We start from the raw sequence: 230,686 nt of genomic DNA on the forward strand, positions 1-230,686 counted from the left end.
GGCGAGCATACCGCCGAGCATCACGGTATCGGCACCGGCAGCGATGGCCTTGGCCACGTCGCCGGTCTGCTTGATGCCACCATCCGCGATGACGGGAATACCGAGCGGTCCGGCCACTGCCGCCACGTTCATGATGGCCGTGATCTGCGGAACGCCCACACCGGCCACTACACGCGTGGTACAGATGGAGCCGGGGCCGATGCCCACCTTCACACCGTCCGCACCTGCACCGATGAGGGCCTTCGCAGCTTCACCGGTAGCGATGTTGCCGCCGATGACGTTAAGCGAGGGAAATCGCTCCTTCACACTGCGTACCATGGAGATGACGCCGGCCGTATGACCGTGTGCCGTATCGACGATGACGACGTCGACACCTGCGTCGACGAGGGCCTGCACGCGTTCGAGGGTATCGGCAGCGATGCCGACGGCCGCACCGACGCGGAGACGGCCCTGATCGTCCTTGGCCGCGTTGGGATACTTCTTCTTCTTCTGGATGTCCTTCACCGTCATGAGGCCGACGAGCAGCCCGTCTTCGTCCACGATGGGCAGCTTCTCGATACGGTGCTGCTGAAGGATGCGCTCGGCATCGTCGAGCGTGGTTCCGAGTTTCGCCGTGACGAGTTTCTCGGCCGTCATGATGTTGGCGACGGGTTCGCCACCGTTGCGTGCGAAGCGCATGTCGCGGTTCGTGACGATGCCGACGAGCTTCGTGGAAGCGTCGACGACGGGGAAGCCAGAGACCTTGTACTTGGCCATCAGTTCCTGCGCTTCACGCACGGTGTTCTCGCGTCTGAGCGTGATGGGCTTTCGGATCATACCGCTTTCGGAGCGCTTGACCTTGTCGATCTCTTCGGCTTGTCGCTCGATCGTCATATTCTTGTGGACGATGCCGATTCCGCCTTCACGTGCGATGGCGATGGACATCGCCGAATCGGTGACCGTGTCCATGGCCGCACTGAGGACGGGGATGTTCAGCGTGATCGTCTTCGTCAGTCGTGCGTTGGTCTTCGCGTCGCGCGGAAGTGTTTCGGAATAGCGAGGCACAAGAAGAACATCATCGAATGTGATGCCTTCTCCCAGGATCTTGTTATCGGACATAACGGAGAGGTGGGTCGGTGACGGAATGGGCAAAAATACGAATGGTTGAGGTTTCCAGCTATGGTGATCATTGGTGGCGGTCAGGCCGGACTTGCGATGGCCTATCATCTGAAGCGCAGAGGACGGTCCTGCGTCGTCCTCGACGATCAGCCGGTACCGGGCGGTGCATGGATACACACGTGGCCTTCGCTACAGTTGTTCTCGCCACGTGAAGCGTCGTCGTTGCCGGGGTGGATGATGCCGCCGACGGCGGGAACGTATCCGACGCGCGACGAGACGATCGCCTATCTCACGGACTACGAGCGACGCTACGACATCGCCGTGGAACGTTCCGTATCGGTCGTCGACGTACGGCGCCGTGAGCGTGGCTTCGTGCTATCGACGTCGGCCGGTGATCTCACGACGGACGTCGTGATCAGTGCGACGGGAACGTGGACATGTCCGATGATTCCGGACATCGCCGGACGTTCGTCGTTCGGGGGACGGCAGATACACAGCGGACACTACCACGGTCCTGCCACCTACCATGGCCGACGCGTACTCGTCGTCGGTGGTGGTAATTCCGGTGCGCAGATCGTTGCCGATCTCGCCGCGGTGGCCGATGTGACGTGGTGCGTGCGGGAGATGCCGGTCTTCCTTCCCGACGATGTCGATGGCCGTGTTCTCTTTGCAGAGGCCAGTCGTCGCTATATGGCCATACGACAGGGGCTCGTGGTTCCGGTGACCGGTACGCTTGGGGATATCGTCATGGTGCCGTCCGTCAAGGCGTTGCGCGACCGGGGCCTGCTTCGTCCAGTACCGATGTTCGCATCGATGACGCACGACGGTGTACGATGGCCAGACGGCAGGGAAGAACGTGTCGACGACGTGATATGGGCCACGGGCTTCGGTAGTGCGCTCGGACATCTTGCGTCGCTGGACATCGTCGACGACAGGGGACGGATCGGAATGAAGGGCAATGAGGTCGTGGCCACACCGGGACTGTACTTGCTCGGCTACGGGAACTGGACGGGATATGCCAGTGCGACGCTTGTCGGGGTAGGGCGGGCTGCGAAGTCCATCGCGGAAGCGATCGGCGGTCCGTAGGCGTCCGTCGCGGGTATGCCTGACGACCTTGGCCTGCCCGTAAACGACGAGGACCGGCACATGGCCGGTCCTCGAAAAGCTGACGTTCGTTCGATGGATGACGAGATCAGGCGTGTTCGCGTTGCAGCTTGGCTGCACGGAGGCGTGCTTCGGCCCAGTGCACTTCCTTGCGTGCGAGGTCGCGCTGATGACGGTCGGGCAGCGTGTCGGCCTTCTCGCGGGAGTCGGCATAGTCCGCTTCGGCCGCGGCGACGTCGACGGCCGAGGCGGACATCAGTTCGTTCACCACGATGGAGATCGTATTGTTGAGCACTTCCACGAAGCCTTCGCGCGAAGCGTAATAGGAGACCTGGTTGGATGGATCCTCGATCTTGATCACGCCGGTATCCAGCGATGAGATGATCGGGGCGTGATTGTACAACACCTGGAAGGGACTCTTCGAGCCAGGCACGCTCACGGCCAGCGCAGGGCCCGTATAGGCCGTGGTCTGGGGCGTGACGATGCTGACGTTGAGGATATGGTCGCTCATCGCTGGCCTCAGTTCTTCGACTTGTTGTAGGCTTCCAGAACTTCGTCGAGCGTACCCTTGTAGCTGAAGAGGCCTTCGGGAACGTGGTCGACATCACCGTTCAGGATGGCCTTGAAGCCGGCGATGGTGTCGGCGACCTTCACGTAGCGCCCGGGGAAGCCCGTGAACTGCTCGGCGACGTGGAAGGGCTGGGAGAAGAATCGCTGGATCTTGCGTGCGCGGTAGACGGTTGTCTTGTCCTCGTCCGACAGTTCATCCATACCGAGGATGGAGATGATGTCCTGGAGGTCCTTGTACGACTGGAGGATCTTCTTCACGCGCATGGCCGTATCGTAGTGATCCTGGCCGATGACGAGGGGATCGAGGATCCGCGACGTGGAATCGAGGGGATCGACGGCAGGGTAGATACCGAGCTCGGCGATCTGGCGGCTCAACACCGTCGTGGCGTCAAGGTGGGAGAACGTGTTGGCGGGAGCAGGGTCGGTCAAGTCGTCAGCAGGAACGTAGACGGCCTGTACGGACGTGATGGAGCCGCGGTCCGTGGAAGCGATCCGCTCCTGGAGAGCACCCATTTCCGTTGCGAGGGTCGGCTGGTACCCTACGGCCGAGGGCATACGACCGAGCAGGGCCGATACTTCCGAACCGGCCTGCGTGAAGCGGAAGATGTTGTCGACGAACAGCAGAACGTCACGGCCTTCTTCATCGCGGAAGTATTCGGCCATCGTGAGGGCCGTGAGAGCCACGCGTGCGCGGGCGCCCGGCGGCTCGTTCATCTGGCCGAAGACGAGGGCCGTCTTGTCGATAACGCCTGACTCGGTCATTTCGAGATAAAGGTCGTTCCCTTCGCGCGTACGTTCACCCACACCGGCGAAGACCGAGTAACCGCCGTGCTGCTTGGCGATGTTGTGGATGAGCTCCTGGATGATGACCGTCTTGCCGACGCCGGCACCACCGAAGAGGCCGGTCTTGCCACCCTTCGTGAAGGGCTCGATGAGGTCGATCACCTTGATACCGGTCTCGAACATCTCCTTCTGTGTGGAGAGGTTCTTGAAGTCCGGGGAGGGGCGATGGATGGAATAGGTCTTGTCCGACGTGATGGGGCCCTTGCCGTCGATGGACTCACCGACGACGTTGATCAGGCGCCCGAGGACGGCCGGGCCAACGGGGACGGAGATCGGCTTGCCGGTGTCCACCGCTTCCATTCCACGCACGAGACCGTCCGTGGAATCGATGGCGATGGAACGCACGCGATCCTCACCAAGGTGTTGCTGCACTTCGCAGACGAGCGTTTCGTCGGCGCCGGTTTCTATGTTTTTGCGCTTGATGTACAAGGCATTCAGCACCGGGGGAATCTGACCGTTGGTGAACTCGACGTCCACTACGGGACCGATAACCTGAACAATGCGGCCTGCGTTTGTGCTCATACGTTTTGACAGGTTGGTAGGATTGAAAATGGGCGTGCGAAGATACGAAATCTCCATCCTTTCCATATGGAAGGGTTTCCACAGCACTCCCGACACGTGCCCAAAAGCCGTATCTTTGTAGTCTTGTCATACCAACGCTTTACAGCTTTACATAGGGAAACGCATGTCGTCCTTCATCGTTGCCGCTGCCCGTACGCCGATCGGTGCCTTCATGGGATCGCTCGCCGATCTGTCCGCTCCCCACCTTGGTGCCGTGGCCATCAGGAGTGCCGTGGAGCGCGCCGGTATCGCCCCCGATGCCGTCAGTGAAGTGATCATGGGAAATGTCCTGACCGGTGGAGTAGGGCAGGCGCCGGCCCGCCAGGCCGCCCTGTTCGGCGGACTGCCGAATACGGTTCCCTGCATGACCATCAACAAGGTCTGCGGATCGGGTCTGAAGAGCGTGATGCTGGCCGACCAGGCGATCCGTTGCGGCGATGCCGACGTGGTCGTGGCCGGTGGACAGGAATCGATGACGAATGCACCCTATGCCCTCCCCAAGGCCCGCGGGGGATACAAATACGGTCATGGCGAAATGCTGGACCTGCTGCTGCACGACGGCCTCTGGGACGTCTACAACAAGTATCCGATGGGCAATGCCGCCGAACTGTGCGCCACAGAATGCAACATCTCGCGTGAGGAGCAGGACGCCTTTTCCATCGAAAGCTACAAGCGTGCCCTGGCCGCCCAGGAGCAGGGCTGGTTCAAGGACGAGATCGTTCCCGTCGTGGTAGCCGGCCGCAAGGGCGACGTCACGGTGGACAGCGACGAGGAGCCGGGCCGCAGCAACTTCGACAAGATTCCGCTCCTGAAGCCCTCCTTCAAGAAGGACGGTACGATCACGGCCGCCAACGCTTCCTCCATCAACGACGGCGCCGCCGCCATCGTCGTGGCCGGCGAAGCCGCGCTCAAGTCCCACAACCTCACGCCGATGGCCCGCATCGTGGCCCAGGCGTCCTTCGCCCATGATCCGGCATGGTTCACGACGGCCCCCATCGATGCCATCAAGCGCGTCGCAGGCAAGGCCGGTCTGTCTATCGACGACATCGACCTCTTCGAGATCAACGAAGCCTTTGCCGTCGTGGCGCTGGCCGCACAGAACAAGCTGGGCATTCCGGCGGACAAGCTGAACGTCCACGGCGGCGCCGTGGCTCTCGGTCATCCCATCGGTGCTTCGGGTGCGCGCCTGCTCACGACGCTGGTCCATGCACTCAAGCGCTACAACAGGAAGTACGGTCTGGTCACGCTCTGCATCGGCGGTGGCGAAGCCAGCGCGATGATCGTCGAACGTGTCTGAGGATACTCCCGGCCGACGGCTATGAACTACAAGACATTTACAAGCTTCAAGGAACGGAACGAATGCAACGACGTACGGTAACTTTGATCGAAGGTGATGGAATTGGTCCTGAAATCTGCGCCTCAGTGGTTCGCGTCTTCGAAGCAGCCGGAGTACCTGTAGACTGGGAACGTGCCGAAGCCGGCCTGACCGCCATCGAGCGGACTGGAAGCGGCGTTCCCGACGAAACGCTCGCGTCCATCAAGCGCAACAGGCTCGCCCTGAAAGGCCCCACGACCACGCCGGTCGGTGGTGGACACAAGAGCGTGAACGTCACGATCCGCAAGGCCCTCGACCTCTATGCCAATATCCGTCTGGCACGGACGATGCCGGCGGTCCATACCCGCTTCGACAACGTCAACATCCTCGTCGTGCGCGAAAACATCGAGGACACGTATGCCGGTATCGAGAACTGGCAGACGCCGAACGTCGCCCAATGCCTCAAGCTGATCACGAGGCCCGGTTCGATGGCCGTCATCCGTTATGCGTTCGAAGAAGCCCGCAAGCTCGGTCGCAAGCGCGTGACGTGCGTGCACAAGGCCAACATCCACAAGATCACGGACGGTCTCTTCCTCGAAGTGTTCCGTCAGGTGGCAGCGGAATACACCGATATCGAAGCCAGCGACATCATCGTCGACAACTGCTGCATGCAGCTCGTCACCCGTCCCGATCAATTCGACGTCCTCGTGCTGCCGAATCTTTACGGCGACATCGTCTCCGACCTCTGCGCCGGTATCGTCGGCGGTCTTGGCGTAGCTCCGGGAGGGAACATCGGTCGCGACTGTGCGATCTTCGAAGCCGTGCACGGTTCGGCACCCGACATCGCAGGCAAGGGCCTGGCCAATCCTACGGCTCTGCTTCTGAGCGGTGTGCAGATGCTGCAGTTCATGGGATACGTCGGCTATGCCGACGCCATCCAGGACGCCCTCTCGGCGGCCCTGGCTTCCGGTACCCGCACGCGCGATCTCGGTGGTTCGGCGTCGACGGAAGAATTCACCAACGCCATCATCGACAACCTCCGCCCCGTCACGAGCACGGAACCCGTGTCCGTATCCGCTCCGGGCGTCGCAGGGACTGCCGCGCAGGATGCCATCGACGAAGAATGGACGCTGCAGGGCGTCGATGTCTTCGTCCGTTCCAATGGTCTGCCCGATGTGCCCGATACCGTCGGCCCGTTCACGCTGCAGATGAAGTCCAATCGCGGTACGAAGGTGTGGCCGGGTGCCACGCCGAACATTCTCCTGGTCGATCATTACTGCTGTCGCTATGTTGCGCCGGGAGCCATCACGCGTACGGATGCAGGCAATCTGATCGCCGATCTCACGTCCCGATCCGTCGATTGGGTACACGTGGAACTGCTCCATACCGCCAATGGCCAGGTTCGATATTCCAAAGCTCAGGGTGAATAACCCGCGTCCCCTGTGACGACATCCGAATCACCGACATCCATAGCACCGGCGCGTTCCTTCGTGAAACGCGCCGGTCTCTTCCTGGTTCGCTGGACGTACCGTCTGGTCGGCCTCGTAGTGATCGTCAGTGCCCTCGTCATCGCCTTTGCCCAGACGCAGATCTTTCGCGACTGGTTGCGCACCTATGCGCTGAGTGCGCTGAACGGCGCGCTCGATGGCAAGGTGGCCTGCTCCGATATCCGTATCGACATCTTCCGGGGTATCGTCCTCGACCGGCCACAGCTCTATGCCAACGGCACGACCGTTCTGGACGCCGCAGAGTTGCGCGTTGCCTACGACCTCGCTCCGCTCGCGCGCAGCGTCATCGCCGTCAATGAAATACGGTTGCTGCGGCCACGGATATTCGTCGTGCGTACACCGCGCGACTCCGTCTGGAACGTGTCCAGGATCGCCAAACCTTCGGCCGATACCACGACCTCGGCACCGCCCGACATCTTCATCGCCCTGCGCAGATTCGAAATCGTCGACGGTACGCTTCTCGTCAATGACGCCACGGTGCCGTGGCCCGACGGGAAGCACTTCGATCCGATGCACCTGCATGTCGCCGATCTGCAGTTGCGCCTTTCGGCCTATGCCGCGCTGAAGGACCAAGATATCTCGCTCGCCATCGACCGCCTGGCCTATCGCGATCTTTCCTCGCCGTTCGTGCTGGGAGACTTCGCGCTCGCGGCCCATGTGACGCGCAAGGGTATCGACATTCCGATGCTGCAGATCAGACTGCCGCAGACCGACGTATCGGTACGCGCGGCGATGCAGGACGTGAACATCTTCGAGGGCTTCACCGACAGTACGCTCCGCAAGCATCCCGTCGTCGGACAGGTCACGACCGAGCGTATCCAGGGAGCTGATCTCGCCTTCTTCCTGCCGGACATCGTCCTGCTCGACAGCTACGGCATGACGGCCAACGTCACGTATTCCGGTCAGGCCGTACGTGTGAAGAACCTGGTTCTCACTGCCGGTGACGCGCGGATCAATGGCGACGTCCTGGTGGATCATCTCGATGGAGCCAGGCCGCTGGCGCTTGATATCAAGCTCGAGCGTTCCACGGCACGATACGCCGACATCCGGCGACGTCTGCGCTTCGTTCCTCTGCCGGACCTGCCGTTCCTCGGCACGGCGAAGATGGATCACGTCCACCTCCGAGGTGAACCGTCGGACAGTCTCTGGTTCGAAGTCCATGGCGAGGATCGTCCGGGACGCGTCGACGGTGCGATGACGCTCTATCTGAACAAGCCGAAGCTTGGCTATCAGGTCGACATGAACATCCGTCGCGGTCAGCTCGGCGTCTTCATGCCCGCCGACACCACGATATCGACCGATCTCAACGGTCGTGTGATGATGGTGGGGAGCGGTACGACGCTCACCGATCTGAGAGGGACGACGCAGGTGGAACTGGACGTATCGACCATCCTCGGACGCACCGTGCGTTCCGCGCGGACGATCATCCACGCCGACGGCGAAGGAGAGCTTCGTATCGATACCATGTTCGTCAACCTCACGCCATTCAAACGCGACTCGCTGGACAGCATCCTGGATATCGGCAACCGTCAGCAGATGGCCGCCAGTGGGGTGATGCACCTGGGAGACGTGGCGCATCCGAGATATACGCTCAACGTAACGACCGACGGCCTCGATCTCGCGACCCTGTTCCGCGATCCGTCCCTGCCCTCGAGAATGACGGCCGTCCTCGACATCGACGGCCAAGGCTTCGAACTCGACAGCATGATGGGGAGAGTCGCCATGAGAATGAGCGAGTTCGCTCTCGACGACAGGGCGCTTCTGCCGTTCTCCGCGACCGTGGACCTGCAACACGATGGCGATATGCGATCGTTCACGATGCGTTCGGCCATCGCCGACGTGGATATCAGAGGACGCTTCGTTCCCACGACGCTGATCGGTGCCATTTCGGAGACCATCACGACGGTGGCCGATGTCGTGATGGACCGTGCGCGTCACATCGTCGACAAAACCGTCGACATACGTCGGGCCGAACCACTGAAGAGCCCCGTCGACGTCACGGTTTCCGCCGACATCCGCGATGCGTCGATCTTCAATGCATTCATCCCGGATATGAGCGTCACGTTCACGGGTGTGGTGCGCGGACGTCTCGCAGCGGGCATCGATACGGTGATGGTGGACATGGATACGGTCGACGTCGTCGATCTCGGGATCCAGGCCAAGGGCCTCAATATTTCGAGTGATCCCGCATCGTTGCGCACGAAGGTCCGTCTTGCCGATCTCACCGTACGGCCTCGCGTCGCCGAGTTCTCCATTACGGGTACCTGCGATTCCGTCCTCTACGTCAACGATTTGATGCTTCGCTATCCGTTCGTCGAGATCCGTCTCGTCGGTGATACGGGGGATCTCAGGGTCTCGACCGGCATCAACAGGATGCAGGCATCGCTCGGCGCCCGTCTCGAATTCAGCGAGGGGAGCAGCATCATGCATGTCGATACGGCCGGCTTCGTCCTCGACCGCGATGCAGGCCTGGAATGGCGTACGATACGATTCGCCGACGTCACCGTCGTCAACGGAGTCTATACCGTCCAGGGCCTTTCCTTCCAGCGTGCCTGGGGCGAGACCGTGAGCGTGAACGGATCGTTCTCGCCGACGGTCTTCCGCGATACGAAGATCGAGATCGACAACTTCCCGATGCGCGACATCTCGAGGTTCGTGGCCCTGCCGCAGGGCCACCCTGTACGATTGCTCCAGGGACTCGTGAACAAGGCGACCATCTCGCTCACGGGATCGTGGGAAGAGCCGCTCATCGACGTCGTCATGGACGCGACGAACGTCGCCTACAACCAGGAAGTCATCGGAACGCTGCATACCGAGCTGCGCCACGCCGGCCGGAACGTTTCGGGCAAGGCGACCATCGTGAATCCCAACCTCAAGCAGAAGGTGGAGGCGCTCGTTCTCGACGTCAATGCCGTGCCTCTCGACCTCGGCCTGAAGAACGTCGAATCACGCTGGGTCGATGGCCGTCCGATCGATATCCGCCTGATCGCCAACAAGCTCTCGCTCGCTGCCGTCGAGCCCTTCCTGCCCGCCATCGAACGGGTGAGGGGATCCGCCGACGCCGTGATCACCGTGGAAGGCACCGTGCCGAACGATGTGAAATACGGTGGCAGCGCCCGGTTCAACAACATCTCGTTCGTGGCCGCGCCCACGAACATATCCTATCGTGCCGATGGCGTTCTGCGTCTCCAGGGCAGCGAGCTGATCTTCGATACGCTCGTCGTGCGGAACGTCTCGCGTGACATGCCGGGCGGCATCGCCAATGCCACGGGCACGGTATGGTTCGACGGACTCTCCGTCGACCGTATGGACTTCACGGTCCGTACACCCGGTATCGTCGTACTCAACATGCAGTCCCAGGCAACGAGCCCCGACGTCTACGGAGACCTGCGCATCGCCAGCGGCAGCAGTCCGATACGGTTGCACGGATCGCTGAATGCGCCGAAGCTGGAAGGGGACATCAACGTCCTCTACGGCGACATCATCTTCCCGAAGGAGCGTTCGACGACGAAGCGGCGGTACACGTCGGCCGACTATCTGTCCGCCGATGACGTGGCGCGACAGAAGTACGGAAGCATCGTCGACTATGTACGGCCCGCCACGCGCGTGCCGATCGACACCCTGCAGGACGATACGTCGTCGATGGCGCTGACGACGAAGAACGTCCAGGACGTGGTGGATCGTTCCGTCCGCGTCATGTCGGGATCGTTCGCCGACATTCTCGAATACGACCTCAATATCTCGCTCAATGGCCGTATGCTTCTGACGATGGTACTCGGCATCACGGAAATCCTCATCGCCGATCTCGAGCTCGCCGATTCGCGGAGGCCGCTGACATTCACGGGGTCCTTCGGTACGGCCACGAATCTGCGGGGCAAGGTGCGGGTGAAGGAGGGCACGTCCACGTACAAGTTCTTCAAGTCCTTCTCCGTGAGTGGAATCCTGAGCTTCGACGAAGGGGGAATGACGAATCCATCGCTCGACCTTCTCGCCGTCTACCAGGACAGCCGCTATATGGACAAGAGTCAGGGCGGCGTGAGCCGCGAAACGTTCCGCGTGGAGATCGTCATCACCGGCACGAAGGAGCGGCCCAATACGAAGTTCCGTGTCTATCGCAACGACAGGCAGGTCACGGGGGATTCGGCCAAGATCGCCGGTGACGCCATCATGCTCATCCTCGTCGGCCGTACGCAGGACGAATTGTTCGCCAGTGGCCAGGGCAATCTCGTGAGCGAGGTCAATGCCAGCATGAGTGCAGTGGCGACCAGTGCCCTGGGAGATATTCTCAGTGGCGTAGGGGGAATCGTGCAGAATGCACAGGTGGATCTCGGTTCGGATATCTCGCAATCGCGTCTGACGCTCAGCGGTCAGCTCTTCGGCAACGTCTCCTATCGTGTGTCGGGTGCCATCGCGGATTTCTCGGGGAACAGTACCTTCACCGTCACCGTACCGCTCAGTGTCTTCGGCGATGCCGAAGCGCTCAAGTTCTTCATGCTCGACTTTTCCCGAAGCGTGAACCAGACGGGGAACATCACCCGTCAGCAGCGGGATTGGGAAATCAAGATCGGGGCACGGTTGCCCTGACGGGCCGGAACCCGTCAGGGACGATTCTATCTGTCGTTACAGATCCTTCAGCAGCTCGCGTGCGATCACGATGTGCTGGATCTCGCTCGTGCCTTCGTAGATCTCGGTGATCTTGGCATCGCGGAGATATCGTTCGACGAGGTATTCGCGTACATAGCCGTATCCGCCGTGCGTCTGGATGGCTTCCAGGGCCACTTCCACGGCCGTCTTGGATGCGAGGAGCTTGGCTTGTGCCGCGGCTTTGATGTAGTTCTGATGCTGATCCTTCATGAAGGCGGCGCGATAGACCATCCATCGTGCGGCTTCTACCTTCGTGGCCATTTCGGCGATCTTCATCTGGATGGCTTGCAGCTCGGCGATGGGCTTGCCGAAGGCCGTGCGTTGCGTCGAATAGCGCAGCGCCGCTTCGAAGGCTCCCTTCGCGATACCGAGAGCTTGTGCGGCGATACCGATGCGACCGCCATTGAGCGACTCCATGGCGATCTTGAAGCCCTGGCCTACTTCACCAAGGACGTTCTCGTCGGGCACGAAGACGTTCGTGAGACCGATCGAACACGTGTCGCTCGAGCGGATACCGAGTTTGTCTTCCTTGAGTCCGGGCTCGAAGCCTTCCGTCGCGCGTGGAATGATGAAGCAGGTGATACCGCGATGCTTCTTCTCGTAGTCGGTCTGGGCCATCACGAGATAGGTGCTGGCCGTGGTGCCGTTCGTGATCCAGTTCTTCGTGCCGTTGAGGACCCAGCCGCCGTCCACCTTCGTCGCCGTCGTATGCTGTTTCGTGGCGTCGGAACCGGCTTCCGGTTCGGAAAGACAGAAGGCGCCATGAACCTGTCCACTCGCGAGGGGTTTGAGGAAGCGTTCCTTCTGGTCGTCGTTGCCGTAGGTCTCGAGACCCCAGTTGACGAGGGAGTTGTTGACGGACATGACGACGCCGACGCTCGCATCGACGGCGGAGATTTCCTCCATGGCGATGACGTAGCTGAGCGCGTCGAGACCGGAGCCTCCCCATTCGGGAGATACCATCATGCCGAGAAAGCCCAACTCGCCGAGTTTCTTCACGATGTCCGTGGGAAACGTGCCCTTGATGTCACGTTCGACGGAGGTTGGTGCGATCTCGTCCTGCGCGAACTGGCGTGCGGTCTGACGGATCATTTCATGCGTTTCGGAGAACTGGAGCGAGAACATGGGCTGGACACCTTGGTTCAGGATACTGTGCACGTACTGAAGGGGGGCAAATTTACGGGATTTCCATGTATGTGGTGTGTAGGGCGGGCAGGTGTTCGGCGAGGTCCCGGAGATAGTGTCCTGGCGGGAGAATGGCATATTGCCGAAAACAACATGCGACTCGGAAAGGTCAACCTGATGATATTCTCCACAGGAATCGGTACGAACGTACGGGAGCTCATCGAAGGGCATATCGCCAGCCAGCCTGAATCGAAGCAGCGCGACATGCGGACGCTGCATACGCTCATCCTGCAGGCACTGCCAGGATGCAGGCTATGGTTCGATGATGGCAAGGACGGTGACGACAAGACGATCACCAACCCCACCGCAGGATATGGACTGCATACCATTACCTATGCCGACGGAAGCACCAGGGAGTTCTTCCAGATCGGGATGAGCGCGAACAGCACCGGGATCTCCATCTACATCCTCGGAATCAAGGACAGGACGTATCTGGTCCGGACCTATGGAAAGGGGCTGGGCAAGGCGAAGGTGACGGGGTACTGTATCCGGTTCCGGCATCTGGCCGATATCGACACCGGGGTTCTCGAAGCGGCCATCCGCGACGGAGTCGGGATGACGAGCGGAACGTAACGTACCGTTTGGCGTGGCCTTATCGGGCCGTGCGTGGCGTGGGAGCAGGAGCGATCTGGCCCAGCACGACGGCCCTCGATGCACCCGTGACGGAGGGGATGTTGCCCGGCAATCCCTGCAGCGTGCGCCAGCCGAGATAGGCGAAGCACATCGCTTCTTTCGCATCCGGCGAGATGCCGGCGCCGGCGCTCGACATGATGGAGCACGATGATGGCAGGTGATGGGCGATACGCTCCATCAGGTAGGAGTTGTGGACGCCACCGCCGCTGACGATGACGTCGTCGGTCGTCGGCGCATAGCGTCGGATATGATCAGCGATGGACCAGGCCGTGAGTTCGGTCAGCGTGGTCACGAAGTCTTCGGATGGCGTGGAAGGGTGCATATAGCGCCGATACCACGTGGCCACGAGTTCGTCGTTGAACAGCTCGCGTCCCGTACTCTTCGGCGGTTCTTCGGCGAAATAGGGGAGTGTCTGCAGTTCTTCCAGGACCCTGGTCGCGATCCTGCCTGCGCGGGCGATGGAGCCGTCGTCGTCGTATCGCTTGCCGAAGGTCACACGTGCGGAGGCATCGATCAGGACGTTGCCCGGTCCCGTATCGAAGGCACGGATATGATCGGCTGCCGATGGATCGAGGATCGTGATGTTGGCCATTCCGCCGATGTTCAGGGCCACGCGTCTGCGCGTGGCATGATGGAGCATCGTACGGTCGAACATCGGTACGAGCGGGGCACCTTGTCCGCCGGCCATGACGTCGGCCGTACGGAAATCGCTGATGACGGGAAGGCCGAGGAGGCCTGCGAGGGCCGTGCCGCTTGCCGCCTGGAGCGTCGAGCCCAGCGTGTGCCTGCCGATGGAATGCGGCTGGGGAGCGTGCCACAGCGTCTGACCATGGATCGCCACGGCTTCCACACCATCGAGGTCGAGGCGACGGATGGCATCTGCATAGTCGCAGGCGAGGGCGATGGACAGGTCACACCATTCCTGTGCGGTCAGCGACTCGGTCAGGGCACGTTCCACCAGCTCCTTCGTGGGAGCGGAATAGTCTGCGGTAATGAAGGATTGCAACGTCACGACGTCATGCAGGCCATCGCCTTCGACATGACATCGTGCGACGTCGATACCGTCGAGTGACGTACCGGACATTACGCCGACGATCAGCATCGTTGCAGGTACCGGGCTCAGTAGTCGGTGACGATAAGATCGCTGCGGCGAACGTCGCCGCTGTCCTTACCGAGGTTGATGAGCTGCGGCTTGCTCTGGGCGACCTTGTCCTGGATGAACATCAGGGCCTTGATCAGGGCTTCGGGGCGTGGAGGGCAGCCCGAGACGTAGGCATCGACCGGGAGGAACTGGTCGATGCCCTGTACGACGGGATAGCTGCGGAACATACCGCCCGTGGACGTACAGACGCCCATGGCGATGCACCACTTCGGATCGGGCATCTGATCCCAGATCTTGCGTACGACCCAGGACATCTTGTAGGTTACCGTACCGGCCACGATCATGAGATCGGCCTGGCGCGGAGAGAACGAGAAGCGTTCGGAGCCGAAGCGCGACGAGTCCATGCGGGGGCCGCCGAAGGCCATCATCTCGATGGCGCAGCAGCTGATGCCGAGAGGCATCGGCCACAGCGAATTCTTCTGTGCCCAGGCAATGGCGGCTTCGATGGTGGTCGTGACGAAGCCGTCGCGTTGGATTTGATCGTTCAGTCCCATCGGAGTGCACCCTTTCTGATCACGTAGAGATAGCCGGAGAAGAGCAGAACCATGAAGAGGATCATGGCGCTGAAGCCGTACATTCCGAGCTTCTTGAATTGCACCGCCCACGGATACATGAAGACGATTTCGATGTCGAAGAGGATGAACATCATCGCCACGAGATAGAACTTCACGGAGAAACGTTCACGTGCCGTCTTCACGGGTTCCATCCCGGATTCGTACGTGGACAGTTTCTGGCGTGTGGAACGGCGCGGCCCGAGGTTTTCGCTCAGGAAGATGTTGCTGATGCCGAAGATGACCCCTATCAGGATCATCACCATGAGGGGGATGTAGGTTGCTACCATGCGTGATGCCATCGTTTGGTGATCGTGGCAAATATAGCCCCTTGCAACCAAATGGATGCAAGCGTTCTCGTTGCCGGACGGCTTCGCTGTATCTTCGTGTCCATGACAGAACTATTCTCCGTCGAAGCAGGTCCCGTAGCCACGCTTGGCTACATGATCGTGGATCCGTCCACATCGACGTCGGCCGTCATCGACGTTCCCTACGGCGCGGCGCGGACCTTCCTCGACGAGGCACGGCAACGGGGCTGCCGCATCACGCACATTCTGCTCACGCATACCCACTGGGATCATACTGCCGACGTTTCGGTCCTCGTCGAAGCCACGGGGGCACGCGTCGTCGTCCATGCCGCGGATACCTATCGCCTGACCGATCCGATGGCCCATACCGTCTGGCCATTGCCCTTCGTCATCGGAGCGGTCACTCCCGACGACTTCGTGGATCAGGGTGACGCGATCGATGTCGCCGGATGCCATCTGCGCATCCTGCATACACCCGGTCATACTGAAGGGGGCATCTGCTTCGTCGATGACGAAGCAGGACGGGCCTTCGTGGGTGATACGCTGTTCCGTGAGAGCGTCGGAAGGACCGATCTTCCGGGTGGCGATATGGACACGCTCATCGCCTCCATCCATGATCGGCTCATGCCCCTTCCCGACGCGATGACGGTGTTTCCAGGCCATGGTCCGTCCACTTCCATCGGCCATGAACGACTCATGAATCCATTTCTCTGAAAATGAAAATCTTCTCATCCATCCTTCACCATCTCATCATCGACCGCAGGATATTTTCGCGTGTCGCTCTGATCGGGCTGGCGGCTGCAGCAACCGCCTGTTACTCGTTCCGTGGCGGGTCAGTACCTGACCACCTCAAGACGTTGTCCATCGCCTCGGTGGTGGATAACAGCGGGTACGGCAATCCGGAGTTTCGCGAATTCTGTACGGAAACCCTGGTGCGCCGCTTCCGGAGCGACAACTCCCTACAGTTGGTCGATGACAATGGCGATGCTCGGCTGTCACCCATCATCGTACGTATCCAGGACAGGATCCTGAACGTACAGAACGGTGATCGCGAGAACCAGCGTCGTATCGTGGTGGCGGTGGAGGTCGAATACTTCGACGCGGTCAAGAACAGGCAGGTCTGGAAGCGTACGTTCGAGAACTTCGATGTCTACGACGTGAACGCAGCGACTGCCGACCGCGAACGGGCGGTGCATGAAGCCATACGGCGCATCGTGGACGACATCCTTCTCGCCGTGGTATCCGACTGGTAGGGGATACAGGGACGCTACTACCGGTCACTATCCATCTCACTTCTCCCCGGCGGAGGTTCGGAACCAATTATGGAAGATGTGCTACTCCTTGCCTACTTCCTTTCGCTGTGCGTATTGTTCGCGTTCGGACTGCACGGCCTCGTCATGATCTACTACTACCACAAGACCCAGAGGGTGCGCCACGAGCCGGCCATCGATATGGAACATGTGCCCGTGGTGACGATCCAGCTTCCGGTCTTCAACGAGATGTACGTCGTTGACCGCCTCGTGAAGGCGGTATGCGACATCGACTATCCGAAGGATCATCTCGAGATTCAACTTCTCGACGACTCCACCGACGAAACGGTGGAAGTCTCCCGCAAGCTCGTCGCCGAATACTCGGCCATGGGCTTCGACATCAAGCATATCCACCGCGTGGACCGCACGGGCTTCAAGGCCGGTGCCCTGAAGGAAGGTCTCGACAAGGCCAGGGGTGAGTACGTCGCCATCTTCGATGCCGACTTCGTTCCGAAGTCCGACTTCCTGAAGAAGACGCTGCCGTATTTCCATGACGAGAAGATCGGCATGGTCCAGACGCGCTGGGAACACCTCAACGAAGAGTATTCCTTCCTCACGCGTGCCCAGGCCCTGGCCCTCGACGGTCACTTCGTGATCGAACAGCAGGTGCGCCACAAGGCAGGCTTCTTCATCAACTTCAACGGTACGGCCGGACTCTGGCGCAAGAGCACGATCATCGACGCCGGTAACTGGCATTCCGATACGCTCGCGGAAGATCTCGACCTTTCGTACCGTGCCCAGTTGCGCGGCTGGCGCTTCGTCTTCCTGAACGACGTGACGTCCCCCGCCGAACTTCCTGCCGATATCAATTCGCTCAAGACGCAACAGTTCCGCTGGACGAAGGGCGCCGTGGAAACGGCCAAGAAGCTTCTGCCGAAGGTATGGTCCAGCTCGCTGGCGCTCAAGGTCAAGCTCGAGTGCACGGTCCACCTTACGAGCAACATCGTCTTCCCGTTCATCCTGCTCGTCGCCTTCCTGAACGTACCGCTCGTCATCATCAAGAATGAAGTCGCCGGCTACGACAGGGTCTTCAGCTTCATGTCGATCTTCGTTCTCGCTTCGATCTCGACGTTCCTCTTCTATCTCTACGCCCAGCGCGCCATCCATCTCGACTGGCGCCGCCGCCTGCTGCTGTTCCCGGTCTTCATGGCCGGATCCATGGGCTTCGCGGTGAACAACAGCCGCGCCGTCGTGGAAGCCATCATCGGCAAGAAGAGCGAATTCAAGCGTACGCCGAAGTATCGTATCGTGGAAACGGACGATGACTGGAAGAAGAAGAAGTACGTGCAGAAGAAGATCGGCTGGGCCGTTATCGTCGAACTCCTGCTCGCCTCGTATTTCGTCTTCGGTATCGCGATGTCGATCAGCTATCTCGAAATCGCTGCCATTCCGTTCCAGTTGATGTTCCTGTTCGGCTTCGGTACGGTAGGCATGCTGTCGCTCCGTCACGCCCTGTCGCGATAACGGGTCGTGGTGCTCCGGCAGATGGGTCGGACGATACTGATGGCAGGACTCCTGACGATGCTCTGCATCGCATCGGTGTCCGGGCCGCTGACCGATTCCACACGGATGCAGCTTACGGATCTGCCGACGTTCCAGGCCGCGGCCATCGCCCTGGCTCATGATGAAAATCCATACGATCATGCGGTACTCGTCAAGACCATGACGGTACCGCATGGTCGTTTTCGTATCTACCCGTACGTCTATACGCCGCTGCTGGCCGCGATGCTCGGACCGGTGGCATCTCTCTCCACGGCACATCTGCAGACGGCATGGTTGCTGGCTCTGTGCGCCGCAGCGGGCATGCTCGTGACGTTGTCGTTGCGGCTGCTGCGCGAATCGTCGTTCGCAGGCGCACGCGTCGCAGTCTGGATGGCGTCGCGGCCACCGTGGCAGGAACTACTGCTGGCCGTCGGTATCCTGGTGGTGATGCCATTCCATACGGCCTTCATGAACGGTCAGATCGAAGCCGTCACAGCACTCGGAGTCGTGGGTACGCTGCTTCTGCTGGCGCACGGAAGGACGATTCCTGCGGGCATCCTGTTCGCTGCAGTGCTCGTTACCAAGCATGCTTCGATCGTCCTCGTGCTCTACTTCGTCATCCGCGGTGAATGGCGGTTCATCGGCATCGTAGCGATTGCGGCCGTCGTCATGGTCCTTGGTTCGACCTTCCTCATCGGTGTCCGGCCGTGGCTGGACTTCCTCGCCTTCGTGCGGACGTTCGATGCGGCCACGGCGGCTTCATGGAATCTGCCCGTCGACGGTTCCTACAACCTGTCCATTCCAGGGCTTCTTTCGCGTATGGTGATTCCGGCTTCGACGGCGATGAAGACGCTGCCGCTCGTTCTCGTGCTCGCGCTCGGTACGGTGGTATGGGTATTCCGCAGGACGTTGGCCGGGTTGACGCCTGCGCTCGTCTATGCCGCCGTAGCGCTCTCCGCATCGCTCATCATGCCGTACACGTGGTCCCACCACACCCTGTATGCATTGCCCGGTATCGTCGTTCTGTGCGTTCTTCCCGTCACCGGACGTATGACGAATGCATATCGACTTCTCCTCCCGTGTGCCGTCGCACTGATCTTCTGGTCCATTCCTGGAATGATGATCGATGGCCATCTCCGTGGGTTGCTCGGTCTGACGTCGGCGGCACCCATGGCGACATTCGTCACGACAGGCATGGTAGGTTTGACCGTCCTCTGTATCATTGTCGCTCTCCGTCAACAAACATCTACAATACCCTTACCTTCATGAAGCTCGTAACATGGAATTCGGGTGTCGGCGGTCGTGCCGGCCTCTTGATCGACAACAGGATCATCGACGTCGCGGCGGCATATGCCCTGGCCCACGAACAGGGGACAGGATCGCTGCCGTCATTACCGACGACGGTGATCGACATCCTGCGTCTCGAAGAAGCGGGAATGAACGACCTTCGTGCCCTGCATGCCTGGTGCACGGCCCGCGGTGCCGCTGCACTGGCAGCGGTGGCTGCGCCCGCCGACGCATGGCTCATGGCTCCCGTTCCTCATCCGTCATCGATGCGTGACGGCTATGCATTCCGTCAGCACGTCGAAGCGGCACGCCGCAACCGTGGCCTCGAGATGATTCCGGAATTCGACGAGATTCCCATCTTCTACTTCACCAATCACCAGGCCGTCTATGGTCCGGGCGACGTTCCCGTCCAGACGCTGCACTGCAACCAGCTCGACTTCGAACTGGAATGTGCGATCGTGATCGGGAAGAAGGGGAGGAACATCAAGGCTTCGGAAGCGGACTCCTACGTCGCCGGTTACATGGTGATGAACGACTGGAGCGCTCGCGCACTGCAGATGCAGGAAATGAAGCTCAACCTCGGTCCTGCGAAAGGAAAGGATTTCGCGACGTCGATCGGGCCCTGGCTGGTGACGCGCGAAGAACTCGCACCGCGCCGTATCGAGACGCCGAACGGTGAGACGTATGACCTCGTGATGAAGACCGTGATCAACGGTAAAGACGTCGCCCTGGGCAACCTGAAGGACATGTCGTGGACGTTCGCACAGATCATCGAGCGCGCCAGCTATGGCGTGACGCTTCATCCGGGTGACGTCATCGGATCGGGAACGTGTGGCACGGGCTGCTTCCTGGAACTGAACGGCAGCAAGGTCTACGATCCGGCATGGTGGCTCAAGCCCGGCGACGTCGTGGAATGCTCCATCGACATGCTCGGAACGTTGTCCAACACCGTCGTTCTCGACGAAGGACGCTGATCAGCGCAGAATGGTGAACGGGGCGGTGCGGAAGCGCCGCTCCGCATTCAGCACGATGACGTATCTGCCATTGGCGAGTGCACCGCACGGAATCGTCCGTTCGCCGATGCCCGGCTGCAGCTCGCCGCTCATGGCGAGGCGGCCATCGATACCGAAGATGGACCATGTTCTTTCCTGGTCGTTCGGTGCCGTATCGATGAGGATCAGGGTTCCATCGGCATAGCGTGCCTGGAGCGTGGAAGGTGTCGAGGGCCGTTCATCGACTCCGACGGATTCGTCGAGGACGTAGAGGCCGACGCTCGTGCACATGTAGAGTCTGCGGCCGATGCTGTCCCAGCGTATCGACCATACGTTACGGATCGTATCTCCTACCTCGTTCGTTCCCCAGGGGATTCCTTCGAAGCGTGTCCACGTCTTTCCGCCGTCGGGCGAACGCATGACGATACTGTCGCCCTTGATGATCGTCTCCTGCGTGAACAGGCGGAAGCCGCCAACGATGATGTCGTCGTCCACGCCGTTCGCGGCAGGGCGTACATCCACTGCCCACCAGCTTGTATCCACTCCGGCCGTCTGACGCCACGTGGCGCCACCGTCCGTCGTCTGGAGGATACCGCCGTTACCTGTGATGTTCAGCTCGTTGGCGATGGCCGATACGGCATAGCCACGCCGGGGATCGGTACTCGAGAAGACGATCTTCGGAATCTCCGAGTCGGGGAAGAGAGTCGTTTTTCCCGGTGCCACTTCGGTAGGATGGAAGGTTTGCCCGCCGTCGTCGCTGCGCAGTATCCTGCCGCCGATGCAGCCGAGGAATATGATATTGGTGGAATCGGGGCGGAGGGCCATCGTGCAGATGCGCGTCGTGATGTCCTTGCCTACCGTGCCGATCGAATCCCACGTCGCGCCGTAATCGTCGCTCCGATAGAAGGCGTTCGATCCGGCACCGCGTGCGGCGAACATCCTTCCGGGAGAAGCGGGGTCCTCCACGATGGCTTCGGACACGTACCACATGCGGATGTTGTTGGTGTCGTTCAGTGCGCGTTTCCAGGTCCTGCCACCATCATCGGACCTGCGGATACCATCGAACTGGTAGCCTCCGATGACGATGACGTTCGTATCCGTGGCGCTGACGACCATCGACGTCAGGTAGTTCTCCGCGGCCAGGCTGCCGATCGGGACGATTTCCCAGCTCTTTCCGGCATCGTAGGAACGCAACAACTGATTGGCCCAGTTCCCCACATAGAGATGGTCGGGATTGAGGGCATTGATCTGGATCGTATACGATTGATAGGGGAAGAGGAGCTTCCAGCGTTGCGCCGTCATTGATGTGCATGCGAGAAGCAGGACCAGTGAACGTATGAGCCAGCGCGACATCATGACCATATCCGTAAAAAAGAAACGGGCAACATTGCTGTTGCCCGTAGTTTACAAAATTTTGATCTGCGGCGATCCTTACTTCACGACGACGAGGGGCTTCGTGATACGTGCACCATCGACCGTCAGCGATACGTAGTAGGAACCTGCGCTGATCGTAGCTGCGTTGATCGTCAGACCATGGACACCGGTGTCCATGGAACCGTTGGCCAGCGTGCGGACCTTGTTACCGAGAACGTCGTAGAGTTCGACGGCGACCATACCCGGGCGATCGAGCGTGAACGTCACTTCCGACGCAGACGTCGCGGGGTTCGGCGTTACGCCATTGAACTTGAACGAGTAGTTGATCGGATTCTGTTCTTCGACCGACGTGGGGTTCTCGGCATCGAAGTTCGAATAGCGGATGGTGTTCGGCGTGCGATAGTCCATCTGCGTTTCGAGCAGGATGTCGGGCAGTGCCTGCAGACCAGGAGCGTAGGGCGACTGCGCGTTGATCTGGGCCTTCGTGATACCCTGGCTGTAGATGACCGGAACCTTGTTGATCGACTTGATGACGGCAGGGATACGCGTGCCCTTGTCGTACTTCGTGTCGTTCGTGATGTTGACGGCGGGGCTCCAGCTCGTAGAGCCGGCCTTGCGGTACGAATAGTACATGTCCGTCGTCATCATCGAATCGAGCGTACCCGTGTTCCAGCGGTTGTTCTGCTGATCGAAGGTAGCGATGTTGACGGGCGAAGCGAAGCGGAACATGCCGTGTGCCGGGTTCTCGTCGATCCACTTCACGAGCAGGTTACCTGCGGCGTCGCGAGCGACTTCCACTTCGTGACCTTGAGGATTGCCATCGTAGTTCGACGTCCACGTAGCACGGGCTGCACCGTCCGTACCGCCGGAGATGGAGTCCTGGCGCGACGTGATGATCGGGAAGCCATTGATTTCGGCGATGCGGCGGATACCCCATGCGCCGGACTTGTAGTAGGCTTCGACGATGTGGATGTTGGCCCAGCGGTTGTCCTGGACTTCACCGACACGCATGATGTACGACCATTCGTTCTCACCGGTGACGGTGAAGGCATCCTGTTCGTAGGCACCGACCAGCTGGAGCGTACCCGTCCAGTTGGCTTCCGTACGATAGGCAGTCAGAGCCGAAACGGGGAGGCGGTTCCACGTGGTCCACGACGTACCGCGGTCATCCGAGATGGACACGGCGGGAACGCGGTTTTCCTGATCGTCGGCGAAGATGTTGTTGACGGCTGCATACGTGCGGCCATCGGGATCCGTGCTGATGTGGATCTGTGCGTTGTAGCTCGAGGCCGGATTCGGTGACGGGCGGAAGTTCGAGACGTCCCATTGCGAGGGCATGGACGACGTGACGAAGTCTTCGCTCGAATAATCGAAGGCGAAGACGCCGTAGGCGCCGTACTGGGCATTGCCCGTACCGGTACCGAGTTCGCTGGCGAAGAAGGTGACAGGGTTGGCGCCGCCGGACGTGGCGATCGTGCCGTAGTTCCACGTGTAGCCGGCCGTGTTACCGTTTTCCGGTCCTTCGAGCGGGAATTCGAACGGATCGCCCGTCGTCTTGATCAGCGAAAGCTGTGACGTACGCGACCAGTTCGGGCCCGGATACGTGAAGCCGTAGAGGAACCACATCATCTTCGTGGGATCCGATTCGTCGTTCGGATTGGCGACGGCGAAGGACGGCATGGCGAAGACGACGTTGGACTTGTCGAGGATGCGGCTTTCCGTCCACGATGCACCATCGTTGGTGGAGACGTGGAGTTCTACCTGACCACCGTCGAGAGTGTTGTTCGTGAAGCGGCGATGGTTCTGAACGAGGAACAGGGCGCCGGACTTGGGCTCCTGCACCAGTACCTGGTGGATCGTGAAGGTTTCGAACTGCGGGAAGAAGTCCGTTTGATACATGTCCTTATACGAGAGAGCCTGCGTGGAAGCGGCGTTGTTCTTCTCGAGCGGGACGCGGACGGGGGCTTCCGTCATCTTCACGTTGTTCAGAATCGACTGGGGACTGTTCGTACGCAGCCCGGGATTGACGCGCACTTGTGCCGCCAATGTACCGCATGCGAGCATGGCAGCACTGCCTGCAAGCAGAAGCGATCTCTTCATTAGAGGTCTCCGAAGGTTCAGAAAAAGATACTCAGGATGTTAAGGTTCTGGGTAGGGACTGCAAATGTACGCAGTTCGCGGATTCTCCGCTGAAGAACTCCGAAACGACCGATGGTCGTATTTTTGTCAGTCTATGCCGTTCCTTTCTGCCTGACACGAACGGGCATCTCTTGTTACAGTGGAGCTTGTCGATCATTATGACGCCACAACAGATCATCTCGATTATCGGATCAGTGCTCGATCCGGACTTCGGAACACGTCTCGATGTTTCCAACGCCGTCCACTCGGTGACGGTCGACGGGAACAAGGTTACCGTTTTTCTCGAAATCGTCCAGCCCCTGCACTGGGTCGCCGCGCGGCTCGATCACGACTGCAAGGCGAACATCCTGGCGAATTTTCCCGATGCGGACGTGGAAGTCCTCGTCCGTGAACGGGCGGCCGACGCGATGCGTCCATCCACGCTCGCTGGTGTGAAGAACCTCATCGCCGTGGCCTCCGGCAAGGGCGGTGTGGGCAAGAGCACGGTAGCGTCCAACCTGGCTGCCGCACTCGCACAACGCGGTGCCAGCGTGGGACTGCTCGATGCCGACATCTACGGTCCGAGCCAGCCCACGATGTACGGCATGGCCAATGAACAGATGCGTGCCGAGAAGGGGCCCGATGGCAAGATCATCGGCTATCCGAACGAACAGTACGGCGTCAAGGTCGCCTCCATCGGCTTCGTGATGCAACGCGACCAGGCCGCCATCCTGCGCGGACCGATGCTGGCGGGATACTTCACCACGCTGGTCGAACAGATCCAGTGGGGCGAGCTCGACTTCCTGATCTTCGACCTGCCGCCCGGAACGGGCGATATCCAGTTGACGCTGACGCAGCGCATACCGCTGACCGGCGCCGTGGTCGTGACCACACCCCAGGAGATCGCCCTGGCCGACGTACGGCGTTCGATCCAGATGTTCCGAAAGGTCAACGTCGACGTCCTCGGCGTCATCGAGAACATGAGTTACTTCGTACCTCCCGACATGCCGGAGAAGAAATACTACATCTTCGGTGAAGGCGGGGGAGCCAGGGTGGCTGCCGAGTACGACGTTCCGTTCCTTGGTGGCATACCGATTGATGTACGTGTACGTGAAGGCGGCGACGAAGGATTTCCGTTCGTCCTGGATCCGGAATCGGTCTCGCTCGGTGACACGTTCAGGAGCGTCGCCGCAGCCGTCGTTTCCCAGGTCCGTGTCCACAATGCCCGCACTGCTTCGGCACCTCTGGATATCTCGTTATAGAATGCCTACGGTTGCGACCATCGAAGAACGCATCGAAGCTGCCCTCGTCACGGTACGTCCACATCTTGAACGTGACAACGGCAACGTCGAATTCATCCGGTTCGAAGCGGACACGGGTGTGGCCGTGCTGCGTTTCCAGGGTGCGTGCAGGACGTGCGCCATCAGCGCGCTCACGCTGCGTGCAGGCATCGAACGCGTCCTGCGTACGGCCATTCCGGAGATACGGCGCGTCGAAGCGATTTCGTGAACCGGCCACGAAGTTCTTCCTGGTTCGGAATGAATTCGTATCTTTGCTGCTCTTGGGCGGTTAGCTCAGCTGGTTCAGAGCACCTGCCTTACAAGCAGGGGGTCGGGGGTTCAAATCCCTCACCGCCCACACATCTTCAAGAGAATCCTGCAAGACATCCCTGCAAGAGTGGCGGAATTGGCAGACGCACCGGATTCAAAATCCGGCGGGGTAACACCCGTGCGGGTTCGACTCCCGCCTCTTGTACGCAGTACCCGCCCGCTAGCCTGTCGACTATGCGGGCGTTTTCATTTCTCGTCAGCGATACGATGACGATATGTCGCAGCCGCTTCTTCTGACGAAATGCCATCGACCGCGCCCACGCGCAACGACCCTGCGCCGTGAACGGTTGTTCCGTCGCCTCGATCCCGCCACCACCGTTCCCGTTTCCCTGATCTCCGCACCTGCCGGCTTCGGCAAGAGTACGCTCGTGAGTTCGTGGCTTGACGACAGGGGACTCGCAGCGGCCTGGTTCTCGTGCGATGCCGGCGATACCGATCCTCATCGTCTGCTGCGATATCTCGTCCACGCCATCCGCACCGTCGCCGCCGACGTCCTCGCCGATGTCGCCGATCGCTGCGCCGATACCGTGCCACCTCCCGTCGATCATCTGATCACGCAGATCGCCAACGACCTCGCCATCCACGGCAAGGACGTTCTGCTGGTGATCGACGACGCTCACCTGCTGTCCGACGATCTGATCACGACCGTCATCATGCCGCTGATGGAACAGGTGGGCGAACATCTCAGACAGGTGCTGCTGTGCCGGAGCGATCCGCCGATACCCCTCGCACGCGAACGTACGCGCGGACGCCTCATCGAAGTGCGCGCAGCGGATCTGCGTGTGCAACAGGATGAGGTAGGGGAACTGTTCGCTACCAGTCTCGCCGTACGTCTTACGGATTCGCAGGCCGCGATGCTGCTCGAGAAAACGGAAGGCTGGGTAGCCGGTCTGAAGCTTGCCGCACTGTCGCTGCAGAACCGTACCGATACGGACACCGATGCCTTCCTGCAGGCGTTCGCCGGGACGGATGCCTTCGTGCTGGACTATCTTCTCGAAGAAGTGCTCAACAGCCTCGACGCGCGGCTCCGCGGAGCCATCCTGCGCCTTTCCGTCCTGGAGCAGTTCAATGCCGAAGCGGCGGAACACGTGACCGGACTGGATGGCGAAGATCTCATTACCGAACTCGACCGCCGTAATCTCTTCCTCATACCGCTCGACTCGCAGCGGATATGGTATCGCTTCCATCATCTGTTCGCCGACCTCCTCCAGCGTCGTACACGACATGAGATGGCCGAAGCCGATACGCTGTTCTCGCTTGCGGCCGAGTGGTTCATCCAGCATCGTCTGCCCGCTATCGGATTGCGCACGTTGCGCAACGTCGAGGATGCACAACTGCGCGCCGGTGTGATGCGCAGGGGATGGACGCATTTCATGGCGGAGAACGTCATGGACGCCGTCCTTCGCGAGCTCGCCGGGCTGCCGCGTACCATGGTCGAGAACGATCCGCGTCTGCTGACCGCGGAGTGTAATGCCTTGATGAACCACTATCACTTCGCTCAGGTGACGGACATCTTCGACATGTGGCAGGCCGCACTGGATATGGAGAAGGACCCGGTCGCACACAAGTTCATCGAAGCTCGGTTGACGTTCGTCAAGGGCGTACTGCGTGTGATACGGCATGACTACAGTCAAGACGAAGGGTACCTCGAACGCTCGGCCACGCTGCTGCGCTCGATGTCGCGTGCGGATGCCGCCGAAGCCGGGATGATGCCGGAGGCCGTCGACATCGCTCTGCACGAAACGGAAGTACTGCTCTCGCGCAGCTTCATCGCTCTCGGAAGGATCGACGAAGCGCTCGATCTCCTGCACCGCATGAAGGACCGCCATCGGCTCCATGCCGACCACGCGGAGGAAGTACAGGCCATCGAGGACATCGTTCGTGTGCACGTCCTGATCGGCGATGTACGTGCCGCGCGTCGCATCATGGTGGAACACGACGAACTTGCGGAACGATACGGAATACGCTACGATCCCGCCAATGAAACGGAAGTCATCACTCTCCGTGCCCGCCTCGCCCTCGAACGTTGCGATTTCGACGAAGCCGTCTCATGGTGCAACAAGGCATACGACGTGCAGAAACGGGAACGCTATCTGCGTATCGTACAGGCCTTCAACTGCTATCAGACGGAACAGCGCATCGCCTGCATGCGTGGCGATTACGGCCGGGCCCACGAGATACTGGATGTACTCCGCACCGCATCCTATCCCGGTCTGCAGGACTACTTCACCGAAGCCCTGCTGCTGATGGAGACCTGGATGGCCTTCATGAACGGAGAAGACGAGACGGTGGACCATTGGCTGGTTCGATGCGAACGGGACTATCTGCCCGAGTGGAACAAGCCGAAGCATCAGATATTCGGACGCATCGGTACCATCGGCCTCTATCTCAATGTCCATGCACGACGGTCCGGACGCGAGCGTATCTCCGGTCTCCTCGCCGAAGCACTCGACTTCACGAAGACGCATCAGATGCCGCGCCAGCATGCCGAATTTCTCCTCGTGCGTATGATGATCGCCGTGCATGAGCAGCGTATGGACGAGGCCGTGGATGCATGCATGGATGCCCTGGCCATCTGTGCCCGGTACGATATGACGTCGCCATTCTTCAATGTCTTCGACAGGAAGGATACGGTGACGGATCTGATCAATGCAGGGCTGAATCGTCGTACTCCGTCGGGGGATCTCGTCGCTGCCGCGGAACGGATACTCGGAACGTGGCCGGAAGGCAGCGGCAGGGCGAACGATACGGCCGCCAGACCTTCGCTCAACATCCAGTTGCGACTCAATCCCGATACGCAACGGCTGGATCTCACACCGCGCGAGATCGAGACGCTCGCTCTGCTCGTCCAGGGAAATACGAATCAGCGGATCGCCGACAAGCTCTATGTCTCGCTCGCGACGGTCAAGACCCACCTGTACAATCTGTATCAGAAGCTCGGCGTGGGGAATCGCGCCGAAGCCATCGTCCGCGCACGCGGACTGGGTATCTCCGATCGCTGAGAACGGACCACACCCGCGAATTCAACCCAAGGGTTGAGGTTCCTCATACTCGTAACATGCGAAGTTTGTATCGTCTGATGGACGCATTTCGATATGTGCCCACACGTACGAGACGATCCCTCCAATCCCATGTGTTCAACCGTACGTCGCTGGCGGAGCCGTTCGGCTCCGCCACGGCCATCGGTGTTCATCAATCGACATCGAACCCTATGCTAAACCGCCCACACCGTTCTTCCTCCATCGTCGTCGGTCTGACGTCGTTCCTCGCCATGGCCTGGCCCGCTGCCGCACGAGCGCAGTCGATATGGGTCGAGAAGCCGATGGGCAGCACTGCCAACTACAGGTTCGTCGACGCGACGACGTCATGCGTCTTCGTCGGCGGACTGAATGGGACCAACGATGATGCGAAGTTCTTCCGCCAATGCGATACCACGTTCGAAAGCATCTACGTTTCCGGATGGGTGCCGATGCTGCCCATCGATCTGACCTTGCTATCCGAGCGGAACCTCGTGATGGTTGCCGACGACGTCTTCCACGACGAGCTGGAGGCGACGATCATCAAGAGTACCGATGGTGGACAGACGTGGGTAGCCACATACCGCGCGGACAGTACGCGACCGTCGCTTCGCGACGTCACGTCGAAGGGCGATATGGTCCTGGTCGGTGGTGCCATCGTCAAGGATCACGAGACCGGCCGTACCACGACACCCGTTCTCATGCTGTCGAACGACGCAGGACTCACCTGGTCGCGTGTCGACGGCTCTCTTCCCGATTCCGTCATGGTATTGTCGTCGGCCATCGTCGATGCACGGACGTGGATGGTATCAGGACGGCACGGTGACGCGGGACAGGTCTGGATCACACGTGATTCCGGCGCTACATGGACATCACCGGTGCGTATCGATGGCGAACCGGTCCATACCGTCAAGACCAATGGAATCATTGCCGTTGCCGTGTCGCGTGCCACGATGTTCGTCTCGATCGACGGTGGAACGTCCTGGCGTACGATCAGGGACGGCTTCGGTGGCGTGCCGTCTATCGGTGACGTGGAATTGACGAAGGACGGCGACATCGCATTCGTCTATCGATTGCTCGGAATCGGGTGGCTCTTCGGTACCGCGAAGCCGGACATGTCCGAATGGTCCGCGGAACAGGTCACCTTCGATGAATCCCTGTTCGGTCATCTCTCGTGCGGCGCGAACGGATACGACTGGATGACCGTTGGAGGCAAGGTCTACTATCGGCGCAACGGAACGACGTCCGTCGATGAAGACATGGGTATGGTCGAAGCGTCCGTCATGCCCAACCCGGTTCTTCGGGGGATGACGGTAAGGATAGGATTGAAGGATGCCCGATCCTCCGTGCGCGGGATACGGTTGGTATATCCCGACGGAACGTCGACGCGCGTCGATACCGAGGATGGAGCCATGGGCACGATCGCGGTGCGCATCCCTTCGGAAGCACCTGCCGGCTGTGCGCTGCTCGTCGTGGATACGGGATATGGCGTCGAAACGTCGAAGGTCATGATCCAGCCATGATACGGGCATCCTTCCATATCATCCATCAACCGGCGGCTTGCAGCATGGAATCACGAAGCTATACGATCCGTCTTCGTACGGTACTGAGTACCGACTGGCACGACCGGTTCACGCCGATGAAGATACGTCATCGCGAGCCGGGGATCACGGAACTGTACGGAATCCTGCCGGACCAATCGGCCCTGCATGGCATGCTGCGTCAGATCCAGCGTTTCGGACTGGATATCCTGAGTATGGAGAGCGAGTCGCTGTCCCGATGAAAGGGGAGTGCAGGGATAGCACGGCGCGTGGGCCGTGTGGGGATCAGAGTTTCCGGTGGACGCTCGTCACGATACCGAGGACGCGGAAGTCGTCGTGTTCGGTGATTGTCATCGGCGCGTACTTGCGGTTCTCGGCTACCAGCATCACCCGGCCTTCGGCATCGTGCTGCAGGCGCTTCACCGTCAGTTCGCCGTTCAGCCATGCCACGATGATGTTGCCGTCGATCGTTTCACGACCGGCATCGATGACGAGCATGTCTCCTGCGAAGATGCGTGCATCCTCCATGCTGTCACCGGTGGCGATGACGCTGTAGGAATCGCGGGGATTGGGGACCCAGTATGCCGTGAAGTTGAGATCGGTCCCTTCGTCCTCGGTCATATGCGGAGCACGACCGCAAGGAGCGGCGGACATGAAGAATCGGATCGTCGTTTCGTCCGATGCACCGAGTTTCGTGATCATGGTATCCCCCTTCGAAAATGTAGGTCGGATTACTGCCTGAGGGCCCGGGCCATCAGGGAATCCGCGTTCGATCCGGTATAATCGCTATCGATGATGACACGCTTGATCTCGCCGTTGCGCAGCACGTAGACGGCGGGCAGGGCATTGAGCGTGATATCCTTCATGTAGGGATGCTTGTCACTGCTCGAACGCATGGAGTAGATTTCGACCTTGCGCATCGGAACGTCGGCCTGCATGAGGGATTTCATCACCTGCGGGAACAGCTTTTGCGTACCGCGGCATGCGCAGGAAGGTTTCACGAAGATCAGCAGTTGATGCTGGGTCGTATCGAATTCCGTCCTGATCTCGTTGATCATCGTGGCATCCGGCGTGTAGGTCGACGTTTCGGCCGGGAACCAGGCATAGCCTGCCGTCGTGTTCAACTGTTGCACGGTGATGAGTTCGGCCCTGTACTCGGGATCGGTATTGGAGCATGCCGCCATGATCGCTGCGATGGCGATGCATCCGAAGGAAAGAAGAAGGCGCTTCATCGGAGTCCTCAACAGTGTACGACGGTGATACTTACCACTTCATGATGTTTACTTCGTCGACGTAGACGGTCTGTTTGTTCCGGAAGAGGGCGAGCACGATGGCCAGACCGACGGCCGCTTCCGCGGCGGCGACCGCCATGATGAAGAATACGAACATCTGTCCGGCGACATTCCCGGAATAGGCGGAGAAGGCGACCATCGTCAGGTTCACGGCATTGAGCATCAGCTCGATGGACATGAAGATGATGATGGCGTTACGGCGCGTGATCACACCGATGACGCCGATGACGAACAGGACTGCCGAGAGGATCAGGTAGTAGTCGAGCGGGATGGTCGTAGGCATGATGCTTCCTTACTTCAACGTACGCTTTGCGAGGATGACCGAACCGATCAGGGCTGCCAGCAGCAGAAGCGATACGGCTTCGAAGGGGAACAGGTAATGCGTGAACAGGCTCTGGCCGATGGCCTCCGTCGTGCCGATTTCCACGGCCTTGGGAGAGAGGGCATTGACGCCGGTAGGCTTGGACGTGAGGACGATGCCGATCTGTACGGCGAACAGCGCGGCCACGAGCCACCCGAGGGTGGACCGTAACGACGCCCGTTCCGTGAGCTGCCGTTCACTGCCGAGATTCAGGAGCATGATCACGAAGATCACGAGCACCATGATGGCGCCGGCATAGACCAGTACCTGCACGACGGCCACGAACTGGGCTTCGAGCGTGAGGTACAGACCCGACAGCATGAAGAAGTGAGCGATGAGCGACATGGCCGACGCGACGGGATTACGACGCGTAATGGTCAGAAGGGCCGATGCCACCGCACCGATCGCGAACAGAGCAAAAAGGATGACTTGTAGGTTCACCGCGCAGGTACCCGAATAGGGGACTGATACAACGGGGCAAATATACGCAAAGGACCGTTCCGCGAAGGATCACCCTTCAAAGCGTTCCACGGTACGTACGCCCTTGATCTTGTGGAGCTTGTCGAAGATCCTGTCCAGGTGGGCCGTATCGCGCACGTAGACGGTCAGGATTCCCTCGAAGAGAGAGTCGAAGGCGTCGATGTTCACACCGCGGATGTTGGTGTTGTCCACCGATATCACGGCCGTCGTGATGTCGTTCAGCATACCCGGGCGGTCGTCCCCCGTGATCTTGACGGCGGCCAGGAATTCGCTGCGCTGCTTCTTGCTCCACTGGAGTTCGACGAGGCGCGGACGGAGTTTGTCCTGCAGTTCGGCCATGTTGTGGCAGCTCGTGCGGTGGACCTTGATGCCGCTGCCGATGGTGACGATGCCGACGATGTCGTCTCCCGGTACGGGATTGCAGCACCGTGCGTAGGAAAACATGACCTTCGCGGCCGGGATGTTGTCACCGACGATGTAGATGCCGTCCGACCGTTCCCGCGCCGAATTGCTGAAGTCGTGGAACGTGAACTCTTCCTGCGGCCTGGCCTCGGCGGGTGCTCCCGGAGACAGGCGTTCCATGATCATCGCGGCTGCGGCTTCGGGCGTGAGCGTTCCCGTGCCGAGGGCGGCGTAGAAATCGGTCTTGCTGTCGTACTTGAGATGGGCGATCACCCGTTCCAGATCGTCTTCGTTGATATGGAGGTTGTGCTTCTTCGCCCGCTTCTCCCACAGGTCCTTGCCTTCGGCCACGCGGGCACGACGTTCCTCGTTGAGGATACGTCTGATGTGCGTCTTGGCCTTGTGCGTGATGACGATCCGCTCCCAGTCGCGATTCGGCGTCTGGTTCCGCGAGGTGAGAATTTCGACCTGGTCGCCGGTCGTCAGCTTGTGGTCGAGCGGTACGATGCGCCCGTTGACCTTGGCGCCGATACAGCGGGCTCCGACCTGCGAGTGGATATCGAAGGCGAAGTCGATGGGGGTGGCGCCCTTCGGGAGGATACGCAGATCGCCCTTGGGCGTGAAGACGTAGATCTCGTCCTGATAGAGGTTGAGCTTGAAACTCTCCATCAGTTGCTCGGGGGCTTCATCGCCGGCACTGTCGAAGATGTCGCGTACCCAGTTGGCCCACTCCTCGAGGTCGGAACTGTCCACCCACGTCGCCGTTGCGCCGCTCTGTGCCTTGTAACGGAAGTGGGCGGCAACCCCTCGCTCCGCGAACTCGTGCATGGCGCGTGTACGGATCTGCACTTCCACACGCTTGCCGTCGGCGCTGATGACGGTGGTATGCAGCGATTGATAGCCGTTTTTCTTCGGTACCGAGATGTAGTTCTTGAAACGTTCCGGAACGGGAACGTAGATCTCGCTGACGAGGCCATAGGCCAGGAAGCAGTCGTTGTTCTCGCGGGTTTCGAGAATGATGCGCACGGCGAAGAGATCGTAGAGCTCGTCCAGCGTCTTGCCCTGCGTGACCATCTTCTTGTAGATGGAATAGAGGTGCTTGGGACGCCCGCTGATCTCGAACTTGAGGCCGTTCTCCTTGAGACGGTCGGCGATCGGACGCGAGAACTTCTCGATGAAGTCCTCACGCTCCTCGCGCGTCGTGTTGAGCTGACGCTTGATGTCGTCGTATGCCGACCTGTTGAGAACCTTGAAGGACAGGTCCTCCAGTTCCCACTTGATGTTTCCGAGGCCGAAGCGGTGGGCGAACGGAGCGTAGATCTCCATCGTCTCGCGTGCCAGACGTTCCTGGCGCTCGCGCGGCAGGACGTCGATGGTGCGCATGTTATGGAGACGGTCGGCGAACTTCACGAGGATGACGCGGACGTCGTTGGCCATCGAAAGCAACAGCTTGCGATAGTTTTCGGCCTGCGTGATCTCGCGGCTCTTGAAGACGTCGTTGATCTTCGTCGCACCGTCGACGATGTCGGCCACTTCCGAACCGAAGTCCTCGCGGATGTCCTTCAGCGAATATTCGGTGTCTTCGACCACGTCGTGAAGCAGTGCCGCCACGACGCTGACGTCGTCGAGAGGAATTTCCCGGCAGACGATGATGGCCACCTGCAGGGGATGCGTGTAATACGGCTCGCCGCTCGTGCGGACGTCCTTGCGGTGAGCCTCGACGCAGAAGCGGAATGCCCGTGTTACGAATTCCTCGTTGAACCTCGTGAGGTTCTGTTTGCCTTCATGAAGAAGAACTGCGAGATCGGCCTCGACGTCGAGGCCGAAGATATGTTCCGGTTCCTGGAGTGCCGGTGTCCGTCGTTTTGCTGCCGCTCTGGCCATAGATCATCGTTTTACGAGCGTGACGTGCGATACATCATGTGCTGTGCGCACGATCACGAAATACGTTCCTGCCGCAAGGGTGCTGCCTTCGATGGTGAGGTCGATTCCCTCCGCCGGTATGGCTCCTTCGAAAAGGGCCGCTACGCGCTGTCCCCCTACGGTATACAGACCGACCGTAGCCGGTATATCATTCGACAAGGACGAAGATACACGTACGTGCGTGTTCTCCGAGAAAGGATTTATTCCGGGCTTCAGGACGAAGCCGGCCTTCTGTTGTCCGGTCTCGGCGACGCTCGTCGGTGTGGTCGTATCGGGTACCGGTGCGAAGGCTTCCAGCCAGGCGAGGCCCTTGTCGAGAAGGTCGGTGCGCTGGGATGGACTCATGATGCGGGCGGGATTGATACCGAGCATGATCGTGCGGTAGTCCTGGTTACGCTGATATCGTACGGCGCCGGTGATGGTGCCGCCGTCGCGGACGAGCATGCTGGCCGAGCCCGTGCCCTTGGCACGGAGCTTGACGTTAGGGACGATGACGTCGCCACGATGATGATAGAGGGCCGGAAGCTGGCAATCCATGGTACCGAGTTCACCGGTCACGGGATCGTTCGGAACGCCGGAGAAGAGACGACGTCCGTCGTCACCGAAGCCCGGAGCATCCGCACCCACGAACGAGGCGCCGAAGGATTCGAAGAATCCGATGGAATTCGTGAGGTCGGTACGGAGGATGAGGGGATCGTCTGCGGCCATGAAGATCTCGATGCCTCGCTTCAGGAGCGAGGAGATGATGGCATCGTCCGTCGTGTTGATGTCGCCGAAGCTTCCGGAGAACCAGAGTGTCGTCTGCAGTGAATCGAGATCGTCGGCGACGCGGACGAAGATGTCCCCGTCGATGGAGACGTATCCGGTACGGTCGGTAAGGGCCACGGCTTCGGTGATGTCGAAGCCTTCCGTGGTACCGTCGTTGATGACGACGCGGCGCAGGCCCGACGAGACGAGCGTGGCTTTCGCGCGCAGGAAGTCCGACGTGAAGGCCGTGGCATCGCTTGCCGTCACCATGAGGTCGACGACGGGTGCCGCCGCTTCGGAGCGCGCGACGACGACGGGAATGCGGGCCGTGGATTCGGCATCGATGGTGAGCGTCGTAGCGTTCGAAGGGGACTCGATGGTCCAGGGCGTGGAGTCGGCAGAAAGCCTGGCGCGTACGCTGATGGTCTTCTGTGATGTCGTGGCGTTGTGGTAGTCGAACCAGACGGTATCGACGGCATTGTAGGTATCCACTGCGGCTACCGGCGAGATGCGGTCGCGCAGTGCAGTCTCGAGACGCCCGACGGTACTGGCGCCACGGTCGACGAACCAGATATGATCGTCGGGTCCGAGCGTGATGCCGAGCAGTTCGGTGGCCTTCGTATCGACCGTTCCGAGCTTGCTGGCGGGAAGCGTCGAGATGTCGTAGATATGGACCAGGCCGGTCTTGCGGTCACCGACGATCATGCGGTTGTAGCGTACGTCGATGCCGACGGGTTCCTGAAGGCCGCTTGTGACGACGGTGTCGATGACGGCGCCGGTCACCTCCGAAAATTCCTGCAGCGCTTCCTCGCTTTCGGGCGGAGGCTGGAGCTGGCCTTTCACCGTACCGGTGTTGGTGTGCAGGCGCAGCACGCGTGCCGTACCGGGGTCGATGAAGTAGAGAAGATCGTTGTTACGGTCCATGGCCATGTGAGCAGGGCGGCCGCGTTCGACGGCCGTCAGCTTGACGTCGCTGTAGCGTCTGATGATGCCGTCGCGATGGTCCGTGCCGCCTACTTCGTGCGGATCCTGATAGTCGTAGCGTGTGATGTCCTTGTAGTAGGAATCGGATACCCAGTAGACGTTGTCGTGATCGTGGGCGATACCGAGGCCGTACGGACTCTGGTGCAGCATGTCGAGGTGGCTGGCGAGATATCCGTTGTCGTTCTGGTACTTCGACGCGAAGATGGCCGTATCGCTGGACCACAGCGTCGGGCCCATGAAGAGATACTGATAGTCCTGATCTCCAGGCTCGCCGTTCTCGGCCGTGCCGAAGGTGCCGTTGGTGGCCATGGCGATGGCCTGCGTGCGCCACATGAAGTGGCTGGCGCGCGAGTCCTTCTTGCGGCGTACTACCTGCTGGGGTGTTCCGGCATTGTGGACGAGGGCGATGGCATGACCGTTGCCTTCGCTCGTGACCACCCACAGATCGTTGGCGCTGATGATGCTGCGATTGAAGTCGAGATCGACGGGTTCGCGGATGCCGTCGTCGGGGCCAGCGATGATGTTGACCGTCACCGGACTGCCGTTGAGATAGGAGAGCAGGTAGTTGATCGTGCCGTCCTCGTTGGCGACGACGGGTTCGGCGGCCGCGTTGATCAGTCGCTGCACATCCATGTACGGTTCGTTCGAATAGACGGAGAGTACGACCTTGCCCTTGCTGACCACGATGGCAACGTGGAGATCGAGCGTCGAATCTCCATCCGTCCGGAGGGCGCCGAACCTGCGGGCCATGCTGTTGTCCGGATCGCTGACGACGGACAGCACGTTCGTATCGAAGCCTTCGCGTTCGATCATGCGTCGGCACGTTTCCTCGTCGTCTTCGCTGAAGGCGATGACCCGGATACCGTGGGTGCGGAGCTGCTCGGCATGACGATTCAGATAGGCGATCTGGCGTACGCAATGGGAGCAGCTATAGCCGAGGTATCGGATGAGTATCGTCGGTCGTGCGTCATCGATCGCGACCTTCGTCGCAGGAAGGACGCTGCCCGTCGAGATCGTCGGTGCGTAGAAGCGGGGTCCCGTGTGATCGCCGGCCGCATGTGCAGTGGCCAGAGTGCCGGCAGCGAACAATGTGCAGATGAAAGGGCGGAACAATGGTGTCATGGTGGTATCCGTGCGTGAACGATCGGGCTATGCAGTGCAGAACTACACAGCCCGTCGAAAAGTTACGCAATTCCACCAGCGCGTTCGTGGCTCAGGCAGCGCTCGCCGACAGGGCTTCCTCGAGCTTCGTGAAGTCCTTCGTCGTCATGTTGTTCCGGACGACGTCGAACACGCTGCGCACGAAGGGTTCGGGCGCTACCGTCTGCAATGTCGAGAGCAGGCCGACGCGTTCGGGGTGGCTGAGAGCAGGTACGATGAAGCGCAGTTCCATCAGCAGTTCTTCGGGAGCGTGCTTCGACATGATGATGCCGGCATGTCCGTGCAGCTCTTCGTCCGTGAAGTGCTGCCAGAGCAGGTCCTGCGTGGTGGTTTCCTCGCCGGACATGTGTTCGAGATGTCGGGCGACGAGACGATGGACACCGTCGGCGAAGGTATGTCCCATCGTCGTCACGTCTTCGGCCTTGCGCGAGCGGCCGCGCATGTCGGCCAACAGGGTTTCCAGTTCGTGCTGCAGGACGTGCAGGTCGTCGTGATCGTCGCGGTCATGGGCGGTCGATCCCGGAAGACGTTCCTCGAGCTGTGCCAGGACGACGTCGTTCTCGGCATGCGCATGCAGATGGAGGAATCTGAATACGTCGTCGGCGAGGAAGGCCAGTTCCTCGACGTCGTGACCGTTGGTGTAGTCCGTGGTGCTGCAGCGCACGACGAGTTGGGAGAAGGCGTTGCGCAGTCCCTTGTGAGGGACGTCATAGCTGCGATATCGGTGCGTCATGATTGTTTCGCCAGGAAAAGGTAGAGTGAACGGATTTCATCGTCGGTCATGTTCGCGAAGGCAGGCCAGGGCATGTATTTCGGATCGAGCTTGCGTCCTTCGGGAGTCTTGCCCGTACGGAGCATCTGCAGGAAGGTTGCATCGGAATAGGATTTGATACGACCGGCCGGGGTGATGTCTGCTGCAGGCGGGAAGTCCGGCGGCATGCCGGGCAGGGGACCGCCCTTGAACGTGGACTGGTGGCAGCCCGTACAGGTCTGGGCCATGTACTGGCCGTGTTCGAGTGTGATCCCACGCCGGGGTTCCGTGGGAATGTAGGAGTGGTCGACGACCTCAGCCGGTACGAGATCGGGAACCTGGCCGAACATGTAGAGCGTCCGCATGAGGGGACCGATCGTGACTTCTGCATTCAGGTCAGGTGAATCGACCTTGGGGACGTTCTTCAGGTAGGCGATCATCTTGCCGAGATCCGTGTCCGAGGTACGGAAATAGTCCTTCGCCGGCATGATGATGTAGCAACGGCCTTCGGGGCTGACGCCGTGACGGATGGCACGATCCCAGTCACGCGTGGTGAAGGATCCGGTGCGGCTGCCCTGTCCACCCGTGATGTTGGGCGCCGTGGCGCGGCCGACGATCGGACCCGGGTCCATGAAGGTCCGGCCGGCCAGGTTCGGGCCGTGACAGTCCGTACATGCGCGGAAGCTCACCATCCGCTTGCCTTCGGCGATGGACGCACTGTCCGTGGGAACGGGGATGTCTCTTCCGGGAATATCGTAGTGCTTGTTGAATGCGATGGACGACGTGGTGTATGCCGTCGCGAGAAGAAGTACGACGATACCGACGACTCCGCCCAGCATCCATCCGACGATTTTGAGAAGACGTTTCATGACTGACCGACCTCAGGTAGATGTAATTGTGATGGTGCGAAATTGAGGCCTGACGAGTATGAGAGACTTCAACCGAACGGTTGATTTTGCCGATATTCGCGGTAAATCCACTTCACGATTACGGGTATCCGATGAAACGTATCCTTCTTCTCGCCGTCGCCGGCGGTCTGTTCGTCTCTGCCTGCAGCGACAAGATGAACGAAGCTGCCGAATCGCTCAAGAACGTCCAGTCCATCGCCGAATCGGCCGACGAAGCGCAGAAGACACAAACGGAGCTGGAGAAGCGCCGTGACGAGCGTCGCGCGAAGGGCGATACGATCGCCCTGCCGTATGCCGAGTTGCAGAAATATCTCCCCGGTGAGATCGCCGGCTACAAGGCCGGTGAACTCGAAGGTTCCAATACGGAAGTTCCCGGATATTCCGTCGGCAGCGCAAGTCGCGAGTATACGAAGGACGACGGTTCGTTCATCCGCATCACGTTGTCCGACTACAACAGCTCGGAAATGGGGTGGGCGGCCGCATCCACATGGATGGCCTTGAAGATCAAGACCGACAATTCGGAAGAGTACATGTCCACCTTCCAGACGGACAATCCGTACATCAACGGAATGGAGAAGCTTGGCAAGAAGGACAAATCGGCGACGATCACCTACGGACTCGGTGGCCGCTTCCTCCTCGTCGTCGAAGCGAACAACCAGACAGATCTCACCGCCGTGAAGAAGGTGGCCGAGTCGATCGATCTGAAGAAGCTGGCCGCGTTCTGATCGTACCGTAAGGACGTCCATGGAAAAGGGCAGTCATCATGGTGGTGGCTGCCCTTTCTTCGTTTCATGGAGTTCCGGAACGACGTCCGTTCTCACCCATACATGCTGTTGATGAGCGCGGGATCTCCTACGAGAAGGAGGACGTCGCCGTCGAGAAGTTCGAGCGATGAATCAGGATTGAGGATGCGCTCGCCGGCCCGTTCCACGCCGATGACGAGCGTCTTGGCTTTCTCGCGGATGCCCGACGTCCGTATCGTCTTCGACAGCAGTTGCGACCCGGCGGTGACCGGCAGCTTCAGCATTTTCAGCGTCGGCTGAGCCACATGATCCTGTTCCATGACGGCGGAATCGAAGGCGTCTTTCAGCGAGGCGATCTGCTCGTCCGTTCCCACGACCGTCAGCCGGTCGCCGGGATAGAGGTATTCCTTGCCACCCGGTATCGTGATGATCCTGCTTCCCCGTTCCAGCATGGCGATGTTCACACCGAAGCGTTCGCGGAACTTCAGTTCATCCAGGGTCTGTCCCACGATGGAGAGTTCGGGTGTGACGACGAAGTGCGACATGTCGGCATCCCATGGCGTCGTGCTCGGGAAGAGATCGTTGCCCTGTTCCTGCTCACGTTCGTTCAGGTTGGAGATGAATCGTGCTTCGACCCAGTCGTAGAACGATTGCAGCTTCTTCGACAGGATGAGGATGGCGAGGGAGAAGACGATGGCGATGGCGGCGATGGCGATCCACGTCGAGAAGGACTGGGCGAGGAAGAAGCAGACGAGTATGGCCGCGAGAACGAGTCTGAGAATCTCCATCATCACGATAGGTCCGTGGCTGAACGATCCCTGCTTCCACAGGTCGGACGTCGCCCTGGTCCTGATGTTCCGGACCGCGAGTGCCCACAGGAACGGCGCCATGAGCAGGAGCGATACCGTCGTACCGACGATCGTACCGGCCATGCCTTCGCCGAAGGACCCGACGACGAAGCCGCGCAGATACATGGACGAGAACAGGATGATGGCGACGATGATGACGGAATAGATGGCGATGTTGAAGATGTAGGTTTTTATCAGCGACTTCCATTCCGCCGAGACGGAAACGAGCTGCGCACCCGTACGGTAGTGATTCAGGCGTTCCACCCAGGAGGTGGGAAGCATCCCTTCGATGCGCTGGGACAACGGATCGGAGAGCCGGATCATATAGGGCGTCGTCAGTGTCGTGATGGCCGACACGGCGATGGCCACGGGATAGAGGAAGTCGCTCGTCACACCGAGCGTCAGGCCGAGGCCCGCGATGATGAAGGAGAATTCGCCGATCTGCGATACGCTCATGCCGGACTGGATCGACGTCTTCAGCGACTGTCCCGATATGAGGGCGCCACCGCCCGTACTGATGATCTTGCCGACGATCGTGACGGCCGTGATGATGAGTACCGGACCGATGTGCGCCACGATCATCGCCGGATCGATCAGCATGCCGACGGAGACGAAGAAGACGGCGCCGAACAGGTTCTTGACGGGCTGGACGAGATGTTCGATACGTTCTGCCTGTGTGGTTTCGGCGAGGATCGATCCCATGACGAAGGCACCGAGAGCAGGGGAGAAGCCCACCTTCGTCGCGAGGATCACCATCAGCAGGCAGAAGGCGATGGAAACGACGAGCATCGTCTCGTCGTTCATCAGGTTCTTCGCCTTCTTCAGCCACGTCGGGATCAGGAATATTCCACCGAGGAACCACAGGATCAGGAAGAAGAACAGCTCGGCGACGGACGTCAGCATGGCCCATCCTTCGAACTGCCTGCTCACCGCCAGGGTCGACAGCAGGACCATGAGGACGATGGCGATAAGATCCTCCACGATCAGCACACCGAAGACCAGCTTCGCGAAATGCTTCGACTTCAGTCCCAGTTCTTCGAAGGCCTTGATGATGATCGTCGTCGAGGAGATCGCCAGCAGTCCACCGAGGAAGATGCTGTCCATCGTCGACCATCCCATCAGCATTCCCGTCGCGAAGCCGACGGTCATCATCACGGCGGCTTCCACGATGGCCATCACGGAGGCCGAGCCACCGACCTTCACCAGCTTCTTGAAACTGAATTCCAGACCGAGACTGAAGAGCAGGAAAATGACGCCGATCTCACCCCAGATGTTGATGCTCCCGATGTCGATGACGGTGGGTAGCAGTGAGACGTGCGGTCCTACCAGCAAGCCGGCGACGATATAGCCGAGCACGACGGGTTGTTTGATCTTCTTGAAGACAAGGGTCGTTATTCCCGCCGCAGCCAGGATCAATCCGAGATCGGAAATCAGTGCCGGTAGATGGACCATCGAATGCCATGTATCGTGATGGATGAAGTGTAATCGGGTGCAGGGTCCCCTGCAGTGATCTTCCCGGTTGACGCTATCGAAGATCCGTCCATATCGCGGATCGTTACGCTGGAATACGTCGAGATGGAAGGTGACGTAGAGCGTGGAAACTCTATTGCGAGGAAAGGGTCGGGGTGGCAGGATTCGAACCTGCGGCCTTCTGCTCCCAAAGCAGACGCGCTAACCGGGCTGCGCTACACCCCGAAACAGGGGCGCAAAGATGCTGAAAAAGCCCGAACGATAAAATCGCCGATTGATCAAAAAAAGGGTTGCGTTCGACTATATGGCTGTTGTATCTTCGTACTGTTACCGATTGGTAACCGCTGTCACCGCGGTACGGAACATATCCGAATCGCAGTGAAAGTGAAAGGTGAGAAGGGGAGTGCCCCTAGACGAGTGGTGACGTCTAGGGGTATCTCACATTTAGGGCCTTCCTCACGCCAGAACCCGCCCGTGCCGATCCCCCCTGGACATCGTTCCCGTTATCTTCGAGATTTCATGGCAAGCGTGGTTCATCATGCGGAACCTGACGTTCCCCGTGGCAGAATGTTCCCGCCGCGGTGACACCCGTTCATCGTACGGACCAAATGGGACCATGTCGAATGGTATCCGGATGACCCGTTTCCGGTGGATGGGGGAACCTTCCGTGCGATCATGCCCCGGGGAACGGTGTGGCCTTGACCTATTCTTGACCTGATGCCCTGGCATATCGCCATAAGCTCGAAGGCCCTTCGTATTTTCCGGATTCCCAATCCGGAGAATCGATGCGTCGTTCATGGCTCCCTCTGCTTCTTGCCCTGATCCTGCCCGCTCTGCCCGTCGTTGCCGGCGAAGAGATTCCGGGCGCACCGCAGAAACAACCGATCGCCCTCGTCAATGCCGTCATCCATACCGTCGCCAACGGTACGATCCCGCATGGGACGGTCGTGTTCGACAATGGACGTATCACGGCAGTAGGTGATGCCGTCACGCCACCGTCCAATGCACGCGTGATCGACTGCGAAGGGAAGCATGTCTATCCCGGTTTCATCACGGCAAGTACGATCCTGGGACTATCCGAAATCGATGCCGTGCGCTCCACGCGCGACTTCTCCGAAGTTGGGACCATCAATCCGAACGTCCGTGCGGAAACGGCCTACAATCCCGATTCCGAGATCATACCGACGGTGCGCAGCAACGGCATCCTCATCGCCAACGTGACACCGGGTGGCGGCCTGATCGCCGGCATGGCATCCGTCATGCGTCTCGACGGCTGGACGCGCGAAGACATCGCCATCAAGCCCCGTGCGGCCATGGTGATGAACTGGCCTGCGATGGACGTGGCCACCGGCTGGTGGGTACGCAAGAGCGCGGAAGAACAGCAGAAGGAGATCGACAAGGACTTCCGCGAGGTCTACAGGGTGTTCGATGAAGCACGGGCCTATTCGCAGATGGCGCAGGCACGTGTGGACACCAACCGCCGCGACATCAGGATGGAAGCCATGAGGGCCATCTTCGAGGACTCGCTTCCGGTCATCGTCTACGTCACGACGCGGCGGCAGATCGAGGCCACGCTGGACTTCGCGAAGCACTACGGTCTGCGCCTCATCCTCGCCGGTGCCGAAGACATCGGTCTCGTGCTGCCGCAGCTCCAGCGTGCCGGCGTATCGGTCATCATCCCGCGCGTCCATGCATTGCCGCGACATGACGAGGATGCCTACGACGCACCGTATGCGTTGCCTGCACTGCTCGCACGCAACAACATTCCCTTCGCCTTCTCCGAGTTCGGCACATGGCAGCAGCGCAACCTGCCCTTCCATGCCGGTACCGCGGTAGCCTTCGGGCTCTCCGAAGCCGACGCCGAGCGCTCGCTCACGCTCGTGCCCGCACGCATGCTCGGGATCGACGCATCGTACGGAAGTATCGAAACGGGCAAGTCGGCCACGCTTTTCGTGAGTGCCGGCAATGCGCTCGATGCCCTGACGAACAAGGTCGAACAGGCCTTCATCGATGGCCGCAGCGTCGATCTCTCCAATCGCCATATCCGTTTGTCGAAGAAGTATCGGGAGCGGTACAAGCAGTGATCGCCGACGGTACGCTCCTGGAAGCACGGCAGGTCGAGATACCTGCGAGTGCGTTGTCGATGGCACGGCGTTCGCTCGAGGGCCAGAACCTGGCTCGTTTCGAGCACGTGACGCTGCACGAAATCACCTATGCCAGTCAAGGACTGAAGATCAAGGGGTGGCTGGCGCTGCCGCATGCGGGCCAGGCCTCGTATCCCGCGCTGATCTTCAATCGCGGAGGATCCGGTCCGCGTGGCGCGCTCAGCGCCGAAGGCGCCATGGCCTTCGCCGGACTCTATGCGTCGTGGGGCTACGTCTGCGTTGCCAGTAACTACAGGGGACTCGGTGGTAGTGACGGTACGGAGGAATGGGGCGCCGGTGACGTCGACGACGCCCTGAACCTGCTTCCTCTGCTCGACTCGCTCGGCTACGTGGACCGTTCACGGATCGGCATCATCGGAGGCAGTCGTGGCGGAATGATGGCACTCATGATGCTGGCGAGGACGGACAGATTCCGGGCCGCCGTCACGTTCGGTGCGCCGTCGATGATCCATGCAGTGGATCAGTCGGCCTACATCCGAAAGACAATGCTGAAACATTTATCGCCGGAAGCAGACATACAGTTGGAAGCGGAACGTCGCTCTGCCGTCCTCTGGGCCGACAAGCTGAACAAGGCGACTCCGCTGCTGGTACTGCATGGGACAGGGGACAGAAGGGTGACACCCGAACATGGACTGCATCTTGGAATGGCATTGCAGGAATGTCTGCATCCATACAAACTGGTGATGTACGACAATGCCGATCATGTTCTTGCCGGTCGCAGGGAAGAATCCAACGCCGATATCCGCTGGTGGGTCGACCACTACGTGCGCGATGGAAGCCCGTTGCCCAGAGTCGGTCCGCATGGCGCCTGATCCCGTTTGTCGATTCACCGTTAGGAAAGAGAGAAGAGAATGCCCTTGATTCTGATTGCGATGCTGGTCCTGGTCACGGCGGCATCGGCGCAACATCCCGTCGAAGGCAAGAGTGCCTATCACGATGCCTTCTTCCTCGACCCCCATCTTCGTGAAGCGGTGATGCCAATGCATCCTCCCGCGCTCGTCTCCACCGCATTCCCGCACAAGGAATTGCAGGAACGCATCGACGTCATCTCCTATGACATCAAGCTCGACTGGTACTATGCACTGACGACGCCCTCCGTGTTGCGCGGTCAGCGCAAGGCCACGGGCCACGTCCATGCGCGTATCCGCAGTATGGTGAACGGTCTCGATACGCTCGTGCTCGATGCCATTGCCCTGACCGTGGATAGCGTGTTCGTGGGTGGTGAACGAGTGCCGTTCTCCGGCAGCGTCACGGTATTGCGCATTCCGCTTCCTGTGGCGGTCGCTGCAGACGACACGATCGATGTCGACGTCCATTACGCCATCCGCACGTCGGACAGGGCCTTCTACGCATTCTCCCAGGAGGATGCGAACCAGTTGTCCCTGCCTCATCCCATCGCCTTCACGTTCAACGAACCCGAAGACGCACGACGCTGGCTTCCGTGTCACGACGTACCGTCGGACAAGGCGCTGTTCACCGTCGACGTCCGTGTTCCCGCTGGTTTGACCGTAGTGTCCAATGGTACGCCGCAACGCACGCTGAGCGACGGCGATACGGCGTCGTGGCAGTCATGGCATCATCCGCTGCCGATGCCGACCTATCTCTTCGCCGTCAATGCATCCGACTATGTGTCGTACGATCAGGTCTATCGCCGCATGTTCGGTGGCGAGGTGCCGATCTACAACTATCATTGGGGAATGGACGATAACGGAGTGTTCTTCAATGCGCGCAATGCCCTGCGCAACATTCCCCGCATGTTCGAAGCCTTTGAGGACAAGTACGGCGAATATCCGTTCCCGACCTATGGCCACGTGACAGTGGCGCCGATCCAGTTCGGCGGCATGGAGCACCAGAGCATGTCCACCATCAACCGCCGATGGCTGATGGGCGACGTCGAAACGGGCTATGCCCACGAGCTGGCCCATCAATGGTTCGGAGACATGGTGACGTGCGAAACGTGGGGCGACATCTGGCTGAACGAAGGCGGCGCGTCGTTCTCCGAAGCGGTATGGCTCGGATTCAGCGAAGGACCGGAAGGCTATCGCCGCCTGCTGGCGGATCGCCGCAACGTCTACATGAGGAACGGTCTTGCCGAACCGCCCGTCTACGACATTCCGATGGCGACGCTGTTCAACGAAGCCACGACCTATTGCAAGTCCGGCTGGGTCTACCATATGATGCGTCGTATGGTGGGGGACAACGCGTTCTTCCCGGCGATTCGCATCTATCTCCAACGCCATCGTCTGTCCACCGCCCAGACGGCCGATCTGCTCGAAACCATGCAGGGAAGGATTCCGTCCGCTGTCGTACCGTGGGAAACGTTCTTCGATCAATGGCTGGTGAAGGCCGGCCATCCCGTCTTCGTCGCCGATGCCGTGCAGAACTGGCTGGCGGATGGACAGTACGTCACCATCGTCACGGTGGCCCAGACGCAGCAGGCGGACAACGTGCCGAATCCCTTCATCGTTCCGTTGACGATCCGTCTGTACGGACAAGGACAGACCAAGGACACGACCGTTTTGATGTCGACGTCGAACTTCCAGGTCGATATCGCCTCGGCCTTCGTGATCGATTCCGTCCAGCTCGATCCCGACGACGATCTGCTCTGCGAGAAAACCGTCAATACTGTCTCGTCCGTCGAGGGTGATGATGCGGTAGCCACGGCCACCTTACGACTGACCGGAAGCCATCCTGTCGAACACGGTATGCCCGCGCAGTTCGTCGTCGAAGGGGCTGCGGTCACGCTGCAGGTCGTGGATGCGATGGGACGCCAGGTCTTCGCTCACGATGCGGTGCCGGGTATCGTTACGGTACCGACGTCGACGATGGTACCGGGCCTGTATGTTGCCCGTCTCGTATCCTCGAAGTCCGAACCCGTATCGACCGTCACCTTTATCGTACGCTGACATGAATCCGGATAAGCAGACGTTGCACGCCATCCGCACGGACTACAGCCGTGCGGAACTCGCCGAAGCCTCCGTGGCATCGGACCCGTTCGTCCAGTTCGGACGCTGGATCGACGAAGCCATCGCGGCCCAGGTCGCCGAGCCCACGGCCATGGTACTGTCCACGGTGGACGATGCAGGACGTCCCGCGTCGCGCGTGGTGTTGCTCAAGGGCATCGTGGATGGTGGACTGCGGTTCTATACGAACTATGCGAGCAGGAAGGGGCGGCATCTTCTGACCAACCCTAGTGCGTCGCTCCTGTTCTTCTGGCCCGAGCTGGAGCGGCAGGTCCGCGTCGAGGGAGTCACGCGGCGTCTGTCGGAAGAAGAATCCTTCGACTACTTCTCGAGTCGTCCGCTGGAAAGCAGGATCGGTGCCTGGGCATCGGCACAGAGCACCGTCACGACCCGCGCCGACCTCGAACGTACCTACCGCGAGCTCAGCGAGCGCTTCGCCGATGGCAACGTTCCGCTCCCGCCGACATGGGGCGGATATGCCCTCCATCCCGATAGACTCGAATTCTGGCAGGGGCGTCCCTCACGCATGCACGACCGTATCCAATATCGCCTGGACCACGACGCATGGATCATCGAACGACTATCGCCATAGCGACGGCCGAAGGAGAACGATCGGTCGTCATACGGCCCGTACGTCAGGACGATCCGATATCGGACATCACCGCCCTCCTTCACAGGGCCTATCGTCCGCTTGCCGACATGGGGCTGCGCTTCCTGGCGACCTATCAGGACGACGACACGACGCGCGAACGCCTGTTCGATGGGATGGGATTCGTGGCCATCCTCGACGACGTCATCGTTGGAACCGTCAGTGCCTATGCTGCGAGCAATGCCGAAGAATGCGCCTGGTACCGTAACGCCGGAGTATGGTGCTTCGGGCAGTTCGCCGTCGAACCGGACCTCCAGCAATCGGGCCTCGGTTCGGCCATGCTGCGATTCGTGGAAGATCTGAGCCGCAGGGAAGGCGGGCTCGAGCTGGCCCTCGACACCTCGGAACAGGCGACGCATCTCATCGACTACTATACACGACGCGGCTTCCGCTTCGTCGCATACGTGAAGTGGCCTTCCACGAACTACCGCAGCGTCGTGCTGAGCAAGAACCTCGGCAACGGTGACGTCACGATCTCAGACGCGGATCGGTAGCATCGCGCAATGCATCGCCGATCAGATTGAAGGCGCTCACGGTGATGAAGATCATCAGTCCGGGATAGACGGCGAGCCACCATGAATACGTGCTCGACCGTGCCTTGAAGAGCACGGACCCCCAGGTGACGACGGTGGGCGGTACGCCGAAACCCAGGAAGGACAGGGCGCTTTCGAACAGGATGGCGCTCACGATGCCGAAGGCGGCATAGATGAGAACGGGGGCGATGGCGTTCGGCAGGACGTGACGGAAGATGACGCGGGGTGTCGAATATCCCAATGCCGTTGCCGCGCTGACGTAGTCGAGATTCCGCACGCGCAGGACTTCACCGCGCATGAACCGCGCGATGTTCGTCCATCCCGTGATGCCGATCAGGGCCATGATCAGCCATATCGATCCCTGCTCCACGAGGGCCACGATGGTGATGATCAGGAAGAACCGGGGGAAGGTGATGACGATTTCGATGATACGCGAGATGGCGATATCGATGGTTCCACCGAAATAGCCTGCGATGGCACCCAGGATGACGCCGATGACGAGGGCGATGCCCATCGCGACGAAGCCGATGGACAGGGCATAGCGCGAACCGTGGATGAGACCCGACATCACGTCGCGTCCGATATCGTCCGTACCCAGCCAATGCTTCGCCGATGGCGCGCGTTCCTTCAGGGAGACCAGCATCTTGTCCGTCGTCTCCGGTGAATAGGGTACCGGCGGGAACACGGCCCAGTCGTATTCCAGCCTGCGCCAGTCCACGTTCAGCAGGTGTTTGTCCCACGTGGCGATGCCGAGATCGACGGCATATTCCTTGAAGACGGGGAAGATCGTTTCGCCCTTGTAGCTTGCCACGATCGGCTTCTCGTTGGCGAGGACGTCGGCGAAAACGGCGATGACGAAGATGAAGGAGACGACGTAGAGGCTGATGATGCCGAAGGTGTTCTTGCGGAACTGACGTCGTACGAAGGCTCCATACGATTCACCATCGTGACGTTCCGCGGCGGCTTGCTTGGTTTTTCTGAACAGGGCCATGATGATGCGTTCCTTAGGCGGCCTTCTTGCCGTATGAGATTCGTGGGTCGGCTACGGAATACAGAAGATCGGCCAGCAGCATGCCGATGAGTGTCAGTACGGCCGAGATGGTGAAGACAGCCATGATCATGGGATAGTCGCGTGCGATGAGCGCCCGATAGGAAAGTTCGCCCATGCCGGGAATACTGAAGATCGATTCGATGATGACGGAGCCGCCGATGAGGTTGGGGATCAGGGCGGCGACGATCGTGATCAGGGGAATGAGGGCATTGCGGAAGGCATGGCGGAAGACGACGGCGCGCTCGCCGAGGCCCTTCGCCCGGGCCGTACGGATGAAGTCCATACGGATGACTTCGAGCATGGACGACCGCATCTGCCGCGAGATGAAGGCGAAGTCGGCATAGACGTACACGAACATCGGAAGTGCCAGGTGCCAGGCATAGTCCGAGAACCGTTTCCATATGGACCAGTTCGACGTGAAGCCGGGTGATCGCAGGCCACCGCTCGGAAAGATGGAGAGGAATTCGGGATTGGCGAGGAAGGTCACGGCCAGCGTACCGATCCAGAAGACCGGCAGCGAATAGAGGGCGAAGAGGACGAAGGTCGAGATCCTGTCGGTCAGCGTTCCCGAATGCGTCGCCGAATAGATGCCGAGCGGGACGGCCACGGCATAGGCGATGAAGATTGCGAGGATGTTCATCAGCAGCGTTACCGGTACGCGTTCGAGCATCTTGTCGAAGACCGGTCTGTTATCCTGGAAGGACCTGCCGAAATCCGGACGGCCGGTGAACCTCAAGGCACTCCAGTTCGTGCCCTGATCGGTGAAGACGTTCTGCATATCGAAGGCGAGCAGTCCGCCGGTCCAGATGCAGTACTGTTGCCAGATGGGTTTGTCGAGATGCCATTGCTTGCGGATCATCTCGATGGTCTTCTCGTTGAGGCTCGAACGTCCGCTCATGCCTCCTTCCGCGCCCTGGCCTACCTTCGCGGCTGCAGGATCGCCCGGAGCCAGCCGGCTCACGCCGAAGGAGATCACGGTGATGATGAAGAGCGTAGGGAGGAAGAGCAGCGTGCGCTTCAGAATGTATTGCCACATGGGCGCTAATCTCGTCAATCCTGACGAATCACGCTGCATCGCGGGCCGTTCACGTGAAGGCATCGACGAGGTGGCGCAGACCGCTGTTTCCCGTCATCATCTCGACGGCGATGACGTCGAACCGGCAGGGAACGTCGACGACGTTCCGCATCGACAGCCACATGCCGGCCGTGCGCCGGAGGCGCTCGACCTTGCGTCGTGTGATGGATGCTTCCGGACTGCCGTAGCTCTGATAGGTGCGATACCGTACTTCGACGAAGACGATGGTATCGCCGTGACGTGCCACGATGTCGAGCTCACCCACGCGGGCGAAGCGGAAGTTGCGGTCGAGGATCTCGTAGCCGTTGCGTACGAGATGATCACAGGCGCGTTGTTCGGCGCGCTGACCGAGGTCGGTAGACATACGTGCATGCGGGTGAAATCCACGTCGTCGTGTGACCGGGATTCCGAATCGGCGTAAGTTTGCGCCATGATTGCACAGCTCAGCGGATCACTTGCCGCACGTTCGGGTACCGACGTCGTCATCGACTGCGGTGGCGTTGGGTATGCCGTCAGCGTACCGCTGACGACGGCCGACCGGCTTCCCGGTATCGGTGAACGTGTGTCGTTGCTCACGATCATGGTCGTGCGCGAAGACGCCATGCAGTTGTTCGGCTTCCTTTCCGATGCCGAACGGGAGGCGTTCAAGCTGCTGACGGGAATACAGGGCATCGGCGGCCGTACCGCGCTCGGCATCCTGTCCGCGACGCCCCTGGCCGAGCTCCGGCTGGCCATCGTCAAGAGCAACGTAGTGGCCCTGCAGCGTCTTCCGGGCGTCGGCAAGAAGACGGCTGAACGCATGGTGGTCGAATTACGCGAAAAGATCATCGGAATCGTCCCAAGCGAAGGTGCCGAACCAGCGATCCCGTCCTCTCAGACCACGGAGGAGGCATTGGCCGCGCTGCAATCACTGGGCTATGCGAAGGCGGCCGCCGAAAAGGCGATCAAGGCCGTGCTGGCCGTCGACCCCGATGCCATCGCATCGAGCGAAACACTCATCCGCAAGGCATTGCGCGTATGATACCTTTTCTCGTCATTCCGGCCATCGACCTCGTTCAGGGACGATGCGCACGCTGTATCCTGGGGCAACCCGGGACGGAAACGCTGTATTCGGACATGTCCGATCATCCCGTCGAGCTGGCCCAGCTCTGGCGCCGTGAGAACGCCAAGGCCATCCATGTCACGGACATCGATGCGATAAAGGGACTGGACGACGACTTGACGATGCAGCAGGTCGTGCGGATGCAGAGGGCCGTCGACGTCCCCATCCAGTTCGTGACCGTGCAGAAGGACGTGGAATCGTATCGCCGTCTGCTGGCGGCAGGCGTCTATCGCGTTGCCATCAATCGTGTAGCGTGGACGGATCCGGACGGTGTGCGGGAACTGCTCGACGAATATTCTCCGAGCCGCGTGATCTTCGGTGTCCGTGCTCACAACAGCGACGTCGATCTCGGTCCTGATGTCGGCATGGTGACCGACGAGGAATTCATCCGCCACGTCTACGAACTCGGCGGCAGGCGCCTGATCTATACGGAATGCGACTGGGAGGGAAGTCTCACGGGACAGAATCTCGATACGATCCGGCGTATCGCCGGTCTCACGAACATGCGGATCACGACTGCAGGGGGCATCGCTTCACCCCGGGATCTCTGGGCCATCCAGGAACTCGCACCACTCGGCGTCGATAGTGTCGTCATCGGCCGGGCCATGTACGAGAACACGTTCCCTTGCCAGCGTATCTGGCGCGAGATCGAAGCGGAACTCGAGCCGGAACTGCATGCACGGTTCGACGACGACATGGAACAGTCGAGCATTTCACGACTGTAGCCTCGCCGTCATCAATTCGTCGGTAGAGCATAGACGACGCCGGCATGGATGCCGATCGTCCCGATCGCATCATCGGCGAACGTCCACGTATACCGTCCATACACGTCCACATCCAGCTTCTCGCTGACGGGTATCTGTATGCCGACCAGGCCTGCGACCGCGGGATTGACCTCGCTCACGCCGTCGATGCGGCGGGGGACGTTGGACACGAGCATATCGGCTTCGAGGTACGTCATCCCGGCCTGACCTTCCACCCAGGGCGTCCAGCCGTGCTTGACGAAGCGCCAGCGTGCGTTCGCCATCATCTGATACATCGTGACGGCGAAGTCCGAAAGGTCGTCGTTACCCACCGTGCCGAGCGTCATCCGCGTCCACGTACCGCAGACGCCGATGCGGAGCTGCCGTGTGGCCGCATAGTGGTAGCCGAGCGAGAATCCGAGTGCCGGTTTCGCCGCCAGATCGTCGGAAAGAGCGCCCTGTGGAAAAACATAGCTGATCGTCAACGGCAGGAAGTGGTCGTCCGTCGACGCGAACGTGGAACAGGGCAGGAGGGCGGCGAGGGCGAGGATTACGAGCGAACGTTTCATGGAGCGGCGGAATAAGGGTACGATGACGCAAAGATACGCACACGGGAAGTGTGACATTTGCTCCACGTCGTATCCTGTTCGCTAGCTCGAAAAATTGTATGTTTGCGCGATTTACGACCATTCTGCAGCGCACGAAATGCCACAGATTATCATCGACGGGCAGATCATCGAGGCGGCCTCGGGCAAGACCATCATCGAGGCTGCTCTGGAGAACGGCATCACCATTCCCCACTTTTGCTGGCACCCGGCTCTGTCGGTTGCGGGCAATTGCCGGATGTGTCTGGTGAACGTCGGATCGCACAAGAAGAATGCCGAAGGCGGGCTGATGTTCGACGACGACGGACAGCCGGTCGTGCAATGGATACCGAAGATGCAGATTGCCTGCGCTACGCCCGTTGCCGATGGTATGATCGTCGATACGAGCGGACCCAAGGCCGTCCAGGCGCAGGAATCCGTCATGGAGTTCCTGCTCATCAATCATCCCCTGGATTGTCCGATCTGTGACGAGGCGGGGCAGTGCAAGCTGCAGGAATACGCCTTCGTCCACTCGAAGGGCAAAAGCCGCTTCGATGAGGAAAAGGTCCACAAGCCGAAGCGCGTCGAACTCGGTCCACAGATCATGTTCGACGGCGAGCGTTGCATCTCGTGCTCGCGATGCATCCGCTTCTCGGAGGAAGTGGCCGATCAGCCGGTCCTGTCCTTCGTGCGCCGTGGCGACAAGGTGACGATCGAGACCTTCCCCGGAACGACCTTCGACAGCCCCTATTCGATGAACGTCATCGATATCTGTCCGGTAGGCGCATTGACCAGCATCGACTTCCGTTTCCGTGCCCGCGTATGGGAGATGTCCTTCACGGACAGCGTCTGTACCGGATGCGCGCGCGGCTGCAACATCAAGGTCGGCGTGATGAACAACGAAGTGCTCCGCGTCGAGCCTCGTACGAACATGCACGTCAACACGTACTGGATGTGCGATCACGGACGTCTCACGACGCCTGCGAAGGCCAACGACAATCGCGTCGACGGTCCGCACGTCCGTCGTAACGGCATGCTCGCTCGCGTTTCGTGGGACGAAGCCATCGCCGCCGCCGCCGATGCGCTGAAGGGACTGAAGGGCCAGGAAATCGTCGTTCTCGGTTCGGCCCATGCAACGAACGAAGACAACTATCTGCTGGCACGTCTCGCTCAGAACGTGCTCAAGACGAATAACATCGACTTCATCAAGCACAACGACCAGTCCTTCGGCGATACGAAGCTGAAGATCAACGACGTCTCAGCGAACGCCATCGGCGCTCATGCCGTCGGCATCACGCCCGCCAATGGTGGTCATGGCGTCGATCAGCTCATCGATCGCATCAGGCACAATCACGTCAAGGCACTTATCGTGCTCGAGGATACGCTCGAGTCGCATTCGACGGCCCTGGCCGAAGCGGCCGCAGGCGTAGACGTCCTGATCGTTCTGTCGTCGACGATGTCGGTCACGGCCCGTCAGGCGAGCGTCCTGCTCCCGGCTGCGTCGTTCGCCGAACTCGAAGGCACCTACACGAATACCCTGCATCGCGTCCAGCATGTCCAGCCCGCTCTCGTCACGAAGGAGAACGCCCGGTACATGGGAATGAAGATGAGCCGCTGGGACAAGTTCGGTTCGCCGAACGACCGGTGGACGCATGGTGAACGCCGCGACTGCCGTCAGGCATGGCGGATCGTACAGGACATCGCCAACGCCCTCGGTGCTGGATGGACGTACGCGCATTCGACGGACGTCTTCGCCGACGTGGCGACGCACGTGAAGAGCTTCCATGGCATGAGCTATGAAGTTCTGGATGCATATCAAGGTCTGATTCTTGGCAAGGGCGATCAGCCCGAACCGGTCGGCGTCATCTATGAGTCCCACGTTCTGAAGCCGAATTGATATGGATTTGACCCAACTGCTGATCATTCTCATTCAGGGTGGCATTCTTGTCAATGTCATGCTCATTTCGGCAGCCTTCATGGTGTTGGCCGAGCGGAAGGTCGCTGCCTGGATCCAGAACCGTATCGGCCCGAACCGGGTAGGCCCATGGGGGTTGCTGCAGTCGTTCGCCGACGTGTTCAAGCTCTACATGAAGGAAGACGTCGTACCGGCGGCCGCCGATTATCGTTTTCATGCCCTGGCGCCGGTCATTTCGATCGCCGTCGCCATCACGGTCTATGCCGTGATTCCCTGGAGCGGTCCGTTCGTCGAGATCAACGGCATCCAGTACGGTCTGACGATGGCGCCGAACATGAACGTGGCGCTGCTCGTCATCCTGGCCATGACGTCGGTCGGCGTCTATGGCGTGGCTCTCGCCGGCTGGTCGTCGAACAACAAGTATTCGCTCATGGGCGGTCTGCGCTCCGCGGCGCAGATGATTTCCTATGAACTGTCGATGGGCCTGTCGATCGTCGGCGTTCTCATGCTGGCCGGTTCGCTCAACCTCGTCGAGATCATCATGGCGCAGGTGAAGAGCGGCTGGTTCGTCTTCTATCAGCCCTTCGCCTTCATCATCTTCATCATCACGGCTCTCGCTGAAACGAACCGGGCTCCGTTCGACCTTCCTGAAGCCGAGCCCGAGCTCGTGGGTGGATATCACACGGAATATTCGGGCATGAAGTTCGGTCTGCTCTACCTGGCCGAATACGCCAACATGCTCGCGTCGAGCGCCATCATGGCCACGCTCTTCCTCGGTGGATGGGACCTCATCCCGTTCCTCGACGATTCGGCCATTCTGGGCCTGCCCCAGGGCTCGTTGCCCATGGCCATCCTCGGCTTCCTCGCCTTCGCAGGCAAGGCCGCCCTCATGGTCTTCGTCTTCATGTGGATCCGCTGGTCGCTCCCGCGCTTCCGCTACGATCAGCTCATGAACCTCGGCTGGAAGGTCCTGCTGCCACTCTCGCTGGTGAACATCGCCATTACCGGAGTCGTCCTGCTGCTGTTGCAGTGAGGCCCGGAAACCGTTAACATTCGAACGACACACTCGAAATCCAGACATGGCAAACGTCAATACCAATACCGAAGCACAACGCATGACCTTCTGGGAGCGTATCTACCTCCCTGAAATCGCGCGTGGCCTGGGGCTGACGCTGCGTCAGATGTTCAAGCCCAAATTCACACGCCAGTATCCCGAAGAGCGCTGGGAACCGGAAGGTTCCTACCGTGGCCGGCCGGTACTGGTCATGGAAGAGGATGGGGAACGCTGCGTGGCCTGCGGTCTGTGCTCACGCGTCTGCCCGGCCCTGGCCATCGAAGTCCGTGCCGCCGAGACGACGCAGGACAAGGAACGCTATCCCGAGAAGTTCGAGATCAACATGCTCCGTTGCATCTACTGCGGCTTCTGCGAAGAAGTCTGTCCGGAAGAGGCCATCGTCATGAGCAAGGATTACGAACTCGTCTTCGGATCGCAGGAAGAGGGCGTCTTCGGCAAGGAGAAGCTGCTCATTCCCGTGGCGCAGCTCCAGGATCGACTGGAGTTCCTGCGTCAATGGCGTTGATCGTCCGGCATCGTACATAGACCCTGAACATGAAGGGTGTCCCGTTCATTCCGGGACACCCTTTTTCTTTGCTGCCCTGAATATCCCGCGGTACCGAACCGTCGTGCCATGCATGATCCGTATGACGAGAGCCGCGGGTAGTGCCCTGGTTCGGAGTCGTTGATATGGACAGCCCCGCGATGCAAGTCGCGATCGAGCTACGGAAGGTCGATGAACCACCGGGGATCTTGCATCGAAGCCCCTCCCGCAACGACGCCCATTGCTTTCTCCTTCGGTTATCGGAATTTCGGGACAAACAGGAAGTCACATCGTCCGGCTTCGATTCATCAAGTCAGCCGACGTCTCCGCATCACATCCGCAGATATATCAGGGGCGGCGTTCAATGATCGTACGTCGGGCAACTACCGTCGAAGCGAAGACGCTGAAGGGATTCGATCCCTTCATTGGCGAACGTCGTGTCGACAACTGGCGAGGCGAGCTGTTCGTATGCGAAATAGAGGGTGCTGTCGCCGGGTTCATTTCCTTCAACCCCAACACGTTCTTCAACCGTCCCTTCATATGTGCCATTGCCGTCGAGCCGGCATACCAGCGCAAGGGGGTCGCTTCTGCGTTGGTGCAAGCCGTGCTGAGCCAGTATGATGGCTTGGACGTGTGGACGTCGACCGAAGATTGGAACACGGCCGCGCTCGCACTTTTCGCCAAACATCGCTTCGTCCCGCAAGGTGCAATCACGGGGCTGAATGCCGACGGTGTGACCGAGATCGTGATGAAGCGGGTAGCAGGGTGAGTGGTTGGATTTGTATGTTATCTGCGTGGGCGGTCGAGCTTGTCCCGGTTCTGATCGACAGCGATCCTGCCTCGACATAACAATGATGGACGGAAGCGACGATGGATAACCGTTGCGGTACGTGTTACGACGAGGCATCCGAACGTGAAGACCCGCATTCAATCGTCGAGGAATTCAGGGTACCGCACCTTTGCTTGAAGTGAATGCAGATTCTGACTTCCTAGCCTTCGGGCTAGGGCAACCTGTCATGTTACCTACATCTGAGGGGATAATGAAGAATCTCACGTGCTCATTTCTGTGCCTGCTCACGATGACAGGCTTTGCCGTAGCTGGGGTCTCGGAGGACGTTAAGGCAGCGGCGAAGTCCTCGCTCCAGGGCTCACTGGTGAAGGATGTTCAGGTGAATGGAACAACCGCAACCATTACGTACAAGTCACTTGGAGCCAGTGATTGGAGTGGGGACTCCCGCGAACGAACAGCAGCTCGGTGTATCCCCAAAGTTCTTCAGAAGGTGTCTTCGATAAAGAAGGTTATCATCGTCATAGAGCAGGATTTCAGGGCGGTGATGACCCGATCTGATGCCAACTCCTTCTATGGAGTATTCACTTCTGATGATGACTTCAAGAAGAATGTGTCGGACGGCGTCGTCTACAACAAAGCTCGTCTTGCTCAGTGGAATAGGGAGTTTGTGGTACTGAAGAAGTAGAGATAACAGGGCCCCGAAGTGGCCACGTACGTAGTTGAGTCTCCATAACCCAGGGTATTGGTATCTTATCCGAAGATCCTGACTTCCGATAGCATAACAACAACGACAATTATGGACGATAATCTGCATCATGCCGTGATCGCCGACCGATTGACGGAAGTCTACACCGTGTTCGTAACGAAGGACATCAAGGCATGCAAGGACTTCTATCACGACTGGTTCGGCTTCAAGCCCGTCTTCGAGTCGTCCTGGTTCATCCTGTTGCAGTCGCCCGGTGCACGAGGGGCCTATCTGGCCTTCATGAACGAGGACCATCCCAGTTCACCACCTTCGCCGAAGCCGATGAACGGTGACGGTGCTTTCATCACGTTGCAGGTGGCAGATGCGCGGCAGGTACACGACGCGTTGCGGGCGGCTGGTCTGACGATCGCATATCCGCTTACTACCGAGGATTGGGGGCAACGTCGGTTCGCCGTCCATGACCCGAATGGAATGCATGTGGACGTGGTGGAACAAGTGGAGCCGAAAGCCGGATACTGGGACAGGTATATGCAGTAGGTTCTGTTCTCGGACGCGATCCTGAAGGTAGTGTGGAATCCAGGGGTCGAGGATACGGATAACGATCCGGATTGGGGACACGACATGCCGCATCATGAACCGGCATGCCGTACGGGCGATGCACAGGGAGCCGTCCGGTGAGGGATATCTCATAGTGGAATCAACATCATGAACATCGCGATGGTCGTACGTGACGAGGGTATCGAACGTCATGGATCCGACCGGCGTATCCTACCCGCACTTCACGAAAACGGATTGTGATTCCCTGATGCATCGTGACGGGTGTCGCGTATCGTACATTCCGCATGCGCATCCGAGTATCCTGTGCGTCCTACACGTTCTTCACGAGAGCGTATCGCAGTTCCTACGGATGTACCATCCGTGTGGCGACGGCGATCCTGTTCCATGAGTTGATCGAGACGATCTGCAGGATGAGACGGGCCAGGGTGTGTTCGTCGAAGACCTGCCGCGCTTCGTGATACGTTTCGTCCGTAAGGCCGTTCAGGGAGATGTCGGTGATCTCGTCCGTCATCGCCAGGACGACCCGTTCCTCGGGCGTGAAGAGGGGCGATTCATGCCATGCGCTGAGCGCGTAGATGCGTCGTTCCTCTTCGCCCAGTTCCCTCGCTTCCGTCGTATGGAGCTGGATACAGTATGCGCAGCCGTTGATCTGTGACGCCCTGATCCTGATGAGCTCCCGCAATCCGCGGTCGAGTCCCGTCGATCCGATGTACTTCTCCAGATTCAGGAGCGTATCGTAGGCATCCGGTTCGAGGTTCCTGATGCTCATGCGCGGTTCTATCGTGAAGGCTGCCATGCGGGGAATGGAATGTTCGTGAACGTATATGGACGATGGTGCTACCAGACGATGAAAGGGGCCGCGAAAGTGTCTTCAGAGCCCACATGCCGGCGACTCGTCAACGCACAGTATGACGCTGTGCCCTTCGGAGACTGTTCGTACGGCGCCGGGCACCAAACCGGGGATCACCGGCATGGTCACGCAAGTCTCTCATACCTGTGACACGGCGTCGTGTAGCGGACGATGCGTTCTTCGGCCGTGTTCTGCGTTGCGCCCAACCATTTCAAGGATCACCGGTGCTCTTCAGGTCCTGCGCGCGTGTATACGATGCATGCCTTTCTGCTCACGAGCCATTCGATGAATCAGGTCCTGCGCGCGCGTGCATACGATACCGTACGTCAAGGGGGCGCACGCTTCCTGCATGGCCGATACGGTGAGGACATGCGCCGATAAGGAGAATCACCAGAGTGTCTTCAGACCTCTCATACCCGCGAACACGGCATCGCACGTCACGAGGATGCGCTCTTCGGCCATGGCCTGTACGGCGAGGACACGGTCGAACGGATCGCGATGTTCCCAGTCCATCGTTCCGGCACGCAAGGCGTGGCCGGCATCGATGGAGAGCGTTCCGAAGCCGTAGAGCTTCAGTAATCTCCCGGCATTGTCCAGCAGGGGCGCGGCCTCCGGAATCCCGCCGAGCCGATGCTTGTGAGCGAGCTCGTGCAACGACGCCGACGAGATGCAGATATCGGTGATGCGGCTTCTGAGGATCTTGCGTACGTGTGGAGGCAGCCGTTCCGGCGCGGTATCGTACCACAGGAGTACATGCGTATCGAGCAGGTACCTGGGGACATTCATGCTTCGGCACACAGGACATCGTCTTCGTTCCATGCCGCCAGTTCCTCGGCCGTCATCGGAGTGAACAGTGCGCTGTCCGACGTCTCCGGCGAGATCGCTGCATTGAGTCCTATCGGGCGAAGCCCGGCCGACTCCGCGAGTGGCACGAGCATCGCGACGGGTGTGCCGTTCCGCGCGAGAAAGATACGTTCTCCGTTCATGACCTGCTCTACCAGTTGTGAAAGCGTTGACTTGGCTTCATGCATGTTGACGATCTTCATGACATGTACTACTGCGAGGGTGAAGTGTGACAAGTGACTTCATTCGATCGAGTCGTCGCTGGTCGATCGGGTGCGAACATCGCCGATGCCTTTCGTAGGGAATACCCCCTTTGAAGGGGTCTACGATCCGATTTCGCGGAGCAAGGCCTGGCGCTCGATTTCCAGTTGCCGTATACGACGCTCGAGCGTATCGAGTTCCTCCGGCATCGAATCGATTTCGATGCGGAGTTTCGACGCGGCCTCGTCCATGAGGTCGATCGCCTTGTCCGGAAGGAAGCGATCCGTGATGTACCGGTTGGAAAGCTGCGCTGCGGCGACGATGGCGGCATCGGTAATACGTACTCCATGATGGACTTCGTAGCGTTCCTTGAGACCGCGGAGGATGGAGATGGCGTCGTCGACGGACGGTTCGGGAACGAAGACTTTCTGGAAGCGACGTTCGAGTGCGGGATCCTTCTCGATATGTTTCTGGTATTCGTCGAGCGTCGTGGCACCGATGGCCCGCAGTTCTCCACGCGCCAGTGCAGGCTTGAGGATGTTCGCGGCATCCATCGCGCCTTGCGTCGCTCCGGCGCCGATCAACGTATGCAATTCGTCGATGAAAAGAATGAACTCTCCGTTGGAGTCGGTGACTTCCTTGACGACGGCCTTCAATCGCTCTTCGAACTGGCCGCGGAAACTCGTACCGGCGATGAGGGCACCCATGTCGAGAGAGAAGATGACCTTCGTCTTCAGCATCTCCGGGACGTCTTGCGATACGATGCGCTGGGCGATACCCTCGACGATGGCCGTCTTGCCTACGCCTGGTTCTCCGATCAGGACGGGATTGTTCTTCGTACGGCGCGACAGGACCTGGAGTACGCGACGGATCTCGTCCTCGCGCCCGATGACGGGATCGATCTTTCCTTTCCGCGCTTCGTCGTTGAGATTACGCGCATAGCGCTGCAGCGACTGGTATTTGTCCTCGGGATTCTGATCGGTGACGCGCCTGTTGCCGCGGATGTCCTGGAGAACCTTGAGGATCGCATCGCGCGTAGCGCCCTGGTCCTTGAGCAACTGCGAGGCGGGGGAGCGGTATTCGGCCAGGCCGAGAAGCAGGTGTTCGGTGGAGACGTAGTCGTCCTTCAGGCTCTGCATCTCGTCGAAGGCCTTCTGCAAGGCACCGTTGAGATCCGTACCGAGATGCGTACCCGCGACACCCTGTACCTTCGGCAGGCGCTCCATGGCTTCGTTGACCTTGATCTTCAGATAGTTCATGTTGGCGCCGAGCTTCTGCAGCAACGGCGGCACGATACCTTCGGCGTCCTGAAGCAGTGCCGCCAAAAGGTGGATCGGTTCCAGGGCCTGGTTGTTGTAGCTCGCGGCGATTTCCTGCGCGGTCTGCAGGGCTTCCTGCGATTTCAGGGTGAGCTTGTTGAGATTCATGGTGATGACCTGATCGATGTTGCTGGGGCTGTAGACGAACGAGGGGCCGTTTTCGTAAATCACATGACGTACCGCATCGTTCGCACGGCAACCGTATCTTCGCGCCATGCAAACGTTTACGGTATTGAACCCCGACTTCCGCGAGACGATTCTCGCGCATCTCGAATGCCAGGAATTCATGAAGCACATCAACTGCCGGCTGACGGTGATCGAACCGGGCTACGTCGAAGCCGAGATCGATCTCGACGTCATCCATCGGCAGCAGATAGGCCTCGTCCACGGTGGCGTCACCGCCACGATCGCCGACGTCGCCGCAGGCTTTGCCGGATTCACGCTCGTAGGACCCGATCAGCATACGGTCACGGCCGAGCTGAAGATCAGCTACTTCGCGAAAGGACGCGGACGCCGTCTGCGTGCCGTGGGACGTGTCGTGAAGCCGGGCCGGTCCCTGCATTTCTGCGAGGCCGACGTCTACTGTCATGACGACGACGACCGTGCCGTGCTCATCGCGCGTGCCACGACGACGATGGCCGTGATCACTCCCTGACGACAATAAAACCGGGATGGGCCGTCTCCACAAACGCAATTCCTGCTTCCACTCTCCAAGACAGACGATGGAAAATACCAAGCGGATCCTCTGGGTCGATGACGAAATAGCGCTGCTGAAGCCTCATATCATCCTGCTGCAACAGCGTGGATATGATGTGGCTACGGCCACCAACGGCGAGGACGCCATCGAACTCGTCCAGGACCAGCGGTTCGACCTCGTTTTCCTCGACGAGAGTATGGTCGGTATATCCGGACTCGAGACGCTCGGTATCCTGAAGGACATCGATCCGGGGCTGCCTGTCGTGATGGTGACGAAGAACGAGCAGGAATCCCTGATGGAAGAGGCCATCGGCCGCAAGATCAACGACTACCTCACGAAGCCCGTCAATCCCACGCAGATCCTCGCCGCCTGCAAGAAATTCCTCGAAACGCAGCGTATCACCGAAGCCCGCATCACGCAGGAATTCCACCAGGAATACAGCACGATCACGCGCAAGCTTCTGGACAGGATGTCGTGGAGCGAATGGCTCGACGTCTACATCAAGCTCGTCCAGCGTTCGATCGATCTCGACCAGCATCCGGATGTGGGACTGGAACAATCGTTGCGCGACCAGTGGCGCGAATGCAATGCCGAGTTCTCCAAGTTCATCGAGCACGAGTATCGGGACTGGCTCGTGGACAAGGACAAGCGTGCCGAAGGCACGCCCATGCTTTCGCCCCATATCGTCGACAACTACGTCATTCCACGCCTCGCGAAGAAGAAGCCCACGTTCTTCTTCGTGATCGACTGCATGCGCCTCGACCAGTGGATGGTGATGGAGGAATTCATCCGGCCGTACTTCACGGTACAGCGCGACTACTACTGCTCCATCCTGCCGACCGCCACACCATATGCGCGGAATTCGATCTTCGCCGGACTCTATCCCACGGAGATCAACAAGCATTACCCACAGTTCACGATCGACGAACGGGGCAAGGACGAGCATACCCTGAATCGCAACGAGAAGGAACTGCTGTCCCTGCTGCTCCAGCGCCGGCGCATCAAGCTCGACAACGAACTGCAGTACATCAAGATCATCGACACGGAGTTCGGCAAGCGTATCGAGTCCGACATCATGCGCTATGCCAAGCACCACCTCACGGCCATCGTCATCAATGCCGTGGACATGATCGCGCATTCGCGGTCCGACTATCCGATCCTGAAGGAGATCGCACCCGACGATGCCGCCTACCGGTCGCTGACGAAGTCGTGGTTCCAGCACTCCAGTCTGTTCGGCATTCTCAAGACGCTGAGCACCATTCCCGACGTCCAGATCGTCATCACCACCGACCACGGTAGCGTCCGCTGCATGCGCGGCGTGAAGGTGATCGGCGACAGGGAAACCACCACGAACCTCCGCTACAAGATCGGCAAGAACGTCAAGGCCGACGATCGGGACGCCATGGTGATCCGGAATGCCGAGGAATACAGGATCCCCGCTCCGGGGCTGGCCACGACGTGCGTCATCGCCAAGGAAGATCGCTACTTCGTCTATCCGACCGACTACCATCACTACCTCCAGAAGTACCGAGACAGTTTCCAGCACGGTGGAATCTCCTTGGAGGAAATGATCCTTCCGGTAGTAATTTTGGGTTCCCGTTCCTGAGCGAGCGGAGCACATGTTGCACATCATCGGTTCATCATGGAGCCAGAGCTCCTTCGTTCCTCCAGTGAAGAAGAGACCATCGTCATCGGTGGAGATTTCGCCCAGCGCCTGCGCATCGGCGACGTCGTAGCTCTCTATGGAGATCTCGGTGCGGGGAAGACAGAGTTCGTCAAAGGAATCTGTACATTCTTCGCCGTAGAGGACATCGTAACGAGTCCTACGTTCACCATCATCAATCAATATGCCGGCACCACGCCGGATGGAGTGCCGGTCAAGATCTACCACGTGGATCTCTACCGTATCGAAACGCCCGAAGAGCTGGCAGAAGTGGGATTCGACGACTGCGTCTTCGCCCATGACGCCATCAAACTGGTGGAATGGTCGGAAAAGGCCGAACACCTGCTTCCGCGAGCGCACTATACCGTGCGCATCACGGCCGACCCGGACGACGATAACATCCGTCTCATCGACATCCGCTACCAATCCGTACCGGTCGGAATCGAGCGTCTGTAGCGCGACCGATCCGGCATCCGGGCCCTTCCTGCGTCGTCATCATATACCGGACGATCTTGTCCGTGACACTGCCCGTGAGGGCAGTGTCACGGCCCATCGGCGGCGATCCGGGGCGTCGAAAGAAAGCGTATCTTTGCGGTTGCGCACGTAGTAACCACCGATACAAGGATTGTCTTCATGCATATCGCGGAGCGGATCTCGCGTTTGGGAACGGAAACGGCATTCGAAGTTCTGGTCAAGGCCCGTGCTCTCGAAGCCAAGGGTAAGAGCGTGGTTCACCTGGAGATCGGCGAGCCGGATTTCGATACCCCTCCGAACATCATTCAAGCTGCGAAGGATGCACTCGACAAGGGCTTTACGCATTACGGTCCGGCCGCAGGCCTGCCCGAAACACGTCAAGCCATTGCCGATTACATCAACAGGACGCGCGGCTACGATCTCTGGAAGCCGGAAGAAATCGTCGTCACACCGGGTGGCAAGCCCATCATGTTCTTCGGAATGATGGCCTGCATCGACGAAGGCGATGAGGTGATCTACCCCAATCCGGGCTTCCCGATCTACGAATCGGTCATCAACTTCCTGAAGGCCAAGCCCGTTCCGTTGCCCCTGCGTGAGGAGAAGGAATTCCGCTTTGACGTCGCCGACCTGGAAGCGCGTATCACGCCGAAGACGCGCATGGTGATCCTGAACACACCGCAGAATCCCACGGGCGGTATCCTCACACGCGAGGACCTTGCCCAGATCGCCGAACTGGCCATCAGGCACAACCTGATCGTCCTGAGCGACGAGATCTATTCGCAGGTGACGTACGGCGACTTCAAGCACACGTCGATCTCCGAATTCGACGGCATGAAGGAACGTACGATGATCCTCGACGGCTTCTCGAAGACCTTCGCGATGACGGGTTGGCGTATGGGATACGGCGCCTTCCCCGAGCACATCGCCAAGGTCGTGGCCAAGCTCCAGACCAACGTGACGTCGTGCACGAGCTCGTTCACCCAGATCGCCGGTATCGAAGCCCTGAGCGATCGCACGTTGCCCTATGTGTCCGACTTCCTGAAGGAATTCGAACGTCGCCGTGACATCATTGTGGACGGCCTGAACGCCATCCCCGGATTCCGCTGCCATAAGCCGCATGGCGCCTTCTACGTATTCCCGAACATCACGGGTACGGGAATGACGTCGCAGGAAGCTGCGGACTTCTTCCTCTACGAAGCCGGCGTGGCCTGCCTCAGCGGTACGGCATTCGGCGCTCATGGAGAAGGCTTCATCCGCTTTTCCTATGCCAACAGCGTGGAGAAGATCCAGGAAGCACTCAAGCGTATCGAAGCGGCCGTCGGAGCGAAGGTCGCCTGATGTCGTTCGCCGATACCATCATCCGGACCTTCCGCGATCATGCCGATCCGGAGCAGGCCGCGGAGATGTCGGCGTACATGAAGGACAACTTCCCGTTCTTCGGCATTCCGATGCCGTTGCGCACAGCATTGACGAAGGCTTGCCTGCTCGAGCACGGCAAGCCTTCGTCGTTCCGTACCGAGGTGGCGAAGCTCTGGGCCGTCCCGCAGCGCGAATGTCACTATGTCGCGTGCGCCTTGCTGATCAAGTACGCGAAGCAGTTGAAGCCTGCCGACCTGCCGGTGATCGAGAGCATGATCACGTCGAACAGCTGGTGGGATACCGTCGACATGCTTTCGTCCAAGATCGCCGCCGCCATCGTACGTGCCGATCCGGGGCTGCGGACATCGATCGCATCGAAATGGATCGAAGACGATAATTTCTGGCTGCAACGATCGGCCATCCTCCTGCAACTGCACTACAAGCTCGATACCGATCCAGAGCTGCTCTTCCGGTGCATTATGCGTCGTGCCGACAGCACGGAGTTCTTCGTCCGGAAAGGGGCCGGATGGGCGCTGAGGGAATATTCCAAGATCGATCCGAAGATCGTGCGCACGTTCATCGATGCACACTACGACGAGCTGTCGAGCCTGACGGTCCGCGAGGGATCCAGATACTGCTGACCATCGACATGCTGCGTGCGATCAGATATGATCGTGGGGCAGGGTCGTCGGTTCTAGGTGCGTGAATATTTCCGTCGGGAGGGGAATACGGGCGCGGAGCCGCTCCTCGGCGAGCGTCGCCAGGTTGTGTGCCGAGGCGATGGGCAGCTCATCGTTGAAGGTCATGTGGAAATCGATATGGACGCGTGCGCCCGTTTCACGCAGGCGGAATCGATGGTAACTGGCATCGTGTTCCGAGCAGAATGCATCCAGCTCGGCCTTGGCCACAAGTTCCAGTTGTTCGTTGGTGCGATCCATCAGACCGTTCACGGACGCCTTCATCAGTGAAGAACCTTCGCGGATGATGTTGAGGCCGAACAATAAGGCCAGGATAGGATCGAGAATCAGCCAGCCGGTGAAATGAGCCATGAGCAGCCCGATGACGGCGCCAGCGCTCGTCCATGCATCGGTAAGGATATGCTTGCCGTTGGCCCTGATGACGAGTGAGTTCTCACGGCGTCCGGTACGGACCAGATACCAGCCCAGGCATGCGTTCACCGCGCCGGCTGCGCCGGTGATGGCCGCGCCGGTGCCGATGCGTTCCAGGGTGACGCCGTGGATCAGTTTGTCGATGGCCGTTACGACGATGACGCCTGCGGCAAGGATGATCAGGCCACCTTCCAGACCGGCCGAAAAGAAGCCTATCTTCTCGTGCCCGTAATGATGCTGATCATCGGGTGGGCGATACATGACCCGTAGCGAGTACGAGGCGAAAACCACCGCGATGATATGGACGACGCTTTCGGCTGCATCCGAAAAGATGGCGACCGAGCCGGTCAACATGTATGCCAGCCATTTTGCGCCCAGCATCAACATCCCCACGGTAAGGGAGATGTTCATGGCCCGTGTCTCGACGATCGGTGGCTTCATGCCGATGTCACGAGTTCAGCGATTTCAGAAACTCCTGATTGGACTTCGTCGACTTCATACGGTCGAGCAGCGTTTCCATTGCTTCGATCGGCGTGTCCTCGCTGAGAACCTTGCGCAGTACCCATACCTTGGCCAGTTCGTCGGACGTCATGAGGAGCTCTTCTCGACGCGTACCCGAGCGATTGACATCGATGGCAGGGAAGATGCGGCGCTCGGAGATCTTGCGATCGAGGACGAGTTCCATGTTACCCGTTCCCTTGAACTCCTCGAAGATCACTTCGTCCATGCGGGAATTCGTTTCCACGAGAGCGGTGGCGATGATCGTGAGCGATCCGCCTTCTTCCACGTTCCGTGCGGCACCGAAGAAACGTTTGGGCTTGTGGAGGGCGTTGGCGTCAACACCGCCGGAAAGGAGCTTGCCCGAATGGGGGATGACGGTATTGTGGGCGCGGGCGAGGCGGGTGATGGAGTCGAGCAGAACGACGACGTCCTGCTTGGCTTCGACGAGACGCTTGGCCTTTTCGAGGACCATGTCGGCGACCTGGACGTGGCGTTCGGGCGGTTCGTCGAAGGTCGAGGCGATCACTTCCGCGTTGACCGACCGCTGCATGTCGGTGACTTCCTCGGGGCGTTCGTCGATGAGAAGCACGATGAGCTTCACTTCGGGATGGTTGCGTGCGATGGAGTTGGCGATCTTCTGCAGGAGGATCGTCTTGCCCGCCTTCGGTGGTGATACGATCAGTCCGCGCTGCCCCTTGCCTACGGGCGATACGAGATCGATGATGCGTGTGCTGAATTCGCTGGCCATCGTTTCGAGGCGGATACGTTCGTCCGGATAGAGTGGCGTGAGATTCTCGAACAACGTGCGGTCCCGCATGATCTCCGGCGGAACGTAGTTGATCGTTTCCACCTTCAGCAGGGCGAAGAATCGTTCACCATCCTTCGGGGGGCGAACATAGCCCTTGACCGTGTCGCCAGTGCGAAGTCCGAAGCGCTTGACCTGCGAGGGCGAGACGTAGATATCGTCCGGCGAGGGAAGATAGTTGTAGTCGGCCGAGCGCATGAATCCGTAGCCGTCGGGAAGAACTTCGATCACGCCGTTGGAGACGGTGAGGCCTTCGCGGTGCGATTCCTTCATCTCACGCTGGTTCTCGGCCTCGATGATCTTGAAGATCAGATCCTGCTTGCGCAGATCCTGATAGTCTTCGATTCCGAGTTGGCGAGCGATCTCCGTCAGTTCGGCGATCTTTTTTGACTTGAGTGCTGGGACGTCGATCAACTTGTCCTGCGTCTCTTGAAGACGTTGTGCCATGAAGCTAGGGAGGTAAACGTAAAACAGGCAGGAGAGGGGGTCGGGCGTGGGAGCTGCCCGAGCGATGTCGTACAAACATCGTCGATTGGGGTATTCTCTCCAAACAAAAAAACGAAAATGATAAAATTAGCTGCTGTCCCGCTGTCCGGGACGAGCCGGGAGGCCTACCCGGAACTGGGGATCGTTATCCACAATTATACCTTGACAACGGGGTCCCGGGGGTCGTATTTTAGTGACTCTAGGTGACTTCAGCTATGGTGCAAGACAGGCTGTTGCATCTGAGGAGATGAAAGGGAGGTCGTGACATTAGGGGTCACGACCTTTTTTTTTGTATTTTCGTAGCCCAAACGGCGGATGTAGCTCAGTTGGTAGAGCCCCAGATTGTGACTCTGGTTGTCGCGGGTTCGAGCCCCGTCATTCGCCCCACACGCACGCCACGATACCGACACGGTAGCCGTGGCGTTTCCGTTCGGAGCGGAAGGCACGCGTACGTTCGCCATCTTCAGCGGGGAACGCGATCACAGGTTCATTTGTCGAATCCGGCGGAAGATATGATCTTGTCATCATGACGGACGACGGTTCCATCCACTGAGGCAGGTCGCGATCCATGGTTGTCTTCATCCTGCATACGCACATGCCCTACGTGCTGCACCACGGTGCGTGGCCGCACGGCAGCGATTGGTTGTGCGAGGCCACGGCCGAAAGTTATCTGCCCCTGCTGCGGATGTGCGACAGATTACTGGAAGAAGGGATCAGACCCGGCATCACGCTCGATATCTCACCGGTCCTGTGCGAACAACTGTCCCATCCCGACTTCCCGGTATTGTTCGAAGAATACTGCCGACACCGGATGGAGCTCGCCCATGGAGACAGGCCCGTGCTCGAAGCGGAAGGTGCGGAACCGGAGCGCCTCGGTCTTACGGATTACTGGTACCATTGGTACGAGGACCGGTTGACGGATTTCACGACCTACGGTCGCGACATCGTGGGCACCCTGCGCAGGCTTCAGGATACAGGCGCCATCGAGATCATGACGTGCGGGGTGACGCACGGCTATCTGCCCCTGCTGGCGGAAGACGCTTCCGTCGATCTCCAGATACGTCTCGCAACGGACAACTACGAACGGCACTTCGGACGGCGTGCCAGGGGAATATGGCTTCCCGAATGCGCCTACCGGCCGGCCTATCCATGGAGGACGCTGCTTCCGGTGGCGCCCTATGCCACGACCCGCATGCGCGATTCCGTCGAACAGGTGATGACGCGCCATGACCTGGGCTTCTTCGTGACCGATGCCGACCCCCTGTCCAGGGCACGGCCACTCGGAATTCGGGGTCCGGACGGCCACAGGACGCACTACGACGAGACCTACGGAACCGTCCGCGAGCAACTCGACGAACGGTCGACGTACGATCTGTTCAGGGTCGGTGCGGCCGACCATGACGATGCTCCGTCCGTTGTCGCCTTCGCGCGCAACGTCCAGATCGCATTGCAGGTATGGAGCGGCAAGTCAGGCTATCCCGGCGATCCCGACTATCTCGACTTCCACAAGAAATTCCACCGGTCGTCGCTGCGGTACTGGCGCGTGACGGACGTCAAGGCCGACATGGCCTTCAAGCAGGCCTACATACCCGAATGGGCGGCGTCCAAGGTGCGGGATCATGCCGCGCACTTCGTGAACGTTCTGGAAGTGGCAATAGGGCACAGAAGGAGCACCGTCGATCGCGAGCCTCTGGTCTGTCTGCCCTTCGATACGGAACTGTTCGGTCATTGGTGGTTCGAAGGCATCGACTTCCTCGAACATGTTCTCCGCGGCATCCACGGCTCGGCCTCGCTCGGTACGTCGACGGCATCGGAGGCGATGGACGGTATCGGACCCTCCTGCGAAGTGGCCCTGCCGGAATCGTCGTGGGGGCAGGGCGGCGGTCATGACGTATGGATGAATCCCGATACGCAATGGACGTGGGAAAGGGAATATGCGATCGAGCACAGGATGCGGATGCTGAGCGAAAAGCATCCGATGACGACGTGGGATGCCACCATGCGTCGGATCATGATGAATGCCTTGCGTGAGATGCTGCTGGCCCAGGCCTCGGACTGGCAGTTCCTGATCACGAATTTCTCCGCGCGGGACTATGCCACGATGCGGTTCCACAATCATGCCGATGAAGCCATGCGCTTCTGCGATATGGCCGAACGCTACATGGTGTCGTCGAAGCTGCAGACGGCCGATGTCGAGATGCTGAGAGCGACCGAGGAACGCGACGGTATCCTGGAACCTGAACTTCTGCGCCTTCTGCGTTCGGAGCCGTAACTTCGCTGCATGATGGAAACGTCAGGCATCGCTCCCCAATCGCTCTACGTCGATCTCGACGGAACACTCGTCCGGACGGATACACTGTGGGAGTCGCTGGTCCTGCTTTCCGGTCGCGCACCGTTCAAGGCGCTGTCGGCCCTTACGGCCATCGGCTCGGGCAGGTCGGCATTCAAGCGTCGCGTGGCCGATGGCATCAGCATCGATCCGGCCAGCCTGCCCTATGACGAAACGCTCCTGGTCTATCTTCGCGCCGAACACGAGCGTGGACGGCGGATCGTTCTGGCCACGGCTGCACATGAGACCATAGCCCGGAGCGTCGCCGATCATCTCGGGATGTTCGACGATGTCCTGGCCACCGATGCGCGGGGAAACAACAAGGGCGAGGCGAAGGCCGAACGGATCCGCGAACATGCGGCCGGACGTTCCTGGGCCTATGCCGGTGACCATGCCGTCGATCTCTCCATCTGGAAGCAGGCCGATGCCGCCGTCGTCGTCACGCACGATCGGAATCTCGTCGAGCAGGCTGCCCGACATACGACCATCGAACGAACATTCATGAAGCAATCCTGGACGCTGGCGGACCTTCTCCGGCAATGGCGCGTACATCAGTGGGTGAAGAACATCCTGCTGTTTGGGCCGCTGTTCCTCGCGCATCGCATCACGGACCCCGATGCGCTGCTGAACGTCGTGCTCGCCGTCGTCGTCTTCAACGTCGTGGCCTCGGCCGTCTATGTCGTGAACGATCTGATGGATCTCGCCAGCGACCGGCGGCATCCCACGAAGCGTCATCGTCCACTCGCATCGGGCGTACTACCCATTCCCGTCGCCCTGGCATCCGTTCCCGTGCTGCTCGCAGTGGGTACCGTCATCACCACCGTTCTTCTGCCGTGGTCCTTCGCCCTATGGGTGGCGGGCTATGCGGTGATCACGACGCTCTATACCTTCGTCCTCAAACGCGTCGCCATCGTCGACGTGCTCACGTTGTCGGGACTCTATACATTGAGAATTCTGGCCGGCGGCGCTGCCGCCGGTGTGTCGGTATCGCCGTGGCTACTGATGTTCTCCATGTTCCTCTTCACCAGTCTGGCCTTCCTGAAGCGGTATACGGAACTGGTCGACACGGCGGACCGCGAGGGGACGACGGTCGCAGGACGCGGATACGTACCGGCGGATGCGGACTTCGTGCGGTCCATCGGTCCGGGTGTCGGTCTGATCGCAGTCCTCGTCTTCACGCTCTATCTCAACAGTCGCGACGTCCAGATCCTCTACCTGCATCCGCTGCGTCTCTGGTTGCTGGTGCCGTGCCTCCTGTACTGGATCAGCAGATTGTGGTTCATCGCACACCGACGTGAGATGCACGACGATCCCATCCTCTTCGCCGTGCGCGATCCGATCAGTTATCTCGTCGGCGTCGTGGCCCTGGTCATCATCGTCATGGCCAGCGTATGATGTCGAATGTGACACTGGAATCGTGGGGGCGCTATCCTGCATCCGCACCTGACGGCGTGATGCCCGTGACGTGGAGAGCCGACCAGCCTGCATGGAATGCGGCAGATACGTCCGTACTCCCGTACGGAATGGGACGGAGTTATGGCGATGTCTGCCTCAACAACGGTGGAACCCTCCTGCTCACACGCGGTCTCGACAGGTTCATCGACTTCGACCCGGTGACCGGAATCATCCGCGCGGAAGCCGGGGTGATCATCGAAGAGCTGCTGCGATTCGTCATGCCCCACGGCTGGTTCATCCCCGTTACGCCGGGCACGAAGTACGTCACTCTCGGTGGCGCCGTGGCCAACGACGTACATGGGAAGAACCATCACCGGATGGGAACGATCGGACGTCATGTGCGTTGCTTCGAACTCGTCCGTTCGGACGGACGCCGTCTGCTGTGTTCGTCCGAATCGCATGCGGACTGGTATGCGGCCACTATCGGCGGCATGGGCCTGACCGGCCTCGTCACCTGGGTGGAGCTGCAGTTGATCAGGATCGAGAGTCCGATCGTCGACATGGAGACCATAAAGGTCCGTACGCTCGACGAGATCGTGTACTGGACGATGATCTCCGACAAGGACTGGGACTACACCGTATCGTGGATCGACTGCACGAAGGGTGGGGCACAGACAGGGCGGGGACTGTTCATGCGTGGCAATCACGCACGGTCGGCAGGAGGTATGCGTGTCGATCGCCGTACCGTGGATGGAAGCCTCGTCGACATTCCCGTCGATGCACCGAACTGGCTGTTGAACAGATACAGCGTCACCGTCTTCAATCGCCTCTACTTCCATCGTCAGCTCAGGCGTTTCAAACGTTCACGCGTCGGTATCGATCCGTTCTTCTATCCGCTGGATATCGTCCATGGATGGAACAGACTGTACGGAAAACGCGGAATGCTGCAGTATCAGTGTGTGATTCCCTACAACGGCGATACGCAACTGATGCGCTCCATTCTGTCGGAGTTCCGCAAGGCCGGCATCGCTTCCTTCCTCGCCGTGCTCAAGATGTTCGGTGACATCGAATCGCCGGGCGTCCTCTCGTTCCCGAAGCCGGGCCTGACGTTGGCGCTGGACTTCGGCAACGATGGAACAAGCGTCCATCGTGTACTGGACAGGCTCGACGATATGGTGCTGGAAGCGGGTGGCCGCGTCTACGCAGCCAAGGATGCGCGTATGTCCGCAGCGACCTTCCGTCGTATGTATCCCGAAGCGGAACGCCTCGTTCCCTTCATCGATCCCAAATTCTCGAGTTCATTCTGGCGCCGTGTATGGCAGGAGGCAAGATGAGTCAGGACATGCCACGTATCGTCATCGTCGGCGCTACATCGGCCATCGCTACGCATGTGGCCCGGCGGTTCGCGGAACGCCATGCCCATCTCGTCCTGGTCGCCCGCAACGAGGAGCATCTCCGCGCCGTCGCCGAGGACCTGAAGGTCCGTGGTGCTTCCGCCGTCGATCTCTACGTGGCCGACCTTCGCATGAAGGCAGCGCATCAGGACCTCGTCGACCGCAGCGTGACCATTCTCGGTACCATCGATGCCGTCCTGATCGCACACGGTGTCCTGCCCGATCAGGACGAGTGCGACGAAGACGTGGACAAGGCCATCGATACACTGATGACCAATGCGCTCAGTGCCGTATCCATCATGCAGAGATTCGCCCTCGTGATGAAGAAGCAGGGCCGTGGGGTACTCGCCGTGATCTCGTCCGTGGCCGGCGAACGCGGACGTCCGAGCAACTATACCTACGGAGCGGCCAAGTCACTGGTGACGCAGTATGCGTCGGGTCTGCGTGCCCGCCTCCGGGGTACCGGAGTTCACGTCCTTACCGTGAAACCCGGTTTCGTCGATACGCCGATGACGGCCCATCTTCCAAAGAATATGCTGTTCGCGGCACCGTCACACGTGGCCGATGCCATCGTGCGGGGAATGCGGCAGCGAACGCCGGTGATCTACGTCCCGTGGTTCTGGCGCCCGATCATGGCCATCGTTCGTGCGATTCCCGAACGACTGTTCATGCGGCTCAAGTCGTGACGCCGACCGGGAGACTACTCGTTCCGTAATGCCTTGCGCCATTGACGGTGATGCAGACCGATGACGATCATCGTCATGACCAGCGGTATACCGGTCTCGACGAGTTCGTGCGGACGGTTGTCGAGGAACAGGTGCAGCAGGAAGATCGTGACGATGACGGGCAGCAGCATGAAGGCGCCCACCATACGCGTGCGCGGAAGCAACAGCAGCAGGCCGGATAGAATTTCTAATGCTCCGATGATCTTCAGGAAACCCGACGCGCACAGCGCCGTGATTACCTGCTGATAGTAGACCGGCAGCGTGCTTTCCGGACCGTAGACCTTGCACGGTGAGAGCCAGTGCTTGTCGAGACCCTTGTAGATGAAGAATGCGCCGAGCAGCAGGCCGAGAGCGAGACCGAGATACTTCTGTGTAGTATTCATGGCGCGAAGATATCGATGCCCCGGTCAAGATCAAGGGGAGTCGGGGAATCGATGATGGATCGGACTTCGTCATGAGCGTCCGAACCGGGCCTGTTCCTGAACGGATACCCGTAGGCTGACGAATGCGCCATAGCGTTCTGCGGCTTCGACGACGGCCTGCCGTTCCATCTTGTGCAGTGGTCTGAACGGCATGAGGTCGATCCGGATGGAATCCCTTCCGATCGTCCTCGCCCACGTGCCCATGACCTTGCCATCGATCAGGATGACGGGCTTGAAGATGCCGTTCACGGTGATGACATCGGATGCCTGTTCGGGAGAGAGGAAGGCGCTCCGATCCTTGTAGCCGAGCACGTATTCGTCGAAGCCGGCGAGAAGATGTACGGATCGCTCGGCTGGAGTATCGGTCGGTATATCCGGTGACATCCAGTAGTCCTGTCCATCCCATCGTTCACGATGAAGTCCCGGTGCCGCCAGATCCAGGACCGCTCGTGCCGCACCGGTCTGCATGCCCGACCAGAACATGAAGTCGCCGAGCGTCGCAGGACCGTGCGTACCGAAGTATCGGAGGGCCAGCTCCGTCAGGGCAGCGTCGCGATCGATGTTCGTCGTTCCCGCACACCACTCGTCGAGCAGTGTGTAGGTGGTCTGCTTGCCACGGGGAGCGGCCATGCAGATCAGGCCATCGAGCGCCGCCCGATACAGGATGTGATTGCCATGCTGACCGTTCGTCGCGATGCCCGATGCTTCGAGCGGCGCGAACAGTTCCGGGCGAGTCAGCCGCTTGCCGCCTTCGAGATGGCGTCGTAATGTGTCCGCGACCGGACCGAACCTTTCGTCGTCGAGGCCGAGCTTCCTGTGCAGCGACGCATAGCGTGCATTCACGATCGGCGCAGCAACGGCCAGCATCCATCGGATATCCGAGGCCGCGACCAGATGCAAGGTGCCGCGCAACAGCGAGGTGCGGACGATAGTTCTCTCGCGGATGCACTGATCGAGTGCTTCGTCGGTTACCGACGGACAGCGAAGACCGACGGCCCATTTCGCATGGGCGAACTCCTGGGCCTGCATCGCGCCGAAGCGGGCCACGACGTCGACTGGTCCTGTCGCGACGGGAGTGGACAGAAGATGGTGCCGGAGTCTGAGCGACAGAAGGGACATGATCTGGAGCGATGAATTGATCGATGCAAGATAGTATGAAGGTTTTCGCGGACCCGGTACATTTACGGGAACGGAGGTGATAGACCGGTTCCAGGACGCGTCCTGTTCGTGTAGTTTTGCTGTTCGCGTACCGTAGTGAACGGAACCGACCGAATCCCTGAAGGAGAGCCATCATGACGACGAAGAACGGCGTGGACGTTCCGGCGGAACTTGCCGAGGCATTGAAGGGCAGGCCCGCCCTGAAAGAGACGTTCGAGCGGATGAGCGCGGCATGCCAGCGAGAGTACCTGCAGTGGATCGATGAGGCGAAGCGCGCGGAAACACGTCTCAAGCGGATCGAGGGGACCCTGACGGGTATCGCGGATTGGGGAGAACGGCATCCCTGAGGCGACACTATCGATTCTCGTCGGACCGATCGACGAAGGGACGGTTCGGATGCGGGAACAATCGGCGATATTGGCCGCTCGGCAGTACGGATCCGGATGTGCACTTCATCATCATCACTATTATCCCGACAGGTGATCCATGGCGCGACAGATGTTCGTCAACCTTCCGGTGAAGAACCTCGACAAGTCGGTGGAATTCTTCACGAAGCTCGGCTTCACGTTCAACCCGCAGTATACCGACGAGAACGCCACCTGCATGATCGTGGGCGAAAGCAGCTTCGTGATGCTGCTCATGGAACCGTTCTTCCGGACCTTCATCACGAAGGATATCTGCGATACCTCCAGGCAAGTCGAAGTGATCACCGCCATATCGTCGAACGATCGCGCGGACGTGGACGATATGGTGACCAAGGCCATCGCGGCCGGTGGTGGTACGCCGCGGGAAGCGCTCGACTACGGATTCATGTACAACCGTGCCTTCACCGATCTCGATGGCCATATCTGGGAAGTGTTCTGGATGGACCCGAACGGTATGCCGTGATCGGATACCATAGGTCAGGTCGTTCATATGAAGTCATGGGCCGATGTCGACCATACCCGAATCATATCCGCCGATGGTATACCATCGCGCCCATGTCATGATGCGCGCCGTAGTGTGGACGCATGCGCAGTGGTATACCTCTCATGGTCTCTTCAGTTCGGGAAGACGATGCTCTCGAACGCCTTCTTGAACCGGTCCTCGTACAATGGCCAGTTCTCCATGGGGCATTCCATACTGCACAGGAACAGTTCGTCCTTACGGGCGATGATGGCGCCATACTTCCGCAGCTTGTGAGAGTCGGCGGTGAGCTGGCGGTCTTCCATGACGATCCTGCCCCACCATTCTTCTCCACGCTCTATTGCGATGGTATCCAGTTGCTTGCGATAGAACGGATGGATGGTGTTGGGCATGTTCTCGCTATATCCCGCCCAGAAACCGACGAGGAATGGGGCATCGGTCTGACCATCGAGCTTGAACGACTCGGAGACTTTGCGAATCCAGTGGATGGAGACGCCGGTCGAGAACATGTCCGTTTCCGTCTTTACCGGCTCTAAGGAAATGAACCAGTTCAGGGTCTTTCCGTCATCGATGAGTCTCGTCGACCACGATGCAGGCAGGGATATCCGTACCGTACCGTCCGGAGTCGAAAAGACACTGTCGCGCAGCCCTATGGAGTCCTGCGACAGACCTTGCAGGATATCGACGAGGTTGGCTTCCCGTGCCTTCTCCGGAGAAATCGCCATGACCTTCCGTGCCATGATGGCAAGCGAATCCATGACCTTGCGCTCGTAGTACTCGAGAGCCAGGAAGTACCATCCTTCATAGCGTGCAGGCTCGAGAGCGGAGATATGCTTTCCTGCGTTACCGATCAGCCCGTAGTCCCTGGTCTCCATTCCGACGAAGGCGAGAGCATGCCATGCCTGGGCATTCGTCGCACTATCCTTGACCGCTTTTGTCAGTTCGGTTCTGGCGGTGGCGAAGTCGTTGCGCCGTATGGCTTCAATGCCACGGTTATAGCTCGATTCCGGGTTCTGTAGTACCTGGGCCGTGATATAGGTGATTCCAGACAGGAGGAATACGATGAGTGTCGTAAGCAGGTACATCATATCTATACTTCCGGTAATGTATCGCGCCAAGATAGTCAATGGGCTGAAGGAATGGTTCGTCGAGGATGTGTCTGGCGATGTTTCGTATCAGGGCATAGATAGCATCGATACGATCGTTCATCGAACCGGCTCTGGAAGCGATTGTTGGTAGGCCCTTTGAGAACGTAGTATACCATCCGTTATGCTCGATCTCATTGTTGGGTAGGAACTGCCGATCATTGGATCGGATAGTCTCCCGCTGTATCTTCGGCCTGCCATTAACGGATTGGTCAGGGGAGTCACCGTGAGCGCCGACAAGACAGCATTCCAGGTAGAACGTATCGCCTTCTTCAGCGATGCGGTATTCGCCATCGCAATCACCTTGATGATCATCGAGGTGAAGCCACCGCATCTGCACGGGGCGTATCACGAGCAGTTGATGCAACTGGCCGCACTCACGCCGATGTTCATCGGCGTAGCGCTCAGCTTCGCACTCATCGGGGTGTTCTGGTATCGTCATCATCAATTGTTCCGCAGCATCACGAACTATACCACGGGGTTTATCGTCAGGAATCTCGTCGTTCTCGGAACCATCATCTTCATTCCGTTCTCCACGGCCTTCAATTTCGAGAACGGTCTCGATCACGGCAACGTCGCCATCGTTTTCTACTGTCTGAACTACTTTGCCGCCTCGTTGGCCAATCTGATACTGTTCAGATATGCGCTCGACCCCGCCAATGGTGTCAGTGACGGTGATGTCGGCATCGACCATCGCAGTCTCTTCAGCGAACTCGAGTTTCCCCTCATCGTCTTCGTATTCGCCATCGTCCTCAGCTTCATCCACCCGCAGTTAGCACCCATAGGGTTCGCCCTGTTCGCAATGCAGGGTATGTATACGAAGTTCCGCTCGCCGAAGCCGAGGCTCGCGAGCGAGGCTCGATAGGGTATCGCGACAGGGGATAGTGGATCGGGTAGCTTTTCCGGGCCTCATGCGATGTACCGGTGTTCGTAGGCTGGACAGTGATGGAGCATCGATACGACCCGTCCATCGAATGTACGTTGGGCCGATGACCAGATACCGAAGTCGACAGACGAGACCCCATCTCATGGAACAAGGCTATTTTTGGTCCGTAGTAGCCGTTCCATTTTCCATTCCATCTCAATCAAGGTCGTTTCATGGTACGCTCGTTCGTCGTCATCGTATCGCTGGCCGTCGCTGTCTTCGCCGCGGCATGCACGAAGAATGCCGACAATCCCGCAGGTCCGTTCACCAGCGCCAACAATCGTATGACCGTGAATGGCGGAGGCTATTCCGCTGCGTCGTTCAATGCCTTCAACATCGACACCGCGGCTGTCGCGACGGTCCAGAGCGGCAGGGGCGTCGTCACCATGACGGGGATCACGAGCAAGGTGCTCGAAGGCTTCACGATCGTCATGACGACGCCGGCCGCCACGGCCGGTACCTGGCAGGTCAATGCGTTGACGGGCACCACGATGTCGCTCGTCATCTCCAATGGAGACACGACGCGTACCTACGTCGCGACGTCGGGCTCGGTGCAGATCGACTCCTGGGGCGATCGCGCCAAGGGACAGTTCACGGGATCCTTCGCCCGTACGTCCGATCTCATGACGCCGGAGCTTCAGGTCACTGCCGGGAAGTTCGATGCGGGCGTGATCGTACGATAGGGCGTTTCGGCACGGGGGTATGAACGGTGGTGATCGACGATCGCCATCCCAACAATGCGAAGGGTCTGTCCACATCGTGGACAGACCCTTCTTCGTGCGACCTCGGCAAGACTCGAACTTGCGGCCTACTCTTTAGGAAAGAGTTGCTCTATCCAGCTGAGCTACGAGGCCAGCGATGGCGTTGCCGGCCATCAATACAATCGCCAAAATAGGGACTTTTTGCGCAGTGTCCGACTCGGAAAATGTCGGAGGTACCATGTACGGAGAGCATCGGAACCCGCCGGAAGCCGCATGGATGCTTGCTTCGCGGGAAGCCGTTTCAGTTGATGGTTTCGCTGCCGTTGAGCAGGCTCCGGCTGCCGTTCTGGGGCAGGGGATGCTGATGCATGACGTAGGCGGCGATGAGGTTGCGGACATCGATCTCGCTCACTCCGCCATCCGCACCCATGACGATGGCGCGTTCGAGGATGTTCTCGACATCTTCGTTCGTGAGGAAGCCGAGGTCCCGATAGGTGAGCACCAGGCCCCATGCTTCCGGAGCGATAAGGTCCTGTTCGATGTCGTGGAGAACCCTGAACGATCCGCTGTCGGGGCGGTCCATCTCGGTATCGACGATACGCGTACCCTGGCGTTCCATGATCCATGAAAGCGCTGCCGAGATCTCGCTCTCGGTATAACCGCGTCGATGGAGCTCACTGACGTCAACGGCCTGGAGCGGCGTATCGTGACGCAGCTCGTCGATGACGAATGAGATGATTTCCATGATGCGTTCGACGGTGTAGCGATCTGTCATGTACGTCCATTGATGTATCTGTTTTCGAGCTTGTGCATCCCGGCCCGGTCTTCGTCCGTGGCGTCGTCGTGGCCCATGAGATGCAGGGCACCATGGACGGCCAAGCGCGAGAGTTCGTTTACGAGCGTCACACCGTAGTCGTCGGCCTGCTTGCGGGCCGTGTCGAGCGAGATGTAGATTTCGCCCGTCAGCGGAATGTCCTCGAGCGGGAAGGTGATGACGTCCGTCGCATAGTCATGATCGAGGAAGTCCCGATTCATGCGCCGGATCGACTTGTCGTCGAGGATGATGATGTCGATCCATGCGTTGCGGACCTTCTGACCCTTGCACGCCCTGGCCACGGCATCGATGATGTCCTGGCGTCCGCGATAGCGTCCGCCCGATGCGTTGGTGATCTCTATGCGAAGAGCCATGGAGTTGACGTATTGGTGGGCTGTCTCGTTTACTGCAGTGTTTCCAGGAGCGACTCGGCCAGCGACAATTGCATGGCGGCCATGAGGACGCTGGGGTCGAGCTCCGTGAGATCGCTGCGTACCAGCGATGCCCTGATGTTGGCGAAGAGCGAACAGGTGCAGGACTTGCCTACGACCAGACTGCTGAATCCTTCGTCCCGCCGGGCGATGAACATGACTTCGTCCGGTTCGATGCAGAGATAGGCATGTACGCCATGCAGTTCGAGGTATCCTTGCTGCGTCTGCGCCGATACCAGCGTGCCGCGCTGGCCACCGCCGAGATCGACGTCGATGGAAACGGTAAGAGCCAGGACTCGTCCGGTGGCGGCATCGCGGATATTCCAGAACCAGGACGTAGCGTCCACCTGTTCGGCCGCGCCCAGGACACCGGCCATGACCGTGATGTCCTGCGATACAATACTCATGTCATACCTTGTCGTTTTTAACCGTCCGCAAGATACGAAAACCACTATCCCTGAAGGGCGTCCGGACCCGGCGGATGGCCCGAACGGGCGAAAAGACCTGGGTCCTTCAATATCGGCGCTGTAACTTCGTTGTCGTTCATCGACGCAGCCTTTTCCATCGCCTTCGGCCCGACGTGTCCAGACTACTCGCCACAACCCTCCTGATCCTCGGTCTTGCCCTTCCCGCCCTGGCGCAGAAGGTATTGATCCCGATGGATCTGTCGCAGACCAACCACCTCAAGGCCTACGGAATCACCTACTGGGTGCTGACGAAGGACCGTACCGTGGACTGGCTCCTGAACTACCGTGGCGGGTCCTTCATGATGGACTATTCCCCGGAGATCGCGGCCGAATGCCGTATCCGCGGTGTGATGTTCGAGCAACTGGACGGAGCCGTGGCCGCCGGTATCTATGCCGAAGTCCAGAGCGAAAAGAACAACATGGAAGTCGTCCGGCTCGAGAAGGCGCCCCGTATCGCCGTCTACGTCCCGCCGGGATTCCGTCCGTGGGACGATGCCGTGACCCTCGCCATGGAATACGCCGAGGTGAAGTACGACAAGCTCTGGGACGAAGAAGTACTGAAGGGCAAGCTGTCGGAATACGACTGGCTTCACCTGCATCATGAAGATTTCACAGGTCAGTACGGCAAGTTCTATGCATCGGCTGCAACGCAGCCGTGGTATCTCCAGCAGGTGGCCCTGCTGGAAGGTACGGCCCGCAAGCTCGGTTATCGCAAGGTGAGCGAACTCAAGAAGGCAGTGGTGGAGACGATCCGCACCTTCGTTGCCGATGGCGGCTTCATGTTCGCCATGTGCAGCGCTACCGATACGTACGACATCGCCCTGGCTGCCGCCGGTGTGGATATCTGCGAGTCCGTCTTCGATGGAGATCCGGCCGACCCGTCCGCCAACGAGAAACTCGACTATACACGCACCTTCGCCTTCGAGAACTTCAAGCTCATTACGAGTCCGTTCGAGTACGAATACTCGGACATCGACGTGGACGCGAACCAGATCCTCGCCGGTGGCGAAGAGAACGACTGGTTCACGCTCTTCGACTTCTCCGCCAAGTACGATCCCGTGCCGACGATGCTGACGCAGTGCCACGTGAACGTGGTGAAGGGATTCCTGGGCCAGACCACGGCCTTCCGCAAGAGCCTCGTGAAGAAGTCCGTCACCATCCTCGGTGAACGCGACGGTACCGAACAGGTCCGATACATCCACGGCAACGTGGGCAGGGGAACGTTCACATGGTACGGTGGCCACGATCCGGAAGATTATCGTCATGCCGTCGGTGATCCGGCTACGGACCTGGCGCTCCATCCCACCTCGCCCGGCTACCGCCTGATCCTCAACAACATCCTCTTTCCCGCAGCAAAAAAAAAGAAACAGAAGACATAGACACGACCGTCCGTGCCGGATACTGATGGCTGCCGTCCAGCGGCTTCCGGACCTTCGTTCGGGAGTCCGGTGTGGACGACAGCCATTTCGCATTACATCGGATCGGGTCGAAGACCATATATCAGCGTCCGCCGCGGCATCACTCCTCTTCCGTATTCACCATCGCACCGAGCAGGGCGCTGGCTCCGCTGGTCACGATCTTCGCCGACTTCAGGTCGGTCGTCGTCGCGCCCGTGATCTCCGTGAAGCCACCGGCGGAAGGTCCGGTCTCGACACGCCTGCGTACGTAGAGCCCGTCGTTCTCCGTATCGACGAATACGTAGATCTGCCCTTCGTATCGGACGATGGCGGCATCGGGAACGACGAGACCCATACGCGGATCTGTATCGATAATGGCCGTCAACGACGTTCCGGGAATGAGCGACGGGTCGGCTTCGTCGAAGTGTCCATGTACGACGACCGTACGATCCGCCTCGATCTCCTTTCCGATGAGGTGGACATGACCCTTGCGGGTCGCCGACGGGTCGTCGGCGAGTGTCACGGTCAGCGTCTGGCCGACCTTGATGTTCATGACGTCCTTCTCGAAGATCGTGAGCTCGATGTGCATGTGGTCCGGATTCACGATGGCCAGCAGGGGATCGTTCGGCGCGATGTAGGAGCCGGTATTGACATGGACACGCGTGACGTAACCATCGATGGGAGCGACGACGGGAACGCTGCGCGACAACGTCTTCTCGTCGAGCGTGCGGACGTTGATGCCGATGAGGGACAGTTTCTCCTGAAGGGCCTTCGCCTTCACGCGTAGCGAGCGTAGTTCCGCGGCGGCCTGCTCGAAGGCCTTCCGTGCATTCACGTTGTCCTGGGCGAGACGTTCCTGACGTTTGTATTCGAGGTCCGCCAGTTCGAGTGACGACGTCGTCGTGAGATAGTCCTGCTGCAACGTGATGAAGTCCGGATGCTCCAGCACGGCCAGCGTCGTACCCTTGCGGACGTATGAACCGGGAAGGACGGAGGTGGAACGTACGATGCCGCCGAGTGGCGCGGTGATGCTGACGGCATACTGCGGTGGTACGTGGAGCATGCCCTGGACACGCAGGCCGGTGCTGAGGGAACGTTCGACCGGGACTTCCGACCGGATGCGTGCCGAAGCGCGTTGCTGCTGCGTGAGCTTCACCGAGTCTCCCGTCACGTGGGCATGCTGAGCGTTCTTCGGCGCTTCGGCGGTATTGCCGGAACAACCGGTAAGGATCAGGACGGCGATGGCGATGGACAGAACGTAGTACATGATAGTGTTCCGTTGGAGGTGATCAAGGTGTGGTGATGAGCCGATGTTCGACGATCAGGAGATCGTAGCGCATCAGCGCCTGCAGTGCGGCGGTACGTATGGCCAGTGCGCGGATCAGTGCCTGCTGGTGCTCCAGGGCGCTGATTTCGCCTGCTTCGAATGCCCGCTGTGCGTTGTCGACGATGGTGGCAGCCTCGGTACGACCCTTGCCGTCGTAGTAGTCGAGTGTCCGCCGTGCCGCCGCGATATCGAGCGTGAGTTGCGTCAGGCGCTGTTGGAAGGCCATACGCTGCCAGCGTTCCTGTTCCTTCGCCTGCTCATGTTGCAGGACGGCGTGTTCGGTGCGTGCCTTGACGGGCATGAACCAGAGAGGAAGATGAAGTCCGACGGCGAAGCCCTGGAAGCGATCGCCGATGGTGTAGTTCACGTCCCGACCGTTCACCGTCTGCGTTCCGATCAGCGACTGATTGAAGTACTCGAGTGTGATGTCCGGCCAGTACTGCACCGATTCCGTGCGTACGACTTCGTTCGCGACATCGACGGAGCGCTGCGAGAGCGCAAGGAGCGATGCCCCTACCGCCGTATCCACGGGAAGAGCGAGGGCGACGAGACTGTCCTGATCCGTGGTGATGGGAGTCATCGTTCCGCAGAGCTGTTGCAGTTCGATCTCGGCTGTCCTGATGTCCGTCGTCGTCTGCTGAAGCTGGACGTCGAGTTCAGCGCTCTGACTCTCGGCTGTGATACGTGCCAGACGTGTACCTTCTCCGGTGCGCTCGCGGAGCGTGGTGATCTCCACCGTGCGCTGCAGGAGAGAGCGTTGCTCTTCGATGAGGGCCGTCATGGTACGCAGGAAGGCGAGGCGGATGAAGATGCGCTGTAGGGCGGCATCCACTTCCCGTTCGGTACGAACGGTGAGCGCCTGTGCTTCCAGCACGCGTGCGTCGGCGAGGGAGGCGTTCGCACTCCATGCCAGGGGGAAGGGAATGGTCTGCGCGATCGTGATGTTGTTGTCGCTGTTGACGCTGTTGTACTGACCCCCCATGTAGGTGACGGACGTCTTGCCGAGATCTACCGCGGCGCCACGCAACGCTTCACGTTGCGCGACATTCGACCGCGCGGCCTTGACGTTGATGTTCGACGTCCGTGCCATCCGCATGGCTTCGTCCAATGCGACCTTGCGTGGTTGTGCCATCGATGTCGTACCGGCCAGGAGGAGGATGCAGATGATCATCGGGACGATGAGTTTCCGCTCGCCTTCGAACCGTCTCCGTTCGAGGACGGTATACAGAACCGGGAGAACGAGGAGCGTGAGCATCGTACTCGTGATGAGGCCACCGATGACGACGGTGGCGAGGGGCCGTTGCACTTCCGCGCCGTCGCCCGTCGAAAGGGCCATCGGCAGGAAGCCCAGCGAAGCGACGAGGGCCGTCATCACGACGGGCCGCAGACGTTGATCCGTGCCCGTCAGAACGATACGATGGATATTCCTGTAGCCCGAATCGTGCAGTGCCGTGAATGCGGCGATCAGGACGATGCCGTTCAGGACCGCAACGCCGAAGAGAGCGATGAAGCCGATGCCCGCCGAGATGCTGAAGGGCATGCCGCGGATCAACAGGGCGGCGATACCGCCGATGGCCGAGAGGGGAATGGCCGTGAAGATCAGCAGGCTGTATTTCAGCGAACGGAAGGTCGCATAGAGGAGCAGGAGAATGAGGAGCAGGGCGGCCGGTACCGCGATCGAGAGGCGCTGCTTCGCCGCGGCCAGGTTCTCGAATTGTCCACCATACGTAACGTAGTATCCAGCCGGCATCCGCAGCTGATTCTCCACCTTTCCGCGCAGTTCCGTCACGATGCTCTCGACGTCGCGGCCACGGACGTTGAATCCGACGACGATGCGTCGTCGCGTATCCTCGCGCTGGATCTGGTTGGGGCCGACGATGATGTCGACGGACGCCACCTGCGCGATCGGAACGAGCGTTCCCGTCGCCGTCGGTACGGTGAGCCGTGAAAGATCTTCCGGTGTCTTCCGGAGGTTCGAGTCGAGGCGCACGACGATGTCGAAGCGTTTTTCCTGGTCGTACATCACGCCTGCCGGTTCGCCTGCGAATGCGGCACGAACCGTACGATTCACGTCATCGACCATCACGTTCATGCGGGCACAGGCATCGCGGTCGATCCGCACCACGGCCTGGGGAAGCCCGCCGACGGGTTCGACGTAGACGTCTTCCGCACCCTGCACACGATGGGCGATGGCTCCGATGCGATTCGCGAGGGCGGCCAGTGAATCCATGTCGTCGCCGAAGACCTTGATGACGACGTCCTGCCGGGCGCCGGTCATCAATTCGTTGAAGCGCATCTGGATCGGTTGCTGGAAGCCGAAGGTTACACCCGGCAGTTCGGCCAGGGCATCCTGCATGGCCCGCGCCAGCGATTCACGGTCATGTGCCGTGGTCCATTCCTTCTTGTCCTTCAGCACGATGATGAGATCGCAGGCCTCCACGGGCATGGGATCGAGAGGGATTTCACTCGTGCCCACCTTGCCCACGACCGTGATGACCTCGGGAAAGCGCCGCTTCAGGATATCGGCTGCGCGAAGGCTCGCATCGACCGTCGCGTTGAGCGAACTTCCCGTCATCAACCGCGTCTCGACCGCGAAATCACCCTCGTCGAGCTGAGGTATGAACTCTCCACCCATGGAGAGGAAAGCGTACATGCTCGCACTGAATAATATCAGTGTGGTTATGAGCACGAAGCTTTTCCTGCGAAGGGCGGCATGTCGTATGGGATCGTAGATCCTGTGGAAGACGGCCATGATGCGGTCCGATACGGTGGCTCCATGCGGCTTCACGTTCCGCAGGAGCAGGGCGGACATCATCGGAACGTAGGTGGTGGACAGGATGAGAGCGCCGATGATGGCGAACATCACCGTCTGTGCCATGGGCTTGAACATCTTGCCTTCGATGCCCACGAGGGCGAGAAGGGGGAGGTAGACCATCATGATGATGATCTCGCCGTAGGCGGCACTTTTCCGTATCTGGATGGACGCGCGTTCCACCACCGATTCCCGTTCCGTATTCGAGGGCCTCGATGGGTCGCCGGGCCGGAATCTCTGGAGGTGGTGCAGGACGTTCTCGACGATGATGACGGCTCCGTCGACGATCAGGCCGAAGTCGATGGCGCCGAGTGACATCAGATTGCCGCTTACGCCGAAGACCTGCATGAGGCCGATGGCGAAGAGCATGGCCAGTGGAATGACGGAGGCTACGATCAGGCCCGCGCGGATGTTGCCGAGGAGCAGGACCAGGACGAAGATGACGATGAGGGCACCTTCGATCAGATTCGTGGACACCGTCGTGATGGCCTTGTTGACCAGCTTCGTCCGGTCGAGGAACGGTTCGATCTCGATGCCGTCCGGCAGCATCCTGCCGATATCGTCGATGCGCTGCTTTACGCTCTCGATCACGCTCGACGAGTTGGCGCCCTTCAGCATGAGGACGATACCACCGACGGCCTCGCCCTTCGCATCGATCGTCATCGCGCCGTAGCGTACGGCATGGCCGTCACGAACGGTGGCGACGTCACGCAGAAGGACCGGCAGTCCGCCATCCGTGCGTCGTACGATGGTCGCGCCCAGTTCTTCCGGCGTCGTGGCCATGCCCTCCGTACGTATATAATAGAGTGACGGCCCTTTCTCGATGTAGGCGCCGCCGGCATTGGCGTTGTTGCGTTCGACCGATGACAGCAGGTCGGCCATCGTCAGCCCCATCGTGCGGAGCCGTTCGGGATCGACGGCGACTTCGACCTGGCGCAGGTAGCCGCCGAAGCTCGAGACGTCGGCCACGCCTTCCGTGCCGAGCAGCCGTCGCCGTATGATCCAGTCCTGGACAGTACGGAGCTCCATCGACGTGTATCGGGATTCGTAGCCCTGCTTCACGCGGAGCGTGTACTGATAGATTTCGCCCAGGCCCGTCGTTACCGGGGCCATCTGCGGCGTACCGGCGCCGGCCGGAATCTGTTGCTGGACGTCGATCAGGCGCTGGTCCACCTGGGCGCGTGCCCAGTAGACGTCCACGTCGTCATGGAAGACGATCGTGACGACGCTCAGTCCGAAGCGCGATATCGACCGTATCTCGGTGATGCCCGGAATGGATGCCATCGTGAGTTCCACGGGCATCGTGATGAGGCGCTCGACTTCCTGGGGAGCGAGTGCCGGTGAGAGGGTGACGACCTGGACCTGGTTGTTCGTGATGTCCGGGACCGCGTCGATGGGCAGGTTGCGCAGCGACACGACGCCCCAGATTACGAGGGCCACGACTCCGAGGCCGATCACGAGTTTGTTGCGTATCGAAAAGGAAATGATGGTATCGAACATTGTACTCGTTTCGCGTTGTTGGGAATGGCGACGAGACAGGATAGTCGGACGGCATTGCCGTCGTGGTTATCACGATATGGATGAGGCACGGTTGATGTCGCGAGGCAGGCCTCGTGGCGTCAGGGCGTGGACACGTATGGGAATGTTATCAGGCTCTCGGCGGCTGGAAGATGCTCGACGGTGTCGAGCGGGGCAGGGGCGCCGGTCGTTCGATGGTATCTGTGGGCAGGGCGGCGGGGACGGCGAAAGAAACCGTCGGTACGTCGTCGACCGTCACGAAATGTCCGGGGCACGGTGAGGCGTGGCTCTTCAGGGGCAGGGACTCGTGTTCCTGTTCCTTGTGTCCGGTCCGACCTGCACCGTAGTGCAAGGCCATGAATTCCAGGAAGGTCATTTCCGACGATGGGGCTTCTGCGAGGTGATGGCGATAGTGCCGGATGAGGTCCGGCAGCTTCTCGGCTTCATGGACGTCCATTCCCGGCAGTACGGAGACCGCGGCGAGGAAGAACATCATGATGGTGGCGATGAAGCGTTGCATCGGCCACTAAATTATCACGGAGGACGTAAGTTGGTACCCGCCGGCGCGGTAAAAACAATGTGAACTTCTTTTCATTGGTCGTGTCAGGTTGTTTTTGCAACTTTGCGCCCGAAATGATGCGACAAGTGTCAACATTCCTCCACACAATGGTTCGTGGCCTGTCGCAGCGCTCTTTGACAATCGGACTTGCCATTTGCAGTTGTCTCGTCATTATTTCGTGTGGCGGCCGCGTGCCGTCACCTTCCGAACGTACAGATACCTTCTGCTATAATGAACCTGACGGTATCAACAGCCTCGATCCCGCAACAGCTTCGTACCGCAGTGCCACCTGGGCGGGCTCGCAGATCTTCAACGGTCTTGTAGAGCTCGATTCCTCGCTTTCCATCGTTCCGTGCATCGCGCGGACCTGGAGTGTGGACCCGACGGGCACGGAATGGACCTTCACGCTCCGCACGGACATATGGTTCCATCCCGACGCCTGCTTCGGTACCAGTGGTCACCGGCGCGTCACGGCCTCCGATGTGAAGTATTCCATCGAACGGATCTGTGATGCGAGGACCAAATCCACGGGCTTGTGGGCATTTCGTACCAAGATCGACGGTGCCGATGAATTCCATCGCGGCACCCGAGAGGGAAGAACAGGTACGATCAGAGGCATCACGGTCATGAACGACTCCGTCGTTCGCTTTCGATTGACCAAACCATTCGCTCCGTTTCTGGCTGTCCTCACCATGCCGTACGGCTGGATCGTTCCTAGGGAAGCGATTCAATCGTATGGGGCAGACTTCGGACGCCATCCCGTTGGTACGGGCCCGTTCATGTTCGAACGGTGGGCAGCAGACATAGAGCTTTCGTTGAAACGCAATCCGCAGTATTTCAAGACCGACGCGAGCGGTCGGCGGCTACCCTATCTGGAGACGATACGGGTGTCGTTCCTGCGGGATCCCAAGAATGAGTTTCTGGAGTTTACGCGCGGACATTTCGATTTCGTGAGTTCAGTTGATGGATCATTTGCGTCGACGATCTTCGAGCCGAACGGGAAGCTCAGGCCTCCCTTCGACCGCTTCCGGTCCTACCGGGCGGCGGCTCATACGGTCGAGTATTACGGTATCCTGCTGGATACGTCGTTTCCGGCGGCACGTACCGTACCTCTCGCCCGTTCCCGTCTCCTACGTCAGGCATTGAATTACGCCATAGACCGGCACCGCATCGTTACCTATCTACTCCACGGGCGTGGAATCCCAGCACAGTATGGTGTGTTACCACCCACTATGCCAGGTTTCTCAGACAGCGTTCGGGGGTATACGTACGATCCGGACAAAGCACGTCGGTTATTGGACTCCGCAGGGTATCCGAATGGATACGGCGTTCCTCCGCTGCTTCTGCAGTTGGGGAACAGTGAACGTACCGCTTCCGTGGCCGAAGCCATACAGGCGCAGTGCAGGGAAGTAGGCCTCACGGTCAACATCCGTCAGGTCGATTTTCCCCAGCATCTGTCCATGGTACGCGCAGGCGATCTCGCCTTGTGGCGTACGAGCTGGATCGGGGACTATCCCGATCCGGAGAACTTCCTTTCACTGTTCATCACCCAGAATCGTTCGCCCAACGGTCCGAATACGACACGGATCGGCAGGGCGGATCTCGATTCCCTGTATGCCAGGGCCTTGTCGCCTTCGTTGGCGCCGGCGGAACGGTACGCCTTGTACAATCGCATGGAGCGGATCATCATCGAGGAGGCACCATGGGTGTTCCTCTACTATGATGTCCTCGTGCGATTGACCCAACCCAACGTCCACGGTTTCACCGTCGACGGTTCCGACAGACTGGTTCTTGAGCGTGTGTTCAAGACCAGTCGTTAAGTGCTTGTTGAACGAAATCAGAGGAGAGTGCGTTGATGAGCATCAATCGTCGCTTGTCAATTATCTGTTCCGTACTGCTTGCACTCTTCGCGCTGTCGATCACCGTTCCCACGGATATCGACGCGAAGACGCGGTACAAGACATCCCGAAAGATTTCCGGTAATAAGAAGAAGAAACGACGCTCCGGTTCGAAATGCTCTCCCGCCGCACGCGCGGAAGGAAAGCGGCAAGCCATGGAGCTTGTCCGGACCCAGAGTGCCGAACTTTGCCGGATGGTGGGCGTCCAGCCCGCCACGCAAGCCGAAGCCCACGCTTCGGCGCAACAGTTGATCGCCTCCGATGGCGAATCAGACGCAACCAGTATCGAAACCACATCCTTCGAAGACGAAGGTGAGGATCTCGCCGAACTCGAGCGGGAAGACGACGTGACGGTCGACATGGAAGCGTTCCGCTCCCTGTGGCTGTCCTACGTCGATGACGGCAGCCCTGAGTTCACGGATGCCGGTATCGAAAAGCAACGGGTCGCCGATGCCATCATGGATTGGCTCGGAACCCGATACCACTTCGGTGGTGTAGGCCGCGACGGAATCGATTGTTCGGCTTTCACGCGTACCGTCTACGGTACCGTGGCCTCCATCGAACTGCCCCGTACCGCAGCCATGCAGTCCACCGTCGGTATGCCGGTCAACCGGCGCAATGATCTCAGGTTTGGCGACCTGGTATTCTTCCACACTCGCCGTCACGCACGCGTGTCGCATGTCGGAATCTACCTTGGCGACAACCTGTTCGCTCATGCATCATCACGCTATGGCGTCACCATCTCTTCGCTGGAATCGACCTACTATTCCAAGCGTATGATCGGTGCCCGCCGCATCACGGAATCGGATCTGGTCCGCCTCGCCTCCAACGGCGATTCTACCGGCGCCCATTAAACCGACAGGCAAGTTCGAGAGTCACTACAATCGACGACAAAACGTCCCCCGGCTACCGTGTAGTCGGGGGACTCGTTTTTTGGGATCGTTCCTCCACCCTCCATCAACGTTCGACGTCCCGCATATGCCTACTGTCCGCCGTTCGCTGTTCCTCGTCCTCTGTCTGCTCCTCTCCGTTCCCCTTGCCGCCCAGATCATGGGCACCATCGTCGACAGTACGAACAGGACTCCCTTGAACGGTGCCCGCGTCCTCCTCACGAGAACGTCGGATTCGCTTCGCGCGGGCGCGTTGACGGCGAAGGACGGCAGCTTCACGGTGAACAACGTCCAGGACGGAACATGGTCGATGCAGGTCACCTTCGTCGGTTACCGCACCCATCGCCGGACGATCCGCGTCCAGGGTGCGCCACTGGGCCTCGGCACCATCGTCATGTCCAATACGGGTATCGACGAGAAGGAAGTCGTCGTCACGGACAAGGCCCTTCTCGCAGTACAGAAGGGAGATACCGTGGAGATGAACGCCAATGCCTACAAGACGTCGAAGGATGCGTCGGCGGAAGATCTCGTACAGAAGATGCCGGGCGTGACGATCCAGGACGGCCGTATCCAGGCCCAGGGCGAACAGGTGCAGCAGGTCCTCGTCGATGGAAGACAGTTCTTCGGTGACGATCCCAATGCCGCCCTGCGCAACCTTCCGGCGGAAATGATCGACAGGGTCCAGGTCTTCGACCAGGGGAGTGACCAGTCCAAGTTCTCCGGTCTCACGGATGCCAACAGCAGGAAGACCCTGAACATCGTCACGAAGCGCTCGATGCGGAACGGCCAGTTCGGACGGCTCTATGCAGGCTACGGTGACGACGGCCGATACAAGGCCGGCGGCGTCATGAACATCTTCGACAATGCGCGACGTATCACCATTCTCGCCCAGACGAACAACATCAACGAACAGAACTTCGCTATCGAAGACCTCGTCGGTGCCATGTCCGGTGGCCAGGGCGGCGGTGGCGGAATGCGCCGCATGGGCAACATCATGGGCGCGATGGCCGGTGGCGGCGGACGCCGTCCGGGTGGGGGGGGACCGATGGGGGGCGTCGGTGACTTCCTCGTCAACCAGAGCAACGGTATCACCACGACGCACGCCCTGGGTGTGAACTATGCGGACCAGTGGAGCAGCGACGTCGACGTCACGGCGAGCTATTTCTTCAACTGGTCGAACAACGATGCCAACCAGGACCTGTTCCGTCAGTTCGTCCTTCCGGGAGCGACGGGCCAGACCTACAACGAGAACACGGAGACGACCTCGCGCAACATCAATCACCGCTTCAATGCACGTCTCGAAGCACGTCTCGACTCCATGCAGTCCATCGTCTGGCGTCCACGCGCCTCGCTCCAGGTCAACAACGGATCGAGTTTGCTGAACGGTGCCAATACGCTCGGTACATCGCCGCTGAACACGACGACGAACGACTTCGCATCACGGCTCGATGGATACAACATCAACAACGACCTGCTCTATCGTCTTGCCTTCGCCGAACCCGGGCGTACCTTCAGTGCCAGCGTGAACGTCACGGTCAACAAGAATACCGGAGACAACAGCCTGTATTCGCTCATCGCCGACATGCAGAATCCGGATGCGAGCGATACCATCGATCAGCGATCAAACCTCGACAAGAACGGTCTTACCGTCACACCAACGCTTACGTATACGGAGCCGCTTTCCACGGTGAGCTTCCTGGCTCTCACTGCCACGGCATCGCTCGCGTCGAACGAATCGGACAAGCGCACGTTCAAGGCCGGAGCGGTGCAGAACGTCTACGACGACCTCGACACGACGTTGACGAATACGTTCAAGAGCCAGTACAATACCTATTCCGTCCAGCCTACGTACCGGTACAACGTCAAGGACTTCGAAACGGAAGTCGGCGTCGCGTATCAGATCGCCCAGTTGAAGAACGACCAGCAGTTCCCCGTGGCATCGGCGCTGGATCGCACATTCAGGAACATCCTGCCTACGGCTTCGTTCAGGTATAACATCTCGCAGGACCAGAACCTGCGTCTGAACTACCGTACGCGAACGTCGTCGCCGTCGGTCGATCAACTGCAGGACGTCATCAACAACACCAACCCTGTCCAGCTCACGACGGGTGATCCGAACCTGCGTCAGGACTTCTCGCACAACCTCTTCCTTCGCTATTCGGCGAACGACGTCGATGCGGCCACCACGTTCTTCGCCATGATCGGCGGTGGTGTCACGGAGGACTACGTAGGGAACAGCGTGACGATCGCACGCAGTGATACGACGATCGCACCGGGCATCGTCCTTCCCCGCGGCGGTCAACTCCAGAAGCCCGTCAATCTCGACGGCTACGCCAATCTGCGCGGCTTCTTCTCGTACGGCATGCCGGTAGGCTTCATCTCGTCGAACCTCAACCTCTTCGGCAGCGTCAACTATACGCGCACGCCCGGTCTCATCAACGGCGTCGAGAACATCGCCCATACGCCGATGGCAGGCCTCGGCGTCGTGATCAGCAGCAACATCAGTGAGAACGTGGACTTCACGGCATCGACCAGCGTGAATGCGAGCTGGGTACGGAATACGGCACGTTCGGATCAGAACGGCCAGTATCTGAACGGCCTCTCCCGTCTGCGGCTCAACTGGCGCTTCTTCGAAGGCTTTGTATGGTCGACCGACGTCAATAACACGCTCACGAGCGGTTACTCGGCCGGCTACGACCGCAGTGTCTGGCTCTGGAACATGGCCCTCGCATACAAGTTCCTCGAGAACGACCGTGCGGAGATCAGATTGAGCGTAGCCGATATCCTGCGGCAGAACACGAGTATCCAGCGAACGGTCAGTGAATCGTATACCGAGGACGTCCAGGCCAACCTGCTGCAACGCTATGCGCTGTTGACCTTCACGTACAACATCCGCAACTTCCCGGGAATGTCGGGACCGCAGCGATAAGGGGACGGACAGGTATGCCCTGACGATACCATCGTCAGGGCAGAGGAGTGGTGCAGGCAGGGATATTACGATTCGCGCGTACGGCGTTTCGATTCACGGCCCTGCGGCGTCGGTGTGACGACGGCATCGGCCGGTGCCAGGACGAGATCGATCTCGCGTTTTTCGACGTTGGCCTTGGCGATGCGTATCCGCACGTCCGTACCGTAGGCGAACATGCGCCGTGTGCGCTTTCCGACGAGCCGATACCGCTTCTCGTCGAAGTAATAGTAGTCGTCATTAAGATCGCGGATGTGCAGCAGGCCCTCGCACATGAGGTCCTTGATCGTCACGAAGACGCCGAACGACGTAACGCCGGTCACCGTGCCTTCATGGTCCTCGCCGAGATGCTCGCGACACATGACCGTCTGTGCGAGCTTGACGGATGCACGCTCGGCTTCGACGGCCGAACGTTCCGTCTGCGTCGTGATGTCGCTGACGCGCGCGGCGATGTCGGAGAGCTCGGCCCAGCGCCGTTTGGACGGTGCACCCTTCGCATACTCCTTGAGCGCACGATGAACGTACAAGTCGGGGTAGCGACGGATGGGCGACGTGAAGTGGGCATACTCCTTGAAGCCCAAGCCGTAGTGTCCGATGTTGTGTTCGGCATAGACGGCCTTGGCCATCGAGCGCAGCAGCAGCGAATGGATCACGGCCTTGTCCGGTCTGTGCTGCGATTGCTGGAGGATGCCGTTGATTTCCTTCGGACCGAGTTTGCCCGACGGTACGTTGATGCCCAGGGCCCGAATGACGGCGATGGCATCGGCCAGCTTCTCGGGATCGGGATTGTCGTGAATGCGATAGACGTAGGGAGGAAGCGAGCGCGACTTCCATGCCTTTTTCAGATTGTTGAGATGCTCGGCCACCGTCCTGTTGGCGGCGAGCATGCACTCCTCGACGAGTGAGGTGGCATCGGTTCGGGTCTTGACGACGGCTTTGATCGGCCTCTTCTGCTCGTCGAGAACGAACTTGACTTCCTGCGTCTCGAAGTCGATGCCGCCTTGCTTCATGCGCTTCGCGTTGAGCGTTCTGGCCAGCTTGTGCAGTTTCGCGATCAGCTCGGCATGATCGCCCTTGCCCGTTTCGATGATCGTCTGGACCTCACCGTACGTGAAGCGGCGCTTGCTCTGGATCACCGTTTCCTCGATGCGGTAGTCCTTCAGATTGCCGCGGGATGAAAACGTCATGAAGACGGAGAAGGCGAAGCGCGGCTTGTTCGGCACGAGCGAACAGATGTCGTTCGACAGTCGCTCCGGCAACATGGGAACGACGCAGTCCACCAGATACGTGCTGTTGCCGCGAAGCAGGGCTTCGCGGTCGAGTGCGCTTTCTTCCTTGACGTAGTGCGATACGTCGGCGATGTGGACACCGAGCTCGAGATTGCCGTCACCGGCATCCCTGAGCGACAGGGCGTCGTCGAAGTCACGGGCATCGTCGGGGTCGATAGTGACGATGACTTCCTTGCGCAGATCTGTACGTCCCTTAGGAACGGTGTTGCCCGGCTGTCTGTACTTCTCGGCTTCGTCCAGTACGTCCTGGGGAAACGTCGCTGGCAGGCGGAATTCCTTGAGAATGGCGCCGAATTCCACCGAGGCCTTGCCGGATTGCCCGAGCGATTCCTTGACGACGGCTTCGGGAGAAGCGTTCGCATGTTCCCAGCGCAGGAAGGTGGCGATGACCTTGTCGCCCGGCTTGGCACCCTGGAGGTTTTCCTTCGTGATCAGGAAGTCCACGTAGTGCTTGGCATCGTCGGGAACGAGATAGTAGAAGCTGCCATCGTATTCGATGGTGCCACTGATGGGCTGCTCCGAACGTTTGACGACTGCGACGACTTCACCGTTCGTCTTCTTTCCGGCACGGAGTGCGAGTGGCTTGACGATGACGGTATCGCCATCCATCGCCGTGGACATGTGCTGACGCTTGATGGTGATCGTCGGTATGTCGGGGTCGTCCGTGGTCACCGAACCGCGTTCATGATGGATGGTGAGGACGCCCTGGAAGCCGGACGTGTCACGACGCGACAGGCCGTAGCGGCGACGGCTCATGCGCTGGACGACACCCTCTTCGCAGAGGGAGGTGAGGATCTGTCGCAGATAATCGTAGTCGGCAGTATCCGACTTGATACGAAGCATCTTGGAAAGTTCGAGCAATTGCACCGGCGTGGACGATCGCTTCAGGGCATCGAGGATGTCCGAGCGGAGGTCTCGCGTGGAAGTGATTCTAGGCATGCCGCAAGTTACATGAATCGGACGTCATGCTGCTGCCGGCCGTTCGACGTAGATATTCTCCACGGCCTTCCTCGATAGCGTGATCTTCTTCCGTCCGACGGCGATGGTCAGGCCTCCTTCGTCGTTTCGTTCGAGGACACGGACGGATGTATGGAGTCCCACGCCTTCCTCGGCGAGTGTCTGGAGCAGTTGCCTGTCATGCGAGTTCACGCGCCGGATCACGACGGTTTCCCGTACGTTGGCATCGGCCAGACGCTCCGTGACGGTAGGGGGCATACGCCCGTCCTTCGTCGGAATCGGGTCTCCATGAGGATCGTAGGAGGGGTCTCCGAGAATCGTCGCGATCCGGTCCTCGAACTCTTCGGAGATATGGTGCTCGAGCTGTTCCGCTTCGTCATGCACCTTGTCCCATGAATATCCGAGCGCTTCGGCCAGATACAGCTCGAGCAGACGATGGTGGCGGATGAGTTCGAGGGCGATCTTGACTCCTGCATGCGTCAGCTCCACGCCACGATAGCTTTCGTAGTGGACGAGCTGGAGTTCGGACAGCCGCTTCAGCATGGCCGTGACGGAAGCAGGTGCGATGGAAAGACGCGCGGCGATGTCGGTCGTCGAAGCCGCTCCGTTGCGTGTGAGCAGATAGATGGCCTTGACGTAGTCCTGCATCGACTTCGAGAGCGAACGCATCATCATAAGCTGGTCGTCATGTCATGGAGAGGAACATGGTACGGAGACGATGCCGACGCCGTAATGTTATGGATCGCACGGGCCATTGTCGGAACGGACCATCCCTGAGCGTCGGCCATTCCCGTGGCACAGGAGGGCAATTTAACTGTGGCACGATCGAAAACAGGCGTCGGAGGTGATATTGTCGATCGTTCATCATGACGAACGGTATCACGGATATCGATACTTGCGGAAATAACGATCCGATCGTTTACGAATTCGATCCGAAAACCGTATCATGCCGTCCGACCTGACGAGGGAATAATCCACTAATGCGGACGTATGGATTATGCGAATCGGTGTTGTGGCGGAATCGGCTCCCGGTGAACGACGGGTGGCCTTGACTCCCAGGGCATGTGGTCAATTGATAGCTGCAGGCCACTCCTGCCTCGTCGAACACGGGGCGGGCGAGCGGGGCGGATTCACGGACGCAGCATATGCGGAGGCCGGATGTACCCTCGATGCGCGTCACGCCGTGATGGCTGCCGCCGATCTTCTCGTCCACGTCGCCGTACCTGAACCATCGCTCATCGATGCTCTTCCTTCGGGACGCTCGTTCATCTCCCTGATCTATCCGCGCAGGAACCCCGACGTCGTGAGCCACCTGGCCAGGCGATCGATTTCCGCCTGCGCCATGGACTGCATGCCGCGCATCTCGCGGGCACAGAGCATGGACGTGCTGAGTTCACAGAACAATCTCGCCGGCTACAAGGCCGTGATCGTAGCTGCCGACGCCGCGCCGAAGCTGTTCCCCTTGCTCATGACGGCTGCCGGCACCGTCACACCGGCCCGCGTCCTCATCTACGGCGCAGGTGTTGCTGGTCTCCAGGCCATCGCCACGGCGCGCCGCCTGGGTGCCATCGTCGAAGTGTCCGACGTACGCCCGGAAACGAGGGAACAGGTCGAATCTCTCGGAGCGTCCTTCATCATGGTCGAGGGAATGGAACGGGTGGCCGTCGAAGGCGGCTATGTCGCGTCCATCGGTGAAGACGTACTCGCACGCCAGCGCGAGGCCGTCGACCAGCGGTTGATGCAGGCGGACGTCGTGATCACGACGGCACTGGTCCAGGGCGGTAAGGCCCCGGTGCTCATCGACGCCGATCAGGTCTCGCGCATGAAGAATGGTGCGGTGATCGTGGACATGGCCACGGCTGCCGGTGGCAACTGCGCGCTCAGCCAGCCGGATGCGACCGTCGTCCATCACGGAGTGACCATCATCGGTGCCAACGATCTTGCCGCATCGGTTCCCGCGAACGCCAGTGAACTCTATGCGAAGAACGTCACGACGTTCCTCGCGCATGCGGCTACGACGGAAGGGATGAAGTTCGATCTCGACGACGAGATCATTTCGGCGACGCTCGTCACGCATAACGGTACGACAAGGAGTTGAGCATGGATACATCGACGTTACAGATCGTCTATCTCGTCGTCCTGATGATCTTCCTCGGCGTGGAACTCATCTCCCACGTGCCGTCCGTACTGCACACTCCCTTGATGAGTGGCGCCAATGCCATTCACGGTGTCGTCATCATCGGCTCCATCATCGTCATGGGCGAGGCCAACGACGCCTGGTGCCTGATCCTCGGCTTCCTCGCCGTCGTACTCGGCACGCTCAACGTCGTCGGTGGGTTCGTGGTGACGAATCGCATGCTCGAAATGTTCAGGAAGAAGTCATGATGGAGATGCTCCTTCCGATCCTGTATCTCGTTTCGTCCGTGACCTTCATCATCGGACTCAAGATGCTCGGCTCGCCGAAGACGGCGAGGACGGGGAATCTCGTGGCAGCGGCGGGAATGGCCCTCGCCATCGCCGGGACGATGATCTTCCATCGCAATCATGACGGACAGCCGCTCGGCAACATTCCGCTCATTCTCGCAGCGCTCGGAATCGGTACCGTACTCGGATGGATGATGGCCGTGCGTGTGAAGATGACGTCCATGCCGCAGATGGTCTCGTTCTTCAACGGAATGGGGGGCGCCTGCGCCGCGCTCATCTCCATTCTCGAGACGATGGAGAGCGGGGGAATGTGGACCTTCGGGAGCGGGCTCGCAACGATGGCCGGACTCGTCATCGGCAGCGTCTCGTTCAGCGGATCCATCGTCGCATACGGAAAGCTCGAAGAGCGCATCAAGGACGTGTCCTTCAGGGGACAACAGGCGATCAACCTGCTGATCATGGCGGGTATCGTCGTCATGGCGGCCTTGCTGATCATGGGAAGAATCGAAGGCATCGGTCCGCTCGTCGTCATCGCCGGCTGTGCGCTCGTCTATGGCGTTCTCTTTGTCCTGCCGATCGGCGGCGCCGATATGCCGGTGGTGGTCTCGTTGCTCAACTCCTTCACGGGAGTGGCCGCAGCATGCGGAGGTTTCCTCTACGACAACATGGTCATGCTCATCGGCGGTATCCTCGTCGGCAGTGCAGGGACGCTCCTTACCGTCGTGATGTGTCGTGCCATGAACAGGTCGCTGGCCAACGTATTGCTGGGCGGGTTGTTGAACAAGGCAGGAGGCGGTGGTGGTGGTGGTGCGGGAACGGCAGGCGGTCCGATACGTGAGGTGTCGGCTACCGATGCGGCGGTACTCATGGCCTATGCCAAGAAGGTCGTCATCGTACCCGGCTATGGTCTGGCCGTAGCCCAGGCGCAGCACGTCTGCCATCAGCTCGAACATGAACTGGCCTCGAAGGGCGTGCAGGTGAAATATGCCATCCATCCCGTGGCCGGACGTATGCCCGGTCATATGAACGTCCTTCTGGCCGAGGCGGACGTCAGCTACGACAATCTCGTGGAAATGGAAGAGATCAATCCCGAGTTCGCTACGACCGATGTCGTGCTGGTCGTCGGAGCGAACGACGTCGTGAATCCTGCAGCGAAGACCGACCCGCAGAGCCCGATCTACGGTATGCCCATCCTCGACGTCGATATGGCGAAGCAGGTCATCATTCTCAAGCGCTCGATGAAGTCCGGATATGCAGGTATCGACAACGAGCTGTTCTACCGCCCGAACTGTGCCATGCTGTTCGGGGATGCGAAGACGTCGCTTGCGGCTCTCGTGACCGAGGTCAAGCAACTCTGAGCTAACTTGCGGGATGAATCCCGACCAGCACTTCCATACGGATGCCGTGCGCATCCAGGCGGAACGCACGCCGTTCCACGAGCATTCGGTACCCCTCTATCTCACGTCCAGCTTCGTCTTCGACGATGCCGAGCACATGCGTGCTCTCTTCGCCGAAGAACAGCAGGGCAACATCTACAGTCGTTTCACGAATCCGAACACGACGGAATTCATCGACAAGATGTGCGCTCTGGAAGGGACGGAAGCGGGCTATGCGACGGCGACAGGAATGGCTGCCGTCTTCGCCTCGATCATGGGACTGCTCCGTAGCGGCGATCATATCGTTGCTTCACGTTCCGTCTTCGGATCCACGCATACGCTGCTGACGCAGTACCTGCCGCGCTGGGGAATCACCCATACCTACGTGGACATCAACGATCCGTCGAGCTTCGAAGCGGCGATCACATCCGCGACGAAGATGATGATCGTGGAGACGCCATCGAATCCCGGACTGGACGTCATCGATCTCGACGTCCTCGGTCGTATGTGCAAGTCGCACGGAATCCTGCTCAACGTGGACAATTGCTTCGCCACGCCGTACCTGCAGCGTCCGGTCGACTACGGCGCCGACATCATCGTCCATTCCGCCACGAAATGGATCGACGGCCAGGGGAGAGTGCTCGGTGGTATCATTCTCGGTCGTGCGGATCTCATCCGTGAGATCTATCTCTTCTGCCGGAACACGGGCCCGAGTCTGTCGCCCTTCAACGCATGGGTCCTGTCGAAGAGTCTCGAAACGCTGGCCGTCCGGATGGACCGTCATTGTGCCAATGCGATGGAGATCGCGCGATTTCTCGAGGCCCATCCGATGGTCGAACGTGTGATCTATCCCGGTCTGCCGTCGCATCCGAATCACATCGTGGCCATGCGTCAGATGAAGGCAGGCGGGGGCATCGTGGCCATGCACGTCAAGGGTGGTATCGATGCCGGACGCCGGTTCCTGGACGCTATCCGTATGTGCTCGCTGTCCGCCAACATCGGTGATACGCGAACGATCGTGACGCATCCCGCGTCGACGACGCATTCGAAGCTCACGGAAGAAGCGCGGTTGGCCGTCGGTATCCTTCCCGGGCTCGTCCGCGTGTCCGTCGGCCTCGAGGATACGCGTGCCGTCATCGCCGATCTCGACCAGGCCCTGATGAAGAGCGCGGAAGCCTAGGCGTTCGTTCGGAGGCCTGCTCTCAATGCTGGATGAGCAACGCGAGGATATCGTCGAGTGTATCGGCTTCGTCGATCGACATGTCCCTGTGCCATGCGAGGATTCTCGGAGCGCTGACGCTGACTCCACTCTTGTGCCGTGCGGAACGGCGGATGGTGTCGAATCCGATATCGAATACGAGTTCCGGCTTCACGGTGCGGATAGGCCCGATCCGTTCGATCGTATTCGAGCGGATGAAGGTCTCGACGTCGATGCCAAACCCATCGGGAACGTCGGCCGCGGTTTTCGCGACGGACACCAGTTCGCCATCCCTCCATACGGCGAACGTATAGATTTCCGAACGACCGGTCTGGTTGTTCAATTGCGTGTAGAGCAACACGGCTCTGATGGACAGTGCCCTGTTCTTCCAGAACAGCCATGACGCGGGTTCCATTTCACCATAAGCGGATGATATGCGACGCAACGAAAGTCCTGCGGCATGATGCGTCCGTGCCTGGGCGTGATGCAGACGTACGTCGTTCCATGATGACGACGGCAGTATGACGGAAAGAGCGACGATGTCGCCGCGCTGGCGTCCGAGCAACGCTCGCCGTTGGGAACAGGGAAGATGTCTCGTATCGATCCCGTCGTATTCCAGGATATCCGATGCCATGAAGACCGATGCTCCATCGCTCGATACCTTCCCATCAGGGGTATGTGCGGAAACGATATGTCCGTCCTTCATGGGAACGATCGTACCGTCGAGCACGATAGATCGTATCCCGTCCATCTCGTATCGTAGTGAGTCGAGCATCGGATATCGATCGGTTACGAGCTCGCCGTCCGTGGTCCATACGTAGAGCGATCCTTCGCGCATCACGATCTGTACGCGGCGGCCATCGTACGTGTGTTCGATGAACCAGTCCTTCACGTCACCGAGATCGTCGATCTGTCCTTCGAGCCGTGTCGGTTCCGCGAATGGATAATACCGTGCATTCGAGCGTATCGTCTCGTCGACGGCGATGAGTTCTTCATAGGGTAACGCCGTCGTCATGCCGGCAAGTCGCATGGTCAGGGTCGCGATGTCGGTGCCGGTACTTTCCGACAATGCACGGACGACGCTGCCACGGCCGACATCGAAGCGGAAGGTCCCCGTCAGCAACTTGTTGAAGACGATGCGCTCCGAAGGGTTCATTCGGTGCCATCGCTCGCGGATCCATGCCTTCACGTCCATATCGGAGTGCTCCTGAAAGGAATCGATCGCGGCGAGGAGGTCATGCAACGACGTCGTACCGTCTTTCACCCCGGTCGGAATGACGAGGGCGATGGTCTCGGCCAGATCGCCGACGGCGGTCTGGCATTCTTCGAAGAGCCATTCCGGCACGCTCGCATCATCGATGGCGATCTCGCGGAGGGCTGTGAGTGCGATCCTGCGTTTTCCGCGATATCCGAGCATCAACAGCAGGGCATGAGGGATATCGCTACGATGGGCCGTATCGAAGTAGTCCTTCAGCAGGGCATGTCTACGACGATCGTCGGTCGTACCATCGAGGTCGTCGTACAGGCGCGCGAAGAGGTTCATCGATCCTCCTCGTTCGTACCATAGAGTACCGTCAGTTCATCGGCGGCAAGGCCGCATTCCTCCTTCAGGTATCGGACAACGGTCGAGCTGAAGCCGTGCGTCACCAGAACACGCTCGGCCGACGTATCGGCGATCGTGCGCAGGAGATCGGGCCAGTCGACGTGATCGCTGACGATGAAGCCCAGATCCGTGCTGCGCCTGCGGCGCAGCCCTCGTACGGCCATCCATCCGGAGGCGAAGGCCGTGGACGGATCCGTGCAGCGATCGATCCATTCTTCGTTACTGCCGGACGAGATGATGAGGGCCCCGCGAAGATCGTCGACCGCCGTATGACGTGTGATACGCTCGGTGGCTGGCAGGGGAACACCGGTCTGGAGCAGAACGTCATTGATGCGCCCGACGCTGTCCGAGACGAAGATCCTGCCGATGGATCGGTCGACCATGCCGAGCAACCGTTGTGCCTTGCCGAGAGCATAACCGTTCAGGATACTCGTTCTCCCATCATCCGCATTACCAGCCCACCAGCGATCGATATCCGCGGATACGGCTTCATTGGATGGCCATCGATAGATCGGCATGCCGAACGTCGATTCCGTGATGAACGTATGGCAACGTACCGGTTCGAATCGTGTGGCCCACGGATCTTCCTGTCGTTTATAATCTCCACTGACGACCCATACCTCACCCTTATGTTCGACACGTACCTGCGCGGAACCCACGACATGTCCTGCGGGATGGAGCGATATACCAACGCCGTTGATCGTACGTCGCTCGCCGTAGGCGATACCGCTGATGACGGCGGTGCTTCCGAGCCGATGACGAAGGATGGAAACGCCATCGTCGTGCGTGAGATAGGCGCGCATTCCGGGGCGGGCATGATCGCTGTGCGCATGCGTGATCACGGCCCGGTCGACGGAGCGGAGGGGATCGATGAAGAAATCGCCTGCCGGACAGTAGAGTCCGTGGGAAGTGACGGTCAACAGTGCCATGTCTGTAAATTACGACCATGAAGAAGTTACCAGCGATACTCGTCGCCGCTCTGGCCTGCGTGCTGGCGTATGCGGTGCCGTTACCCCAGGATTCGGACGAGCATTTCGGCCGTGGTATGAATGCCTTCGGCAAGGGTCAGTACGACGTGGCCATCGATCATTTCAGCAAGGCACTAGAACAGGATGCGTTCAACGTGGGAATCCGGTTCAATCGTGCCACCTGTTATCTCAGACTTCGGAAGTACGATGAAGCCATCACGGATCTGAGCAAGTGCATCGAACTCGCACCGGACGTCACGCAGGCCTATATGCAGCGTGCCGCAGCCTATGCGGCCACGCGGCAGCGTCCACTCGCACTGCAGGACGTCGACACGGTGATCGCACGGGATTCGGTATTTCCAAGGGCCCACGTACTTCGCGCACGGCTCACGATGGATATGGGACTGGATACCATGGCGGCATGCCGCGACTTCAGAACGGCATTGCGGCTTGGAGACAGTACCGCACTGAAGTTCATGCCGACGCAGTGCAGACAGTGAAAGGACGGGACTCCTGATGAATTTCCAACATATTGAGAATCATAGATTTAGATTGATTCTTGATGTGTTTGTCAGTGCGACACTGGCCATCAACCTTGCGTCCGTCCTTCGCATTCGTCGAGTCAGTGCCCGGAACATTGCCGAGTATCGTCCACCGTTTCCGGTTCGCATCGATACCGTTCGGTGCCGGGTCTTTCTCGATGGCATTCCGTGAACGGGTCCTCCGTCGAATCCATGTCCGGGCTCCGGGTCTCGCCATTCGTCGTGACGCCACGTGCAGGGGCGTATTCTGCAGATACGCGGACTGGACCAGCTCGCCCCGATGTCCGGACACCCGAAGGCAGCATGGAAGGCATCGACGACGTAGGGATGGGAAGAGTAGGACACGGTACGTCGCTTCTCGACCGGGGCATCGTTACAGGCATTTCTCGATCTCCAGAACAATCACGTTCCGGGGTTGTGTCGTACTATCCGTTGAGGATCCGGGTTATGGAGCGAAAAATTCGTGCGACATAGGCCGACAGGCTCTAAATTCGGGATATGGATGTGATGCGCATGGGATCCGGAGCGGTCCTCGCCCCGACGACGACTCTGACGACGGTGTTGCGTTTCCCTGGCGGGAAGCGTTGCGCACCCGTGCGCGAAGGCGGATCGGCGGCGATGGCATGCCTGATCGGACTCGTCATCCTGCTCGGTCTGTCCATACCGCTCCGGGCGCAGGAGCGTCCTGTCATTGTCGCGAACGACGTCAGGAGCGAGTTCATTTCCGACAACGCGAATCCCGAGTTCGTCATCCGGGGATTGAAGATCGCCGGTCCCTTCGACAGTATCGACGTCGTCGTTCATCCTTCGGCCATCCGTTCGCAGAGTACCCTGCAGCGGTACAAACCGGTGCTCAGGGGAGTGACCCACGATGGTGATGGCGCCGTTCTCATCGCGATGAAACTGACGGGGAAGGATCTTCCGTTGCCCGACAGTGTTCGCGGTGCCGTCATCCTTTCGGTGCGGGCGCTACTACGCCTGCCGACCGGACCGTACGTCACGTCGACGCAACGGCTGACGGTGCCCATCGCGAACGAACCCTTGCCGAAGGGCGTCATCCTTACCCACGCGATGAAGGTGGAGCCGATCACGGACCAGAACGATCCGGAGATCGTCGTGCGTGGTCTCACGCTCCGCTCACCGAAGGCCGATTCGGTAGATGGTCTGCCGGATATCCGTCCTATGGACTACGGCGTCGAGGCCTCTGTATCGTCGGCATCCATACGGGATATGCAGACCAATACCACGTTCGGCGCATCGGTCATCGACGTGAAGAACACCGGGGGCCAGGAATATCAGGTGCGATTGAAACTTACCGGTGGAAGGTTCCCGCTGAGCAGGGGACAGGTCAAGGGCACCATACAGCTCGACGTCAAGGCGGTAACACGATCGCGCGGACAGCGGTCAATGCGTAGCAAGATCGTTCCTATCAGCGTCAGTAACTAGATCCGGATATCATAGGGATGCGGAATCCCAAGGAATGCACCATGAAACAGGTCATGGGAGTGATGGCGTGGTTCACGGCGATGGGCCTCACCCTCGTCGGGTGTGGTGACCCCATTGCGGCGCGGAAGGCGACGCCACGCGACATCATCAACAAGCAGGTCATCGTTCTCTATGACGACACGCCACAGCTACCGATCGATGCCATCGTGATCCACGAAGCCGATCCGCTGTCCTTCACGACGAACAGTGGTCCACTGATCCGTTTGCAGGGATACTTCATCGATTCGACGGAGAAGTTCGTGCGTCTCGGCGCCCTGTCTGCCGGAAACGATCCGCTGGCCGCCGTGGAGGGAGGAGATAACGGAGTCTCCTACAACTCCTTCCTCACCAACCGCAGGGTCGCCGATTCCGTGAACTGGACCATCACCGGCTTCGGAGGCCACGACTACCGGTTCACGATGCATCCCGTACCACGTATCTCGCTCAACAATCCCGAACGGATGGAGCCCGTAGCTCGTGATGTCGTGCTCGACTACCAGGGAGCGACGGGAGGCAAGATCATCGTCGTCGTCTACGCCGTTACCGTCCGGACGAGCGATCAGAACGTCTCGCGTTCGTTCACGGTCACCGACGCCTATATCACGGACGATACGGGACACATCGTCGTACCGCAGTCCACGATGCAGAAGGCCTACGACAAGCGTACGGAAGAGATACGCGTCGAGCTCACGCACACGCGACTGGAGTATGGTGACATGGGGGCAAAAGGCAGGCTCGGAATGTACTCGAAGGCCAGCGGCGAGATCGTCATCGTGAAACAGTGATGATGACGACGTAGTCAAATGAACGGGCCGTGCGAAAAAGAAGAAGCCTCCGTACCGGATCGGTGCGGAGGCTTTCATGTTGCTGCGTGATACTGTCGATTACCGCATGATACTATCGAAAGTTACGATGGCGACAGGGCGAGTCCTGCCGTATCGCCTTCGTCGGGACGCTGCTGCTCCTTCGGCTTCGACGGTGTGGATGCCTTGATGGCCTCACGAAGCTTGTTCACGTCCTTCACGATCGGCGGCAGCTCTCCACCCTTCATCAGGATGTCGATTTCTTCGGCGTCGAGGATCTCGCGTTCGACGAGGGCGTGGGACAGGCGATGCAGCATGTCGATGTTGTCCCGCATGAGCTTTTCGGCCTGCTGCTCACAACTGACGATCAGGTTGCGGATTTCGGCGTCGATGGATCGCGCTGTTTCCTCGCTATGGTCACGGGGCTGCGAGATCTCGCGGCCGAGGAACACCTCGTCGTGCTGGCTCGCATAGCGGACCGGACCCAGGATGTCGCTCATGCCGAATTCGCAGACCATCTTGCGTGCGATGGCCGTTGCGCGTTCGAGGTCGTTCGAGGCACCCGTCGTCAGCATGTTGAAGACGACCTTCTCCGCTGCACGTCCTGCAAGCAGGGTAACGATGCGGGTGATGAGATACTCCTTGCTCATCGTGTGGGCATCTTCCTGCGGGAGATAGGACGTTACGCCCAGGGCGCGGCCGCGGGGAATGATGGTGACCTTGTGTACGGGATCGCTGTTCGGGAGCAGCTTGCCGGCCATCGCATGACCGATTTCATGATAGGCCGTCGTTTCCTTTTCCTTATCGCTGATGAGCATGCTCTTCCGCTCGACGCCCATGAGGACCTTGTCCTTGGCATTCTCGAAGTCGAACATCGCCACTTCCGTACTGTTGCGCCGTGCGGCCAGCAACGCTGCCTCGTTCACGAGGTTGGCGAGATCGGCACCGCTCATGCCTGGGGTACCCTTCGACAGCACGTCGAGATCGACGTCCTTGGCGATCGGCACCTTGCGCGTATGGACCTTGAGGATTCCGAGGCGTCCGTTCATGTCCGGGCGATCGACGACGACCTGACGATCGAAACGGCCGGGGCGGAGCAGGGCAGGATCCAGGACGTCCGGGCGGTTCGTGGCGGCCACGATGATGATACCGGCATTCTGTTCGAAGCCATCCATCTCGACGAGGAGCTGGTTCAACGTCTGCTCGCGTTCGTCGTGCCCACCGCCGAGGCCTGCGCCGCGATGGCGGCCGACTGCATCGATTTCATCGATGAAGACGATACAGGGAGCGTGTTTCTGGGCCTGGTCGAAGAGGTCGCGGACGCGGCTCGCGCCCACGCCGACGAACATTTCCACGAAGTCGGCACCGGAGATCGAGAAGAATGGGACACCCGCTTCACCGGCCACGGCACGTGCAAGAAGCGTCTTGCCCGTACCCGGAGGGCCGAGCAGGAGGACGCCCTTGGGAATCTTGCCGCCGAGGCGCGTGAACTTCGTGGGGTCCTTCAGGAATTCGATGATTTCCTGGAGTTCCTCCTTGGCTTCGTCGGCACCTGCGACGTCCTGGAACGTCACGTGGACGTTGCCTTCCGTCTGCAGGCGGGCACGGCTCTTGCCGAAGGAGAAGATGTTCTTGCCGCCGCCACCCATCTGCATGCGTCGGGTGACGAGCAGGAAGGCGACGAGCAGGAGCACCCACGGCAGGAACTGAAGCAGCGAGACCCACCAGGGCGAGTCGCCGTCTTCGTACGTCCACGAGACACCGTGTTCGCGCCAGAAGGCTTCCGTCGAGGAATCGACGATGCCGAGCTTGGTGCGGAAGTTCTTGACTTCCACGGCACCACGTTCCCGCTGGACGGTGACGGGGCGCCGCATGACGCCGTGAAACTCGAAGTCGTTCAGTTGCGATTTCCTGACGACGGCTTCCTTGACCAGATCCTGCTTGACGAATTCGGTGTATTCGTTATAGGTCAGTGGCCATTCCTGTTTGTTGGCATTCATCATGAACATTCCGACCATGATGATGGCAACCAGGATTCCTACCCAGATCAGCACGTTCCGCAGGATGCGCGATACGGTGACGTCGTTGTCGTCGTCGGGTCCGTTGTCCTGTGAAGGACGTTGACGCTGCGGCCGGTTGTTGGGTGTGTTTCGTTCGGACATGTTGTCTCCTTGGTTCCAGGGCTATGACGATTGCCGCAGGCAGTTCATGTACGCGGATCGTCGGACGAATAATCTTCGGACACGACCCAGATGGCGTCGAGTTCACGTCCGTAACCGGCATAGTCCATTCCGTAGCCGACGACGAAGTCGGGTGCGATCTCCCGGCCTACGTAGTCGATCACGAGTTTTTCCTTGTGGGAATCGGGCTTGCTCAGAAGAGCGGCGATGGTGACGCTCGCGGGATTGAGTCCGCTGATGTGCTTGATGAGTTCCACGATCGTCGTGCCGGAATCGATGATGTCTTCGACGATGAGGACGTGGCGGTTCTCGATTTCGGGAAGGACGCTTTCGACGTTCAGCGTGCCGCTGCTCCGCATGGCCGGGCCATAGCTCGACGCGCGGAGCACTTCGATGACGCAGGGAATGCGCAGGCGGCGCACGAGGTCGGATGCGAAGATCATCGCACCCTTGAGAATGACGAGGACGGTAAGTTCCTTGCCCGCATAGGCACTGTTGATACGTCCGGCGATCGCTCCCACGAGCTCGTCGATTTCATGCTTGTGGATGTACGGCCGGAACGTACGGTCGTGCACACGTATGGTCTGTTCGGTCATGAGCTCGGAAGGGTTCTGATATGATTCATGCGATGGCAAGACGAAGAATGCGTGTGGTGGTGGACGAAACCTTGTGCAGATCCGAAATCCGTAGGCCGACGATCCACAGGATGCCTTCCCGGTCACAAACCACCGTTTGCAACGATCGTCGTGAATGGGGGATCCGGGCATTGGTGAGCATGTCGGAAACGAGGGCGGTGCCATCGAGGCCGAGCGGCCGGAACCGGTCGCCATCCTGCCAGGTACGCCACGCCAGATCTCCACGCACGGTGTCGGCGTCGAGATAGGCCTCCGAGGGATCCGGTGAGAGGCGTATCTCGGATGCCGGGACCATGTCCACACGTAGCGTCCGGGAACCGACAACATACGTGGCTCCGGGCACTATCGCAACATGGATGGGGCGCCCGGCGGTATCGTCTTCGACGAAGAGGATCGTATCCCGTTCCCGCAAGGCCACGAGGTTACGTCCTATGCTGGCCCTGCTGCCGGTCTCTGCGTCGACGAGGGTCATGATCCGTTCCGTGCCATCCCTGTCCGGTGGATGACCGGGAACGACGCGACGAAGGACGTAACGGAGCACTTCGACCCGTAACGCCGTACTGCAACGACGGAGAACGTCGAGCCGTAGTCCTGCCGTCGTGCCGTCGACGATGGTCGCTTCGCGAGCGATGGGCTGTACGGCGTCCATGACGATGGACCTGGCTTCGCGGAGGAGTCCGGCCGATCGCGCCATGGCTGTGGTAACGTCGGTACCGAGAACGGATCGTACGGCCGGCATGACGTGATGCCGCAGGCGATTCCTCAGGAAGTGGTCTTCGTCGTTGCTCGAATCGGTACGCCAGGCGAGGTTCCGTGCGTGGACGTATTCCTCGAGTGCGGTCCTTGTGACATCGATGAGCGGGCGGAGCACCGTCAGACCCGAGGGCATGACCCGCATGGGCGGAATGCCGGCTAGACCGGTGATGCCGCTGCCGCGGGCAAGGTGCATGAGTAGTGTTTCGGCGACGTCGTCGGCCGTGTGGGCCAGAAGGATACGCTGGGCACCGATCGACCGCGCCACATCGTCGAAGGCTTCGTAGCGGGCGCGCCGTGCGGCGTCTTCGGGACCGTTGGCATCGTCGTAGAACGACGCCGGGTCGACCTTCCGGAGATGGAACGGAATGCCAAGCGCATGGCAGACGTCTTCCACGAAAGATGCGTCGCCTCGCGATTCCTCGCCGCGCAGACCATGATCGACGTGGACGACGTGTAGATCCATAGCGCAGTCATGCCGTACGGCATGCGCGATGTCCAGCAGCGCTACCGAGTCCAGGCCGCCGCTGACACCTGCCAGTACCGTCGTATCGGTGCAGTGATGCAGGGTAAGGAAGCTCCGCATCGATCGATGCATCTGCGTGACATGTTCCATCATACCGGCAACGGGCGGGCCGTCAATTCCGTCTGATCCAGGTCGTCGGCGTATCTGAGCAGGCGCTCGGAAATTTCTTCGTAGGTCTCGTAGCGCACGACGTCCTGCCGTGCGAGCGAGTTGTTGGGCAGGCCCTTGAGATAGCCGCCGTAATGCTTGCGGAACTCGTGGACGGCGCGTCGCAACGGTTTCCACTCGAGTTCGAGGCGGAGATGTTCGAGGCAGACGTCGATCCGCTCACGGTGCGATACCGGTGCCGGCATGGTTCCCGTGCGCATGTATTCCTTGGCCTGGTTGAAGACGAAGGGATTGCCGATGGCGGCACGGCCGATCATCACGGCATCCGCACCCGTTTCCGCGAATGCGCGGCGTACGTCTTCCGGTGTCTGGACGTCTCCGTTGAGGATGACGGGAATGTTCACGACCTGCTTGATGCGTGGAATCCACGTCCAGTCCGCGTCGCCGCTATGGCCCTGGTCGCGGGTCCTGCAGTGGACGGTCAGGGCGGCCGCACCAGCATCCTCGAGCATGCGCGCCACGTCGAGAATGACGATTTCGTCGGGTGACCATCCGAGACGGGTCTTGACCGTGACGGGCAGCTTGACGTTGTCGACCAGCGCGCGCGTCATCTCGGCCATCTTCGGCGGATCCTTGAGCAGGGCGGCACCTGCGTTACGTGCCACGACGTTCTTGACCCAGCAACCACAGTTGATGTCGATGAAGTCGGGTCCGGATTCTTCGGCCCGCTGGGCCGCTTCGATCATCACGGGGATGTCGCCACCGAAGATCTGGATGGACACAGGATGTTCTTCGTCGGCCAGCCGCAGTTTCTCCATCGACCGGCGTGCGTCACGTATCAGACCATCGCTCGAGATGAATTCCGTATAGACGATATCCGCCCCGTACCGTTTGCAGATCACACGGAAGGGGAGGTCGGTCACATCCTCCATGGGTGCCAGGAGCAGACCTTGTTCGACGTCGACAGTACCGATTCGCATGGTACGAAAATACGAAGGGATGCCGAGGCGCGAGGTCTCCGCGAATCCCTAATTCACGCCGGTTATTGTGCTTCCCGATACGGAAACGGAACGGTCCGGTCGGTGTCGTTACGGTTGTCGGTGCTTTTCACAGTTGTTCTATCGATGCCATGGAGATGCGATATGGGCCGCTTCCTCACACTATGCATCCTGGTCGGAATGACAGGTATCGTCACGGATGGTCACGCAGGCGGTGGGCATGACGATCGGGTCCGGAAACTTCAGCCCGGAATCGACACCTTGCCGCCGCAATTCGTCCGAACGGAGCAGGCCTGCGGCGTATGGAACTACGTCGCAACCGAAGTCCGGAACCTGCCCGACCCACCGAACGCCATTCCACGCGAAACGGATCAGATCGACAGAGGCATCGCTTCGGTCGGCTTCACGGACCTTCCCGCGCCGGTCAACGTGCGTCTCATGCTGGTGACGGATCAGTCGTTTCCCTCCACGCCATCGTACAAGTCCTTCACGTTCAGCATTTCGCTCGTCGATCCTTCGAAGGAAGGTCGGGCCATTCTCGTGGTACGCGACTTCGCGAACAATCTGCGTATCGATACCGTGAACATCAGGCCGGCGGCACCGGCCGTTTCGTCGGCACGTGTCGACTACGGCATCGTGCGCGCCGGTACGAGGGAACGCCGATCCGTCGCTGTCCGGAACACGTCTGCGCAGCCCACGGTGATCACGGATATGAGGATACGCGGCAACGGACCGTTCGCCATCGCGAATCCGCCTGTCTTGCCCTATACGATCCCGCCGTCTGGAACGTTCGACGTCCAGCTGGACTATGCGCCGGTGCGCGGTACGACCGCCGAGGATCACGCTGCTCTCGTCGTCGAATCGCAGTGCGGGAATACGACGTCCGAGATCAGAGGGGTGGTGGGTCTTGCCCTCCTGGACGTCGAGGACTGGGCCGTGGGAGATGTCCGGGCGGATGAGCGGGTCTGCAAGCCGGGCGGTCTGCGCATCGTCAACAACGGAAACATGCCGGTAACGATCACCGGGTTCGACATCGGGAATCCGAACGTCACGTTATCGACACCCACCGTTCCACCTCTGCCGATCGAAGTGCTGCCGGGCGCGGAAATTCACGTGCAGGACCTGTGCTACGGTCGTACGACGGTCGGCAAGGATACGGCGTCGGTTCGCGTGCAGTCGGATGCCCAGGGTGACGATCTGACGTGCGTCGTTACCGGTCGTGTTGTGACGTCCATCGAAGAGGATTCCGATGTCATGGCTCCGTGGGTACGGTATGTGGCGGCGTCCGAGACGCTCGACGTGACGTGCGACGACGGTCGGGCCCGCGTCGTCGTGGTAGACGTGCGCGGACGCCTCCTGCATACGATGCCGATCACACCGCCGCTGACGCAGGTGGATGCCCGGACCTTTCCCGGGGGTACGGTGATCGTCACCATCGATTCCGCAAGGGGCAGGCGAACGGTCGCGGTTCCGATCCTTCGCTGAGTCCCGACTCCATGTCCGTGGCATGTCCGCCCGACAGGGTGCGGCATGCCATGGTCATTCGTGGTCCCGTCGGATGACGGTCAGTGTCCTGCCGCCGATGGTTCCATCGGGAGCGGGCGCCCGGCCAGCATCCGGAAGCGTATGACGTAGGCCACGGCGGCAGTCATGAGGCCGACCAGATATCCGATCCATATCCCGCCGGGACCCATGCCGAGCGTGAAGGCGCACAGATAGCTCACCGGCAGGGAGATACAGCCATAGGCCACCAGGGATAGCAGCGTGGGAACGCGTACGTCTGCCATGCCGCGCAGGATACCGAGGCCGACGCATTGCACGCCGTCGAACAACTGGAACATTCCGGCGAAGACGAGCAGGTGCGAAGCCAGGTCGATGACCTCCGGATCGGTACTGTACCAGGTAGGCAACCAATGGCGGAGCGTCAGGAAGACGATGGCGGTCACGACGTTGTATCCGAGGACGAGCAGGAGGGCGGCCTTGCCGGCGCTCTTCAGGTTGTCGCGGTCCTGGAGACCTCTGAAATGGCTGATACGAATCGTAGCGGCGCTGCCGATGCCCAGGGCTACCATGAACGTGAAGCCCGCCAGATTCATCGCCACCTGGTGTGCGGCCAGGGATACGGCGCCGAGCCAGCCCATCATCACTGCGCCGAGCGCGAAGGCCGCGATTTCGAGCACGATCTGCCCGGCGATGGGAAATCCCATATCGAACGATTCCTTCAGATGCCGTAATGGCGTATGAATCGTGGAACGCAGGGCGGCGCGCAGACGCAGGAAGAATGGAGAGGACATGAATATCCACAGGACGATGGCCACCATGAGCACCCTGCTCAGGAAGGTTGCCAGTCCGGCCCCTGCGGCGCCCATGGCCGGCATGCCGAAGTTGCCGTAGATGAAGACCCAGTTCAGGGCCACGTTCGTGAGATTGCCCGCGATACTCACGATCAGTGCCACGCGCGTATTGCTCATCGCCTCGGCCGTCTGCTTGAAGAGGCCGAAGCCTATCCGGGGCAGGATGCTCAATACGATCCAGATGTAGAACGGACGTGCCAGCACGACGACGTCGGCCGGGGCGCCGAAACGGTCCAGGAACAGGGACAGCATGAGGAGGACGGTCGTGATCAGGACGGCCATGCCGCCCGAAACGATACTGCCGGACTTCACCTGCCGGGCCATGTCGACCATATCGCGGCGTGCATAGGCCGTACCGGCGAGTGGCGTGATGGCGATCGTGAAACCCACGGCGAACAGGAGGCCGATGATCGTGATGCTGTTCCCGAGGGTCACGGCCGCCAGGGGCAGTGTTCCTACGCGGCCCACCATGATGGTGTCGGCGGCCACCGTCACCATGTCGCTCACCTGGGAGATCGCGACGGGCATGGCGAGGCGGACGAGAGGCCGTAACTGGGACATCGGGACTTCCTGCGGGATGAGAGGGGTGGGGAATACCGGTTCGCGTGACCGGTCGAGGACGAACGAAAAGCAATGTTCGTGCCGTCCCCGATTCCATGGGCTGCCGCCCCGATTGCAGGGTTCGTGCTACCGGTTTTCGCCGTAATTTGCAAGGCCTCGTTCCCGCAACTCCACTTCCAACCCCTAACGACCGCATACGCGCATGGCCCGTTTTGGACTGTTCTCCAATGATGTCGGTATCGACCTTGGTACTGCAAACACCCTGATCTGGCAGAAAGGCAAAGGGATCGTGCTCAATGAGCCGACCATCGTGGCCTTCGATCGTACGACGAAGCACATCATTTCGATAGGCCGGGAAGCGCAGGAAATGGTGGGGCGTACGCACCGGGAAATCAAGACGATACGTCCCTTGAAGGACGGCGTCATCTCCGACTTCGAAATCGCCGAAGGCATGCTGCGGGCCTTCATCCGTAAACTGTCGAGTTCATGGCAGCCCGCGCGTCGTATGGTGATCTGCGTTCCGTCCGGCATCACCGAGGTGGAAAAACGCGCCGTACGGGATTCTGCGGAACACGCCGGCGCCAAGGAAGTCCACCTCATCGCCGAACCCATGGCCGCCGCCATCGGTGTGGGCCTCGACGTCCACGAACCGATGGGGAACATGATCGTGGATATCGGCGGGGGAACGACGGAGATCGCCGTCATCGCCCTGTCCGGTATCGTTGCCGACGAATCGATCCGTATCGCAGGCGACGAGCTCACGAGCTCCATCGTCAACTACTTCAAACGCCAGCACAACATCCTTATCGGCGATCGTACGGCGGAGATCATCAAGTGCCATGTGGGCTCGGCCTTCCCGCTCGACGAAGAGCTGGAGATCGAAGTCAAGGGCCGTGACATGGTGAGCGGCATCCCCCGCTCCATCATCATCTCGAGCGAGGAGATCCGCGAGGCTCTCAACGAGAACGTCACCGTCATCGTCGAAGCCGTCCTCAACCTCCTCGAAAAGACGCCGCCTGAACTTTCGGCGGATATCTACGATCGTGGCATCATCCTCACGGGCGGTGGCGCCCTGTTGAAGGGACTCGACGAGCGTCTGCGCCGCGAGACGAAGCTGCCGGTCCATGTAGCCGAAGACCCGCTCACGGCCGTCGTGCGCGGCACCGGCAAGGTTCTCGAAGATCTCAGTGGATACTCGAACGTCCTGATCAAGTCGAAGCGCTACTGATGCAGCGGTTCATCGCATTCGTCGTCCGCTTCAAGAACTACATCGCCCTCTGTGCGCTGGTGGTGATGAGCTTCGCCATGATGAGCTTCGGCAGCCTGTCGCAGCTCGGCGGGTTCCGCGCCGTCGTCGTAGGCTCCATCGGGTGGTTGCAGAGCTTGTTCGCCTGGATTCCGAATCCGGTGGCGCTGAAGAGCGAGAATCTTGCCCTGCGCGAACTCAATCTCCAGTTGTCGGTGGAAAGTGCGCGAAGCCGCCAGGCCATGGTGGAGAACGCCACGCTGCGCCGCATGCTGGAACTTCCGAAGCTGACGGAGTATCGACTGATCGCCGCCGACGTGGTAGGGAAGACGACGACACAGTTGCGGAACTACGCCACCATCAACAAGGGCGGCGCCGATGGCCTCAAGGAAGGCATGTGCTGTATCACCGATGCAGGCCTGGTGGGACTGATCATCGGTGTGTCGGATCATTATGCCGTGGTCCAGCTCCTGCTCAACCGCGATACGCGGGTGGCGGCGAAGGTCCAGCGTTCCCGCGTCGATGGCATCATCGCCTGGGAAGGCGAGACGTATCTGACGCTGAAGAACATTCCGAAGTCGTTCGATGTCCAGGCTGGCGACGTCGTCCTTACGTCCAACTACAGCAGCCGGTATCCGGCGAACCTCGTCATCGGCCGCCTTACACAGGTCGAGGACGAGAACAATTCGCTCTTCCGCCGCGTGGTGGTGGAGCCCGCCGTGAATTTCGCGACGCTGGAACAGGTCTTCATCGTCGAGTATATTCCGAATACCGAACGGCTGGAGCTGGAGCATGCGACGGACGAGCGGATGCGCCAGCGCTCACAACAACGATAGGCTCTTCCGATCATGAATGTACTGTTCGATAGGACTCAGTTCGCGACCAATCCGGCCCTGCGCTTCGTGGCATATGCCGTCGTCGCCATGGTGCTGTCCGTCATTCACGTCGTCTTCCTTCGGTTCGTCGCCGTCAGCAGCGTCACACCCGATCTCCTGCTGATCCTCACGGTCTGGATCGCTTTGGTCGAAGGTCAGTTCGTCGGTATGTTTGCCGGGTTCGCCAGTGGTATCCTGTTCGATATCGTATCGGCCGACGTACTCGGCAGTAATGCACTCGCCAAGACGGTGGCGGCCTTCGTGGCCGGCTATTTCTGGAGGGAAGGGTTCGCCATGCAGACGATCGGAAGCTATCGCTTCCTGCTGATCGTGGCGCTGTGCGGGGGATTGCACAACGTGCTCTACTTCTTCTTCTACGTCAAGCCGATGCAGATCTCGTTCCCCATGTTTTTTCTGACGTACGGCGTGGCCACGACGCTGTACACCACCGTTGCCGCCGTCTTCCCGATGCTCTACGTCAACAGGAAGAAGGAGTGGTAGGAAGGTTCCGTAACGAGGGCCCGTCACCACGATTCGCAACACGTTTCCCGTTGGTTCCGCATGTATCTAAGCAAACTTGAAATGGTCGGCTTCAAGAGCTTCGCTCACAAGACCGAGCTGAGCTTTACCGACGGCGTCACGTCCATCGTAGGGCCGAACGGTTGCGGGAAGTCGAACATCGTCGACGCCATCCGCTGGGTGCTGGGCGAGCAGAAGTCGTCCACCCTCCGTGCCGATTCCATGGATCAGGTGATCTTCAACGGCTCGAAGACGCGCAAGCCGCTCGGCATGGCCGAAGTGTCCCTGACGATCGAGAACAACAAGCAGATACTCCCCACGGAGTATTCGCAGGTGACGATCACACGGCGCCTGTTCCGGAACGGAGACAGCCAGTATCTGCTGAACAAGACGCAGTGCCGTCTCCGCGACATCGTCGATCTCTTCATGGATACCGGAATGGGCTCCGATGCCTACTCGGTGATCGAGCTGAAGATGATCGAGACGATCCTCAGCGACAAGGCCGACGAACGCCGCCACCTGTTCGAGGAAGCCGCAGGCGTCACGAAGTACAAGGCTCGCCGCCGCGAGGCACAGCGCAAGCTCGAAGCCGCCGAACGCGATATCGCACGCGTACAGGACATCGTCCGCGAAGTGCAGAAGACGGTGAACTCGCTCGCACGCCAGGCCGAGAAGGCTCGTCAGCACCAGGAATTGTCGACGCGTCTGCGTGAGCTGGACAGGTTGCTCTTCGCCTTCGAATATCTCGACGAATACATGGCCCTGAAGCAGTTCGAGGCCCGTATCACGGATATCCGCAAACGTCGCGAAGAAGCCGAAGCCACGCTGCAGAGCGGAGAAGCCGCAGTGGTGACGACGGAGGCCGAACATCAGGCACGTGAAGTGGAACTGCGGACCGCGCTCGAAGCCGAAGGCAATGTGCGTTCGGCCCTGGGCGAAGTGCAGCAGCAGGTCTCTCTGCTCGAAGAGCGTCGCGCCGCCACGCAACGTGCACTGGACAGACTGGAACGCGAACAGAACGAGTCGCAGTCGCAGCAGTTGAGCACGTCCGAAGAACTCCGCAGCGTGCGTGAACGCCTCGAGGCGATCCGCGTCGAAGTCGAGGTGGCCCAGCAGGATGCCGGCGGACAGAAGCAGCGCGTGCATGAGATGAACGAAGGCATGCATGCGGCCCGCCAGGAAGCGTCGTCACGACGTGAAGCATTGAATCAGGCCCGCCAGGTCCTGGCGGAAGAACGTAATCAGGCCGACAGGTTCCGCATCCAGGCCGAAGGGCTTCAACGTCGTCTCCGCGACAACGAAAGCCAGCAGACGGTGGCCGCCGAGCGCCTGCGTCAGGTGGAGGAGCAGAGTATCCGCGAACGCGAGGATCTGCCCGCACTGGACGCTCAGCTCGCAGAAGCTGAACAGCGCCAGCATTCCGAAGAAGAACGTCAACAGCGCCTGCGTACCGAGCAGGAAGGTCTGCAGCAGGAGTCGGAAGGGCTCCGCGCCCAGGCCGCCCATAGCAAGGCGTCCCTCGAATTCCTGATCGGCCTCGTCGACACGACCGAAAGCAGCAAGTTCCTGATGTCGACGCCGGAGTGGACGCCGTCGGGCGAGAAACTCACGCTGGCCGAAGTGCTGAATACGGCCGAAGATCTGCGTGTGGCCATCGAAGCGGCGTTGGGCGAATCCGCCCGCTACTTCGTCGTCGCCAATCGCCAGGAAGCCAATCAGGCAATCGGCGCACTTGCCCGGAACAACGTCGGCAAGGCTACGTTCCTCTGCCGTGACGCAGTACCCGATCTCGGCGCTCCGCCGCAGTTGCCTCAGGTCGATGGTATCATGGGCTGGGCGAGCGAGCTGGTGCGTACCGACGACGCTCTCCGTGGTGCCGTCCGCGGCATCCTTGGTCGTACCGTCGTCGTCCGTACGGTGGAAGACGCATGGCGCGCCATCGAACAGACGCCGGCGGATGCTGCCGTGACGCTGGCCGGTGAGATCGTGCATCGGGCCGGTGCCGTCCGTGGCGGCTCGGTGTCGAAGACGGAAGGTGTCCGTGTCGGACGCCGTGAACGCATCGAACAGCTTCGTGGTGAGGTCGCCCGGCTCGAGGAGCGTATCGGCGAGATCGACGAACGCCTGCGCGAGATCAAGCAGGAGTTGTCGACGATCGACCTGCGCCGACTCGCCGACGACGTGCGCCGGATCGCCCTGATCCGCAACGACCGGATCCAGAAGCTCCAGGCCCTGCAGGGACGTATCGACGATATCTCGTCGCAGCGCGAGATGCTCGAGGAAGAGGCCGCAGGCTTCCGTGCGGAACTCGAAGGCGTACAACAACAGGGTGCCGAAGCCGAACGTGCCATCACGGCCACGGCCGAAGGTGTGGCCCAGCTCGAACAGGACGTCCATGCATCGCAGCAGGAACTGCTGGCCGCAGAAAGCAGACTCAACGAAGCGACGGCCGATATGCGTGCCGCCGAAATCCACGTCGTACGCCTGAACGGTGAACGGCAGACACTCGAAAGCGATGAAGCCCGGTTGTCGACGCAGAGCCTGACCATCGACCAGCGCCGTGAACAACGCGATCACGAGCGGACGGAATTCGGCCAGCAGCTCGAGCAATTCGCCGTCGAACGTGATCACATGGCAGGTCAGGCGGAGAAACTCGTCGTCCATCTGGCGGAATCGCGTGCCGCACGCGAAGCGCTCGAACTCACGGTGCGCGAATGCTCGGCTGCCTTCCATGCGGCCGGCGATGCCGTACGCGCGCAACGCAAGGTCGTCGACAACGTCACGCAGGAACTCCACGAAGCCGATCTCCGCTTCAACGAAGTGCGTCTGCGCGTCGAAGCACTGGTACGACGTGCCACCGAAGAACTCGATATCGCGGTTCCCGACGAGCCAGTCCAGCCCGAATCCGAGCACAGTCCGGACGATCTGAGACTGCAGGTCCAGGAGCTGCGCCGCAAGCTCACGACGATGGGGAACGTCAACTTCCTCGCACTCGAAGAGCACGAACGCGAAGCCGAACGCCTCGAGTTCCTGACGAAGCAACTGACGGACCTGCTCGACAGCCAGAAGACGTTGACGGAGACGATCGCCGAAATCAATCTGACGGCCCGTGAGCAGTTCACGAATACCTTCATCAGGATCCGCGAGAACTTCATCACGCTGTTCAAGGTCCTGTTCACCGAGGACGACGAAGCCGATCTCATGATGGTGGACGATGCCGACCCGCTCGAATGCAAGGTCGACATCGTGGCCAAACCTCGCGGCAAGCGTCCGCACAGCATCGAAATGCTGTCGGGTGGCGAGAAGACGCTCACGGCCATCGCCCTGCTCTTCGCCATCTATCTCGTCAAGCCGAGCCCCTTCTGTATCCTCGATGAAGTGGACGCCCCGCTCGACGACGCGAACATCGACCGCTATCTGAAGATCATCCGGAGGTTCGCCGAGAACACGCAGTTCCTGATGATCACGCACAATAAAAAGACCATGGAAGCCGCCGATACACTATACGGCGTCACGATGGAGGAGCCGGCAGTGTCGAAGCTCGTCAGCGTCCAGTTGTCGGGCGACTCGCCGCGCAAGTCCGCAGCCTGATGTTCAACTACACATTCCCGAGAGTATGATGATCAAACGTTTGTCTGTCCTGATGCTGGTGGCCGTACTGGCCGTCTGTATCGTGCCGGAGACGAAGGCAGGGGACGCGGAACAGGTCGTCCTGAACGAAACGCTCGACGGTTCGTTCGGCAAGGTATGGAGAGCCGTGAAGCGCGCGATGGAAGTGCATGGCTGCGGCAAACCCCAGACGGAGAAGGTGATCGAGCCGGCCGAAGAAGGCGGGCTGTACAAGGGTATCTACATTTCGGATTTCTGCATCCTGGCGACGGGAGAGGACACGACGCGTGACGTGCTGGAGCGCTATGGCGACATTCCCCGCATCCGCGGCGGTATGTGGATCAGTGGCCGTATCCAGTACAAGATCAACATCCGCGAAGAAGCGCAGAACAAGACGAAGATCACGCTGAAGGCCGAACTCTCGGGATTCGAGGAGTTCATCACCAATCAGGTGCACTTCTGGACGTCGAACGGCTTGCTCGAGCGCGAGATGATGGCTGCGATCGTCAAGTATTCGAACGAGGAAATACAGAAGGCCGGTTCTACCGACGAATGAAGTCGTACTGAGCCACCTTGATGTCGAATTCGGTACCGGGAGCGTAGTCCAGAGCCATTTCCTTCAGAAGTGGCTCCTGGACCCGTACCGTGGCCCAGCATCCGCCGTGGAACTTCACGACCTCGGCATCATAGAGTTCCTTGCCGTTCATCGAAACCCGGTAGGTCTGTCCGGGTTCGAAGGAATCCTTGGGCATCTTTTCATGGACGGGCTTCATTTCTTTTCCTCGTAGTTCAATGTGGTCTACACGAGCCGCGCATGCAGTTGCGCCGCGGCCCTGGCGGCATGCGTCCTGGGCAGCATCAGGCGTGCCGTATGATCGCCCGGCTGCAATACCAGTCCGAAGGCTTCGGTCACACCCAGTTCGCGGATCGTCGTACCTGCCGCTTCGAGCCAGGCGGCCGCAGGGGCGAAGACGACCGACACCGTCACATGATTGTCGGCCGGGTCCATGTCGTCGCGCAGGACGACGATGGGATCGCACGACGATGCCTCGGCGGCGATGATGGTCTGATCTCCATCGGGTTCGGCCGCACCGGCGATGCGGATCGGAATGCCGGCCTGTTCCGCAGGATCGATCATGGTGGGGTAGAGGAGCTTGACTCCTTCCTCGGCAGCGATGCGCGCCTGCACGTAGGAGAGGCGGGGCCGCGACGCCGTCCCTTCGCAGATCTGGGGATCTCCGCTCCGGATACCGGCTACGTCCGTCCAGATCACGATTTCTTCCGCGTCGAGCAACGATCCCAGCAGCGATGCGGTGAGGTTGGAGCTTTCCTTGCCCATCGTCGTCGTGGCGCCATGTTCCGCACGTCCTACGTAACCCTGGATCAGGACGACGCGATGGGCGTCCAGTACAGGCCACAGTGTCTGGCGTACGCGTACGCGGGTCTTGTCCACCAGCGGCCGAGCGGCGCCGTGCTGGCCGTCGGTTTCGATGACGTCCCGTGCATCCACACCGGCGACGTCGATGCCACGTGATCCAAGGACGTGCCGTGCGATGTGCAGGGCCATGTATTCGCCGTAGGACAGGATGCCGTCGAGCGTCCGTGGTGTGAGCTGACGTGTGATGGAGACACCCGTCAGGGTATTCGTGAGTTCCGTACGGCAGCCTTCGAGCAGGACGTCCAGTGCCTCGCGTACGGAGGGGGAGGGAATGAGTCCCTTCATCAACGTCCTGTGGTCGTTCACCACATGATCCAGGCGTTCGCGCGCATCGTCGAGCTGCCCTTTGACGGCCAGGCGTGCTGTGTATTCCAGGTCGCGTGTGGCGGTGGAAAAGGCCGATACGACGACGAGGATACGTTCATCCGCATGGCGCTGGAGGATATCGGACATCTGCCGGAAACCTTCCGGGCCGCGGAGCACCGCTCCGCCGAATTTCATGACCTTCATGGCACAAAGGTACGGAACTTGACGGGCCGGATGCAGGCGGTATCCGGGGCAGAAGCGGCAGCCCGGCGACCGAACCGCCGCGTACAGGAGTTTTCCAGATACGGAAAAACTTAACAAATCCAGTTGCAGCATCCGGTTAAGCCCCTTATATTTGCAGTTCTCAGAGAATTCCAACGCTCATTCGAGGCCGAAATGGCAAAGACCCAATCGTTCGGTGACAAGACCAAGAAGGGTAAAACCGAACAGAAGATCAACGTGAAGGTCATCAAGGCGTTCCGCTCCGACAAGGGTACCGTGAAGTACATGGAGCGCTTCGTCAAGATTGATGATGCTGGCCAAATCGACAAGATCGACATCACGAGGTAATAGCATGAAGAAGGGTATCCACCCCGCATACAAGACCATCGACGTGGTCATGACGGACGGGTCGACGTTCCAGACGCGCTCCTGCTTCAAGGGTGAACGCATGGTACTGGAAATCGACTCGAAGTCGCATCCGTTCTATACGGGCAAGCAGATGCTCGTCGATACGGCCGGTCGTGTCGAGCGCTTCAACAAGCGCTTCGAGAAGACGAAGGCCATCAAGGATGCAAAAACGAAGTAAACTCCAGGAGACATGAACGTGGCAGCACCACACAATCCGAATACGATCAATTCGCCGTTTCGTCAGAAGCGCAACCAGCCCAAGAAGCGCGTGAACCCGCTCAAGAAGTCGAGAATGATCGACTATCTCGACGGCAAGTTCCTGAGCCGCTTCACGAACGACCAAGGCAAGATCCTGCCCCGCCGCATCACTGGTGTGACGGCTCTGCAGCAGCGCCGCCTGGCCATGGCCATCAAGTATGCCCGTCATCTGGCCATCGTTCCGTTCGTCGCCCAGGATACGCGCTGATTGTTCGTTTGTCGGTGTACCGTGACGGTAAGATACCGTGCGAAGCGCCGACACGAAGTGAAATCCGGAAGTCTGGGGAAAGCCGTATCACTGATCGTGGTACGGCTTTCGTAGTTGATATAGGACGGTCCGAATTCGATCGGTGTATGAGAATAGGAAGGTTCCGGAGCAGGTAGTGTTGCTCAGGGTACGGGAATGCTGTGCGGATCGGATTATTATTATTTCTGGAGGAATGGATATGCGAATGGTCGCCTGCGTATTGCTGATATGCTGTTGTCTCGGTGTTTCGAGTTGTTCGTCATCGAGTACGAGCCCGTCGAAATCGGATACATCGGCGAATACGGGATCAGGCTCAGGAAGCCACGAGAGCAAGGCTACACAATGTACGGCAAGGACAAAAAAGGGAGACCGCTGCAAGAATATGACAACCAATCCGAGCGGACGCTGTTATCAGCACGACTGACTTGCCGATTCCATGTAATGACGTGAAAGGCCCGGGAATGGGGCCTTTCGTATGTGTTGTTTGTATCGTCGATAGCTGCTATTGTACCCGGATCGTGTTTCGATGCGTCGATGTCAAGGATCGGTAGGCATCCGACTACGACCCGATCACCATCCTCGTCTTCGGATAGAAGTGACTCCATGAATGCCAGTAGTCGATCCACGGCTGGATACGTTCCACCTTGCCAACGCTGTAGGTCCTGGCAGGATCGGGCATGCGGACGACGATGGTTCCCGTGCCGCCGTCGATATGTACAGGTAGTCCGCTCCGCGTCCGTCCGATGGCGAGGCCCTTGCCCTCCGTATCGCGGATGCATTCGGTGACGGAGATGGAATCGGGGACGATCCATGCACGGACGTGCTGTTCGGTGGCGGCATCGACGAAGACGGTCTTTCCACCGAGCGTATCGATCGTGATGATGCCCTGGCGATGCGTCGTGAGCAGCGGATAGGCCGCGGCCGAATCGTCGATGACGATGCCGACGACGCGCGTCATGTCACCGAGGGTCGACGACGTGTCCGCACGTCGCGCATAGCCACTCATCCTGCCGAGCTTCTTCTCGCTCGCCTTGTCCGGCTGGAGGACGAGGAGGTTGCCGCGTTCGCGGTAGGCATCGCCGATATACTTCTGGTCGAAGGGAATATCCTTCAGCGTCATCCCTGCACGCGGACCCGTCACGCATTCACCCGTGGCCTGATACCACCATGACTTCGTGCTGACGTCCTCGAACATGGCATTGTAGTGATTCGCGCCCACGAGACGGAAGGTCTCCACCTTGCCGTCGATGACCGGCGAGTAGACGCGTCCCGTATGGCACATCGTACAGTACGTCACCATGATCGGCGTACCGCCGCACGTATCGATCACCTTGTGATGATAGGCGATGAGGTCGACGGGATAGGCCTTCGTCTGTCCGTTGATCGTGACGATGATGGCAACCGTACTGTCGTCGGCCGGCCTTGCATCGGCGAATTGCCGTTCGACGGGCTCGGTGAACATGGCCTCGGCGCTCATCGATGTGGCGACCATTCCGTGGATGCCCGTCGCAACGAGAAGGAGAACGATCAGTGTCGTCTTGCCGTACCAGCGGCCGTTCTTCCAGATGGCCGGCACGGCGAGGAAGAGACACAGCAGGCCGAGTCCGATGAGGAACCATCGCCACGTATGGATGGGATAGGCGATATGGACGACGTCGAGGTCCTGTGCGCCGGGTACGATGGGCATGAGGAGCAGAACGGAGGAGAGCGGAGGCGTCAGGACGAGCAGCCATCCGAGAATGAGCAGGAGCCAGCGGTAGCGTTTGATCATACGGACAACATACGGCAATCGGACCTCATCCGTATGGAGGCGGGGAATCGGAATACATGAACCCTGTCATGCACAATGGCATGGCTCGCGTCGCCCGCGGTGTCGTCAGTATCGTTTCCTGCGGTTGCGGACGTAGTCGACCATCAGATCCTTGCCCAGTCCATCGAGGCCGGTATAGAAGGCACGGCCCTTGTTGGCCTTCGTCAGGTCCTCGATGAACTTGACGAGCCAGGAATCGCTCGCTACCATGAAGGTCGATATGGCGATGCCATCCCGGCGGCAGGCCACGGCTTCGTCGAGTGTCTTGTTCACGATCATGGGATCGAGGCCCCATGAATTCTTGTAGATCGTGCCGTTCTCCATGGTGAGGGCCGACGGCTTGCCATCGGTGACCATGAATATCTGCTTGTTCGTGCCCCGCATGCGCTTCAGCAGTTGGCGGGCAAGACGCAGCCCGGCCCGCGTATTGGTATGGAACGGCCCCACCTGGATGTAGGGGATATCGCGCACCGATACACGCTGTGCTTCGTCGCCGAAGAGGATGACGTCGAGCGAGTCCTTCGGATACCTGGTCTTGATGAGCTCGGCAAGGGCGAGGGCGACCTGTTTCGCCGGTGTGATGCGGTCCTCGCCGTAGAGGATCATCGAGTGGGATACGTCGATCATCAGCACGGTAGCGCACGACGTCTGATACTCCGTTTCGTAGACGCGGATGTCGTCCTCGCGAAGGTCCGGACCATCGATGTTGCCCGTGCGCTTGAAGAGGTTCGTCATCGTCTGCGTGACGTCGATGTTTCCCGCCTGATCGCCGAAGGCATAGTCCCGCGTATCGGGCGTACGCTCCACGCCCTGACCGTTGGAAGGCGCATCGTGGTTTCCGATGTCCGACTTCTTCAATGAACGGAATATCTCGTCCAGGGCATCCGTGCGCATGCGCCGCTCCGCGGCAGCCGTCGGACGGAGTGTGCCATCGTCGTTCATCTCGAGCATGCCGTCGTTCCGTAGGGCGGCGATGAAGTCGTCCATCGACATCGTCGTCATCAGGCCGTACTCTTCGTTCAGTTCGCGCAGCAGGTCCAATGCCTGTTCGGCATCGCCCGAAACCTGCAGCAGGATGTAGGAGAACAGACCGAGCATGCGCTCGAGTTCCTGTTCGGCAGTCGATGAACGTTCGGTCCAGCGGGAATAGATGATCATGGCGATCGGAACATGAATGGGGATGCTGAATGACGGTTCACGCAGAGGGCAAATTGCGAAGAAGTATCGGTCGTTGATCCGCGCGCACGATCCACTCCTTGCCGTGAGTTCGACGAACGTCGGTGGTGGATAATACGGACGACCGGTTTCGGATATCCTTGATAAATTGTTCGATGATCAAAACCCTCATGACCCTCGCTGCAGTGTGCTGCTTTGTCACCGGAGCGCGTGCCGAAATGGATTCCGTCTGCACCGTCCGCTACGAAGGTGGCGTCACGGTACGGAACGAGAGCAGTAGTTACGGCACCACGTCCGTGCTGATCCAGCCAACCATACTCCCGGCCGTCCATCGTACGGCTTCCATGGCTGTCTACGAAGGCTCTGTGGTCCTGAAGCACGGTTCGGTCGATCTCGGTTTCGTTCGCAGGGATGGACCCGGTCCCGGGTGCCAGTTCATGGGAACGACGTCCGAAGACGGACGGGGGACGATGCGTATCGAAGTCGATGCGAGTGCCTCCACTCCCGTCATCACGGTACGCCTGACGGTCGATACGAAGCCACGGGAAGGAGTGATCAAGAAGTGCGATGGCGAGCTCGGGACGACCTGGTACGAGCACTGGTTCTATCAGTACAAGGCCTCGTACGGTAACGGGCAGGATACGTTCAGGTATTCGGAGTTCGCTTCGCAGAACGAATGGTATCACCGGCAGGAAACCATGCGTACGCAGTATCACGACGGTACCACGTTGTGGACGGTGGAGTCCGGCACGGCGGTCGATGTGAGGATCGGTGCCTCGCCGAGAGTCGTTCTCTCACCGTCACGGACGATTCCGTTGATTCCCGGAGTCACGGTACCGACGACCTGGCGCGCCACCATTCTGTATGGTCATGACACGACGGCGATACGTTCCGCGGTCCTTGTCGTACGAGACAAGCAGTACTCGATGACCGCCGATGGCCCGACGTCGTTCAGCGTCGAGGATGTCGATGTCGCAGGCGAAGCCACATGGCAGGATACCGCCGTGTCCGTGAGCGTGCGTGCCGAGATGAACGACAGCAGCATTCTTGACGACAGCTACTGGATCCCGTTCGTGAAGCAGCCTGCCTGGCTTGCGGGCGATGCCGTGATCACGCGAGGAGATACCGAATCACCGGACTATGTCCGTTACGATGTGGAGAGGGGAATCCTTGGTGGAGCGACGTCACTGGCGATGAAGAAGAAGACGGTTACCTTCTACGATCGTGGCAACGTCCAGCCCGTTCTTGGATCGGCGTGCGGATTCGGCGGTGACGTCATGACGAGCGCTACGGGTGGCTCGTTCCACAACGAGAACGGATGGAACGGTATCGGCGGTTCGAAGGACGACATCTTCACCATATCGATGAATCTTCCGGACAGGGTCGAATTCCACATGCCGGTCATCACGTTGTTCAGGCTAGGCGACAGGAAGCTGGAACTCGCCTACTATGCGGACCCTTCCGAAGGTGCTACGGAAACGGCGATCGTACAACGGTCTCTCGGCTCGCTGTTCGGTTCGATGCTGGACAGTATCGAGCCGATGGTGACACCGGCCGAAATGGAAATGATAAAGGATGTGAATATCGATGCGAAGTACGATGCGACGCTGAGGATGAGGGCCTACTTCGAGCGTACGGCGATCGATACGGTCAGCCCCGGTGATGCGTCCGATATGAATATCGAGTACCGTCTCAAGGCGAACGGGTCGGTCGACGTCAACGACTACGTTACGCTGCATGCGATGACCGGTGCCGACGTCACGTGGGCAGGGGTCTTCGGAACGGACAGTATCCGTATGAACGAGGTCGAAGGTGGATCCGATCGTTCGCTGGTCGTGGATGTTCTGGGCGAACTGACTACCGTGGCCACCGAATCGGCACATGTCATGGCAGGTCTGACACCCATCGTGCAACGTCCTGTTCGTGACGCCATACCTGCGATGCTGCTGAGCGAGAACGAACGCCTGATGGTCGCCTTCCGTCAGCGAGGCAGTGCACGTCCCGTCGTATCCACCGCGTCGATCGGAACGCGTGCCCTGGTATGGGCCGGACGGGAGGAAGGAACGGGCAAACCTGTCGTGGCGATAGGCATCCAGGCGAAGTCGTCGCCTTATGTCAAGCGGCTCGACATTCCGTCTGCCGCCTTCGCGCACCGTCCGTCCGCTGTCTTCGATGGTCAGAACAGGCTGATGGTCGTGTGGGAGTCCGCACCGACCGTTCCGGTTTCGCCCAGGCTGGTAGACGTCAAGGCCTTCCTTCCGTCGATCGGTCTTCGATGGGCCGTCATCGATGCGGAGAAGCAGATCATCGTCGACTCAGGGGTGATCGACGCATCGTCCGCCGTACAGCCTCAGCTGCATGCCGATGCGGACGGTTCGGTCCATGCATTCTGGAAATCGACGGGTATCACGTCGGCCATCATGCACGCGGTATGGAACGGCAGTACATGGTCGACACCTCGGTCCGTCGTGACCGGCGTCGCATCGCTGACGTCGTGGAATGCGGCCGTGCGGAGTGGGGATCAAGGTATCGTCACGTGGATCGCGGATGCCACGGCCTTCAGCTCCGTACCGGGTTCGGGAACGTGGTCGTCACCGCGGAATCACGGCCCTGCACGGAGCGTCGTACCTCTCCTGATGGAAGATGGCAAGCGCACAGTCGTCCTCAGCATATCCGGGCGTGTCGCCATGGCGGATCACGATCAGCCAGCGTCGATCCGTCAGTTCGGCAACGATGAACTCGGTCCCGCGTTTGCGCATGCACAGGCGCGGATGAATGGCGACGTGCTGATGCTCGGTGCGATGCGTGGGGATGGCTTCGTCGTTGCACGGCACGACGGCGCCACGACAACGATCCTGTCCGACCTTCTGCCTCCCGTCGAGGAATATGTGCGGTGGGGCAGCATCCGCTGGGCAGATGACGGAACGATCGACTACGGCATGGCGACGGTCACCGACAACACCGTAGCCGGGGATGAAGCGATGGTTCTACTCGGCCGTGCCTACCTCGGCAATACGACGAGCGTGATCGATATCGATACACGTTCCGCGAGCGGTGGATACGATGTGAGCCCAGGGCATCGCCTCGCCTTCGCTTCATCCGCCGGTACGTACGAGTGGTATGACGTCATGGGGCGGAGGGTCCACCGTATGGACGTGGTGGAAGGAACGTCACCGATATGTCCGGAGCTTGCCGTCGGCACGTACTTCGTCGCTGGTCCTGGATACAGGGGAGCGGTCCTCGTCCGATGAAAATTCCCCTGGGATTCCTCGCAAAAACATTTGAAAATCTGACCGTTGCCCCCTTATCTTTGTAGCTCTCTCGTTGGGGCGTCGCCAAGTGGTAAGGCAGCGGATTTTGGTTCCGCCATCCGTAGGTTCGAATCCTGCCGCCCCAGCCAACACGATTACGAGGCACATAGCAGCGTGGATTCGGACATCAAGATCGTTGCGGGTCGATCGAACCCCGACATCGCGGTAAAGATTGCTCACGCGACGCATCGTGAACTGGCTCAGGTCGCCATCCAGAATTTCAGCGATGGGGAACTGTGGGTCAAGTACGAAGAGAACGTACGTGGTGTCGACCTCTATATCGTGCAATCGACGTTCGCTCCGTCAGACAATCTGATGGAGCTTTTATTGTTGATCGATGCTGCGAAGCGTGCCTCGGCACGCCGTATCACGGCCGTCATTCCGTACTTCGGATATGCGCGCCAGGATCGCAAGGATCAACCCCGCGTTGCCATTACCGCCAAGCTTGTGGCAGATCTTCTGACGAGAGCCGGTGCGAACCGCATCATCACGATGGATCTTCACACGCCGCAGTTGCAAGGGTTCTTCGACATTCCGCTCGACCACCTGTATTCTTCGCCGCTCAGCACGCAGGTGCTGCAGAATCTCGGACTGGAGAACGTCGCCGTCGCTTCGCCCGATGTCGGGGGAGTCAAGACGGCCCGCTCCTATGCCAAGATGCTCGGTGATGCCGACCTGGTCGTCGTGGACAAGCGCCGTCCCAAGCACAACGTTGCCGAAGTGATGAACATCATCGGTGAAGTGCGTGGAAAGAACGTAGTGATCGTGGACGATCTCATCGACACGGGTAGCACGTTCGTGCAGTGTGCTGAAGCGATCAAGCGGAACGGAGCGGAAACCATCGTCGGTGTCTGTACGCATCCGGTATTCTCCGGTAATGCCATCGAGAAGATCGCCGCGTGCACGGCATTGACAAAGTTGTACGTAACGGACACGATACCTCTTCGGAAAGAGCATCCGAAGATCGGGGTGATCAGCGTCGCAGGATTGTTCGCGGAGGCGATCATCCGCACGCACGAGAACCAGTCCATCAGCTCTCTCTTCGAAAAAGCCCAACCATAAGGTAGTCATCATGAGTCAAATCGTTCTTTCGGCAGTAAAGCGTGAGCCGGGCCGCACGACGGCCAAGGCCCTGCGCCGCGAGGGATTGGTACCCGGCGTCTATTACGCAAAGAACCAGGACCCCGTGCACTTCAGCGTTCAGACGCTGGCCCTGCGTCCTATCATCTATACGGCCGAAGCCAAGATGGTGGCCCTGCAGGTTGAAGGCGGCAAGCCCCTGAATTGCATCGTCAAGGATGTGACGTTCGATCCGATTTCGGACAAGATCCTGCACTTCGACCTTCTCGGCGTCTCGGCAGGCCAGAAGATGTCCGTCGAAATGCCGATCCACCTGGTCGGTAACTCCATCGGCGTGCGTGATGGCGGTGCGGTCGAACACGTGATGCACAGGGCTCACGTTATGGTCGATCCCACCAACATGCCCGAGCACATCAATGTGGATATCTCCGATCTCAAGATCGGTCATGCCATCCACATCAGCGATGTGAGCATCCCGGGTGTCGAATTCACGGATCGTCCCGAAGCCGTCATCGTTACATGCACGGCTCCCAAGGGATCGGGCGACGCAGCAGCTACCGAAGCCGCAGCTTCCTGATATCCCGTTCGGTCGACACCGAATCGAGAATGACAACATGAATGCGGATCGCCCATCGTGGCGATCCGCATTTTTCGTTATATCGTAGGACCTTTCATTCCTGGTGCATCGAACATGATCGTGGCCGATCTCCCGCAGAACGAAGAAGAACGCCTGCAGACGCTCTACGAATCGCAACTCCTCGACACGGCGGAAGAAGAGGAATTCTCGGAAATCGTACAGCTTGTCTCGCAGATATGCGGAACACCGATCTCGTTGATCTCGTTCATCGACCGGAACCGTCAGTGGTTCAAGGCGAAGAAGGGTCTCGACGATTCGGAAACACCGCGAGACATGGCCTTCTGCTCGCATGCCATCCTCCAGGGTGGCGTCTTCGTCGTTCCCGATGCCATGCAGGACATGCGGTTCGCGGATAGCCCCTACGTGCTGGGCGCCCCCTATGTCCGCTTCTATGCCGGTGTGCCCGTCTGCGCCTCGAACGGTCATGCCATCGGCACGCTGTGCGTGATCGGTCCCGAACCTCGCAGCTTGTCCGAAAGGGAAGAACGGGCATTGACGGTGCTCGCACGCCACGTCTCCCACCTCGTCGATCTCCGGATCGCCCAGAATCTCACGCAACGACTGGTGGCGGAACTGCACGACCGCAACGCGACACTGGAGCAACTCACGCGCGCTGCGACGCGACTGCTCTCCGTCATGGCACATGACGTCCGGAGTCCGCTGGCCTCCATCATCGCACTGATCGACGAGTTCTCCGACACACCGGATGTCATCATCGAACTGCTGCCCGAGATCAGACGCCAGGCCGTGATCGCGAAGGATATCCTCGACCAGACGCTTACATGGACAGGGACGATGCTGCGTGGCGATCGGCCCATGGCGCGGCAGACCGTAGACGTACGTTCGTTGTTCGATGAGGAAGTCGGGCTCCAGGATGCGGTCTTCAGGGAAAAGAACATCACCGTCGAGGCGATGGCGGAAGAAGGAGAGATCGACGTGGATCCATACCTGTTACGCTTCGTCGTCCATACGCTGCTCGGTAATGCCACGAAGTTCACGGAGAACGGAAGCATACGTCTCGATGCGCGTACGATCGGGAACGAACTCGTCGTGACCATTTCGGATACCGGAATGGGCATGCCCGCCGATGTGTTGCAGCGCCTCTTCGACTGGTCGCGTCGTCATGGTCGCCCGGGCACACGCAGCGAGCAGGGGGCAGGACTCGCCCTTCTTCTCGTCAAGGAATTCCTCGACATGATTCACGGCACGATCGAGGTACACAGCGAAGAGGGAAGTGGTACGACGTTCGCCATCCACGTTCCGTTATCACGGGATGAAGCCATGGCGCACGATGACGTTGACGACTTGTCGTAGTCGATGGCTCGTGAGGTTCGTGTGGATGGTCGCGGACTATGTCCGTGGTCGTATCGGAATCCAGATCTCCTCTTCCGATGCCGGATCCTCGCCCTTGTAGCCGATACCGAGACGTTCGAAGTGCGGACGTGTATTGTCCAGGAGATAGTCCGAACGTGGCAGCCAATCCGTCATGATGTACTGGAACGACGGTGTGGCCGCACTCGGTGGACCTTGATAGACGAAGACCGCATAGAGGCCGCCGGTGAGCTGATACGCCTCCATTCCGTCGACGAGGTCCTCGCCGTCGGAGACTTCCACGGCGGCCCATTTCTCGAAGGCGATGCCCGGATGGAAGGCCGCGAAGTCGGTCGATGGATCGTAGATCTGCATGGAGATCATATCGCCGTTCAGACGATTGCCGATGCTGTTCCTGTGCGGCATGAACGATCTCCACAGTTCCGCCGTGCGATTGGTGGCGAACGTCATCGCCAGCCGCTTGCCGACGAGAGATACAGGATCGATGGTTTCGATGCGTGGTTCGGGAGAGATGGAAGGCACGTGAGCGTTCTGCATATCGTTATCGGTGGGTACGTCGTGGTGCCGCGGTCCTCTTCAGTTGCTGCTTCTCCAGGTTCTCGGCCACACGGTATTTGACGATCTTCTTCACGAGTGCAACGGGAATGGGGCGGTCGAGTGGAAACTGTATGGCGCCCTTCGATGTCTTGTACGGCGCCAACTCGTCCTCGAACACGACGAGCGGTGATGCGGAAGGGTAGAAGCCGATGTGGTGCTTGTTGGCCGCATACCAGACCAGCATACCGTTCCATCTGAAGCCCGGCATGTTGTAGCTGATGACCTCTTCCGCATCGGGAGCGGCACTGCGGATGGCCTTGCGCAGGGTGTCGAGCAATCGTCGTACCTCCGCAGGGACCAGCGCATGGTATTCGTCGATGGTTCCGAAGCCGGCGTTGGATGTTTCCATGTGCCGAAGTTATGAAAAGCATGTGTTCGTGCTCGCGGAACCGTGCAGTGGTGCGGATCGGTGTGAAGATTAGCTTGCACAGGTGCCGGAATCTTGCGAATTTGCGTGCGAGTTGAGCGGTACTCTCTCCCCTGAGTGCCGCGCCCGATGCTCAAGCCTGGAGTCCCCCTAATTCTCCGGGTTTTTTTTTGTTTTTCACCTGTCGGGGCTGCACGTCATTACGTGCGAAGATTCGCCGACAGTGCCTCACTCCAGTACCGGCCGGCCTCAGTTCATCGGCTCCAGCCATCGATCATCGCTTTTGATGATGTCGATCAGAGCCGCCACCGCCTCCGCACTCGGAACATTGCGACGTACGATCTCCTGACCGCGATACAGCGTGATCCTGTCCGGACCCGATCCCACGTATCCATAGTCGGCATCGGCCATCTCGCCGGGACCGTTCACGATGCATCCCATGATACCGATCTTGATGCCCTTGAGGTGATCGGTCTTCTCGCGTATCATCTGCGTCGTCTCCTGCAGGTCGAACAACGTCCGGCCGCATGATGGGCAACTGATGTATTCCGTCTTCGTCATCCGCGTCCGCGCTGCCTGAAGGATGCCGAAGGCAAGGCGATTGCATGCGCCGAGATCGTCGTTGCTTCTGCCGGACAGCATCACGCCATCGCCATATCCATCGACGAGCAGCCCGCCGAGATCGGTAGCGGAATACAGTTGCAGTTCGTCGTCCGTCGTCTCCACACATTGTCTGCGCAGGACGACGGGAACGGTGATGTTCCGTGCGACGAGCCGTTGCACGAAGGAGCGGAGGGCAGGCATAGGTCTGGCCGACGTACTCTCGGCGAGCACCACGGCCGTTGGATCCGTTGCGATCGCATCGAGGAAGCCTTCGGGCACGGCATCCGTATCGCAGCGAATCATGTTGATGACCGAGTGCCGTATGCCACTGCTGGCGTAGTCCGCCGCGCGGTGCAGCGGTACCTTGTAGAAGGTGTCGTTCTGCATGGCCCATACATCGGCGTCGAGGATCTCGCGCACGCCGTTCGGCATCATGAAGGGTACGGGCGACGAACCGCTGTAGATGTAGTCGCAGCCCTGATCGGTCATCGACCATTTGTCGGGAACCGGGTCATGGATATGACCGAGAGGAGCAAGGTCCTCCATCGTCGTGATATCACCTGCAGAGACGTCGGCGATCACACGCGGCACGAAGTCATGGCCGATGTTGGCCACGGTACGTGCCGGACGCCGTACGTAGGATTCGCGTGGAATGGCGAATGTGGGCGTCTCGCCGTCGACGATCACGGTTCCGGTGTTACCGTGGGCAGCGTTCTCGTAGCGTCGTGCCAGCGCTGCTGCGACGGGAAGCTCAGCTTCGGGTTCTTCCGTGAGCGAGACGCGGATGGTATCGCCGAGGCCGTCTTCGAGCAAGGTGCCGATACCGACGGCGCTCTTCACGCGTCCGTCCTCGCCATCGCCTGCTTCCGTCACACCGAGGTGGAGGGGATAGGGATGGAGGCCTTCCGTCCTGAGGCGGGAGACGAGGAGTCTGTATGCCTGGACCATGACGAGAGGATTGCTGGACTTCATCGACAGGACGATGTTGTCGTAGCCTTCGTCATCGGCGATACGCAGGAATTCGAGAGCCGATTCCACCATGCCTGCGGGGCTGTCGCCGTACCGATTGACGATGCGGTCACTGAGCGAGCCGTGATTGGTACCGATGCGCATGGCCGTTCCGTATTCCTTGCAGATGCGTACCAGCGGCACGAATCTGTTGCGGATACGGTCGAGTTCCGCAGCGTAGGATGCATCGTCGTATTCGATGACGGCGAAGTTCTTCTTGTCGACGTAGTTGCCGGGATTGATGCGGACCTTTTCGACCACTCGCGCTGCGATCTCCGCTGCATTGGGCGTGAAGTGGATGTCCGCCACCAGCGGCGTCGTATAGCCACGTTCACGAAGTCCCGTGCGGATCGCTTCCAGATTCTTCGCTTCCCTGATGCTGGGCGCCGTGATGCGCACGAGTTCGCAGCCTGCTTCGATCATGCGTATGGACTGGGCGATCGTCGCCTCCGTGTCCATCGTATTCGTCGTCGTCATCGACTGCAGGCGTATCGGATGCATCGAGCCCATACGGAGATCGCCGATACGGACTTCGATGGTCTCGCGTCGGCGATAGGTCGTGAGTGAATCGCAGTATGGTTGCAGCATGACGTCGGTCGTGGACATCGGGGTCACAATTGTTTGCTCACTTCGAAGAGAATGCGCTTTTCACGTTCGGAGAGGTTGTGGTATCCGAACTGGGAGATCTTGTCGAGGATTTCGTCGATCTGTTCCTGCGTGATCGGTTCGCCGTCGATCTGGAAGCGCGTCGGTGTGATCGTCGTACGCTTCGGTGCCTGGGGTTGTGCCTGTGGCGGGGATGGGCGACCGGACGGAACATCGCGGTACTCCACTTCCACGAGTTCCGGTTCGCGTCGTTTGCGGGGGCCACTGCTCTTTCCGCCGATACGTTCGAGGAAGGACATCAGCGGTTCGCCGAACTTCAGGAGGAGGAAGCCGCCGAGCGCCCCACCGAGGTGGGCGAAGTGGGCTATGTTGTCACCGGTGTTGCGGATGCCGACGAACAGCTCGATACCCGCATAGATCATCACGAAGTAACGGGCAGGGATCGGGAAGAAGATGGGGAACATCATGACCGGCCGATCCGGGAAGGTCATGCCGAAGGCGAGAAGGACTCCGAAGATGCTGCCGCTGGCACCGAGGGTCGGACCGGCGACCGGCGTCAGCATAGGGCTCACGAACAGATGGACCAGACCCGCTATGGCACCGCAGAGCAGATAGTAGATGGCGAAGCGCTTCGTGCCCCAGATGTTCTCGAGTTCCATTCCGAACATCCACAGGGCGAGCATGTTGAAGAAGAGATGCATGAAGCCTCCGTGCAGGAACTGATAGGTGATCAGTTGCCACGGCATGAATCCGTTGTCGAGGGGCAGCAGGGCGAACCACCGGATGATGACGTCATCGAGTGGAATGCCTCCTACCGTCATACCGAGCAGGAACATGCTCGTGAGGAGGAAGATTCCGACGTTCGCGAACAGGAGGAAGCGAATGAAGGGAGGGAAGAAGGCGAAGCCGCGGCCTGGAGGCATGATGTAGGCTCGTTGTTGGATGTTGTTTGTGGTCCGGCGCGATCCCTGCGTCGCGTGCGCGGTGGCACCATGCGTTGACGCGCATGATGCCACACGTTCACGTTGCCGTTGTACGATACCACCAATGCGTGTGCAAGGACGATTCCGGAAGCGTCACATTGCCGTCGAAGGACCAACGAACGAGTCCTTCGAAAGGTTCATTTGTCGAGTGCCGCAACACCCGGCAGCACCTTGCCCTCGAGAAACTCGAGAGATGCGCCACCGCCCGTGCTGACGTGCGTGACCTTGTCCTTGTATCCGAACTGGGCTATGGCAGCGGCGGAGTCCCCGCCACCGACGATCGTGATGGTGCCCGTCGCCGTCGCTTCGGCCATGGCCCGCGCGATAGCCTCGGTGCCTGCCGCGAAGCGCGACATTTCGAAGACGCCCATCGGACCGTTCCACACGACCGTGCCGGCGTTGCGGATTTCCTTGATATAGGCTTCCACGGTGGCAGGACCGATGTCGAGTCCCATCCAGCCATCACCGATTTCCGAAACGGCGACGGTCTTGACGTCGGCATCGTTGCTGAAGGCGGACGATGCGACCGTATCGGTAGGAATCAGGAGCCGCACGTTGCGTGCAGCGGCTTCGTCCATGATGGCGCGGGCCAGATCGACCCTGTCCTCTTCAACCAGCGACGAACCGACGTTGACACCCTTCGCCTTGAGGAAGGTGAACATCATTCCACCGCCGATGAGGATGGCGTCGCACTTGCCCAGCAGGGCCGTGATGACGTCGATCTTGCCGGAGATCTTCGAGCCGCCCATGACGCTGACGAGCGGACGTTTGGGATCCTGCAGGGCCTTGCCCAGATAGTCGAGTTCCTTGTTGAGGAGCAGTCCCGCACATGTCGTCTCGAAGAGAGCCGTCACGCCGGCGGTGCTGGCGTGGGCACGATGCGCCGTGCCGAAGGCATCGTTGCAGTAGATGTCGCCATTCTTCCGGAGCTCGGCGCAGAAGGCGGGGTCGTTGGCTTCCTCCTCGTTGTGGAACCGCAGGTTCTCGAGGACGACGATGTCGCCCGGCTTCGCCCGGCCGATGGTCTCGGCGGCAGCCTGACCGACGCAGTCGTCGGCGAACAGGATCTGCCGGCCTGCCAACGACGGCATACGTTCCTGCATGTAGGCGGCGATGGGCCTCAGGGAATACTTGAGCTTTCGTTCACCCTTGGGCCGGCCGAGGTGGGACATCAGGATGGCGATACCACCGCGGTCGACGATGGACCTGATGGTGGGCAGTGACTCGACGATCCGGCTGTCGTCCGTGATGTGGCCGGCGTCGTCCTGCGGCACGTTGAAGTCAACGCGCGTAAGGACACGTTTGCCGGCGACGTCGACGTCCGTGACGAGACGGATCACTTCGCCACCTTCATCATGAGGTCGACGATACGGTTCGAATAGCCCCATTCGTTGTCGTACCAGCCCACGACCTTCACCGTATTGCCGATGACCATCGTGGAGAGGGAATCGAAGATGCAGGAGTGGGGATTACCGACGATGTCGGAGCTGACGAGGGGTTCGGTCGAGTATTCGAGATAGTCCTTGAGCGGGCCTTCCGTCGCGGCGGCCTTGAAGGCCGCATTGATCTCTTCCTTGGTCGCCGCCTTGCTCACGACCGCCGTGAAGTCCGTGATGGAGCCATCCGCTACGGGAACGCGGAAGGAAACGCCATCGAGACGTCCCTTCATCTCCGGCATCACGAGGCTCAGGGCCTTGGCCGCACCGGTCGTCGTGGGGATGATGTTCATCGCTGCGGCGCGAGCGCGGCGCAGGTCCTTGTGCGGGAGGTCGAGGATGTTCTGGTCGTTCGTATAGGCATGGACGGTCGTCATGAAGCCCGTTTCGATACCGAAGTTGTCCTGCAGGACCTTGACCATGGGAGCCAGGCAGTTCGTGGTGCACGATGCATTCGAGAGTGTGGTCTCGTTACCCGTCAGGATATGATCGTTGACGCCGAGTACGACGGTCGCATCGAGCAGGTCCTTCGCCGGAGCGGTGAGGATGACCTTGCGTGCATGCTTCAGATGCTGCTGGAGCGCTTCCTTCGCCGTGAAGACACCGGTGGATTCGATCACGAGATCAAGGTCGCTCCAGGGAAGGTTGGCGATCTGTTTCTCGGCGGAAATGGCGATGCGGTCACCGTTCACGATCAGGGCGTTGCCATCGACCTCGATGCTGCCTCCGAACTTGCCGTGCATCGAATCGTACTTCAGGAGGTGAGCAAGCGTTGCCGCATCGGTCAGGTCATTGATGCCTACGATATCGATGTCCAGCCCGCGTTGCTTCGCGGCACGGAAAACGAGGCGACCGATACGGCCGAAGCCGTTGATTGCAATACGAATGGCCATGGTGTTATGACGAATGATGATGAGGAAAACGTAAGCACGAAAATACGGAATGCGGGGGGTTCGGCAGGGACGGCAGGGGACTACTTCTTCCCGACGATACGCGCTGGATTCTGTTCCACGAAGTCGGCCCACGTCGTGCGAGCTGCACGCTTCTTGTTCAGGGGAGGAGGGGGACCGCCGTTGACGGCATGACAGATGGCCACGGCGAGGGCGTCCGTCGCATCGAAGAACTTGTGCGCTTCCTCGATGCCGAGGATGCTGCGGACCATGAGCTGTACCTGTTCCTTGTTCGCTGCGCCGCGTCCCGTCACGGAACGCTTGACCTGCATGGGGGTGTATTCGATGGGATCGACGCCATGCTCGGCGCAGGCGAGGACCGCTACACCGCGGGCATGGGCGAGCTGGACGATGGAGAGGACGTTCTTCGCATAGAAGACCTTCTCCATCGCGACCTCGTCGGGCGATGTGCGATCAATGACGTGCCTGAGCCTCTGGTGGATGTCGAGTAGCCGTTTCGGGAACGATGCGTTGCGCCGCTTCACGGCGATCGCTCCGTATTCCACGAGCGTCATCCGCGATCCTTCGACGTCGATCACGCCATAACCGCAGACGACGGAGCCAGGGTCGATTCCCAATATCCTCACGGCAGTACGCTAAAGAAGGTGATCCGGGATGTCGGCGTTGTTGTAGACATTCTGCACGTCGTCGTTGTCTTCGAGCATGTCGAGGAGCTTGATGAGATTCTTGACGATCGCCGGATTCGTTACCTCGACGGTCATGTTCGGCTCATAGGTGAAGCGTGCTTCCGCTACCGTCAGGTTCCGGGACATCAGGGCGTTGTTGCACGCACCGAGCATGTCCGTGCTGCAGTGGATCAGGGCACCGTCGTCGATCATCTCCACGTCGTCCGCACCGGCTTCCAGCGCGATGTCGAAGAGCGCTTCCTCCGTCTGCGAGGTTTCGACACGGAGCTCGCCCTTGTGGGTGAAGTTCCACGCCACGGAGTTCGATTCACCGAGGTTGCCATCGCATTTGCTGAAGGTGGCACGCAGTTCGGCCACCGTGCGGTTGCGGTTTTCCGTTGTACACTCCACGATGACGGCGACGCCGCCCGGACCGTATCCTTCGTAGGTGATCTCTTCGTAGGTCACCCCCTCGATCTCACCGGTACCGCGCTGGATAGCGCGCTTGATGTTGTCGTTGGGAACGGACAGTGCCCGTGCATTCTGGATGGCCATCCGGAGCCGCGAGTTGCTCTCCGGGTCACCGCCACCGAGACGTGCGGCAACGATGATTTCCTTCGATGCCTTCGTGAATGCCTTGCCGCGGCGGGCGTCGACCGCAGCCTTCCGATGTTTGATGTTCGCCCACTTGCTATGTCCAGCCATGACGCAAAGGTACGGCTTATCGTACGAACGCCCCGGTATGCGTCAGGGTGCCGTTCGACAGGACGAGCATGTAGGTGCCGTGGGCCAGCGACGATACGTCGAACGTCGTGCTCGGCTCCAGGGGACGTGTGTCGAGAGTCCTGCCCATGAGGTCGACGACGCGGATGGTCCAGCCCTCCGACGCGATGGCTTCCGCATGGATGGTCAGTGACGTCGTCGCCGGGTTGGGACCGTAGGTGAAACCGCCGACGTTCGGCTGGTCGTCCACGCCCAGCGGTATGTGATAGGCGGGATTCTCGATGACGACGATGCGGTCCGCATTCGCCGTTCCGGGGACCTGTACGGCGACGTAGATACGTCCTTCGGGGCTCGTGATCACATCACGGACACGTTCGACGCCGCGAGCGGGACCGAGTCCGATGAGGTGGTCGTCGTCGAGGATCATGTTGTTGTCGGCCGGCTTCGTTTCATCCCTGTTGACGACGTCACCCGACGTCGTGACCTTGGCGACGGCGAGGCCCCTTCCGAGCTGCGTACCGACGATCAGCGATCGCCTGAATGAGGGGATGGCGGGTGAGTCATACCATGTGATCGCCGACGGTGAATCGTCGAAGGTGACGAGAGGGCAGACGGACGTATCGACCGGTGTGCGGCAATAGCCTTCCTGCCCGAACCAGCCGTAGTGGCGTCCGGCCTGCAGCATGTTGATTTCATCGTAGGCACGCGCGCCGCATTCGACGGCATAGAGAGCCATCGGCAGATGTTCGTCGGATGTCGGAACGAAGCACGTGCCGAGCGGATTGCGATGGCCGAACGTATAGATGTAGCCGGCCGATGCGGCTGGATTGCGGGCGTCATAGTACGGATTCGAGGTCACCGGACGCCCGTCGAGCGTCAGGCGGAGGATCTTGCCGTTGAGCGTGTGGATGTCGGACGGCGTCGGTGTATCGAAGGAAGCCACGGTGAGCATCATTGTGCGGTCGGGCAGGACGCGAAGCGAACCACCCATGCTGACCGGAACGTCCGGAATGGTCAGGAGCGGGGTGCCTTCGACGAGGAAGACGCCGTCGTAACGATACCGCTCGAGGATCAGTCCTCCCGAGGATGTCGTGCGCGTCGTGAAGACGAACGGACTGCCGTGATCGAAGTCGGGGTGCAGCGCGATGCCGAAGAGGTTGCCTCCGGGGATCATCAGTACGCGTCGTACGGTGCCGCGTGCGCGATCGACGATGGCGACGCCACCCCGTTCACGTTCAGTGATCCAGAGATTGTTCGAAGCATCGAGAGCCAGAGCCTGGGGCCGGCCGATCGACGTGGTGAGCGTCGATATGTTCAGTGTCGTTCCGTCGGACAGTCGTACGGAATGCTGGGCTTGGAGAGACGCCGCAGTCAGTACGAGAAACACGACGGCAAGTATCCTGGAAACCATGGTGGTACTCCCGCAGATGTTGTCCAAAATTATCCAGTAACTACGAGAATCGACTACGTAATTACATTACGCGCGACGACGATCGACATGCGGTCGAGGAGTGCGGCATACAGGGGCGAGAGACGGAGCGTCGGCTCGTGTCCGACCAGGATGAACTGTTCCCGCGCGCGGGTGAGGGCTACGTTGAGCTTCCGGTCGATGGTCGTGCCGTCGATATGGACGTCGGAGCGGATCGCTTCGAGCTCGGTGGCCGACGTCACGGCCGTCGAATAGATGATGACGTCACGCTGACTGCCCTGATACCGCTCCACGGTATCGATACTGCATCTGGCACGAAGGTCGGGAGGAAGCAGATCGCCGATCATGTTGATCTGGGTGCGGAATGGAGTGATAATGCCGAGGGAGATACCGGTACCCTGCGCGTCGGATGTTTCGAGGATGGCCCGTGCGATGCGTGCCGTCGTTTCGGCTTCCGTCCGCGATGGTGTGTCGGCACTGCCGACGTTCGTCGGTACGAAGCTCAACCGGTCTCCGAGAAGTCCGGCGACGAAGGTGTCGTCGGACGTCATCCACGGTCCTTCCCGTTCCTGCCAGGGCAGGAGGGTGACGAGACGTCCGCCGTAGAACAGGTCCGATGCCACGTCCTGGATGCGCCGGTGCATACGGCCTTGACGGCACAGACGGCCGACGACATGATCCCATCCGTTGACGGTACATAGACGTATCATGCGTTCGAAGTACGACATGCCGAGCGAGTCGAGGGAGAGCGGAGCGAAGAGGGGAGATGATACGCCGAGTCCCGACGCCGGCTGCGTCACGACGGCAGGAAGCTGGCATTCGTCGCCGATCAGGATCGTACGGCCGACTCTCGACATGATGCCGACGAGCTGTGGTTCCAGCACCTGGCTCGCTTCGTCGACGATCGCCGTCGTCCACGATGCGAGCTCGAACAACTCCGGCGCATTGAGAGCGCCGCTGACGGTCGCCACGATGCAACGGCACGAGGTCAGGCGTTCCGCCATTTCCGACGCTTCGAGGGTCGTGGCCAGGGTCCGGAGGAGCCGTTCGGGCGGCAAGGCCCCGTCCTTGCCGTACCGGAGGAAGGCCCCGGGTGGCAGGGTACGGTCGAGAGCATGACCGATTTCGTCGGCCGCCCTGTTGGTATAGGCAAGGAGGAGGACGCGCTCGCCCGGATCCGTCATCAACCGTTCCGTGAGCGTGCGCAGGATGGTCGACGTCTTTCCGGTGCCGGGCGGACCCTGGATCAGGAAGTAGTCGTCGCAGGCGAGGGCGCGGTCGATGATGTCCACCTGCTCCGGATAGAGGCCGGCTATTCCGGACGGACGTGGCTGGCGGGACGATGGAAAACGTCGACCGATCAGGACCGATCGTTTGTCGGCAGGAGATTCCGCCCAGGCATAGAGCGAGGCATATTGTGGACGCAGGGTGGCGTCCGACGCGTCGGCTTCGATGGACCAGGTCCTGTCGACCGGATCGGCATCGATGGCGGCATGTTTGTTCCGGAGACTGACGTCGATATGGGCTGCATCGACGGCCTTGACCGTCGCCTTGTAGATGAGATGCGATCCGGTATGGGCGATGACGAGATCCCCGTTCCGTAGTGAGCAGTCCTGGTCCGCATTCCGCCGCAGAAAGCGCAGGTGCATCCGGGAGAAGTCGGAATTCTCCCGGTCCAGACACAGACCTTCGAGCGTTGCCGATGCCGTCCGCCCCGTGCCTTTTCTCAGTGCCTGGTGTTCCCTCGCCAGGAAGGATATCCAGGCCTGCAGATAGGTGCGTTCGGTGACGTCCAGGTTCTTCCCGTAAATGTCCTCGAAGGCTTTCACCGTCTGGATGGTATATGAGGACGACTTCGCAAACTCTTGAGAATTAATATTCTTGAGCGCATCAAACCTGCGCTCGGCAAGATCGCGGTCGGTGTGAACGATGGCGTTGCGGATGTTGAGGAGCGTCCGTCGCATTTCCAGGTCGGGAACCACCTCCAGTTCCTTGATTCCCTTGTCGCTCGCATAGAGGATGTCGATGTCGATATGACGCGACGGATACACCTCTTCCAGGAGCATGGAATAGGCCGTGACCTGAAGGACGTGTTGCGGCCGGGCGATCAGGCCTGACGGCAGGGAGCCACATTTCAATTCAATGAGTTGCAGTCGTTCCTTGTCGTCGATCAGAAGGTCAAGGCGTCCTTGTATGCCCAGGCGGTCGGACATCAGGGACGGTTCCGCGTTGATGCGCCGTTCCCGAAGGCGTTCGGCGATCGGACGCAGTTGATCCAGGACTCTCAGGACTTTCGATCTGAAGTCCTGTAACTCCGAGCGTTGCGACAAGAGTACGATGGGCAGGGGGCGTACATGTTCCGCCTCGGCGAGAAGCTCCGTGACCGGTACGTCCGGATGCTCCAGCATGAGATCGAAGGCACTGTTGGCAACGGAGCCGACCATCATCGGAAGGGATGGCGTGGTACGCCGGAACCTGTTCAGGAGCGTCATGGCGGGCTGGATCACACCGTCCGATACCGACGAGGCGATGTCGGTGACGTCGATGAGCGTATCCGGTTCGAGCACGAGCATGGGCTCGTCCGCATCATCGAATCCGATCGTGTCACCCGTGCGCAGCCGCCTGTAGGTGGACTGCCATCCGGGTGGGACGACGATCTTCGATTCCACGCCCGAAGGTTGTTGTATCGCAATGGTTTGCGCGGCATCGTCGAGACAGGTGACGGTGCCGCGCATCGAGGGAGAGGAGGTCATCGTACCTATTCCGGGCGCAAGTCCTTGATCCGGATCTGCGGAGTCGTCATGCCATTGAACTGATTCTCCTCCAGCGTATAGACGAGGGAGAACGAGCGGCCGTTGGCACATTCGGCGATCTTGTGACCGAGATTGAATCCGATGGCATCGATGGCGAAGTTCTTCTGCAGGGCCCGGAACTTCAAATGGTTGTTGCCCACGATCTTGACGCCGTTCGCACTCACCACTTCCTTCGTATAGAAGACCGGTCGGTGGTTGCTGTACCCATATGGGGCGAAGCGCGACAGGTACTTGAAAAACGAAGGCGATAGCTCGTTGAGTTGAAGCTCTGCGTCGACGACGATCTCCGGTGTCAGCATGTCCTTCGTCAGGTTTTCGCGGGCGATCAGATCGAAGCGGCGCCGTAGTTCGGGAACGTTGTCGATCGGCAGCGAGAGGCCTGCAGCATGTTTGTGTCCGCCGAACTCGATCAGAAGATCCTCGCACTGCTTCAGGGCATTGTGGATATCGAAGTCCTTGATCGATCGTGCCGATCCCTTGGCTGCGCCGTCGAAGGTGGTCAGCATAACGGTCGGAAGGTGGAATCGTTCCACGAGACGGGAAGCGACGATACCGATGACGCCGGCATGCCAGCCGTCGAGGTGCAGGACGAGGGAACGTCTGTCCCCACCCTTCAGTTGCTCCTCCGCGATGGCGGCCGCCTGTTCGAAGGTCTCTTCGTCGATGGCTCGACGCTTGCGGTTATCGTGTTCCAGTTCCTGTGCGATATGGAATGCCGCCAGTTCATCTCCTTGCGTCATCATTTCCACCGCACGTCCCGGATCGCCGAGGCGTCCGGCTGCGTTGATCCTGGGCGCCAGGCCGAAGATGATGCTGGAGTTCGTGATGGCACCGAGGTTGAGGCCGGCGCAATCGATGAGGCCCTTCAGACCCGGTCGTGGGAACGTATTGAGCAGTTCCAGTCCGAAGTAGGAGACCGTACGATTCTCGCCCGACAGCGGTGCGATGTCCGCGGCTGAGGCGATGGCCACGAAATCCAGGTAATCGTATGCCTGCTCGGGTACACCCTGACGTTCGCAGAGCGCCTGGATGAGCTTGAAGGCGACGCCACAGGCGGCGAGATCCTTGAAAGGATATGTACAGCCGGGCTTGATGGGATCGAGGATGGCGTGAGCGGCGGGAAGTTCTTCGGCGGCCTGGTGGTGGTCGCAGATGATGACGTCGATGCCGAATCCGTTCGCAGCTTCGACTGCCTTGACGGCCGTAATTCCTACATCGACGGTAACAATCAGGGTGGCGTCCTTGTCATGTGCAAGGGTCACGCTATTGGGTGTGAAGCCGAACCCCTCGTGAAGACGGTTCGGAATGTGGTAATCGACATGAGCTCCACGACTACGTAGGTAGTGGAGCATCATCGCCGTGCTCGATGTGCCATCCACGTCATAATCCCCGTGGATCCAGATCAACTCCTTGTCGGAGATGGCCTGTTCGATACGATCCACCGCTTTCTCCATTCCATCCATGAGCCAGGGAGAATGGAGATAGTCGAGACTAGGCTGGAAAAATCGTTGAACGGTGTCCACGGTTTCGATGCCACGACCCACCAGGATTCGGGCTATCGAAACCGGAACTTTCAACTCTTCGGATATCTTTTGGACGGCTTGTTCATCGATGCGTTCTCGGAAGATCCACCGATAGTTCAAGAAAAACCTGCTAATTTGTAAAACTGCCTTAAAGATAAGTGATTTAGGTCGATATGTCAACTTCCGTTCACACTGCCGGAACAGCGTGTCCAACCGTCATAGCATAAGCCAGGATGAGGACGGCGACGAGCTGCATTCCTATCGTGGAAGAACCCGTGAACGGGCGAAGGAACTGGAGCGTACCCGGACGAGGATCAAAAGCGGCAAGTCATTGGCCGACGGGGTGTTGCAGGGAACGGTCATGACGGCGATGGGGCCGCACTGGTTGGTAGCCGTCGGATCTGTCGTCTACGTCTGCACCGTCTCGGGTACCGTCGAATGTCCACATACGAGTACGATCGTGACCGTCGGAGACATCGTCTGGCTCGTCCCGGATCCTGCCGGAACGCAGCACGGAGACCCTGCAGCGACCATCGTACGGGTGGAGGAACGGCGTACGCTACTGTCTCGCAAGGCCGCCGGCCGTGCCCAGCGCGAGCAGGTCGTCGTGGCCAACGTGGACCAGCTCTGCATCGTGATGGCGGCTGCACTGCCCACCTATAACAAACGCCTCATCGACCGGTATCTGATCGCCGCCGACAAGGGAGACCTGCGCCCGATCATCTGCATCAACAAGATCGATCTGATGCCCGAAGACGTCTTGGGCGATCTTCATGACGACTTCTCGACCTATCTGGCGCTCGACATTCCGGTGATCTTCGTGAGTGCGGCGAAGAATAGGGGACTCGACATGCTGAGGGCGGAACTCGGGCACTGCTCCACGTTGCTCAGTGGTCCGAGCGGTGTGGGGAAGTCCTCCATCATCAATCTGCTGTCCGACGCACGCCAGCAGGTAGGCGCCATTTCGGAAAAGTACCTGAAAGGTCGTCATACGACGACGGCTGCGACGAGCATCCCGTTACCGGACGGAGGATGGGTCGTGGACTCGCCGGGCTTGCGCGAATTCGCCATATGGGAGCTGACGGCCGACGAATTACCGTACTATTTCGAAGAATTCGCTCCGTTCGCGCAAGAATGCAGGTTCAATCCCTGCTCGCATACGCACGAGCCCGGATGCCGCGTCAAAGCTGCCGTGGAAGCGGGCGAGCTCGACCCCGAACGTTACGAAAGCTACCTCAATATCCTCGATACGATCATGCTCGAACGTCCCTGATTCGAAATTCGATCGTCGTGATTTCGCTCTTTTTCTTAATTTCGTGGCCCCACAAAAAGCTGCTCCGGGGAGAGGTGCGAGAGTGGTTGAATCGGGCGGTCTCGAAAACCGTTATAGGAGCAATCCTATCGAGGGTTCGAATCCCTCCCTCTCCGCAGCAGGTTTGGGCGAGTGCTGAAATTGGCAGACAGGCGGGTCTCAGAAGCCCGTGTTCGAAAGGACGTGTGGGTTCAAGTCCCACCTCGCCCACTGACGTGAAACGCGAACTACGGTTCGCGTTTGCTGTTTGTAGCCTAACCGAAGGGGATCTGATATGCCAGGTCGTATCGCCACGGAACTGCAACGCCACATCGATCGCATGCGCATCAGGGAGGGGAAACGCCTCGATCTCGGCAAGCATGCCACATCCTATACGGGATCCCTGTTCGACAAGTCCACGGCCGTTACCGTGATGGCCAAGGACCTCGAACGTCTGGCCAGGCTGCAGGACATTCTCTATGCCGACGACAGGCATTCCATCCTGATCGTGTTCCAGGCCATGGACACGGCAGGAAAGGACGGTGCCATCAAGCACATCATGTCGGGCCTGAATCCGCAAGGTGTGAAGGTTGCCTCCTTCAAGCACCCGAGTACGATGGAGCTGGACCACGACTTCATCTGGCGTCATTACCAGCAACTGCCGGCCCGCGGCGAGATCGGGATCTTCAACCGGTCGCATTACGAGAACGTCCTCATTTCCCGTGTCCATCCCGAGTTGGTCCTGGCCGAACATCTGCCCGATATCTCGTCCGTGAGCGATATCAAGCCTTCGTTCTGGAAACGCCGCTATCATGTCATCAGGCAGTTCGAGAACATGCTGTGCGAGAACGGTACCATCGTGATCAAGTTCTTCCTCCATCTTTCGAAGGAGGAACAGAAACGACGTCTGATTGCACGTATCGACGATCCGAACAAGAACTGGAAATTCTCCGTCGCCGACGTCCAGGAACGTGGATACTGGGACGATTACCAGAAGGCCTACGAGAAAGCCATCGAGGCGACATCCACTGACAGGGCACCGTGGTACGTCATACCGGCAGACGACAAGTGGTTCGCCCGTCTGGCCATGACGACGATCATCCATCATGAGTTCAAGCGATTGAACCTGCAGTATCCCCGCGTCAATGCCGCCGTGCGGAAGGCGCTGATGGAAACCAGGGCAGCACTGGAAGCCGAGCAATGAAACGACTGGTTGTTCTCATCATCATGTTCGGCGCGTTCCCGAGCGCCGTCTATGCCCAATTGCCATCATTCCCCTTCGATATCCGCAGCCTCATCCAGCAGGCGGATCGCCGCACGCTTCGCGAGCGTGCCGATGAACTGATCACGAAGCGCAACGACTATGCCGGCGCCATTCCCTGTCTGGAGAAATGGCTCAGTGCCGTGCCGGGTGACGCGGAAGCCGCGATGCTCCTGAGCACGTGCTATGACAGTGTAGGCCGTACGGCCGATGCACGACTCGCCATGAACCTGGCCCTCGCGGATGGTCTGAAGACCCGTGAGCAGGCCGACCGCGACTTTCCGCCGTTATTCCATAAACAGGTACGATGGGGACGTTCCAGGGTCCTGTATCCCGCCGTGATGAAGAAGGGTGAGCAATACCGTCTCGTCCTGCTTCTCCACGGCAACGGTCATACCCCGGAATTCATGCTGAGCTGGGCGAAGACGCTCGGACTCGACAAGGCCATCTTCATATGTCCCGAAGCGCCGTACATGAAGGTCCGGGAAACGGTCACCTCGCAACGCGAACGGTATTCGGCAGCGGGGGAATCGCTCGGAATGCCGGACTCGCTCTTCGGCGAGATCATCGATCTTTCCGCCGAATGGTATCACGATGTCGCCATGGATGCGATGCAACGCCTGCCGGTTGCGCGTAACCTCAAGCCCATCATCGTCGGATTCTCGCAGGGTGGATTCTACGCACACGTCCTGGCCACGCGCCATCCCGAAGCCTATGCCTCCATCGTCTCCATCTGTGCCAGTATGTATACGGCAGGACACGTAACGGAGAAGTACGACCGGCTGCGTACATACGGAGTCGACGCCCTCGTCCTTCACGGTACGAAGGACGACGTGGTGCCGCTGCAGACGGGGGAGTTGATCCACAGCGCTATGGAAGCCGCCCGCGTCCAGCACGTCTACATGCCGTTCGACGGGGGGCACTGGCCCTCTGCCGAGGCTACCGTCATGATCCGCCGCTGGATGATCGAACACGACAGATAGAATCGTGCGAGGATTGTCGCTCCCATGCCGGTCTCTTGTGTGCAACAGTGTTATATTTGGGCGCCTTACACTAAGGAAATCCAATGTCGCTCCCAGTATCGCAATCGGCCACCATCGAACGGGTGGAAAAACTTCGTCAGAGCAAGATCCTCCGCGAGGTGATGGACAAGGACACCGTGGCAATGTTCGAGGATCCCCTCGAGAACGACATGGTGTTGAACATGGGGCCGCAGCACCCTGCCACGCACGGTGTGTTGCGCGTACTGCTCCGCCTCGACGGTGAAACGGTTCTCAAGTGCGTTCCGGAACTCGGCTATCTGCACCGCGGATTCGAGAAGATCGCCGAGAACATGACCTATCACGAATTCATTCCGCATACGGATCGTCTGGACTATCTGTCGCCGATGTCGAACAACGTCGGTATCGCCATGGCGATCGAACACGCAGCCGGTATCGAAGTGCCCGAACGTGGCATCTGGGTACGGATGCTCGTGACGGAACTCGCCCGCGTCTCGTCCCACCTCATCGCCATGGGCGCCACGGCGATGGACGTCGGGGCCATGACGCTCTTCCTCTGGACGTTCACGGAACGCGAGAAACTCTACGACCTGTTCGAACGCATCTGCGGTGCCCGCTTCACGACGAGTTTCGCACGTATCGGCGGCGTCGCCAACGACGTCCCGGACGACGTGCTCCGCGATATCCAGAAGTGGCTGAATGCCTTCCCGGAATACATGGTGAGCTTCGAGAAGCTCGTGAACCGCAACCGGATCTTCATCGATCGTATGGCCGGCGTAGGCCACATCACGGCCGAGAAGGCCATCGCTCTCGGTCTGACCGGACCGACACTCCGGGGCTCAGGCGTGAATCGCGACCTTCGTCGCGACAAACCCTACATGTACTACGATCAGATGGACTTCGACGTGATCACCGGCAACGACGGTGACTGCTATTCGCGTTACCAATGCCGTGCCGCCGAAGTGAAGGAATCGATCAAGATCCTTCACCAGATCATGGACAAGCTGGTCGCGACGCCGCGTACGCCCGTCCTCGCGGACGATCCGAAGTACGTGCTCTCGCGCAAGGCCGCCATCTACACGAAGATGGAAGAGCTGATCAACGACTTCATGCTCATCAACTTCGGAACGATGCCGCCGAAGGGCGAGACCTATACGGCAATCGAATCGCCGAAGGGCGAGCTTGGCTTCTTCATCGTCTCGGACGGAACGGGGCAACCCTGGAAGCTGAAGATCCGTTCTCCCTCGTCGTCGAACCTGCAGGCCCTGAAGTTCATGGCCGAAGGCGCGATGGTGTCCGACGTCGTGGCCATCATCGGTTCCATCGATCCCGTGATGGGCGAAGCAGACAAGTGACATTCCGATCGTAAGCGACGATCATGTGCAATGGGTGGCTCGTCCACCCATTGCCGTTTTTGCATATCCATCTTCCGTTCCGAAGCGTCATGCCTCCTACCGATACCATCACACCCGAACGTGCGGCCCGCCTCGAGGAAGTGCTGCGCCGTCGTCAGCCCGATCTCACCGTTGTCTTCGAGAACGTCCACGACCCGCATAACGTCAGTGCCGTTCTCCGTTCCTGCGACGCCGTCGGTGTGTTCGAAGCGCATGGCGTCTACCATAGTGGAGAGCAGTTCCCGAAACTCGGCGACAAGAGTTCGGGCAGTGCGAGGAAGTGGATCGATCTCCACAAGCACGACAGTATCGACGACTGCTATTCGGAACTCCGCGCACGTGGCATGAAGATCTATACGACGCACATGGCGAGCGGTAGCGTGTCGCTCTACGATCTCGACCTGACGCAACCCATCGCCTTCGTCTTCGGTAACGAGCATAGCGGCGTGAGCCAGGAAGCACTCGCCAGGGCCGATGGCAACTTCCTCATTCCGCAGATGGGTATCGTCCAGTCCCTGAACATCTCCGTCGCCTGTGCCGTCAGCCTCTACGAAGCATTTCGTCAACGCATGAATGCCGGTATGTACGAAGCCCTTCGACTCGACGAGAAGATATTTCCGGTGCTGCTCGACGACTGGTGCCATCGATAGGATGCGCCTGTATATTCTTTACTGATACTATCGATGTCCCTTTTCTGTCGCTGACGATTCCGGAGTGCGGATTCGCATGGTCTGCTTGTCATGAGGGATGAAACTTTTACGTCCCTTCGTTGTTGATAAGCCTGCTGCATCCTGTGCCTAGTAATGACGAAACCAGATGATTACGAGAATTACGTTGCTCGTGGCGACGCTGATCGCTGCGATCGGGGTTTGCCGTGCCCAGATCGAAACGGTGATCGATACGGATTGCAGCCCTGCGTTCACGCGTGGTAACGGACGCGGTGGCCGGATCGTCTACGATTCACGTCGGGATGCTCTGCTGGCGAGTGCCATCGATCTCGGGAATACACGCTCGGTCGACGGTGGAGCGACGTTTCGGTCGATGATGAACGGTATCCCTTCGACCGCGACCTCCATCTTCTCGACGCTGTTGATAGAGAACGATCGTGACTACGTCTTCGTCGGATGCGGTGATGACGGATGGAGTGTCTATCGCAGCGTGGATGGCGGAGAGACGTTCCAGGGAACGGAGCTTCCCCGAAAGCCCGGAAATCCCGTCCTTCAGCTCGACCATCGACACGACATCATCTGGTTCGTACTCGATGGAGTACTCGGGATGAAGGGAGGCACCGAATGGAGGACATTGCCAGCCCCCTCGGGGCTCGGCATACGCGTCAGTCGTATCCTTTCGAAGCGTGATCTGGCTGTTTTCGATGGTCAGGCATGGTACCGATACGATATCGAACGTGGTACATGGGGGCCGCTCGATCTTCCTGCCCAGCAACCATGGCAGGGGACGCGACTGGACGATGGTCGTCTGCTCTGGTCGGTAGCCGGCAGACTGATGGTCGGTACCGGCATGAGCGGACAGAAGCGATATATCGACAGTGTCTACGTGCAGGGAGAGGAACGACACCGGCCATGGATAGCATCCGGTATCGCCACCTTCGGCGACCATATCGTTCTCGTCGATTCGAACGGCATCGTCGGACGATGGGACCAGGACAGTATCGTCGTCATCAACCATGATACGTTCACGCGTATCCCGGGTGGACGCCGGAACGTCAGTCTCGGTCATCAGTCGCTGGGCGGTACCGATATCCTGACCATGACCTACCATGCAGAGGGGCCGCAACGGATGATCGATATCGTCGTGGCCGATATCGTGCATGGGAAAACGATACGGACCGTCTCCATGTCCTATCCCTATCCGTACGAGAACCCTTTGGAGGCCAGCGTACTGATGCTCAACGATTCGACCATCATCGTCAATGGTCATCAAGGGGCATTGACACGGATTCCGGCAGGTAGCGGACCACGGAGCACGATGTGGTCCGTCGAGGACGAACCCGCCGTGCGCCCGAAGACGGCGATGCTCGATGGTCACGTACTGGATGATGGTAGCCTGCTCGCTCATACCGAGCATGGTCGCTGGTTGCACAGGCGACCGTCTGCGGAAGCAACGACCATTCCGTTCGATAACGGCTACGTGATGTTCAGGGGCAGCAACCATGGTCTGGAAATGGAATCGCTGTGTGCGAGAATCCCTACCGGGTTCTCGTTCATGAAGGTCGATGGAGATTCCGCCATGCTGGCCGGTATACAGGGCATACGCGTTTCATTGGATGACATGACCCAAACCGTGCTTCGCGATTCTCTTACGACATACGCCTATCGGGAACCCGGGGGCGGTCGCACGTTCATGGGTACCTATGATGTACGATGGACGAGCGACAAGGGCAGGACGTGGCTCGCGAGCCGTACGGGATTGCCGGACAACAATGGTGGACCACTACCCTGCATCAGCGGTATTCTCAGGACGCAACGTGGAACGATGGTACTCGGTCTCCGAGGATTCGGTCGGCGTCTGATGGAAGGAATGGAGGCCGACTCCGTGCCCGGCGGGATATACTATTCGACGGACGATGGATCGTCGTGGTTACGTTCTACCGGGCTGGGGGAACGCAGCTACATCCAGAACATCGCGGAACTCGCCAATGGAGATCTGATCGCCGTCGTATCACATGTTACGATAAGGATCGCTACGATCGGTGTACGCCCGGTGCTGCAGGACGCTCTCATGCGTGACAATGCCCTCATGCACAGCACGGATGGTGGCAGGACGTGGGACAGGTTGTTCGAGGCCGCGGATTCCAGGCCGTTCGCGGGCATCCGCGGGTCGGTCATACGACTGACGTCGGGTGATATCGTGGTCCAGGTATCCGATACGGAGATTCTTCGGAGCACCGATGCAGGGACCACATGGAGTGCCGAGAGAAATGCGCCGGCGACACTTGCGTCGGTTCTCGCCATCGATGCCGACGCATCGGACCGCCTCTACTTCTTCACGGATCATGGCGTGTTCCGTCAATCGACTCCGACATCCGTCGAGGACATCGCACCGCAGAACGTATCGATGGACGTTCGTCTTGTCGATGGTGTCCTGCATGCTACGTTCGGCGTAACCGATATGACAGGCACGGCGATCGCGATCGTCGATCTTCAAGGGCGTACGATGCGGTCGTTCACGGCTAGTCGGGATGAATTCTCGGTGCCGGTCACCGATCTGCCGCCCGGACTCTACGTCATCACGGCATCGGGGTGGTGGGGCAGAGCGTCGAAGTCCATCGTGGCAGTACATTGAGTAGTGGCGTTCGCGCGTGACGGTGGTGGAATCCACTTCCATGGTGAAAAAACGATTTATCGATAAACGATAAATCGTTATGTTTGGTACATGACGTTTCACCACTGCATTCTGCACGAGGTACCAGCATGACGACCGATACAGTATCACCGAACAATGCGACACGTACGACACGCATCCTGGCGACGATGCGCGTAATTGCATGGATCGTCTTCATCAGTCTGATGGTCGAAACCGGGTTGTTTCTCGTGACCTATGTGATTAGCTGCTACAGTCCGGATATCGTATCGAAGATGTATCGTGGAATGGAGTTGTATGACCTGATGGCATTCGACTTCCGGCACTATTCGGCTACAGCCATCATGCGGATCACATACACGGTCTTGAAGACGTGGGCCGCATATCTCACCGTTTCTGTGCTGGACGACGTGAAGCTGGCCCACCCTTTCACACTCTCCATCGCGCGGTTGCTGGAGCGGATCAGCATCACGTTGCTGATAGCCGGTGGTGTAGCCATAGTGAACAATGCCCACGACCGATGGTTGACGGAGAACCTGGGAATTCACTCGTGGGAAATGTCGATCGAAGGCTTCCTGGTGACGGCCGGCCTGGTCTACGTCATCGCGAAGATCTTCCGGCGTGGCGTGGAGCTCCAATCCGAACACGATCTCACGATATGACCCATGCCGATAACCGTGCACCTCGATGCGATGATGGCGAAGCGGAAGATGTCGCTCAATGAACTGTCGGAGAAGGTCGGCCTGACGCTCGCCAATCTGTCCATTCTCAAGACAGGGAAGGCGAAGGCGGTACGCTTCTCCACACTGGAGGCCATCTGCGAGGCCCTGGACTGTCAGCCCGGAGACATCCTGGCATATACCGAAGAGGAGATGCCGGAGTGACCGGGAGTCAGGCGGCGCGGCCGTCCGATATCTTCTGACGGAAGAAGAAGCCCGGAAACGCCTTGCGTTCGTCGCGTCCCAGCAGCTTGACGTTCACGAAGCTCTTCAGGAATCCGTAACCATATCCGAACAACTGGAAGAACGTGGCGACGATGGCCCATCCCGAGATCACGAGGCTGCGGGTCTTCACCATCGCCTCGATGAAGATCATGGCGACGAGGAAGGCGAGCGGGAGCAGGAAGAGGGGAGTCCATGCGATGGAGAGTACGAGCAGGGCGATCGTTCCGAGAAGGAAGAGCGATGGCAGTGTGTAGACGATCTTCGATCGTTCCGGATGCCATTTCATGAGGATGATTCGTACTACTCCGAATTTATACACCTGCTTGAGGAACTTCGAAAAGTCGATACGGCGTTTGTGATAGACGTAGGCATCGGGAATCAGACCGACGCGGAAGCCTGCGTCCATGATGCGATAGCTGAGGTCCGGGTCCTCTCCCGGATGGATGTCGCCGAATCCACCGACGGTCTCGTAGACCTTGCGCGTGAAGCCCATGTTGAAGCTTCGCGGCTGATACGTATCGAGATTGTTCTGCTTGCCCCGTACACCGCCGGTCGTGATGAAGGACGTCATGGCGTAGTTGATGGCCTTCTGGACGATCGTGAACGACGAATGGGCGTTGTCGGGCCCGCCGTACGTATCCAGCGGATGGATGGAGAGAAAACGCTCGACCTCCGCGAAGTAGTCGTCGGGGATCAGGCAATCCGAGTCGAAGAAGACCATGTAGTCTCCCTGCGCACGCTCCATGCCGAAGTTCCTGCTGTCGCCGGGCCCCGTGTTCTTCTTGAAGAAGTACCGGATATCGAGACGATCCGCATAACGCCGGACGATATGTTCGCTCGTCTCCGTCGAACCATCCTCGACCAGGACGATTTCGAAGTTCGTATAGGTTTGTCGAGCCAGGCTTTCCAACAGCTCATCCACTTCATTCGGACGGTTGAATACCGGTACGATCACGGAGTATTTCTTCATTGGGCGATGTCGGTGAGCTTGGTTTCGGAAGGCCATCAATTTAGCGAGCCCCGCGTGGGCCACCAAAGTGGTTCGGTGACAGGATCGCGGCATTCACGCATGCAGATCATAGCTGGGTCGTATCGCCATGCCACTCGATCAGGAATGGAATGGTCCTGGTCGTATCGGTGCGATCCTTTCTTCTCGGAAATTTGCGCAAGTAAATGCTTGCATATATATTCGCGGCATGATTGAAGCACGAAGAGATGCCTTTCAGGCAATAGCGGATCCCACGAGGCGAGCGATCATCGGTATGGTTGCGAGAGAACCCGTGAACGTCAGTGCCATCGCGGAGCGGTTCGACGTGAGTCGTCAGGCCATATCACTGCATCTGAAGATCCTGACCGAATGCGGTCTGGTAACGATGAGACAGCAGGGCCGCGAACGTATCTGTGAAGCGAAACTGGAAACGTTGCGTGAAGTGAACGAGTGGGTACGGCAGTACAGGCAATTCTGGGAAACGAAACTGGGTGCATTGGACAAGTTCTTGAACAAGACCAGGACATCAGGAACATGAACAGGAAAGAAGTGGTCGTCGAACGTACCTTCCATACCTCCGTCGAAGAGGTGTGGAAAGCTCTTACGGACAAGGACCAGTTGAAGGAATGGTATTTCGAGGTTTCGGATTTCGAACCTGAGCCAGGCTTCGAATTCCGGTTCTATGGAGAGAACGAGGGGATACGATTCCTGCACATATGCACCGTCGTCGAAGTAGAGCGGGGGCGGAGGCTATCCTATACCTGGCGGTATGAAGGGTATCCCGGCGAGTCTCTCGTAACGTTCGAGCTGGTGAGCGAAGGCACGGAACGAACCCGTCTGACAGTGACCCATCGTGGTCTGGATACATTCCCTGCAGACAGTCCTCATTTCGTCGTGGAGAACTTCAATGCCGGCTGGAACGGCCTGTTCGGACAGTTGCTTCGCCATCTCGAAGAACGACGTGCACCTGTTCCATCATCCGATGACTACGGCTGCGAGATCGATCTGAATGCAACGATCGAGAGCATCTACGATGCGTTGACGAACCGGATACCACTATGGTGGACGGAGCAGTTCGAAGGATCGGCTGACCGACAAGGTTCGATATTCACCGTTCGTTTCGGTGACAGGGTTTTCAAGACGATGAACGTGACGGAACTATCGTCGAACGCCAGGGTGGTGTGGTTCGTAGTCGACGCGAAGCTGGATATTCCCGGAGTGGACGATCCGACCGAATGGATCGGAACCACCATCGTATGGGACATCCTCCGGCAGGAGGACCATGCTCGTGTACGCCTCGTGCATATCGGTCTTCGTCCGATCGTCTCATGCCATGAGATATGCGCCGACGGTTGGCGGCAGTTCATCGCAAGTCTGAAGTCGTATGTCGAATCGGGAGCGGGTGCTCCGTTCAGAACGCAGGATAGCAGCAAGGATGTCGGCCGATAACGATGACGGCCGATGCAACGTGTGTCGCATCGGCCGTCGAGTCCTTCATCCATCGGTCGATACCATCATCAGCGATGATCGGTGCCGTCACCGTCCCTATTGATAGAAGACGCTGCTTCTCAGCGCCTTCTGCGCATCCGTGGCATTGGGGTCGACTTCGAAGACATTACGGTCCTTGCGTTCACCCATGACCGGAACGCCGGTAAGCGTGACTTCCTCACCACCACGACTGACCGTGACGGTCATATAGTCGTTGGTGCTGGGTCGGACCAGTCGTTCCCACGTAGGCCGATCGACTTCCATGAAGGGTTTGCCATCGACCTTGACGAGGGCATCGCCGTCCTTGATGCCGAGCGGATTCTTTTCACCCGGATGGAGGACGAACTTCGATGCCGATTCTTCCTGTACGAAGTCGCCATGGATATCGAACGTCAGTGCCTGTACCGTCCGAACGGAGTCGAACTTCCAGCCGATGCGGGCCAGCATGTCCTGGACCGGAATGCGTTCGGTGCCTTCGATGTATCTGCGGCAGTAATCGACGACGGCAGGCGACGTCACCCGGCCTATCTCGGCGAACAGTGAATCGTCCTCGAAGGCGCGTGTGCGGCCGTACTTCGCGGACAGTGTATAGATCAGGTCGCGTATGCCTTGCTTGCCCTTGCTTTCGGAGCGCAGAAGGATGTCCAGGAGGAAGCCGTTGAGCGCCCCGTATTCGTAGATGAGCGGATACCAGTGCTGGTTCTCCGGCGTGAGGACGTTCTTCGAGAACGACGTCAGCGAGAACTCCTTTGGAAGGACGTTGAGCGATCGGGCCTTCACCTTCATGAGGTTCATGAAGGCCTGTTCCGTGATCGTGGAATCGTGCAGTTGTGCCAGATGCGCGAAGTATTCCGTCACACCTTCATAGAGCCAGAGATGCTTGGACATCTTGGGATTGCGGAAGTCGAACTTCTCGATCTCCTCGCTGTGGAGCGTGAGGGGAACCAGGATGTGCAGGAATTCATGGGCGGCCGTCTCGTCCACTCCCTGCGTCATCGGCGTCTTCTGCCAGAAGTAGAACGAGCTGTACGAATGCTCGAGGGCACCGAAGTAGGCGGTCTTCTTGCTGACGGCATTCGTGTCGCCGTTCCAGAGATAGAAGAGGAAGGCATATCTGTCGACGGGCATCGTCGGAAGGAACTTTCCGATGCTCTGCGTCACCCTGGCCAGAGCTGCTGCATAACGCTGTGCATACCGTTCCGAGCCGCGATGGGCGAGGGCGACGAGAACCTTGACACCTGCGACGGTGAACGTCGCTGTGTCGGGCCTGGAATACAGGACAGGAGAATCGACGAGTTCGTCGTAGCTCGTCACACCGTATTCATCCGTGGAGTCGTTGAGGGCCTTGATCGTCAGTGCCGTACCGCCATAGAGCCATCGTGGCTTATCGACCTTGACCGTATATGGACGCTTCTGCATACCGTCGATGTAACCCACGAAGCCGCTATGGTTGATCACGAACAGGGAGTCGGCTTCGATGTCCGTACCAGCAGGCGGGAAGATGTCGGGATGGGACGTGTCACGGTCGTCGAAGGAATCGTCGACATCGTACGTGACCTTCGCCAGACGTCGTGCCTGCGTGATGACGAACTGGGAATCCGCACTGCGTCGCACCTGGATCTGGACGCCCTTGTCGTCGAAGGCCTGGAAGTTATGGACGAAGCGCCACCAGTTGTGCTGCTCGTACGTACCGGGCGTCGTGGCCGGGAAGACGAAGGTCGCTTCGTTGGTGGACACGGCCGGTGTGCGTACTTCGACGTGGACACGGTCATTCGTGACGTTACGCAGGCTGATGTGTACCTGATAGTTCTCGGCTGCGAACATGCCGATACTGCCCAGACAGAGCAGGATCGCGGCTGCGACAGGAAGCCGGCTGAATACCGGACGACATGAGGCGATGTGTGGGGTCATTTGTTGCCGTGATGCGAAGGATGTTTGAATTGCGGATTACCTAACGGCGGTAAGCTCCAGAAGTTTCGGTCGTGCTCCCCAAAGCTCTGCCGTCGCCAGGACCTTGTCGTACTGCCGGACATCAAAAGTACCGCTGCGGCGTTCGGCTTTCAACAGGACGTTCTTCATGGTGTGTTCGAGGGAGATGAACTCTTCGAGGTGGGCCTGGTAGCCGAAGGCCTGGAGGATATCGCGCCGCATGGTATCCGTCAGCAGATCGCCGAGGCGCTCGCGGGTGATCCCGTCGTCCAGCAGCAGGCGTGCTCCCTCGGGGACTCGATCCCGGTGCAGTTGGGTCTGTACGTAGTGGTGGCAGCACGGAGCCACGAGCATCGCACCCGCGGAGGACTTCAGCCCGGCCATGAGTGCGGCGTCGGTAGCCGTATCGCAGGCATGGAGGGCTATCAGGATGTCGCAGGGTCCGGCGGCAAGGTCCTCGAGGCGGCCGACGTCGAACCGTGCGTTCACGAAGCCGAGACCGGAGGCGACGGTACGGCAGTGATCGATCACTGCCGGATTGCTGTCGATACCGAGCAGATGGACATCCAGGCCCAGGCCCTTCAGGACATGATAGAGGGCGAGGCTGAGGTAGGCCTTGCCGCAGCCGGCGTCGATGATGGTCAGGGGACGCGAGCGAACCGTCAGGGCGTCCAGCGTCAGGGCGATCGTGATCAGATGGTTGAGCTGCCGGAACTTGTCGGCCATGGGTGCCCGTATGACGCCGTCGGCGGTCGCGAGATCGAGCGCATGCAGCAGTGCGGCATCGCGTTCCGGCAGGAGCGGATGCTGCTTGGTGCGGTCCCCTGCCGGATCGCTCCAGTCGAGACGGGATGGCGGACGTTCCTTCACGGTGAAGCGCTCCGGCTTCCTGGCCGAACGCATGATATGAAGGTCCCGCCCGGGGGTCTGGATCAGCACCTGCCGGTAGGGCAGTTCGGCGAGGCGTGCGGCGATGACGCCGATGTCGTCGCCCATCTTCGTGAAATGCTGCCGGTCCGTCTGGGACTCGCATCGCACGACGTTCCCGGTACGTTTGAGGGTGATCTTCCTCGGCATGACGGGGGCACCGAACATCGCCGCGTCCGTGGTCGCCCACCCATGATCGTGGGCTGGCGCGGAGAACGTGGCCACGAGGGGATCGGAGGCGGCAACGAGGTGGGGCAGGGTCGGGGTCGGGTCCAGCATTCCGCAAGATAGCCGCGTTGCCGGAAACAGGTGGCAGACGTAACTTGCAGGTTCATTCCAACCGATCATCGATAGTCCATGACCTCCCAAGAGATCCGCCAGTCCTTCCTCGACTTTTTCGCCGCACGAGGCCATCGCGTCGTGCCGTCGGCGCCCGTGATTCCACATGGCGATCCTACGCTGCTGTTCACCAATGCGGGCATGAATCAGTTCAAGGATGTCTTCCTCGGTACCGGCAAACGCGACTACAGCCGTGCCGTCGATACGCAGAAGTGCATTCGCGTCTCCGGCAAGCACAACGACCTCGAAGAGGTGGGGTACGATACGTATCACCACACGTTCTTCGAGATGCTCGGCAACTGGAGCTTCGGTGACTACTACAAGGAAGAGGCACTGTCCTGGTCCTGGGAGCTGCTCACGGAAGTGTGGAAGCTGCCGAAGGAACGCCTCCATGCCACGGTCTACCGTACGGACGACGAAGCCTATGAAATCTGGAAGCGATTCCTTCCCGAATCGCAGATCCATCGGTTCGACGAGAAGGACAACTTCTGGGAGATGGGCGATACGGGGCCTTGCGGACCGTGTTCCGAAATCCATTTCGACCGCACGCCCGACTGTACGGGCGGCCCGCTCGTGAACGCCGGTGTCCAGGAAGTCATCGAAATCTGGAACAACGTCTTCATCCAGTACAACCGTCGTGCCGACGGTTCGCTGGAAGAACTGGCCTCCAAGCACGTGGACACGGGGATGGGCTTCGAGCGCGTCACGGCAGTGATGCAGGGCAAGATGTCGAACTACGATACCGATGTCTTCCAGCCGCTCATCGGCTATACGTCGGCCCTGTGCGGACGTCCCTATCGTACCGAACTCGACGATGCGGACGGGGTGGCCATGCGTGTCATCGCCGATCACGTCCGTACGCTTTCCTTCGCCATCGCCGATGGCGCCATTCCGGGTAATGAAGGCAGGGGATACGTCCTGCGTCGCATCCTGCGCCGTGCGGCGCGATATGCACGGAATCTCGGAATGACGGAGCCGGTGCTCTACAAGCACGTCGGTATCCTCTGCGACACGATGGGCGACGTGTTTCCCGAGCTCGTGAAGCAGCGGTCGATGATCGAACGCGTGATGAAGGCGGAAGAGGAATCCTTTCTCGCCACGCTCGAACGCGGCCTCGTGCGCTTCGAAGCGCTGGCGAACGAACATGCCGGTACGATTCCGGGTTGGGATGCATTCGAACTGTACGACACCTATGGCTTCCCGCTGGACCTCACGCAGCTTCTCGCCCGTGAGCGCGGAATGGACGTCGACGTCGCCGGGTATGAAACGCAACTCGAAGAGCAACGCGCACGTTCGCGTGCGGCACGAAAATCCCATGTCCAGGAAGTGACGTCGTCGACCATCGACGCCGTGTCACATTTCACTGGCTACGAGCACGATGTGGAAGAGGCGAAGGTGCTCTATGTCGAGGACAATCGCATCGTCCTCGACGCGACACCGTTCTACGTCGAAATGGGTGGTCAGGTCGGCGACACCGGAACCATCGTCGTCGGTGGTGCGGAGTATCGGGTCGAGGATGTACGCAAGAGCGGCGATGCCATCGTCCATGTCTGCGAAGTGCAGGTCGACGCTGCCGTAGGAGATACGGCATTGGCGAAGCTGGACGCCGGCCGTCGCCGGGACATCGCACGAGAGCATTCGGCCACGCACATCCTGCACGAGGCGCTTCGCCGCGTTCTGGGGTCGCATGTCCAGCAGGCAGGATCGCTCGTCGCTCCCGATCATCTGCGCTTCGACTTCTCGCATTTCGAACGGGTCCATCCCGACGAGCTCGATTCCATCGAGCGGATGGTGAACGAAAAGATCTTTGAAAGCATAGGCATCTATACCGAAGAACTTTCGATCGAGAAAGCACGCACCATCCCGAACGTGAAGATGTTCTTCGGTGACAAGTACGGTGACAAGGTACGCGTCGTCTTCATCGACGAGAAGTTCTCCGTCGAGTTGTGCGGTGGCACGCACGTACGTAACACCAGCGAGATCGGACTCTTCAAGATCGTCAGCGAAAGCAGCGTGGCCAGCGGCATCCGTCGTATCGAAGCCATCGCCGGACGCACCATACCGTCGTGGCTCAAGGACCAGCAGGCTCTGGCCCGCGTCCATGAACGCGAACGCGACGACCTGCAGGATCGCATCCGGCAACTGGAACGGGAGCTCGCTTCGCTCCGCACGGCTGAACTCGCCAATGCCATTCCGTCGATCATCGCCGGGGCGCAGTCGCTGGACGGCTTCCGCGTCGCGACCGGTACGGTCGCTGCAGAGGATCCGGAACAACTGAAGTCGCTCGGCGACGAGTTGCGTTCGGCACTCAAGACGCAGGGCGTCGGTGTCCTGGCCAGCGTCAACGACGACAAGGTCCAGCTCGTCTGCGTCGTGACCGACGATCTCGTTCCACGCATCAAGGCAGGTGCCATCGTCGGAGCGATCGCGAAGGAACTCGGCGGCGGCGGCGGCGGCAAACCTCATATGGCTACGGCCGGTGGACGTGATGTGGCAGGACTTCCGGCAGTGATGGAGCGCATACCGTCGATCATTACACAGACCATTTCTTGATTTTGAAAGGACACGTACATGGCCAATTCATACGAAGCACTCGGTACGCTGCACGCAGTATTCGATACGCAGCAGGTGAAGGACACCTTCCGCAAGCGTGAGTTCGTCATCGAGATGCAGGACGGACAATATCCCCAGCACATCAAGTTCCAGGTGACGCAGGACCGCTGCGCACTGCTCGACAACTACAAGGTCGGCCAGGAAGTCAAGGTGCTCTTCAACCTGCGTGGACGCCCGTTCACGGGCAAGGATGGACAGACGCTGTACTTCACCAACCTCGAAGCATGGCGGGTCGAAGCCGCCCAGCCGGGCGGAGTCGCTGGACAGGACTTCTCGCAGATTCCTCCCGCCGCGGCGTCCAGCTCGGCAGCGGAATTCGACGACGTTCCGTTCTGATATCGTTTCCGCATCGTATCGATACACGGAGGGGAGCGATCGTACGATCGTTCCCTTGCCGTTTCATGGATGCGGAGCATACGACCGTCGATGCACGTATACGACGGTGGGTCGGAGGTCCGGCGCCGGCTATCGTGTCGTCGTCCTCATCGCCGACCCATACTACGGGACCGGAAGCATCATCATCGCCATGATCCGCATGGATCGTCGTGATACTCTACCGGTCAGACATCTCCATCTTGTCCTCGTACCTTTGTCTCCGTGAAAGAACACATCCTTCTTCTTGGTTCCGGTGGACGTGAGCATGCTCTTGCCCGTGCACTGAGGAATTCCGCTACCTGTGCGGAATTGTGGTGCGCACCGGGCAATCCCGGTACGTCGCACATCGCCACCAACGTCGATCTGTCCATCGCCGATCATGGGGCCGTCATCGAATGGTGCAAGGCCAACGGTATCACGCTCGTCGTCGTCGGTCCCGAGCAACCGCTCGAAGCGGGCATCGCGGATGCATTGAAGAATGCAGGTATCGATGTCTTCGGACCTTCCGCGTCCGCGGCCCGCATCGAATCGTCGAAGGGTTTCGCGAAGGACTTCATGGCGAGACACGGCATTCCCACGGCGAGCTATCGTCGGTTCGACATCGCCGAGCGGGATGCCGCACTGGCCTACGTGGCGGCTCATCCGCTGCCTGTCGTCGTCAAGGCCGATGGCCTTGCGGCGGGGAAGGGCGTCGTGGTCGCCACCACGACCGGCGAAGCCGAAGCGGCCGTGCAGGAGATGTTCGGAGGTACGTTCGGAACCAGTGGCGCATCCATCGTCGTCGAATCCTTCCTCGAAGGCGAGGAAGCCAGTCTGTTCGCCATCACCGATGGCGAACGATACGTCGTTCTCGCATCGGCACAGGATCATAAGCGCATCGGTGACGGCGACACCGGCAAGAACACGGGTGGGATGGGGTCGTACGCACCGGCTCCGCTCGTGACGGACGGTGTCCTGTCGTGGGCCGAAGAGCATATCATCAGGAGGGCCATCGACGGAATGAAGGCGGATGGACATCCCTTCGTAGGATGTCTCTATGCGGGACTCATGGTGAAGCCCGACGGTACGTCGAACGTCGTGGAATTCAACTGCCGGTTCGGAGACCCCGAAACGCAGACCGTCATGACCATCGTCGACGGCGACGTCGCTGCGTTGTTCGCCGGAGCTGCGCGCGGTGCCCTCGATTCCACGCATATCCGCAATGTCGCCGACGGCTGTGCCTGTACCGTCGTTCTCGCCTCGGGGGGATATCCCGATGCCTTCGACAAGGGCATGGTCGTGTCGGGTCTGGACGAGGCCGCTGCACTCGAGAACGTCATCGTCTATCATGCCGGTACACGCGAACAGGACGGTTCGATCGTCACCAGCGGTGGCCGGGTCTTCGGTGTGACGGCCAGGGGAGCGACGCTCAGCGAAGCCCGCGACCGCGCATACGAAGCCGTCGACCTGATCCAGTACACCAACCGGTATTTCAGACACGACATCGCCATGAAGGGCATCAATCGCAGCAAGGAACAGGAATGAAGGTCTGTGTGACCGGCGGTGCCGGGTTTATCGGCTCGCATCTCACCGATGCCTATCTCGCCGCAGGGCACGACGTCGTCGTGCTCGACAACTTCGTGACGGGTAAGGAAGTCAACGTCGCATCGTCGTCGGCTCGTGTCGTGCGCATGAGCCTCAATCATCCTGATCTCGATGCGTTCTTCGATGACGAGCGGTTCGACATCGTCAATCATCATGCGGCGCACATGGAGCTGCGCGTCAGTCTGGACAGCCCGCTCCACGATGCGGAGTCCAACATCCTCGGTTCGATCAGGGTGATGGAAGCGGCGCGGCGCAACGGTGTCCAGCACCTCGTTCTCGCATCCACGGGCGGAGCCGTCTACGGTGTGCAGGACTACTATCCTGCCGACGAGAACCATCCCACGCGACCGGAATCGCCCTATGCCGTGGCGAAGCGCTCGATGGAGCTCTATGCGGACTATTACCGCACCGTGCAGGGTATGAGCATCACCACGATGCGGTATACGAACGTCTATGGTCCGCGCCAGAACCCGTTCGGAGAAGCGGGCGTGATCGCCATCTTCCTCCAGAAGTGGATCGACGGGGGAACACCCTATATGTACGGTGACGGGGAACAGACCAGGGACTACATCTACATTTCCGATGTCGTCCGGGCCAACATGATCGCCACGGAGCGCCGGCTGCAGGGCATCTACAACTGCTGTACGGGCATCGAAACGTCGCTGAACACCATCGTGGACAACATGCGCAAGGCATATCGGGGGGAGACGCCCATTCACCGGACCGACGCCAAGGCCGGAGATCTGCGCCGGAGCGTCTGCTCGTCCATGAAGCTCCAGGAGGCTACGGGATGGCATCCTGCAGTCGGCGTCGAAGAGGGAATCGGCAAAACCGTCGCCTGGTTCACACGATAGACGTCCCTGTGCAAAACTTTCTTTACACTAAATGTCCGCCCGGTTCCACGAATGGACGGACGGTCTAATTCGGTGTAAGTGGGCTGAAACAGACATATTACGGCGATGGTTCGGCGTAAGGTACTGGGGGAGAACGGGCATCCGGCGGGAACCGGTATTGCGCATATGAAGGCACGGAATCGCATCCGGGCTTTCAGGTTACCTCCCGGCCTCGTATTTTTGGTCGTTTTTGTGCCATGGCCGTCATGAACGACAACGACTATCAAGGATAACCCTCCATGCAGGCATTGGGTACCGGTGGACGAATGGGCGCGACGATGCGCATTCTGATGATTGTTGCCACGGCAGGACTTCTGGTGTCCTGTAACGTGAGCGGCTTTTTCACGAGCTACGGCGACGATCCGGCATGGGTCGACCCCGATGCGAAAAAAGCCGATGCAGGCGGAGGCGATCAGGCTGGGGGCCCGGGCAAGGCCGTATATGGCCGTATCTGTGCTTCGTGCCATCTGGGCAACGGCAAGGGGGTACCTGCCAATAACATTCCGCCGCTCGCAGGATCCGAGTTCGCCCAGGGCGATCCGACCGTGCCGATCCGTATCGTCCTTCACGGATTCCGTGGACCGATCGTACGTGGCGGCGCCAACATCAATGGACAGATGGCTGCATGGCAGGATCAGCTCTCCGACCAGGACATCGCCGACGTGCTGACGTACGTACGCAGTTCCTTCGGCAATTCGGGAGCAGCGATAACGGCCGACGAGGTGAAGGAAGTTCGTGAGAAGACGGCTTCCCGCGTGGTGCCGTTCACGGAAGCCGACCTGCAACAGCCCCTGTAAGGCCAAACACAACACACGGAAACAACGATACACGGAGCTTCTGGTCATGAACGATATCCTGCGCGTCTTCGATATGCTCTCCTGGTTCCCGGAGAACATCAGCACCTTCGGTGCGGATCTGGACGCCCTGTTTGCAGTGATCTACTACCTCTGCGTCGGGATCTTCTTCCTTACGTTCGGTCTGATGATCATCTTCCTCATCAAGTACCGTTTCAGGCCGGAGCGCCGCGGCTACAACTACCACGGCAACAACATCGTGGAAGTGACCTGGACCATCCTGCCGACGATCCTCTTCGCCAGCCTCGGTGTGTATTCCGACGATATCTGGGAACAGACGAAGTATTCCAAGCGCGTGCCCCAGGCCGACGTGGAAATGCTCGTCCTCGGCAAGACCTACGGATGGTACTTCCTCTATCCTGGTGCCGACGGACAGTTCGGCCGTAATGCCCACAACACCCGCCAGTGCCGCGAGCTGATGAGCGCAACGAATCCCTTCGGTATGGACAGCACCGATCCCAAGGGCTTCGACGATATCGTGACCGAAAACCAGTTCCGCATTCCCGTCAACGCCAACGTCGTCATCCGCGGCTCGTCCATCGATGTGCTGCACAGCTTCTTCCTGCCGAACATGCGCGTGAAGCAGGACGTCATTCCGGGAACGTGGATGAACATCTGGTTCAATGCCTTCAAGACAGGGAAGTACGAGCTGGCCTGCGCCGAGCTCTGCGGCGGTGGCCATTACGCCATGCGCGCAGAATACCAGATCCTGTCCAAGGCCGACTACGACAAGTGGCTCGATCAGAAGGATGTAGAGGTCAAGGCCGCCCGTGCGCCCCAGGCGCCTGCACCGGCGACGCCGGAAACGGCAGATTCGACCAAGCCCGTTGCCTCACTCCGCTAACAACGAATAACGAAACGAGGAATCGTCATCATGAGCACAGCAACACTACACGCGCCCGAGTCCGCCTCCGAGGAGCACGGACATGAGCACCATGCGCTCCCGTGGTACAGGCAGTATCTGTTTTCGACGGACCACAAGGTCATCGCGAAGCAGTTCATGCTCGTATCGCTGTTCTTCCTCTTCGTAGGCGGGGCCTTCGCGCTGTTCATTCGCTGGCAGATCGCCTATCCGGGCAAGCCCGTTCCCGTGATCGGCTCCATCCTGCCGGATACGTGGGTGACGGAACCGGCGAGCGGCGTCATCACGCCCGAGTTCTACGCCCAGTTGCTGTCCATGCACGGCACGATCATGATCTTCTTCGTCATCATCCCGCTCGCGGTCGGGATGTTCGGCAACTTCTGCATACCGCTGATGATCGGTACGGACGATATGGCGCTGCCGCGACTCAACATGTGGTCGTTCTGGCTGATGCCGCCCGCCGGTCTCATCATGATGGCCGGATTCTTCACCGAAACCGGATACGGCGGGGCGGGGTGGACGTCCTATCCACCATTGTCGGCCGTCACGACGCTGCCACCGATGGTGTTGAGCGGACAGACCCTCTGGTTGATATCGCTCTTCCTCGTCGGTTTCTCGTCCATCATGGGCGCCGTCAACTACGTCACGACGGTCCTGAACAAGCGCGCCAAGGGAATGAAGCTGTTCGACATGCCGCTGACGGTATGGGGTATCTTCATCACGGCCATCATCGTCACGCTCGGAACGCCCGTTCTCGCGAGCGGTCTGGCGATGCTGTTCATGGACAACTTCTTCAAGACGAGCTTCTTCCTGCCCGACCACCTCGTGACGGCTTCGTCCCACGGCTTCAACGTCGGTACGGGCCAGCCCATCCTGTGGCAGCACATCTTCTGGTTCTACTCGCACCCTGCCGTCTACATCATGATCCTGCCCCTCATGGGCATCGTGAGTGACGTGCTGTCGACCTTCTCGCGCAAGCCGATCTACGGATACAAGGCAATGGTGTTCGCCATCGGAGGCATCGCCTTCCTCGGCTTCATCGTCTGGGGGCACCACATGTTCCAGTCGGGCATGAATCCGCTCCTCGGTACGACGTTCATGCTCTCGACCATCGTCATCGCCGTTCCGTCGTCCATCAAGGTCTTCAACTGGCTGGGTACGCTCTGGCGTGGTAACATCAAGTTCTCGACGGCCATGCTCAACGCCCTGGCCTTCGTCTCGATGTTCATCATCGGCGGTCTCTCGGGGATATTCATGGCCTCGGCACCCGTCGACATCTACATCCACGATACGTACTTCATCGTGGCCCACATCCACTACGTGCTCTTCGGCGGATCGCTCTTCGGCATCTTCGCCGGTATCTACTACTGGTATCCGAAGATGTTCGGCAAGATGCTGAACGAGTCATGGGGACGGAAGCACTTCTACTGGACGTTCATCACGTTCAACTTCACGTTCTTCCCGATGCACATTCTCGGCGTGGGCGGTCACATGCGCCGTATCTACGATCCGAATGTCTACGACTTCCTCAAGGGTCTGGCTGGCGTGAACGAATTCATCACGATTTCGGCCATCGCCCTCGGCTTCTCCCAGCTCATCCTGATCTTCAACATCCTCTACTCGCTCAAGTTCGGCAAGAAGGCCCCGCGCAATCCGTGGCGCGCCAACTCGCTCGAATGGGCAGCTCCGGCACATCCCGGCCACGGCAACTTCGATCGCGACATCACGGTGTATCGCGGACCGTACGAGTACAGCGCCGCGGGCCGCGAGCTGGATTACTGGCCGCAGTGGGAGCCGGGCAAGTCGGTATCGGTGCATCACCATACCATCGTAGTGGACGACCAATCCGAGAACAACGTCTTCGGAGCGCACTGACGCGGAGTCGGTGAAACCAGGGCATACCATCATGAACACTTCCGACAACGACCGATCGATCACGAGGCTGCACTGGATCAGTGTAGCCTTGTGTATGCTGACGTTCGGACTGATCGTCTGGGGTGGTCACGTCAACACGACGCGATCGGGGATGGCGTTTCCTGACTGGCCGACGTCCAATGCCGCGCCCATGCTCACCTATGCACCGTCGGAATGGCTTACCGTTCCCGACCGGTTCTGGGAGCACGGACACCGGCTCTTCGCGAGCGTCGTCGGTCTCGTCACCGTTCTCGTGCTGCTGGTCTCGTATCGCTCCATTCCGCGTGAACGACGCGCGGGCAAGAGCATCATGGCGCTCGACGGCTTCATATTCCTCGTCGTGGCCACGGCCCTCGTAGGCATCAACTCCATGCCGGGTGGGTTCATGGAAGCCGTCATGACCCTGCTTGCCGTCTGCCTCGCGGCCTTCCTCGTCCGCGCTTCGCGCGAGAAGGATGCCGTACGCGTGCACTGGCTCGCCCAGGCGGCCTTCGTGGGCGTCTGCCTGCAGGCCTGCTTCGGCGGATATACCGTGCGCAACAATCTTCCCGACTGGACATCGACGACGCACGGCATGCTCGCCGAGATCTATTTCATGATCGTCATCGGCATCGCCCTGCTCACCAGCAAGGCATGGCGCAATCAGCAGCGTGGTGGCCGTATTGCGACGGCCGGACGTACGACGACCATGATCGTCTGTACGACGTGGGCCCTGACCTTCGTGCAGTTCTTCCTCGGCGCATTGACGCGCCATACCGATGCCTGGGGTGTGAGCACGAGCTTCCCGCAGTGGAGCGACGAAGGGTTCTTCCCGTCGTCCGAGCTCCTGCAGTACGCCCAGGTCGTCATCCATCTCACACACAGAACGACGGCCTATGTCGTGGCGCTCCTCGTCGTGATCCAGTGGGTCATGATCTGGCGCCGCCGCAGCGACTTCCGTCGTGTCGCACTCACGTCGACGGCGGCCCTGGTCCTCGTCTTCGTACAGATACTGCTCGGTGCCGCCATCCTGTGGACGGCGCGCGGCGAGCTGGCGACGACGCTCCACGTCATGACCGGCGTGGTGTTGCTCGCACTGAACACCATAACCATGTATACGATGTTGCGATTCCACGTCGCCCCGTCGGGCCGTGCGGATGTCATGCATTCCGTGGCCGTAGGGCAGGGGAGTCGATGAGGCATGTCGACGCACGACCACGATATCGCCGCCGGAGTGTTACCTGCAACGGACGCCGTCATGGAAAAGACGGCATCCGATGGAATACTGCGGCAGTACTACGAGCTGACCAAGCCCGGCATCAGCCAGATGGTGGCGTTGTCGACGCTCGCGGGCTACTACCTGGCGATACCGACGGATGTGATGACGGCGGTGCGTTCCATGGATTCGTGGCTGCACTTCGGTGCCACGATGGTCGGCACGCTCGCCATCAGCAGCGGAAGCTGCGTGATGAATCACGTGATGGAACGCGAGCACGATGCGCGGATGAAGAGAACGTCCACGCGACCGCTTCCCAGCGGACGTATCACGGCAGGGGCGGCGACGGTCTTCGGAATGGCTCTCACCATCGTCGGTGCGGCCCTCCTGTGGAACGTCAACATGCTGACCTTCCTGCTCGCTGTGGCCACGTGGGCCTTCTATCTCGCGGTCTATACGCCGATGAAGCGGACGTCGTCGCTGGCCCTTCTCGTAGGAGGCATTCCTGGCGCACTGCCCTTCGCAGGTGGTTGGACGGCCGTACGGGGAACGATGGACGCTCCTGCATGGGTGCTCTTCGCAATCCTCTTCTTCTGGCAGATGCCGCACTTCCTGGCGCTGTCGTGGATGTATCGCAACGACTATCGCGAAGGCGGTTTCGTCCTTCGCGCATTGCAGGACGACAGCGGGAAGGTACTCGGTGTGCAGATGACGCTCTACAGCGTCTGCATGCTCGTATCCATCCTGTTCCCGACCATTCTCGGTGTCACGGGCTGGCTCTATGCGGCCGGGGCATCGCTACTGGGACTATGGCTTACGGCCGAATCGGTGCGCTTCGTGCGTATTGGTGATCATGCGGCGGCGCGACGTGTCCTGTTGACGTCCTATGCCGTTCTCATGGGCGTGCTGTTCCTCATGTTCCTCGACAAAGCATAAACGACCAATCATTACACAGGTGGACCATGTCGATCGCGTTGAATCTCTCGCATGAGCCGGTAACCAAGATACCGAACGGAAAGCTGGCCATGTGGGCGTTCCTGGCTTCCGAGCTCATGTTCTTCTCGGGCTTCTTCGGAGCATTCATCGTTCTGCGCAACAGCAACTACGAGCTGTTCGGTCAGGGTTCGCACCACCTGAGCGTGCCTCTGGCGCTGACGAATACCTTCATCCTCATCGCCAGTTCACTGACGATGGCGCTGGCCATCCTCAACCTCGAGCGTGGCAACAGAAAGAACTTCCAGTTGTTCCTCGGCCTCACGATTCTCGGAGCCTTCGGCTTCCTCATCGTCAAGACCTTCGAATACAGCGCCAAGTGGCATGACGGTCTGTTCCCGGGACAGGAGAACCACACGATCTTCTTCTCCTTCTACTTCCTGATGACCGGCTTCCACGCCCTGCACGTCATCGGCGGTATCATTCCGATGCTCTACATGTTCTCGAAGTCGTTCTCGAAGAACGGATACGACTATCCCGTCAAGGTCGAAGTTCTCGGTCTCTACTGGCACTTCGTCGACCTCATGTGGATCTTCATCTTCCCGGCCCTGTATCTCATGATTCCGTACCACGCCGGACACTAAGGAGCAACTATGTCATCGCACGAACACGGTAATCCGATCAAAGAGTACATGAAGGTGTTCTACACCCTCTGTGGACTGACGTTGCTGACCGTCGGCGCTGCGGCATTGCCGTTCCCGCATTCGGTACTGGGCATCCCCGGAGACGTGGCTCACGTAGGTGTGGGTATCATCATCGCCCTCATCAAGGTCGTGGCCGTGATGTACATCTTCATGCATCTCAAGTTCGACAACCCGTTCATCCGTTTCTTCGTTTATGTTCCCGTATTCCTGTTCTGCGTGCTGACGTTCGCGCTGAACTTCCTCGAGTCGTGGGCATACACTCGCTAACGGTCGTGGCCCTCGTGGCCACGGTGCTGGCGGCCTGTACTCCGAAGGCGGCAGAGCGGCAACCGGCCGCGGACCCCGAAGGCGTGCATGCACCGATGCGCAAGGCGCCTGTCGTACGTGGGACGGACGAGAATGGGCGCGAGTTCTCATCCACCGTATTGAACGGGAAGTGGTGGATCGCATCGTTCTTCTTTACGACGTGTCCGAGCGTCTGCCCGGCACTCAATACCGTGCAGGCAGGCCTGCAGAAGGAGTTCGGCGACCGCGTCCGGTTCGTGTCGATAACGACCGATCCGGAGACCGACACGCCGGAAGAGATGAAGCGATACGGAGAAGGATTCGGGGCGAAGCAGGGCATCTGGCACTTCGTGCGGATGTCGGCGGACTCGGTCCGCGAGCTGTCGGTCAAGGGATTCGCGCTGATGGACCCGGTCGAACCGGAGATGCACAGCACGCGCTTCGTTCTCGTGGATGGAGAACAGCGTATCCGGGATTACTTCGACAGTGCGGATACGGCGCGGGTCGCGCAATTGAAGACGATACTATCTCAGTTGAAAGCCGACTGAGGCGAACAAACGACAAGGGATCATGGACTGGTTACCGGCAGTGAATGCCACGTTGAATGGGATAAGCACGGTACTGTTGCTGACTGGCCTGCGCTTCATCAAGCGCAAGGAGATCGCGAAACACAGACTGTGCATGCTGACGGCCTTCGTCGTCTCGATCGCATTCCTCGCATGCTACCTGCTGCACAAGGTCCATCTCTATCAGACGACCGGATCCTACAACACGACGTTCAAGGGTACGGGCGGCTGGCGCATCTTCTACTTCATCCTGCTGTTCACGCACGTCGTGCTGGCGGCAGTGGTACCGGTCCTGGCCAGCATCACGCTGTTCCGCGGACTGAAGATGAAGGTGGAGAAGCATCGACGGATAGCACGTATCACGTTTCCGATCTGGCTCTACGTATCGGTGACCGGCGTGCTGGTGTACTTCATGTTGTATCAATTCTTCGCCTGACAGCGGAGGCAGCGATGATGACGCGATTGATCGTTTCGGCATTCGGATTGTTCCTGCTCGCGAGCTCCTATGCCATGGCCTGTCCGGCATGCAAGGACAGCTACGTCAAGGGATCGCAGAATGCTTCGGTCGGAGAGTCCTACTCGTGGTCGGTACTCTTCATGCTGGCCGTACCGATGACGATACTAACGGTGTTTACCGTCGTCATCGCACGGCGTATCAAAGCGGTGCAACGTGTCGGTTCGGACGGCTCCGGCCACGTTGAATAACTGCGGTTTTTTCAGGATATTTGCGCGACTTTTTCCAAAGGGTAGTGAATGTTCTCACGCCGGTTTGATTTAGGTGTCAAGGTCGGTGGCGCTGTTGTCGCGACGGTTGCGGCAGCGGTGTTTCTCGTAGGCTACTTCGGCTTCCGCAATGACGTGGCCGACGTCGGTTATCGACCCGAACAACCCGTTCCGTTTTCGCACAAGCTGCATGCGGGCAATCTGCAGATCAGTTGCCAGTACTGCCATACGGGTGTCGAAGTATCGGCACACTCGCCCGTACCCAGTACGCAGACGTGCATGAACTGCCACACGCTCGTGAAGTCCGACAGTCCGAAGCTCAAGCTCGTACGCGAGAGCTTCGAAACGGGAACTCCGATCGAATGGGTGAGAATCCACAAGGTGCCCGACTACGCGCACTTCAACCACAGCCGCCACATCCGTGCGCAGATCGACTGCAAGTCGTGCCACGGCCCCATCGAAGAAATGGGTGTGGTGTCGCAGTACAAGCCCTTGACGATGGGATGGTGTCTCGACTGTCACCGCAATCCGGAAGATCGTATCGTGGGAGCCCGGCCGATATCGGGGATCTTCACCGGTGTGATGCACGACGTCAAGAACCTGAAGGACAGTGCCTATCTCTACACGCCTATCAAGGCACAGGTGGCCGAGGCGAAGCCTCTCACGGAACCGGCATTCGGGGCGTATCAAAGTCCCGTACCGGCACACCAGGTCGACGGTATCCCTCATCCGAAGCAGGCCGGTCTCGGACCGGAGAACTGCTCGTCGTGCCACTATTGATCTCCCTCTGAAAAAACATCTTCTAGGTTAGCATATGTCTGATCGTTCGCTCCACGCTTCGAACGCGACCACCTGGAAAAGCATCGAAGATCTTGCCGCCGGCAACAAGGCCGGCGAGCAAGGCGAGTTCGCCGAAGGCGCAACGACTGCGCCCGTGATGGACACGCCCGTCAGCCGTCGTGGGTTCATGACGCTGATGTCGGCATCGATGGCTTTGACGGCTGCCGCGTGCAGGCGCCCGGAACAGAAACTGGTCCCTACCGTCAAGTCCCTGCAGACGCCGACACCAGGCCTGCCCGTCGACTACGCCACGGTGTATTCGCATCGCAACGCGGCATACGGCGCCCTCGTCCGCAGCAGGGAAGGGCGTCCGATCAAGGTGAAGGGCAACGAACTCCATCCGAGCAACAGGGGTGGGGCGTCGTCGGAAATGCAGGCCACCATGCTGTCGCTTTATGATCCCGATCGTATTCGCCGCACGCGAATCAACAAGGGAATGACGACGTACGAGAACGCCGTGACCAGGATCGCCGACGCCGCGCGTGAAGCCCAGGCGGCAGGGAAGAAGGTCGCCGTTCTCATCGACGATCACGCATCGCCCTCCTATGCGGCGCTCATGAACGAGATCTCGACGGCGATGCCGTTCATCACGTTCGTGACGATGCCCGCCATCGTTTCCGACAATGCCGCCACCGCCAACAAGGCCGTTCTCGGCATCGACGGCGAACTTGTGCCCGATATCTCGAAGGCCAAGGTCATCGTTTCCGTCGAAGCAGACATTCTCGGTACCGACAAGCTCGCACTGTATCACACCGGACGTTTCTCGGAGAACCGCGTTCCTACCTCGGAAAAGCCCGAGATGTCCCTTCTCATCATCGCCGAGGCACAGTATTCGCTGACGGGTGCCAATGCCGATGAGCGCGTGAAGCTGCATCCGTCGCAACTCGAAGCCTATCTCGCAGTCATCGAAAAGAACGTCGTCACGACCGGTGCCATCGGTGCCGAGCTCGCATCGGCGGCCGAAGGCGCGACGGTCGCCGCTGCCGAGCGTGCGGCCGCCGCGCTGAAGACCGCTCACGGACATGCCGTGGTGCTTGCAGGCGCCCATCTCTCGCCGCGTGCCCATGCCATCGCCCTCAACATCACGAACGCACTCGAGTCCGTAGGCACGGGCAAGGTCATCGACCCGGCCTGCGTCCTTCCGTACAGCCATGCGAAGTGGCCCGCCATCGAAGCCCTGCGCAACGAGATGCAGAATGGTGCCATCCACACCGTGATATTCAGTGACGTCAATCCCGAATTTTCCGCCGATCGCGCATTCCGCACGGCCCTCGCCAAGGTGCCGAACCGGTTCGCGGTCAATCTGTACGAAGATGAAACGGCACGACTCGCCACGCTCAGCATTCCGGCTACGCACTGGCTGGAATCGTGGGGCGATGCGGTTTCATGCGATGGTACGCTCACGGTACAGCAGCCACTGATCGCACCGCTGAACGAAGGCATCCTGTCCATCCAGGACACGCTGATCGCCGTCGCGAAGAAGATAGATCCTGCCTTCCTCGGCGAGACGGCTTCGTACTACACGTATGTCCAGAATCGCTGGCTCTCGCAGGTCGGTGGACAGCAGGCCTGGAACAAGGTACTGCAGGACGGTGTCCTCGCACCGTCGGCCACGGCCGTTTCCACCGCCGTCGTCAACGCCGCTGCCGGTTCGGCACTGCCTGCGCGGGTCGCTCCTGCCGGCATGGTCGTCATCGCCACCCCCTCGCTCGCCATCTATGACGGCAAGCTCGCGAACAACGGCTGGCTGATGGAACTCGCCGACCCCGTCACGAAGATCACCTGGGACAACGTCGCATTGATCAGCCCCAGGACGGCCGTCTCCCTGGGTCTCTGTCCGAGCGACGCGCCCAAGGACGTCGTCAAGGCCAACGAGAAAGTCATCGTCGTCACGACTGCCGACGGTTCGGTCGAGCTGCCTGTCTGGGTTCAGGTAGGTATGGCCGACAACGTGATCGCCACCCAACTCGGCTATGGCCACACGACCGGTGGTATCGTCATGACGGGTGTGGGCTCCAACGCCTATCCCGTGGCGCCTGCGGGCAACACCGTCGCCTACGTCGCGGCCAAGGCTTCCGTCGAAGAAGGCAAGCGTCATCGCATCGCCACGACGCAGAACCACCATACGCTCGACGATGGTCATGGCGAACGTGAAGTGGCCAAGGCCATCACGTTCGGCGACGTCAAGGACAAGAAGTTCGAATCGTTGCATACGCACTTCCCGGACCAGGGGACGGACGGCAAGTTCCTCATTCCGCTCTCCGTCACGCCCGACTATCAGTACAAGGGGCATCGGTGGGGGATGGTGATCGACATGAGTGCCTGTACGGGATGCTCGAGCTGCGTCATCGCCTGCCAGAGCGAGAACAATATCTCCGTCGTAGGCAAGGAGCAGGTGCTCAAGGGACGTGAAATGCAATGGATCCGTCTCGACCGGTACTATGCCGGCGACATGGAGAATCCGCATACGATCAACGAGCCCATGCTCTGCCAGCATTGCGAGAACGCACCGTGCGAGAACGTCTGCCCGGTTGCCGCAACCACGCACTCGCCCGAAGGTCTGAACGAAATGACGTACAACCGTTGCGTCGGTACACGGTACTGCCTCAACAACTGTCCGTACAAGGTTCGCCGCTTCAACTTCCTCAACTTCAACACCGAACAGCGTTCGCCGCTCGATCTGGTCTTCAATCCGGACGTGACGAACCGCATGCGCGGTGTGATGGAGAAGTGCACGTTCTGCGTGCAGCGTCTGCACGAAGCCAAGTATCACGCCAAGGATCAGGGCCGTACGCGGGTCCTGGACGGCGAGGCCGTCGTGGCATGCCAGGAAGCATGCCCGGCTGGTGGTATCATCTTCGGCGACATGAACGACAAGACCAGCCGTGTATCCAAGGCTATGCAGAACGAACGCGGTTTCAAGGTTCTCGAAGAGCTCAACGTCCGTCCGTCGGTTACCTACCTCGCCAAGGTACGTAACGTGGCAGGCACGGCAGCGGCGAGCACTGGACATCATTCCTAACGCAGTACAACGAACAGTTCACAGGATGTCGACATGAGTGTCGTCCAGGAACAGGAAAAATTTCGGAACGCTTCAGCGCACGACGAGCCGGTGCGCGAGCCACTCGTGCTTGGAAATCCAACCATTCACGACGTCACGGTTCGCATCGCCAGCATCGTCGAGACGAAGATCACCACCAAGTATCTCTTGACGCTGGGCTTCACGCTCACGTTGGCAGGGTGGGGATTGTTCGCGCTCTACTACACGGTAACGAAGGGTATCGGCGTTTGGGGTCTCAACAATCCCATCGGCTGGGGTTGGGACATCACCAACTTCGTGTTCTGGATCGGTATCGGCCACGCCGGTACGCTGATTTCGGCCATCCTCTTCCTCTTCCGTCAGAAGTGGCGTACGGCCATCAACAGATCGGCGGAGGCCATGACGATCTTCGCCGTGGTCTGTGCCATGACGATGGTGTTGACGCATACGGGGCGGCCGTGGCTGTTCTACTGGCTGCTGCCGTATCCCAACCAGATGCAGATGTGGATCAACTTCCGGTCACCGCTGGCGTGGGACGTGTTCGCCGTGAACACGTACTTCACGGTGTCGGCGCTGTTCTGGTTCGTCGGTCTCATTCCTGACCTCGCCACGCTGCGGAACTACGTCAAGAACGACGTCGCGAAGAAGATCTACGGCGTGCTCTCGCTGGGATGGACGGGCTCGACGCGCCACTGGCACACGTACGAAATCGCCTACATGATCCTGGCCGGTATCTCCACGCCGCTCGTACTCTCGGTGCACTCCGTCGTGAGTTTCGACTTCACGGTAGGTATCCTGCCTGGATGGCACACGACGATCTTCCCTCCGTACTTCGTTGCCGGTGCCATCTTCTCCGGCTTCGCAATGGTGATGACGCTGCTCGTGATCGCTCGCGAGATCCTCGATCTCAAGCAGTTCATCACGCTCAAGCACCTGGACAACATGAACAAGATCATGCTCGCGACGGGTATGATGGTGGGCTACGCCTACGGGATGGAATTGTTCATCGCATGGTACTCGGGTAATCCGTACGAGCTGTGGGTCTTCATCAACCGTGTGTCCGGCGACTATGCATGGGCATACTGGACGATGGTCACGTGCAACGTCGTTTCGCCCCAGGTCTACTGGTTCAAGAAGCTGCGTCGCAACATCCCCCTCATGTTCATCATCTCGATCTTCATCAACATCGGTATGTGGTTCGAGCGCTTCACGATCATCGCGACGTCGCTGCACCACGACTTCCTCCCCGCATCGTGGGGATACTATTCGCCGACGTGGGTCGAGATTTCCATCTTCGTGGGAACGTTCGGCATCTTCCTGACCCTCTTCCTGCTCTTCTCCAAATTCGTTCCGGTGATCGCCATCGCCGAAGTGAAGAGCATTCTGCCCGGTGCCCAGCCGAAGCATCACCATCATGGTGAAGGGCATCACGTGGGACAGGGACATTGATCAACGAAACGAACGCTAGAACAAGGAACGCGACATGAGTGCAACTCCCATCGGCGTCATCGGAGAATTCACCGATCCCAACGCCATCACCGAAGCGGCCACGAAGATCCGTGACGCTGGATACAGGAAGTGGGACATCCACACGCCGTATCCGGTACACGGCCTGGACAAGGCCATGGGTGTAAAGCGGACGATCCTGCCGTACTTCTCCTTCCTGGGACTGTTGGGCGGTCTGTCCACGGCTCTCGGCCTCCAGTGGTGGACGGGTGCCTACGACTACAAGCTCAACATCGGCGGCAAGCCGTTCTTCGCATGGCAGTTCTCGATTCCGGTGGACTTCGAACTGTCCATCCTCGGAACAGCCATCCTTACGGTCGTCGGCCTCTTCCATCTCTGCCGTCTGCCAACCTGGTACAACGACTATCAGGAAGACGCCAGCTTCAAGAAGGCTACGGACGATACGTTCGTGGTGACGATCGATGCCGATGACGACCGTTTCTCCGCCGAGGGTACGCTGGACTTCCTGCACCGCCTGGGTGCATCCAACGCCCACCTCGTGACAGCTCCGTAATTGACCACTACCACGATCGACCGCAGATCATGAACTCATCTAAACGCAAGCTTCCGATTATCTGGATCGTGCTCGGCCTGGCCGCTATGGTCTTCGTCGTGCTCGTTCTCTGGGGCAAGATCACATGGTTCAGCACGGAGCGACCGGTGGAATTCCTGTCCAACATGGACCACCAGTTCAAGGCCATCCCGCAGTCCGCCAACGCCTTCTTCGCCGATCGCAAGAGCGTTCGTGAACCCGTCGAAGGTACGGTTGCCCGTGGCCAGAACGTCTATCCGCTCGCCCAGGGCGATCTGGACAAGGTCGATTCGACGAACGTCAATCCCGGTCTGCCGAAGACGCCCTTCGTCCTCGCCCGTGGTCAGAACCGCTTCAACGTCTTCTGCTCGCCGTGTCACAACTACGATGCAAAGGGCGAATCGCGCGTCGCCAAGCGCGGCGAATGGGCCGGTATTCCGAACCTGACGCGTCCCGAAACGTCCGCACTGACGGATGGGCGCCTCTATCATATCATCTCGGCAGGGCAGAACCTCATGCCCAGCTATGCCGACAAGATCTCGCCGACCGATCGCTGGGCGATCGTGTATTACCTGCGGTCCCTGCAAGGGGCTGAATCCACGAACGCACAATAAACGGGAACAGTGAACATGTCTCAGGTCAATCTTGGATCGACGCCACTCATCGCCAAGGTCCAGCGTCTTGGTCTCATCCTGCTGGTCGTAGGAGTCATCGGCTCCATCGCGACGTACGCGGTGAGCGGGCTCGAGCGTTTCATGGCCGACTACATCCTCGGCTTCTGGTACTTCGCCGGTATCAGCGTGACGATGATCTTCTTCTCGGCGCTGCAGTACCTGACGCGTGCCGGCTGGAGTTCGTCCATCCGCCGTATCGCCGAGAACTTCACGGGCTTCATCCCGTGGATGGCCGTCGGCTTCCTGCCGATCGTCGCCCATATCTTCATGTCGCCCCATCCCATCTACGAATGGGTTCACGGTGTTCATGAGGATCCGCTCCTCATGAAGAAGGAAATCTATCTCAACACGACATTCTTCGTGGTCCGCCTCGGTCTCTATGCACTGCTGTGGTTCGCCATGTACAGGCATATCGTGGGGAACTCCATCAAGCAGGATACGGCCAACGACATGGAGCCGACGAAGCGTAACTGGAAGCGCGCCGCGCCGTGGGTGCTCGTCTACGCTCTCACGATTTCCTTCTGCTCCTTCGACCTTCTGATGTCGCTCGAACCGCACTGGTTCTCCACGATCTTCGGCGTCTATACGTTCGCCGGCCACTTCGTGGCGGCCATCGCCTGCATCACGATCATGACCGTCGCCCTCTACAAGGCCGGTCATCTGCGCGAGTACATCACGGAAGAGCACTTCCATGACCTCGGCAAGCTCATGTTCGCCTTCTCGGTGTTCTGGACGTACATCGCGTTCTCGCAGTACTTCATCATCTGGTATGCGAACCTTCCCGAAGAAACGATCTACTTCACCTCGCGTATGGAAGGTGGCTGGGAGTATTTCTTCTATGCCCTCATCCTCGTGCACTTCATCATCCCGTTCGCCGTCCTTCTGCGCCAGGATGTGAAGCGCAAGACGACCGTCCTCGTACTGGCCGCCGTCATCATCCTCGTGTCGCACTTCATCGACCTCGCATGGATCATCATGCCTGCCGTCGCGAAGGTCGTGGCCCATGGTTCGGGCGCCCATCATCCGCAGGTGATGTTCTCGTGGCAGGAATTGACGGTATGGCTCTTCTTCGCCGGACTGTTCCTGTTCACGACGGCTCTCAACTACAAGAAGAACAATGCCGTTGCCATCAACGATCCGCTGTTGCACGAAGGCGTCGAATACACGTCCTGAGTGCGGCGTTTCGCGAATCCCAAACCAGAGTCCCAGAACACAATGAATCAGCATACGTTCGACGTCGTCGTCATCGGTGGCGGCCCCGGTGGTTATCCTGCCGCCATTCGTGCACAACAGCTCGGCAAGACCGTCGCCTGCATCGAGCGCGACCGTCTGGGTGGCGTCTGCCTCAACTGGGGGTGCATTCCCTCGAAGGCCCTGCTCAAGAACGCCGAGTACATGAACTTCCTGAAGCATGCCGATGACTACGGCTTCGGCATCAAGAACGTGGAAGTCGACTTCCCGAAGGTGATCCAGCGCAGCCGTGGTGTCGCTGATCGCATGAGCCAGGGTGTGAACTTCCTCTTCAAGAAGTACAAGGTCACCCAGATCAAGGGTCATGGCTCGATCAAGAATACTACGACGGTCGAAGTCAAGGACGAGAAGGGGAACGTGACGGACGTGATCACGTGCAAGAACATCGTGATCGCCACGGGCGCCCGCCCGCGCACGATTCCCGGTATCGATGTCGATCGCGAGACCATCCTCACGAGCACGGAAGCCATGCTCCAGCAGAAGGTTCCGGGTTCGCTCATCGTCATGGGTGCCGGTGCCATCGGCGTGGAGTTCGCGTACTTCTACAATGCCTACGGCGCCAAGGTCACCATCATCGAAATGCAGGATCGCGTCCTTCCCGTCGAAGACGAGGAAGTGTCGAAGGAACTGCGCAAGACCTTCGAACGCGAAGGCATGACCATCGTCACGGAAGCCAAGGTCCTGAGCGCGAAGAAGAAGGGCAAGGGTGTCGAGATCATCATCGAGAAGAAGGATGGCTCGAAGGAAACGCTCAACGCCGATCTCGCACTCAACGCCATCGGCGTCCAGGCCAACATCGAGAACATCGGCGTTGAGAACGTCGGCATCAACGTCGAGCGAGGCTGGATCAAGGTCGATCAGTTCTGCCGCACGAACGTGCCCGGCATCTATGCCGTGGGCGATATCGCCGGGGCACCGTGGCTTGCACACAAGGCCACGGCCGAAGGTATCGTCGTCGGTGAACACATCGCCGGACATCACACGGACGGCGTGGACTACAAGAACATTCCCGGATGTACCTATTGCCAGCCCCAGGTGGCCAGCATCGGTCTTACGGAAAAGAAGGCCAAGGAAGAAGGCTACGAAGTCAAGGTCGGCAAGTTCCCGTTCACGGCCAGCGGCAAGGCACACGGCATCGGCAAGCCCCAGGGCTTCGTCAAGCTCGTCTTCGACGCGAAGTACGGTGAACTGCTCGGTGCTCACATGATCGGTCCGGACGTCACGGAGCTGATCGGCGAGCTCGGCCTGGCACGTACGCTGGAAGCGACGGGCCAGACGATCTTCAAGACGATCCACGCTCACCCGACGCTCAGCGAAGCCGTGATGGAAGCCGCAGCGATCGCCTACAACGAGTCCGTGAACTTCTGACGTACGAACGATCATGATCGCAGTCGAACGATGGGGTCTGATCCCTTTCGACGAAGCTTGGGAACGCCAGCGAGAGCTGGCGTTTCGCGTTGAACGGGGTGAGGCGCCGAATACGCTGGTACTGTGCCAGCATCCTACGGTGATCACCGTAGGCCGCAACGGCACGGATGCCAATATCCTCGCCGCAGGGCCCCTGCTGGAAGCCCAGGGCGTCTCCGTGGTCCCCATCGACAGGGGAGGCGACGTCACCCTGCACAATCCCGGTCAACTCGTGGGATATCCCGTCTTCAACCTGACGACCCTCAAACCGGACCTGCACTGGTATCTGCGGACGGTGGAGGATGCCATCATCGACACCGTAGCTGCCTACGGTATCATCGGTGGCAGGGTGGACGGTCTGACAGGGGTATGGGTGGATAGCCAGCGCAAGGTCTGCGCCATCGGAATCCACTGCCGGAAGTGGGTCGTGTATCATGGCTTTGCCCTTAATGTTGTCAACGACTTGCGAGAGTTTCAGTATATCGTTCCGTGTGGTATTTCGGACCGTGCCGTGACGTCGATCGCCGCCGAAGCGGGTCGGCCGGTGACGATGGACGAGGTGGAGGCGACGGTCGTCGATGCGTTCCACCGCAGGTTTACGATGTCGTAGTGCATCGGCCCACCCATCGGCCCGGTTTCACCTGTTTTCGGGACAAGGCATTGTAAATCAAGGGCCTTGACTAGAGGGCAGGAGCGGAGGTCGCGATACTCACGTCGAGGTCCGGTAGTTGTGGATAAGGATGTGGATAACTGCATCCCATCGCAAAATCAGAGTCTTACGGCTGCAATACCGCGATAAGGCAAAAAAGCGGTTGACTGGCATCGGAGTGAGGCGTAAGTTTGTACCAGTTCTTTGCTGCGGGAATAGCTCAGTTGGTAGAGCACAACCTTGCCAAGGTTGGGGTCGCGAGTTCGAGTCTCGTTTCCCGCTCGACGACGCGAGTCGTCACTTCCTCTTTATGCTGCATGCCTTGCCGTCTCATTCCCCCCTGATGGCGAGGCATTTTTTTATGCCGTAACTTTTTCGCGCCGATCCATACAATACCATGAACGTAGGCCGTCTGTAATGGCCACACACAACCATGGTTCATCAGTGAGCATCGATAGCTCCGGGGTTCGCATGCAGCGATTCACGCCTCAACGCATTGCAGCATCGTTACGCCATCTCGTCGTTCTTCTTCTCGCATCGTCGATCGTATATGCGGTACCGCTTCCGCGCGGGCTGACGATCGACAGGTCGACGGAGAAGGTCTTCACGTTCTCCTATGAGCCCGTCATCGACAGGTGGGATACCGTGATGGTAGATGGCAGGGAGATGCTGCGTCCCCGTATCGCCGATGCCGGCATACGGCAGTCCACGGACGGCCGCACGGTCCAGTGGGTCGTCAGCTTCGATCTGACCGTGCCCGGACAGGGTGCATGGACAGTGGACAGGGAGACGGCCATGGTGGCGACCGTGACATCGAGACCGCTGGCCCTCGCACCGGATCGCGATCCCTCAGGCCGTATACTCCGCACGAGCGCCATCGTTCCCGAACATTTCACGGTGACGTACACCGGTATCGCCCGCAACCGCCACATCGCGACGGTGGAATTCGTCGTGGCGCAGTCGGACGGTGGCACGACGAAGCTCTACACGCAGCACCATCATACGATCGGGTTCACGCAACCGGCCGGAACGGCTCGGAACGTAACGACGAATGCCATCGGTGACGTCGCCGACTTCACGCTCAATCATGGCGACGTGCCGTGGAGGGTCAGTGTGGCCGTGAATAACGTCATGGCCAAGGGTGGCGACGGAATCCAGGCGTCCGAGCGTCTCGACAATGCCTTCCGTATCACGATCGACCGTGAAGGGATCTACCGTATCACGGCCGACGAGCTCCGCAAGAACAACATCCCCGTCGATGCCGCCACTGCCCGAACCATCAAGATCTTCGGAAGGGGAGGGCTGGAACTCGACGAACGTGTGGCGGCCGCCACGCAGAGCGAACTCATCGAACAGGACATCATCATCCGCACGAAGGCCGGCGGTGAGATCGACGACATCCTGTTCTATGCATCGGGTCCGGCGGGCTTCGTCAACAGGTCCGGCGCCATCAGGCACTACATCCATCACTACGCCACCACGAGCGGCTACCTGCTGACCTACGGAGGCTCGGACGGCCATCGTGCGCAGGTACGGCCTGCAGCGACGGGAACGCCCGCCCGCATCACGACCGTCACCGGCCGGCTGTTCCAGGAGGACGAGCTCGTCAACGCCTACAGTTCCGGGTCCGGACGTCGCTGGTACGGTCGTACGATCGAGAACGGCGGAGCTATCACCATCACGACCCTGCTGCCAGGTCTCGTACGATCGGGAGCCGTCGACTATCAGTTCTCCGTCGCCCATCGCGGATCGGTCTCCGGTCTCGCCACGATGTCCGAGAACGGCACTCCTATCGCCCAGCGGGTCATTCCGCCCGTGGCGGAATACATGGACACGCGCAACGCCCAGGTATCCGGTACCTTCGATGCGTCGAAGATTCCGGCCGACGGCCGCAGCGTCCTGAAGTTCGCCTACGCATCCGACGACAAGGCATCGACGGGCCTGGTCGACTATTTCGAAATCCATTATCCCCGTGCCCTTCAGGCGGCGGATAACGAATTCGAGTTCTGGAGCGATTCCCTCGATGCAGGCATCTATGAATGGGTCGTCAATGGCTTCTCGGGCGACGTCCTCGGATTCGACGTCACCGATCGCACCCGGCCGAAGCAGATCGAGAACATCGCCGCGACGGGTGGTATGTTCGGTATCCGCGAGACCATCGGCGACACGAACGAACGTCGGCGCTACTACATGTCGGGAGCGTTCCGTACGACGTCCCTGCAACGCATCGAGTATCCCAACCTGCGTACGGTACCGCGGAGCGGCGAACTCATCGTCATCACCCATCCGTCCCTGCTGCAGTCCGCCCGCGACTACGCTACCTATCGTCAGGCACAGGGCGAGCATCGCGTGGCCGTCGTGACGACGGAAGAGATCTTCAACGAATTCAGCTACGGTATACAGGATCCTACGGCAATCCGTGACTTCCTCGGTACGGCATTCTCCAGATGGACGCCTGCTCCGCGCTACGTCCTGCTCTGGGGCGACGGACACTACGACTACAAGAATCTCTCGACGTCGGCGGTGAACTACATTCCGCCGTACGAATCCGACGAAGCTGATGGATTGTCGGACGGGCTCATCACCTATACGTCGGATGACTTTTTCGTTTGTCTGCTCGGTGAGGATGCACGTCCGGAAATGGCCATCGGTCGTATGCCCGTGACGTCGGAAGAGATCGGACGCCGTCTGCTCGGCAAGATCGACCGCTACGAACATTCGTCGTCCGAGGACGACTGGCGCACGCGTATCACGCTCATCGCCGATGACGGTCCTACCAGCGATGGCCAGACCGACCGTGCCCTGCACCTGTCGCAGAGCGAGGACCTCAACTACGGCTTCGTTCCGCAGGAATTCCAGGCCCGCAAGATCTACATGGTGGAGTATCCCACCGAGAACGTCGCCCGTGGACGTCGCAAGCCCGCCGTCGAGCAGGATATGCTGTCGGTGATCAACACGACGGGAAATCTTATCCTCAACTGGATCGGTCACGGCAATCCGCGCGTATGGGCGCATGAGAATATCTTCGTGCGCGAGACGACAGTTCCGCAGATGACGAATACCAACAAGCTCTTCTTCCTCACGGCCGCCACGTGCGACTTCGCGCGATTCGACATGACGGAGAACCAGTCGGGTGCCGAAGAGCTCGTGTTACTGGACAAGGGTGGCGCCATCGGCGTCTTCAGTGCGGCACGTGTCGTGCTCGCCATCTCCAACGCCGAGATCACGCAGAAGTTCTACAGCGAAATGTTCAGACGCGAAGGGGACGGACGCTTCCCGCATCTCGGCGACATCATGTATCGCGTCAAGCAGGCGCGCAGCAATCCGAACGATCAGAAGTTCTTCCTGCTCGGCGATCCCGTCATGCGTCTGCTCGTTCCCGATCGCAAGGTGACGTTCTCCACGATCAACGGGCAGGATATCACCGATTCGAGCCGCATTCTCCTTCCGGCCCTGTCGAAGGTTCACGTCACGGGCCATATCCAGGCGCTCGGGGCGGCGGCGACGGACACTTCCTTCAATGGTGCCGTCACCGTTTCGCTCGTCGATGCCGAATCGAAGGTGACCGTGCAGGACAACGACAAGTATCAGACGATCAACATCTTCAAACGTCCAGGTGCAGCACTTTCACGTACGAGTGCGAAGGTGGAGAACGGTATCTTCACGGCCGAATTCGTCGTGCCGAAGGATATTTCGTTCTCCGCACAGGCGGCGACGCTCTACGGCTATGGCGTCGATGCCGACAGGACGTATGCGATGGGAGCCACGAACAAGCTGACGGTGGATGGTGTGGCCGACATCACCTACAACGACACCGATGGTCCGGACATGAAGATCTTCATGGATTCGCGCTACTTCAACTCGGGAGAGATAGTACGGCCGAATCCCATCCTCATCGTCGATCTCCAGGATGCCACGGGCATCAACACGACGGGCATCGGTATCGGTCATAACCTCGAAGCCGTGTTCGACAAGGGGCTGCTCATCGAGAACCTTACGAATACGTTCTCGACGTCGCTCGAGAACAGCAGGGCGGGTACCGCATCCAAGCAGATCTTCGGCCTCGGCCCTGGCCTGCACACGGTGCATGTCCGTTCATGGGACGTGCTGAACAATACCAGTGAGGTCATGACCCTGTTCAGGATCGCCGACGCGGGCGAAGGTGTGGTGACGGGCGGGATGCAGAACTATCCCAATCCGTTCGCCGACGCGACGAGGATCCGGTTCAAGCACAATATTTCGCAGCCCTTTACGGCATCAGTACGGATATTCGGTCTTGAAGGACGTCTCGTCTTCGAACGTCCGATGGAACTTGCGGATATGCAGACCGCGGAAGTGACCTGGGACGGGCGCGACGACAGCGGTTTCCAATTGGGCAGCGGGATCTACGTTTGTGTCGTTCGGGTAACGGCTGCGGATGGCACCGTTTCGGATGTCAGCGGTAAACTGACCCTCATTCGTTAATTTAGAACCTTACACGGTACTCTCGAGGAGACTTTATGACGATGATGAAAAGGGGCGCGGCGGTCGTGTCTATGTTGTTCGTGACCGCGGCGTGCATGTACGGCCAGGCCGGCGGCTCGGCCGTTCCCTTTCTCCTGATCAGTCCTGATGCCAGAGCGAGCGGCATGGGGGATATCGGGACAGCCATCGCCGACAATGCCAATGCGGTCCACTGGAATCCCGGTGGTCTCGGCTTCCAATCATCACGTCAGATAGCCCTGAGCTTCTCGAAATGGCTGCCGCAGTTCAACGCCGACCTGTTCTACTCCTACGGTACGTACAGCCAGTACATCGACGCCATCGACGGTACCATCGCCGGATCGCTGATCTACATGAACCTCGGTGAGTTCACGCGTACGGCGGAAGACGGCAGCGCTCTCGGCAAGTTCCGCTCCAACGAATTCGCCATCGGCGTTTCCTACGGTACGCTGATCACGGACGACCTCGGCGCCGGTGTACAGATCAAGTATATCCAGTCCAACCTCGCGCCCGCGGGTATCGGCCAGGCCGGTGCCGGTGTGGGGGTCTCGGGTGCCTTCGACCTCGGCTTCCTCTGGAAACCCACGAAGCTGAACTTCCTGGGCATGAACCTCGACAACGTCCTTCGTCTCGGCGTGAACCTCCAGAACGTCGGTCCGAAGATGACCTACCTCAACGAGTCCGATCCGCTGCCGACGACCCTGCGCATGGGTGCGGCCTTCAAGCTCGTCGAGGACGAATTCAACGACCTCCTCATCTCGTTCGACATTTCGAAGCTGCTCGTACGCCGGGACTCCCTCGGTTCGGATCCCATTCCGACGTCCTTCGTGACGTCGTGGGGCAAGGGCGGTCTGGAATCCGGTATCGGTATGGAGTACCTCTACGACCAGATCGTGGCCCTGCGCGGCGGGTTCTTCACCGAACCCAAGGTGGCCGGTAACCGGCAGTATTTCACGCTCGGCGCCGGTGTGCGGTACGAACTCTTCCAGCTCGACTTCAGCTACATCCTGACCATCGAGGAGAACCATCCACTGGCGAATACGCTCCGGTTCTCGCTCCTTGTCGACTGGGGTCAAGAGCAGTAATACCAGAAAAACAGCCTGCAATTACGTATGGGTACCGTTCTTTTTGGATGGTACCCATATGTATTTTCCACCTGAGACTTCCATAAGGTGGATCACGATGGAATATGGCTTTTCGACGCAGCAGATGACACGACTGCTGGATATGGCGGCTGATATGTTTTGTCTGATCGATGCGCAGGGGATTGTCACCGCTACGAATCCGGCATCGTCTCGAATACTCGGTATCGCTCCCGAAACGCTGGTGGGACGTCACTACAGTGACTGGATCGTCGATGCCGACCTCGTCGGTACGACGACCGCACTGAATGCCATCGCCGAAGCGGGCCAGGTCATCAGCTTCGTGAATCACGGCAGACATGCCGACGGCAGCGTCGTGCGGCTGTCGTGGACCGCTTCCTGGCATACGGGAGAGAGAATCATCCATGCCGTCATTCGCGGGGTCGACAGGCCTCGCGACCTGAAGGCGGAACTGCGCGACCACATGGAGCAGCACATGAGGATGTATGCATCCAATCCGGATGTGGCCTTCACGCTGGATCTGGACGGTCACGTCCTCTCCGTCAATGCCGCCATCGAAACGCTGATCGGCAAGCCCCGCGTAACGTTGATCGGCAAGCATTTCCGTTCCTTCCTTCCGGAAGAGGATCTGGAGATGGCCGAGACGTTCTTCAGGGAAGCACTCAAGGGCAACGTCAGTTCCGGACGCTTCCGTCTCGTTCACGCCGACGGAAGTCTCATCCCCATCCACTCGACCACGATCCCCGTCATGCTCGGGGGCGAGGTATGCGGACTCTACGGCATCGACCGTGACATCACCGACGAGGTCAATCGTGAGGAGGAACGCCAGCGTCTGATCGCCCGTGCCGAACTCCAGGCGAAGCTGTTGCGCGGTATCGCCGAAGCGTCGCTTGCCGTGCACGGTCTTCTGTCGATCCGCGACATCCTCGATCATATCACCGAACAGTCGAGGAAGCTCGTTGGAGTCCATCAGGCCATCGCCTCCTATATCGACGATGACGAGGACATGACGGCATCGCACATCTCGGCCATCTCGGAGGGATATGTCGACGGCTCGAGCGATTCCACGTGGTCGGGCGACGAGAGAATCCAGGCCGTCGTACGCCGCGGCAATGTCGTCGTACGTTTCACGCAGGACGAGTACGCAGCCTATATGGCAGGCGACGATATGCAGACGACGTCGTCCCGCAATCCAGCACTGCGCAATCTGCTCGCCGTCCCGCTCGTCGGCGGTGACGGGCGCAACATCGGTGTCATCCAGGTGCTCGGTCGTAACGATGGCGAGTTCACCGACGACGACGAGTACATCCTTACCCAGCTCGCCAACATCGCCTCGGCGGCGATAGAGAATGCCGTCCTGTACGGATCTATGCAGCGTGAACTCATCGAACGCACGCGGGCCGAGACGGAGCTGCTCGTAGCCAAGGACCGTGCGGAGGAGATGGTGCGGCTCAAGGATGCCTTCCTGGCCAACATGAGCCACGAAATCCGGACGCCGCTGACGGCGGTACTCGGATTCTCCGACATCCTCTGGGAGGAAGTGGTCGGAGAGCACCGTGAAATCGTCCATCTCATCAGGCGTAGTGGACGCCGCCTCATGGAGACGCTGACGTCGGTATTGGATCTGGCCCGTCTCGAGGCGGGTGGCGTCCAGCCGACCAATACGCACTGCGATATCGGCGCGCTGATCAAGGAAACGTGCTCGATGTTCGAGATGCAGGCCGCGAAGAAGGGGCTCATCCTGAGCATCGCCGTTCCGCAGGAGCGGTGCATGTCGTATACCGATCGTGCATTGCTGGCACGTATCGTGACGAACCTCGTCGGCAATGCCGTCAAGTTCACCAATCAGGGAGAGATCGCCGTCCATCTGCATGCGACACCTTCGCAGGCGACTCTCACCGTCAGGGATACCGGCATAGGCATGGCGCCGGAATTCCTGCCGCGGATGTTCCAGGAATTCCATCAGGAGTCCACGGGCCTGTCACGCAGCTATGAGGGAACGGGTCTGGGGCTCGCCATCACGAAGCGCATGGTGGAGGTGCTGGGAGGATCCATCGCCGTGTCCAGCGAGAAAGGGAAGGGCACGGAATTCGTCGTCATGGTTCCGCGCATCGCCGGCAGGACGTGGATTCCGGAGAAGTCGGACGTGATACCGCAAGGTGGTCAGGCACCGGTCCTCGTCGTCGACGACAACAAGGAAACGCTGCTCATGCTGCAGATGCTCCTGCGCGACCAGTTCGACGTCCGTGTCGTCTCTTCGGCCATCGATGCGGCGACGGCAGCAAGTACGATACCCTTCGAGGCGATCCTCATCGACATCAACCTCGGTGAACGTCGTAACGGTATCGATCTGCTCAGGGAATTGCGCATGATGCGCCACCTCGACTCGGTGCCGCTCATCGCCATGACGGCCTACGCTCTGCCAGGAGACAGGGAGCGGTTCCTCGACGCCGGATTCAGCGAATACATCAGCAAGCCCTTCACGAAGGAAGTCCTCATCACCACCATCAATCGACAGATCGACGGTTAGACGGTCCGGCGCCTCTTCCACCACTTCCATACGAGCCAGCCTACGACGGCGGCCACGAGCAGGATGGTGATGACCGTGCCGTAGGTACTCAGATACTGGTCGACGTCACGCCAGCGGCTGCCGAACTGCATGCCGAGGAGAATCATGAGGGCATTCCATACGGCGGCGCTGATGGTGCAGTAGATCACGGTGCGGGGGAACGGCATGGCCGTGATCCCCGCAGCGAAGGAGATCACGGCACGGGTACCGGAGAGGAAGCGGTTCACGACGATGATCAGGCCGTGGTACTTGTCGAACCAGTGCTGGACCCTGCCGATCGTATCCATATTGAGGAATGGCACCCACCGCTTCTCGGCGATCTGCGTCCCGTACTTCCTTCCGAGCCAGTAGGCCGTGCTGAAGCCAGTGACGCTGCCCAGCGTGGCCATGACGAGCATGGGCATGAAGCCTACCGTACCGATTCCGACGATCGTACCGCAGAAGACCAGGAGCACGTCGCTCGGCGAAGGAGGGAAGAGATTCTCGATGTAGGCGATGAGGAAGGTCACGCCCAGCACGCCCCAGGGAGGAAGGGACTGAAGAAAGGTGACGATGGATTCCAGCATGGTGCCTTCCTTGGTGGGGGATCGGGATACGTTGACGAATAAGCTGTAATTTGCATGTCTTGTCCCACTTGGAGCAACCATGAAAGAGTTCAAGAACGAGGTGTATCTCGATTTCACGAAGCCGGCCATCGCCCGCAAGCAGCGTGCGGCCATCGATGCCGTGGTGAAGACCTACGGCAAGGAATATCCGAACATCATCAACGGCAGGCGCGTCAAGACGTCGGACAAGACCATCAGCGTCAACCCGGCGAACACGGACGTCACCGTCGGCATCTTCCAGAAGTCGGGGAAGGATGACGCCGAGAAGGCCATGCAGTCCGCCCTCAAGGCCTTCGAGACATGGAAGAACGTTCCCGTCAAGGAACGTGCGAACATCCTCTTCCGTGCAGCCTCCATCATGCGCAAGCGCCGTCTCGAGATCAACGCATGGATGATCTCCGAAGTAGGGAAGAACTACCTCGAAGCGGATGCCGATACGTGCGAAGCGATCGACTTCCTCGAATTCTACGGACGTGAAGCACTGCGCTACGGCGGCAAGCAGCCCATCACGCCGGTAGCCGGTGAACGCAACGAACTCGTCTACATTCCCCTCGGCGTCGGTGTCATCATCCCGCCGTGGAACTTTCCGTTCGCCATTCTCGCCGGTATGTCGTCTGCCGCCATCGTGTCCGGCAATACCATCGTCCTGAAGCCATCGAGCGATTCGCCGATGATGGGGTGGCTCTATACGGAGATCATGAAGGAAGCCGGTCTGCCCGATGGCGTGCTGAACTTCCTCGTGGCGAGCGGTGCCGAAGCGGGCGACTACCTCGTAGGCCATCCGAAGACGCGTTTCATCTCCTTCACGGGATCGATGGAAGTAGGACTGCACGTCAACGAACTGGCTGCACGTCATCAGCCCGGACAGATCTGGATCAAACGTGTCGTCGCCGAAATGGGTGGCAAGGATGCCATCATCGTCGACAAGGAAACGAACGTCGACGAAGCCGTCGCAGGCGTCGTCGCAGCCGCCTTCGGCTTCCAGGGGCAGAAGTGCTCGGCATGCTCGCGCGCCATCGTCGACCAGGCCATCTACGACGAATTCGTGGCCAAGCTCAAGGTCGCCGTCGACCAGCTCGAGATCGGCGATCCCGCGGACGATGCGAAGGTCGGTCCTGTCGTGTCGGCACGTGCCGAGAAGACCATCCTGAAGTACATCGAGATCGGCAAGAAGGAAGGCAAGCTCATCAACGGCGGCAGCAAGGTGAAGGGGATGAACGGCTACTATATCCAGCCGACCGTCTTCGTCAACGTCAAGCCCACGGCACGCATCATGCTGGAAGAGATCTTCGGTCCGGTACTCGCCGTCTGTAAGTCCAAGGACTTCGATCACGCCCTGCAGATCGCGAACAATACGGTCTATGGTCTGACCGGTGCCGTCTACACGCGTAACGAGAAGAAGCTCGCCCGCGCTCACGACGAATTCCATTGCGGTAACCTCTACCTGAACCGGAAGTGCACAGGGGCCCTCGTCGGCGGCCATCCGTTCGGTGGCTTCAACATGAGCGGTACGGATTCCAAGGCCGGTGGCCGTGATTATCTCCTGCTCTTCATGCAGGCCAAGATGGTGACGCGCAAGGTGAAGTGAACTATGTGAGTGAAGAGATCGTCAGGACCACATGATGCGGCGTCCGTACGCCTGCGTCATGTGGTCTTTTCCGTGATACCGGACCTCGGCGTCCGGTCATTGTCCAACCTTCGTCCCTGACCCCCCATGAAGATCGCCTCCGTCATCCTTTCGTTCGCTCTCGGCCTGGCCATGACCTCCGCACTACAGGCACAGACGCTTTCCGATCTCGCAGGAACGTGGCTCAATACGCAGTATATCGATGGTCTGAAGCAGCGGTTCACGATCATGACGGGAACGGTGGGGAAGGCTGCACCGCTTGCAGTGCAGATCCCCGCAGGCAAGGGAGAGAGGATCGCCACGACGGTGTTCGATGGACCGACGAAGGGACTGGGCTGTACGCTGGAACGGGAGAAGACGGCGAAGGAATACGTCGTCAGGCTCGGATGCGGAACGGGTGATTCGACGCGTCAATGGATCGTGGGCATCGACGAACGGCGGCAGGAATACATCGCACTCTATGCCGCCACGGACCTGGATGCTCCACCTGCCGTCTACGGCCGTATGCCGTCCAAGAACCAGTCGCTCGGCTTCATCCTTGAGCGTGCCGTGAATGCGTCGTTGCTCACGGGTACCTATCAGGACGAACGCGGGCGCACGTTCACGTTCCGGAACGATCAGTCGGCCGTATGGCCCGATGCCACGATACGCTATCACGTGGCCTACGATGCCGACGGTACCGATACGGACTATTTCACGATCGACGGAGCGAAGTCCGGATCGACGCGAGGCTATGCCTTCGAGCGTACGGCAACGACGCTGAAGATCTTCACCCTCCGCACCGTGAAGGGACGACACACGCGTGGCGCGCTCATCCATACGCTGACGAAGCGCTGAGGCCGGCCAGCTCTAACCATGGAGCCCCCTGACATCACTCCTCTTCCTGGGCATGCTGCAGGTAGTCCTGGTGCAGTTTCTGCTGTATCTGTGCGGGAACCTGTGCATACTCCGCGAATGCCGCACTGTAGGCAGCACGGCCTGCCGTCATGCTGCGCAGCGTCGTCGCGTACCGGTCGAGTTCCGCCAGTGGCATGCGTGCGCGGATGATCTGATAGTGTCCGTCGGTTTCGATACCGGTGATGATGGCCCTGCGTATGGGAAGATCGCTCATCACGTCTCCCGTATGTTCTTCGGGCATCGTGACCTCCACGTCGTAGACCGGTTCCAGGAGTTGCGGGTCGGCCTTGATGAAGGCATCGCGGAAGGCCATGCGCCCGGCAGTCCTGAACGCCGCCTCGTTGGAATCAACGGGATGCATCTTGCCGTCGTAGACGCTCACGCGCACATCGCGCACGTGCGAACCCGTGACGGGACCTTCCGACATCTTCTCCATCACGCCCTTCATGATGGCGGGCAGGAAGCGCTGGTCGATCACACCGCCGACGATGCAGTTCAGGAAGACGAGCTTGCCGCCCCACGGCAGTTCGTTCACCTCGGTTCCACGTACGGTAAGTCCTTGCGGGTCGGGCATCGATTCGTAATACGGTTCGACACGCATATGTACTTCCGCGAACTGTCCCGCACCACCCGATTGCTTCTTGTGCCGGTACACGCTCTCCACCGCCCGGTGTATCGTCTCGCGATACGGTACGCGCGGCTGTTCGAAGCCGACGTCGATCTTGAAGCGGTGCTGCAGGCGCCAGCGTGCGGTGCTGAGATGCATTTCACCCTGACCGTGGAGCAGGAGTTGTTTCAGTTCCGTGGAATGCTCGACGATGAGCGTGGGATCCTCTTCATGGAGATGATGCAGGGCAAGCGCCATCTTGTCTTCCTCGCCCTTGCGGGCGGATACGACGGCGGTGCGGACCTTCGGCGACGGGAATTCGATTCCGGGCAGGACCAGGTTGAAGCCCTTCTCGTGCAGCGTGTTGTTCACGTGCGTGTTCTTGAGCTTCACCACCGCGCCGATGTCTCCCGCCTGCAGTTCCGTCACGTCGTGACGCTTCCTGCCGTTGACCACGTAGACCTGGCCGAGGCGTTCGGTGACGCCCGTCTGCTCGTTCACGAGGTCCATCCCCGGACGTATCGTTCCACTGTAGACGCGGAAGAACGACATGTCGCCGATGTTCTGCTCGCTCATCGCCTTGTAGACGAAGATGCACGTCCTGCCCTTCGGATCGGCCGCGAGTTCCTCGCCGCCCGACGTCTGGATCGGCGGCATCTCCACCGGTGCAGGCACGACGACGTCGATGAAGCTCATCAGACGTCCTGCGCCCATGTTGTGCTTCGCCGACGTACAGAAGAGGGGGAAGATCTGTCGTTTGATGATCGTGGTCGTGAGGCCGTGCCGCATTTCCTCTTCGTCGAGCTCGCCCTTGGCGAGATAATGTTCCATCAACGTTTCGTCGTTCTCGGCGACGATTTCGATCAACTCGTTGTGGAGCCGTGCGGCGCGTTCGCGCTCGGAATCGGGAATCGGACGTTTCTCGGGTTTGCCGCCGTCGGGAGGGAAGACGTAGGCCGTCATCTTCAGCACGTCGATGATCGTCGAGCATCCGACACCTTCGTTCAGGGGATACTGCACGACGGTCACTTCACGTCCGAACCGCTCCTTGGCCTGTTCCACCGTGCGGTCGAAGTCACTCTGATCGTGATCGATCTTGTTGACGACGAAGATGACCGGTGTGCCGAACTGTCGTGTGTACTTCCAGATCGTTTCCGTTCCGACTTCCACACCATGATGCGCACTGAGGACCATGATGCCGGTGTCGACGACGCGCAGGGCGGAGATCACCTCGCCGACGTAGTCGACGTAGCCCGGTGTATCGATGATGTTGATCTTGTAGTCGCGCCATTCTGCGAACAGGGGAGTACCGAATACCGACGAGCCCCGTTCGTGTTCGATGTCGTGAACGTCGGAAGCCGTATTGTGTTCCTCGACCGATCCCCTTCGTGTGATCTCGCCCGATTCGTACAGCATGCTTTCGGCGAGCGTCGTCTTTCCTGATCCGGCATGCCCCAGGAGGGCGACATTGCGGATATGGTGGGCATCGTAGATCTTCATCGCTTCTATCTCCCTGATGGTATAAAAGCAGCTCCCCGACCGGAAAGAACATACACAATTTTCCACATGAACCCCGCACGACCGTCCGGGCACCGGTTTCCGTAACCCGTCGTTTTGCAGATACTTGCAGATATGCCAGACCCTCCGTATCTTTGCCGTCCTGTCTACAGAACAAAACCGCAACTGGAGTAGTGTCATGAAAGCGCTCAAGCAGATCGACGTGATGGCGCAAGCCGAAGCCTTCGAAATGCGCAAGGCCAGGGCCGGCGAAGCATCGCCTGAGATGCCGTCCTTCCGTCCTGGTGATACCGTCAAGATCGCCGTGCGCGTGATCGAAGGCGAAAAGGAACGTATCCAGAACTTCCAGGGTGTCGTCATCGCCCGCCGTGGTTCCGGAATGAATGAAACGTTCCGCGTCCGCAAGATTTCCAATGGTGTGGGCGTCGAGCGGATCTTCCCGATCCATTCGCCGATCATCCAATCCCTGCAGGTCCTGAAGGAAGGTCACGTACGTCGCGCGAAGCTGTACTACCTCCGTGGAATGTCGGAAAAGAAGATCCGTCAAAAGCTGTCCTGATTGTGGACGTTCGTCCGCAGTCTTTCGACCCCGATCCTTCGGGGTCTTTTTTTACCCGTCGTCATTTCTAAATGATTGTTTAGTATTCATGGCAGGTAGACCACGCACTGTGCAGGACAGGGACGTCGTCGCAGCCGTCGTCCGGTGCATCGGCCGATACGGACCCGATGCGATGACGCTCGCCCATATCGCGGCCGAAGCGGGTATCACGGCGGGCGCCCTGGTGCAGCGCTACGGTACGAAGCGGAATCTGCTCCTGCTGACGAGCAGGACGTCCCGCGAAGCGCTGGAGGCAGCCGTGGTGTCGTTGGACTTCGATGCCGGAGATGCGGATGCCGTGACCGACCGTGCGCTCGATCTCGTCATCGGTGACTTCGCCGATCCGAACGTCGTAGCGAACAATCTGGCCTTTCTCATGCTGGACATGACGGACGAGGAATTCCGTGCCGAAGCCATAGCATACTTCGTCATCCTGCGCGATGCATTCCGTCGTGTCGCACTCCATAGAGGCCTGGAATCACGACATGCCTCAGCCATCGCCGGCATCATCGTCGAAGCGGTGCAGGGCACGGCCATCGTATGGGCCGTGGACAGACGTGGTACGTTGCGCGAGCGTCTGCATGCGACGCTGGCATCCATCATCGACCGCAAACCGTATTGAAGGGCTACACCACATGGAGTCAACCGAAGCATCACGACGGCCGCTCGAAGGCCGTATCGCCCTCGTCGCAGGTGCGACGCGCGGGGCGGGCAGGGCCATCGCCGTGGAACTCGGCAGGGCAGGTGCGCATGTCGTCGTGACGGGCAGAAGTACACATGAAGCTGCGTCGGAGATGGGGCGTCCCGAGACCATCGAGGGAACGGCCGGCATGGTCCGGGCGGTGGGTGGAACGGCCACAGCCCTGAAAGTGGATCATACTCGGCAGGATGAAGTGCGTGACCTCATCGAACGTATCGATCACGATCATGGCAGACTCGACATCCTCGTGAACGACGTCTGGGGCGGCGATCATCTGATGCAGATGGGACCGTTCTGGGAACAGGATCTGTCGCGCGGTCTGCGCATGTTCGAACTCGGTGCGGTGACGCATCTCATCACGAGTCGTCATGCCGTACCGTTGATGGTCAGGAATCCCGGCAAGGGCGGGATCGTCTTCGAGATCACGGATGGTATCGCCGACCGATATCGCGACACATTCTATTACGATCTCACCAAGAATGCCGTGGTACGTGCAGCGAAGGGGCAGGCACACGATCTCTTCCCGCACGGCATCGCCGTGCTCGCAGTCGGACCGGGCTTCCTGCGCAGCGAAGCGATGCTCGATCATTTCGGCGTCACGGAAGAGACGTGGCGTGACGCCATCGCGCAGGACCGGCATTTCGCCATTTCGGAAACGCCTTATTTCGTCGCTCGATGTATCGCGGCCCTGGCTGCCGATCCGGACATCATGGCCAGGACGGGAACTGCGGTGGCATCGTGGAATCTCGCGCGTGAATACGGGATCGACGACGTGGACGGTCGCAGGCCGGATTGGGGTACGTATGCACGGGATGTTCTCGGCATGGACATGGGATAGGGGATAGGCGTGCCATACCGTAATTTCGCAGCATGAATGCTGCCATATGCGCCATCGGAGACGAACTGCTGATAGGGCAGGTCATCAACTCCAATGCGGCCTGGATCGCCGCCGAATGTACGTCGATCGGAATGACGATCGTTTCCCAGAGCGTCGTGGGGGACGAGCCATTCGCGCTGACGTCGGAACTGGATCGCCTGAGAGAAATGGCCGACATCATCCTGCTGACGGGTGGCCTCGGACCGACGCACGACGACATCACGAAGGACGTTCTCGTCGATTATTTCTCCGACGTACTGATCGAACACGAGCCGACGCTCGAACAGCTCCGTCTCATGATGCAACGTCGGGGACGCGAACTCACACCGCGTAATGCCGCACAGGCTCTCGTCCCCGCGACGTGCACGGTGCTGACCAATCCCGTCGGCACGGCTCCTGGCATGCTCTTCGATCGGGACGGCGTCGTCGTCGTCTCGATGCCTGGTGTTCCCGACGAGATGAAGTCGATGATGAAGCATCATGTCCTGCCCTTCCTCGCTGCACGGCAGAATGCGTCGGGCGATGCCATGACATCGTACAGGACGTTGCTCACGACGGGAATTCCCGAAGCGTACCTAGCCGATCGGCTCGGCGAACCGTCCTCGTTCCTGAACGGTGCGTCGCTGGCCTTCCTTCCGAACTACCACGGCGTGCGTCTGCGCATCGGTGTACGGAGCACGTCGGCCGATGAACGCAGGGATGAGCTCGAGCGTATCGCCGCCTACATCTACGACCATGCCGGTGCGAACATCTACGGCGAAGGGGATACGACACTCGCGAAGACCGTGGGGCTGCTCCTGCAGAAACGCCGCGAGAACGTGAGTGTCGCCGAATCGTGCACGGGTGGTCTGCTCGGTGCTGCCTTCACCGATATTCCGGGCAGCAGCGCATGGTTCGAGGGAGGTGTCATCTCCTATGCCAACGACGTCAAGGTCCGCGAACTCGGCGTGAAGCAGGACGATCTCGATACGGTCGGTGCGGTAAGTGAAGAGGTGGCGAGGCAGATGTGCGAAGGCATACGTTCGTCCTTCGGAACGACGTACGGTATCGGCATCACCGGCGTGGCAGGTCCTGACGGTGGCAGTGCGGACAAACCCGTCGGTACCGTATGGATCGGCGTGGCAGGTCCTACGGAAACGATCGTACGCCGGTTCGGATTCGGAGAGGATCGCCGCATGAACCGTGAACGCAGTGTCGCAGCCGCTCTCGCCATGTTATTCGGAATGCTCGGGGAGAATCGACCACAATGACAGAACCGTTGATCCTCGCCATCGAAACGTCGTGTGACGATACCGCGGCAGCCATCGTACAGGGCACGACGGTTCGCAGCAACATCGTCTCGTCGCAGGATATCCATAACCTGCATGGCGGTATCGTACCCGAACTGGCTTCGCGCGAACACGTGAAGGCCATCGCACCCATCGTGCAATTGGCTCTTGCGGAAGCCGCCGTGAGCATCGACGACGTCGATGCCATCGCCGTCACCTACGGTCCGGGGCTTCCTGGATCGCTCGTCGTCGGTACGCACTACGCCAAGGGATTGTCGTTGCGCCTCGGAAAGCCGCTCTATCCCGTCCACCATATCGAAGCCCACATGTATTCGGGTCATCTCGAAGATCCGACCCTGGGCTTTCCCGCTCTCTGCCTCGTCGTGAGCGGTGGCCATACGAGCATCTTCCTGCTCGCGTCGCTGACCGACTACAGGGTTCTCGGATCCACGCGGGACGATGCTGCAGGCGAGGCCTTCGACAAGATCGCGAAGATGCTGGGGCTGGGCTATCCGGGAGGACCCTATATCGATCGCCTAGCGAAGGACGGAGATGCCACGGCCATCGCATTTCCGCGTGGCCTCTATCATGAAGCATCGTACGACTTCTCCTTCAGCGGCCTGAAAACGGCCGTGCGGTACTATCTGCAGCGTACGCCGGAGGGGGAACGCCGATCCCATGCCGACATCGCCGCATCGGCGCAACAGGCCATCGTCGATATCCTCGTGCACAAAACAATGCGTGCCGCCGTGGATCATGGCGTCCGTGCCGTCGTCATCGCCGGAGGCGTGAGTGCGAACAGCCTGCTGCGCACCGTCATGCACGATCGTTGCTCGGCGGCGGGCATGCACTTCGTGGCTCCACGTCCGATGTACAGCGTCGACAATGCCGCGATGATCGGCTTCCTCGCAGCCCAACGTCTTGCACTGGGGAGTGCAGGCGAGCAGACGCTGGACTTCGGTATCGAAGCGCATGCGCTTCGGGCCAGGTAGAAGGAATGGCCATGTCCATGCGATCGATGTGGGAACGTACCGTGGCCATCGTTACGTCCATGCTGTTCGCCGTGACCTCGATGGCATGCTTCGCACAGACGACCATCGACGACCATCGTAAGGAAGACCATCCGCATCCATCCGGACGTCTGCAGATATCATTGACGACCAACGGACTCGATACCGCCGGACATGAGCACGATATCCTCCGGTTCGAGATCGAGGAATTCCTGTCAGAACAGGTCAACGCGCTCCTGCCCATGATCTTCTTCGATCGCGGCAAGGACGTCCTGCCCGACCGCTACGTACGAAGGACGGCGGCCGAGCGTACAACCTTCGACGAGAATGAGCTCTTCGGCAGCAGGCCACTCGACGTCTATCATGAACTGCTCAACATCGTCGGCGCACGTATGCGCAGGAAGCCGGCTTCGAAGATCACGCTCACCGGCTGCCTCATGCCGGACAGTATCGAGACGGGTGCCGGTGGGCTTGCACTGCGGCGCGCAACGCGTGTGAGGGACTATCTGACGCAGGTGTGGGGCATCGACCGGCGCAGGATCGCCATCAGATCCAGAGGCCTTCCCGAACGGCCTTCCAATCCATCGTCCGCGGATGGCCAGGAAGAGAACAGACGCGTGGAGATATCGTCGAGTGGTTCCTGTCTGCTCGACCTCGTCAACGTGCGCGACACGATACGCGTATCCGATCCGCCCAGGCTGCGCATACGGCCGTCCATCGTCCACGACACGGCGATCGCATCATGGCGGTTGTTCATCACGCAAGGCGGCATCGTACTCGACGTGCGGCGTGGCACGGGAGATGTGCCGGAGAGTTTCGACTGGGATCCGGCGGCTTTGCCGATGATCTATCCCAGGACCGACCAACCTCTCGAAATGATCATGGAAGTCGAGGACGTCGAACGGCGGCGCGCCACGACACAGATGCTGCTGCCCGTGGATCTCGTGTCGGTTCGCCAGAAACGCGAGCGCACGGAAGGTGACATGAAGATCGACGAATACGGACTGATCCTCTTCGGCTTCGGACGTTCGGATGCAGGTGGAGCGAACAAGGCCATCATCGATCTCATCACGTCCCGTCTGGCTCCGACGTCGAACGTCACGGTCACGGGGCATACCGACCGGACCGGCAGTGACGAGGTAAACCTTCGCATCTCGTCGCAGCGCGCCGAGACGATCGGTAGAGCGATCGGACCGAGGGTGATAGACACCCGCGGGTATGGAACGCGGAATGCCCTCTATACCAACGACCTTCCCGAAGGGCGCTTCCATAACCGTACCGTCAGGGTGCATGTGGAAACGCCGATCAGATAGGCAGGCGATACGGCCGCAGGTCAGAAGTGCGGTTGAAGTCTGATGGTGTGATAGAAGATCTCGTCGTCGGCGATCGTATTGGACCAGTCGATGTTGATTTCGCGGGGATATCCATACGTCGCATCGTAGGTCACGTTCAGCATATGGGCCTCGTCCTGCGCCTTTTCCACGATATCGAAGAGGTCCTGGACGGTCGCCGGCGTACGGCGCTTGATCTCGACCGCTTCGCCCGTCGTGAGATTGATGATGGAGACGGCACTGTCCCGTTCGATCCTGCAGCGCACGGTATCTTCCGCACCGATGCAGTAGCAGACGACCCGTCGATCCAGTTCGTAATCCGTGATGCCGGACGAAGCCCATCGTTCCTTCGCTTCCGTGAGCGTGGTCGGTGCCGTTCCGGTGGGCTGTTCCTTGCAACCGACGGCATGGAGGGCGATGAGGATCAGTGGCAGAAGTGTGCGGCGCATCATGAACGTATCTCCGATGGTGTGGATCCGGATTGCGGATAGTAACGATTGCGACGAAAGGACAAGGTCACGCCCGGACTGGTTACATCCCTATCGTCGGCGACAACGAAAAAAGCCGTTCCGGCGTACCGGAACGGCTTCGTGTGATCGTGCTCAACGGCGGGGTGGAAGATCAGTCCTTCCTGAAGATACCCTTGACTTCGTCGACGACGCTCTCGACGGTCTTCGAGACGCTTTCCAGTGCATCGTCCACGCTTTCGCCGACGCGCCTGCCGATTTCGTCGGCGCTCGCATTCAGCGACGGATAGAGTTCGAACTTGCGGCAGAAGTGCTTGACGTCTTCCTTCACGGCCTTGTAGACGTCCTCGTTGCCGTGGTTCGTCACCACACGGTCGATGAGGCGCGCGATGTGGCGCATGTCGTCTTCCATCATGCCGCGGGATGTCATGGCGGCTGCGCCGAGGCGGATACCGCTGGTCACCAGGGGCGACTGCGTATCGTACGGCACGGCATTCTTGTTGCAGGTGATGCCCGAAGCGTCGAGCGCGATTTCGGCCTGCTTGCCCGTGACGTTCCTGTTGCGGAGATCGATGAGCATCAGGTGGTTGTCCGTACCGCCGGAGATCACCTGATAGTCCATCTTCAGCATCTCGTCGCACAGGGCCTTGGCATTGGAGATGACCTGCTTCGTGTATGCGTCGAACGCATCGGTGAGGCATTCGCCAAAGGCTACGGCCTTGCCGGCGATGACGTGCATGAGAGGACCGCCCTGGATACCGGGCATTACCATCGAATCGATGAGCTCGCCCATGAGCTTCGTGCGTCCGCTTTTCGGAGCGACCTTGCCGAACGGATTCTCGTAGTTCTTGCCCATGATGATCAGACCGCCGCGAGGACCGCGCAGGGTCTTGTGCGTCGTGCTCGTCACGACGTCGCAGTAGGGGACGGGGCTTTGCAGACGTCCTTTGGCGATCAGACCGGCAGGGTGTGCGATGTCGGCGAGGAGGAAGGCCCCCACCTTGTCGGCGATCTCGCGGAAGGCCTTGAAGTCGATCTCGCGCGAGTAGGCCGATGCACCGACGGTGATCATTTTCGGCTTGTGCTGCCTGGCCAGATCTTCGACGACGTTGTAGTCGATGCGGCCGGTTTCCTTGTCCAGGCCATAGCCTACGAAGTTGTAGAACATGCCGGAGAAGTTCACGGGCGAGCCGTGCGTGAGGTGGCCTCCGTGGCTGAGATCCATACCCAGCACTGTATCTCCATGCTGGAGATAGGTGAAGTAGACCGCCATATTGGCGCCCGAGCCGGAATGGGGCTGCACGTTGGCGTATTCGGCGCCGAAGAGTTTCTTCAGGCGATCGATGGCCAGGTTCTCGGTAACGTCCACCCACTCGCAACCGCCATAATATCTCCTGCCGGGATATCCTTCGGCGTACTTGTTGGTGAGAACGCTGCCTTGGGCTTCCATCACCGCAAGGGACGTGAAGTTCTCGCTGGCGATGAGTTCGATCTTGTCGCGCTGACGCTCGTACTCGCCTTGCAGCGAATGAAATACTTCAGGATCGGAAGAACGGACGTTTGGATACATGCCGGTGTCGCTCGTGATACAATTCGGGTGCTGAAAAACGGATTACTTCGCGATGATCATGGGAAGCGAGATCGCTTCCTGTCCACTCCGCAGGCGGAGCGTGTAGTGTCCGGACGCCATGCCGGCCGTCGAGAAATGAATGGCCGGAACGAAGGCTACGACGTCGGGCGTGATGACGCGGACGTTGCCGAGTTCGTCGATCATGTCCATCGCCACGTGGCGTCCCTGCCATGCCTGCGGCAGGAAGACGGCCGCATGATCGACGGCGGGATTCGGTGCCACGCGTGCATCCGCGCGCTCGGCATCGCCGGCGACCGACGACGGGACCTCACCGACGCACCGGACTTCACCGTTGGTGGCATGGACCAGGCACGTCATGGCCGGTGTGCCGCCGCTTCTGTTGAAGACCAGCGTCCAGAACGGAGTCCCTGCCGGATATCCCGGAATGTCCAGGATCGAAGCGGCGAGGGCGACGATGTCGGGCGTGCTGTCCGGATACGATGCATGGTAGGTCGAATACATGACATCGGTCTGGAGTCGGGCGACGAGTTCCGTGCCCTGGAGGTAGTCATCCGGAACGGGCATCGTCCCTACCTGCTGCAGCGGCAGGTTGAGACCTGCGGGCAGGGGAATGGACATGCAGGACAGGACGCGTACGGTGGGCATGATGAACGTGGAATCGATCTGCTGCGAATACAGAACGTAGGCCCAGAGAGGGGATTTACCGGTTGCGAGATCGAACTTGACGTCGAGATCGATGGGGCCGACCTTCGTCTGGACCTTGGCCATCATGATGGCGATCGTACGTGCGTCCCCGGCCGTCTGCTTCACGTTCTGTTCGATGCTGGACTGGCAATCCTTCGGCAGGAAGGAAACGCCGCCGAGCTGTGCGGTGGACAGCGTGGATGCTGCCACCAAAAGAGCGCAGCAGAGAATGGTACGCAGGAACATGATTCTCTCGGAGTGGAGGGACAGGCACAGCGAACATACCGAAATCATGGCGTATTTTCGTCGCTTCCGCACGTATCAGATGGAACAATCGCATGACGAAAGCCGAATGGTTGGATGTAGCGCGCACCGTCGTACAGTCGCGCCTGATCGACAACATCGAAGAGTCGGAGCTGGCTCCTTCCGGTAAGGTTACCTATCAGTTCTCCGCGAAGGGACACGAACTGGCCCAGGCCATTCTCGGTCGTCTGCTGCGCCAGGGCAAGGATGCCGCAACCGTCTACTACCGTTCGCGTCCGCTCGTGATGGCGGCCGGTATGTCCGTCGAAGAAGCGGTGGCAGGGCCTCTGGCCCTGAGCGGAAGCCGCAACGGTGGCCGCGACATCGGTGTGGTCCACCATCTGCCGAACAGGCTCGGCGTCACGGTACTGCCGGCATCGGGCGACGTCGGTGCGCAGTATACCCCGGCCGTCGGCTGGGCCCAGGCGATTTCCTACCGCACCTCGGTGATGAACGAAGAGGCATGGAAGGGTGCCGTGGCCGTTGCCCTCGGCGGCGATGGTTCGACGGCGACGAACGGTTTCTGGGCGGCGCTGAACATCGCCACGACGCAGAAGCTGCCGATGCTGTTCTTCATCGAGGACAACCAGTACGGCATCTCCGTGCCCGGAACGTTCCAGACGCCGGGCGGTAACATCGCCGCGAACCTGGCCTCGTTCGCGAACCTGCGCATCGTCGAATGCGACGGTACGAATCCCGAAGAAGCCGAACGACTGATTTCGAAGACGCTCGATCACGTGCGCGAAAAACAGGCGCCTGCACTTCTGCGCGTCCGCGTACCGCGTATCTGCGGACACAGCGGCGCCGACAACCAGTCGTACAAGACGAAGGAAGAACGTGCCGACGAAGAGGCGCGCGATCCGCTGGGCAGGCTCAAGGACTTCTTCGAGCGCAAGAAGTACATGACGTCCGAGCAATGGGATGCCTTCGTGGCCCAATGCGAAGCCGACGTACGTGCAGGTGTCGATGCGGCTCTGGCGCAGCCCGAGCCCGTATCCGCCGATGCCCTTACCCATGCCTTCTACGACGGCCTTGCACCGAAGCACGGCGGTCTCATGGGCGATGCCGTCGAACCGCCGACGGCTACGGGCGAGCAGCAGGAACAGGGCGGACGCGTCAATCTCATCGAAGCCGTGAAGCGTACACTCGACTACGAACTGGGCGTCAATCCGCGTGTCCTCGTCTTCGGTGAGGACGTCGGCGTGAAGGGTGGAGTCCACGGTGCGACCGTCGATCTCCAGGTCAAGCACGGTGCACAGCGCGTCTTCGATACGTCGCTGTCGGAAGAAGGCATCATCGGTCGTGCCGTAGGCATGGCAATGGCCGGCCTCGTTCCCGTACCCGAAATCCAGTTCAGGAAGTATCTCGATCCCGCCACAGAACAGATCAACGACTGCGGTACGCTGCGCTGGCGCACGAACGGTGACTTCGCAGCACCGATGGTGCTGCGCATTCCCGTGGGATATTCCAAGCGCACCGGCGACCCCTGGCACAGTGTCAGCGGTGAAGCCATCTTCGCCCATACCATCGGCTGGCGCGTAGCCATGCCGTCCAACGCGCAGGATGCGGTTGGCCTCCTCCGTACGGCATTGCGCGGAAACGATCCTACGTTCTTTCTCGAACATCGTGCCATCCAGGACACGATGCCGGGCCGGGGCGTCTATCCCGGTGATCAGTACGTGCTTCCCTTCGGTGTCGCCAACGTCGTCCGCGAGGGCAGCCGCGCCACGGTCGTATGCTGGGGCGAAATGGTCCACCGGGCGAAGGGCGTCGTCGAAGCCATGAACGAAGACATCGAAATCATCGATCTGCGAACGATCGTGCCGTGGGACCGCGAGGCCGTGATGAACAGCGTCCGCAAGACGAGCCGCGTCCTCGTCCTTCACGAAGACACGATCACCTGCGGCTTCGGCGCGGAGATCGCCGCGACCATCGCACAGGACTGCTTCCGTCATCTCGACGCTCCGGTGCAGCGCCTTGCCACGCCGGACATTCCCATTCCGTATAACAAGGGCATGATGGAAGTCGTCATTCCCAGCACGTCACTCATCGAACGAACATTGCGCGATCTGATCGCATACTGACGGTGAAGAAGCTCGTTCTCAGGAAGGCGGCAGTCGGGCAGAGCGGACGTGCCTATCGTATCGCCTACGATCAGGTACTGAATCCTGCACAGCTCGAAGCCGTCATGCATGGAGACGGTCCTGCCCTCGTCCTTGCAGGTGCCGGAACGGGAAAGACGCGCACGCTGACGTATCGCGTGGCGCGGCTCGTCGAGGATGGCGTCGATCCCGCATCCATCCTGCTCCTGACCTTCACACGCAAGGCCGCCCATGAAATGGTGCGCCGTGCATCGTCGTTGCTCGATGGTCGTGTGGACAAGGTGGCCGGTGGTACGTTCCATTCCTTCGCCCATCTCGTCCTGCGCCGCTTCGGGCTGTCCCACGACGGCGATGCTTCGGCAGGGGCGTTTACGATCCTCGACCAGTCCGACGCCGAAGACGTCATGAATCTCGTGCGAGGGCGGTTCGACGTCGCGAAGCTCAAGAAGCGCTTTCCGCAGAAGGGCACGCTGCATGCGATGTACAGCACGGCCGTCAATACCGCCACGCCGCTCGACGACGTGATCGCGGGCAAGTATCCGCAGTTCGTGGACGAAGGGCCGCGCATCGCCGAGGTCATCCGCGCATACAACGACTACAAGCGGCAGCAGCGGATGGTCGACTACGACGACCTGCTCGTCCACCTCCTCGCCCTGACCAGGCACGAGGAGGTCGGTGCGGCGTTGCGAACGCAGTACCGGTATCTGATGGTCGACGAATACCAGGACACGAACGTCCTCCAGCATTCCATCATCATGGGACTGGCCGGAAGCCGTGGCAACGTCATGGCCGTCGGCGACGATGCCCAGAGCATCTATTCGTTCCGCGGCGCCGACATCCGGAACATCCACGGATTCCCCGAATCGTTCGACGGCTGCGCAATGATCCGCCTCGAACACAATTATCGCAGTTCGCAGCCCATCCTCGACGTCTGCAACGCCATCCTCCGCGATGCACCCGACATGTATGCGAAGGAGCTCTTCAGCGACCGCAAGACGGGCGAGCTTCCGATGATCGTTTCCTGCCGGAACGAGCGTCAGCAGAGTGCCTTCCTCGTCCAGCAGATCCTGGAGTTACGGGAAGACGGCAAACCCCTGAAGGACATCGCCGTCCTGTTCCGATCGGGCTTCCTGTCCTTCGACCTCGAGATCGAACTCGGCAAGGCCGGGATACCGTTCAGGAAGTTCGGTGGCATGAAGTTCACGGAAGCCGCGCATGTGAAGGACCTGCTCGCCCTGCTGCGGGTCACGGTCAATCCGCGCGATGCCATCTCATGGTACCGCAGCATGCTGCTGCAACAGGGGGTAGGACAGAAGTCGGCCGCTGTCGCACTGGAGCAGTTGCTGGGCATGGCCGATCCGTTGCATGGTGAAGGTGTACGTCTGTCTGGTCGGGCCGGAACCATGGTTGGGGAGTTGATCGGCATTCTTCGTGTGGCTGAAGGTATCGCTTCTGCGGGAGAGCGGATACGACACCTGGCAGAATGGTACAGACCCGTCCTGGAGCGCGTCCACGACGACCATGCCAAGCGATGGAAGGATATCGAGACCGTCGTAGGAATCTGCTCGCGCTACACGACGCCGGCGGACTTTCTTGCGGACATCGCTCTCGACCCGCCGCAGGAAGCGCTGGACGACATCGAGGAGGACGACGGTGAGGACGAGTTCATCACCTTGTCCACTATCCACTCAGCCAAGGGGCTGGAGTGGCACAGCGTCTTCCTCATCTGGATGAACGAAGGGCGCCTTCCTTCCGCACGGTCGGCCGATAGCGAGGCATCACTGGAAGAGGAGCGCCGCCTGCTCTACGTCGCTGCCACGCGGGCGCGGGAGCATCTCGTCATGACCTATCCCGCCGTCATGATGGAATGGGAACACTCGGATGTCCTCGGCCGTCCGAGCCGTTTCCTCGACGGTGTCGACGCCGAGCTGTGTCCGACCTACTACCTTGCCGAGGAATCGGAGAACGACGCCGAAACCGGGCTTCTGGATGCCTGATGTAAAAAGTTCGTAAAAAGCCCTATCTTTCATCCCGCCCCACGGCAGGGCATGTCAAATCAGGGTGAGCATAGGGCCAGAGTCTGCATGACACCTCCGACGCTTCAAGAACTCAGTGAAGCCCTCGTACGATCTGCACCCCATACAGGAGTGCAGGCAACCATACGCTCCAGCAAGCTGCGTGCGTCGATTGCACTGGTACTTGCCGATGCGCTGATGTTGACGTTGGTCATGGTGGCCGCCATCAGCATGCGCGCGATGACGGGAACCGGTTCGATTCCGCTCGATGCCTGGGCTCCGATCGTCGGCGCCGTCATTCTCGCCAATGCATTCGGATCCTTGTGGCGGGGGATCTATCCCGGCTACGGCATGTGCGCCATTTCGGAACTCCGCAGCACGTTCTATACGCTGACGGGTGTCTTCGCCGCCGTCATCGCCATCTCGTTCTTCACCCGCGGCGTCCTTCCGTACGCCCGATCCATCCTGCTCTTCGCCTACGTCTTCAGTGTACCGATGCTCGCCGTTTCCCGAATGGCCGTCCGGCGCCTGCTCAGCAGGAAGCCCTGGTACGGGATTCCGGTGATCATCGTGGGTGAGCACGGTCTGGCCGCCAAGATCGTCGATTCCCTGCGTGTGAACACGCACATCGGTCTCCGTCCGATGGTCATCATCGAGCCCGACGAAGAGCATGCCGACTACGGATATCATCATTCGGTTCCCGTCATCGGCGGTGTGGATACCATCCATCCGCTCGCACGCCGCTTCGGCGTCTCGCACGGCATCATCGCCCTGCCACATGCCACTTCCGAACAGCTCGCGGAGCTGCTCGAGCGGAGCTGCCAGAGTCTCACGAATTTCACCTTCGTGGGCGAACACGTCAATCCGTCCGTCATGTGGATCAGCAATGTCCAGAGCGATCTCCTCATGAGTGCCGAAATCGAACACCGTCTGCGCCAGCCTGCCCTGCGGCTCAAGAAGCGTCTGTTCGACCTCGTGGTGGCCGTTCCGCTCTTCCTGATCTCCCTGCCCTTCATGCTTGCCATCGCAGTGGCCATACGCCTCACGTCGAAAGGTCCCATCCTCTATCGCCAGAAGCGCGTGGGGTACAAGGGCCGGCATTTCGACCTCATCAAATTCCGGACGATGGTGGACAATGCCGACGGAGTCCTGGCCGACATGCTGGAACGCAATCCGAAGATGAAGGAAGAATATCAACGCTTCCACAAGCTGAAGGTCGACCCGCGTATCACGAGGATAGGTCAGTGGCTGCGCAAGTTCAGCATGGACGAGCTGCCCCAGCTCTGGAACGTGCTGCGCGGCGACATGACCCTCGTCGGATCGCGTCCCGTCCTGCCGAGCGAAATGCAGGAACTCGGCGCCGACGCACGGCGCATGTACATGAACATGCACCAGGGCACGAAGCCGGGCCTGACCGGACTGTGGCAGGTGACGGTGCGGGCCAATGCGGAGTTCGACCAGCGTGTCCACATCGACCAGTACTATATCCGCAACTGGTCCCTGTTCCTCGACATCCACATCCTCCTCCGTACCGTCGGCGTGGTCATGACGGGGAGAGGTGGGTATTGAGTACGATCCTGTTCCTTACACCGCGATTTCCCTGGCCACTGATCGGCGGCGATCGCGTCAAGGCCTATCATCTGCTGCGCCATCTCGGCAAGCGGCACCGTGTCCACGTCGTGACGTTCAGTCATGGCGCCCCACCCACCGATCTTCAGTGCCGCAAGCTCGAAGAACTCGGTGTCCAGCTCCACGTCGTACCCCTCGATCCCGTTCTTGCAGGTCTGGCCAGCGTCAGGACGTTCTGGACCGGGCTGCCGCTTGAGATCACGTTCTATACGCGGCCGGACTTCAAGCGTGTCGTGGACGACATCCTCGCACACGAGAACATCGATCTCGCCATCTCGTTCTTCATGCGTACGGCCGAATACGTGCGGGACATCGTGGGGCTTCCCAGGATCCTCATCGCCGAAGACTGCCGGCTCGAATATCAGACGCGATCCACACTCGCTGCGCGGACCCTGCCCCAGAAGCTCGTCCGCTGGTGGGAAACGCGCAAGCTGCGACGCTACGAGCCTGCCGTGGTGAACGACTTCGACCTGACGACCTTCGTCAGCCCCGAAGACGTGGCCGCGATGGAAAAGCTCAACCGTTCGGCCAGATATCGTGTCGTGACCAACGGCGTCGATCTCGACAGGTTCTCTTTCAGGGACGATCATGAACGTCGCAGTGGTCTGCTGTTCGCAGGCAAGCTCGACGTCCTGGCCAACCACCTCATGGCCAGTACCATCATCCGCGACATCATGCCCGCCGTGCATGCGGCCGTGCCGGATACCGATCTCGTCATCGCCGGTGCGAGCCCCAAGGCCGCCTTGCAGCGCATGGTCGGGCCGCATATCCGCATCGAAGCGGACGTTCCCGATCTCGTCCCATATCTTCATCGTGCAGCTATCTTCATCCATCCGCATCATGGTGGATCGGGTATCCAGAACAAGGTGCTCGAGGCCATGGCAGCAGGTTGTGCCGTCGTGACCACGCCGAGCGGCCTGCAGGGCATCGGGGCCGTCCACGGAACGCACGTCCTCGTCGGCACGACGCCGGAGGAACTGGCGCGCCACGCCGTACGCCTGCTGAACGATGCGGGGGAACGATCCACGCTGGCCCATAATGCCCGGACACTCATGGTGCAGACGCACTCGTGGGACCACGTCTTTTCGCAGCTCGACAGGACGATCGCCGACGTGACGGGGGATATGGACATCGATCCGGGCGAATCGCCGTCGCCACTCACCGTGCAGCGTGCGGGCACCGCGTGAACAAGGCACTCTTTCTCGACCGCGACGGTATCGTCAACCGGCGTATCGTCGGAGGGTACGTCCGTACTCCCGAAGAATTCGAACTGCTCGACGACGTCCTTCCGTTGATCCGTGCCGGCAGGCGCGCGGGAATGCTTCTCGTCCTCATCACCAACCAGCAGGGCGTCGGCAAGGAACTGATGACGGACGACGAGCTCGACGACGTCCACGACCATATGCAGGCCATGCTGGCCGTACGGGCGGGGACCATGCTGGACGATATCTACGTCTGTACCGATCTGGAGGGAAGCGGAAGCCTTCGCCGCAAGCCCAATCCCGGAATGCTCCTCGAAGCCATCGCCGATCACGACATCGATCCGGGGGAATCGTGGTTCGTGGGAGACAGTATCTCGGACGCCCAGGCGGGCCGTAGTGCCGGAGTACGCACACTTCTCGTCGGAGCCTTTCCTCCGGATGCCGCCGACGTCGTCGTCGCCACCCTCGATACCGCCACAAAAAAAATCTTCGGCGACCTGTAACACTGCCGTAATTCATCCGTACACACGCCGCGGTTATGACCGTTTGCGCAGTTCGTGACGTTTGGTAAGTTTGTGACCGCCGGTCATAATATGATTGTAAAGTCAGCATCATTCTCCTGAAGGAACCTTGTATGAACGGACGCATTTCCGCGTTCTGTGCGGTATTGATGATGGTCACGGTAACGGCGTTTGCTGCACCACGGCCGCTCACGATGGACGAGGCGATAGATCTTGCCTTGAAACAGAATAAGAAGGTGTCCATCGCCAAGCTCGGTGTGGACAAGGCCGACGCGAAGGTGACGGAAGCGCTGGGCCATGCGCTGCCGACGCTCAATCTGAGTGCAGCATATACCCGTAACATCCAGGTTCCCGTCTTCTTCATCCCGGACTTCCAGAATCCATCGTCCGGTGCGCTGTCTCCGGTACGCGTCGGTCTGAACAATCAGTATCAGCTCCAGGCGCAGGCCACGCAGATCCTGTTCAATTCGGCGGTGTTTTCCGGAATCGGAGCCTCGAAGGTCTACTACAACGCTGCCCTCGAGCAGCTCAACTCTGCCGTCGCTGAAGTCGTGACGGATACGAAGAAGAAGTACTTCGACGCCATGATGGCCAGGGAACTCGGCCGTATCTCGCAGGCCACGCTCGACAACGCGATGGAGAACTTCAAGACCATCGACGCCCTCTTCAGGGAAGGTCTCGTGGCCGAGTTCGATCTCATCAGGTCGCAGGTCGCCGTGGACAACATCCGTCCGAGCGTGACGGAGAGCGAAGCCGTCTACGCCAATGCCATCGGTGCACTCCAGACGCACATCGGCATGGACATGGGTGATTCGGTCGTCCCGGTGGGCGAGTTCCAGGAAGAACAGGTCGAGTTTCCCGACGAACAGGTGGCCATCGAGACCGCGCTTCGCGAGAACAAGGATCTGAAGGCCCTCGAATACCAGGTCCGCGTCACAAAGGAATTCATCTCCCTCTATACCGGCGAATATTTCCCGACGCTGTCGCTCTTCGGCAACTGGATGCATCAGGGACAGTCCGATACCTATTCGAACTTCGTGTCGGCGCCGTCTTCGGCAGTGGGCCTCAACTTCCAGATCAACCTGTTCAACGGATTCCAGACCAAGGCCAGGGTGGAGCAGGCGAACATCGATCATCAGACCGTCCAGGAGCAGTACAACCAGCTCAAGGATATCGTGAAACTCCAGGTTCGTGCCGTGCTCAACTCGCTCCGTTCGTCGAAGCTGCGGATCCTGGCACAACGTTCCACCGTCACGCAGGCCCAGCGCGGTCTGGAGATCGCCCGCATCCGCTACAAGGAGGGAACGGGAAGTCTGCTCGAACTCAACGACTCCGAGCTCGCACTCTCGCATGCGCAGATCAACAGGATCCAGGCGCTGCATGACTATCACACGACCAAGGCCGACTACGATCGTGTGGTGGCGAGCATCGACAGGAAGTATTTCCGTACCGTCGAGACGAACTGATCATGGGTGTCAGGGAACGACGAGAGAAGGAACGCGAACAGCGCCGCCTGGACATCCTCGCTTCCGCACGTGCAGTGTTCCTGCAGTACGGCATCGAGCAGACGTCCATGGACCGCATCGCCCAGGAGGCGGAGCTGGCCAAGGGAACGTTGTATCTCTACTTCCGCAACAAGGAAGAACTGGTTCTTGCACTCATCACAGAGCATCTCGAACAACTGGCGACACTCCTGGAAGAGGTCACGAAACGCAGCCTGTCCCCTCAGCAGAAGCTGCTCGGAATCGTACAGGAATTCTATTCGTTCTCGAAAGGGAACGACTTCTTCTACAAGGTCATGATGCAGATGCGTACGGAACACTTCTGCGAGCCGCCGATGGAAACGTCCGAAACCGTCCAGCAGTACCGTTCGGCCAATTGCCAGATGACGAGGATCATCTCGGACATCGTGGAGGAAGGAAGGGCGACCGGCGTCTTCAAGATCGACCGTCCCGTCGAATACGTCGTGATGGAGATCATCGTGGCGATGAAGGGAGCTACGCTCGTGATGAAGAACGGCATGTTCCCGCCGGAGTGGCACAAGCCCGACGTCGGACGTGTGCTCACCGACGTCGCCTGTCTCCTCATCCGCGGCCTGGAAGGCGGTCCCACGGCATATACGCAGGATCCCGTTCCCGTACTGAACGCTTGATTCCCGAGGAAGGCATCATGGACCGACACACGACCACAGAAACAGAACATATGATCAATACATCACCATCTCAGGGTTTACAGATGAAACTCCGATTGTTCACCGTGCTTGTCGCAGCCGTCGCATTGACCGCCTGCGGTTCGCAGAGCAACGAGAATACGCCGAGTGATCAGCGCCTGTCACAACTTCGTGCGGAGCGCTCCAAGCTGGACGATCAGATCCGTACCATGGAGAAGGCACTCGGCAAGGGCGCCGCGACCGCCAACGGTACGGTTCCCGTCACCGTCTTCACCACGAACGAGGGATCGTTCGCCCATACCATCGACATCAAGGGATCGGTCGACTCACGCTCGTCCGTGACGATCACGCCCAAGACCGGTGGTACCATCACGCGCATCACCGTCGTCAACGGCCAGAGCGTGACGAAGGGCCAGCTCCTCGTGGAGTTCGACAACGAACTCACGAAGCGCAGCATGGAAGAAGTGCAGACGCAACTCGACTTCGCGAATACGGTCTACGAAAAGCAACGCCGTATCTACGAAGCGAAGGCCGGCAGCGAGATCAGCTACCTCCAGGCCAAGAACCAGAAGGAGTCGCTCGAACGCCGTATGTCGTCGCTGAAGGAACAGCTCGAACTGTCGCGGCTCTACGCTCCCGTTGCAGGTGTCGCCGATAACGTGCTGCCCCGCGTGGGCGAGAACGCAGGCCCCGGCCAACCGCTCATGACGATCGTCAACACGGGCGACATGCGCGTCATCGCCGATGTCGCCGAAGCCTACGTCGCCAACATCTCCCAGGGCGATCCCGTGACGATCATGTTCCCCGAGATCAACGATACGGTCCGGACCCGCCTCGGGATCGTGTCCACCACGGTGAACACGATCAGTCGCACCTTCCGTGTCGAGATTCCGATCCGCCCTGTACCGAAGAACCTGCGTCCGAACACGACCTGTAATCTCGTGATCAACGACCTCACGATTCCCAAGGCCATCACGATTCCGCTCAAGGCCATCGCACGCGAGGAGAACAACAGCTTCGCCTACGTGGTCAACGAGAAGAACACGGTCATGCGTCGTGCCATCACGACCGGTCTCGTATCGGGTGGTATGGTCCAGGTCACGGAAGGGTTGCAGCCGGGAGAGCGCGTTGTCGTAAGCGGCGTCCTCGACGTCGCCGATGGCCAGAAGGTCCGTGTCGTCGAATGATTTGCGTTCACCCACCACAACACATACTCTGACCTGTTTACAACATGGAACATCACAAGAAATTTCCCATCACGTCGTGGGCGGTGGACAACAAGGTCACGATCTATGTTCTGACCGTGATCATCTCCATCCTCGGTGTGCTGACCTATATCCAGCTCCCGAAGGAACAGTTCCCCGATATCGTCGTACCGACCGTTCTCGTGACGACGATCAACGCGGGTACGTCTCCCACCGACGTCGAAAACCTGATCACGCGCCAGATCGAGAAGCAGATCAAGTCCGTCGCCGACGTCAAGAAGGTGACGAGCAACTCGATCCAGGATGCCTCGATCATCGTGGTCGAATTCAATACAGGTATCACGCCTACCATCGCGAAGCAGCGCGTGACCGATGCCGTCGACCGCGCGAAGACCGACCTGCCGAACGATCTCACGCAAGGACCGGACGTCGCCGAAGTCGACTTCTCCGAATTCCCGATCATGTTCGTGAACATCGCCGGTAACGTCGGTCTGGACAACCTGAAGAACTATGCCGACGAACTTCAGGACAAGGTCGAATCGATGCGTGAAATCCGTCGTGCCGACATCATCGGTGCTCTCGAAAAGGAAGTACGCGTCGACCTCGATCCGTACAAGATGCAGACGCTCAGCCTGTCCTTCGACGACGTATCCCGCGCCATCGGTGCCGAGAACGTCAACATTTCCGGCGGCGAACTCCTCAATAGCGGCGTGCGCCGGAACCTGCAGGTGAGCGGTGAATTCACGGACGTCGAGCAGATCAAGAACATCGTCGTCCGCGGTGGCCGCGGCAACGCCGTCTATCTGCGCGACATCGCCAACGTCGTCGAGACCAACAAGGAACAGCAGAGCTACGCCCGTCTCAACGGCAAGTCCGTCGTCACGCTGAGTATCCTCAAGAAGGCCGGTGAGAACCTCATCGACGCTTCCGACAAGATCCAGAAGCTCGTCAAGGAGTACGCGGCGACGAAGTTGCCGCCCAACATCTCCATCGTCGTCACCAACGACATGTCCACGGCGACGCGGACGAACCTTGCGGACCTCATCAACACCATCATCATCGGCTTCCTGCTGGTGACGATCGTGCTCATGTTCTTCATGGGCGTGCAGAATGCCCTCTTCATCGGTCTGGCGACGCCGCTGTCGTCCTTCCTTGCCTTCCTCGTCATGCCGGGTCTGGACTTCACGTTCAACATCGTCGTGACCTTCGCCTTCCTTCTCGCACTCGGCATCATCGTGGACGATGCCATCGTGGTGATCGAGAACACGCACCGTCTGCACACGAAGGAGGGGATCGACATCAAGACGGCAACGAAGTATGCTGCCGCCGAGGTGTTCGCACCGGTCGTGGCCGGTACGCTCACGACGCTCGCACCGTTCTTCCCGCTGCTCTTCTGGCCGGGTATCGTGGGCGAGTTCATGAAGTACCTGCCGGCGGTCCTCATCATCACGTTGACGGCGTCGCTCATCGTGGCCTACATCATGAATCCGGTGTTCGCCGTCGACTTCATGGACAAGCCCACGCCCCGATTGACGAGCCGCAAGGTGATCATCCGTCTGCTCATCACGTTGCTCATCGCCGGGCTGGCCGCAACGTCGGGTGCCCTGGCAGTGGCTACGATCGCAATCCTCACGTTCGGCTTCTGGCTGCTCAACTACTACGTCCTCACGCCCAAGCTCATCACGCCGTTCCAGCAGAAGCTGCTTCCGATGATCATGGACAGATATCGCGACGTCCTGCGCTGGGCGCTCAAGGGACGCCGTCCCTATGCCATCATCTCCGGCATGATGGGACTGCTCGTGCTGACGATCATGGCCGCTGGCGTGGTCGGTATGGAAGTCGTCTTCTTCCCCGATGGCGATCCCAACAATGCCTATGTCTACGTCAAGATGCCCATCGGTACGGATGCGGCGCAGACGGACTCCGTCGTCAAGATCGTCGAGAAACGCGTCGCCAAGGTGATCGAGAACGACATGGACCTCGTCAAGTCGATGATCTCCAACGTCGGTATCGGTGCCGGCGATCCGCAGAATCCCGACCGTACGGTGGCTCCTCACAAGGGCAAGGTCACGGTGGCCTTCGTGGAATTCCAGGACCGTCATGGCAAGTCCACGGCGCAGTACCTGACGAAGTTTCGTGACGCGCTGAAGGACCTGGCAGGCGTGGAAATCGCCGTTGAGAAGGATGCCAACGGTCCTCCGACGGGTAAGGCCATCAACATCGAGATCAGCGGCGACGACTTCGCGGAACTCGTCGCTCTCACGGGCAAGGTGAAGACGCTGCTCGTGGACTCCCTGCACGTCGGTGGCATCGAGAAGCTCAAGAGCGATCTCGAGCGGAGCAAGCCGGAGATCAGCGTCATCATCGATCGCGAGAAGGCGAATCACGAAGGGATTTCCACGGCCCAGATCGGTATGGCCCTGCGTTCGGCACTCTATGGTGCCGAAGCAACCAAATTCCGAGAAGGGGAGGATGAATATCCCGTCCAGATCCGCGTGGCGGAAAGCATGCGCCACGACGTGGAAGCCATGATGAACCTGCCTCTTACGTTCCGTGAGATGAGCTCGGGACTGTTGCGTCAGATTCCGATCTCGAGCGTCGCTACGGTCAAGTACTCGTCGACGTTCGCCGGTATCAACCGGAAGAACCAGAAGCGTGTGGTGACGCTCAGCTCGAACGTCCTCCAGGGCTTCAACGCCAACGAGGTCAACCAGCACATCACCGAAGCCATCAAGGGAATGGACATTCCCGAAGGCTATGACATCAAGCAGACGGGCGAGCAGGAAGACCAGGCCGAATCGGCCCAGTTCCTTTCGATCGCCTTCCTCGTGGCCGTGATGCTCATCTTCCTCGTCATGGTCATGCAGTTCAACTCCGTCGCGAAGCCGCTGCTGATTCTCTCCACGGTATCGATGAGCTTGATCGGTGTTCTCATCGGCTTCATGCTCTTCGATATCACGTTCTCCATCGTGATCACCGGCGTGGGGATCATCGCCCTCGGTGGTATCGTAGTGCGGAACGGTATCGTGCTCGTGGACTTCACGGACCTGCTGAAGAGCCAGGGATGGAGAACACGCCGCGCCATCATCGAAGGTGGGGCCATCCGTTTCAATCCCGTCATCCTGACGGCATCGGCGACGATCTTCGGTCTGATTCCGCTGGCCATCGGCTTCAACATCGACTTCTGGGCGTTGTTGAGCTTCCAGGATCCGCACTTCCACATCGGTAGCGACAGCGCCGCGATGTGGGGACCCCTGGCATGGGCCGTCGTCTTCGGTCTCAGCTTCGCCACGTTCCTCACGCTCGTCGTGGTACCGTGCCTGTACTTCGCACTCTATACCTTCAACTTGCGTTCGGCTCGCCGACGTCTGCGCCGCCGGATCAGGGAAGGACTCCACAATCCGGCCGGCCACTGAGCCGACTGCGATCGGTCGAAATGAAGAAGCCCGTCCGGATCGTCGATCCGGACGGGCTTTTCGTATCGGGCATTTCGTATTCGGAGGGAAGACCCGAAATCGTGAGGATACCAAGCCCCGGCGTCCTCATTCCTTCCTGAAGTCGAGCGACGCCGAGTTCAGACAGTAGCGCAGACCCGTCGGTTTCGGGCCGTCATCGAAGACATGGCCGAGATGGGCTTCGCATCGTGCGCAGAGAACTTCGGTGCGTTCGGGAATCAGCGAGTTGTCGGGTCGAAGGATGACGTTCTCCTTCGCGATGGGATCGAAGAAGCTCGGCCAGCCCGTACCGGATTCGAATTTCGTCGTCGACCTGAACAGTTCGGTGCCGCAGCAGCGGCAGGTGTAGATGCCTTTCTCGTGGTTGTCCCAGTACTTTCCCGTGAAGGCGCGCTCCGTACCTTTCTTGCGTGCGATACGGAACTCTTCGGGGGAAAGCTCCTTCATCCATTCCTCGTCGGTCTTGACGATCTTGTTCATGACGGTCACCGTATTGGTTTTGGTAGAATAGATCCTGACGGAGGAACCGTGGCTCCGAGCGGTACCGGATTCCCCTCCAGTGCATGCCGTCGTCACGAGAAAGAGTGCCATGATACCGGCATTCATTCGTATCATCATCGGTGCACCTGTGGAATTGTGATCAAAGCGTGATGAGTGGCCGCACGGGTGGGGGTGGTCCTTCCTCGTAGAGGACATGGTCGAGGAAGAGTCCCGACGGTGGTGCCGTCGACGTGGCCGGCAACGTGGAATGACTGCGCAGAAGGCCTGCGATGGTGTCCGGTGTCGTGGTTCCGCGTCCTGCTTCGACGATCATCCCCACCATCTGACGTACCATCTTCCACAGGAAGTGTGATCCACGGATACGGATCACCAGCATCTGACCCATTTCATGCAGCGAGCATTCCTGAAGTTCCACTGTCGTCGACTTTTCGTCGGGATCGTCGGCCGTGAACGACCGGAAGTCATGGAAACCCTGGAAGACACCGCAGGCCTGATGCATCGCATCGGCGGACAGACGATCCTTCACCCACCATACGTACCGTTTACCGAAGGCCGTCCTGCGTTGGGCGATCTGGTAGAGATAGCCACGGGAGACGGCGTGATGGCGTGCATGGAAGCGGGGATGCGCCTTGGCGACGTCGATCACGTTGATATCGGCCGGCAATGTGTCGTTGATGCGCATGCGGAGGATGTGAGGAGCGAGCTGCGTCGCGATCTCGAGGTGGGCGACCTGGGCCAGGGCGTGGACACCGGCATCCGTGCGTCCCGAGCCCATGAATTCGAATCTGTCGGTGTTCGTCGCCTCCCCGATGGCACGCATCAGCTCACCCTGAACTGTCCGTGCATTCTTCTGTACCTGCCAACCGGAGTATCGCGTACCTTCGTACTCGATCGTTATCATGAATCTTGCCATGTACAAACCTACGAAGACCATGAACGGTGAGCGTGCCAGAAATGAACTTCTTTCCTCCCTGGGTGAATACCGGAGCCGCTATCCGGAAGAAGGGGAGGTCGTGGACAGGGTGATGGAGTTCGTATCCAGAGAACCCGGATGTTTCGAACGGAGTACGGCCGAAGGCCATATCACGGGCTCGGCATGGGTCGTCGATCCGTCGGGAGAGCGCACCCTGCTCACGCATCATCGCAAGCTCGGCAAGTGGCTCCAGCTCGGAGGTCATGCCGATGGCGATGGAAACGTCCTGCGCGTGGCCGTCACGGAAGCCCGTGAGGAGTCGGGCATCGACGACTACGAGGCCGTGACCGACGATATCTTCGATGTGGACGTCCATCCCATTCCTGCACGCGGCAGCGACGCGGGCCACCTGCACTTCGACGTCCGTTACGCATTGCGTGCGGGGCATACGGACCATGTGGTGAGCGGCGAGTCGCACGACCTCGCATGGGTGCCGATTCGGGAACTGGAACGCTATACGACGGAAGACTCGATGCTGCGGATGGCCCGGAAGTGGCTGGAACTCAGCGCGTCTCAACGGACCTGATGCGGTCCCGGGCATCGGCGACGGCCTGGCGTGCCGTCTTCTTCCGATAGATGGCCATCATCACCTCTTCCTCGAAGATCCGCTCTGCATCGAGAAAGTGGACGCTCTGTTCGATGGAGGGTGCCTGTTCGACGGCATCGCAGAAAGCGATGGCATTGGCGTCCTGGAGGCGTTCACGCATTGTATCGAGCGCCTGCCTGCCGGCGGGTACTCCCGCATCCGGTATGGCTTCGCAGAAGGCCAGAGCGGTGTTGTCGCTCGTAAGGTAGTCGATGAGGAGCATCGCCTCGTGCCGATGCACGGACGCATTGCTTACGGCGAGATAGTCGCCGCTGAGAATGCTCCCGTGGTGAGCCGTAGCGATATCGGTGAGAGGGAAGATTCCGTCGAGGACGGTGAACGATGCGGACCGTCCGGTCCGCGCGGCCGAAGCCAGTATCCATGCACCACTGACCCATACACCGACGTCGCCACGGACGAAGCGTTCGTCCAGGTTCCGTGACGACTCGTTGATGCCATAGTCGCAGAACGAGACGTAGCGTTCGAGCGCCACGACTGCACTGTCGTCCAGCGTGGACCAATATGGTCTGGACAGGAAGGCCTTGCTGCCTCCGGCGATCATGAAGGGCAGTACGCGTTTCATGACGTTATGCGGTTCGTTGCTCGCGATACCGAATCCGTAGCGGCCCCGGGCAGGGTCGTGATAGGCACGTATAACGTCCAGCATCGTCTTTCCTGACCTGGCCTCGTGCAATGTCGTCTGCATCATGAGGGCCCGCGTATTGACGACCCATGGAAGAGCAACCGTCGAGTCTCCGAAGATGCCCCCACTACGTGCTCCGGGCAGGAAGCGGTCGGCGTTGTCATCGGACAATCTGCCGAGGACACCGGCTGCGGCGAACTGCGGAATCCATTCCATGCCGATGTGGACGACGTCGGGCGGATTACCCGAATTGAAGGCGAGCTGGAGTTTGGCCTTGCCGTCGGACCATTGCAGTTCCGTGAGTTCGACGACGACGAAGGGATGCTTGCGCTGGAAGTCCGCGATCTGCTGTTGCAGGACGGCGCGTTGTGCCGGTTCGGACCAGAAATGCCAGAGTCTCAGGACGGTACGTTCACCGTTCGAGGCATCGCCGTCACCGCAGCCAGTCAGGATACAGACGAGGATACCGAGGAAGAGCAGGATCGGGGCCGGGGATACGGCAATACCGGAACGGTGTCGATGTGGATGCATACCTGATATCCAGTTGCCGTGCATATGGTAACGAACGTTGTTATTCCCTGTTCGTCGTACGCGCCTCGCTGATCGTGACACCGAACGGACCCCTGGGCGCCGGGGCAGGTAATGCGGGCTTGCTGCCGTCCTTCTGTCCCGATCCGGCTGGCCCACCGGCCTGCTTCACCCACGTACTGTCCCGTTTGACGTCTTCCGGCCACTTGTTCAGGAAGAACTTCTCAAGCAGCTTGCGTACGATGGGAGCGGCCACCACGCCACCGAAGCCACCGCGTTCGACCGTCACGACGAGGGCGATGCGGGGATTGTCCTTCGGGGCGAAACATACGAACCATCCCTGGTCCCCCTGCTTGGTTTCGGCCGTCCCGGTCTTGCCGCAGACGTCGAAGCCGGGGACGTCTGCTATGCGGGCCGTACCGTTGGTCACGACCTGACGCATGGCGTTCTTGACCGTCTTGAAGTGGCGATTTTCGATCGGAATCTTCTGCGAGTCGTAGGAAACGTTCTGTCGCTGCTTGAGCTGCTTGTTGTACATGGCGCGCACGGCATGGGGCTGATACAGCGTTCCTTCGTTGGCGATAGCGGCGATGTAGGTCACCATCTGAAGTGGTGTGACCTGTACCTCTCCCTGACCGATACCCCAGTTCACGAGGGCGTAGTTCGTCCATCCACGTTCGCCGTAGGCCTTGTTCATGTAGGCACGTGAGGGCAGGATGCCGCGCGCTTCTTCCGTGATGTCGGCACGGGTCTTCTGTCCGAACCCGAACATCGAACCGTACTGATGGAAACGCTCGACGCCGAGCTTGACGGCGATCTGGTTGAAGAAGGCGTTGCAGGACGAGGCGATGGCGCGGTTGACGTCGATGGCCCCGTGGACCCCGCCGTGGCATTTGCACGTGCGGTTGCCGAAGGTGAAGCCGCCTGCGCAGTAGAGCGTGCTCTTGTCCGTGATGATCCCTTCCTGCAGGCCTGCGAGGGCCATGAGTGGTTTCCACGTCGAACCCGGCGGATAGATCGGCATGCTGACGCGGTTGAAGAGGGGAACGCCCTTGTCGTCGTGGATCTGGTTGTAGTAGGTACGGGACGTCTTGCCGGTGAAACTGCGGAGGTCGAAGTCCGGCTTGCTCACGTAGGCCAGGATCTCGCCGTTATTGGGATCGAGGGCCACGACCCCGCCCGTATGGCCGGCCATGAGCTTCTCGGCGAGCTCCTGCAGCTCGATGTCGAGCCCGAGATAGAGGTCCGACCCTTCGAGTGCGGCCTGGTCGCTCTTGCCGTCGTTGAAGCTGGCCACGCGTTGGCCGGACTTGTTCACGGCTACGAACTGGAAGCCCTTGGTTCCGCGGACGAAGGGCTCGTAGGCTTTCTCGAGACCGGTCTGGCCCGTCACGTCTCCGGGGTCGTAGGAATCGCCGAGGCTCTTCAGTTGCCATTCACTGACTTCGCGCGTATAGCCGAGGAGGTGGGCCGCGTTGCCGTCGAAGGCATAAAGGCGCTTCGGGTCGATGATGATATCCACGCCCGGCAGGTCGTCACGCTGCTCCTCGATGGCGCTGATGACTTCGAATCCGACGTCACGTCCGCTCGGAATCTTGGCGGCGGCGAACTTGTTGAACGTGGCGGCCTTGCGTACTTCCTGCCAGATCTGGGCCTGGGGAACACCCAGGACGGCCGAAAGGTGCCTGCACGATTCGTCGTTGAATTCGTATGGGGTGACGGTGACCGAGAAGCCCGGTGCGTTCTGCACGATGTAGTGGCCGTTCCTGTCGATCATGTTCCCGCGGAACGGCTCGATCTTGACCTGCTTGATAGCCTGGGTTTCGGCCTTGACGCGATAGACGTTACCCTGGATGATCTGCAGATAGGCCAGCCGTCCCACATAGACGATGGCCATGGAGAACACCAGCCATAAGAAGATGCGTTGACGCAGGGGGGAGCCGAACCCGCTACCGTCAGATACGGTTGTCATTGTGGTGCTGCTGCGAGATGTGATCGTGCACGATGGCGATGCACGCAAAGATGAAGGCAAACATAACGTTTCCGTAGCGCTGGTCGAAGAAGCCGGTCATGAAGATGTTCACGAAGACCGCGGGCAGAAAACAGAACATTCCGACCGATACCACGAAAAAGGGTCCTGCCCGGCTATCACGACGAATGAGCCAGACATTCCGTATAGCCATGACGGAAAAGACCAGGAGGACGACGAACATGAGAATTGCGGTCGGGAAGCCGACCTTGTAGACGAGGCTCACGTAGCCGATGTGCATGAAGGCGGTGTTGTTGTGCCAGCCCTCGATCGGCGCCCAGGCCAGGATGCGGGATCGAATACCGCTACCGCCCAGGGGATACTGCTGGATTTCGCGCCAGGCCACCTCGGCTTCGATCAGCCGCGTTTCGAACGAATAGTCGCCCCCCGTGAGCTGGGTCGACGAGCTGATGCGGTTCTTGACCACGGTCAGGGCGATATCGGCCAGCTTGGGATTGTAGGCCATGGCACCGATGAAGACGGCCGCGCAGACGGCGATGCCGGAGGCGATGAGCCGCAGGTTCTGGCCAGCCCGCAGGAAGAACATGGCGATGGCCATGCAGATGACGAAGAAGACCCACAGCGTACGCGTGAACGTCAGCAGCAGGGCCGCACCGTTCACGGCCAGCAGGAAGAGCAGCGCCAGCTTCGTCCGCAACCGGGCATGGAAGATGCCGATGAGGCTGAGGATGATCGTCAGCAGGAAGATGGGGCCGAGCAGGACGCTGCGCGACGACCAGAGCTGATAGGCGTAGAGGAGACCGGCCGACATCCGCTGCTTGTAGATGAACATGCTGTAGATGGCCATGAACAGGGCCGAGATGGCGCAGAGCAGCAGGAAGGTGCGGAAGCTTTTCTCGTCCTTGCCGAAGTATTCCCGGATCGGGAAGTAATAGAGCATGAGGAAGAACAGGATCCATTCGGATGTCCACGACATCGGATCGACGCCGTTGCAGAGGGCGGGAATGACGTTCAGTCCGCTCAACACGATGAAGAGCAGGATGAGGAAGTCGGCCCATGTCTTGATGACGGGGGCCCTGGTCACGGCCATACGCCAGACCAGCCAGACGATGATGGATACGGAGAAGAAGCCACCGATGGCCACCTCGGCGGCCGAAAGGCCCTTGCCCGTATCCGTCAGGAAGTAGGGCATGGCGAACAGATAGACGCCTATCCATACCTGCGGACGCTTGAACATCGCACCCAGGATGCCGACGCCGATCATCAGCACGGGCATGAGCCAGGGCAGGCCGAGGTCGAGGCTGACCACGAAACCGATGATGGCCAGGATTCCACCGATCGCACCCAGGAGAAGGGCGATCGGAGTGATCCGTGGAAGCGTCATCGTCGTCATGCGGATTGTTCAGGCGTCTGGAGCGAACGCCATGCGTACATGGCGAGGAAGATCAGCACCATGATGATGCCTCCGCCCACGCCCGCACCGGCGGCGATGAGGGAGCGCTTGGGACGGTCCTTCTTTTCCGCGACGATGGGAGCATCGACGACCATGAGGCTCGGCGTGTTCTTCTGCATGTCGAGGCGCGTCTGCTCGAGCGTCGGCATCAGGAAGGCCTTCACCTTGGCATAGGCTTCGAATTCGGTATAGACCTTCATATACCGTACACCGACGCCCGCGGCATCGGTAATGGCAAAGTTGCCGGCGAAGCCCGGTTGCGTGGTGACACGCTGATACTGATCCTTCAGTTCCTGGACCAGGGCCGACTGCGTACGCACCTGCGGATCGTCCGGACCGTAGTTCTGGCGCAGCAGGCCGAGCAGCGTTTCCTGCTTGAGGACGTTGGCCTTGATCTCGCTCAGGCCCGTGGCCGATGCCTTGGCCTGATCGAGCGGCGAGAAGATCCCGTACCGCCGGGAGAAGGCACTCAGCGTATCCGTAAGATCGACCATGGCACTGTCCATGGCGTGAAGCCTGGTTTCCAGATAGCTCGTCGCCTTCGTAGCTTCCTCGCGCTGGATGCGGTTGGCCAGATCGTTGGCGAAGCTCACGAACGTCGTGCACATCGTCACGGCCTTCTGCGGCTCGCGGCTCCAGAAGGTGATCTCGTAATTGCCTTCGGCATGGAGGTTGATCTCGAGGTTCTTCTCCAGCTCCTCGCGGACGTACATCCGGGGCTTGCCCTCGAGTTCGTACTCCTTCGCGAGGTCGAAGCGCGAGATCATCGAATCGCGCAGCGTACGGCTGTACAGCAGGACGATGAACTCGTAGCTGTCGCCTCCCTTGCCGCCGAGCTTCGTCAGACCGAAGTCCTTGAGTGTGGAGGAAATGCCCCCCAGGGCTCCACCCAGCAATGAATTGTCGCTTTTCGGCGGAACGCAGTTGACGGTCGAACGGAAGTATTCGGGCAACGTACGTGCATAGAGATAGGCACCTACGGCCGACACGACGGCGACGATCAGGATGATCCATTTGCGGCGCATCAGCATGCGCAGCAATGCTACCGTCGGGAAGGAAGCTTGGGACATTCGGGTACTCGGGGATGGGACATCG

194 protein-coding genes, 9 tRNA genes and 2 pseudogenes (1 of these 205 running past the window's edge) are annotated in these 230,686 nt (G+C 59.7%); 127 read left to right on the top strand and 78 right to left on the bottom strand.

The annotated features are described in order from the left end of the window. On the bottom strand, positions 1-1,098 hold the 5' portion of the coding sequence (locus tag BGO89_00515) for an IMP dehydrogenase (GenBank protein ID OJX61117.1). It extends 372 nt beyond the left edge of the window; only the first 1,098 of its 1,470 coding nucleotides appear in the window; its start codon is at positions 1,096-1,098; its stop codon lies off the left edge, out of view. 60 nt (positions 1,099-1,158) lie between these two features. Here BGO89_00515 and BGO89_00520 point away from each other — a divergent pair, with 60 nt between their 5' ends. Next, positions 1,159-2,184 carry a pyridine nucleotide-disulfide oxidoreductase gene (locus BGO89_00520; protein ID OJX61118.1) on the top strand — a complete coding sequence of 342 codons (1,026 nt, stop codon included), beginning with the start codon at positions 1,159-1,161 and terminating at the stop codon, positions 2,182-2,184. Between the two features lie 106 nt (positions 2,185-2,290). On the opposite strand, the gene BGO89_00525 is transcribed toward BGO89_00520, so the two are convergent. Together BGO89_00525 and BGO89_00530 are read right to left on the bottom strand one after the other, a co-directional pair. Continuing rightward, positions 2,291-2,713, bottom strand: a complete 423-nt coding sequence (locus BGO89_00525) for an ATP synthase F1 subunit epsilon (protein OJX61119.1) — start codon at positions 2,711-2,713, stop codon at positions 2,291-2,293. An 8-nt stretch (positions 2,714-2,721) separates the two neighbouring features. Beyond that, positions 2,722-4,137 (bottom strand): F0F1 ATP synthase subunit beta, encoded by a 1,416-nt coding sequence (locus BGO89_00530; GenBank protein ID OJX61120.1) that lies wholly within the window; start codon positions 4,135-4,137, stop codon positions 2,722-2,724. Positions 4,138-4,300: 163 nt separating this feature from the next. Between BGO89_00530 and BGO89_00535 the strand changes: the two genes are divergently transcribed. The 3 genes from BGO89_00535 (at position 4,301) to BGO89_00545 (ending at position 11,583) form a co-directional block, all read left to right on the top strand. Beyond that, complete coding sequence (locus BGO89_00535; GenBank protein ID OJX61121.1) at positions 4,301-5,473, top strand: acetyl-CoA acetyltransferase; 1,173 nt, start codon at positions 4,301-4,303, stop codon at positions 5,471-5,473. A 62-nt stretch (positions 5,474-5,535) separates the two neighbouring features. Continuing rightward, positions 5,536-6,921: a hypothetical protein gene (locus BGO89_00540; protein OJX61122.1), complete on the top strand. Its 1,386-nt coding sequence runs from the start codon at positions 5,536-5,538 to the stop codon at positions 6,919-6,921. A 12-nt stretch (positions 6,922-6,933) separates the two neighbouring features. Beyond that, positions 6,934-11,583, top strand: a complete 4,650-nt coding sequence (locus BGO89_00545; GenBank protein OJX61123.1) for a hypothetical protein — start codon at positions 6,934-6,936, stop codon at positions 11,581-11,583. 36 nt (positions 11,584-11,619) lie between these two features. On the opposite strand, the gene BGO89_00550 is transcribed toward BGO89_00545, so the two are convergent. After that, the gene (locus BGO89_00550) at positions 11,620-12,768 is read right to left on the bottom strand and encodes an acyl-CoA dehydrogenase (protein OJX61353.1); all 1,149 of its coding nucleotides are present in this window, start codon (positions 12,766-12,768) and stop codon (positions 11,620-11,622) included. Between the two features lie 177 nt (positions 12,769-12,945). Here BGO89_00550 and BGO89_00555 point away from each other — a divergent pair, with 177 nt between their 5' ends. Beyond that, the gene (locus BGO89_00555) at positions 12,946-13,401 is read left to right on the top strand and encodes a hypothetical protein (GenBank protein OJX61354.1); all 456 of its coding nucleotides are present in this window, start codon (positions 12,946-12,948) and stop codon (positions 13,399-13,401) included. A gap of 19 nt (positions 13,402-13,420) precedes the next feature. Here the strand turns inward: BGO89_00555 and BGO89_00560 are convergent, their stop codons facing one another. From BGO89_00560 to BGO89_00570, 3 genes are read right to left on the bottom strand one after another with little or no spacing between them, the layout of a single operon-like run. Next, entirely contained in the window at positions 13,421-14,563 is a 1,143-nt protein-coding gene (locus BGO89_00560) for an anhydro-N-acetylmuramic acid kinase (protein OJX61124.1), read from the bottom strand. 17 nt (positions 14,564-14,580) lie between these two features. Beyond that, a complete protein-coding gene (locus tag BGO89_00565; protein ID OJX61125.1) occupies positions 14,581-15,117 on the bottom strand; it encodes an NADH-quinone oxidoreductase subunit B in 537 nt (178 codons plus the stop codon). Further along, entirely contained in the window at positions 15,108-15,464 is a 357-nt protein-coding gene (locus tag BGO89_00570) for an NADH-quinone oxidoreductase subunit A (GenBank protein OJX61355.1), read from the bottom strand. The genes BGO89_00565 and BGO89_00570 overlap by 10 nt, the downstream gene beginning before the upstream one ends. Positions 15,465-15,566: 102 nt before the next feature. Between BGO89_00570 and BGO89_00575 the strand changes: the two genes are divergently transcribed. The 5 genes from BGO89_00575 to BGO89_00595 all read left to right on the top strand — a co-directional run bounded on the left by BGO89_00575 (position 15,567) and on the right by BGO89_00595 (position 20,535). Beyond that, the gene (locus BGO89_00575) at positions 15,567-16,196 is read left to right on the top strand and encodes a hypothetical protein (GenBank protein OJX61356.1); all 630 of its coding nucleotides are present in this window, start codon (positions 15,567-15,569) and stop codon (positions 16,194-16,196) included. Positions 16,197-16,198: 2 nt separating this feature from the next. Then, positions 16,199-16,735 (top strand): hypothetical protein, encoded by a 537-nt coding sequence (locus tag BGO89_00580; protein ID OJX61126.1) that lies wholly within the window; start codon positions 16,199-16,201, stop codon positions 16,733-16,735. Positions 16,736-16,804: 69 nt separating this feature from the next. Further along, positions 16,805-18,256, top strand: a complete 1,452-nt coding sequence (locus BGO89_00585; GenBank protein ID OJX61127.1) for a glycosyl transferase family 2 — start codon at positions 16,805-16,807, stop codon at positions 18,254-18,256. Between the two features lie 6 nt (positions 18,257-18,262). Then, the gene (locus BGO89_00590; GenBank protein OJX61128.1) at positions 18,263-19,543 is read left to right on the top strand and encodes a hypothetical protein; all 1,281 of its coding nucleotides are present in this window, start codon (positions 18,263-18,265) and stop codon (positions 19,541-19,543) included. Continuing rightward, complete coding sequence (locus BGO89_00595; protein OJX61129.1) at positions 19,540-20,535, top strand: hypothetical protein; 996 nt, start codon at positions 19,540-19,542, stop codon at positions 20,533-20,535. The genes BGO89_00590 and BGO89_00595 overlap by 4 nt, the downstream gene beginning before the upstream one ends. On the opposite strand, the gene BGO89_00600 is transcribed toward BGO89_00595, so the two are convergent. Together BGO89_00600 and BGO89_00605 are read right to left on the bottom strand one after the other, a co-directional pair. After that, positions 20,536-21,915 carry a hypothetical protein gene (locus BGO89_00600; protein ID OJX61130.1) on the bottom strand — a complete coding sequence of 460 codons (1,380 nt, stop codon included), beginning with the start codon at positions 21,913-21,915 and terminating at the stop codon, positions 20,536-20,538. It lies immediately after the preceding gene. Between the two features lie 69 nt (positions 21,916-21,984). Further along, the gene (locus tag BGO89_00605; protein ID OJX61131.1) at positions 21,985-24,027 is read right to left on the bottom strand and encodes a hypothetical protein; all 2,043 of its coding nucleotides are present in this window, start codon (positions 24,025-24,027) and stop codon (positions 21,985-21,987) included. 197 nt (positions 24,028-24,224) lie between these two features. On the opposite strand from BGO89_00605, the gene BGO89_00610 reads away from it, so the two are divergent. The 7 genes from BGO89_00610 (at position 24,225) to BGO89_00640 (ending at position 30,455) form a co-directional block, all read left to right on the top strand. Then, on the top strand, positions 24,225-25,307 hold the full coding sequence (locus tag BGO89_00610; GenBank protein ID OJX61132.1) for a hypothetical protein: 1,083 nt from the start codon (positions 24,225-24,227) through the stop codon (positions 25,305-25,307). Between the two features lies 1 nt (position 25,308). Further along, positions 25,309-25,554, top strand: coding sequence for a hypothetical protein (locus BGO89_00615; GenBank protein OJX61133.1), 246 nt, complete (start codon positions 25,309-25,311; stop codon positions 25,552-25,554). 54 nt (positions 25,555-25,608) lie between these two features. Continuing rightward, positions 25,609-25,683 (top strand) — tRNA-Val (locus BGO89_00620). Between the two features lie 33 nt (positions 25,684-25,716). Next, positions 25,717-25,800: transfer RNA gene (locus tag BGO89_00625), tRNA-Leu, on the top strand. Positions 25,801-25,870: 70 nt separating this feature from the next. After that, positions 25,871-28,657 carry a hypothetical protein gene (locus tag BGO89_00630; GenBank protein ID OJX61134.1) on the top strand — a complete coding sequence of 929 codons (2,787 nt, stop codon included), beginning with the start codon at positions 25,871-25,873 and terminating at the stop codon, positions 28,655-28,657. A 77-nt stretch (positions 28,658-28,734) separates the two neighbouring features. Then, the gene (locus BGO89_00635; protein ID OJX61135.1) at positions 28,735-30,195 is read left to right on the top strand and encodes a hypothetical protein; all 1,461 of its coding nucleotides are present in this window, start codon (positions 28,735-28,737) and stop codon (positions 30,193-30,195) included. Further along, on the top strand, positions 30,192-30,455 hold the full coding sequence (locus tag BGO89_00640; GenBank protein OJX61136.1) for a hypothetical protein: 264 nt from the start codon (positions 30,192-30,194) through the stop codon (positions 30,453-30,455). Before BGO89_00635 ends, BGO89_00640 begins: the two co-directional genes overlap by 4 nt. Before the next feature lie 43 nt (positions 30,456-30,498). Here BGO89_00640 and BGO89_00645 read toward each other — a convergent pair whose 3' ends face one another. From BGO89_00645 to BGO89_00680, 8 genes are all read right to left on the bottom strand, one after another. Further along, positions 30,499-30,915, bottom strand: a complete 417-nt coding sequence (locus BGO89_00645; protein ID OJX61137.1) for a hypothetical protein — start codon at positions 30,913-30,915, stop codon at positions 30,499-30,501. Positions 30,916-30,944: 29 nt separating this feature from the next. Continuing rightward, positions 30,945-31,445 (bottom strand): hypothetical protein, encoded by a 501-nt coding sequence (locus tag BGO89_00650; GenBank protein OJX61138.1) that lies wholly within the window; start codon positions 31,443-31,445, stop codon positions 30,945-30,947. Positions 31,446-31,476: 31 nt separating this feature from the next. Further along, positions 31,477-31,788, bottom strand: a complete 312-nt coding sequence (locus BGO89_00655; protein ID OJX61139.1) for an NADH-quinone oxidoreductase subunit K — start codon at positions 31,786-31,788, stop codon at positions 31,477-31,479. A gap of 9 nt (positions 31,789-31,797) precedes the next feature. Further along, positions 31,798-32,307, bottom strand: coding sequence for a hypothetical protein (locus tag BGO89_00660; protein ID OJX61140.1), 510 nt, complete (start codon positions 32,305-32,307; stop codon positions 31,798-31,800). Positions 32,308-32,376: 69 nt separating this feature from the next. Then, positions 32,377-34,632, bottom strand: coding sequence for a RelA/SpoT family protein (locus BGO89_00665; GenBank protein ID OJX61141.1), 2,256 nt, complete (start codon positions 34,630-34,632; stop codon positions 32,377-32,379). Positions 34,633-34,635: 3 nt separating this feature from the next. Continuing rightward, the gene (locus BGO89_00670; GenBank protein ID OJX61142.1) at positions 34,636-37,491 is read right to left on the bottom strand and encodes a hypothetical protein; all 2,856 of its coding nucleotides are present in this window, start codon (positions 37,489-37,491) and stop codon (positions 34,636-34,638) included. A gap of 124 nt (positions 37,492-37,615) precedes the next feature. Continuing rightward, on the bottom strand, positions 37,616-38,296 hold the full coding sequence (locus BGO89_00675; protein OJX61143.1) for a hypothetical protein: 681 nt from the start codon (positions 38,294-38,296) through the stop codon (positions 37,616-37,618). Further along, positions 38,293-39,183, bottom strand: a complete 891-nt coding sequence (locus BGO89_00680; GenBank protein OJX61144.1) for a hypothetical protein — start codon at positions 39,181-39,183, stop codon at positions 38,293-38,295. Before BGO89_00680 ends, BGO89_00675 begins: the two co-directional genes overlap by 4 nt. 131 nt (positions 39,184-39,314) lie before the next feature. Between BGO89_00680 and BGO89_00685 the strand changes: the two genes are divergently transcribed. Next, entirely contained in the window at positions 39,315-39,947 is a 633-nt protein-coding gene (locus tag BGO89_00685) for a hypothetical protein (GenBank protein ID OJX61145.1), read from the top strand. A 92-nt stretch (positions 39,948-40,039) separates the two neighbouring features. Here BGO89_00685 and BGO89_00690 read toward each other — a convergent pair whose 3' ends face one another. Together BGO89_00690 and BGO89_00695 are read right to left on the bottom strand one after the other, a co-directional pair. Further along, a complete protein-coding gene (locus BGO89_00690; protein ID OJX61146.1) occupies positions 40,040-42,265 on the bottom strand; it encodes a sodium:proton antiporter in 2,226 nt (741 codons plus the stop codon). Positions 42,266-42,430: 165 nt separating this feature from the next. After that, positions 42,431-42,508: transfer RNA gene (locus tag BGO89_00695), tRNA-Pro, on the bottom strand. 560 nt (positions 42,509-43,068) lie between these two features. Between BGO89_00695 and BGO89_00700 the strand changes: the two genes are divergently transcribed. From BGO89_00700 to BGO89_00720, 5 genes are read left to right on the top strand one after another with little or no spacing between them, the layout of a single operon-like run. Further along, positions 43,069-44,367, top strand: a complete 1,299-nt coding sequence (locus tag BGO89_00700) for a hypothetical protein (protein OJX61147.1) — start codon at positions 43,069-43,071, stop codon at positions 44,365-44,367. After that, positions 44,364-45,260 (top strand): hypothetical protein, encoded by an 897-nt coding sequence (locus tag BGO89_00705; protein ID OJX61148.1) that lies wholly within the window; start codon positions 44,364-44,366, stop codon positions 45,258-45,260. Before BGO89_00700 ends, BGO89_00705 begins: the two co-directional genes overlap by 4 nt. Before the next feature lie 39 nt (positions 45,261-45,299). Then, the gene (locus BGO89_00710; protein ID OJX61149.1) at positions 45,300-47,354 is read left to right on the top strand and encodes a hypothetical protein; all 2,055 of its coding nucleotides are present in this window, start codon (positions 45,300-45,302) and stop codon (positions 47,352-47,354) included. A 1-nt stretch (position 47,355) separates the two neighbouring features. Further along, entirely contained in the window at positions 47,356-48,003 is a 648-nt protein-coding gene (locus tag BGO89_00715; protein OJX61150.1) for a pyridoxamine 5'-phosphate oxidase, read from the top strand. Next, complete coding sequence (locus tag BGO89_00720; GenBank protein OJX61151.1) at positions 47,976-48,554, top strand: hypothetical protein; 579 nt, start codon at positions 47,976-47,978, stop codon at positions 48,552-48,554. Before BGO89_00715 ends, BGO89_00720 begins: the two co-directional genes overlap by 28 nt. Here the strand turns inward: BGO89_00720 and BGO89_00725 are convergent. From BGO89_00725 to BGO89_00735, 3 genes are read right to left on the bottom strand one after another with little or no spacing between them, the layout of a single operon-like run. Continuing rightward, positions 48,529-49,578 carry a hypothetical protein gene (locus tag BGO89_00725; protein ID OJX61357.1) on the bottom strand — a complete coding sequence of 350 codons (1,050 nt, stop codon included), beginning with the start codon at positions 49,576-49,578 and terminating at the stop codon, positions 48,529-48,531. The genes BGO89_00720 and BGO89_00725 overlap by 26 nt on opposite strands. A 19-nt stretch (positions 49,579-49,597) precedes the next feature. After that, on the bottom strand, positions 49,598-50,680 hold the full coding sequence (locus BGO89_00730) for a hypothetical protein (GenBank protein ID OJX61152.1): 1,083 nt from the start codon (positions 50,678-50,680) through the stop codon (positions 49,598-49,600). A 49-nt stretch (positions 50,681-50,729) separates the two neighbouring features. Further along, positions 50,730-51,083, bottom strand: a complete 354-nt coding sequence (locus BGO89_00735; protein ID OJX61153.1) for a YraN family protein — start codon at positions 51,081-51,083, stop codon at positions 50,730-50,732. 66 nt (positions 51,084-51,149) lie between these two features. On the opposite strand from BGO89_00735, the gene BGO89_00740 reads away from it, so the two are divergent. Continuing rightward, entirely contained in the window at positions 51,150-51,740 is a 591-nt protein-coding gene (locus BGO89_00740; GenBank protein OJX61154.1) for a Holliday junction DNA helicase RuvA, read from the top strand. Then, complete coding sequence (locus BGO89_00745) at positions 51,737-52,546, top strand: hypothetical protein (GenBank protein OJX61155.1); 810 nt, start codon at positions 51,737-51,739, stop codon at positions 52,544-52,546. The genes BGO89_00740 and BGO89_00745 overlap by 4 nt, the downstream gene beginning before the upstream one ends. An 11-nt stretch (positions 52,547-52,557) precedes the next feature. Here BGO89_00745 and BGO89_00750 read toward each other — a convergent pair whose 3' ends face one another. Next, positions 52,558-53,133 carry a hypothetical protein gene (locus BGO89_00750; GenBank protein ID OJX61156.1) on the bottom strand — a complete coding sequence of 192 codons (576 nt, stop codon included), beginning with the start codon at positions 53,131-53,133 and terminating at the stop codon, positions 52,558-52,560. A 136-nt stretch (positions 53,134-53,269) separates the two neighbouring features. Here BGO89_00750 and BGO89_00755 point away from each other — a divergent pair, with 136 nt between their 5' ends. The 6 genes from BGO89_00755 to BGO89_00780 all read left to right on the top strand — a co-directional run bounded on the left by BGO89_00755 (position 53,270) and on the right by BGO89_00780 (position 58,694). Beyond that, complete coding sequence (locus BGO89_00755; protein ID OJX61157.1) at positions 53,270-55,045, top strand: NADH dehydrogenase; 1,776 nt, start codon at positions 53,270-53,272, stop codon at positions 55,043-55,045. 1 nt (position 55,046) lies between these two features. Beyond that, a complete protein-coding gene (locus BGO89_00760; protein OJX61158.1) occupies positions 55,047-56,096 on the top strand; it encodes an NADH-quinone oxidoreductase subunit H in 1,050 nt (349 codons plus the stop codon). Between the two features lie 46 nt (positions 56,097-56,142). Beyond that, the gene (locus BGO89_00765) at positions 56,143-56,643 is read left to right on the top strand and encodes an NADH-quinone oxidoreductase subunit I (protein OJX61159.1); all 501 of its coding nucleotides are present in this window, start codon (positions 56,143-56,145) and stop codon (positions 56,641-56,643) included. A gap of 382 nt (positions 56,644-57,025) precedes the next feature. Continuing rightward, positions 57,026-57,430 carry a hypothetical protein gene (locus BGO89_00770; protein OJX61160.1) on the top strand — a complete coding sequence of 135 codons (405 nt, stop codon included), beginning with the start codon at positions 57,026-57,028 and terminating at the stop codon, positions 57,428-57,430. 190 nt (positions 57,431-57,620) lie between these two features. Beyond that, a complete protein-coding gene (locus BGO89_00775; protein ID OJX61161.1) occupies positions 57,621-58,136 on the top strand; it encodes a hypothetical protein in 516 nt (171 codons plus the stop codon). A gap of 111 nt (positions 58,137-58,247) precedes the next feature. After that, the gene (locus BGO89_00780) at positions 58,248-58,694 is read left to right on the top strand and encodes a hypothetical protein (GenBank protein ID OJX61162.1); all 447 of its coding nucleotides are present in this window, start codon (positions 58,248-58,250) and stop codon (positions 58,692-58,694) included. Between the two features lie 364 nt (positions 58,695-59,058). Here the strand turns inward: BGO89_00780 and BGO89_00785 are convergent, their stop codons facing one another. The 4 genes and pseudogenes from BGO89_00785 to BGO89_00800 form a co-directional block, all read right to left on the bottom strand. Continuing rightward, the gene (locus tag BGO89_00785) at positions 59,059-59,496 is read right to left on the bottom strand and encodes a hypothetical protein (GenBank protein ID OJX61358.1); all 438 of its coding nucleotides are present in this window, start codon (positions 59,494-59,496) and stop codon (positions 59,059-59,061) included. A gap of 456 nt (positions 59,497-59,952) precedes the next feature. Continuing rightward, positions 59,953-60,351, bottom strand: a complete 399-nt coding sequence (locus BGO89_00790) for a hypothetical protein (GenBank protein OJX61163.1) — start codon at positions 60,349-60,351, stop codon at positions 59,953-59,955. Then, positions 60,348-60,611, bottom strand: a complete 264-nt coding sequence (locus BGO89_00795; GenBank protein OJX61164.1) for a hypothetical protein — start codon at positions 60,609-60,611, stop codon at positions 60,348-60,350. The genes BGO89_00790 and BGO89_00795 overlap by 4 nt, the downstream gene beginning before the upstream one ends. A gap of 132 nt (positions 60,612-60,743) precedes the next feature. Beyond that, positions 60,744-62,036, bottom strand: a pseudogene (locus BGO89_00800) (ATP-dependent chaperone ClpB). A gap of 124 nt (positions 62,037-62,160) precedes the next feature. On the opposite strand from BGO89_00800, the gene BGO89_00805 reads away from it, so the two are divergent. From BGO89_00805 to BGO89_00825, 5 genes are all read left to right on the top strand, one after another. Next, positions 62,161-62,583 (top strand): hypothetical protein, encoded by a 423-nt coding sequence (locus BGO89_00805; GenBank protein OJX61359.1) that lies wholly within the window; start codon positions 62,161-62,163, stop codon positions 62,581-62,583. 67 nt (positions 62,584-62,650) lie between these two features. Beyond that, the gene (locus BGO89_00810; GenBank protein ID OJX61165.1) at positions 62,651-64,231 is read left to right on the top strand and encodes a response regulator; all 1,581 of its coding nucleotides are present in this window, start codon (positions 62,651-62,653) and stop codon (positions 64,229-64,231) included. A 36-nt stretch (positions 64,232-64,267) separates the two neighbouring features. Beyond that, positions 64,268-64,744 carry a tRNA (adenosine(37)-N6)-threonylcarbamoyltransferase complex ATPase subunit type 1 TsaE gene (locus BGO89_00815; protein ID OJX61166.1) on the top strand — a complete coding sequence of 159 codons (477 nt, stop codon included), beginning with the start codon at positions 64,268-64,270 and terminating at the stop codon, positions 64,742-64,744. 177 nt (positions 64,745-64,921) lie between these two features. Further along, a complete protein-coding gene (locus BGO89_00820; protein OJX61167.1) occupies positions 64,922-66,100 on the top strand; it encodes an aspartate aminotransferase in 1,179 nt (392 codons plus the stop codon). Next, entirely contained in the window at positions 66,100-66,762 is a 663-nt protein-coding gene (locus BGO89_00825) for a hypothetical protein (GenBank protein ID OJX61168.1), read from the top strand. Before BGO89_00820 ends, BGO89_00825 begins: the two co-directional genes overlap by 1 nt. A gap of 21 nt (positions 66,763-66,783) precedes the next feature. On the opposite strand, the gene BGO89_00830 is transcribed toward BGO89_00825, so the two are convergent. Beyond that, complete coding sequence (locus BGO89_00830; GenBank protein OJX61169.1) at positions 66,784-67,671, bottom strand: hypothetical protein; 888 nt, start codon at positions 67,669-67,671, stop codon at positions 66,784-66,786. Positions 67,672-67,678: 7 nt separating this feature from the next. After that, on the bottom strand, positions 67,679-68,983 hold the full coding sequence (locus BGO89_00835) for a transcription termination factor Rho (GenBank protein OJX61170.1): 1,305 nt from the start codon (positions 68,981-68,983) through the stop codon (positions 67,679-67,681). Positions 68,984-69,333: 350 nt separating this feature from the next. Here BGO89_00835 and BGO89_00840 point away from each other — a divergent pair. Then, a tRNA-His gene (locus BGO89_00840) sits at positions 69,334-69,409 on the top strand. Here the strand turns inward: BGO89_00840 and BGO89_00845 are convergent. Then, positions 69,398-69,592: a hypothetical protein gene (locus BGO89_00845; GenBank protein OJX61171.1), complete on the bottom strand. Its 195-nt coding sequence runs from the start codon at positions 69,590-69,592 to the stop codon at positions 69,398-69,400. The genes BGO89_00840 and BGO89_00845 overlap by 12 nt on opposite strands. Between BGO89_00845 and BGO89_00850 the strand changes: the two genes are divergently transcribed. Genes BGO89_00850 through BGO89_00865 form a run of 4 tightly spaced genes read left to right on the top strand, consistent with a single transcriptional unit; the run spans position 69,591 to position 74,826 of the window. Next, the gene (locus tag BGO89_00850; GenBank protein OJX61172.1) at positions 69,591-71,294 is read left to right on the top strand and encodes a hypothetical protein; all 1,704 of its coding nucleotides are present in this window, start codon (positions 69,591-69,593) and stop codon (positions 71,292-71,294) included. The genes BGO89_00845 and BGO89_00850 overlap by 2 nt on opposite strands. A 12-nt stretch (positions 71,295-71,306) precedes the next feature. Then, a complete protein-coding gene (locus BGO89_00855) occupies positions 71,307-72,746 on the top strand; it encodes a hypothetical protein (protein OJX61360.1) in 1,440 nt (479 codons plus the stop codon). Then, the gene (locus BGO89_00860; protein OJX61173.1) at positions 72,743-74,080 is read left to right on the top strand and encodes an FAD-binding oxidoreductase; all 1,338 of its coding nucleotides are present in this window, start codon (positions 72,743-72,745) and stop codon (positions 74,078-74,080) included. Before BGO89_00855 ends, BGO89_00860 begins: the two co-directional genes overlap by 4 nt. Before the next feature lie 8 nt (positions 74,081-74,088). Further along, positions 74,089-74,826, top strand: a complete 738-nt coding sequence (locus BGO89_00865; GenBank protein OJX61361.1) for a short-chain dehydrogenase — start codon at positions 74,089-74,091, stop codon at positions 74,824-74,826. Positions 74,827-74,840: 14 nt separating this feature from the next. Here BGO89_00865 and BGO89_00870 read toward each other — a convergent pair whose 3' ends face one another. Continuing rightward, a complete protein-coding gene (locus tag BGO89_00870) occupies positions 74,841-75,248 on the bottom strand; it encodes a hypothetical protein (protein ID OJX61174.1) in 408 nt (135 codons plus the stop codon). A 69-nt stretch (positions 75,249-75,317) separates the two neighbouring features. Next, on the bottom strand, positions 75,318-76,406 hold the full coding sequence (locus BGO89_00875) for a hypothetical protein (GenBank protein OJX61175.1): 1,089 nt from the start codon (positions 76,404-76,406) through the stop codon (positions 75,318-75,320). 173 nt (positions 76,407-76,579) lie between these two features. Here BGO89_00875 and BGO89_00880 point away from each other — a divergent pair, with 173 nt between their 5' ends. Continuing rightward, on the top strand, positions 76,580-76,792 hold the full coding sequence (locus tag BGO89_00880) for a hypothetical protein (protein OJX61176.1): 213 nt from the start codon (positions 76,580-76,582) through the stop codon (positions 76,790-76,792). 139 nt (positions 76,793-76,931) lie between these two features. Next, the gene (locus BGO89_00885) at positions 76,932-77,333 is read left to right on the top strand and encodes an extradiol dioxygenase (protein OJX61177.1); all 402 of its coding nucleotides are present in this window, start codon (positions 76,932-76,934) and stop codon (positions 77,331-77,333) included. A gap of 152 nt (positions 77,334-77,485) precedes the next feature. Here BGO89_00885 and BGO89_00890 read toward each other — a convergent pair whose 3' ends face one another. Further along, positions 77,486-78,439: a hypothetical protein gene (locus tag BGO89_00890; protein ID OJX61178.1), complete on the bottom strand. Its 954-nt coding sequence runs from the start codon at positions 78,437-78,439 to the stop codon at positions 77,486-77,488. Between the two features lie 265 nt (positions 78,440-78,704). On the opposite strand from BGO89_00890, the gene BGO89_00895 reads away from it, so the two are divergent. Both BGO89_00895 and BGO89_00900 read left to right on the top strand, forming a co-directional pair. Next, the gene (locus BGO89_00895; protein ID OJX61179.1) at positions 78,705-79,361 is read left to right on the top strand and encodes a hypothetical protein; all 657 of its coding nucleotides are present in this window, start codon (positions 78,705-78,707) and stop codon (positions 79,359-79,361) included. 233 nt (positions 79,362-79,594) lie between these two features. Further along, positions 79,595-80,104, top strand: coding sequence for a hypothetical protein (locus tag BGO89_00900; protein OJX61180.1), 510 nt, complete (start codon positions 79,595-79,597; stop codon positions 80,102-80,104). A 97-nt stretch (positions 80,105-80,201) separates the two neighbouring features. On the opposite strand, the gene BGO89_00905 is transcribed toward BGO89_00900, so the two are convergent. The 4 genes from BGO89_00905 to BGO89_00920 form a co-directional block, all read right to left on the bottom strand. Continuing rightward, positions 80,202-80,275: transfer RNA gene (locus BGO89_00905), tRNA-Arg, on the bottom strand. A gap of 148 nt (positions 80,276-80,423) precedes the next feature. Next, positions 80,424-80,897 carry a hypothetical protein gene (locus BGO89_00910; GenBank protein OJX61181.1) on the bottom strand — a complete coding sequence of 158 codons (474 nt, stop codon included), beginning with the start codon at positions 80,895-80,897 and terminating at the stop codon, positions 80,424-80,426. Then, the gene (locus BGO89_00915; protein ID OJX61362.1) at positions 80,894-81,238 is read right to left on the bottom strand and encodes an rRNA maturation RNase YbeY; all 345 of its coding nucleotides are present in this window, start codon (positions 81,236-81,238) and stop codon (positions 80,894-80,896) included. The genes BGO89_00910 and BGO89_00915 overlap by 4 nt, the downstream gene beginning before the upstream one ends. 101 nt (positions 81,239-81,339) lie before the next feature. Then, positions 81,340-81,774 carry a hypothetical protein gene (locus BGO89_00920; protein ID OJX61182.1) on the bottom strand — a complete coding sequence of 145 codons (435 nt, stop codon included), beginning with the start codon at positions 81,772-81,774 and terminating at the stop codon, positions 81,340-81,342. A gap of 173 nt (positions 81,775-81,947) precedes the next feature. On the opposite strand from BGO89_00920, the gene BGO89_00925 reads away from it, so the two are divergent. Beyond that, positions 81,948-83,213 (top strand): asparagine synthetase B, encoded by a 1,266-nt coding sequence (locus BGO89_00925; GenBank protein OJX61183.1) that lies wholly within the window; start codon positions 81,948-81,950, stop codon positions 83,211-83,213. Between the two features lie 139 nt (positions 83,214-83,352). On the opposite strand, the gene BGO89_00930 is transcribed toward BGO89_00925, so the two are convergent. From BGO89_00930 to BGO89_00940, 3 genes are all read right to left on the bottom strand, one after another. Next, positions 83,353-84,498, bottom strand: coding sequence for a hypothetical protein (locus BGO89_00930; protein OJX61184.1), 1,146 nt, complete (start codon positions 84,496-84,498; stop codon positions 83,353-83,355). A gap of 22 nt (positions 84,499-84,520) precedes the next feature. Then, complete coding sequence (locus tag BGO89_00935; GenBank protein ID OJX61185.1) at positions 84,521-88,870, bottom strand: acriflavine resistance protein B; 4,350 nt, start codon at positions 88,868-88,870, stop codon at positions 84,521-84,523. A gap of 148 nt (positions 88,871-89,018) precedes the next feature. Continuing rightward, positions 89,019-89,408, bottom strand: a complete 390-nt coding sequence (locus tag BGO89_00940; protein OJX61186.1) for a hypothetical protein — start codon at positions 89,406-89,408, stop codon at positions 89,019-89,021. 230 nt (positions 89,409-89,638) lie between these two features. On the opposite strand from BGO89_00940, the gene BGO89_00945 reads away from it, so the two are divergent. The 3 genes from BGO89_00945 to BGO89_00955 all read left to right on the top strand — a co-directional run bounded on the left by BGO89_00945 (position 89,639) and on the right by BGO89_00955 (position 95,164). Next, the gene (locus BGO89_00945) at positions 89,639-91,267 is read left to right on the top strand and encodes a hypothetical protein (protein OJX61187.1); all 1,629 of its coding nucleotides are present in this window, start codon (positions 89,639-89,641) and stop codon (positions 91,265-91,267) included. Between the two features lie 437 nt (positions 91,268-91,704). Further along, the gene (locus tag BGO89_00950) at positions 91,705-92,199 is read left to right on the top strand and encodes a hypothetical protein (protein OJX61363.1); all 495 of its coding nucleotides are present in this window, start codon (positions 91,705-91,707) and stop codon (positions 92,197-92,199) included. A 124-nt stretch (positions 92,200-92,323) separates the two neighbouring features. Beyond that, entirely contained in the window at positions 92,324-95,164 is a 2,841-nt protein-coding gene (locus BGO89_00955; protein ID OJX61188.1) for a hypothetical protein, read from the top strand. Between the two features lie 65 nt (positions 95,165-95,229). Here BGO89_00955 and BGO89_00960 read toward each other — a convergent pair whose 3' ends face one another. After that, positions 95,230-97,428 carry a ribonuclease R gene (locus BGO89_00960; protein OJX61189.1) on the bottom strand — a complete coding sequence of 733 codons (2,199 nt, stop codon included), beginning with the start codon at positions 97,426-97,428 and terminating at the stop codon, positions 95,230-95,232. 24 nt (positions 97,429-97,452) lie between these two features. Continuing rightward, positions 97,453-98,121 carry a DtxR family transcriptional regulator gene (locus tag BGO89_00965; GenBank protein OJX61190.1) on the bottom strand — a complete coding sequence of 223 codons (669 nt, stop codon included), beginning with the start codon at positions 98,119-98,121 and terminating at the stop codon, positions 97,453-97,455. Between the two features lie 322 nt (positions 98,122-98,443). Here BGO89_00965 and BGO89_00970 point away from each other — a divergent pair, with 322 nt between their 5' ends. From BGO89_00970 to BGO89_00985, 4 genes are read left to right on the top strand one after another with little or no spacing between them, the layout of a single operon-like run. Further along, positions 98,444-99,544, top strand: a complete 1,101-nt coding sequence (locus tag BGO89_00970) for an NAD(P) transhydrogenase subunit alpha (GenBank protein OJX61191.1) — start codon at positions 98,444-98,446, stop codon at positions 99,542-99,544. A 2-nt stretch (positions 99,545-99,546) separates the two neighbouring features. After that, positions 99,547-99,831 (top strand): pyridine nucleotide transhydrogenase, encoded by a 285-nt coding sequence (locus BGO89_00975; protein OJX61192.1) that lies wholly within the window; start codon positions 99,547-99,549, stop codon positions 99,829-99,831. Next, positions 99,828-101,228 (top strand): NAD(P) transhydrogenase subunit beta, encoded by a 1,401-nt coding sequence (locus BGO89_00980; protein ID OJX61193.1) that lies wholly within the window; start codon positions 99,828-99,830, stop codon positions 101,226-101,228. The genes BGO89_00975 and BGO89_00980 overlap by 4 nt, the downstream gene beginning before the upstream one ends. Positions 101,229-101,241: 13 nt before the next feature. Next, on the top strand, positions 101,242-102,426 hold the full coding sequence (locus BGO89_00985) for an O-succinylhomoserine sulfhydrylase (GenBank protein OJX61194.1): 1,185 nt from the start codon (positions 101,242-101,244) through the stop codon (positions 102,424-102,426). Positions 102,427-102,448: 22 nt separating this feature from the next. Here the strand turns inward: BGO89_00985 and BGO89_00990 are convergent, their stop codons facing one another. Beyond that, positions 102,449-103,987: a hypothetical protein gene (locus tag BGO89_00990; GenBank protein OJX61195.1), complete on the bottom strand. Its 1,539-nt coding sequence runs from the start codon at positions 103,985-103,987 to the stop codon at positions 102,449-102,451. After that, positions 103,984-104,976: a DNA ligase-associated DEXH box helicase gene (locus BGO89_00995; protein OJX61196.1), complete on the bottom strand. Its 993-nt coding sequence runs from the start codon at positions 104,974-104,976 to the stop codon at positions 103,984-103,986. The genes BGO89_00990 and BGO89_00995 overlap by 4 nt, the downstream gene beginning before the upstream one ends. A gap of 17 nt (positions 104,977-104,993) precedes the next feature. Between BGO89_00995 and BGO89_01000 the strand changes: the two genes are divergently transcribed. From BGO89_01000 to BGO89_01010, 3 genes are all read left to right on the top strand, one after another. After that, complete coding sequence (locus BGO89_01000) at positions 104,994-105,515, top strand: hypothetical protein (GenBank protein ID OJX61197.1); 522 nt, start codon at positions 104,994-104,996, stop codon at positions 105,513-105,515. Positions 105,516-106,055: 540 nt separating this feature from the next. Beyond that, positions 106,056-107,003, top strand: a complete 948-nt coding sequence (locus BGO89_01005; protein ID OJX61198.1) for a hypothetical protein — start codon at positions 106,056-106,058, stop codon at positions 107,001-107,003. A 17-nt stretch (positions 107,004-107,020) separates the two neighbouring features. Beyond that, positions 107,021-107,827 carry a hypothetical protein gene (locus BGO89_01010; GenBank protein ID OJX61199.1) on the top strand — a complete coding sequence of 269 codons (807 nt, stop codon included), beginning with the start codon at positions 107,021-107,023 and terminating at the stop codon, positions 107,825-107,827. A 122-nt stretch (positions 107,828-107,949) separates the two neighbouring features. Here BGO89_01010 and BGO89_01015 read toward each other — a convergent pair. The 4 genes and pseudogenes from BGO89_01015 to BGO89_01030 all read right to left on the bottom strand — a co-directional run bounded on the left by BGO89_01015 (position 107,950) and on the right by BGO89_01030 (position 113,027). Further along, a pseudogene (locus BGO89_01015) lies at positions 107,950-109,944 on the bottom strand (cell division protein FtsH). Positions 109,945-110,051: 107 nt separating this feature from the next. Beyond that, positions 110,052-110,621, bottom strand: coding sequence for a hypoxanthine phosphoribosyltransferase (locus BGO89_01020; GenBank protein OJX61200.1), 570 nt, complete (start codon positions 110,619-110,621; stop codon positions 110,052-110,054). Positions 110,622-110,646: 25 nt separating this feature from the next. Continuing rightward, on the bottom strand, positions 110,647-112,032 hold the full coding sequence (locus BGO89_01025; GenBank protein OJX61201.1) for a tRNA lysidine(34) synthetase TilS: 1,386 nt from the start codon (positions 112,030-112,032) through the stop codon (positions 110,647-110,649). Continuing rightward, on the bottom strand, positions 112,029-113,027 hold the full coding sequence (locus BGO89_01030; GenBank protein OJX61202.1) for a tRNA dihydrouridine synthase DusB: 999 nt from the start codon (positions 113,025-113,027) through the stop codon (positions 112,029-112,031). Before BGO89_01030 ends, BGO89_01025 begins: the two co-directional genes overlap by 4 nt. Positions 113,028-113,189: 162 nt before the next feature. On the opposite strand from BGO89_01030, the gene BGO89_01035 reads away from it, so the two are divergent. Next, positions 113,190-114,530, top strand: coding sequence for a hypothetical protein (locus BGO89_01035; protein OJX61203.1), 1,341 nt, complete (start codon positions 113,190-113,192; stop codon positions 114,528-114,530). 80 nt (positions 114,531-114,610) lie between these two features. Here BGO89_01035 and BGO89_01040 read toward each other — a convergent pair whose 3' ends face one another. Beyond that, positions 114,611-115,960, bottom strand: coding sequence for a hypothetical protein (locus BGO89_01040; protein ID OJX61204.1), 1,350 nt, complete (start codon positions 115,958-115,960; stop codon positions 114,611-114,613). Between the two features lie 202 nt (positions 115,961-116,162). Between BGO89_01040 and BGO89_01045 the strand changes: the two genes are divergently transcribed. The 5 genes from BGO89_01045 (at position 116,163) to BGO89_01065 (ending at position 122,765) form a co-directional block, all read left to right on the top strand. Then, positions 116,163-117,188 carry a rod shape-determining protein gene (locus BGO89_01045; protein ID OJX61205.1) on the top strand — a complete coding sequence of 342 codons (1,026 nt, stop codon included), beginning with the start codon at positions 116,163-116,165 and terminating at the stop codon, positions 117,186-117,188. After that, complete coding sequence (locus tag BGO89_01050) at positions 117,188-118,042, top strand: rod shape-determining protein MreC (GenBank protein OJX61206.1); 855 nt, start codon at positions 117,188-117,190, stop codon at positions 118,040-118,042. Before BGO89_01045 ends, BGO89_01050 begins: the two co-directional genes overlap by 1 nt. 12 nt (positions 118,043-118,054) lie before the next feature. Beyond that, positions 118,055-118,582, top strand: coding sequence for a rod shape-determining protein MreD (locus BGO89_01055; protein ID OJX61207.1), 528 nt, complete (start codon positions 118,055-118,057; stop codon positions 118,580-118,582). Positions 118,583-118,663: 81 nt separating this feature from the next. Further along, positions 118,664-122,191 (top strand): chromosome segregation protein SMC, encoded by a 3,528-nt coding sequence (locus BGO89_01060; protein ID OJX61208.1) that lies wholly within the window; start codon positions 118,664-118,666, stop codon positions 122,189-122,191. 25 nt (positions 122,192-122,216) lie between these two features. Then, positions 122,217-122,765, top strand: a complete 549-nt coding sequence (locus BGO89_01065; GenBank protein ID OJX61209.1) for a hypothetical protein — start codon at positions 122,217-122,219, stop codon at positions 122,763-122,765. On the opposite strand, the gene BGO89_01070 is transcribed toward BGO89_01065, so the two are convergent. Further along, the gene (locus BGO89_01070; GenBank protein ID OJX61210.1) at positions 122,752-122,982 is read right to left on the bottom strand and encodes a hypothetical protein; all 231 of its coding nucleotides are present in this window, start codon (positions 122,980-122,982) and stop codon (positions 122,752-122,754) included. The genes BGO89_01065 and BGO89_01070 overlap by 14 nt on opposite strands. 26 nt (positions 122,983-123,008) lie before the next feature. Continuing rightward, a complete protein-coding gene (locus BGO89_01075) occupies positions 123,009-124,157 on the bottom strand; it encodes a hypothetical protein (GenBank protein OJX61211.1) in 1,149 nt (382 codons plus the stop codon). A gap of 370 nt (positions 124,158-124,527) precedes the next feature. On the opposite strand from BGO89_01075, the gene BGO89_01080 reads away from it, so the two are divergent. The 3 genes from BGO89_01080 (at position 124,528) to BGO89_01090 (ending at position 125,538) form a co-directional block, all read left to right on the top strand. Then, positions 124,528-124,761 (top strand): 50S ribosomal protein L31, encoded by a 234-nt coding sequence (locus BGO89_01080; GenBank protein OJX61212.1) that lies wholly within the window; start codon positions 124,528-124,530, stop codon positions 124,759-124,761. A gap of 45 nt (positions 124,762-124,806) precedes the next feature. Then, a complete protein-coding gene (locus tag BGO89_01085) occupies positions 124,807-125,049 on the top strand; it encodes a 30S ribosomal protein S18 (GenBank protein ID OJX61364.1) in 243 nt (80 codons plus the stop codon). A 267-nt stretch (positions 125,050-125,316) separates the two neighbouring features. After that, positions 125,317-125,538 (top strand): hypothetical protein, encoded by a 222-nt coding sequence (locus BGO89_01090; GenBank protein ID OJX61213.1) that lies wholly within the window; start codon positions 125,317-125,319, stop codon positions 125,536-125,538. 109 nt (positions 125,539-125,647) lie between these two features. Here the strand turns inward: BGO89_01090 and BGO89_01095 are convergent, their stop codons facing one another. Next, complete coding sequence (locus BGO89_01095; protein OJX61214.1) at positions 125,648-126,859, bottom strand: hypothetical protein; 1,212 nt, start codon at positions 126,857-126,859, stop codon at positions 125,648-125,650. A gap of 105 nt (positions 126,860-126,964) precedes the next feature. Continuing rightward, the gene (locus tag BGO89_01100; GenBank protein OJX61215.1) at positions 126,965-128,056 is read right to left on the bottom strand and encodes a hypothetical protein; all 1,092 of its coding nucleotides are present in this window, start codon (positions 128,054-128,056) and stop codon (positions 126,965-126,967) included. Between the two features lie 236 nt (positions 128,057-128,292). Here BGO89_01100 and BGO89_01105 point away from each other — a divergent pair, with 236 nt between their 5' ends. The 5 genes from BGO89_01105 to BGO89_01125 all read left to right on the top strand — a co-directional run bounded on the left by BGO89_01105 (position 128,293) and on the right by BGO89_01125 (position 134,416). Next, complete coding sequence (locus BGO89_01105) at positions 128,293-131,325, top strand: hypothetical protein (protein OJX61216.1); 3,033 nt, start codon at positions 128,293-128,295, stop codon at positions 131,323-131,325. Positions 131,326-131,399: 74 nt separating this feature from the next. Continuing rightward, positions 131,400-131,474, top strand: a tRNA-Gln gene (locus BGO89_01110). Between the two features lie 25 nt (positions 131,475-131,499). After that, complete coding sequence (locus tag BGO89_01115) at positions 131,500-132,447, top strand: ribose-phosphate pyrophosphokinase (GenBank protein ID OJX61217.1); 948 nt, start codon at positions 131,500-131,502, stop codon at positions 132,445-132,447. 10 nt (positions 132,448-132,457) lie between these two features. Then, entirely contained in the window at positions 132,458-133,042 is a 585-nt protein-coding gene (locus tag BGO89_01120) for a hypothetical protein (GenBank protein OJX61218.1), read from the top strand. 114 nt (positions 133,043-133,156) lie between these two features. Continuing rightward, positions 133,157-134,416, top strand: coding sequence for a hypothetical protein (locus BGO89_01125; GenBank protein ID OJX61219.1), 1,260 nt, complete (start codon positions 133,157-133,159; stop codon positions 134,414-134,416). 36 nt (positions 134,417-134,452) lie between these two features. On the opposite strand, the gene BGO89_01130 is transcribed toward BGO89_01125, so the two are convergent. The 11 genes from BGO89_01130 to BGO89_01180 form a co-directional block, all read right to left on the bottom strand. After that, a complete protein-coding gene (locus BGO89_01130) occupies positions 134,453-134,947 on the bottom strand; it encodes a GyrI-like domain-containing protein (protein ID OJX61365.1) in 495 nt (164 codons plus the stop codon). Positions 134,948-134,975: 28 nt separating this feature from the next. Further along, positions 134,976-135,380: a hypothetical protein gene (locus BGO89_01135; GenBank protein ID OJX61220.1), complete on the bottom strand. Its 405-nt coding sequence runs from the start codon at positions 135,378-135,380 to the stop codon at positions 134,976-134,978. 267 nt (positions 135,381-135,647) lie between these two features. Next, positions 135,648-137,615, bottom strand: a complete 1,968-nt coding sequence (locus tag BGO89_01140; GenBank protein ID OJX61221.1) for a 4-hydroxy-3-methylbut-2-en-1-yl diphosphate synthase — start codon at positions 137,613-137,615, stop codon at positions 135,648-135,650. A gap of 5 nt (positions 137,616-137,620) precedes the next feature. Continuing rightward, positions 137,621-138,538: a hypothetical protein gene (locus tag BGO89_01145; GenBank protein ID OJX61222.1), complete on the bottom strand. Its 918-nt coding sequence runs from the start codon at positions 138,536-138,538 to the stop codon at positions 137,621-137,623. A 197-nt stretch (positions 138,539-138,735) separates the two neighbouring features. After that, the gene (locus BGO89_01150) at positions 138,736-139,986 is read right to left on the bottom strand and encodes a phosphoglycerate kinase (GenBank protein OJX61223.1); all 1,251 of its coding nucleotides are present in this window, start codon (positions 139,984-139,986) and stop codon (positions 138,736-138,738) included. Continuing rightward, on the bottom strand, positions 139,935-140,927 hold the full coding sequence (locus BGO89_01155) for a type I glyceraldehyde-3-phosphate dehydrogenase (protein OJX61224.1): 993 nt from the start codon (positions 140,925-140,927) through the stop codon (positions 139,935-139,937). Before BGO89_01155 ends, BGO89_01150 begins: the two co-directional genes overlap by 52 nt. Positions 140,928-141,007: 80 nt before the next feature. After that, positions 141,008-141,571: a crossover junction endodeoxyribonuclease RuvC gene (locus BGO89_01160; protein ID OJX61225.1), complete on the bottom strand. Its 564-nt coding sequence runs from the start codon at positions 141,569-141,571 to the stop codon at positions 141,008-141,010. A 9-nt stretch (positions 141,572-141,580) separates the two neighbouring features. Continuing rightward, complete coding sequence (locus BGO89_01165) at positions 141,581-142,315, bottom strand: transcriptional regulator (protein OJX61226.1); 735 nt, start codon at positions 142,313-142,315, stop codon at positions 141,581-141,583. Between the two features lie 16 nt (positions 142,316-142,331). After that, the gene (locus BGO89_01170) at positions 142,332-143,744 is read right to left on the bottom strand and encodes a hypothetical protein (GenBank protein OJX61227.1); all 1,413 of its coding nucleotides are present in this window, start codon (positions 143,742-143,744) and stop codon (positions 142,332-142,334) included. A gap of 53 nt (positions 143,745-143,797) precedes the next feature. Next, positions 143,798-146,497, bottom strand: a complete 2,700-nt coding sequence (locus BGO89_01175; protein OJX61228.1) for a hypothetical protein — start codon at positions 146,495-146,497, stop codon at positions 143,798-143,800. Positions 146,498-146,520: 23 nt separating this feature from the next. Further along, positions 146,521-148,218, bottom strand: coding sequence for a single-stranded-DNA-specific exonuclease RecJ (locus BGO89_01180; protein OJX61229.1), 1,698 nt, complete (start codon positions 148,216-148,218; stop codon positions 146,521-146,523). Positions 148,219-148,459: 241 nt separating this feature from the next. Between BGO89_01180 and BGO89_01185 the strand changes: the two genes are divergently transcribed. The 10 genes from BGO89_01185 (at position 148,460) to BGO89_01230 (ending at position 157,250) form a co-directional block, all read left to right on the top strand. Further along, complete coding sequence (locus BGO89_01185; GenBank protein ID OJX61366.1) at positions 148,460-149,371, top strand: ribosome small subunit-dependent GTPase A; 912 nt, start codon at positions 148,460-148,462, stop codon at positions 149,369-149,371. Positions 149,372-149,439: 68 nt separating this feature from the next. Beyond that, positions 149,440-149,526: transfer RNA gene (locus tag BGO89_01190), tRNA-Ser, on the top strand. Positions 149,527-149,536: 10 nt separating this feature from the next. After that, a tRNA-Leu gene (locus BGO89_01195) sits at positions 149,537-149,620 on the top strand. A gap of 88 nt (positions 149,621-149,708) precedes the next feature. Then, positions 149,709-150,593, top strand: a complete 885-nt coding sequence (locus tag BGO89_01200) for a polyphosphate--nucleotide phosphotransferase (GenBank protein ID OJX61367.1) — start codon at positions 149,709-149,711, stop codon at positions 150,591-150,593. Between the two features lie 23 nt (positions 150,594-150,616). Beyond that, a complete protein-coding gene (locus tag BGO89_01205) occupies positions 150,617-151,633 on the top strand; it encodes a hypothetical protein (protein OJX61230.1) in 1,017 nt (338 codons plus the stop codon). A gap of 83 nt (positions 151,634-151,716) precedes the next feature. Continuing rightward, positions 151,717-153,006: an NADH dehydrogenase (quinone) subunit D gene (locus BGO89_01210; GenBank protein OJX61231.1), complete on the top strand. Its 1,290-nt coding sequence runs from the start codon at positions 151,717-151,719 to the stop codon at positions 153,004-153,006. Positions 153,007-153,113: 107 nt separating this feature from the next. After that, positions 153,114-153,695, top strand: coding sequence for an RNA methyltransferase (locus BGO89_01215; GenBank protein OJX61368.1), 582 nt, complete (start codon positions 153,114-153,116; stop codon positions 153,693-153,695). Positions 153,696-153,861: 166 nt separating this feature from the next. Further along, positions 153,862-156,348 carry a hypothetical protein gene (locus BGO89_01220; protein OJX61232.1) on the top strand — a complete coding sequence of 829 codons (2,487 nt, stop codon included), beginning with the start codon at positions 153,862-153,864 and terminating at the stop codon, positions 156,346-156,348. A 128-nt stretch (positions 156,349-156,476) separates the two neighbouring features. Then, on the top strand, positions 156,477-157,028 hold the full coding sequence (locus BGO89_01225; protein ID OJX61233.1) for a hypothetical protein: 552 nt from the start codon (positions 156,477-156,479) through the stop codon (positions 157,026-157,028). 3 nt (positions 157,029-157,031) lie between these two features. Then, positions 157,032-157,250, top strand: coding sequence for a transcriptional regulator (locus BGO89_01230; GenBank protein ID OJX61234.1), 219 nt, complete (start codon positions 157,032-157,034; stop codon positions 157,248-157,250). Positions 157,251-157,257: 7 nt separating this feature from the next. On the opposite strand, the gene BGO89_01235 is transcribed toward BGO89_01230, so the two are convergent. Further along, a complete protein-coding gene (locus BGO89_01235) occupies positions 157,258-158,280 on the bottom strand; it encodes a glycosyl transferase family 2 (protein ID OJX61235.1) in 1,023 nt (340 codons plus the stop codon). 226 nt (positions 158,281-158,506) lie between these two features. Here BGO89_01235 and BGO89_01240 point away from each other — a divergent pair, with 226 nt between their 5' ends. Together BGO89_01240 and BGO89_01245 are read left to right on the top strand one after the other, a co-directional pair. Continuing rightward, the gene (locus tag BGO89_01240) at positions 158,507-158,836 is read left to right on the top strand and encodes a transcriptional regulator (protein OJX61369.1); all 330 of its coding nucleotides are present in this window, start codon (positions 158,507-158,509) and stop codon (positions 158,834-158,836) included. Then, the gene (locus tag BGO89_01245) at positions 158,833-159,747 is read left to right on the top strand and encodes a hypothetical protein (protein ID OJX61236.1); all 915 of its coding nucleotides are present in this window, start codon (positions 158,833-158,835) and stop codon (positions 159,745-159,747) included. The genes BGO89_01240 and BGO89_01245 overlap by 4 nt, the downstream gene beginning before the upstream one ends. A 96-nt stretch (positions 159,748-159,843) precedes the next feature. Here BGO89_01245 and BGO89_01250 read toward each other — a convergent pair whose 3' ends face one another. Both BGO89_01250 and BGO89_01255 read right to left on the bottom strand, forming a co-directional pair. After that, positions 159,844-161,697: a hypothetical protein gene (locus tag BGO89_01250; GenBank protein OJX61237.1), complete on the bottom strand. Its 1,854-nt coding sequence runs from the start codon at positions 161,695-161,697 to the stop codon at positions 159,844-159,846. Between the two features lie 36 nt (positions 161,698-161,733). Continuing rightward, positions 161,734-162,810, bottom strand: coding sequence for a hypothetical protein (locus BGO89_01255; GenBank protein ID OJX61238.1), 1,077 nt, complete (start codon positions 162,808-162,810; stop codon positions 161,734-161,736). Between the two features lie 189 nt (positions 162,811-162,999). Between BGO89_01255 and BGO89_01260 the strand changes: the two genes are divergently transcribed. The 27 genes from BGO89_01260 to BGO89_01390 all read left to right on the top strand — a co-directional run bounded on the left by BGO89_01260 (position 163,000) and on the right by BGO89_01390 (position 194,496). After that, positions 163,000-165,534, top strand: coding sequence for an alanine--tRNA ligase (locus tag BGO89_01260; GenBank protein OJX61239.1), 2,535 nt, complete (start codon positions 163,000-163,002; stop codon positions 165,532-165,534). A gap of 18 nt (positions 165,535-165,552) precedes the next feature. Further along, positions 165,553-165,930, top strand: a complete 378-nt coding sequence (locus BGO89_01265; GenBank protein ID OJX61240.1) for a hypothetical protein — start codon at positions 165,553-165,555, stop codon at positions 165,928-165,930. Positions 165,931-165,985: 55 nt separating this feature from the next. Continuing rightward, entirely contained in the window at positions 165,986-166,195 is a 210-nt protein-coding gene (locus tag BGO89_01270; GenBank protein ID OJX61241.1) for a hypothetical protein, read from the top strand. A gap of 8 nt (positions 166,196-166,203) precedes the next feature. Beyond that, positions 166,204-167,493 (top strand): phosphoribosylamine--glycine ligase, encoded by a 1,290-nt coding sequence (locus tag BGO89_01275; protein OJX61370.1) that lies wholly within the window; start codon positions 166,204-166,206, stop codon positions 167,491-167,493. After that, positions 167,490-168,407 carry a hypothetical protein gene (locus BGO89_01280; protein OJX61242.1) on the top strand — a complete coding sequence of 306 codons (918 nt, stop codon included), beginning with the start codon at positions 167,490-167,492 and terminating at the stop codon, positions 168,405-168,407. The genes BGO89_01275 and BGO89_01280 overlap by 4 nt, the downstream gene beginning before the upstream one ends. Positions 168,408-168,685: 278 nt before the next feature. Further along, positions 168,686-169,243 carry a hypothetical protein gene (locus tag BGO89_01285; protein ID OJX61243.1) on the top strand — a complete coding sequence of 186 codons (558 nt, stop codon included), beginning with the start codon at positions 168,686-168,688 and terminating at the stop codon, positions 169,241-169,243. A 46-nt stretch (positions 169,244-169,289) separates the two neighbouring features. Further along, positions 169,290-170,144 carry a hypothetical protein gene (locus BGO89_01290; protein OJX61244.1) on the top strand — a complete coding sequence of 285 codons (855 nt, stop codon included), beginning with the start codon at positions 169,290-169,292 and terminating at the stop codon, positions 170,142-170,144. 30 nt (positions 170,145-170,174) lie between these two features. Then, positions 170,175-172,037, top strand: a complete 1,863-nt coding sequence (locus BGO89_01295) for a cytochrome c oxidase subunit I (GenBank protein ID OJX61245.1) — start codon at positions 170,175-170,177, stop codon at positions 172,035-172,037. A 31-nt stretch (positions 172,038-172,068) separates the two neighbouring features. After that, a complete protein-coding gene (locus BGO89_01300) occupies positions 172,069-173,253 on the top strand; it encodes a hypothetical protein (protein OJX61246.1) in 1,185 nt (394 codons plus the stop codon). A 3-nt stretch (positions 173,254-173,256) separates the two neighbouring features. Further along, on the top strand, positions 173,257-174,207 hold the full coding sequence (locus BGO89_01305) for a protoheme IX farnesyltransferase (GenBank protein ID OJX61247.1): 951 nt from the start codon (positions 173,257-173,259) through the stop codon (positions 174,205-174,207). Positions 174,208-174,233: 26 nt separating this feature from the next. Then, the gene (locus BGO89_01310; protein OJX61248.1) at positions 174,234-174,848 is read left to right on the top strand and encodes a hypothetical protein; all 615 of its coding nucleotides are present in this window, start codon (positions 174,234-174,236) and stop codon (positions 174,846-174,848) included. Between the two features lie 9 nt (positions 174,849-174,857). Next, entirely contained in the window at positions 174,858-175,175 is a 318-nt protein-coding gene (locus tag BGO89_01315) for a hypothetical protein (GenBank protein ID OJX61249.1), read from the top strand. Positions 175,176-175,180: 5 nt separating this feature from the next. Continuing rightward, positions 175,181-175,741 carry a hypothetical protein gene (locus BGO89_01320; GenBank protein OJX61250.1) on the top strand — a complete coding sequence of 187 codons (561 nt, stop codon included), beginning with the start codon at positions 175,181-175,183 and terminating at the stop codon, positions 175,739-175,741. A gap of 22 nt (positions 175,742-175,763) precedes the next feature. Next, positions 175,764-176,195, top strand: coding sequence for a hypothetical protein (locus BGO89_01325; GenBank protein OJX61251.1), 432 nt, complete (start codon positions 175,764-175,766; stop codon positions 176,193-176,195). Between the two features lie 14 nt (positions 176,196-176,209). Continuing rightward, complete coding sequence (locus BGO89_01330) at positions 176,210-176,464, top strand: hypothetical protein (protein ID OJX61252.1); 255 nt, start codon at positions 176,210-176,212, stop codon at positions 176,462-176,464. 117 nt (positions 176,465-176,581) lie between these two features. Beyond that, positions 176,582-177,262 (top strand): hypothetical protein, encoded by a 681-nt coding sequence (locus BGO89_01335; GenBank protein ID OJX61253.1) that lies wholly within the window; start codon positions 176,582-176,584, stop codon positions 177,260-177,262. Between the two features lie 34 nt (positions 177,263-177,296). Further along, positions 177,297-180,344, top strand: coding sequence for a hypothetical protein (locus tag BGO89_01340; GenBank protein OJX61254.1), 3,048 nt, complete (start codon positions 177,297-177,299; stop codon positions 180,342-180,344). 90 nt (positions 180,345-180,434) lie between these two features. Continuing rightward, complete coding sequence (locus BGO89_01345; protein ID OJX61371.1) at positions 180,435-181,811, top strand: hydrogenase; 1,377 nt, start codon at positions 180,435-180,437, stop codon at positions 181,809-181,811. A 34-nt stretch (positions 181,812-181,845) separates the two neighbouring features. Beyond that, positions 181,846-182,382 carry a hypothetical protein gene (locus BGO89_01350; GenBank protein OJX61255.1) on the top strand — a complete coding sequence of 179 codons (537 nt, stop codon included), beginning with the start codon at positions 181,846-181,848 and terminating at the stop codon, positions 182,380-182,382. Between the two features lie 86 nt (positions 182,383-182,468). Next, positions 182,469-183,014, top strand: coding sequence for a hypothetical protein (locus BGO89_01355; GenBank protein OJX61256.1), 546 nt, complete (start codon positions 182,469-182,471; stop codon positions 183,012-183,014). Between the two features lie 120 nt (positions 183,015-183,134). Beyond that, positions 183,135-184,247, top strand: coding sequence for a hypothetical protein (locus BGO89_01360; protein ID OJX61372.1), 1,113 nt, complete (start codon positions 183,135-183,137; stop codon positions 184,245-184,247). Between the two features lie 42 nt (positions 184,248-184,289). Then, positions 184,290-185,693 carry a dihydrolipoyl dehydrogenase gene (locus tag BGO89_01365; GenBank protein ID OJX61257.1) on the top strand — a complete coding sequence of 468 codons (1,404 nt, stop codon included), beginning with the start codon at positions 184,290-184,292 and terminating at the stop codon, positions 185,691-185,693. Positions 185,694-185,706: 13 nt separating this feature from the next. After that, positions 185,707-186,342 carry a lipoyl(octanoyl) transferase gene (locus tag BGO89_01370; protein ID OJX61258.1) on the top strand — a complete coding sequence of 212 codons (636 nt, stop codon included), beginning with the start codon at positions 185,707-185,709 and terminating at the stop codon, positions 186,340-186,342. A 248-nt stretch (positions 186,343-186,590) separates the two neighbouring features. Further along, positions 186,591-186,666: transfer RNA gene (locus BGO89_01375), tRNA-Gly, on the top strand. A 186-nt stretch (positions 186,667-186,852) separates the two neighbouring features. Next, positions 186,853-190,845 (top strand): hypothetical protein, encoded by a 3,993-nt coding sequence (locus tag BGO89_01380; protein OJX61259.1) that lies wholly within the window; start codon positions 186,853-186,855, stop codon positions 190,843-190,845. Between the two features lie 35 nt (positions 190,846-190,880). After that, on the top strand, positions 190,881-191,948 hold the full coding sequence (locus BGO89_01385; GenBank protein OJX61260.1) for a hypothetical protein: 1,068 nt from the start codon (positions 190,881-190,883) through the stop codon (positions 191,946-191,948). A gap of 97 nt (positions 191,949-192,045) precedes the next feature. Continuing rightward, the gene (locus BGO89_01390; protein ID OJX61261.1) at positions 192,046-194,496 is read left to right on the top strand and encodes a hypothetical protein; all 2,451 of its coding nucleotides are present in this window, start codon (positions 192,046-192,048) and stop codon (positions 194,494-194,496) included. Here the strand turns inward: BGO89_01390 and BGO89_01395 are convergent. Continuing rightward, positions 194,493-195,101, bottom strand: a complete 609-nt coding sequence (locus BGO89_01395; protein OJX61262.1) for a hypothetical protein — start codon at positions 195,099-195,101, stop codon at positions 194,493-194,495. The two genes, BGO89_01390 and BGO89_01395, sit on opposite strands and share 4 nt — an antisense overlap. A 79-nt stretch (positions 195,102-195,180) precedes the next feature. On the opposite strand from BGO89_01395, the gene BGO89_01400 reads away from it, so the two are divergent. Continuing rightward, positions 195,181-196,728, top strand: coding sequence for an L-glutamate gamma-semialdehyde dehydrogenase (locus BGO89_01400; protein ID OJX61263.1), 1,548 nt, complete (start codon positions 195,181-195,183; stop codon positions 196,726-196,728). Between the two features lie 126 nt (positions 196,729-196,854). Next, positions 196,855-197,604: a hypothetical protein gene (locus BGO89_01405; protein ID OJX61264.1), complete on the top strand. Its 750-nt coding sequence runs from the start codon at positions 196,855-196,857 to the stop codon at positions 197,602-197,604. Positions 197,605-197,638: 34 nt separating this feature from the next. Here the strand turns inward: BGO89_01405 and BGO89_01410 are convergent, their stop codons facing one another. After that, entirely contained in the window at positions 197,639-199,771 is a 2,133-nt protein-coding gene (locus BGO89_01410) for an elongation factor G (protein OJX61265.1), read from the bottom strand. 223 nt (positions 199,772-199,994) lie between these two features. Between BGO89_01410 and BGO89_01415 the strand changes: the two genes are divergently transcribed. The 6 genes from BGO89_01415 to BGO89_01440 all read left to right on the top strand — a co-directional run bounded on the left by BGO89_01415 (position 199,995) and on the right by BGO89_01440 (position 205,555). Beyond that, positions 199,995-200,348: a 50S ribosomal protein L19 gene (locus tag BGO89_01415; GenBank protein OJX61373.1), complete on the top strand. Its 354-nt coding sequence runs from the start codon at positions 199,995-199,997 to the stop codon at positions 200,346-200,348. A 109-nt stretch (positions 200,349-200,457) separates the two neighbouring features. Beyond that, the gene (locus tag BGO89_01420; GenBank protein OJX61266.1) at positions 200,458-201,009 is read left to right on the top strand and encodes a hypothetical protein; all 552 of its coding nucleotides are present in this window, start codon (positions 200,458-200,460) and stop codon (positions 201,007-201,009) included. 13 nt (positions 201,010-201,022) lie between these two features. Beyond that, positions 201,023-201,925 carry a short-chain dehydrogenase gene (locus BGO89_01425; GenBank protein ID OJX61267.1) on the top strand — a complete coding sequence of 301 codons (903 nt, stop codon included), beginning with the start codon at positions 201,023-201,025 and terminating at the stop codon, positions 201,923-201,925. Positions 201,926-201,957: 32 nt separating this feature from the next. Then, positions 201,958-203,214: a hypothetical protein gene (locus tag BGO89_01430; GenBank protein OJX61268.1), complete on the top strand. Its 1,257-nt coding sequence runs from the start codon at positions 201,958-201,960 to the stop codon at positions 203,212-203,214. After that, positions 203,211-204,224 (top strand): tRNA (adenosine(37)-N6)-threonylcarbamoyltransferase complex transferase subunit TsaD, encoded by a 1,014-nt coding sequence (locus tag BGO89_01435; GenBank protein ID OJX61269.1) that lies wholly within the window; start codon positions 203,211-203,213, stop codon positions 204,222-204,224. Before BGO89_01430 ends, BGO89_01435 begins: the two co-directional genes overlap by 4 nt. A 5-nt stretch (positions 204,225-204,229) precedes the next feature. Continuing rightward, positions 204,230-205,555 (top strand): hypothetical protein, encoded by a 1,326-nt coding sequence (locus BGO89_01440; GenBank protein ID OJX61270.1) that lies wholly within the window; start codon positions 204,230-204,232, stop codon positions 205,553-205,555. Between the two features lie 20 nt (positions 205,556-205,575). Here BGO89_01440 and BGO89_01445 read toward each other — a convergent pair whose 3' ends face one another. The 3 genes from BGO89_01445 to BGO89_01455 form a co-directional block, all read right to left on the bottom strand. Next, a complete protein-coding gene (locus BGO89_01445) occupies positions 205,576-206,025 on the bottom strand; it encodes a hypothetical protein (protein ID OJX61271.1) in 450 nt (149 codons plus the stop codon). Between the two features lie 169 nt (positions 206,026-206,194). Continuing rightward, the gene (locus BGO89_01450) at positions 206,195-207,610 is read right to left on the bottom strand and encodes a serine hydroxymethyltransferase (protein ID OJX61272.1); all 1,416 of its coding nucleotides are present in this window, start codon (positions 207,608-207,610) and stop codon (positions 206,195-206,197) included. A gap of 42 nt (positions 207,611-207,652) precedes the next feature. Further along, positions 207,653-208,609, bottom strand: a complete 957-nt coding sequence (locus BGO89_01455; GenBank protein OJX61273.1) for a hypothetical protein — start codon at positions 208,607-208,609, stop codon at positions 207,653-207,655. 44 nt (positions 208,610-208,653) lie between these two features. On the opposite strand from BGO89_01455, the gene BGO89_01460 reads away from it, so the two are divergent. The 9 genes from BGO89_01460 to BGO89_01500 all read left to right on the top strand — a co-directional run bounded on the left by BGO89_01460 (position 208,654) and on the right by BGO89_01500 (position 222,878). Continuing rightward, the gene (locus BGO89_01460) at positions 208,654-210,702 is read left to right on the top strand and encodes a pyruvate dehydrogenase (protein ID OJX61274.1); all 2,049 of its coding nucleotides are present in this window, start codon (positions 208,654-208,656) and stop codon (positions 210,700-210,702) included. Positions 210,703-210,704: 2 nt separating this feature from the next. Then, on the top strand, positions 210,705-212,717 hold the full coding sequence (locus tag BGO89_01465; GenBank protein ID OJX61275.1) for a hypothetical protein: 2,013 nt from the start codon (positions 210,705-210,707) through the stop codon (positions 212,715-212,717). Between the two features lie 150 nt (positions 212,718-212,867). After that, positions 212,868-214,304: a hypothetical protein gene (locus BGO89_01470; protein OJX61276.1), complete on the top strand. Its 1,437-nt coding sequence runs from the start codon at positions 212,868-212,870 to the stop codon at positions 214,302-214,304. Beyond that, a complete protein-coding gene (locus tag BGO89_01475) occupies positions 214,301-215,551 on the top strand; it encodes a hypothetical protein (GenBank protein ID OJX61277.1) in 1,251 nt (416 codons plus the stop codon). Before BGO89_01470 ends, BGO89_01475 begins: the two co-directional genes overlap by 4 nt. After that, positions 215,548-216,069, top strand: coding sequence for a hypothetical protein (locus BGO89_01480; protein ID OJX61278.1), 522 nt, complete (start codon positions 215,548-215,550; stop codon positions 216,067-216,069). The genes BGO89_01475 and BGO89_01480 overlap by 4 nt, the downstream gene beginning before the upstream one ends. 131 nt (positions 216,070-216,200) lie before the next feature. Then, positions 216,201-217,553, top strand: a complete 1,353-nt coding sequence (locus BGO89_01485) for a hypothetical protein (protein ID OJX61279.1) — start codon at positions 216,201-216,203, stop codon at positions 217,551-217,553. 2 nt (positions 217,554-217,555) lie between these two features. Continuing rightward, entirely contained in the window at positions 217,556-218,239 is a 684-nt protein-coding gene (locus tag BGO89_01490) for a hypothetical protein (GenBank protein OJX61280.1), read from the top strand. An 83-nt stretch (positions 218,240-218,322) separates the two neighbouring features. Continuing rightward, complete coding sequence (locus BGO89_01495; protein ID OJX61281.1) at positions 218,323-219,444, top strand: hypothetical protein; 1,122 nt, start codon at positions 218,323-218,325, stop codon at positions 219,442-219,444. Between the two features lie 44 nt (positions 219,445-219,488). Beyond that, positions 219,489-222,878: a copper transporter gene (locus BGO89_01500; protein ID OJX61282.1), complete on the top strand. Its 3,390-nt coding sequence runs from the start codon at positions 219,489-219,491 to the stop codon at positions 222,876-222,878. 126 nt (positions 222,879-223,004) lie between these two features. Here BGO89_01500 and BGO89_01505 read toward each other — a convergent pair whose 3' ends face one another. Both BGO89_01505 and BGO89_01510 read right to left on the bottom strand, forming a co-directional pair. Beyond that, positions 223,005-223,397, bottom strand: coding sequence for a peptide-methionine (R)-S-oxide reductase (locus BGO89_01505; GenBank protein ID OJX61374.1), 393 nt, complete (start codon positions 223,395-223,397; stop codon positions 223,005-223,007). Positions 223,398-223,557: 160 nt separating this feature from the next. After that, on the bottom strand, positions 223,558-224,331 hold the full coding sequence (locus BGO89_01510) for a tRNA pseudouridine(38-40) synthase TruA (GenBank protein ID OJX61283.1): 774 nt from the start codon (positions 224,329-224,331) through the stop codon (positions 223,558-223,560). Positions 224,332-224,350: 19 nt separating this feature from the next. Here BGO89_01510 and BGO89_01515 point away from each other — a divergent pair, with 19 nt between their 5' ends. Then, positions 224,351-224,917 (top strand): hypothetical protein, encoded by a 567-nt coding sequence (locus tag BGO89_01515; protein ID OJX61375.1) that lies wholly within the window; start codon positions 224,351-224,353, stop codon positions 224,915-224,917. On the opposite strand, the gene BGO89_01520 is transcribed toward BGO89_01515, so the two are convergent. From BGO89_01520 to BGO89_01535, 4 genes are read right to left on the bottom strand one after another with little or no spacing between them, the layout of a single operon-like run. Further along, complete coding sequence (locus tag BGO89_01520) at positions 224,895-226,151, bottom strand: hypothetical protein (GenBank protein OJX61284.1); 1,257 nt, start codon at positions 226,149-226,151, stop codon at positions 224,895-224,897. The two genes, BGO89_01515 and BGO89_01520, sit on opposite strands and share 23 nt — an antisense overlap. 40 nt (positions 226,152-226,191) lie before the next feature. Continuing rightward, the gene (locus BGO89_01525; GenBank protein OJX61285.1) at positions 226,192-228,045 is read right to left on the bottom strand and encodes a penicillin-binding protein 2; all 1,854 of its coding nucleotides are present in this window, start codon (positions 228,043-228,045) and stop codon (positions 226,192-226,194) included. 58 nt (positions 228,046-228,103) lie between these two features. Continuing rightward, positions 228,104-229,531 (bottom strand): hypothetical protein, encoded by a 1,428-nt coding sequence (locus BGO89_01530; GenBank protein OJX61286.1) that lies wholly within the window; start codon positions 229,529-229,531, stop codon positions 228,104-228,106. After that, complete coding sequence (locus BGO89_01535) at positions 229,528-230,661, bottom strand: hypothetical protein (protein OJX61287.1); 1,134 nt, start codon at positions 230,659-230,661, stop codon at positions 229,528-229,530. Before BGO89_01535 ends, BGO89_01530 begins: the two co-directional genes overlap by 4 nt. Positions 230,662-230,686 lie beyond the last annotated feature (25 nt).

Origin of the sequence: Candidatus Kapaibacterium thiocyanatum (assembly GCA_001899175.1) — a bacterium.
Taxonomy (GTDB): domain Bacteria; phylum Bacteroidota; class Ignavibacteria; order Kapaibacteriales; family Kapaibacteriaceae; genus Kapaibacterium; species Kapaibacterium thiocyanatum.

What these genes read in the sequence shown, in the direction of transcription:
- BGO89_00520 (OJX61118.1), top strand. Translation starts at nt 1,159, where the DNA reads ATGGTGATCATTGGTGGCGGTCAGGCCGGACTTGCGATGGCCTATCAT.
- BGO89_00525 (OJX61119.1), bottom strand. Translation starts at nt 2,713, where the DNA reads ATGAGCGACCATATCCTCAACGTCAGCATCGTCACGCCCCAGACCACG.
- BGO89_00530 (OJX61120.1), bottom strand. Translation starts at nt 4,137, where the DNA reads ATGAGCACAAACGCAGGCCGCATTGTTCAGGTTATCGGTCCCGTAGTG.
- BGO89_00535 (OJX61121.1), top strand. Translation starts at nt 4,301, where the DNA reads ATGTCGTCCTTCATCGTTGCCGCTGCCCGTACGCCGATCGGTGCCTTC.
- BGO89_00540 (OJX61122.1), top strand. Translation starts at nt 5,536, where the DNA reads ATGCAACGACGTACGGTAACTTTGATCGAAGGTGATGGAATTGGTCCT.
- BGO89_00550 (OJX61353.1), bottom strand. Translation starts at nt 12,768, where the DNA reads ATGTTCTCGCTCCAGTTCTCCGAAACGCATGAAATGATCCGTCAGACC.
- BGO89_00555 (OJX61354.1), top strand. Translation starts at nt 12,946, where the DNA reads ATGATATTCTCCACAGGAATCGGTACGAACGTACGGGAGCTCATCGAA.
- BGO89_00560 (OJX61124.1), bottom strand. Translation starts at nt 14,563, where the DNA reads ATGCTGATCGTCGGCGTAATGTCCGGTACGTCACTCGACGGTATCGAC.
- BGO89_00565 (OJX61125.1), bottom strand. Translation starts at nt 15,117, where the DNA reads ATGGGACTGAACGATCAAATCCAACGCGACGGCTTCGTCACGACCACC.
- BGO89_00570 (OJX61355.1), bottom strand. Translation starts at nt 15,464, where the DNA reads ATGGTAGCAACCTACATCCCCCTCATGGTGATGATCCTGATAGGGGTC.
- BGO89_00575 (OJX61356.1), top strand. Translation starts at nt 15,567, where the DNA reads ATGACAGAACTATTCTCCGTCGAAGCAGGTCCCGTAGCCACGCTTGGC.
- BGO89_00580 (OJX61126.1), top strand. Translation starts at nt 16,199, where the DNA reads ATGAAAATCTTCTCATCCATCCTTCACCATCTCATCATCGACCGCAGG.
- BGO89_00585 (OJX61127.1), top strand. Translation starts at nt 16,805, where the DNA reads ATGGAAGATGTGCTACTCCTTGCCTACTTCCTTTCGCTGTGCGTATTG.
- BGO89_00595 (OJX61129.1), top strand. Translation starts at nt 19,540, where the DNA reads ATGAAGCTCGTAACATGGAATTCGGGTGTCGGCGGTCGTGCCGGCCTC.
- BGO89_00600 (OJX61130.1), bottom strand. Translation starts at nt 21,915, where the DNA reads ATGGTCATGATGTCGCGCTGGCTCATACGTTCACTGGTCCTGCTTCTC.
- BGO89_00605 (OJX61131.1), bottom strand. Translation starts at nt 24,027, where the DNA reads ATGAAGAGATCGCTTCTGCTTGCAGGCAGTGCTGCCATGCTCGCATGC.
- BGO89_00610 (OJX61132.1), top strand. Translation starts at nt 24,225, where the DNA reads ATGACGCCACAACAGATCATCTCGATTATCGGATCAGTGCTCGATCCG.
- BGO89_00615 (OJX61133.1), top strand. Translation starts at nt 25,309, where the DNA reads ATGCCTACGGTTGCGACCATCGAAGAACGCATCGAAGCTGCCCTCGTC.
- BGO89_00630 (OJX61134.1), top strand. Translation starts at nt 25,871, where the DNA reads ATGTCGCAGCCGCTTCTTCTGACGAAATGCCATCGACCGCGCCCACGC.
- BGO89_00635 (OJX61135.1), top strand. Translation starts at nt 28,735, where the DNA reads ATGGACGCATTTCGATATGTGCCCACACGTACGAGACGATCCCTCCAA.
- BGO89_00640 (OJX61136.1), top strand. Translation starts at nt 30,192, where the DNA reads ATGATACGGGCATCCTTCCATATCATCCATCAACCGGCGGCTTGCAGC.
- BGO89_00645 (OJX61137.1), bottom strand. Translation starts at nt 30,915, where the DNA reads ATGATCACGAAACTCGGTGCATCGGACGAAACGACGATCCGATTCTTC.
- BGO89_00650 (OJX61138.1), bottom strand. Translation starts at nt 31,445, where the DNA reads ATGAAGCGCCTTCTTCTTTCCTTCGGATGCATCGCCATCGCAGCGATC.
- BGO89_00655 (OJX61139.1), bottom strand. Translation starts at nt 31,788, where the DNA reads ATGCCTACGACCATCCCGCTCGACTACTACCTGATCCTCTCGGCAGTC.
- BGO89_00665 (OJX61141.1), bottom strand. Translation starts at nt 34,632, where the DNA reads ATGGCCAGAGCGGCAGCAAAACGACGGACACCGGCACTCCAGGAACCG.
- BGO89_00675 (OJX61143.1), bottom strand. Translation starts at nt 38,296, where the DNA reads ATGACGCACCGATATCGCAGCTATGACGTCCCTCACAAGGGACTGCGC.
- BGO89_00680 (OJX61144.1), bottom strand. Translation starts at nt 39,183, where the DNA reads ATGAAACGTCTTCTCAAAATCGTCGGATGGATGCTGGGCGGAGTCGTC.
- BGO89_00685 (OJX61145.1), top strand. Translation starts at nt 39,315, where the DNA reads ATGAAACGTATCCTTCTTCTCGCCGTCGCCGGCGGTCTGTTCGTCTCT.
- BGO89_00690 (OJX61146.1), bottom strand. Translation starts at nt 42,265, where the DNA reads ATGGTCCATCTACCGGCACTGATTTCCGATCTCGGATTGATCCTGGCT.
- BGO89_00700 (OJX61147.1), top strand. Translation starts at nt 43,069, where the DNA reads ATGCGTCGTTCATGGCTCCCTCTGCTTCTTGCCCTGATCCTGCCCGCT.
- BGO89_00710 (OJX61149.1), top strand. Translation starts at nt 45,300, where the DNA reads ATGCCCTTGATTCTGATTGCGATGCTGGTCCTGGTCACGGCGGCATCG.
- BGO89_00715 (OJX61150.1), top strand. Translation starts at nt 47,356, where the DNA reads ATGAATCCGGATAAGCAGACGTTGCACGCCATCCGCACGGACTACAGC.
- BGO89_00720 (OJX61151.1), top strand. Translation starts at nt 47,976, where the DNA reads ATGGATCATCGAACGACTATCGCCATAGCGACGGCCGAAGGAGAACGA.
- BGO89_00730 (OJX61152.1), bottom strand. Translation starts at nt 50,680, where the DNA reads ATGTGGCAATACATTCTGAAGCGCACGCTGCTCTTCCTCCCTACGCTC.
- BGO89_00735 (OJX61153.1), bottom strand. Translation starts at nt 51,083, where the DNA reads ATGTCTACCGACCTCGGTCAGCGCGCCGAACAACGCGCCTGTGATCAT.
- BGO89_00740 (OJX61154.1), top strand. Translation starts at nt 51,150, where the DNA reads ATGATTGCACAGCTCAGCGGATCACTTGCCGCACGTTCGGGTACCGAC.
- BGO89_00745 (OJX61155.1), top strand. Translation starts at nt 51,737, where the DNA reads ATGATACCTTTTCTCGTCATTCCGGCCATCGACCTCGTTCAGGGACGA.
- BGO89_00750 (OJX61156.1), bottom strand. Translation starts at nt 53,133, where the DNA reads ATGAAACGTTCGCTCGTAATCCTCGCCCTCGCCGCCCTCCTGCCCTGT.
- BGO89_00755 (OJX61157.1), top strand. Translation starts at nt 53,270, where the DNA reads ATGCCACAGATTATCATCGACGGGCAGATCATCGAGGCGGCCTCGGGC.
- BGO89_00760 (OJX61158.1), top strand. Translation starts at nt 55,047, where the DNA reads ATGGATTTGACCCAACTGCTGATCATTCTCATTCAGGGTGGCATTCTT.
- BGO89_00765 (OJX61159.1), top strand. Translation starts at nt 56,143, where the DNA reads ATGGCAAACGTCAATACCAATACCGAAGCACAACGCATGACCTTCTGG.
- BGO89_00770 (OJX61160.1), top strand. Translation starts at nt 57,026, where the DNA reads ATGATCGTACGTCGGGCAACTACCGTCGAAGCGAAGACGCTGAAGGGA.
- BGO89_00780 (OJX61162.1), top strand. Translation starts at nt 58,248, where the DNA reads ATGGACGATAATCTGCATCATGCCGTGATCGCCGACCGATTGACGGAA.
- BGO89_00790 (OJX61163.1), bottom strand. Translation starts at nt 60,351, where the DNA reads ATGAATGTCCCCAGGTACCTGCTCGATACGCATGTACTCCTGTGGTAC.
- BGO89_00795 (OJX61164.1), bottom strand. Translation starts at nt 60,611, where the DNA reads ATGAAGATCGTCAACATGCATGAAGCCAAGTCAACGCTTTCACAACTG.
- BGO89_00810 (OJX61165.1), top strand. Translation starts at nt 62,651, where the DNA reads ATGGAAAATACCAAGCGGATCCTCTGGGTCGATGACGAAATAGCGCTG.
- BGO89_00815 (OJX61166.1), top strand. Translation starts at nt 64,268, where the DNA reads ATGGAGCCAGAGCTCCTTCGTTCCTCCAGTGAAGAAGAGACCATCGTC.
- BGO89_00820 (OJX61167.1), top strand. Translation starts at nt 64,922, where the DNA reads ATGCATATCGCGGAGCGGATCTCGCGTTTGGGAACGGAAACGGCATTC.
- BGO89_00825 (OJX61168.1), top strand. Translation starts at nt 66,100, where the DNA reads ATGTCGTTCGCCGATACCATCATCCGGACCTTCCGCGATCATGCCGAT.
- BGO89_00830 (OJX61169.1), bottom strand. Translation starts at nt 67,671, where the DNA reads ATGAAGCCACCGATCGTCGAGACACGGGCCATGAACATCTCCCTTACC.
- BGO89_00835 (OJX61170.1), bottom strand. Translation starts at nt 68,983, where the DNA reads ATGGCACAACGTCTTCAAGAGACGCAGGACAAGTTGATCGACGTCCCA.
- BGO89_00850 (OJX61172.1), top strand. Translation starts at nt 69,591, where the DNA reads ATGGTTGTCTTCATCCTGCATACGCACATGCCCTACGTGCTGCACCAC.
- BGO89_00845 (OJX61171.1), bottom strand. Translation starts at nt 69,592, where the DNA reads ATGGATCGCGACCTGCCTCAGTGGATGGAACCGTCGTCCGTCATGATG.
- BGO89_00855 (OJX61360.1), top strand. Translation starts at nt 71,307, where the DNA reads ATGGAAACGTCAGGCATCGCTCCCCAATCGCTCTACGTCGATCTCGAC.
- BGO89_00860 (OJX61173.1), top strand. Translation starts at nt 72,743, where the DNA reads ATGATGTCGAATGTGACACTGGAATCGTGGGGGCGCTATCCTGCATCC.
- BGO89_00865 (OJX61361.1), top strand. Translation starts at nt 74,089, where the DNA reads ATGCCACGTATCGTCATCGTCGGCGCTACATCGGCCATCGCTACGCAT.
- BGO89_00870 (OJX61174.1), bottom strand. Translation starts at nt 75,248, where the DNA reads ATGAATACTACACAGAAGTATCTCGGTCTCGCTCTCGGCCTGCTGCTC.
- BGO89_00875 (OJX61175.1), bottom strand. Translation starts at nt 76,406, where the DNA reads ATGTCCCTTCTGTCGCTCAGACTCCGGCACCATCTTCTGTCCACTCCC.
- BGO89_00880 (OJX61176.1), top strand. Translation starts at nt 76,580, where the DNA reads ATGACGACGAAGAACGGCGTGGACGTTCCGGCGGAACTTGCCGAGGCA.
- BGO89_00885 (OJX61177.1), top strand. Translation starts at nt 76,932, where the DNA reads ATGGCGCGACAGATGTTCGTCAACCTTCCGGTGAAGAACCTCGACAAG.
- BGO89_00890 (OJX61178.1), bottom strand. Translation starts at nt 78,439, where the DNA reads ATGATGTACCTGCTTACGACACTCATCGTATTCCTCCTGTCTGGAATC.
- BGO89_00900 (OJX61180.1), top strand. Translation starts at nt 79,595, where the DNA reads ATGGTACGCTCGTTCGTCGTCATCGTATCGCTGGCCGTCGCTGTCTTC.
- BGO89_00910 (OJX61181.1), bottom strand. Translation starts at nt 80,897, where the DNA reads ATGACAGATCGCTACACCGTCGAACGCATCATGGAAATCATCTCATTC.
- BGO89_00920 (OJX61182.1), bottom strand. Translation starts at nt 81,774, where the DNA reads ATGAGTATTGTATCGCAGGACATCACGGTCATGGCCGGTGTCCTGGGC.
- BGO89_00930 (OJX61184.1), bottom strand. Translation starts at nt 84,498, where the DNA reads ATGTACTACGTTCTGTCCATCGCCATCGCCGTCCTGATCCTTACCGGT.
- BGO89_00935 (OJX61185.1), bottom strand. Translation starts at nt 88,870, where the DNA reads ATGTTCGATACCATCATTTCCTTTTCGATACGCAACAAACTCGTGATC.
- BGO89_00940 (OJX61186.1), bottom strand. Translation starts at nt 89,408, where the DNA reads ATGCAACGCTTCATCGCCACCATCATGATGTTCTTCCTCGCCGCGGTC.
- BGO89_00950 (OJX61363.1), top strand. Translation starts at nt 91,705, where the DNA reads ATGGAAGCGTTCCGCTCCCTGTGGCTGTCCTACGTCGATGACGGCAGC.
- BGO89_00955 (OJX61188.1), top strand. Translation starts at nt 92,324, where the DNA reads ATGCCTACTGTCCGCCGTTCGCTGTTCCTCGTCCTCTGTCTGCTCCTC.
- BGO89_00960 (OJX61189.1), bottom strand. Translation starts at nt 97,428, where the DNA reads ATGCCTAGAATCACTTCCACGCGAGACCTCCGCTCGGACATCCTCGAT.
- BGO89_00965 (OJX61190.1), bottom strand. Translation starts at nt 98,121, where the DNA reads ATGATGATGCGTTCGCTCTCGAAGTCGATGCAGGACTACGTCAAGGCC.
- BGO89_00970 (OJX61191.1), top strand. Translation starts at nt 98,444, where the DNA reads ATGCGAATCGGTGTTGTGGCGGAATCGGCTCCCGGTGAACGACGGGTG.
- BGO89_00975 (OJX61192.1), top strand. Translation starts at nt 99,547, where the DNA reads ATGGATACATCGACGTTACAGATCGTCTATCTCGTCGTCCTGATGATC.
- BGO89_00980 (OJX61193.1), top strand. Translation starts at nt 99,828, where the DNA reads ATGATGGAGATGCTCCTTCCGATCCTGTATCTCGTTTCGTCCGTGACC.
- BGO89_00985 (OJX61194.1), top strand. Translation starts at nt 101,242, where the DNA reads ATGAATCCCGACCAGCACTTCCATACGGATGCCGTGCGCATCCAGGCG.
- BGO89_00990 (OJX61195.1), bottom strand. Translation starts at nt 103,987, where the DNA reads ATGAACCTCTTCGCGCGCCTGTACGACGACCTCGATGGTACGACCGAC.
- BGO89_00995 (OJX61196.1), bottom strand. Translation starts at nt 104,976, where the DNA reads ATGGCACTGTTGACCGTCACTTCCCACGGACTCTACTGTCCGGCAGGC.
- BGO89_01000 (OJX61197.1), top strand. Translation starts at nt 104,994, where the DNA reads ATGAAGAAGTTACCAGCGATACTCGTCGCCGCTCTGGCCTGCGTGCTG.
- BGO89_01005 (OJX61198.1), top strand. Translation starts at nt 106,056, where the DNA reads ATGGATGTGATGCGCATGGGATCCGGAGCGGTCCTCGCCCCGACGACG.
- BGO89_01010 (OJX61199.1), top strand. Translation starts at nt 107,021, where the DNA reads ATGCGGAATCCCAAGGAATGCACCATGAAACAGGTCATGGGAGTGATG.
- BGO89_01020 (OJX61200.1), bottom strand. Translation starts at nt 110,621, where the DNA reads ATGACCGAACAGACCATACGTGTGCACGACCGTACGTTCCGGCCGTAC.
- BGO89_01025 (OJX61201.1), bottom strand. Translation starts at nt 112,032, where the DNA reads ATGATGGAACATGTCACGCAGATGCATCGATCGATGCGGAGCTTCCTT.
- BGO89_01030 (OJX61202.1), bottom strand. Translation starts at nt 113,027, where the DNA reads ATGCGAATCGGTACTGTCGACGTCGAACAAGGTCTGCTCCTGGCACCC.
- BGO89_01035 (OJX61203.1), top strand. Translation starts at nt 113,190, where the DNA reads ATGGGCCGCTTCCTCACACTATGCATCCTGGTCGGAATGACAGGTATC.
- BGO89_01040 (OJX61204.1), bottom strand. Translation starts at nt 115,960, where the DNA reads ATGTCCCAGTTACGGCCTCTCGTCCGCCTCGCCATGCCCGTCGCGATC.
- BGO89_01045 (OJX61205.1), top strand. Translation starts at nt 116,163, where the DNA reads ATGGCCCGTTTTGGACTGTTCTCCAATGATGTCGGTATCGACCTTGGT.
- BGO89_01050 (OJX61206.1), top strand. Translation starts at nt 117,188, where the DNA reads ATGCAGCGGTTCATCGCATTCGTCGTCCGCTTCAAGAACTACATCGCC.
- BGO89_01055 (OJX61207.1), top strand. Translation starts at nt 118,055, where the DNA reads ATGAATGTACTGTTCGATAGGACTCAGTTCGCGACCAATCCGGCCCTG.
- BGO89_01060 (OJX61208.1), top strand. Translation starts at nt 118,664, where the DNA reads ATGGTCGGCTTCAAGAGCTTCGCTCACAAGACCGAGCTGAGCTTTACC.
- BGO89_01065 (OJX61209.1), top strand. Translation starts at nt 122,217, where the DNA reads ATGATGATCAAACGTTTGTCTGTCCTGATGCTGGTGGCCGTACTGGCC.
- BGO89_01070 (OJX61210.1), bottom strand. Translation starts at nt 122,982, where the DNA reads ATGAAGCCCGTCCATGAAAAGATGCCCAAGGATTCCTTCGAACCCGGA.
- BGO89_01075 (OJX61211.1), bottom strand. Translation starts at nt 124,157, where the DNA reads ATGAAGGTCATGAAATTCGGCGGAGCGGTGCTCCGCGGCCCGGAAGGT.
- BGO89_01080 (OJX61212.1), top strand. Translation starts at nt 124,528, where the DNA reads ATGAAGAAGGGTATCCACCCCGCATACAAGACCATCGACGTGGTCATG.
- BGO89_01090 (OJX61213.1), top strand. Translation starts at nt 125,317, where the DNA reads ATGCTGTTGTCTCGGTGTTTCGAGTTGTTCGTCATCGAGTACGAGCCC.
- BGO89_01095 (OJX61214.1), bottom strand. Translation starts at nt 126,859, where the DNA reads ATGATCAAACGCTACCGCTGGCTCCTGCTCATTCTCGGATGGCTGCTC.
- BGO89_01100 (OJX61215.1), bottom strand. Translation starts at nt 128,056, where the DNA reads ATGATCATCTATTCCCGCTGGACCGAACGTTCATCGACTGCCGAACAG.
- BGO89_01105 (OJX61216.1), top strand. Translation starts at nt 128,293, where the DNA reads ATGGATTCCGTCTGCACCGTCCGCTACGAAGGTGGCGTCACGGTACGG.
- BGO89_01120 (OJX61218.1), top strand. Translation starts at nt 132,458, where the DNA reads ATGAGTCAAATCGTTCTTTCGGCAGTAAAGCGTGAGCCGGGCCGCACG.
- BGO89_01125 (OJX61219.1), top strand. Translation starts at nt 133,157, where the DNA reads ATGATCGTGGCCGATCTCCCGCAGAACGAAGAAGAACGCCTGCAGACG.
- BGO89_01135 (OJX61220.1), bottom strand. Translation starts at nt 135,380, where the DNA reads ATGGAAACATCCAACGCCGGCTTCGGAACCATCGACGAATACCATGCG.
- BGO89_01140 (OJX61221.1), bottom strand. Translation starts at nt 137,615, where the DNA reads ATGTCCACGACCGACGTCATGCTGCAACCATACTGCGATTCACTCACG.
- BGO89_01145 (OJX61222.1), bottom strand. Translation starts at nt 138,538, where the DNA reads ATGCCTCCAGGCCGCGGCTTCGCCTTCTTCCCTCCCTTCATTCGCTTC.
- BGO89_01150 (OJX61223.1), bottom strand. Translation starts at nt 139,986, where the DNA reads ATGGGGCTATTCGAACCGTATCGTCGACCTCATGATGAAGGTGGCGAA.
- BGO89_01155 (OJX61224.1), bottom strand. Translation starts at nt 140,927, where the DNA reads ATGGCCATTCGTATTGCAATCAACGGCTTCGGCCGTATCGGTCGCCTC.
- BGO89_01165 (OJX61226.1), bottom strand. Translation starts at nt 142,315, where the DNA reads ATGGCTGGACATAGCAAGTGGGCGAACATCAAACATCGGAAGGCTGCG.
- BGO89_01170 (OJX61227.1), bottom strand. Translation starts at nt 143,744, where the DNA reads ATGGTTTCCAGGATACTTGCCGTCGTGTTTCTCGTACTGACTGCGGCG.
- BGO89_01175 (OJX61228.1), bottom strand. Translation starts at nt 146,497, where the DNA reads ATGCGCGGCACCGTCACCTGTCTCGACGATGCCGCGCAAACCATTGCG.
- BGO89_01185 (OJX61366.1), top strand. Translation starts at nt 148,460, where the DNA reads ATGACGGCGATGGGGCCGCACTGGTTGGTAGCCGTCGGATCTGTCGTC.
- BGO89_01205 (OJX61230.1), top strand. Translation starts at nt 150,617, where the DNA reads ATGTTCGGCGCGTTCCCGAGCGCCGTCTATGCCCAATTGCCATCATTC.
- BGO89_01210 (OJX61231.1), top strand. Translation starts at nt 151,717, where the DNA reads ATGTCGCTCCCAGTATCGCAATCGGCCACCATCGAACGGGTGGAAAAA.
- BGO89_01220 (OJX61232.1), top strand. Translation starts at nt 153,862, where the DNA reads ATGATTACGAGAATTACGTTGCTCGTGGCGACGCTGATCGCTGCGATC.
- BGO89_01225 (OJX61233.1), top strand. Translation starts at nt 156,477, where the DNA reads ATGACGACCGATACAGTATCACCGAACAATGCGACACGTACGACACGC.
- BGO89_01230 (OJX61234.1), top strand. Translation starts at nt 157,032, where the DNA reads ATGCCGATAACCGTGCACCTCGATGCGATGATGGCGAAGCGGAAGATG.
- BGO89_01235 (OJX61235.1), bottom strand. Translation starts at nt 158,280, where the DNA reads ATGAAGAAATACTCCGTGATCGTACCGGTATTCAACCGTCCGAATGAA.
- BGO89_01240 (OJX61369.1), top strand. Translation starts at nt 158,507, where the DNA reads ATGATTGAAGCACGAAGAGATGCCTTTCAGGCAATAGCGGATCCCACG.
- BGO89_01245 (OJX61236.1), top strand. Translation starts at nt 158,833, where the DNA reads ATGAACAGGAAAGAAGTGGTCGTCGAACGTACCTTCCATACCTCCGTC.
- BGO89_01250 (OJX61237.1), bottom strand. Translation starts at nt 161,697, where the DNA reads ATGACCCCACACATCGCCTCATGTCGTCCGGTATTCAGCCGGCTTCCT.
- BGO89_01255 (OJX61238.1), bottom strand. Translation starts at nt 162,810, where the DNA reads ATGTTCGGTGCCCCCGTCATGCCGAGGAAGATCACCCTCAAACGTACC.
- BGO89_01260 (OJX61239.1), top strand. Translation starts at nt 163,000, where the DNA reads ATGACCTCCCAAGAGATCCGCCAGTCCTTCCTCGACTTTTTCGCCGCA.
- BGO89_01265 (OJX61240.1), top strand. Translation starts at nt 165,553, where the DNA reads ATGGCCAATTCATACGAAGCACTCGGTACGCTGCACGCAGTATTCGAT.
- BGO89_01280 (OJX61242.1), top strand. Translation starts at nt 167,490, where the DNA reads ATGAAGGTCTGTGTGACCGGCGGTGCCGGGTTTATCGGCTCGCATCTC.
- BGO89_01285 (OJX61243.1), top strand. Translation starts at nt 168,686, where the DNA reads ATGCAGGCATTGGGTACCGGTGGACGAATGGGCGCGACGATGCGCATT.
- BGO89_01290 (OJX61244.1), top strand. Translation starts at nt 169,290, where the DNA reads ATGAACGATATCCTGCGCGTCTTCGATATGCTCTCCTGGTTCCCGGAG.
- BGO89_01295 (OJX61245.1), top strand. Translation starts at nt 170,175, where the DNA reads ATGAGCACAGCAACACTACACGCGCCCGAGTCCGCCTCCGAGGAGCAC.
- BGO89_01300 (OJX61246.1), top strand. Translation starts at nt 172,069, where the DNA reads ATGAACACTTCCGACAACGACCGATCGATCACGAGGCTGCACTGGATC.
- BGO89_01305 (OJX61247.1), top strand. Translation starts at nt 173,257, where the DNA reads ATGTCGACGCACGACCACGATATCGCCGCCGGAGTGTTACCTGCAACG.
- BGO89_01310 (OJX61248.1), top strand. Translation starts at nt 174,234, where the DNA reads ATGTCGATCGCGTTGAATCTCTCGCATGAGCCGGTAACCAAGATACCG.
- BGO89_01315 (OJX61249.1), top strand. Translation starts at nt 174,858, where the DNA reads ATGTCATCGCACGAACACGGTAATCCGATCAAAGAGTACATGAAGGTG.
- BGO89_01325 (OJX61251.1), top strand. Translation starts at nt 175,764, where the DNA reads ATGGACTGGTTACCGGCAGTGAATGCCACGTTGAATGGGATAAGCACG.
- BGO89_01330 (OJX61252.1), top strand. Translation starts at nt 176,210, where the DNA reads ATGATGACGCGATTGATCGTTTCGGCATTCGGATTGTTCCTGCTCGCG.
- BGO89_01340 (OJX61254.1), top strand. Translation starts at nt 177,297, where the DNA reads ATGTCTGATCGTTCGCTCCACGCTTCGAACGCGACCACCTGGAAAAGC.
- BGO89_01350 (OJX61255.1), top strand. Translation starts at nt 181,846, where the DNA reads ATGAGTGCAACTCCCATCGGCGTCATCGGAGAATTCACCGATCCCAAC.
- BGO89_01355 (OJX61256.1), top strand. Translation starts at nt 182,469, where the DNA reads ATGGTCTTCGTCGTGCTCGTTCTCTGGGGCAAGATCACATGGTTCAGC.
- BGO89_01365 (OJX61257.1), top strand. Translation starts at nt 184,290, where the DNA reads ATGAATCAGCATACGTTCGACGTCGTCGTCATCGGTGGCGGCCCCGGT.
- BGO89_01370 (OJX61258.1), top strand. Translation starts at nt 185,707, where the DNA reads ATGATCGCAGTCGAACGATGGGGTCTGATCCCTTTCGACGAAGCTTGG.
- BGO89_01380 (OJX61259.1), top strand. Translation starts at nt 186,853, where the DNA reads ATGCAGCGATTCACGCCTCAACGCATTGCAGCATCGTTACGCCATCTC.
- BGO89_01385 (OJX61260.1), top strand. Translation starts at nt 190,881, where the DNA reads ATGACGATGATGAAAAGGGGCGCGGCGGTCGTGTCTATGTTGTTCGTG.
- BGO89_01390 (OJX61261.1), top strand. Translation starts at nt 192,046, where the DNA reads ATGGAATATGGCTTTTCGACGCAGCAGATGACACGACTGCTGGATATG.
- BGO89_01395 (OJX61262.1), bottom strand. Translation starts at nt 195,101, where the DNA reads ATGCTGGAATCCATCGTCACCTTTCTTCAGTCCCTTCCTCCCTGGGGC.
- BGO89_01400 (OJX61263.1), top strand. Translation starts at nt 195,181, where the DNA reads ATGAAAGAGTTCAAGAACGAGGTGTATCTCGATTTCACGAAGCCGGCC.
- BGO89_01405 (OJX61264.1), top strand. Translation starts at nt 196,855, where the DNA reads ATGAAGATCGCCTCCGTCATCCTTTCGTTCGCTCTCGGCCTGGCCATG.
- BGO89_01410 (OJX61265.1), bottom strand. Translation starts at nt 199,771, where the DNA reads ATGAAGATCTACGATGCCCACCATATCCGCAATGTCGCCCTCCTGGGG.
- BGO89_01415 (OJX61373.1), top strand. Translation starts at nt 199,995, where the DNA reads ATGGCGCAAGCCGAAGCCTTCGAAATGCGCAAGGCCAGGGCCGGCGAA.
- BGO89_01425 (OJX61267.1), top strand. Translation starts at nt 201,023, where the DNA reads ATGGAGTCAACCGAAGCATCACGACGGCCGCTCGAAGGCCGTATCGCC.
- BGO89_01430 (OJX61268.1), top strand. Translation starts at nt 201,958, where the DNA reads ATGAATGCTGCCATATGCGCCATCGGAGACGAACTGCTGATAGGGCAG.
- BGO89_01435 (OJX61269.1), top strand. Translation starts at nt 203,211, where the DNA reads ATGACAGAACCGTTGATCCTCGCCATCGAAACGTCGTGTGACGATACC.
- BGO89_01440 (OJX61270.1), top strand. Translation starts at nt 204,230, where the DNA reads ATGGCCATGTCCATGCGATCGATGTGGGAACGTACCGTGGCCATCGTT.
- BGO89_01445 (OJX61271.1), bottom strand. Translation starts at nt 206,025, where the DNA reads ATGATGCGCCGCACACTTCTGCCACTGATCCTCATCGCCCTCCATGCC.
- BGO89_01450 (OJX61272.1), bottom strand. Translation starts at nt 207,610, where the DNA reads ATGTATCCAAACGTCCGTTCTTCCGATCCTGAAGTATTTCATTCGCTG.
- BGO89_01455 (OJX61273.1), bottom strand. Translation starts at nt 208,609, where the DNA reads ATGATTTCGGTATGTTCGCTGTGCCTGTCCCTCCACTCCGAGAGAATC.
- BGO89_01460 (OJX61274.1), top strand. Translation starts at nt 208,654, where the DNA reads ATGACGAAAGCCGAATGGTTGGATGTAGCGCGCACCGTCGTACAGTCG.
- BGO89_01485 (OJX61279.1), top strand. Translation starts at nt 216,201, where the DNA reads ATGAACGGACGCATTTCCGCGTTCTGTGCGGTATTGATGATGGTCACG.
- BGO89_01490 (OJX61280.1), top strand. Translation starts at nt 217,556, where the DNA reads ATGGGTGTCAGGGAACGACGAGAGAAGGAACGCGAACAGCGCCGCCTG.
- BGO89_01495 (OJX61281.1), top strand. Translation starts at nt 218,323, where the DNA reads ATGAAACTCCGATTGTTCACCGTGCTTGTCGCAGCCGTCGCATTGACC.
- BGO89_01500 (OJX61282.1), top strand. Translation starts at nt 219,489, where the DNA reads ATGGAACATCACAAGAAATTTCCCATCACGTCGTGGGCGGTGGACAAC.
- BGO89_01505 (OJX61374.1), bottom strand. Translation starts at nt 223,397, where the DNA reads ATGAACAAGATCGTCAAGACCGACGAGGAATGGATGAAGGAGCTTTCC.
- BGO89_01510 (OJX61283.1), bottom strand. Translation starts at nt 224,331, where the DNA reads ATGGCAAGATTCATGATAACGATCGAGTACGAAGGTACGCGATACTCC.
- BGO89_01515 (OJX61375.1), top strand. Translation starts at nt 224,351, where the DNA reads ATGAACGGTGAGCGTGCCAGAAATGAACTTCTTTCCTCCCTGGGTGAA.
- BGO89_01520 (OJX61284.1), bottom strand. Translation starts at nt 226,151, where the DNA reads ATGCATCCACATCGACACCGTTCCGGTATTGCCGTATCCCCGGCCCCG.
- BGO89_01525 (OJX61285.1), bottom strand. Translation starts at nt 228,045, where the DNA reads ATGGCCATCGTCTATGTGGGACGGCTGGCCTATCTGCAGATCATCCAG.
- BGO89_01530 (OJX61286.1), bottom strand. Translation starts at nt 229,531, where the DNA reads ATGACGACGATGACGCTTCCACGGATCACTCCGATCGCCCTTCTCCTG.
- BGO89_01535 (OJX61287.1), bottom strand. Translation starts at nt 230,661, where the DNA reads ATGTCCCAAGCTTCCTTCCCGACGGTAGCATTGCTGCGCATGCTGATG.